Source organism: Jannaschia donghaensis (assembly GCF_001403795.1).
Taxonomy (GTDB): domain Bacteria; phylum Pseudomonadota; class Alphaproteobacteria; order Rhodobacterales; family Rhodobacteraceae; genus Jannaschia; species Jannaschia donghaensis.
In genome coordinates, this window is sequence record NZ_CXSU01000012.1 from 123,415 (window position 1) to 343,325 (window position 219,911).

243 protein-coding genes, 2 tRNA genes, 1 other RNA gene, 3 pseudogenes and 1 riboswitch (1 of these 250 running past the window's edge) are annotated in these 219,911 nt (G+C 63.7%); of the genes and pseudogenes, 141 read left to right on the plus strand and 108 right to left on the minus strand.

The features are described from left to right. From JDO7802_RS18500 to JDO7802_RS09830, 15 genes and pseudogenes are all read right to left on the minus strand, one after another. Nucleotides 1–150: pseudogene (locus tag JDO7802_RS18500) on the minus strand (ligase-associated DNA damage response endonuclease PdeM); the annotation flags it as partial. Between the two features lie 54 nt (nt 151–204). Beyond that, the gene (locus JDO7802_RS09765) at nt 205–2,610 is read right to left on the minus strand and encodes a ligase-associated DNA damage response DEXH box helicase (protein ID WP_055085083.1); all 2,406 of its coding nucleotides are present in this window, start codon (nt 2,608–2,610) and stop codon (nt 205–207) included. Between the two features lie 142 nt (nt 2,611–2,752). Beyond that, nucleotides 2,753–3,181 (minus strand): hypothetical protein, encoded by a 429-nt coding sequence (locus JDO7802_RS09770; RefSeq protein ID WP_144430589.1) that lies wholly within the window; start codon nt 3,179–3,181, stop codon nt 2,753–2,755. 230 nt (nt 3,182–3,411) lie between these two features. Continuing rightward, nucleotides 3,412–4,731 carry a DUF8689 domain-containing protein gene (locus JDO7802_RS09775; protein ID WP_055085087.1) on the minus strand — a complete coding sequence of 440 codons (1,320 nt, stop codon included), beginning with the start codon at nt 4,729–4,731 and terminating at the stop codon, nt 3,412–3,414. A gap of 65 nt (nt 4,732–4,796) precedes the next feature. Beyond that, nucleotides 4,797–5,315, minus strand: a complete 519-nt coding sequence (locus tag JDO7802_RS09780; RefSeq protein ID WP_055085089.1) for a prepilin peptidase — start codon at nt 5,313–5,315, stop codon at nt 4,797–4,799. A 6-nt stretch (nt 5,316–5,321) separates the two neighbouring features. Next, entirely contained in the window at nt 5,322–6,167 is an 846-nt protein-coding gene (locus JDO7802_RS09785; RefSeq protein ID WP_055085091.1) for a tetratricopeptide repeat protein, read from the minus strand. A gap of 35 nt (nt 6,168–6,202) precedes the next feature. Further along, complete coding sequence (locus JDO7802_RS09790; RefSeq protein WP_245624164.1) at nt 6,203–6,748, minus strand: tetratricopeptide repeat protein; 546 nt, start codon at nt 6,746–6,748, stop codon at nt 6,203–6,205. 29 nt (nt 6,749–6,777) lie between these two features. After that, entirely contained in the window at nt 6,778–7,764 is a 987-nt protein-coding gene (locus tag JDO7802_RS09795) for a type II secretion system F family protein (RefSeq protein ID WP_055085095.1), read from the minus strand. A gap of 7 nt (nt 7,765–7,771) precedes the next feature. Next, nucleotides 7,772–8,740: a type II secretion system F family protein gene (locus JDO7802_RS09800; RefSeq protein WP_055085097.1), complete on the minus strand. Its 969-nt coding sequence runs from the start codon at nt 8,738–8,740 to the stop codon at nt 7,772–7,774. 3 nt (nt 8,741–8,743) lie between these two features. After that, complete coding sequence (locus JDO7802_RS09805) at nt 8,744–10,147, minus strand: TadA family conjugal transfer-associated ATPase (RefSeq protein ID WP_438501647.1); 1,404 nt, start codon at nt 10,145–10,147, stop codon at nt 8,744–8,746. A 66-nt stretch (nt 10,148–10,213) separates the two neighbouring features. Next, entirely contained in the window at nt 10,214–11,575 is a 1,362-nt protein-coding gene (locus JDO7802_RS09810; RefSeq protein WP_083481121.1) for a CpaE/TadZ family protein, read from the minus strand. A gap of 321 nt (nt 11,576–11,896) precedes the next feature. Continuing rightward, entirely contained in the window at nt 11,897–12,541 is a 645-nt protein-coding gene (locus JDO7802_RS09815; RefSeq protein WP_245624165.1) for an OmpA family protein, read from the minus strand. 4 nt (nt 12,542–12,545) lie between these two features. Then, entirely contained in the window at nt 12,546–13,916 is a 1,371-nt protein-coding gene (locus tag JDO7802_RS09820; RefSeq protein WP_055085103.1) for a type II and III secretion system protein family protein, read from the minus strand. A 259-nt stretch (nt 13,917–14,175) separates the two neighbouring features. Beyond that, entirely contained in the window at nt 14,176–15,006 is an 831-nt protein-coding gene (gene cpaB, locus JDO7802_RS09825; RefSeq protein WP_055085105.1) for a Flp pilus assembly protein CpaB, read from the minus strand. A 202-nt stretch (nt 15,007–15,208) separates the two neighbouring features. Next, a complete protein-coding gene (locus JDO7802_RS09830) occupies nt 15,209–15,454 on the minus strand; it encodes a Flp family type IVb pilin (RefSeq protein ID WP_055085107.1) in 246 nt (81 codons plus the stop codon). 851 nt (nt 15,455–16,305) lie between these two features. Between JDO7802_RS09830 and JDO7802_RS09835 the strand changes: the two genes are divergently transcribed. Next, nucleotides 16,306–17,163: a lytic transglycosylase domain-containing protein gene (locus tag JDO7802_RS09835; RefSeq protein ID WP_055085109.1), complete on the plus strand. Its 858-nt coding sequence runs from the start codon at nt 16,306–16,308 to the stop codon at nt 17,161–17,163. A 15-nt stretch (nt 17,164–17,178) separates the two neighbouring features. Here JDO7802_RS09835 and JDO7802_RS09840 read toward each other — a convergent pair whose 3' ends face one another. From JDO7802_RS09840 to glyA, 5 genes are all read right to left on the minus strand, one after another. Continuing rightward, nucleotides 17,179–17,472: a GNAT family N-acetyltransferase gene (locus JDO7802_RS09840; protein WP_055085110.1), complete on the minus strand. Its 294-nt coding sequence runs from the start codon at nt 17,470–17,472 to the stop codon at nt 17,179–17,181. After that, complete coding sequence (locus JDO7802_RS09845; protein WP_055085112.1) at nt 17,469–18,098, minus strand: 3-oxoacid CoA-transferase subunit B; 630 nt, start codon at nt 18,096–18,098, stop codon at nt 17,469–17,471. The genes JDO7802_RS09840 and JDO7802_RS09845 overlap by 4 nt, the downstream gene beginning before the upstream one ends. Before the next feature lie 76 nt (nt 18,099–18,174). Next, nucleotides 18,175–19,269, minus strand: coding sequence for a PAS domain-containing protein (locus tag JDO7802_RS09850; RefSeq protein WP_245624166.1), 1,095 nt, complete (start codon nt 19,267–19,269; stop codon nt 18,175–18,177). A 152-nt stretch (nt 19,270–19,421) separates the two neighbouring features. Next, on the minus strand, nt 19,422–20,135 hold the full coding sequence (locus JDO7802_RS09855; RefSeq protein WP_055085114.1) for a CoA transferase subunit A: 714 nt from the start codon (nt 20,133–20,135) through the stop codon (nt 19,422–19,424). Nucleotides 20,136–20,335: 200 nt separating this feature from the next. Further along, complete coding sequence (gene glyA / locus JDO7802_RS09860) at nt 20,336–21,631, minus strand: serine hydroxymethyltransferase (RefSeq protein WP_055085116.1); 1,296 nt, start codon at nt 21,629–21,631, stop codon at nt 20,336–20,338. 151 nt (nt 21,632–21,782) lie between these two features. On the opposite strand from glyA, the gene JDO7802_RS09865 reads away from it, so the two are divergent. The 6 genes from JDO7802_RS09865 (at nt 21,783) to JDO7802_RS09890 (ending at nt 27,191) form a co-directional block, all read left to right on the plus strand. After that, a complete protein-coding gene (locus JDO7802_RS09865) occupies nt 21,783–22,550 on the plus strand; it encodes an NAD kinase (RefSeq protein WP_055085118.1) in 768 nt (255 codons plus the stop codon). 65 nt (nt 22,551–22,615) lie between these two features. Next, nucleotides 22,616–23,284 carry a hypothetical protein gene (locus JDO7802_RS09870; protein ID WP_055085120.1) on the plus strand — a complete coding sequence of 223 codons (669 nt, stop codon included), beginning with the start codon at nt 22,616–22,618 and terminating at the stop codon, nt 23,282–23,284. 93 nt (nt 23,285–23,377) lie between these two features. Beyond that, on the plus strand, nt 23,378–25,093 hold the full coding sequence (gene metG / locus JDO7802_RS09875) for a methionine--tRNA ligase (protein WP_055085122.1): 1,716 nt from the start codon (nt 23,378–23,380) through the stop codon (nt 25,091–25,093). A gap of 160 nt (nt 25,094–25,253) precedes the next feature. Continuing rightward, complete coding sequence (locus JDO7802_RS09880) at nt 25,254–26,081, plus strand: calcium-binding protein (protein WP_055085124.1); 828 nt, start codon at nt 25,254–25,256, stop codon at nt 26,079–26,081. Nucleotides 26,082–26,142: 61 nt separating this feature from the next. Next, on the plus strand, nt 26,143–26,367 hold the full coding sequence (locus JDO7802_RS09885; protein WP_144430590.1) for a DUF3072 domain-containing protein: 225 nt from the start codon (nt 26,143–26,145) through the stop codon (nt 26,365–26,367). A gap of 356 nt (nt 26,368–26,723) precedes the next feature. Then, nucleotides 26,724–27,191: an Hsp20 family protein gene (locus JDO7802_RS09890; RefSeq protein ID WP_055085127.1), complete on the plus strand. Its 468-nt coding sequence runs from the start codon at nt 26,724–26,726 to the stop codon at nt 27,189–27,191. 69 nt (nt 27,192–27,260) lie between these two features. Here the strand turns inward: JDO7802_RS09890 and JDO7802_RS09895 are convergent, their stop codons facing one another. Together JDO7802_RS09895 and JDO7802_RS09900 are read right to left on the minus strand one after the other, a co-directional pair. Beyond that, on the minus strand, nt 27,261–27,707 hold the full coding sequence (locus tag JDO7802_RS09895) for a hypothetical protein (RefSeq protein WP_055085129.1): 447 nt from the start codon (nt 27,705–27,707) through the stop codon (nt 27,261–27,263). A gap of 13 nt (nt 27,708–27,720) precedes the next feature. Beyond that, entirely contained in the window at nt 27,721–28,581 is an 861-nt protein-coding gene (locus JDO7802_RS09900; RefSeq protein ID WP_055085131.1) for a hypothetical protein, read from the minus strand. Nucleotides 28,582–28,701: 120 nt separating this feature from the next. Here JDO7802_RS09900 and miaB point away from each other — a divergent pair, with 120 nt between their 5' ends. From miaB to metK, 10 genes and pseudogenes are all read left to right on the plus strand, one after another. Next, nucleotides 28,702–30,036, plus strand: coding sequence for a tRNA (N6-isopentenyl adenosine(37)-C2)-methylthiotransferase MiaB (gene miaB / locus JDO7802_RS09905; RefSeq protein WP_055085132.1), 1,335 nt, complete (start codon nt 28,702–28,704; stop codon nt 30,034–30,036). A 593-nt stretch (nt 30,037–30,629) separates the two neighbouring features. Continuing rightward, nucleotides 30,630–30,788, plus strand: a pseudogene (locus JDO7802_RS09910) (OmpA family protein); the annotation flags it as partial. 13 nt (nt 30,789–30,801) lie between these two features. Beyond that, nucleotides 30,802–31,110, plus strand: a complete 309-nt coding sequence (locus tag JDO7802_RS09915) for a hypothetical protein (RefSeq protein ID WP_055085136.1) — start codon at nt 30,802–30,804, stop codon at nt 31,108–31,110. Nucleotides 31,111–31,332: 222 nt separating this feature from the next. Continuing rightward, entirely contained in the window at nt 31,333–32,298 is a 966-nt protein-coding gene (locus JDO7802_RS09920) for a PhoH family protein (protein WP_083481230.1), read from the plus strand. After that, a complete protein-coding gene (locus JDO7802_RS09925) occupies nt 32,295–32,645 on the plus strand; it encodes a ribonuclease E inhibitor RraB (RefSeq protein WP_055085140.1) in 351 nt (116 codons plus the stop codon). The genes JDO7802_RS09920 and JDO7802_RS09925 overlap by 4 nt, the downstream gene beginning before the upstream one ends. A 165-nt stretch (nt 32,646–32,810) precedes the next feature. Then, nucleotides 32,811–33,008, plus strand: coding sequence for a hypothetical protein (locus tag JDO7802_RS17970; RefSeq protein WP_144430591.1), 198 nt, complete (start codon nt 32,811–32,813; stop codon nt 33,006–33,008). Continuing rightward, complete coding sequence (gene ybeY, locus JDO7802_RS09930) at nt 33,005–33,475, plus strand: rRNA maturation RNase YbeY (protein ID WP_144430592.1); 471 nt, start codon at nt 33,005–33,007, stop codon at nt 33,473–33,475. The genes JDO7802_RS17970 and ybeY overlap by 4 nt, the downstream gene beginning before the upstream one ends. Before the next feature lie 161 nt (nt 33,476–33,636). Continuing rightward, complete coding sequence (locus JDO7802_RS09935; protein ID WP_245624167.1) at nt 33,637–34,401, plus strand: hemolysin family protein; 765 nt, start codon at nt 33,637–33,639, stop codon at nt 34,399–34,401. A 3-nt stretch (nt 34,402–34,404) separates the two neighbouring features. After that, a complete protein-coding gene (gene lnt / locus JDO7802_RS09940) occupies nt 34,405–35,883 on the plus strand; it encodes an apolipoprotein N-acyltransferase (RefSeq protein ID WP_055085144.1) in 1,479 nt (492 codons plus the stop codon). A 10-nt stretch (nt 35,884–35,893) separates the two neighbouring features. After that, nucleotides 35,894–35,941, plus strand: a riboswitch (SAM-SAH riboswitch). 5 nt (nt 35,942–35,946) lie between these two features. Beyond that, complete coding sequence (gene metK, locus JDO7802_RS09945) at nt 35,947–37,128, plus strand: methionine adenosyltransferase (protein WP_055085146.1); 1,182 nt, start codon at nt 35,947–35,949, stop codon at nt 37,126–37,128. Between the two features lie 12 nt (nt 37,129–37,140). Here metK and ribD read toward each other — a convergent pair whose 3' ends face one another. The 4 genes from ribD to JDO7802_RS09965 form a co-directional block, all read right to left on the minus strand. Continuing rightward, nucleotides 37,141–38,220 (minus strand): bifunctional diaminohydroxyphosphoribosylaminopyrimidine deaminase/5-amino-6-(5-phosphoribosylamino)uracil reductase RibD, encoded by a 1,080-nt coding sequence (gene ribD / locus JDO7802_RS09950; RefSeq protein ID WP_245624168.1) that lies wholly within the window; start codon nt 38,218–38,220, stop codon nt 37,141–37,143. Beyond that, a complete protein-coding gene (gene nrdR / locus JDO7802_RS09955) occupies nt 38,217–38,681 on the minus strand; it encodes a transcriptional regulator NrdR (protein WP_055085150.1) in 465 nt (154 codons plus the stop codon). The genes ribD and nrdR overlap by 4 nt, the downstream gene beginning before the upstream one ends. 99 nt (nt 38,682–38,780) lie before the next feature. Next, entirely contained in the window at nt 38,781–39,197 is a 417-nt protein-coding gene (locus JDO7802_RS09960) for a secondary thiamine-phosphate synthase enzyme YjbQ (protein WP_055085152.1), read from the minus strand. Beyond that, entirely contained in the window at nt 39,197–39,649 is a 453-nt protein-coding gene (locus JDO7802_RS09965; RefSeq protein ID WP_055085154.1) for a thiol-disulfide oxidoreductase DCC family protein, read from the minus strand. Before JDO7802_RS09965 ends, JDO7802_RS09960 begins: the two co-directional genes overlap by 1 nt. A gap of 133 nt (nt 39,650–39,782) precedes the next feature. Between JDO7802_RS09965 and JDO7802_RS09970 the strand changes: the two genes are divergently transcribed. Further along, nucleotides 39,783–40,007, plus strand: coding sequence for a dodecin family protein (locus JDO7802_RS09970; protein ID WP_055085156.1), 225 nt, complete (start codon nt 39,783–39,785; stop codon nt 40,005–40,007). 97 nt (nt 40,008–40,104) lie between these two features. Beyond that, a complete protein-coding gene (locus JDO7802_RS18270; RefSeq protein ID WP_187298123.1) occupies nt 40,105–40,275 on the plus strand; it encodes a hypothetical protein in 171 nt (56 codons plus the stop codon). Between the two features lie 60 nt (nt 40,276–40,335). Here the strand turns inward: JDO7802_RS18270 and JDO7802_RS09975 are convergent, their stop codons facing one another. The 6 genes from JDO7802_RS09975 to JDO7802_RS10000 all read right to left on the minus strand — a co-directional run bounded on the left by JDO7802_RS09975 (nt 40,336) and on the right by JDO7802_RS10000 (nt 48,199). Then, entirely contained in the window at nt 40,336–40,620 is a 285-nt protein-coding gene (locus tag JDO7802_RS09975) for an HlyU family transcriptional regulator (protein WP_055085158.1), read from the minus strand. Next, on the minus strand, nt 40,620–42,605 hold the full coding sequence (gene rpoD, locus JDO7802_RS09980; RefSeq protein WP_055085160.1) for an RNA polymerase sigma factor RpoD: 1,986 nt from the start codon (nt 42,603–42,605) through the stop codon (nt 40,620–40,622). Before rpoD ends, JDO7802_RS09975 begins: the two co-directional genes overlap by 1 nt. An 81-nt stretch (nt 42,606–42,686) precedes the next feature. After that, entirely contained in the window at nt 42,687–44,690 is a 2,004-nt protein-coding gene (gene dnaG, locus JDO7802_RS09985; protein WP_055087197.1) for a DNA primase, read from the minus strand. Nucleotides 44,691–44,967: 277 nt separating this feature from the next. Beyond that, the gene (locus JDO7802_RS09990) at nt 44,968–45,645 is read right to left on the minus strand and encodes a TadE/TadG family type IV pilus assembly protein (RefSeq protein ID WP_055085162.1); all 678 of its coding nucleotides are present in this window, start codon (nt 45,643–45,645) and stop codon (nt 44,968–44,970) included. Nucleotides 45,646–45,647: 2 nt separating this feature from the next. Next, on the minus strand, nt 45,648–46,262 hold the full coding sequence (locus tag JDO7802_RS09995; RefSeq protein WP_055085164.1) for a TadE/TadG family type IV pilus assembly protein: 615 nt from the start codon (nt 46,260–46,262) through the stop codon (nt 45,648–45,650). Further along, a complete protein-coding gene (locus JDO7802_RS10000; protein WP_055085166.1) occupies nt 46,259–48,199 on the minus strand; it encodes a TadE/TadG family protein in 1,941 nt (646 codons plus the stop codon). The genes JDO7802_RS09995 and JDO7802_RS10000 overlap by 4 nt, the downstream gene beginning before the upstream one ends. A 242-nt stretch (nt 48,200–48,441) precedes the next feature. Here JDO7802_RS10000 and JDO7802_RS10005 point away from each other — a divergent pair, with 242 nt between their 5' ends. Further along, entirely contained in the window at nt 48,442–49,869 is a 1,428-nt protein-coding gene (locus tag JDO7802_RS10005) for a Glu/Leu/Phe/Val family dehydrogenase (RefSeq protein ID WP_055085168.1), read from the plus strand. Nucleotides 49,870–49,935: 66 nt separating this feature from the next. Here JDO7802_RS10005 and JDO7802_RS10010 read toward each other — a convergent pair whose 3' ends face one another. Together JDO7802_RS10010 and JDO7802_RS10015 are read right to left on the minus strand one after the other, a co-directional pair. Then, nucleotides 49,936–51,843, minus strand: coding sequence for a cation:proton antiporter domain-containing protein (locus tag JDO7802_RS10010; protein WP_055085171.1), 1,908 nt, complete (start codon nt 51,841–51,843; stop codon nt 49,936–49,938). Nucleotides 51,844–51,894: 51 nt separating this feature from the next. Further along, the gene (locus JDO7802_RS10015; protein ID WP_055085172.1) at nt 51,895–52,347 is read right to left on the minus strand and encodes an Lrp/AsnC family transcriptional regulator; all 453 of its coding nucleotides are present in this window, start codon (nt 52,345–52,347) and stop codon (nt 51,895–51,897) included. A gap of 140 nt (nt 52,348–52,487) precedes the next feature. On the opposite strand from JDO7802_RS10015, the gene hppD reads away from it, so the two are divergent. Then, on the plus strand, nt 52,488–53,594 hold the full coding sequence (gene hppD, locus JDO7802_RS10020) for a 4-hydroxyphenylpyruvate dioxygenase (protein WP_055085174.1): 1,107 nt from the start codon (nt 52,488–52,490) through the stop codon (nt 53,592–53,594). Between the two features lie 203 nt (nt 53,595–53,797). Here the strand turns inward: hppD and JDO7802_RS10025 are convergent, their stop codons facing one another. From JDO7802_RS10025 to JDO7802_RS10050, 6 genes are all read right to left on the minus strand, one after another. Then, the gene (locus JDO7802_RS10025; RefSeq protein WP_055085176.1) at nt 53,798–54,631 is read right to left on the minus strand and encodes a metal ABC transporter permease; all 834 of its coding nucleotides are present in this window, start codon (nt 54,629–54,631) and stop codon (nt 53,798–53,800) included. Continuing rightward, complete coding sequence (locus tag JDO7802_RS10030; RefSeq protein WP_055085178.1) at nt 54,628–55,467, minus strand: metal ABC transporter permease; 840 nt, start codon at nt 55,465–55,467, stop codon at nt 54,628–54,630. The genes JDO7802_RS10025 and JDO7802_RS10030 overlap by 4 nt, the downstream gene beginning before the upstream one ends. After that, on the minus strand, nt 55,460–56,341 hold the full coding sequence (locus tag JDO7802_RS10035) for a manganese/iron ABC transporter ATP-binding protein (RefSeq protein ID WP_055085180.1): 882 nt from the start codon (nt 56,339–56,341) through the stop codon (nt 55,460–55,462). The genes JDO7802_RS10030 and JDO7802_RS10035 overlap by 8 nt, the downstream gene beginning before the upstream one ends. Then, nucleotides 56,338–57,222: a metal ABC transporter substrate-binding protein gene (locus tag JDO7802_RS10040; protein WP_055085182.1), complete on the minus strand. Its 885-nt coding sequence runs from the start codon at nt 57,220–57,222 to the stop codon at nt 56,338–56,340. Before JDO7802_RS10040 ends, JDO7802_RS10035 begins: the two co-directional genes overlap by 4 nt. Nucleotides 57,223–57,325: 103 nt before the next feature. Continuing rightward, the gene (locus JDO7802_RS10045) at nt 57,326–58,807 is read right to left on the minus strand and encodes an NAD(P)(+) transhydrogenase (Re/Si-specific) subunit beta (RefSeq protein WP_055085184.1); all 1,482 of its coding nucleotides are present in this window, start codon (nt 58,805–58,807) and stop codon (nt 57,326–57,328) included. A gap of 12 nt (nt 58,808–58,819) precedes the next feature. Beyond that, entirely contained in the window at nt 58,820–60,394 is a 1,575-nt protein-coding gene (locus JDO7802_RS10050; protein ID WP_055085186.1) for a Re/Si-specific NAD(P)(+) transhydrogenase subunit alpha, read from the minus strand. A gap of 101 nt (nt 60,395–60,495) precedes the next feature. Here JDO7802_RS10050 and JDO7802_RS10055 point away from each other — a divergent pair, with 101 nt between their 5' ends. Both JDO7802_RS10055 and JDO7802_RS10060 read left to right on the plus strand, forming a co-directional pair. Further along, nucleotides 60,496–61,245 carry an SDR family NAD(P)-dependent oxidoreductase gene (locus tag JDO7802_RS10055; RefSeq protein ID WP_055085188.1) on the plus strand — a complete coding sequence of 250 codons (750 nt, stop codon included), beginning with the start codon at nt 60,496–60,498 and terminating at the stop codon, nt 61,243–61,245. 123 nt (nt 61,246–61,368) lie between these two features. Further along, nucleotides 61,369–62,640, plus strand: coding sequence for a DUF3422 family protein (locus tag JDO7802_RS10060; protein WP_055085189.1), 1,272 nt, complete (start codon nt 61,369–61,371; stop codon nt 62,638–62,640). A gap of 9 nt (nt 62,641–62,649) precedes the next feature. Here the strand turns inward: JDO7802_RS10060 and argB are convergent, their stop codons facing one another. From argB to rpmH, 10 genes are all read right to left on the minus strand, one after another. Continuing rightward, entirely contained in the window at nt 62,650–63,519 is an 870-nt protein-coding gene (gene argB / locus JDO7802_RS10065; RefSeq protein WP_055085191.1) for an acetylglutamate kinase, read from the minus strand. Between the two features lie 19 nt (nt 63,520–63,538). Further along, entirely contained in the window at nt 63,539–64,189 is a 651-nt protein-coding gene (yihA, locus tag JDO7802_RS10070; RefSeq protein WP_055085193.1) for a ribosome biogenesis GTP-binding protein YihA/YsxC, read from the minus strand. Continuing rightward, nucleotides 64,186–64,923, minus strand: a complete 738-nt coding sequence (locus tag JDO7802_RS10075; RefSeq protein WP_055085195.1) for an MOSC domain-containing protein — start codon at nt 64,921–64,923, stop codon at nt 64,186–64,188. Before JDO7802_RS10075 ends, yihA begins: the two co-directional genes overlap by 4 nt. Next, nucleotides 64,920–66,821 (minus strand): membrane protein insertase YidC, encoded by a 1,902-nt coding sequence (yidC, locus tag JDO7802_RS10080; RefSeq protein ID WP_083481123.1) that lies wholly within the window; start codon nt 66,819–66,821, stop codon nt 64,920–64,922. Before yidC ends, JDO7802_RS10075 begins: the two co-directional genes overlap by 4 nt. 183 nt (nt 66,822–67,004) lie before the next feature. Then, entirely contained in the window at nt 67,005–68,555 is a 1,551-nt protein-coding gene (locus JDO7802_RS10085; RefSeq protein ID WP_055085197.1) for a bifunctional diguanylate cyclase/phosphodiesterase, read from the minus strand. Between the two features lie 56 nt (nt 68,556–68,611). Further along, nucleotides 68,612–69,520: a tRNA 2-thiocytidine(32) synthetase TtcA gene (gene ttcA / locus JDO7802_RS10090; protein ID WP_055085198.1), complete on the minus strand. Its 909-nt coding sequence runs from the start codon at nt 69,518–69,520 to the stop codon at nt 68,612–68,614. A 59-nt stretch (nt 69,521–69,579) separates the two neighbouring features. Next, complete coding sequence (locus JDO7802_RS10095) at nt 69,580–69,804, minus strand: hypothetical protein (RefSeq protein ID WP_055085200.1); 225 nt, start codon at nt 69,802–69,804, stop codon at nt 69,580–69,582. A gap of 288 nt (nt 69,805–70,092) precedes the next feature. Further along, on the minus strand, nt 70,093–70,314 hold the full coding sequence (gene yidD, locus JDO7802_RS10100) for a membrane protein insertion efficiency factor YidD (protein ID WP_055085202.1): 222 nt from the start codon (nt 70,312–70,314) through the stop codon (nt 70,093–70,095). Further along, nucleotides 70,311–70,679, minus strand: coding sequence for a ribonuclease P protein component (gene rnpA, locus JDO7802_RS10105; RefSeq protein ID WP_438501642.1), 369 nt, complete (start codon nt 70,677–70,679; stop codon nt 70,311–70,313). The genes yidD and rnpA overlap by 4 nt, the downstream gene beginning before the upstream one ends. Nucleotides 70,680–70,735: 56 nt before the next feature. Continuing rightward, nucleotides 70,736–70,870, minus strand: a complete 135-nt coding sequence (gene rpmH, locus JDO7802_RS10110; RefSeq protein WP_055085206.1) for a 50S ribosomal protein L34 — start codon at nt 70,868–70,870, stop codon at nt 70,736–70,738. A 336-nt stretch (nt 70,871–71,206) separates the two neighbouring features. Here rpmH and JDO7802_RS10115 point away from each other — a divergent pair, with 336 nt between their 5' ends. From JDO7802_RS10115 to JDO7802_RS10130, 5 genes are all read left to right on the plus strand, one after another. Beyond that, nucleotides 71,207–71,935, plus strand: coding sequence for a TVP38/TMEM64 family protein (locus JDO7802_RS10115; protein ID WP_055087198.1), 729 nt, complete (start codon nt 71,207–71,209; stop codon nt 71,933–71,935). 54 nt (nt 71,936–71,989) lie between these two features. Next, a complete protein-coding gene (locus JDO7802_RS10120; protein WP_055087199.1) occupies nt 71,990–73,402 on the plus strand; it encodes a dihydrolipoyl dehydrogenase family protein in 1,413 nt (470 codons plus the stop codon). A gap of 73 nt (nt 73,403–73,475) precedes the next feature. Next, nucleotides 73,476–74,864, plus strand: a complete 1,389-nt coding sequence (locus JDO7802_RS10125; RefSeq protein WP_055085208.1) for a sensor histidine kinase — start codon at nt 73,476–73,478, stop codon at nt 74,862–74,864. 96 nt (nt 74,865–74,960) lie between these two features. Further along, the gene (locus JDO7802_RS17975) at nt 74,961–75,230 is read left to right on the plus strand and encodes a hypothetical protein (protein WP_144430593.1); all 270 of its coding nucleotides are present in this window, start codon (nt 74,961–74,963) and stop codon (nt 75,228–75,230) included. Between the two features lie 296 nt (nt 75,231–75,526). Then, nucleotides 75,527–75,603: transfer RNA gene (locus tag JDO7802_RS10130), tRNA-Arg, on the plus strand. A gap of 39 nt (nt 75,604–75,642) precedes the next feature. On the opposite strand, the gene JDO7802_RS10135 is transcribed toward JDO7802_RS10130, so the two are convergent. After that, a complete protein-coding gene (locus JDO7802_RS10135) occupies nt 75,643–76,752 on the minus strand; it encodes a THUMP domain-containing class I SAM-dependent RNA methyltransferase (RefSeq protein WP_055085210.1) in 1,110 nt (369 codons plus the stop codon). Between the two features lie 37 nt (nt 76,753–76,789). Further along, complete coding sequence (locus JDO7802_RS10140; RefSeq protein WP_055085212.1) at nt 76,790–77,818, minus strand: ribose-phosphate pyrophosphokinase; 1,029 nt, start codon at nt 77,816–77,818, stop codon at nt 76,790–76,792. A 97-nt stretch (nt 77,819–77,915) separates the two neighbouring features. On the opposite strand from JDO7802_RS10140, the gene JDO7802_RS10145 reads away from it, so the two are divergent. Both JDO7802_RS10145 and JDO7802_RS10150 read left to right on the plus strand, forming a co-directional pair. Next, nucleotides 77,916–78,509, plus strand: a complete 594-nt coding sequence (locus JDO7802_RS10145; RefSeq protein ID WP_187298124.1) for a 2-hydroxychromene-2-carboxylate isomerase — start codon at nt 77,916–77,918, stop codon at nt 78,507–78,509. Beyond that, on the plus strand, nt 78,509–79,249 hold the full coding sequence (locus JDO7802_RS10150; RefSeq protein ID WP_055085216.1) for an alpha/beta fold hydrolase: 741 nt from the start codon (nt 78,509–78,511) through the stop codon (nt 79,247–79,249). The genes JDO7802_RS10145 and JDO7802_RS10150 overlap by 1 nt, the downstream gene beginning before the upstream one ends. A gap of 16 nt (nt 79,250–79,265) precedes the next feature. Here JDO7802_RS10150 and ssrS read toward each other — a convergent pair. After that, nucleotides 79,266–79,420, minus strand: a non-coding RNA gene (ssrS, locus tag JDO7802_RS18935) — 6S RNA. Between the two features lie 93 nt (nt 79,421–79,513). On the opposite strand from ssrS, the gene JDO7802_RS10155 reads away from it, so the two are divergent. Next, complete coding sequence (locus JDO7802_RS10155; protein WP_055085218.1) at nt 79,514–79,975, plus strand: MmcB family DNA repair protein; 462 nt, start codon at nt 79,514–79,516, stop codon at nt 79,973–79,975. Here the strand turns inward: JDO7802_RS10155 and JDO7802_RS10160 are convergent. After that, nucleotides 79,972–80,154, minus strand: coding sequence for a DUF6324 family protein (locus JDO7802_RS10160; RefSeq protein ID WP_055085220.1), 183 nt, complete (start codon nt 80,152–80,154; stop codon nt 79,972–79,974). The genes JDO7802_RS10155 and JDO7802_RS10160 overlap by 4 nt on opposite strands. Before the next feature lie 45 nt (nt 80,155–80,199). On the opposite strand from JDO7802_RS10160, the gene JDO7802_RS10165 reads away from it, so the two are divergent. The 3 genes from JDO7802_RS10165 (at nt 80,200) to alaE (ending at nt 81,258) form a co-directional block, all read left to right on the plus strand. After that, nucleotides 80,200–80,688 carry a GNAT family N-acetyltransferase gene (locus JDO7802_RS10165; protein ID WP_055085223.1) on the plus strand — a complete coding sequence of 163 codons (489 nt, stop codon included), beginning with the start codon at nt 80,200–80,202 and terminating at the stop codon, nt 80,686–80,688. A gap of 58 nt (nt 80,689–80,746) precedes the next feature. Beyond that, nucleotides 80,747–80,823: transfer RNA gene (locus JDO7802_RS10170), tRNA-His, on the plus strand. 33 nt (nt 80,824–80,856) lie between these two features. Continuing rightward, the gene (gene alaE / locus JDO7802_RS10175; RefSeq protein ID WP_055085225.1) at nt 80,857–81,258 is read left to right on the plus strand and encodes an L-alanine exporter AlaE; all 402 of its coding nucleotides are present in this window, start codon (nt 80,857–80,859) and stop codon (nt 81,256–81,258) included. On the opposite strand, the gene JDO7802_RS10180 is transcribed toward alaE, so the two are convergent. Then, a complete protein-coding gene (locus tag JDO7802_RS10180) occupies nt 81,252–82,439 on the minus strand; it encodes a MalY/PatB family protein (protein WP_055085227.1) in 1,188 nt (395 codons plus the stop codon). The genes alaE and JDO7802_RS10180 overlap by 7 nt on opposite strands. An 81-nt stretch (nt 82,440–82,520) precedes the next feature. On the opposite strand from JDO7802_RS10180, the gene def (JDO7802_RS10185) reads away from it, so the two are divergent. The 7 genes from def (JDO7802_RS10185) (at nt 82,521) to ispH (ending at nt 86,701) form a co-directional block, all read left to right on the plus strand. Next, complete coding sequence (def, locus tag JDO7802_RS10185; RefSeq protein ID WP_055085229.1) at nt 82,521–83,039, plus strand: peptide deformylase; 519 nt, start codon at nt 82,521–82,523, stop codon at nt 83,037–83,039. An 18-nt stretch (nt 83,040–83,057) separates the two neighbouring features. Further along, nucleotides 83,058–83,504, plus strand: a complete 447-nt coding sequence (locus JDO7802_RS10190; protein ID WP_245624170.1) for a peptide deformylase — start codon at nt 83,058–83,060, stop codon at nt 83,502–83,504. Then, on the plus strand, nt 83,501–83,992 hold the full coding sequence (def, locus tag JDO7802_RS10195; protein WP_055085231.1) for a peptide deformylase: 492 nt from the start codon (nt 83,501–83,503) through the stop codon (nt 83,990–83,992). Before JDO7802_RS10190 ends, def (JDO7802_RS10195) begins: the two co-directional genes overlap by 4 nt. 10 nt (nt 83,993–84,002) lie before the next feature. Further along, a complete protein-coding gene (gene fmt / locus JDO7802_RS10200; RefSeq protein ID WP_055085232.1) occupies nt 84,003–84,923 on the plus strand; it encodes a methionyl-tRNA formyltransferase in 921 nt (306 codons plus the stop codon). A gap of 44 nt (nt 84,924–84,967) precedes the next feature. Beyond that, complete coding sequence (locus tag JDO7802_RS10205; RefSeq protein WP_055085234.1) at nt 84,968–85,204, plus strand: hypothetical protein; 237 nt, start codon at nt 84,968–84,970, stop codon at nt 85,202–85,204. Nucleotides 85,205–85,360: 156 nt separating this feature from the next. Further along, nucleotides 85,361–85,621, plus strand: coding sequence for a hypothetical protein (locus tag JDO7802_RS10210; protein ID WP_055085237.1), 261 nt, complete (start codon nt 85,361–85,363; stop codon nt 85,619–85,621). Nucleotides 85,622–85,750: 129 nt separating this feature from the next. Next, a complete protein-coding gene (gene ispH / locus JDO7802_RS10215; protein ID WP_055085239.1) occupies nt 85,751–86,701 on the plus strand; it encodes a 4-hydroxy-3-methylbut-2-enyl diphosphate reductase in 951 nt (316 codons plus the stop codon). On the opposite strand, the gene JDO7802_RS10220 is transcribed toward ispH, so the two are convergent. Then, nucleotides 86,667–87,398 carry a hypothetical protein gene (locus JDO7802_RS10220; protein ID WP_055085241.1) on the minus strand — a complete coding sequence of 244 codons (732 nt, stop codon included), beginning with the start codon at nt 87,396–87,398 and terminating at the stop codon, nt 86,667–86,669. The two genes, ispH and JDO7802_RS10220, sit on opposite strands and share 35 nt — an antisense overlap. A gap of 118 nt (nt 87,399–87,516) precedes the next feature. On the opposite strand from JDO7802_RS10220, the gene JDO7802_RS10225 reads away from it, so the two are divergent. The 6 genes from JDO7802_RS10225 to JDO7802_RS10250 all read left to right on the plus strand — a co-directional run bounded on the left by JDO7802_RS10225 (nt 87,517) and on the right by JDO7802_RS10250 (nt 90,696). Further along, a complete protein-coding gene (locus JDO7802_RS10225; RefSeq protein ID WP_055085242.1) occupies nt 87,517–88,134 on the plus strand; it encodes a LysE family translocator in 618 nt (205 codons plus the stop codon). A gap of 62 nt (nt 88,135–88,196) precedes the next feature. Further along, on the plus strand, nt 88,197–88,646 hold the full coding sequence (locus JDO7802_RS10230) for a DUF3429 domain-containing protein (protein ID WP_055087201.1): 450 nt from the start codon (nt 88,197–88,199) through the stop codon (nt 88,644–88,646). Further along, on the plus strand, nt 88,643–89,236 hold the full coding sequence (locus JDO7802_RS10235; RefSeq protein ID WP_222836402.1) for a methyltransferase domain-containing protein: 594 nt from the start codon (nt 88,643–88,645) through the stop codon (nt 89,234–89,236). The genes JDO7802_RS10230 and JDO7802_RS10235 overlap by 4 nt, the downstream gene beginning before the upstream one ends. After that, nucleotides 89,229–89,693 (plus strand): ribonuclease HI, encoded by a 465-nt coding sequence (gene rnhA, locus JDO7802_RS10240; RefSeq protein WP_055085246.1) that lies wholly within the window; start codon nt 89,229–89,231, stop codon nt 89,691–89,693. Before JDO7802_RS10235 ends, rnhA begins: the two co-directional genes overlap by 8 nt. Beyond that, nucleotides 89,690–90,076, plus strand: a complete 387-nt coding sequence (locus JDO7802_RS10245; RefSeq protein ID WP_055085248.1) for an NUDIX domain-containing protein — start codon at nt 89,690–89,692, stop codon at nt 90,074–90,076. The genes rnhA and JDO7802_RS10245 overlap by 4 nt, the downstream gene beginning before the upstream one ends. After that, a complete protein-coding gene (locus tag JDO7802_RS10250; protein ID WP_055085250.1) occupies nt 90,073–90,696 on the plus strand; it encodes a trimeric intracellular cation channel family protein in 624 nt (207 codons plus the stop codon). Before JDO7802_RS10245 ends, JDO7802_RS10250 begins: the two co-directional genes overlap by 4 nt. Here JDO7802_RS10250 and JDO7802_RS10255 read toward each other — a convergent pair whose 3' ends face one another. Further along, a complete protein-coding gene (locus JDO7802_RS10255; RefSeq protein ID WP_055085252.1) occupies nt 90,697–91,278 on the minus strand; it encodes a LabA-like NYN domain-containing protein in 582 nt (193 codons plus the stop codon). Nucleotides 91,279–91,387: 109 nt separating this feature from the next. Here JDO7802_RS10255 and folK point away from each other — a divergent pair, with 109 nt between their 5' ends. From folK to recO, 12 genes are all read left to right on the plus strand, one after another. Then, a complete protein-coding gene (folK, locus tag JDO7802_RS10260; protein WP_055085254.1) occupies nt 91,388–91,990 on the plus strand; it encodes a 2-amino-4-hydroxy-6-hydroxymethyldihydropteridine diphosphokinase in 603 nt (200 codons plus the stop codon). Between the two features lie 34 nt (nt 91,991–92,024). Beyond that, nucleotides 92,025–92,378: a DNA-directed RNA polymerase subunit omega gene (gene rpoZ / locus JDO7802_RS10265; protein ID WP_055085256.1), complete on the plus strand. Its 354-nt coding sequence runs from the start codon at nt 92,025–92,027 to the stop codon at nt 92,376–92,378. A gap of 22 nt (nt 92,379–92,400) precedes the next feature. Next, entirely contained in the window at nt 92,401–94,575 is a 2,175-nt protein-coding gene (locus JDO7802_RS10270) for a RelA/SpoT family protein (protein ID WP_055085258.1), read from the plus strand. A 13-nt stretch (nt 94,576–94,588) separates the two neighbouring features. Beyond that, on the plus strand, nt 94,589–95,254 hold the full coding sequence (locus tag JDO7802_RS10275; RefSeq protein WP_306455358.1) for a DUF2062 domain-containing protein: 666 nt from the start codon (nt 94,589–94,591) through the stop codon (nt 95,252–95,254). Beyond that, nucleotides 95,247–95,993 carry a pyridoxine 5'-phosphate synthase gene (locus tag JDO7802_RS10280; protein ID WP_055085261.1) on the plus strand — a complete coding sequence of 249 codons (747 nt, stop codon included), beginning with the start codon at nt 95,247–95,249 and terminating at the stop codon, nt 95,991–95,993. The genes JDO7802_RS10275 and JDO7802_RS10280 overlap by 8 nt, the downstream gene beginning before the upstream one ends. Before the next feature lie 52 nt (nt 95,994–96,045). Beyond that, nucleotides 96,046–96,648, plus strand: coding sequence for a LysE family translocator (locus JDO7802_RS10285; protein WP_055085263.1), 603 nt, complete (start codon nt 96,046–96,048; stop codon nt 96,646–96,648). Then, nucleotides 96,645–97,058, plus strand: coding sequence for a holo-ACP synthase (acpS, locus tag JDO7802_RS10290; RefSeq protein ID WP_055085265.1), 414 nt, complete (start codon nt 96,645–96,647; stop codon nt 97,056–97,058). The genes JDO7802_RS10285 and acpS overlap by 4 nt, the downstream gene beginning before the upstream one ends. Nucleotides 97,059–97,128: 70 nt before the next feature. Further along, nucleotides 97,129–97,914, plus strand: coding sequence for a signal peptidase I (gene lepB / locus JDO7802_RS10295; RefSeq protein ID WP_055085267.1), 786 nt, complete (start codon nt 97,129–97,131; stop codon nt 97,912–97,914). Further along, on the plus strand, nt 97,911–98,594 hold the full coding sequence (gene rnc, locus JDO7802_RS10300; protein WP_055085269.1) for a ribonuclease III: 684 nt from the start codon (nt 97,911–97,913) through the stop codon (nt 98,592–98,594). Before lepB ends, rnc begins: the two co-directional genes overlap by 4 nt. Next, a complete protein-coding gene (gene era / locus JDO7802_RS10305; RefSeq protein WP_055085271.1) occupies nt 98,587–99,507 on the plus strand; it encodes a GTPase Era in 921 nt (306 codons plus the stop codon). Before rnc ends, era begins: the two co-directional genes overlap by 8 nt. Continuing rightward, entirely contained in the window at nt 99,504–99,833 is a 330-nt protein-coding gene (locus JDO7802_RS10310; RefSeq protein WP_055087202.1) for a DUF1491 family protein, read from the plus strand. The genes era and JDO7802_RS10310 overlap by 4 nt, the downstream gene beginning before the upstream one ends. Continuing rightward, the gene (gene recO / locus JDO7802_RS10315; RefSeq protein ID WP_055085273.1) at nt 99,833–100,555 is read left to right on the plus strand and encodes a DNA repair protein RecO; all 723 of its coding nucleotides are present in this window, start codon (nt 99,833–99,835) and stop codon (nt 100,553–100,555) included. Before JDO7802_RS10310 ends, recO begins: the two co-directional genes overlap by 1 nt. Here recO and JDO7802_RS10320 read toward each other — a convergent pair. Continuing rightward, nucleotides 100,552–100,938: an META domain-containing protein gene (locus JDO7802_RS10320; RefSeq protein ID WP_055085275.1), complete on the minus strand. Its 387-nt coding sequence runs from the start codon at nt 100,936–100,938 to the stop codon at nt 100,552–100,554. The genes recO and JDO7802_RS10320 overlap by 4 nt on opposite strands. A 111-nt stretch (nt 100,939–101,049) precedes the next feature. Next, entirely contained in the window at nt 101,050–102,738 is a 1,689-nt protein-coding gene (locus tag JDO7802_RS10325) for an acyl-CoA dehydrogenase family protein (protein ID WP_055085277.1), read from the minus strand. Between the two features lie 153 nt (nt 102,739–102,891). Between JDO7802_RS10325 and JDO7802_RS10330 the strand changes: the two genes are divergently transcribed. Beyond that, a complete protein-coding gene (locus JDO7802_RS10330) occupies nt 102,892–103,650 on the plus strand; it encodes a sulfite exporter TauE/SafE family protein (RefSeq protein WP_055085280.1) in 759 nt (252 codons plus the stop codon). Here JDO7802_RS10330 and JDO7802_RS10335 read toward each other — a convergent pair. From JDO7802_RS10335 to JDO7802_RS10345, 3 genes are read right to left on the minus strand one after another with little or no spacing between them, the layout of a single operon-like run. Beyond that, nucleotides 103,647–104,156, minus strand: coding sequence for a DUF3859 domain-containing protein (locus JDO7802_RS10335; protein ID WP_055085282.1), 510 nt, complete (start codon nt 104,154–104,156; stop codon nt 103,647–103,649). The genes JDO7802_RS10330 and JDO7802_RS10335 overlap by 4 nt on opposite strands. 9 nt (nt 104,157–104,165) lie before the next feature. Continuing rightward, a complete protein-coding gene (locus JDO7802_RS10340) occupies nt 104,166–104,684 on the minus strand; it encodes a DUF3859 domain-containing protein (RefSeq protein WP_055085284.1) in 519 nt (172 codons plus the stop codon). Continuing rightward, entirely contained in the window at nt 104,669–106,264 is a 1,596-nt protein-coding gene (locus JDO7802_RS10345) for a phosphoenolpyruvate carboxykinase (RefSeq protein ID WP_055085286.1), read from the minus strand. Before JDO7802_RS10345 ends, JDO7802_RS10340 begins: the two co-directional genes overlap by 16 nt. Before the next feature lie 310 nt (nt 106,265–106,574). On the opposite strand from JDO7802_RS10345, the gene JDO7802_RS10350 reads away from it, so the two are divergent. The 7 genes from JDO7802_RS10350 to JDO7802_RS10380 all read left to right on the plus strand — a co-directional run bounded on the left by JDO7802_RS10350 (nt 106,575) and on the right by JDO7802_RS10380 (nt 112,051). Further along, a complete protein-coding gene (locus tag JDO7802_RS10350; RefSeq protein WP_055085288.1) occupies nt 106,575–107,276 on the plus strand; it encodes a response regulator transcription factor in 702 nt (233 codons plus the stop codon). 39 nt (nt 107,277–107,315) lie between these two features. Continuing rightward, nucleotides 107,316–109,043 carry a sensor histidine kinase gene (locus JDO7802_RS10355; RefSeq protein WP_055087203.1) on the plus strand — a complete coding sequence of 576 codons (1,728 nt, stop codon included), beginning with the start codon at nt 107,316–107,318 and terminating at the stop codon, nt 109,041–109,043. 7 nt (nt 109,044–109,050) lie between these two features. Next, a complete protein-coding gene (locus JDO7802_RS10360) occupies nt 109,051–109,515 on the plus strand; it encodes an HPr kinase/phosphorylase (protein WP_187298125.1) in 465 nt (154 codons plus the stop codon). Between the two features lie 70 nt (nt 109,516–109,585). After that, nucleotides 109,586–110,503 (plus strand): RNase adapter RapZ, encoded by a 918-nt coding sequence (gene rapZ, locus JDO7802_RS10365; RefSeq protein WP_144430594.1) that lies wholly within the window; start codon nt 109,586–109,588, stop codon nt 110,501–110,503. Continuing rightward, the gene (locus JDO7802_RS10370; RefSeq protein ID WP_055085292.1) at nt 110,500–110,892 is read left to right on the plus strand and encodes a PTS sugar transporter subunit IIA; all 393 of its coding nucleotides are present in this window, start codon (nt 110,500–110,502) and stop codon (nt 110,890–110,892) included. Before rapZ ends, JDO7802_RS10370 begins: the two co-directional genes overlap by 4 nt. A 26-nt stretch (nt 110,893–110,918) precedes the next feature. Next, nucleotides 110,919–111,188: an HPr family phosphocarrier protein gene (locus tag JDO7802_RS10375; RefSeq protein WP_055085294.1), complete on the plus strand. Its 270-nt coding sequence runs from the start codon at nt 110,919–110,921 to the stop codon at nt 111,186–111,188. A gap of 101 nt (nt 111,189–111,289) precedes the next feature. Beyond that, nucleotides 111,290–112,051, plus strand: a complete 762-nt coding sequence (locus tag JDO7802_RS10380; RefSeq protein WP_306455359.1) for a lysophospholipid acyltransferase family protein — start codon at nt 111,290–111,292, stop codon at nt 112,049–112,051. 6 nt (nt 112,052–112,057) lie between these two features. Here the strand turns inward: JDO7802_RS10380 and JDO7802_RS10385 are convergent, their stop codons facing one another. Next, nucleotides 112,058–112,933: a 3-hydroxybutyryl-CoA dehydrogenase gene (locus JDO7802_RS10385; protein WP_055085296.1), complete on the minus strand. Its 876-nt coding sequence runs from the start codon at nt 112,931–112,933 to the stop codon at nt 112,058–112,060. A 159-nt stretch (nt 112,934–113,092) separates the two neighbouring features. On the opposite strand from JDO7802_RS10385, the gene JDO7802_RS10390 reads away from it, so the two are divergent. Continuing rightward, on the plus strand, nt 113,093–113,911 hold the full coding sequence (locus tag JDO7802_RS10390) for a DUF6473 family protein (RefSeq protein WP_055085298.1): 819 nt from the start codon (nt 113,093–113,095) through the stop codon (nt 113,909–113,911). 79 nt (nt 113,912–113,990) lie between these two features. On the opposite strand, the gene JDO7802_RS10395 is transcribed toward JDO7802_RS10390, so the two are convergent. The 7 genes from JDO7802_RS10395 to JDO7802_RS10425 form a co-directional block, all read right to left on the minus strand. After that, a complete protein-coding gene (locus JDO7802_RS10395; RefSeq protein ID WP_055085300.1) occupies nt 113,991–114,917 on the minus strand; it encodes an electron transfer flavoprotein subunit alpha/FixB family protein in 927 nt (308 codons plus the stop codon). After that, nucleotides 114,917–115,675: an electron transfer flavoprotein subunit beta/FixA family protein gene (locus tag JDO7802_RS10400; protein ID WP_055085301.1), complete on the minus strand. Its 759-nt coding sequence runs from the start codon at nt 115,673–115,675 to the stop codon at nt 114,917–114,919. Before JDO7802_RS10400 ends, JDO7802_RS10395 begins: the two co-directional genes overlap by 1 nt. A gap of 136 nt (nt 115,676–115,811) precedes the next feature. Beyond that, nucleotides 115,812–116,630 carry a hypothetical protein gene (locus JDO7802_RS10405; protein WP_055085303.1) on the minus strand — a complete coding sequence of 273 codons (819 nt, stop codon included), beginning with the start codon at nt 116,628–116,630 and terminating at the stop codon, nt 115,812–115,814. Between the two features lie 136 nt (nt 116,631–116,766). Continuing rightward, complete coding sequence (locus JDO7802_RS10410) at nt 116,767–117,342, minus strand: cob(I)yrinic acid a,c-diamide adenosyltransferase (protein WP_055085306.1); 576 nt, start codon at nt 117,340–117,342, stop codon at nt 116,767–116,769. A gap of 3 nt (nt 117,343–117,345) precedes the next feature. Continuing rightward, entirely contained in the window at nt 117,346–117,549 is a 204-nt protein-coding gene (locus JDO7802_RS10415; RefSeq protein WP_055085308.1) for a twin transmembrane helix small protein, read from the minus strand. A 43-nt stretch (nt 117,550–117,592) separates the two neighbouring features. Continuing rightward, complete coding sequence (locus JDO7802_RS10420) at nt 117,593–118,414, minus strand: SDR family oxidoreductase (RefSeq protein ID WP_055085310.1); 822 nt, start codon at nt 118,412–118,414, stop codon at nt 117,593–117,595. 84 nt (nt 118,415–118,498) lie between these two features. Then, the gene (locus JDO7802_RS10425; RefSeq protein ID WP_055085311.1) at nt 118,499–119,050 is read right to left on the minus strand and encodes an SH3 domain-containing protein; all 552 of its coding nucleotides are present in this window, start codon (nt 119,048–119,050) and stop codon (nt 118,499–118,501) included. A gap of 178 nt (nt 119,051–119,228) precedes the next feature. Here JDO7802_RS10425 and JDO7802_RS10430 point away from each other — a divergent pair, with 178 nt between their 5' ends. The 3 genes from JDO7802_RS10430 (at nt 119,229) to tuf (ending at nt 123,499) form a co-directional block, all read left to right on the plus strand. After that, nucleotides 119,229–121,547, plus strand: a complete 2,319-nt coding sequence (locus JDO7802_RS10430) for a DNA topoisomerase IV subunit A (protein ID WP_055085313.1) — start codon at nt 119,229–119,231, stop codon at nt 121,545–121,547. Nucleotides 121,548–121,619: 72 nt separating this feature from the next. Then, complete coding sequence (locus tag JDO7802_RS10435) at nt 121,620–122,207, plus strand: hypothetical protein (RefSeq protein WP_055085315.1); 588 nt, start codon at nt 121,620–121,622, stop codon at nt 122,205–122,207. A gap of 116 nt (nt 122,208–122,323) precedes the next feature. After that, nucleotides 122,324–123,499, plus strand: coding sequence for an elongation factor Tu (tuf, locus tag JDO7802_RS10440; RefSeq protein ID WP_055085317.1), 1,176 nt, complete (start codon nt 122,324–122,326; stop codon nt 123,497–123,499). Nucleotides 123,500–123,981: 482 nt separating this feature from the next. On the opposite strand, the gene JDO7802_RS10445 is transcribed toward tuf, so the two are convergent. Continuing rightward, nucleotides 123,982–124,242, minus strand: coding sequence for a hypothetical protein (locus JDO7802_RS10445; protein WP_187298126.1), 261 nt, complete (start codon nt 124,240–124,242; stop codon nt 123,982–123,984). Between the two features lie 371 nt (nt 124,243–124,613). Here JDO7802_RS10445 and rpsJ point away from each other — a divergent pair, with 371 nt between their 5' ends. Genes rpsJ through JDO7802_RS10465 form a run of 4 tightly spaced genes read left to right on the plus strand, consistent with a single transcriptional unit; the run spans nt 124,614 to nt 126,704 of the window. Next, on the plus strand, nt 124,614–124,922 hold the full coding sequence (gene rpsJ / locus JDO7802_RS10450) for a 30S ribosomal protein S10 (protein ID WP_055085322.1): 309 nt from the start codon (nt 124,614–124,616) through the stop codon (nt 124,920–124,922). A gap of 14 nt (nt 124,923–124,936) precedes the next feature. Beyond that, on the plus strand, nt 124,937–125,809 hold the full coding sequence (rplC, locus tag JDO7802_RS10455; protein WP_055085323.1) for a 50S ribosomal protein L3: 873 nt from the start codon (nt 124,937–124,939) through the stop codon (nt 125,807–125,809). Further along, nucleotides 125,806–126,423 (plus strand): 50S ribosomal protein L4, encoded by a 618-nt coding sequence (gene rplD, locus JDO7802_RS10460; protein ID WP_055085325.1) that lies wholly within the window; start codon nt 125,806–125,808, stop codon nt 126,421–126,423. The genes rplC and rplD overlap by 4 nt, the downstream gene beginning before the upstream one ends. Further along, nucleotides 126,420–126,704, plus strand: coding sequence for a 50S ribosomal protein L23 (locus JDO7802_RS10465; protein ID WP_055085327.1), 285 nt, complete (start codon nt 126,420–126,422; stop codon nt 126,702–126,704). The genes rplD and JDO7802_RS10465 overlap by 4 nt, the downstream gene beginning before the upstream one ends. A 126-nt stretch (nt 126,705–126,830) precedes the next feature. Here the strand turns inward: JDO7802_RS10465 and JDO7802_RS10470 are convergent, their stop codons facing one another. Next, on the minus strand, nt 126,831–128,318 hold the full coding sequence (locus JDO7802_RS10470) for an alanine/glycine:cation symporter family protein (protein ID WP_055085329.1): 1,488 nt from the start codon (nt 128,316–128,318) through the stop codon (nt 126,831–126,833). A 169-nt stretch (nt 128,319–128,487) separates the two neighbouring features. Here JDO7802_RS10470 and JDO7802_RS18845 point away from each other — a divergent pair. The 6 genes and pseudogenes from JDO7802_RS18845 to rplP form a co-directional block, all read left to right on the plus strand. Further along, nucleotides 128,488–128,640: pseudogene (locus JDO7802_RS18845) on the plus strand (trypsin-like serine protease); the annotation flags it as partial. A gap of 662 nt (nt 128,641–129,302) precedes the next feature. Next, nucleotides 129,303–130,145, plus strand: coding sequence for a 50S ribosomal protein L2 (gene rplB, locus JDO7802_RS10475; RefSeq protein WP_055085331.1), 843 nt, complete (start codon nt 129,303–129,305; stop codon nt 130,143–130,145). 2 nt (nt 130,146–130,147) lie between these two features. Then, entirely contained in the window at nt 130,148–130,429 is a 282-nt protein-coding gene (rpsS, locus tag JDO7802_RS10480) for a 30S ribosomal protein S19 (protein ID WP_055085333.1), read from the plus strand. A 3-nt stretch (nt 130,430–130,432) separates the two neighbouring features. Then, nucleotides 130,433–130,813 (plus strand): 50S ribosomal protein L22, encoded by a 381-nt coding sequence (gene rplV, locus JDO7802_RS10485; RefSeq protein WP_055085335.1) that lies wholly within the window; start codon nt 130,433–130,435, stop codon nt 130,811–130,813. After that, the gene (gene rpsC, locus JDO7802_RS10490) at nt 130,813–131,550 is read left to right on the plus strand and encodes a 30S ribosomal protein S3 (protein ID WP_055085337.1); all 738 of its coding nucleotides are present in this window, start codon (nt 130,813–130,815) and stop codon (nt 131,548–131,550) included. The genes rplV and rpsC overlap by 1 nt, the downstream gene beginning before the upstream one ends. Before the next feature lie 12 nt (nt 131,551–131,562). Further along, complete coding sequence (rplP, locus tag JDO7802_RS10495; RefSeq protein ID WP_055085339.1) at nt 131,563–131,976, plus strand: 50S ribosomal protein L16; 414 nt, start codon at nt 131,563–131,565, stop codon at nt 131,974–131,976. Nucleotides 131,977–132,041: 65 nt separating this feature from the next. On the opposite strand, the gene JDO7802_RS10500 is transcribed toward rplP, so the two are convergent. Then, complete coding sequence (locus JDO7802_RS10500) at nt 132,042–132,407, minus strand: hypothetical protein (protein WP_055085341.1); 366 nt, start codon at nt 132,405–132,407, stop codon at nt 132,042–132,044. A 191-nt stretch (nt 132,408–132,598) separates the two neighbouring features. Between JDO7802_RS10500 and JDO7802_RS10505 the strand changes: the two genes are divergently transcribed. The 13 genes from JDO7802_RS10505 to rpmD all read left to right on the plus strand — a co-directional run bounded on the left by JDO7802_RS10505 (nt 132,599) and on the right by rpmD (nt 138,454). After that, a complete protein-coding gene (locus JDO7802_RS10505; protein WP_055085343.1) occupies nt 132,599–133,219 on the plus strand; it encodes a TIGR02466 family protein in 621 nt (206 codons plus the stop codon). A 1-nt stretch (nt 133,220) separates the two neighbouring features. Next, nucleotides 133,221–133,988 (plus strand): hypothetical protein, encoded by a 768-nt coding sequence (locus JDO7802_RS10510; RefSeq protein WP_055085345.1) that lies wholly within the window; start codon nt 133,221–133,223, stop codon nt 133,986–133,988. Between the two features lie 122 nt (nt 133,989–134,110). Next, nucleotides 134,111–134,317, plus strand: coding sequence for a 50S ribosomal protein L29 (gene rpmC, locus JDO7802_RS10515; protein ID WP_055085347.1), 207 nt, complete (start codon nt 134,111–134,113; stop codon nt 134,315–134,317). A 1-nt stretch (nt 134,318) separates the two neighbouring features. After that, complete coding sequence (rpsQ, locus tag JDO7802_RS10520) at nt 134,319–134,549, plus strand: 30S ribosomal protein S17 (protein WP_055085349.1); 231 nt, start codon at nt 134,319–134,321, stop codon at nt 134,547–134,549. A gap of 103 nt (nt 134,550–134,652) precedes the next feature. Next, entirely contained in the window at nt 134,653–135,021 is a 369-nt protein-coding gene (gene rplN / locus JDO7802_RS10525) for a 50S ribosomal protein L14 (protein ID WP_055085352.1), read from the plus strand. Beyond that, nucleotides 135,021–135,326, plus strand: coding sequence for a 50S ribosomal protein L24 (gene rplX, locus JDO7802_RS10530; RefSeq protein ID WP_055085354.1), 306 nt, complete (start codon nt 135,021–135,023; stop codon nt 135,324–135,326). The genes rplN and rplX overlap by 1 nt, the downstream gene beginning before the upstream one ends. Beyond that, the gene (rplE, locus tag JDO7802_RS10535; RefSeq protein WP_055085356.1) at nt 135,326–135,889 is read left to right on the plus strand and encodes a 50S ribosomal protein L5; all 564 of its coding nucleotides are present in this window, start codon (nt 135,326–135,328) and stop codon (nt 135,887–135,889) included. Before rplX ends, rplE begins: the two co-directional genes overlap by 1 nt. Before the next feature lie 10 nt (nt 135,890–135,899). Further along, nucleotides 135,900–136,205: a 30S ribosomal protein S14 gene (gene rpsN, locus JDO7802_RS10540; RefSeq protein WP_055085358.1), complete on the plus strand. Its 306-nt coding sequence runs from the start codon at nt 135,900–135,902 to the stop codon at nt 136,203–136,205. 12 nt (nt 136,206–136,217) lie between these two features. Further along, nucleotides 136,218–136,610, plus strand: a complete 393-nt coding sequence (gene rpsH / locus JDO7802_RS10545) for a 30S ribosomal protein S8 (protein WP_055085360.1) — start codon at nt 136,218–136,220, stop codon at nt 136,608–136,610. A 10-nt stretch (nt 136,611–136,620) separates the two neighbouring features. Next, a complete protein-coding gene (gene rplF / locus JDO7802_RS10550; RefSeq protein WP_055085363.1) occupies nt 136,621–137,154 on the plus strand; it encodes a 50S ribosomal protein L6 in 534 nt (177 codons plus the stop codon). A gap of 11 nt (nt 137,155–137,165) precedes the next feature. Further along, nucleotides 137,166–137,525, plus strand: coding sequence for a 50S ribosomal protein L18 (rplR, locus tag JDO7802_RS10555; protein ID WP_055085365.1), 360 nt, complete (start codon nt 137,166–137,168; stop codon nt 137,523–137,525). 146 nt (nt 137,526–137,671) lie between these two features. Beyond that, a complete protein-coding gene (rpsE, locus tag JDO7802_RS10560; protein WP_055085368.1) occupies nt 137,672–138,262 on the plus strand; it encodes a 30S ribosomal protein S5 in 591 nt (196 codons plus the stop codon). A 3-nt stretch (nt 138,263–138,265) separates the two neighbouring features. After that, the gene (rpmD, locus tag JDO7802_RS10565) at nt 138,266–138,454 is read left to right on the plus strand and encodes a 50S ribosomal protein L30 (protein WP_055085370.1); all 189 of its coding nucleotides are present in this window, start codon (nt 138,266–138,268) and stop codon (nt 138,452–138,454) included. 510 nt (nt 138,455–138,964) lie between these two features. Here the strand turns inward: rpmD and JDO7802_RS10570 are convergent. Continuing rightward, a complete protein-coding gene (locus JDO7802_RS10570) occupies nt 138,965–139,654 on the minus strand; it encodes a vWA domain-containing protein (RefSeq protein ID WP_055085372.1) in 690 nt (229 codons plus the stop codon). A 164-nt stretch (nt 139,655–139,818) separates the two neighbouring features. On the opposite strand from JDO7802_RS10570, the gene rplO reads away from it, so the two are divergent. The 18 genes from rplO to JDO7802_RS10660 all read left to right on the plus strand — a co-directional run bounded on the left by rplO (nt 139,819) and on the right by JDO7802_RS10660 (nt 155,573). Next, nucleotides 139,819–140,295: a 50S ribosomal protein L15 gene (gene rplO, locus JDO7802_RS10575; protein ID WP_055085374.1), complete on the plus strand. Its 477-nt coding sequence runs from the start codon at nt 139,819–139,821 to the stop codon at nt 140,293–140,295. A 118-nt stretch (nt 140,296–140,413) separates the two neighbouring features. Further along, nucleotides 140,414–141,772, plus strand: coding sequence for a preprotein translocase subunit SecY (gene secY / locus JDO7802_RS10580; RefSeq protein ID WP_055085376.1), 1,359 nt, complete (start codon nt 140,414–140,416; stop codon nt 141,770–141,772). After that, a complete protein-coding gene (locus JDO7802_RS10585) occupies nt 141,769–142,416 on the plus strand; it encodes an adenylate kinase (RefSeq protein WP_055085378.1) in 648 nt (215 codons plus the stop codon). The genes secY and JDO7802_RS10585 overlap by 4 nt, the downstream gene beginning before the upstream one ends. A 180-nt stretch (nt 142,417–142,596) precedes the next feature. Then, nucleotides 142,597–142,965 (plus strand): 30S ribosomal protein S13, encoded by a 369-nt coding sequence (rpsM, locus tag JDO7802_RS10590; protein WP_055085380.1) that lies wholly within the window; start codon nt 142,597–142,599, stop codon nt 142,963–142,965. Between the two features lie 13 nt (nt 142,966–142,978). Continuing rightward, complete coding sequence (gene rpsK, locus JDO7802_RS10595; RefSeq protein ID WP_055085382.1) at nt 142,979–143,371, plus strand: 30S ribosomal protein S11; 393 nt, start codon at nt 142,979–142,981, stop codon at nt 143,369–143,371. A gap of 118 nt (nt 143,372–143,489) precedes the next feature. After that, nucleotides 143,490–144,506, plus strand: a complete 1,017-nt coding sequence (locus tag JDO7802_RS10600) for a DNA-directed RNA polymerase subunit alpha (protein WP_055085384.1) — start codon at nt 143,490–143,492, stop codon at nt 144,504–144,506. Nucleotides 144,507–144,645: 139 nt separating this feature from the next. Next, nucleotides 144,646–145,065 carry a 50S ribosomal protein L17 gene (gene rplQ / locus JDO7802_RS10605; RefSeq protein ID WP_055085386.1) on the plus strand — a complete coding sequence of 140 codons (420 nt, stop codon included), beginning with the start codon at nt 144,646–144,648 and terminating at the stop codon, nt 145,063–145,065. A gap of 331 nt (nt 145,066–145,396) precedes the next feature. Beyond that, nucleotides 145,397–145,990, plus strand: coding sequence for an autoinducer binding domain-containing protein (locus JDO7802_RS10610; RefSeq protein ID WP_245624171.1), 594 nt, complete (start codon nt 145,397–145,399; stop codon nt 145,988–145,990). Nucleotides 145,991–146,067: 77 nt separating this feature from the next. After that, nucleotides 146,068–146,655: an acyl-homoserine-lactone synthase gene (locus JDO7802_RS10615; RefSeq protein ID WP_055085390.1), complete on the plus strand. Its 588-nt coding sequence runs from the start codon at nt 146,068–146,070 to the stop codon at nt 146,653–146,655. A 71-nt stretch (nt 146,656–146,726) separates the two neighbouring features. Next, entirely contained in the window at nt 146,727–148,052 is a 1,326-nt protein-coding gene (locus JDO7802_RS10620; protein WP_055085392.1) for a replication-associated recombination protein A, read from the plus strand. A gap of 31 nt (nt 148,053–148,083) precedes the next feature. Further along, on the plus strand, nt 148,084–148,449 hold the full coding sequence (crcB, locus tag JDO7802_RS10625) for a fluoride efflux transporter CrcB (RefSeq protein ID WP_083481127.1): 366 nt from the start codon (nt 148,084–148,086) through the stop codon (nt 148,447–148,449). Beyond that, a complete protein-coding gene (locus tag JDO7802_RS10630) occupies nt 148,446–149,489 on the plus strand; it encodes an RluA family pseudouridine synthase (protein ID WP_055085394.1) in 1,044 nt (347 codons plus the stop codon). The genes crcB and JDO7802_RS10630 overlap by 4 nt, the downstream gene beginning before the upstream one ends. Continuing rightward, entirely contained in the window at nt 149,482–150,144 is a 663-nt protein-coding gene (locus JDO7802_RS10635; protein ID WP_187298127.1) for an HAD-IA family hydrolase, read from the plus strand. Before JDO7802_RS10630 ends, JDO7802_RS10635 begins: the two co-directional genes overlap by 8 nt. Beyond that, a complete protein-coding gene (locus tag JDO7802_RS10640; protein ID WP_055085398.1) occupies nt 150,141–150,851 on the plus strand; it encodes an ATP12 family chaperone protein in 711 nt (236 codons plus the stop codon). The genes JDO7802_RS10635 and JDO7802_RS10640 overlap by 4 nt, the downstream gene beginning before the upstream one ends. A gap of 228 nt (nt 150,852–151,079) precedes the next feature. Continuing rightward, a complete protein-coding gene (locus JDO7802_RS10645; RefSeq protein ID WP_055085399.1) occupies nt 151,080–152,099 on the plus strand; it encodes an amino acid ABC transporter substrate-binding protein in 1,020 nt (339 codons plus the stop codon). A gap of 157 nt (nt 152,100–152,256) precedes the next feature. Further along, the gene (locus tag JDO7802_RS10650) at nt 152,257–153,486 is read left to right on the plus strand and encodes an amino acid ABC transporter permease (RefSeq protein ID WP_055085401.1); all 1,230 of its coding nucleotides are present in this window, start codon (nt 152,257–152,259) and stop codon (nt 153,484–153,486) included. Nucleotide 153,487: 1 nt separating this feature from the next. Then, a complete protein-coding gene (locus tag JDO7802_RS10655; RefSeq protein WP_055085403.1) occupies nt 153,488–154,783 on the plus strand; it encodes an amino acid ABC transporter permease in 1,296 nt (431 codons plus the stop codon). Between the two features lie 40 nt (nt 154,784–154,823). Further along, nucleotides 154,824–155,573, plus strand: a complete 750-nt coding sequence (locus tag JDO7802_RS10660; protein ID WP_144430685.1) for an amino acid ABC transporter ATP-binding protein — start codon at nt 154,824–154,826, stop codon at nt 155,571–155,573. Between the two features lie 96 nt (nt 155,574–155,669). Here JDO7802_RS10660 and JDO7802_RS10665 read toward each other — a convergent pair whose 3' ends face one another. The 3 genes from JDO7802_RS10665 to phaZ all read right to left on the minus strand — a co-directional run bounded on the left by JDO7802_RS10665 (nt 155,670) and on the right by phaZ (nt 158,841). Further along, nucleotides 155,670–156,767, minus strand: a complete 1,098-nt coding sequence (locus tag JDO7802_RS10665) for a PAS domain-containing sensor histidine kinase (RefSeq protein ID WP_245624172.1) — start codon at nt 156,765–156,767, stop codon at nt 155,670–155,672. 161 nt (nt 156,768–156,928) lie between these two features. Next, nucleotides 156,929–157,513, minus strand: a complete 585-nt coding sequence (locus JDO7802_RS10670; protein ID WP_055085407.1) for a DUF6151 family protein — start codon at nt 157,511–157,513, stop codon at nt 156,929–156,931. Beyond that, nucleotides 157,513–158,841, minus strand: coding sequence for a polyhydroxyalkanoate depolymerase (gene phaZ / locus JDO7802_RS10675; protein WP_055085409.1), 1,329 nt, complete (start codon nt 158,839–158,841; stop codon nt 157,513–157,515). Before phaZ ends, JDO7802_RS10670 begins: the two co-directional genes overlap by 1 nt. A gap of 124 nt (nt 158,842–158,965) precedes the next feature. Between phaZ and JDO7802_RS10680 the strand changes: the two genes are divergently transcribed. The 4 genes from JDO7802_RS10680 to phaR all read left to right on the plus strand — a co-directional run bounded on the left by JDO7802_RS10680 (nt 158,966) and on the right by phaR (nt 163,672). Continuing rightward, nucleotides 158,966–160,792 (plus strand): PHA/PHB synthase family protein, encoded by a 1,827-nt coding sequence (locus JDO7802_RS10680; RefSeq protein WP_083481128.1) that lies wholly within the window; start codon nt 158,966–158,968, stop codon nt 160,790–160,792. Nucleotides 160,793–160,904: 112 nt separating this feature from the next. Next, nucleotides 160,905–162,311 (plus strand): peroxidase family protein, encoded by a 1,407-nt coding sequence (locus JDO7802_RS10685; RefSeq protein ID WP_187298128.1) that lies wholly within the window; start codon nt 160,905–160,907, stop codon nt 162,309–162,311. Nucleotides 162,312–162,536: 225 nt separating this feature from the next. Further along, nucleotides 162,537–162,986: a phasin family protein gene (locus JDO7802_RS10690; protein WP_055087209.1), complete on the plus strand. Its 450-nt coding sequence runs from the start codon at nt 162,537–162,539 to the stop codon at nt 162,984–162,986. Between the two features lie 116 nt (nt 162,987–163,102). Continuing rightward, nucleotides 163,103–163,672, plus strand: coding sequence for a polyhydroxyalkanoate synthesis repressor PhaR (gene phaR / locus JDO7802_RS10695; RefSeq protein ID WP_055085413.1), 570 nt, complete (start codon nt 163,103–163,105; stop codon nt 163,670–163,672). A 55-nt stretch (nt 163,673–163,727) separates the two neighbouring features. On the opposite strand, the gene JDO7802_RS10700 is transcribed toward phaR, so the two are convergent. Then, nucleotides 163,728–164,963 carry a hypothetical protein gene (locus tag JDO7802_RS10700; RefSeq protein WP_055085416.1) on the minus strand — a complete coding sequence of 412 codons (1,236 nt, stop codon included), beginning with the start codon at nt 164,961–164,963 and terminating at the stop codon, nt 163,728–163,730. 84 nt (nt 164,964–165,047) lie between these two features. Further along, nucleotides 165,048–166,418: an aminotransferase gene (locus JDO7802_RS10705; RefSeq protein WP_055085418.1), complete on the minus strand. Its 1,371-nt coding sequence runs from the start codon at nt 166,416–166,418 to the stop codon at nt 165,048–165,050. 168 nt (nt 166,419–166,586) lie between these two features. On the opposite strand from JDO7802_RS10705, the gene otnK reads away from it, so the two are divergent. The 6 genes from otnK to JDO7802_RS10735 are packed head-to-tail and all read left to right on the plus strand — an operon-like array spanning nt 166,587 to nt 171,718. Continuing rightward, nucleotides 166,587–167,855, plus strand: a complete 1,269-nt coding sequence (gene otnK, locus JDO7802_RS10710; protein WP_055085420.1) for a 3-oxo-tetronate kinase — start codon at nt 166,587–166,589, stop codon at nt 167,853–167,855. A 15-nt stretch (nt 167,856–167,870) separates the two neighbouring features. Next, the gene (locus tag JDO7802_RS10715) at nt 167,871–168,485 is read left to right on the plus strand and encodes a DUF4178 domain-containing protein (RefSeq protein WP_055085422.1); all 615 of its coding nucleotides are present in this window, start codon (nt 167,871–167,873) and stop codon (nt 168,483–168,485) included. After that, entirely contained in the window at nt 168,482–169,753 is a 1,272-nt protein-coding gene (locus JDO7802_RS10720) for a DUF4178 domain-containing protein (RefSeq protein ID WP_055085424.1), read from the plus strand. The genes JDO7802_RS10715 and JDO7802_RS10720 overlap by 4 nt, the downstream gene beginning before the upstream one ends. Before the next feature lie 4 nt (nt 169,754–169,757). Continuing rightward, entirely contained in the window at nt 169,758–169,946 is a 189-nt protein-coding gene (locus JDO7802_RS10725; RefSeq protein ID WP_055085427.1) for a hypothetical protein, read from the plus strand. Nucleotides 169,947–169,976: 30 nt separating this feature from the next. Continuing rightward, complete coding sequence (locus JDO7802_RS10730) at nt 169,977–170,204, plus strand: DUF350 domain-containing protein (RefSeq protein ID WP_055085429.1); 228 nt, start codon at nt 169,977–169,979, stop codon at nt 170,202–170,204. Further along, entirely contained in the window at nt 170,201–171,718 is a 1,518-nt protein-coding gene (locus tag JDO7802_RS10735; RefSeq protein ID WP_055085430.1) for a polyamine aminopropyltransferase, read from the plus strand. Before JDO7802_RS10730 ends, JDO7802_RS10735 begins: the two co-directional genes overlap by 4 nt. Here the strand turns inward: JDO7802_RS10735 and speD are convergent. The 11 genes from speD to JDO7802_RS10790 form a co-directional block, all read right to left on the minus strand. Beyond that, entirely contained in the window at nt 171,688–172,035 is a 348-nt protein-coding gene (gene speD / locus JDO7802_RS10740; protein ID WP_055085432.1) for an adenosylmethionine decarboxylase, read from the minus strand. The genes JDO7802_RS10735 and speD overlap by 31 nt on opposite strands. Before the next feature lies 1 nt (nt 172,036). Next, a complete protein-coding gene (gene dtd, locus JDO7802_RS10745; protein WP_055085434.1) occupies nt 172,037–172,474 on the minus strand; it encodes a D-aminoacyl-tRNA deacylase in 438 nt (145 codons plus the stop codon). 10 nt (nt 172,475–172,484) lie between these two features. Next, entirely contained in the window at nt 172,485–173,366 is an 882-nt protein-coding gene (locus JDO7802_RS10750) for a carbohydrate kinase family protein (RefSeq protein ID WP_055085436.1), read from the minus strand. A 67-nt stretch (nt 173,367–173,433) separates the two neighbouring features. Next, entirely contained in the window at nt 173,434–174,549 is a 1,116-nt protein-coding gene (locus JDO7802_RS10755) for a TFIIB-type zinc ribbon-containing protein (RefSeq protein ID WP_245624231.1), read from the minus strand. Nucleotides 174,550–174,551: 2 nt separating this feature from the next. Then, the gene (locus tag JDO7802_RS10760; RefSeq protein WP_055085438.1) at nt 174,552–175,088 is read right to left on the minus strand and encodes a cytochrome b/b6 domain-containing protein; all 537 of its coding nucleotides are present in this window, start codon (nt 175,086–175,088) and stop codon (nt 174,552–174,554) included. Between the two features lie 19 nt (nt 175,089–175,107). Beyond that, nucleotides 175,108–175,371: a hypothetical protein gene (locus tag JDO7802_RS10765; RefSeq protein ID WP_055085440.1), complete on the minus strand. Its 264-nt coding sequence runs from the start codon at nt 175,369–175,371 to the stop codon at nt 175,108–175,110. Continuing rightward, nucleotides 175,371–176,477, minus strand: coding sequence for an SPFH domain-containing protein (locus JDO7802_RS10770; RefSeq protein ID WP_055085442.1), 1,107 nt, complete (start codon nt 176,475–176,477; stop codon nt 175,371–175,373). The genes JDO7802_RS10765 and JDO7802_RS10770 overlap by 1 nt, the downstream gene beginning before the upstream one ends. A 106-nt stretch (nt 176,478–176,583) precedes the next feature. Beyond that, nucleotides 176,584–177,537: a DUF2927 domain-containing protein gene (locus JDO7802_RS10775; protein ID WP_055087211.1), complete on the minus strand. Its 954-nt coding sequence runs from the start codon at nt 177,535–177,537 to the stop codon at nt 176,584–176,586. Nucleotides 177,538–177,542: 5 nt separating this feature from the next. Further along, complete coding sequence (locus JDO7802_RS10780) at nt 177,543–178,736, minus strand: toxic anion resistance protein (protein ID WP_055085444.1); 1,194 nt, start codon at nt 178,734–178,736, stop codon at nt 177,543–177,545. A gap of 3 nt (nt 178,737–178,739) precedes the next feature. Then, on the minus strand, nt 178,740–179,621 hold the full coding sequence (locus tag JDO7802_RS10785; RefSeq protein ID WP_055085446.1) for a 5-bromo-4-chloroindolyl phosphate hydrolysis family protein: 882 nt from the start codon (nt 179,619–179,621) through the stop codon (nt 178,740–178,742). Nucleotides 179,622–179,801: 180 nt separating this feature from the next. Continuing rightward, nucleotides 179,802–180,509, minus strand: coding sequence for a glutathione S-transferase N-terminal domain-containing protein (locus JDO7802_RS10790; RefSeq protein ID WP_055085448.1), 708 nt, complete (start codon nt 180,507–180,509; stop codon nt 179,802–179,804). A 255-nt stretch (nt 180,510–180,764) separates the two neighbouring features. On the opposite strand from JDO7802_RS10790, the gene metZ reads away from it, so the two are divergent. The 4 genes from metZ (at nt 180,765) to chrA (ending at nt 185,212) form a co-directional block, all read left to right on the plus strand. Further along, nucleotides 180,765–181,958, plus strand: a complete 1,194-nt coding sequence (gene metZ, locus JDO7802_RS10795; RefSeq protein ID WP_055085451.1) for an O-succinylhomoserine sulfhydrylase — start codon at nt 180,765–180,767, stop codon at nt 181,956–181,958. Nucleotides 181,959–182,150: 192 nt separating this feature from the next. After that, a complete protein-coding gene (folE2, locus tag JDO7802_RS10800) occupies nt 182,151–183,191 on the plus strand; it encodes a GTP cyclohydrolase FolE2 (RefSeq protein WP_055085452.1) in 1,041 nt (346 codons plus the stop codon). Between the two features lie 114 nt (nt 183,192–183,305). Next, nucleotides 183,306–183,968, plus strand: a complete 663-nt coding sequence (locus JDO7802_RS10805) for a rhodanese-like domain-containing protein (RefSeq protein ID WP_055085454.1) — start codon at nt 183,306–183,308, stop codon at nt 183,966–183,968. Beyond that, on the plus strand, nt 183,965–185,212 hold the full coding sequence (gene chrA / locus JDO7802_RS10810; RefSeq protein ID WP_055085456.1) for a chromate efflux transporter: 1,248 nt from the start codon (nt 183,965–183,967) through the stop codon (nt 185,210–185,212). Before JDO7802_RS10805 ends, chrA begins: the two co-directional genes overlap by 4 nt. On the opposite strand, the gene glmM is transcribed toward chrA, so the two are convergent. The 8 genes from glmM to JDO7802_RS10850 form a co-directional block, all read right to left on the minus strand. After that, entirely contained in the window at nt 185,209–186,552 is a 1,344-nt protein-coding gene (gene glmM / locus JDO7802_RS10815; protein ID WP_055085459.1) for a phosphoglucosamine mutase, read from the minus strand. The two genes, chrA and glmM, sit on opposite strands and share 4 nt — an antisense overlap. Beyond that, the gene (gene folP / locus JDO7802_RS10820) at nt 186,533–187,525 is read right to left on the minus strand and encodes a dihydropteroate synthase (RefSeq protein ID WP_055085461.1); all 993 of its coding nucleotides are present in this window, start codon (nt 187,523–187,525) and stop codon (nt 186,533–186,535) included. Before folP ends, glmM begins: the two co-directional genes overlap by 20 nt. Further along, nucleotides 187,525–188,430 carry a dihydroneopterin aldolase gene (locus JDO7802_RS10825; RefSeq protein ID WP_055085463.1) on the minus strand — a complete coding sequence of 302 codons (906 nt, stop codon included), beginning with the start codon at nt 188,428–188,430 and terminating at the stop codon, nt 187,525–187,527. Before JDO7802_RS10825 ends, folP begins: the two co-directional genes overlap by 1 nt. A 79-nt stretch (nt 188,431–188,509) precedes the next feature. Continuing rightward, nucleotides 188,510–189,208, minus strand: a complete 699-nt coding sequence (locus JDO7802_RS10830; RefSeq protein ID WP_055085465.1) for a cell wall hydrolase — start codon at nt 189,206–189,208, stop codon at nt 188,510–188,512. A 206-nt stretch (nt 189,209–189,414) separates the two neighbouring features. Then, complete coding sequence (locus tag JDO7802_RS10835) at nt 189,415–191,946, minus strand: putative PEP-binding protein (protein WP_083481233.1); 2,532 nt, start codon at nt 191,944–191,946, stop codon at nt 189,415–189,417. Between the two features lie 219 nt (nt 191,947–192,165). Further along, nucleotides 192,166–194,382 (minus strand): glycine--tRNA ligase subunit beta, encoded by a 2,217-nt coding sequence (gene glyS, locus JDO7802_RS10840; protein ID WP_055085469.1) that lies wholly within the window; start codon nt 194,380–194,382, stop codon nt 192,166–192,168. Next, complete coding sequence (locus JDO7802_RS10845) at nt 194,383–194,922, minus strand: DUF6446 family protein (protein WP_245624173.1); 540 nt, start codon at nt 194,920–194,922, stop codon at nt 194,383–194,385. Beyond that, nucleotides 194,922–195,854, minus strand: a complete 933-nt coding sequence (locus tag JDO7802_RS10850) for a glycine--tRNA ligase subunit alpha (RefSeq protein ID WP_055085471.1) — start codon at nt 195,852–195,854, stop codon at nt 194,922–194,924. Before JDO7802_RS10850 ends, JDO7802_RS10845 begins: the two co-directional genes overlap by 1 nt. A gap of 158 nt (nt 195,855–196,012) precedes the next feature. Here JDO7802_RS10850 and JDO7802_RS10855 point away from each other — a divergent pair, with 158 nt between their 5' ends. After that, nucleotides 196,013–197,785, plus strand: a complete 1,773-nt coding sequence (locus JDO7802_RS10855; RefSeq protein WP_055085473.1) for a serine protease — start codon at nt 196,013–196,015, stop codon at nt 197,783–197,785. After that, nucleotides 197,782–198,276, plus strand: coding sequence for an NUDIX domain-containing protein (locus JDO7802_RS10860; protein WP_055085475.1), 495 nt, complete (start codon nt 197,782–197,784; stop codon nt 198,274–198,276). The genes JDO7802_RS10855 and JDO7802_RS10860 overlap by 4 nt, the downstream gene beginning before the upstream one ends. 6 nt (nt 198,277–198,282) lie before the next feature. Here the strand turns inward: JDO7802_RS10860 and JDO7802_RS10865 are convergent, their stop codons facing one another. Genes JDO7802_RS10865 through JDO7802_RS10875 form a run of 3 tightly spaced genes read right to left on the minus strand, consistent with a single transcriptional unit; the run spans nt 198,283 to nt 201,044 of the window. After that, complete coding sequence (locus tag JDO7802_RS10865; RefSeq protein ID WP_055085477.1) at nt 198,283–199,731, minus strand: TrkH family potassium uptake protein; 1,449 nt, start codon at nt 199,729–199,731, stop codon at nt 198,283–198,285. Nucleotides 199,732–199,762: 31 nt separating this feature from the next. Continuing rightward, on the minus strand, nt 199,763–200,683 hold the full coding sequence (locus tag JDO7802_RS10870) for a DMT family transporter (protein ID WP_055085479.1): 921 nt from the start codon (nt 200,681–200,683) through the stop codon (nt 199,763–199,765). 55 nt (nt 200,684–200,738) lie between these two features. Beyond that, nucleotides 200,739–201,044, minus strand: a complete 306-nt coding sequence (locus JDO7802_RS10875) for an NIPSNAP family protein (protein ID WP_055085481.1) — start codon at nt 201,042–201,044, stop codon at nt 200,739–200,741. 72 nt (nt 201,045–201,116) lie between these two features. Here JDO7802_RS10875 and JDO7802_RS10880 point away from each other — a divergent pair, with 72 nt between their 5' ends. The 3 genes from JDO7802_RS10880 (at nt 201,117) to JDO7802_RS10885 (ending at nt 202,266) form a co-directional block, all read left to right on the plus strand. Continuing rightward, the gene (locus JDO7802_RS10880; protein WP_055085483.1) at nt 201,117–201,812 is read left to right on the plus strand and encodes an ArsR/SmtB family transcription factor; all 696 of its coding nucleotides are present in this window, start codon (nt 201,117–201,119) and stop codon (nt 201,810–201,812) included. A gap of 36 nt (nt 201,813–201,848) precedes the next feature. Beyond that, nucleotides 201,849–201,980, plus strand: coding sequence for a hypothetical protein (locus JDO7802_RS18700; protein ID WP_275934854.1), 132 nt, complete (start codon nt 201,849–201,851; stop codon nt 201,978–201,980). Nucleotides 201,981–202,065: 85 nt separating this feature from the next. Beyond that, nucleotides 202,066–202,266 carry a hypothetical protein gene (locus JDO7802_RS10885; protein WP_055085485.1) on the plus strand — a complete coding sequence of 67 codons (201 nt, stop codon included), beginning with the start codon at nt 202,066–202,068 and terminating at the stop codon, nt 202,264–202,266. Nucleotides 202,267–202,331: 65 nt separating this feature from the next. Here the strand turns inward: JDO7802_RS10885 and ilvC are convergent, their stop codons facing one another. Beyond that, nucleotides 202,332–203,354 carry a ketol-acid reductoisomerase gene (ilvC, locus tag JDO7802_RS10890; protein WP_055085487.1) on the minus strand — a complete coding sequence of 341 codons (1,023 nt, stop codon included), beginning with the start codon at nt 203,352–203,354 and terminating at the stop codon, nt 202,332–202,334. Nucleotides 203,355–203,487: 133 nt separating this feature from the next. On the opposite strand from ilvC, the gene JDO7802_RS10895 reads away from it, so the two are divergent. Beyond that, nucleotides 203,488–203,943: an Lrp/AsnC family transcriptional regulator gene (locus tag JDO7802_RS10895; protein WP_055085489.1), complete on the plus strand. Its 456-nt coding sequence runs from the start codon at nt 203,488–203,490 to the stop codon at nt 203,941–203,943. Further along, on the plus strand, nt 203,940–204,398 hold the full coding sequence (locus JDO7802_RS10900) for an Lrp/AsnC family transcriptional regulator (protein WP_055085491.1): 459 nt from the start codon (nt 203,940–203,942) through the stop codon (nt 204,396–204,398). Before JDO7802_RS10895 ends, JDO7802_RS10900 begins: the two co-directional genes overlap by 4 nt. On the opposite strand, the gene JDO7802_RS10905 is transcribed toward JDO7802_RS10900, so the two are convergent. Then, the gene (locus JDO7802_RS10905) at nt 204,395–205,015 is read right to left on the minus strand and encodes an HAD-IA family hydrolase (RefSeq protein ID WP_055085493.1); all 621 of its coding nucleotides are present in this window, start codon (nt 205,013–205,015) and stop codon (nt 204,395–204,397) included. The genes JDO7802_RS10900 and JDO7802_RS10905 overlap by 4 nt on opposite strands. Before the next feature lie 149 nt (nt 205,016–205,164). Between JDO7802_RS10905 and JDO7802_RS10910 the strand changes: the two genes are divergently transcribed. Next, nucleotides 205,165–206,295, plus strand: coding sequence for an aminotransferase class V-fold PLP-dependent enzyme (locus JDO7802_RS10910; protein ID WP_055085495.1), 1,131 nt, complete (start codon nt 205,165–205,167; stop codon nt 206,293–206,295). Between the two features lie 10 nt (nt 206,296–206,305). Here JDO7802_RS10910 and JDO7802_RS10915 read toward each other — a convergent pair whose 3' ends face one another. Together JDO7802_RS10915 and JDO7802_RS10920 are read right to left on the minus strand one after the other, a co-directional pair. After that, nucleotides 206,306–207,487, minus strand: coding sequence for an FAD-dependent monooxygenase (locus JDO7802_RS10915; RefSeq protein ID WP_055085497.1), 1,182 nt, complete (start codon nt 207,485–207,487; stop codon nt 206,306–206,308). Nucleotides 207,488–207,515: 28 nt separating this feature from the next. Further along, on the minus strand, nt 207,516–208,178 hold the full coding sequence (locus tag JDO7802_RS10920; RefSeq protein ID WP_055085499.1) for a pyrimidine 5'-nucleotidase: 663 nt from the start codon (nt 208,176–208,178) through the stop codon (nt 207,516–207,518). A 106-nt stretch (nt 208,179–208,284) separates the two neighbouring features. Here JDO7802_RS10920 and JDO7802_RS10925 point away from each other — a divergent pair, with 106 nt between their 5' ends. Further along, the gene (locus tag JDO7802_RS10925; protein WP_055085501.1) at nt 208,285–208,920 is read left to right on the plus strand and encodes a GntR family transcriptional regulator; all 636 of its coding nucleotides are present in this window, start codon (nt 208,285–208,287) and stop codon (nt 208,918–208,920) included. A 12-nt stretch (nt 208,921–208,932) separates the two neighbouring features. Here JDO7802_RS10925 and JDO7802_RS10930 read toward each other — a convergent pair whose 3' ends face one another. Both JDO7802_RS10930 and carA read right to left on the minus strand, forming a co-directional pair. After that, nucleotides 208,933–210,981: a glycosyltransferase family 2 protein gene (locus tag JDO7802_RS10930; protein ID WP_055085503.1), complete on the minus strand. Its 2,049-nt coding sequence runs from the start codon at nt 210,979–210,981 to the stop codon at nt 208,933–208,935. Nucleotides 210,982–211,048: 67 nt separating this feature from the next. Beyond that, nucleotides 211,049–212,194, minus strand: coding sequence for a glutamine-hydrolyzing carbamoyl-phosphate synthase small subunit (gene carA, locus JDO7802_RS10935; RefSeq protein WP_055085505.1), 1,146 nt, complete (start codon nt 212,192–212,194; stop codon nt 211,049–211,051). 186 nt (nt 212,195–212,380) lie between these two features. Here carA and JDO7802_RS10940 point away from each other — a divergent pair, with 186 nt between their 5' ends. Then, entirely contained in the window at nt 212,381–212,839 is a 459-nt protein-coding gene (locus JDO7802_RS10940) for a GatB/YqeY domain-containing protein (protein WP_055087213.1), read from the plus strand. Between the two features lie 10 nt (nt 212,840–212,849). On the opposite strand, the gene JDO7802_RS10945 is transcribed toward JDO7802_RS10940, so the two are convergent. Continuing rightward, the gene (locus JDO7802_RS10945) at nt 212,850–214,124 is read right to left on the minus strand and encodes an NADase-type glycan-binding domain-containing protein (RefSeq protein WP_055085507.1); all 1,275 of its coding nucleotides are present in this window, start codon (nt 214,122–214,124) and stop codon (nt 212,850–212,852) included. Between the two features lie 27 nt (nt 214,125–214,151). Here JDO7802_RS10945 and JDO7802_RS10950 point away from each other — a divergent pair, with 27 nt between their 5' ends. The 5 genes from JDO7802_RS10950 to JDO7802_RS10970 form a co-directional block, all read left to right on the plus strand. Beyond that, on the plus strand, nt 214,152–215,249 hold the full coding sequence (locus JDO7802_RS10950) for an AI-2E family transporter (protein WP_055085509.1): 1,098 nt from the start codon (nt 214,152–214,154) through the stop codon (nt 215,247–215,249). A gap of 4 nt (nt 215,250–215,253) precedes the next feature. After that, complete coding sequence (locus JDO7802_RS10955) at nt 215,254–215,904, plus strand: P-loop NTPase family protein (RefSeq protein WP_055085511.1); 651 nt, start codon at nt 215,254–215,256, stop codon at nt 215,902–215,904. A gap of 95 nt (nt 215,905–215,999) precedes the next feature. Then, nucleotides 216,000–218,201 (plus strand): RNA degradosome polyphosphate kinase, encoded by a 2,202-nt coding sequence (locus JDO7802_RS10960; protein WP_055087214.1) that lies wholly within the window; start codon nt 216,000–216,002, stop codon nt 218,199–218,201. Between the two features lie 255 nt (nt 218,202–218,456). Beyond that, the gene (locus tag JDO7802_RS10965; RefSeq protein ID WP_055085513.1) at nt 218,457–218,990 is read left to right on the plus strand and encodes a GAF domain-containing protein; all 534 of its coding nucleotides are present in this window, start codon (nt 218,457–218,459) and stop codon (nt 218,988–218,990) included. Between the two features lie 337 nt (nt 218,991–219,327). Then, nucleotides 219,328–219,911: the 5' portion of a Ppx/GppA family phosphatase gene (locus JDO7802_RS10970; protein WP_055087215.1), read on the plus strand. Its footprint extends 961 nt past the window's final position; only the first 584 of its 1,545 coding nucleotides appear in the window; the start codon lies at nt 219,328–219,330; its stop codon lies off the right edge, out of view.

Consider the following 219,911-nt stretch of genomic DNA (forward strand, 5'->3'; position numbering starts at 1 on the left):
CAGAGCACCGCCGCGCCGGGCGATGCGTTCTGATTTCCCCAAATGCAGATCACTGACCACCAGAACGCCTTCGCCCGGCCAGTGCAGCGCACCAGAGGCGCGGGCCACCATGGCGTGACCGGCGAAGGAGAAGGCATGACCGTCGTGCATGGTGCAGGTGAATCACGCGCGGGCACCGGGTTCAAGGCAATCCTCTTGGCGCGGTCAGTCCAGCGGCAGACCCGCCTCGGCCATCAGACGCTCCGCCTCTTCCTGCATCATCCGACCCTCTGCCTTGCCCTTGATCGGTACTTTTCCCATTTCAAGAAACAATGGCGCGGCCAAGGGTGAGACACGGTTCAGCGGAACATGATCGATGCGGTCGCCCACAGTGTCGAGCAGAAGTTCAACACGACCGAAATCGATATGCCCGCGCATCGCTTCTTCTTCGGTGATGCGCAGCATCAGGTGGTCGGGGTCGAACCGGTGCAGCGTGTCGTAGAGGATGTCCGACGAAAACGTGGCCTGCTTGCCTGACGCCCGCTTGCCGGGAAAATTACGGTCGATCAGGCCTGCGATGATCGCCGCATTGCGGAACGTCCGTTTCATCACCGCATTTCCCTGCAACCAACCGTCGAGCGCTTCCCGGATGCCGTCGTTCGCCAGCAGGGGGGCGACATCCGTCACGGGTTTGAGGCCCCAGATCAGGACAGCGTAATCCGTGGCCACGAAGCCAAGCGGGTCCAATCCCGCCTCCTCCATCCGCCGTGTCATCAAAAGTCCCAGCGTCTGCATCGCGTTGCGCCCGCAAAAACCATAGACGCAAAGGTGGTGTCGCCCGTCGCGCGGAAATGTCTCGGCCAGCAGGCGACCGGGTTCAGGCATGCGCGACCTTTCGACCTGCAGGTCCAGCCATTCGCGCGTGTGGTCGGGGAAGGCGGCGAAATCACCGGCGTGGAGAATGCGCTGGATGCGGTCGGCAAGATGCACCGACGTCGCCCATTTGTAGCCCATAAAGGTGGCGACCTTGGGCTCCTTGTTCGGGTTCGGGCTGACTTCGACGATCAATTCGCGCAGGCCCTCGAACCGCACGACCTTGCCGCCCATAAGGAACGTGTCGCCGCGCGTGAGTGTCGCGGCGAACCCCTCCTCGATCTCGCCCAGGGGCATTCCGCCGCGACCCTTGTAGCGGACCTTCAGCGTGTCGGTGTCGATGATCGTGCCCAGGTTCATGCGGATCTGGCGCGCCGCGCGCGGATCGCGCAGGCCCCAGGTGCCGTCGGCCCGCTGTTTCAATCGCTGGAAGCGGTCGTAGGCGCGCAGGGCGTATCCGCCGGTGGCGACGAAGTTCAGACAATCGTCGAATTCTGCGCGGGTCAGTGTTGAATAGGGCCCGACGCTGCGAATTTCGGCGAAGAGCACATCTTCGGCAAAATCCCCCGCGCAGGCGATGCAGGCGATATGCTGGCACAGAACATCGCGCGGACCGTCCAGCCGCAGATCACCGTCGAGCGTGCCGTCGCGCACCGCGTCCAGCGCGGCGACGCATTCGACCACCTCGAACCGATTGGCGGGCACGAGCCGAGCCTTCGACGGCGCATTGTATCGGTGATTGGCGCGACCGATCCGCTGCACCAGACTTTTTACTTTCTTGGGCGCGCCGATCTGGATCACCAGGTCGACGTCGCCCCAGTCGATCCCGAGATCCAGCGATCCGGTCGCAACGATGGCTTTCAGTTCCCCTGCAACCATCGCCGACTCGACCTTCAGGCGTGCCTCGCGCGACAGGGCTCCGTGGTGGATGCCGATGGGCAGGTCGTCTTCGTTGGCCAACCAGAGGTTGTGGAAAAAGATTTCCGCCTGCGCGCGGGTGTTATGGAAAATCAGCGTCGTGTTGTGCCGCTTCACCTCCTCCAGAACGTCGTGGATCGCGTATCGCCCGCCCGCACCGGCCCAAGGGGGCGCGTCGGTCGTGGACAGCATCGCGATATCGGGGGCCGGGCCGGGGTCGGCGTGCAGGATGGGACAGGGGTCAGGATGTCGGGCTAGGTAATGCGCAATCACGCCCGGATCATCGACCGTCGCGGAAAGGCCGACCCGTCGCAGGCCGGGGGCCAGCGTCTGCAACCGCGACAGGCAGAGCATCAGCTGATCGCCGCGCTTGCCTTCGGCAAGGGCGTGAATTTCGTCGATTATGATGCGCTTGAGGCCTGCAAAGGTCCGCGCCGCATCGGGGTAGGAGATCATCAGCGCCAGGCTTTCCGGTGTCGTCAGCAGAATGTCGGGCGGATCCGCCCGCTGTCGCTTGCGTTGTGTCTGGGAGGTGTCGCCTGTGCGGTCTTCCACCCGGATCGGCAGACCGGTCTCCTCGATTGGGCCACGCAGATTGCGTTTGATGTCGTTGGCCAGGGCCTTGAGGGGACTGACGTAAAGCGTGTGCAAACCCTCGTGCGTGCCGTCCGCAAGTTCGGTCAGGGTCGGCAGGAACCCCGCCATCGTCTTGCCGCCACCCGTGGGCGCAATCAGCAGCAGCGAGGGCTCGGCAGACCGGTCCAGCATGTCTTGTTGATGGGGATGCAGCGACCAACCGCGATCGGCGAAATAGCGGGTCAGGGGCGCGGGTAGGTCCATTGCGCGTAAGGTAACGCCGCGCCGCGCGATGAAAAGGGCAGACCCCGAAGGACCTGCCCTGATACCCGCCGAATTCGGTCAGCCTTGGGATGGATGAGAGGGTCGGCGGGATGCGTGCCGGCCGCAAAGACCGGGCCGTGCGTCAGCGTTCCGCAAGCTCCATTTCATAGAATGCGGTGATGCGTTCGGCTGCCAAGATTTCCATTTCCGCCATGGTCGCGGCGGGTGTTCCGGGAAGCGACCGATTGCGAATTGCCTGGCTTTCGGCGCGGACGCGGACCTGTGCGTCGAGCCCGGCCTTCAATTCCTCGGGGGTCATTTGTTCCGTGGACGCCAAGACCATCGGATGTACCGTCGTGGCATCGCAGCCGGACAGGCCGCAGGCCCTGTCAAGCGCATCCTGCAGCGCGCGCGCTTCGGGGCGATCGACGCGGGCGACGAATTCGATTTGGTCGAATTGGGACGGGTCCAGGGCCTCGCGCGCGTGGGAGCGGCCAGTGAGATCACCGGCGATCAGCAGACCTGCGGCGATGGAGCCACAGATCGCGGCGACGGGCATCAGAAGTTTCACCAGACGAATTGAACGGCGCGTGTCAACAGAATTTCCCATGGGGTGCCTTTGATACTGCTCTCACGCTTTTGGACGCGTGTTGAGAAACAGCTAAGGCTGAAATCGGGCGAAATTCGGGCAAGTTGCGGCACCGGTGCCACGTTCGATGTTTTGTCGGTGTCGACTGCTGTCCGGTCGAAGATTTGTCGACTTGGCGGGGCGATCCACCCCGGCCGCCCCGTTCCCCGGTGTCAGTGAATGATCTCGACTTCCTCGACGAAGAGGTTGGCCCAAGCGCGGTCGATCAATTCGGGCGTCATACGATAGGGCAAGCCCTCGAAATCACAGGCCGCCATCATTTGATCGATCAGAAAAACACCGTGGAAGTTGGCGTAGACGTTGTTGATTTCGGGGTATTTCTTTTTGAGCAGATGCAGAAGCGAGGCTTCATCCATCTCGAACTTCTTCTTCTTGGCGACCATGGCGAAAATCTTCAGGAACTCGGCCTGCGTGGGGCCATCGATCAGTACCTTGAAGAAGATCCGGCGCAGGGCAGCTTGGTCAAAGATCTTGTTGGGGTGGAAGTTGGTCGAGAACACCACGAGCGTGTCAAACGGCACCTCGAACTTCTCGCCAGATTGGAGGGCGAGGATGTCGTAACCCATCTCCATCGGAACGATCCAGCGGTTGATGATCTTCTGTGGTGGTTCAGCCTGACGGCCAAGGTCGTCCACGATGAAGACCCCACCCGACGACTTGAGCTGAAGGCTGGCCTGATAGGTCCGGGCGGTCGCGTTGTAGTTGAGGTCAAGCATGTCGAGCGACAGCTCGCCGCCCGTCATCACCGTGGGCCGCTGACACAGCAGATAGCGACGGTCAACGCGGGTGTTAACCTTGCGAAGTTCGCTCACGTCGGTTTCCTGTTTCACCGGGGTATGCACGATCGGATCGTAGAGCGTGATGACCTGGCCGGCGTATTCGATGGCGTGCGGGATCCAGATATTGTCGCCAAGTGCGGCACGGATACCTTCGGCGATCGACGACTTTCCGTTGCCGGGCGGGCCGTACATCAGCACCGACCGGCCCGATCCGACCGCTGGACCCAGTTGATCCAGCAGGGTGGGGGGCAGGATAAGGTGGCCCATCGACTTGATCAGAAGCTGTCGCGTGATGCGGATGTTCTTGACCGACTGGGCCCTGACCTGCGCCTTGTAGCGTTCCAGCGGAACGGGCATCGGCCCGTAGTATTCCGATTGGGCCAGCGCATCGCTGGCGCGGACCTTGCCCGTGTCGGTCAGCTGAAATCCCATTTCGCCGGACGAACCGGCGTGCATCGTGCCGGTTGCCTGCATCAGACCGGCGTCGCGGGCCTGGTCGATCAGCTGTTGCGTCAGGCCGGTCGTCAGGCAGATCGCCTCGGAAATTTCGCGCGTCGTTTCGACCGATTTGCGGAACACCGTCTTGAGAAGGATGTCGCGCAGCATTGTGCCGGTCAGGCCGGTGTCGATCAGGGTCCGGGGCTGCTCGGGGGCGGGGACGCCCATCGCAGCGGGATCGGGTCGCATATTCATGGGGCGGATCCTCTGGGTTCGTTTCGTCCTAGGGCAGGGGGGTTACGGTTTGCTGAAGACCCGGGTCAGGGGGCGAGCGCGCCGAACAGGAAATAGCTGGAGACCGTCGGGGCAAGCGCCAGGCCGAAAGGGACGTAGCCTTTGCGATCGTCCGCGAACCAGATCCAGTCGGGTTTGGATCGTCGCAAAGCGTTGCTTCGACGGGCGATGAACATTCCGATCAACAGGACAACGGACCAGATCGCGTAAAGCAGGGCGATTTCGCCGACATCCGACAAGGCCACGAACGGGGCCACAGCCGCGATGTATTTCGCGTCGCCCGCGCCCATCCCGATTGTCGCGGACAGTACGAAACACACGACCAGCACGACCACGAAATGCACATAGCGCCACGCATAATCGCCAAACGGCAGCAGGAAGAAACCGACCACCACGAAGATCGCCAGCATCGCGAGAACCGCTTCGTTCTTGATCTTCATGGACACAAGATCGGTCCAGATCACCCAGAACGTAACCGGAAGCGTGAGAAGGCCGAAGACGATTGCCTGTTTCTGCGTTATCGCGAGGTCGGATAGAAACTGCATCGACGCTTATCCGTTCAGGGCCTGAAGCGCGCGCACGGCGGCTTCGAAATGGCGCGGATGGGTGTCGATCGCGTCCTGCAGAAGGCTGCGACCGATGTCGACGTCGCCCTGCTTGATCGCGGCCAGGCCGCCTGTGTGCATCAGTTGCGCGCGTTCTTCCTGCGTCATCGGCACGATCGGCAGCGCATAGACGCGTCGGGCGGCACGGGCGAGGACGAGGTTGTTCTTGGCGGTGAACAGCTTCTCGTCGTATGTGATGGCTTCGATGAACAATCGCTCCGCCGCCTCCTCGTCGCCGCGGGTCAGCTTGGAATATCCCCAGTTGTTCATCACGCCGGCGGGGGTCGTCGTCAGACCGACAGCGGTTTCATAAAAACTGTCGGCCCGCGACCATTGCTGATTGCTGTCGGCGACCATCGCCTCCAGGCGGTAGCGGGCGAAGGTTTCATGGGTCGGCGGGATCGTGTCGAGCACGATCTTCGCGGCCGCCCAGTCCGAATTTCGGATCATGGCATCGGCCAGGAAGACGAGGTCTTCGCTGTTAGATTTTTCTGACGCAACAATCTTCTGCCACGCCTGTTTGCCTTCGGTGTTGCGTCCTGCCCTGATTAAGGCACCGGCCAGATCGCGCTGGCGCTCGATATCGTCGGGCTCCGCCTGAGCCTGACGCTGGAAGTAGGTTACTGCTTCGCGCGGATCGGCGACGGTCAGCATGATCTCTCGAATGCTGTCCGCTTCGGCGCGCGTGGCGCTGTTTACGGCACGGGTCACTTCAGACTGACCCATTTGGCCACAGGCCGACAGGGCAAAGGTCCCTCCCAAAAGGAGAGCTATAAAGCCAGGATGGCGCATTTTGCGTCCTTTTCTGCTCGAGGCCTTCGTTATTATTATGGGTACTGTCCGTCGGGGGAACTGAGGTCATAGACCCCGTTGTTCCTCCGCGTCAGCGTGAAGGCTTCATCTCGAGGCTGATCATAGGCAGCGTTTGAAATTTTTGCACCTGCAACGCGCAGGTTGTCGAGAATTTCCGGCGAGGGTTGCAATGCGAACGCAGTTTCGAAAACGCGCAGTGCCTCGCCGGTCTTGCCCTGCTCCAGAAGGGCCACGCCCAGATTGTTCCAAGCCTGTCCGTTGCGCGGCTCGGCCTCAACCACGTCGCGCAGCAGCCGTTCCGCCTGACCGAGTCGACCGAGCCGGATATTTGCCCCGGCCATGGCCCCCATGATCTCGGGTGTCAGGCCTTGGACGGAGGCGGCGCGGACATAGCTGTCGAGCGCCAGATCCGCTTCGCCCGCCGCCAACAGCCGGTCCCCCACGATCAGCGGATCGACGACATCGTCGCCACGCGCAAATCCCGGCGCGGTCAGCGGATCGTCGATCACCGCTCCGCGCGCCGCGATGCCGGACTGACACGCCGACAATATGGTCGCCATTAGCAGGAGGAGGGCAAAGCGCATCATCGTCAAAAGCCCGTATTCGTGCCCGAAAGCGCTTCGCCGATACCGTGCAGCGATGGACCAATCAGGATGATCAAAAGGGGCGGAACGCAGAACATCATCGTTCCCACGGTCAGTTTCGTGGGCAGGACGTTCGCCTTTTCCTCGGCGCGCATGACCCGCTTGTCCCGCATTTCGTCGGCATAGACGCGCAGAGCATCCGCGATCGAGGTGCCGAAACTCTGCGACTGGATCAACACGGTCACGAAGCTGGTAATATCGTTGATGTCGCAACGCTCGGCCATGGATCGCAGGACGGAAGGCTTGTCCTTGCCGGCCTTCATCTCCTGCGCGACCATCAGGAACTCACCGGCAAGTGCCGGATAGGACGGTTCGATTTCGGTGCCCATGCGGATGATCGACTGGTCGAGCGACTGACCGGCTTCGACGCAGACCAGCAGAAGGTCAAGCGCGTCGGGAAAGCCGTCTTGGATTTCGCCCTGGCGCTTGGCGACGCGCTTTTGCACCCAGTACTTCGGAGCGTAGTAGCCGACGGCCCCAGGGATCATCGTGTAAGCCAGCTTCATGTGAATGGGAACGTCATCGCCCGCCAGAACCAAGGTGTAGATTGCGCCCAACACCAGAAGGCCGATGCCCAGCAGGAACTGAGCCGCCGTCAGGGTCCGGACCGCATCCTTGTGGGGATAGCCCGCGCGGATCAGCAGAGTGCGCGTCGCAGAGGCCTGCTCCTCATCCGCAGGGTCGAGGTACTGGGCGTATTTTGCGAGATGTTCATTTCGCGTCCCGTGACGCGACAGTTGTTCGTTGCCGTCCTCATCATCCAGCAGGATGCCCTTCCGTTCCCGCGCGATGCGGTCCATCGGCTCCACCTTTTTGTGGAAGACCAGGGGCAGCATCATCAGTACGATCAGCAGCCCGGCCGCACCGGCGATGTAGATGAATGCGTCCGGACCTATCAGGTCGGTCAGCATGAGGGATATCTGATCGAACATATGGGCCTCAGACCTTGATATTGACCATCATGCGCATGAAGAACACGTTCACGATAAGGAACACGATCACCACGGCAGCGGCGGGGATAAAATAAGCAGTTTCGGAGACTTCCGAGTAGTAATCGGGCTTCATCACATTGATGCCGACCGCTGCCAGAACCGGGAAGGCCGACAGGAACACGCCAGACCATCGGGCTTCGGCGGTGATGGCCTTCACCTTGCGGAACAGCTTGAACCGGGCCCGGACGACGCGGGCCAAACCCTCGAGGATCTCGGCGAGGTTTCCGCCTGATTTTTGCTGGATGGCCACCGCCACGGCAAGAAAGCGAAGGTCCTGCAATTCGACCCGTTCGGCCAGTGCACGCAGCGCCTCGGGCACGTCGCGACCATAGGCGGCCTCGTCTGCGATGAACCCCATCTCGGAGCCGAGCGGATCGGCGATTTCCTTCGCGACGATGCCGATGGCCGAATTGAGCGGGTGGCCGACGCGCAGGGACCGCACGATCAGCTCGACCGCGTCGGGCAGCTGCTCCTCCATCAAGGCGAGACGTTTTTTGGCCTGGCCATTAACCCAGAAGTAAACACCGCCAATCCCGATGAAGAGTGACAGAGGGATACGGATCAGCATCGCGGCCTGTGTCAGGAACGTCATCAGGAAGAATGACATGAAGACCATCAGAACCATAACGCCAATCAGCATGCCCGGCGTGAAGGCGAGATTCGCCTTCTGCGCCTTTTCGGCCAGGATTGAATAGAGCGGAATGGATTTCGCGCCATCGTGCTGCGACATCTCCTTGCGCAGCTGGGCCATCACCTCATCGCGAGTCTGACCCTTTTCCAGCATTTCCAGACGCCGGTTCACGCGGTTGTTCAGCTTGATCGATTTGCCGAAGATCAGCATGTAGATGCCGCCGATCGACAGGAAGACCGCGCCGAAAATCGCGATATAGATCAGCGGTTCGATGGACAGTTCCATGGATCAGTTCCCCTGTGGTTCGTAGATGGAGGCGGGCAGGTCGTAGCCCCACGCTTTGAAGCGGTCGGAGTAGTGGCTGCGGATGCCGGTACCGGTGAAACGTCCGATGATCTTGCCGTCTTCCTGCAGACCCAATCGTTCGTAGCGGAAGATTTCCTGCAAGGTGATGACCTCGCCCTCCATCCCAGTCACTTCCGTGATCGAGACCATTCGACGAGAGCCGTCCTGCAGGCGCGACGCCTGCACGATCAGGTTAACAGCCGAGGAGATCTGGGCGCGGACCGCCTTGAGCGGCATCTCGATACCGGCCATCGCAACCATGTTTTCCAGGCGCGAAATGCCATCGCGTGCGTTGTTGGCGTGGATCGTGGTCATCGATCCGTCGTGACCGGTGTTCATGGCCTGCAACATGTCGATAACTTCCTCGCCGCGCGTTTCGCCGACGATGATACGGTCGGGGCGCATCCGCAGGGCGTTGCGCAGACAGTCGCGTTGGGTCACGGCACCCTTGCCCTCGACGTTGGGCGGGCGGCTTTCCATCCGGCCCACGTGGGCTTGCTGGAGTTGAAGTTCGGCTGTGTCCTCGATCGTCAACACGCGCTCGGTGTTGCCGATGAAGGACGACAACGCATTGAGAGTGGTCGTCTTGCCCGAACCGGTTCCGCCCGACACGATGACATTCAGTCGGCAGGCCACGGCGGCCTGAAGGTAGGTGGCCATCTCTTCGGTGAACGCACCGAAGTTCACCAGGTCGTCGACGGCCAGCTTCTCCTTCTTGAACTTACGAATGGAGACGAGCGATCCGTCCACGGCGACCGGGGGGACCATCGCGTTGAAACGAGAGCCATCCTTCAGGCGGGCGTCGACATAGGGGTTCGATTCGTCGACGCGACGTCCCACGGCCGAGACGATCTTGTCGATGATCCGCATCAAATGCTTTTCGTCCTTGAAGCGGATTTCCGATTTCTGCAGCTTACCCTCGCGTTCGATGAAGATCGAATGCGGGCCGTTTACCAGAATGTCGTTAACACTCTCGTCCTTAAGAAGCGGCTCCAGCGGACCAAGGCCCATCACTTCGTCGAAGAGTTCGCTATTGAGCGTGTCGCGATCTTCGCGGCCAAGGACCACGCCCATGTCCGAAAGCTCTTCGGAAGTGATCGACACGATCTCGCCGCGCAGGGCCGTCGGATCGGCCTTTTCGATCGCTGCGAGATTCAGGTTGTCGAGCAACCTGTGGTGCATCTCGGTCTTCAACTCCTCGATCCGTTCGCGGCGCTTGAGGTCCTTGTCCGGCGGTGCGGGTGTCGCAGCCTTTGGCTTTGGGGCGGGGTCTGCCGCAGCAGGGGCCTTCGCCGGAACGGTGGGCTTGGCCAAGTTTTCGGTATCGTCGGCAGACGTTGCCCCGATTGGCTTTGCGCCCTCGATCTGGGGCTTTTTGTAACGTGAAAACACTTAACTGATCCTCTTGGGCTATCAGCCGAACTTCAGGCCGAAGATCGCCTTCTTGGCGGATTTCTTGGCAGTGGCCGGGGCGGCCCCGGTGGTGATCGCTTCGCGTGCATCCAGAAGGCTGGTTGCCAATTTCTGGATTTCCTTCGTCAGGGGGTTACGCGGGGCCAGGGTGCTCAGCGGGACGGCCTGATCGTTGATTTCGGTCACCTGCTTACCGCCGTCGGGCAGCACAGCGTGGAACTTTACGTCCAGGCTATCGGCCATCTTGTCGACGCGGGTCTTGCCGCTCATATCCATTTTGCCGGGTCCGCGATTCAGCACGAAAGCCATGCGTTCGACCGGAAGCCCTTCGGATTTCAGAAGTTTTTGGAACCGCATGGCGTTCTGCGCCGACCGCACCTCCAGACTGCACATTACGAAATAGAGGTCCGACTGGCTCAGCACCGTGTCTGTCCAGCCTGTGATCGTCCCCGGCATGTCGACGATCACGATGTCGAAACAGGCCCGGGCAAGCGTCAGAAGTCCGATGACGTCTTCCGGTCCGATCAGGTCGAGCGGAAGGATGTCGGCGGGCGATGTGAAGACGCTGACTTTGTCCTTGTAGGTGCGCAGCGCTTGGCGGAAAGCCTGTTCGTCCATGGAGGATACGTCGGACAGGATTTCGAGGATCATCGGCTTGCGGGGCAGATCCAGATAGGTCGCGACCGATCCAAATTGCAGGCCCAGATCAATGACGCAGATCTTGGGCGCGTCGGTCTTGCTCGAATTGGCCAGCTCCCACGCCAGGTTCACGGCCATCGTCGTCGCACCGTCCCCGCCGGCGGCAGACTGGACTGCGAAAATTGCGCCGTTGCTCCGGCCGCCACCGCCCCCCGTCGTCGCAGCAGGCAACTGTGGCTTCTCGGTTTCCACATCGACGACGTCGCCCATCTCGGCTCCGGCGCGTTTGAGGATTTCGGCGTTGTCAGCGCCCTCATGCGAATTCAGACGTGCAACGGCGTCGGACAATGCCGCTTCGGGCAGGGGATAAGGCGCAAAATCGTCGGCACCAGCGCGCAGCAATTCGTGCAGGGACATCGGTCCCAGCCCATCGGCCACAAGAATAACCTTCAGACCGATCCGTTTGGCCTGTCGCGTTATGTCGGCGACCAGCGGCAGCCGGTCCTCGTCGTCGGTATCGACGGCGATTACTATGAATTCCAGTTTTTCGGCTTCGTCCTGACGCAGAAAGGCGCTGGCTTCCGTGAAGTTGAGATCGCCCCAGGCCTCGCCGAGTTCGGCTTCCATGTCTTCGATCAGCAGGTCGAATTCCTGCACGTCACGCGACACCGTGACCGCGCGAAGCGGTTCGGGCTCGGGGAGGAGAGCAAGGTTGCTGGCCATCTGATATCACCACACGTTCATTCGGCGCCCCTTCGGGGCAGGTATCTCGACCCCGTATTGGGACCGGTGGGGGCCTCGCGCTGGCCGAAAATCCGGCGGGTCGGCCATCGGAGGAATGCCCCCTTACTGCCCGTTCTGACCGGCAATTCAGGCAACAATTGGACCAGAAAGATGAAATTATCGGAAACAAGCGCACCAAAACATGGCGAATGGGACTCACCTGCGGCGCGTACAAAATCGGCCCCGAACTAAGGTCCGGGGCCGATCTTGTCGCTGTGGATCCGGGCGAGGCGAACCCCGAAACCGGTCGACTTGTATAATCTATTCTGCACTGACCTGTGTGATCTCACCGCGCCCGCTGGCCGCCTGTACGTATCCGCGGTAGATGATCTGCCCGTATTTCCCGTCAAGGACCAACGGGTTGTCGGCGACGAAGCCGGAGACCTCGGTCACGGTTCTGCGATTCGCCCGCTCGGGCGATTGCGTTGGTACCAGCGGACGCGTCTCGCCGAAGCTCACCAAAGCGGCCAGGCGTGTGCTCGCCACACCGCGCTGGCCTAGATATGCGACGGCAGCGCGTGCCCGGCGCAGACCCAGTGCCTTATTGGCGGCGTTCGAGCCGACCTTGTCTGTATGACCGTACACGCTGAAGCGCACTTCGGGGAAGTTGCGCATGAAGTCGGCCTGCTGATCGAGGATCGCTCGCGCCGTCGCGTCGAGCGCGTCGCTCGCGAAGGCGAAGTTGATCGTCGAGGGGACCTCTGCGGCGAACCGCGCACCCAAATGGCTCAACGCCGGGGCTTCGCCGTTCATGACCAGCATGTTCCGCATCGTCGGGTCGCCGAAGCCACCTTCGTCAATCGCGGCGCCGGCCTCGCTGTTGTAGCGCGGGTCGGTGCAGGCGGTGAGCGCACCGGCGGCAAGGCCGGTGAGCAGGGTGCGCCGGGTGATCGAAATTCTGCTCATCATATCACTCCAACACATAGCCATAGTTGCCTGAGAAATCCTGCTCTGCGGCATCGCCGCCCCGGGTGGACGCGCGGGTGCGGGTCTGACCGCCGATGTCGCGACCGTAAAGGAACAATTCGTTTTCGGACGGCGGACGGATGCGATCGGTCGGAACGGCCAGGGCCGCGCCGGATGTCGGCTGCACCAGGTGTGCTGTCACGATGATGACAAGCTCCGTCTGTCGCCGCTGGTACCCGGCCGACCGAAACAGCGCGCCAAGTATCGGCAGGTCGCCCAAAAGCGGCACCTGATTGATGCTGTCGGAAAAGTCATCTTGCAGAATGCCTGCAATCGCAAAGCTTTGACCGTCGCGCAGTTCCACCGTGGTGGCGGCCCGACGCGTCGTTATGGACGGAACCAGTGCTCCGCCGATGTTCGTTGCGTCCGCACCGGTATCGATTGAGGACACTTGGCTTTCAAGGACGAGGTTGATGATGTCATCGTCAACGACGGTCGGGGTGAAGTTCAACACCACACCGATTTCGCGAAAGTCGACACCCACGTTTCCTTCGTCGTCGATCGACGGGATCGGGATCTCGCTGCCGGCCAGAAAGCTGGCGAGCTGACCCGAAAGGGCGGTCAGGTTCGGCTCGGACAGGGTCCGAGCAACGCCGCGCTCTTCCAGGGCGGACAACAGAACATCGAAATTGGCGGAGCCGACGCCAAAGGAGACGGCCAGTGCGCCCGCCGCGTTGGCGACAGTCGTACCGCTTCCCGTCAACAATGTTGCGTCGGTACCGGAGACGTCGAACGATGCGCCCAGCTGCTTGGAAACCGAGCGCGCCATTTCAGCAAACCGGACCTTTAGCTGTACTTGCTGCGTGCCGCCAACGCTCATCAGGTTCAAGACCCGCTCTGGCGCGTAACGCTCCGCGATTTCAAGGGCTTGATCGACTTTTTGGATCGAAGAGACGATGCCCGACAGGACGATGCCGTCGTTTGCCGTGCGCACTTCAATATGTTCGCTGGGCATCAACTCGCGCAGACGCTCCTTGAATTCGGCGATGTCGGGGGTGACCTGCACCTCGACATTGGTGATCAGCCGCCCGTCAGGCCCTAGAAGCGTCAGCGTCGTACGCCCCGGCAATTTGCCCAGGACATAGACGGTCCGCTCCGACAGGGTCGCGATGTCCGCGATCTGAGGGTTAGCGACGGAAAGTTCCGCGAAGGGAACGTCGGATTCCAGAACGATCGCGCGGTTCAGTGGAACCCGCAGCGCCGTCTGTGTCCTGCCCTCGCTGATTTGAAGTGTCTGAGCGTAAGCACCCGCGACCGGAGCGCCGGATGCCAGCACCCCGAGCAGTGCTGCCCGTAGGATCGTACGATAATTCATTGTGACCTGCCTCTCTGATCACGCTGCCCAAATCCGGCGGATCTTGCGCCCGCGTCTCGGCAAAGATGTCAGACTCGCATGTTTTTGCAACGGCTTCGGTCCATTCGTCGCGCTTTCCAAGCCAATTGGACACAGTTCGCCTCTTTTGCGTCACAATTCTAATAGGCAGCGACCGCATGTGATGGAGGCAAACAGTGGAAGCCGCACCCACTGGGCACGGCTTCGAGTCTGTCTAGCGCGGAGCGGGGTGTTGCGACCGTCAGCCGTCTTGCGGGCAGGGTATCTGGATCCGCGCCACTTCACCACCTTTGCGGGTTCGGACCGAACACGTCTCCTGTCGTTCGACGACAGGGGCCTGTTCCTTGGGGCCGAGGATTTCGGCAAGCGTCGCCTCCACGGTGGGCGACTGCGTGTCGTCGCGCACGCCGACCAGCGCGAGTGTCAGCCGTCCGGTGGCCTGCGCCTGCGCCAGTTTGGCGACTTCGGCTGGGGTGACTTCGACAGTGATGTTGCGTGCGATCGTGGGGCTGTTGCGCTCCTCGTCGGTCTGCTGGTCGATCGCGATCAGGGGCAAGTTCGCGTGGATCAAGCGGGTCACGCCGCCGGTGGAGCTTCCACCGGTCCAGTAGACGTCGACCCGGTCGCCGGGACGCAGGAAGCCTGACACCCCCGAGTTTACATCCACTTGCAGGGTAAAGGCGCGCATCCCTTTGGTCAGCGCGGCAGCCAAGCCGGCCTCTTGTCCGGGCTGCGTGACTTTCGTTAGCAAGATCGGTTCGTCCCGCTCCATCACGCGTAGCACGGTCCGTTGACCATCATCGTCGGTGGGGAAGATCGCGTCGAGGGTGTCGAACGTGCCGGCCGGGACGGCGTCTTCGGGCCAAGATACGGCACGCACGTCATCGGGTCGCAGGATGTCGCCGTATCGCAGCTGGCGCTTGACGACATAAACATCGCGAACCGGCACGATGGCGGATTGGCTTTGGTTGAGGGCGTTCTGATACTGATCGAACCGCCCCTTGGCAGTGTTGATGGCAAAGCCGGCCAGGCCGAGGCCCACCAGCAGAAGAAGGCCAAAGATAAGGCGCATCGGATTCATCCTTGTTAAAACTCACGGCCCGCGTATCTGCGAGCGATCGTTTCCGTTCTGGTGCCGGAATACGGCAAGACCATGGACGTCTGCGGGTTATCCCATGGCCGTCTTAAATGCGGGTTAAGAACGAGAAACGCCCCGGCCGTAAGGGCGGGGCGTTTCGGACCGGTCGATCAGCGACGTCTTCGCCGAAACGATCTTACGGCGTGGTGGTGGGGGCCGGCGTACCCGTTGCGTCCGTGTTGGTGGCGAAGATCGTAGCCGAGTTGTTGGGCTCGATGTCGGCCAGGCCGGTCGCGATGTCGGTGGACAGGTTCTCGATGCCGCCGGAGACGACCGACATGACAGCCAGACCCAGACCGACGAGGGCGGCGGTCAGCACGACCCAGTCGACGGTGACGGCGCCGGATTCGTCGTTGATGAAGGTGTTGATGTTGTTCAGCATAGTCTCGTTCCTTGGTAAGTTACGCTTCGTTTGTCGTCGGGCCGTTTCGCCCTTTCGATGAAGCTGTTTTCCCCCGGAAAGGCGGCGGGAATGAGACAGGGGCGGGACATGTCCGTGGAAATACACAGGTCAAATCGCGATGGAAATTTCCCAAGCAATTGATTTTATTGAGTCGGCAAGTCAGGCGGATCGGTTTTCTCGCACGCCGGTCCGTTAGTCGCGATGCCAGCAATCGATTCCGTGGACCCTGACGTGTTGACCACGCGGGCGGCAGGAATCGTCTGTGGTCTCCGCACTTACGCTGGGCCGGTGAAAACGGAAGCCTTCAAATTAGAAGGATCCTTCGCACCGGGACGCGGTGCCGCCGCTTCGTTCGAACGAAGTGAGGGTCGCGCCTGCCAGCACGACCCTCTGTCCCTCGGTCGAACCGATGGAAGCTTGGTGACGTTTCCCTCGTTATCCTTTCCGTCTGCCAACGGATCGGTGGGGACTGCTCGATCGTCACGGTCCTTGCCCGACTGTGTCGGTGCTTGTTTTTGATCCGGTGCCGGGGCGGTCTGCCGTCGCCGTCGTCAGCGGATGAAATCGGTATGGTGGCCAAATGCGGCAAGATCGTGTCGCATTTCGTTCAAATTGCGGACAATGCCGAATTCATTGAAGATTAAGGTGTTGCCGGCAACAACATTGGGACCGGCATGTGCGATCGGCGCGGCACGAACGGCTGCATTCGGGCCGACCCGCGGCAATTGTCACAGATCGACAACGACATGCGGCCCGGCGGATGACAGATCCGTCGGGAACATGGCACACCGGATCCAATAATAGCCCAAACGGCAAAAGAGCAGTCGGACATGAACATCATATTCTCCATCTCTCTCGTTGGCGCGCTCGCCCTCGTGATGCCGACGGCTCCGGCGCACGCGGAATTCACCTTCAAGCGCGTGAAGCCGCCCTCCAACTCGTCCTCCGGCAGCCGTATAAACGTGCAGATCGGCGCAGATACCTACCGCGAGCAGCTGGCCCCCGCGGGCGCGCCACGGCCCGGCGCGCCGCAGTCCCCCGGTGACGCGGCCGCTCGCACAGCCCCATCGGAGCAGAAGGCAGGACGCTCCGATCATCAGGCGTGGTTCTGGTCCGCCGTCTCACCCAGCATCGAACGGACGCCGGGTCGTTTCCTGAAGGCGACGCAGGTTGCCGCCCGCCCCCCCGAAAGCAGCGGCATCCGCGCGCCGTCCCTGCAGCAACTTCAGGGCATCGCGAAGGTTCACGGGCGGGAGATTCTGGCGCGTTCGGTCGGGACCCGCGTGTCCCCGGCGCTCGTCCTGGCGCTCATCTCGGTGGAATCGGGTGGGCGCGTTACTGCCGTAAGCAACAAAGGGGCCCAAGGTCTCATGCAGCTGATCCCCGCGACGGCCGAACGGTTCGGCATCAGCAATCCCAACGATCCGTCGCAGAACATCCGCGCGGGCATCGCATACCTGGACTGGCTGATGGAGGAATTCGGGGGCGATCCGGTTCTTGCACTCGCCGGATACAACGCGGGCGAGGGGGCTGTGCAGCGCAATGACGGTGTGCCGCCCTACGCCGAGACACGCGCCTATGTGCCCAAGGTGCTGGCCGCCTGGAATGTCGCGCGCCAGATGTGCATGACCCCACCGGTCCTGCCGGGCGACGGCTGTGTGTTCAATCCGACGCTGACCGACTCCTGATCGTATGGGGGCGCATCACTCGATGACATCGGCCCATTCAGGATGCTTGCGCGCCTGCGCCTTGACGAAGGGGCAAAGCGCGATCACGCGCAGGCCTTCGGCGCGCATGTCCGCGACCATTCTCTGAGCCAGTGCCAGCCCGACGTTCTGGCCGCGAAAGGCATCGGGCACGCCGGTATGGTCCACGATGATCTTGGTTTGGCCCAAGCGGGAATAGGTCATCTCGGCCTCGATCCCTGCGTGACGGTAGATCCAGCGCCCGCCGCTGTCTCCGTCTTCGCGATCAATCGTGCCGGGAAGGTCGGTCACGCGACCAGCGTCGCTTCGGTCAGCGATCGCACTTCGTCTTCGGTCACGCCGTCGGCCAGTTCGACGATCCGCAATCCGCCATCGACGACATCCAGAACGCCCAGGTTGGTGATGATCCGGTCCACCACCGCCTGACCGGTCAATGGCAGGGTGCATTCCTTGAGAACCTTGGATTGTCCATGCTTGTTGGCATGGTCCATCACGACGACGACGCGGCCGACACCGGCCACCAGATCCATCGCGCCGCCCATCCCCTTGACCAGCTTGCCGGGGATCATCCAGTTCGCCAGATCACCGTTTTCGGCCACTTCCATCGCGCCCAGGATCGCCATTGCGATCTTGCCGCCCCGGATCATGCCGAAAGACTGCGCGCTGTCGAAATATGCGGTCTGCGGCAATTCGGTGATGGTCTGCTTGCCCGCGTTGATCAGATCGGCGTCTTCCTGGCCTTCGATCGGGAAGGGGCCCATGCCCAGCATTCCATTCTCGGATTGCAGCGTGACTTCGATCCCTTCGGGGATGTAGTTCGACACCAGCGTCGGAATTCCGATGCCCAGGTTCACATACCAGCCGTCCTGAAGTTCCTGCGCGGCTCGCGCGGCCATCTGATTGCGATCCCAGGGCATGTCTCGTCCTTCATGTGCGCGGCGCGGTCGGCCAGTCGTCGGATCCGTCCTGCGCCAGTTTCAGGTCTGCGTAAAGTCAGACGTCGGCGATTCCGGCAGGCACGTCGAGCATCACGACCGTACCGGCGGCCCCGCGGACCGGCGTAATCGTCGCATCCAGACCGTCTGTCAGGGTCGAGATCAGGCGTCCCCCGATGGTCGTCAGATCCGGGAAAGCGGCGTTCGACGGCAGGCCGACGCCATCGTCAGTGACCACCAATCGCAAGCCGCCCGCGGCCAGCCGCGAAATACGAAGCTCCACCATGCCCTCGTCCATGCGGTCGAACGCGTGATGAAAGGCGTTGAACAGGACTTCGGACAGCAACAGCGAAATACGGACGGCGGCTTCCAGGTTCACCTCCGCGCCTTCGATGGCCTGCTGGTAGCGGATGCCGGGGCGACCCTCTTCGGACGCAATGGAGGCCGCAACACGACTGATGAGCCCACCCAGGTCGATGCCGTGGGAAAGGCGGCCAAGGCTGTCCGACAACGCCATGGATTCGTAGACAAGCTGCATGCATTCCATGCGGCGGGTCATCGCCTCGAATTCGATCGGCTCGCCGGTCTCGCCGGCCTCCCCAATGCCGCGCAGGACGAAGGACAGGTCTTCCTGCACGCGCGACTGGATCGCCGTCAGTTGCTCGTTGAGTTCTTTATCCTCGATCTCATTGGCCGTCAGCGGCTTCTGAATGCCCAGGTAATACATGACGTCGCCGTTGCCATCCATGATCGGTGCGATTACCAGCCGATTGACGAAGGGCCGTCCGTCGGCGCGGTAATTCTGGATGTCGACGCTGACATCGCGACCGTCGGAAACCGCTTGGCGCAAGGTATCCACGTCCGCTTTCTTGGTCTTGTCGCCCTGCAGGAACCGGCAATTGCGCCCGATCACCGCCGACCGCGAATAGCCTGTCACCCGCTCGAACGCGGCGTTGACGTAGACGATGGGATTATCTTCGACGCGCGGGTCGGTCAGCACCATCGCCACCTTGACCCGGCTGAATCCGGCAAGGGCATCCTCCTCGCCCATCACCGCGCTCAGCTTGCGTTTGGGTTGTGCCACCTCGCGCAAGAAGCTTCCGGTCCGGCGCGCCTGGGGGGCACCGCTTTTCATATCGTCGTGGTCGTTCATCAGGTCGTTCCTCCTGCGATACGGCCCGTCCGACGATGGGGGTACCCCATATATCCGTCGGTCATTTCCCCCGGATCCCGATCCGGCGGGGGGCGTCGATAATTTTTTCCGCCGGATTGTCCCGACGAACCGTCCGGTCGTGGCGCGTCGCGTCAGGCGGCGCGCGTCGTTCGCTGTTCGATCCGTTTTTCGTGTGCGCCCTCGATCAGGCGCGTCACGTAAATGCCCGGCAGGTGGATACCGTCCGGGTCCAGCGATCCCGTCGGGACGATCTCCTCGACCTCCGCGATGCAGATCTTACCGCACATCGCGGCCGGCGGGTTGAAGTTGCGTGCAGTCTTCCGAAACACGAGGTTGCCCGTCGCATCCGCCTTCCACGCCTTCACGATGGACAGGTCGGCGAAGATGCCTTCCTCCAGGATGTAGGTTTCGGCCGCGCCGTCCGGCCCGGTGGGGAAATCCTTGTGTTCCTTGCCGTCGGCGATGACCGTGCCCACTCCCGTCTTGGTATAGAAGCCCGGAATACCGCAGCCGCCCGCCCGCATCCGTTCGGCCAGGGTGCCTTGCGGATTGAACTCCAGCTCCAACTCGCCGGACAGATACTGCCGCATGAATTCCGCGTTCTCGCCGACGTAGGAGGAGATCATCTTCTTGACCTGACGTGACTGCAGCAAGATGCCGATACCGAAGTCATCGACGCCGGCATTGTTGGACGCGAAGATCAGATCTTTCGTTCCCGCATCCTTGATCGCCTGAAGCAGAAGTTCGGGAATTCCGCAAAGGCCGAAGCCGCCCGCAGCGATCATCATCCCGTCATGAAGAACACCGTCGAGCGCATCTGCCGCCGATCCATATATTTTCTTCATGTGTCCCCCCGGCATGCAACTGTACACGAACGCTACCCGCCTGTTTCCCGTATTTCAATCGCTTAGGTCCGGCGATGTCGCAAACGTCGCGGGGGTGCCGGGCCATCGTCCGCAGCCGTAAAATTCAGGCCCCGCCCTGCGACAAAAAAGGGGCGACCGAAGCCGCCCCGCATTATTCGCCGATCCGTCCCGATGGGCTGTCAGAGGTCGGGATAGATCGGAAAGCGACCGCACAGGTCCTGCACCTTGGCGCGCACCGATGCCTCGACCTCAGCGTTACCCTCTATCCCGTTCGCGGCCAGCCCGTCCACGACCTCCACGATCAAATCCGCGATCAGCCGGAACTCCGGCTCCGCAAAGCCGCGTGTCGTGCCGGCCGGGGTGCCCAGGCGGATGCCGCTCGTCACCATCGGCTTCTCGTCGTCGAAGGGAATGCCGTTTTTGTTACAGGTGATATGCGCCCGTCCCAGCGCCGCTTCGGTCGCGTTGCCCTTCACGCCCTTGGGGCGCAGGTCCACCAGCATCAGATGCGTGTCGGTTCCCCCGGTCACGATATCGAGGCCACCCTTCATCAACTGATCAGCCAGCGCCTGGGCGTTCTTGATCACTTGCGTCTGATAATCCTTGAAACCCGGACGCAGCGCCTCGCCGAAGGCGACGGCCTTCGCGGCGATCACATGCATCAGCGGGCCACCCTGGATGCCGGGGAAAATCGCGGAATTCACCTTTTTCGCAATGGCCTCGTCATCGGTCAGGATCATGCCGCCGCGCGGACCGCGCAGCGTCTTGTGCGTGGTTGTGGTCGCCACATGGGCATGGGGAAAGGGGCTTGGATAATGCCCGGAGGCGACCAGTCCCGCGAAATGCGCCATGTCCACCAGCAGGACCGCCCCGACCGAATCGGCGATCTGCCGCATCCGGGCGAAATCGATGACGCGCGGAATGGCCGATCCCCCGGCGATGATCATCTTGGGCGAATGTTCGGTCGCAAGGGCCTGAACCTCGTCGTAATCCAGCAGAAGGTCGTCCTTGCGCACGCCGTACTGCACCGCATTGAACCATTTTCCCGATTGATTTGGCTTGGCCCCATGGGTCAGGTGCCCGCCGGCATCCAGGCTCATCCCAAGGATGGTGTCGCCTGGCTGCAGCAACGCGGTGAAAACACCCTGGTTCGCCTGGCTGCCGGAATTGGGCTGAACGTTGGCGAAGCCGCAACCGAACAGCTGCTTGGCGCGGTCAATGGCCAGGTTCTCGGCGATGTCGACATACTGGCAGCCGCCGTAGTAGCGGCGGCCGGGGTAACCTTCGGCGTATTTATTGGTCATCACGCCGCCCTGCGCCTCCATTACGGCGCGGCTGACGATGTTCTCGGATGCGATCAGTTCGATCTCGTCGCGCTGACGGCCCAATTCCAGATGTGTCGCCTCGGCGATTTCGGGATCGGTATCCGCAAGCGATGCGGAGAAGAAGTTCGGGTCGCGGTGGGGGGCGTTCATGGCACGTCTCCGGCGTTTGGGGCTGGTTGCGGGCGTCATACCCCTGTCGCGAGCACGATGAAAGCGGCCAAAGCGGCGCAGGAGCTTTCGGCCGCGACCTTGTGTTTCCGGGTCCGTCGCGCCAACCCTTTTCGCAATCCCGAGGAAACCCATGCCCCGCGTCCAGAACATCGCCTTTCTCGCCTCCGACACATCCGAGGCCCGGACCGCCCTCGATCGCCTGACAGATCGTTACGGGAACGTTCCGGTGGCCGAGGCACGGATCATCGTGGCGCTGGGCGGCGACGGCTTCATGCTGGAGACGTTGCACGCCACGATGGACATCGACGCGCCCGTCTATGGCATGAACCGCGGCACCGTCGGATTTCTGATGAACGACTACCGGGAGACCGGGCTGACGGGTCGTCTGGACCGCGCCGAGGAAGCCGTGATCAACCCGCTGCGCATGGTCGCCACCCGCGCGAACGGCGACACGGTGGAGGCGCTGGCGATCAACGAGGTGTCCGTTCTGCGCGCCGGGCCACAGGCGGCAAGACTGCGCATTTCCGTCGATGGCAAGGTGCGGATGGAGGAGCTGGTCTGCGACGGGGCGCTGGTCTCGACGCCGGCGGGGTCGACGGCCTACAATTATTCCGCACACGGGCCGATCCTGCCGATCGGGTCGGGCGTCCTGGCGCTTACGGCGATGTCGGCTTTTCGACCCCGGCGCTGGCGCGGGGCCCTGTTGCCGCAGGTGGCCAAGGTGCGGCTGGACGTGTTGCACCCGGAGAAGCGGCCCATGATGGCCGAAGCCGACGGCAACTCCGTCCGCGATGTGGTCGCCGTCGAGATCGAGAGCGACAGCACCGTTGCGCACCGGCTGCTCTTCGATCCGGGTCACGGGCTGGAGGAGCGTCTGCTGCGGGAACAGTTCACCTGAGACGGCGATGCCGACGGACTTCGCTTCAACCTGTCGTAAGCACCCCTGCGACCAAGACTGCCGTCATGTCGCCACCCGCGTCGAAAGTCTCCGAAGATCCGCTGCGGGCCCTCGATGAAGGCACCGTCACACCTGCAGCATTGCGGGCCATCGCCACCCTGCCCAAAGGTCTGCTATCGCGGGGTGCCCATGTCTGTCTGTTCGTTGGCGGCGTCTTTCTGGCCCGCGACACGACCTCGCGAAGGCGCAGTATGAACGGGCTGTTCCGCGCTTTGATTTTCGCAGGCGTGTTGCGGGACTTTTATCACGCAAAACGGATGCCGCCGGGCCGACGGATCCATCCGGCGGGGGTGGGTATCCTCGACACGGTGCAGATGGATCGGCGCGGCCTCGTTCCGGCCGGCGATACCTTCGTCGCGACGGGGCAGGCGGTGTCGGATACCGTTACATGGGGCCAATCCCCTGACATCGATCGCTTTGCCGAAATCATCAACGAGGCTTTCGAAAATCTGCTTCCGGTACTGACCGCCGTCATGGAACGGCAACAGGCGGTCGTCACTGCGCTTCGGGCCAGAAAAGAGGCTTTGGCCGAACGGGCGCGCATCGGCAGCTCGGGTGGATCCTTCCTGGTCATCGCGGCGGAGATCACGAACCTTGCCGGTCAGGTGGACGTCGGTGGTCAGGAAATATTGGGCCGGATCGAGGATATCGTCGTCAGCTCTCGCGCAATCTGAACTTGGGTCTTAGGTCGACGCGCACCGTCCCGCCGCTGGCACTTCGCCATTTCGCGCGCTACAGCGGCCATGACGCAAACCGACAGGGTCCCCATGGCGCGCACGCTCATCACCTCCGCAATTCCCTACATCAATGGCATCAAGCATCTGGGCAATCTGGTCGGCTCGCAACTGCCGGCCGATCTCTATGCGCGTTATTGCCGTGCGCGGGGCCATGAGGTGATGTTTATCTGCGCGACCGACGAACACGGCACTCCGGCCGAACTGGCGGCGGCAAAGGCGGGCAAGCCGGTCGCGGATTACTGCGCCGAGATGTGGCAGGTGCAGCGGGACCTCGCCGACGGGTTCCGCCTGTCGTTCGACCATTTCGGGCGCTCGAGCAGCCCGCAGAACCACGCGCTGACGCAGCATTTCGCGGGCAAGCTGGACGCGGCCGGCCTGATCGACGAACGGACGTCGAAGCAGGTCTATTCGAACGCCGATGGGCGGTTCCTGCCCGACCGCTACATCGAGGGAACCTGTCCCAACTGCGGTTTCGCGGATGCGCGCGGCGATCAATGCGACAATTGCACCAAACAGCTGGATCCAACCGACTTGATCGAACCGCGATCCGTGATTTCGGGCTCCACCGACCTCGAGGTGCGTGAAACCAAGCATCTGTTTTTGCGCCAATCGCTTCTGAAGGATCGGTTGGACGCCTGGATCGACAGTCAGGATGGCTGGCCGGTGCTGACCACGTCGATCGCCAAGAAATGGCTGCACGACGGCGACGGCCTGCAGGACCGAGGGATCACCCGTGACCTGGACTGGGGCATCCCGGTCCGGAAAGGCGACGCGCCGTGGCCGGGGATGGAGGGCAAGGTCTTCTATGTCTGGTTCGACGCTCCCATCGAATACATCGCCGCGACCCACGAATGGGCCGATGCACAGGGTGCCGATGCCGACTGGCAGCGGTGGTGGCGTACCGACAAGGGTGCGGAGAACGTCAACTACGTGCAGTTCATGGGCAAGGACAATGTGCCGTTCCACACCTTGTCCTTCCCGGCGACCCTGCTCGGGTCGGGGGAGCCTTGGAAGACAGTCGACTACCTCAAGTCCCTGAACTACCTCAACTACGATGGCGGACAGTTCAGCACGTCGCGGGGGCGCGGCGTCTTCATGGATCAGGCGCTGTCGCTGTTGCCGGCGGACTACTGGCGCTGGTGGCTGCTGTCCCATGCGCCCGAAAGCAGCGATACCGAATTCACCTGGGAGACGTTCCAGACCGACGTGAACAAGGACCTGGCCGACGTGCTGGGCAACTTCGTCAGTCGCGTCACGAAATTCTGCCGCTCGAAGTTCGGGGAAGAGGTGCCGGCGGGCGGAACCTGGGGCGCGTCGGAGACGGCGTTGATCGAAACGCTCGGCACTCGGTTGAAGGCGTATCAGGGTTTCATGGACGGTATCGAGATTCGCAAGGCCGCCGCCGAATTGCGCGCCATCTGGGTCGCAGGTAACGAATATCTGCAGGACGCCGCGCCGTGGGCCACGTTCAAGACCGACCCGGAACGGGCCGCTGCCCAGATCCGCATGGCTCTGAATCTGATCCGATTCTACGCCGTTCTCTCGCGGCCCTTTATCCCGGATGCCGCGACCGCAATGCTCGACGGTATGCAGGCCGATGACGACGCTTGGCCGGACGACGTCAAGACCGCGTTGGAGGCGCTGCAGCCGGGCCATGTCTTCACCGTGCCCGAGGTTCTGTTCGCCAAAATCACCGACGAGCAGCGCCTGGAATGGGCGGAGCGATTCGCCGGACAGCGCGCTTGAGCGAAGGGGCGGCGCGCCGGTTCAGACGCTGATTGTTGACCGAAACGGACCAGTGCCGCCGCTGCTTGGAAACTGGTTCGCGAAATAAAAGCGCAAGCTTTAATTTCTTGTAAGTGCGGCGAAAGTGTGGCCTCCGTTTGGGATATAAACGGGGGTTTCCATGGGTTTGTTTGCATTTTTCGGTCTGCTGCTTGTCGGCGGCCTCACCCTTTCTCTTTTCGACGACGACGATTCCGACTCGGCCGAAACCGAGGGATCCACATCCTTGGAAGACGAGTTCAACGGTCAGATCGAAACCGGAAGCAGCGGTGACGACATTCTTGCCGGGGGACCCCGCGACGATTTTCTGTCGGGCGATGCCGGCAATGACATCCTTCGCGGTTTCCTTGGCAACGACCTTCTGGTGGGCGGCGCGGACGACGACACGCTTTTTGGTGCTGACGGGGACGATACGCTGGACGGCGGACAGGGCGATGATGTTCTGCAGGGCCAGGACGGTCGTGATCTGCTTTTGGGCGACAGCGGCGACGACCTGCTTCTGGGCGGCAACGACGCCGACCTTCTGTTCGGCGAAAACGGGCAGGACACACTGCGCGGCGGGACCGGAAATGACATTCTGATCGGGATCGAGTCGAACGCAGGCGTCGCCGACGACAGCGTGGAAAATGCGGGTGATACTCTGGACGGCGGCTTCGGCAACGATCTGATCCTGGTCGGCTCGCAGGACGTGGCGACAGGTGGGGCCGGGGCGGATACCTTCACCTTCGGCACCTACATCGAAGCGGGTCGCAGTGCGACGATCACCGACTTCGACCCCGATGAGGATGTACTGGAGGTTCAATACGTGCCCGATCTGCAGGCTGTGCCTGTCATCTCTTTGATGGAAGAGGACGAAGACACGCTGGTGGCGCTTGACGGAGTCGAGGTCATGCGCATCGAAGGCATTACCGGAATCGACCCCGCGACGATCCGCCTGACCGCGATCTGATCACGCAGGGGAACCGGCAGCCGAACGGGAACGTTGTGGGAACATCCAGACAGGAGTTCCCATGACCGACCCGATCAGCAACACCCCCAAACAGGACGTCCCCGGCAATGCCGTCAAGGATCCGGACGATTGGACCACGGGCGACGAAAGCATGACCGGCGCGCAGGCCAGCTATCTGAAGACGCTGTCCGAAGAAGCCGGAGAGATCTTCGATCCCAAGCTGTCCAAGGCCGACGCCTCCAAGCGTATCGACGAATTGCAATCGAAGACGGGTCGCGGCGACTGATCGCGCCCTGGTTTTTCTGACCAAGTCTTTACGGCGCGGCCAGAAAGCCGATTTCGCTGCGGTATTGAAGAGACATACGATCGGCAGATCTCAATGGCCTGTCAGTCAGACCTGACAGGCCGATCCGGGGTGGCACCTTGGACATCCGCCGATCGCGGCGCACCCACCCCGTACATCGCGCATGATCCTTACGAATGAAACGAAAACAGCCGTTCGGGACCCCCTTGAACGCTGATTTCGGCGTTCCCAAATATCTGTTGTCGGACGCCGGAATCGGGTTCGACAGACCGAGAGGCCCCTGTCCGATGTCGGAGGGGGCGACATGCAAACCGTATCGCTTTCAAAAGGATGCACCCATGCGTACTTACGATTTTACCCCCCTCTACCGCGCCTCCGTTGGCTTCGACCGGATGGCCAATTTGCTGGACCGCGCCATGACCGCGGACACCGCGACGACCTATCCGCCCTACAATATCGAGAAGCTGGGCGAGAACGACTATCGCATCTCGATCGCTGTCGCCGGGTTTACCGATGCCGATCTGTCGATCGAAGCACGCGAAAACCAGCTGATCTTGACGGCCCGCAAGGCCGATGCCGACGATCAGCGGACGTATCTGCACCGTGGCATCGCCACCCGTGCGTTCGAAAAGTCGTTCCAACTGGCCGATCACGTCTCTGTCACCGGCGCGACCCATGCTGACGGGATGCTTCACATCGACCTGGTGCGCGAAGTGCCCGAGGCCCTGAAGCCGCGCCGGATCGAGATCGCCCGCGGCGCATCGGCCCCCGCCTTGGAAGGGACGTCCGAAACCGTCGAGGTCTGAGACCTGACACAAAGCTTTCGAAATGATGCAATCGCGCGTCCCCACCGGGGCGCGCGTTTTTCTATGGCGTCAGCCCAACCCAAGCGAGTCGAGGATGATCCCGATGACAAGGATCGCAAGCAAAGTCATCACGATTACAGCGGCAAATTGAAAGGTGATCGCGGCTGCCCCCAAGGCGGCTCCGCCGATTACAATGCGACGCGGTTCGTGCCGGACCAATGCGATGACGGCCAGGACGACGGCAAACGCTCCGGTCACGGCGGTCCCAGTCCAGAGAATCCGGTCGATATCCCAGGGTGATGGCACCGGTGTCGGCTGGCCCAATCCGACAAGGTCCCGCAGCGCCGCTTTACCCGCTTCGGCCGCGATTTCCCCCAATGTGACCCCAACCGCGTCTTGCGGAGCGAAGGGGCCACCGAAGAAATGGAAGACCGCTAAGACAAGGGCCAGTCCCCCCAGGATCAAGCCCGCGGTACCGAAGATCCCGGCGGTGGGTTGGCGCTTCAAATCGTCCATCTCGTTCTCTTCATTAAAACCACTGTCCCGGCTCCATGAGCCCCAGGTCCATCAATTGTTGCGAGCGCCATTCGAAGGGTATCGATCCGTCCCATCTGAACCCCCGAATGGCGGCGCGGGAACCGGGGTTCGTCGCAAGCGCCTTGGCCGCGCGAAACGATGCGACGGCGGCCGTCATCGAATGATGCCAAGGGCACGCGAAAGTGTTCATTTCTTCGTCGGACAGGCGGTGATCGGCCAGCAGGCGAAGTCCCTTGCGCGCCCGGAATAGCGATACTCGGTCGATGCGCCGCCGTTCCCACGGGATATGCTCTTCGAAACGCCAGCGCAGGCCTCCGAAGAAATCGAGCTGCCGGTCCATCGGTCCATCGTCGGCCCATCGGGCAAGGGCGAAATACCCCGCTTCGTCCATCCAGGCGGCATCTCTGTCGACTGCGTTGGAGCCGTTCGACAGGTCCCCCGCATAAAGATCCACGACGAAGGTCAGGATCGCGTCGCGCCGTTCTTCGGTACAGAAACGCAGCGCCTCGCCGATTCGACGCGTTTCAGCGAAGGGGTGGAACAGATATTCCGAATTGTAGAGATATCCCATCCACGCCCCGTCGGGCCGCCCGTCGATCAGGGCGTTGACGCAGGTCACCGCCAGGTTGTCGGGACGCTGGTCCAAAGACAGCCGATGGGCACCGTCGGGCAATTCCGCCGGTATCTTGATGCCCGGCGGTACGGCCAGCACGATTTGCAGAAATCCCGCGTCGATGTGGTGGCGGATGGTCGACTCGATCTCGCAGGCATCCTCGCACAGGATCATAAGCACCGGATCCGTGCCCAGAGCGGCGGCGCGGGTGCGCAAATCCTCGGGTGAGGTGAAATTCATCGTGGCCTGCTCTCGCTTTGGGGCGCAGTCTTTCGCAATCGGCCCCGTGCCGCAACGGGGTCACGTTGCGGATGCGCCGGGCCTGCGGTATTGCCGCCACTCACTCTGTCGAGGGCCACCATGACCGCGCCGAAGAAGCTGCACATCAAGACATACGGCTGTCAGATGAATGTCTATGACAGCGAGCGGATGGCCGAGACGCTGACCGCCGGTCGGGACGGGCCCGCCTATGAGATGACGGACCGCCCCGAAGAGGCCGACCTGATCTTGCTCAACACCTGTCACATCCGCGAAAAGGCGGCCGAGAAGGTCTATTCCGACTTGGGCCGCTTGCGCCCCCTGCGCGATGCCAATCCCGATCTGAAGATCGGCGTCGCGGGCTGCGTGGCCCAGGCCGAAGGGGCTGAGATCATGGCGCGTCAGCCCATGGTCGATCTGGTCGTCGGGCCGCAGACCTACCACCGGCTGCCCGCGATGATGCAGAAGGTTGCCGCCGGGGAAAAGGCGCTGGATACGGACATGCCCGAGGAGGACAAGTTCGACCACCTCCCGCGCCTACGCACGCCGACCGCGCGGCCGACGGCGTTCCTGACGGTGCAGGAAGGCTGTGACAAGTTCTGTGCGTTTTGCGTCGTTCCCTACACCCGCGGGGCAGAGGTCAGTCGCCCGGTAGACCGGTTGCTGAGCGAGGCGCGTGACTTGGTTGCGCGCGGCGTCGCCGAGATCACGCTGCTGGGGCAGAATGTGAACGGCTATCACGGGACGGGGCCCGACGGGCGCGTATGGTCACTGGCCGATTTGATCTGGGCGCTGGACGGGATCGATGGGTTGGAACGGATCCGTTTCACCACCAGCCATCCCAACGACATGACGGACGATCTGATCGAAGCGCATGGCACCTGTGCCAAGCTGATGCCGTATCTGCATCTGCCGGTCCAATCGGGCAGCGATCGCATCCTCAAGGCAATGAACCGCAAGCATACGGCAGCGGAGTATGTCGCCATAATCGATCGCCTGCGCGCCGTGCGGCCCGACATGGCTCTGTCCGGTGATTTCATCGTCGGCTTCCCCGGCGAGACGGAGGCCGATTTCGAGGCGACGATGGATCTGGTTCGACGTGTTCACTACGCCGCCGCCTATTCCTTCCGCTATTCCGCCCGTCCAGGGACGCCGGCCGCGGAAAAGGAAGATGTTCCCCTTGCCGTTGCTGTCGACCGGTTGCACCGCCTTCAGGCGCTGATCACCGAGCAGCAGCACGCGACACAGGCGGCTATGGTCGGGCGCGAGACGACGGTTCTGTTCGAAAAGGCGGGCCGCAAGCCCGGACAATTGATCGGGAAGTCCGAGTATCTTCAAGCCGTCCATGCAGACGCGTCGGTCGACCTGCTGGGCGTCGTAGCCAAAGTGCGTATCATCGAGGCGAAGACGAATTCGCTGGAAGCCGTGTTGATCTGAAGCGGCAGCCAATTCGGGCCTCCCTGGCCCATTGTGGCTGGCGCGCGACAATGCCTTCGGACATTGAGATTTCGGTGCGTCGCCTCAACCCTGAAGACGGCTTTCGCTTCCGTTAATGCGGCAGGACCCGGATAGGTAGCGAAGTGGTAAGGCGCGATGGGACGGTGCGTCGAACACGCCGGAGCATCGACTCCGGCACCTTGCATTCGGATCTCTGCCAACCGGTCCTATGCTACAAGCGGCTGTGGATAACCCTGAAATGTTGCGTGGGGGGATCATATCGGCGCCATATCTTGATATTTACCTATGCAGCGCGGTCTGAATGGTTAAACTCTCATCAGGCCATCGCCTGACCCGTTGCCTGTCGCATTCGCGATATCGTGTCGGTCGACCGGCGCTGACAGTCTTTGATGAAATGGGGGGCGCTCGTGTCTCGGATCGCAACGAAAATTCTTGGGGTGGCTGCCGTGGCCCTGATGACGGCGCTGCCGGCCACGGCGCAAAACGTCGGGGACGTGGGGCAGGATAGTCGGGGGAACGTCTATACGTATGTTGTGCGCGACGGGGTCGGCGTCTGGACGCGGGGGCGCACCATCGCCGGGCCTACGACCGAGCGGCGTATCTTGGCCGAACGTTATACGCCGACGATCTGGACCGATCCCGACGGCTGCGAACATTGGGTGATGGACGATGGGTTCGAAGGGTTCATGACGCCCCACGTGACACGCCACGGCATCCCGGTCTGCAATCGGCGGGGGCACTGACATGACTATTTTGCGCATAATCGCCGCCACCGCCGCCATCGGTGCGCTTGCCGGATGCCTTGAAGGGGGGGAGCGGGTGGACAAGACGGTCGACCGCGGCCTGATCGGCGTTTCGTCCCTACAAGAGCTTTCGCCGGGGATCTGGGTCGATCCGCGCGGTTGCGACCACTGGCTGATCGACGACGGGGTCGAAGGATATCTGTCGGCGCGCCTGGACCGTCATGGCAAGCCGGTCTGCTCAGGTGCCGCTCCGCCTGAATACGTGACCGGTCCGTTCCGCGCCGGGCAGGACGTCAACGACCCGAACTGAGTGTTGCCGGGATGCCAAAATGATGGGCCGCGGCGGAAACGTCGCGGCCTTGTTGCGTCGTGGGGGTGAAATCCCGCGCATCGCCCCCACCTTGTCTTGAGACCGTCGCACCGGCGGTGCAGGCTTCGAGAAACGTTTTTTCAAAAGGACGATTGTTTGCCCACTTTGCTTGACCCGGAAGACAAGATCGCTGTCCAATTGGACTTTTCCGACAACCGTCTGATGATCGACCTCGTCGGTCCCGGCAGTGCCCATCTCGCTCAGATCGAGCAGTTAATGGGCGTTCAGATCGTTCACCGCGGCAACACGCTGGTGGTGCACGGCGAAGCTTCTTCGGATGCGGAAAGGGTGCTCAACGCGCTCTACGCCCGGCTCGAATCCGGCAAGGACGTCAATATGGGCGTCATCGACGCCCTGATCCGTCTGCGCGCGGAGGAAGATGTGGAAGGCACCCGCGACGGCGATCAGGAGGAGATGTTCCCCGGTCCCGCGCTGGAAATCCGCACACGCAAGAAGACGATGGAGCCGCGGACCGAGGCGCAGAAAGCCTATACCCGGGCGCTTCTGGAGAACGAGCTGACGTTCGGCATCGGGCCAGCGGGCACCGGCAAGACCTACATCGCGGTGGCCGTCGCCGTCAGCAAGTTCATCACCGGAGAGGTCGACCGTATCATCCTGACCCGTCCCGCCGTCGAGGCGGGCGAAAAGCTGGGCTTCCTGCCCGGCACGCAGGACGAGAAGGTCGATCCTTACATGCAGCCGCTTTACGACGCGCTCAACGACTTTCTACCGGGCAAGCAGTTGCAGAAACTGCGGGAGGATAAGCGCGTGGAAATCGCGCCACTCGCCTTCATGCGTGGGCGCACGTTGTCCAATGCGTTCGTCATTTTGGACGAGGCGCAAAACGCGACGACCATGCAGATGAAGATGTTTCTGACCCGTCTGGGGCAGGGGTCCCGCATGGCGATCACTGGCGACCGCAGCCAGGTCGACCTGCCGCGCGGCGTAACCTCGGGCCTGCGCGACGCGGAGGATCTGCTGATCGGCGTGGACGGTATCAGTTTCAATTACTTCACCGCGAAGGACGTTGTGCGTCATCCGCTGGTCGCGAAGATCATCACGGCCTACGAGGCGGCCGACGATCGCCGCGAAGCCGAGCGCGCCGCCCCGCGCGAGTGGCGTAAATGAGCGTTGATTACGACGTCCAGAAAGCCGAAACCGAACGGCTTTGGTCCGAGATTTCTGCCTCCCCCGGCGTCCCCTCCGAAGGCCTGCTTGATCTGCGGTTCGTGGGAGGTCCGGGCGCGGATGCGACGGAGTTCATGGGTTGGCTGGAGGATCGCGGCTACGACGTCGAATATTACCCGGTCGATCCCGATGGGGAAGATCCGGAGGACGCCGAAGAGGTAATCGAGGTGCAGACCGACACGATGACCCTCTCCGCAGAGACGATACACGCGGAAGAGCGCAAGACGACCGAGGCCGCGCTGCAATTCGGCTTTCGGCCCGACGGCTGGGGCTTCATGGGCGCGTAGACAGCCATGCGCCGTCCCGATCGGTTGAACCCTTCCATCGCGGCAGTAAGCGTATGGGGAACGGCGACCGTCACGTGGGGTACGAAGACCACTGTTGGTATAGCGCCGGGGGCTACAAACGGGACATCGGCCGCGTGTCGGGTTCGCGGGACGACCCAGATCGCCATGCGCAAAGGCGGCGACGGCAGGATAGATATGGCGGCGGCGGATGGGGCCGAAACCGACGCTCTCTTTGCATTCGTGACGAACATTTGTAATCGATCCAATCCGATCCTCCGCTGTTACCTCCGGACCGGGACAAAAAATGGTGATGATTTGATCGACGATCCCAAACCCGCCCGCTTTTTCGGCATCGCACCATGACGATGGTCGACGTGATCGTCGAGGACTCCCGTTGGGTCGATCTGGATCGTTGGGCGCAAATCGCAGTGCCCGCCACCCTGTCCGCCGTCGATGTCCCGGCGGATTGCGAGGTTGCCGTCTTGGGCTGCGACGATGCGCACATTGCAGTGCTGAACGCGGATTTCCGGGGCAAGGCCACGCCGACCAATGTCTTGTCGTGGCCATCGGAATCGCGCGTGCCGGGACAGGCCCCCTCGGACCCTGAATTGGGCGATATCGCCATCGCTTGGGACACCTGCGCGCGGGAAGCCGCCGAGCAGGGCAAGCCACTGGAAGCGCACGTCATTCACCTGCTGATCCATGCCACGTTGCACCTTCTGGGCCATGACCACTTGGAAGATGGGGAAGCGGCGCGTATGGAAATGATCGAAATCTGCATTCTAAGGGGTTTGGGTTTTCCCGATCCGTACAATTCTGATACGGTCTGAGGGCGCGGAACATTTTTCCGCATCGATGAAAGGGGCCACCGGGTCCGATGGACAACGACGGATCGTCTAGGGCCGCGCCAGGCGCGCCGGACGGAAACACTTCGACGGATGCCCCGATAGGCGCGCGTCCTGGATTCATAACCCGCGTGTTCGGCGGCTTCATGGCCGAACCCGATGGCCAGAAGAACACCGATACCCCACTCGACGCACGCCCGATGCCGGGCCTTCTTAACCTGCGGCTCAAGCGGTTGGACGATGTTCTGATTCCCCGCGCCGAGATCGTGGCCGTGCCAATCGACATCTCCCTTCCGGACCTCGTGTCCAAATTCCGCGACAGCGGGAACACCCGCCTTCCGGTCTTCGACACGACGCTGGACGAACCTTTGGGTATGATCCACCTCAAGGACGTCGCATTGAACCATGGGTTCAACGGCGACCGTGACAAGCCGTTCGAGATGAAGCCTTTGTTGCGCGGCCTGATCTATGCTCCGCCGTCGATGCCCATCGGCGTGCTTCTGACCAAGATGCAGACGCAGCGCATCCATATGGCGCTGGTGATCGACGAATACGGCGGTGTCGACGGCCTTGTGACATTGGAGGATCTGATCGAGCAGGTCATCGGCGAGATCGAGGACGAGCACGATCAGGAAGAAGGCAAGTTCTGGCGGCAGGAGAAATCCGGCTGCTATCTGGCGCTGGCCCGTACGCCCATCGATGACTTCCAGGAGGAGATCGGCTTCCGCCTTGTCGATGCCGAGGACGAGGAAGAGATCGACACTCTTGGCGGCCTGGTCTTTATGATGGCTGGCCGCGTGCCCGAACGCGGGGAGGTCATTCCCCACCCGTCGGGCGCGGAGATCGAGGTCGTGGACGCTGATCCCCGCCGGATCAAGCGCCTGCGCCTGCGGATGCCGCAAGCCGCCTGATCCATGCGGCATCTGGCCCTGTTCCTGCCCGTCGTCGCGGGGTTGGCGGCCGCGCTGGGGCAGGCCCCGTGGGAGTTGTGGTTCGTGGCCCTGCCGGCCTACGCCATCGGGATCGCCGCGATGGCCAGGGCGCGACGGCCCTTTGTCGCGGGGCTGCTGTTCGGAACCGCGCATTTCGCGCTGGCCCTGCATTGGATCGTGGAGCCATTTTTGGTGGATGCCGCCGCGACGGGGTGGATGGCTCCGATCGCGCTTCTGGCAATTTCTCTCGGATTTGGTCTGTTCTGGGCTGTCGCCGCATCCCTGGGCGCGCGGGCAAGATACCGGGCGTTCGGCATCGCCGTCGGCATCGCCGCGGTGGAACTGGTCCGGTCGTATCTGCTGACCGGATTTCCCTGGGCCTTGCCGGGTCACATACTGATTGCATCGCCGGCATTGCCCGCGGCGTCGCTGGTGGGCGCGCATGGCCTGGGTCTTGCGGTTCTTCTGGGGGGGGCATTGCTGGCGACGCGTGGTGCCGCCGCGCGGGCGTGCGGGTTTGCCCTGTGGGGACTTCCGTTCGGCGTCGGGCTGGCCATGCCGCCCGCACCGCCGGTTGCTGCGGACGCGCCGGTCGTACGTTTGGTCCAGCCGAATGCGCCGCAGCATCAAAAGTGGGATCCCGACTTCATTTCCGTTTTCTTCCGCCGTGGGCTGGAGGCGACGGCGGCTCCGGCCTTGGGCGCACCCCCCGTTGCCGTGATCTGGCCGGAAACCGCGCTGCCCGAATTGCTGCGCTATTCCGAAGAGGTGCGCCCCCGCATTGCCGCCGCCGCCGGGGGCCGCCCGGTGATGATCGGCGCGCAACGCTTTGACGACGATCGCCGTCCGCGCAATTCGCTTGTCCTGCTGACCGGACCCGAAGGGGAGGTCGCCGCCGTCCACGACAAATATCGCCTTGTGCCGTTTGGGGAATATCTGCCGTTCGAGTCCATTCTCAACGCCATGGGGATCGGGGCCTTCGCGGCGCAATTGGCCGGGGGGTATGCGCCGGGCGACGGGCCAATTTTGCTGGATCTGCCGGGTGTCGGACGTGTTCTGCCACTGATCTGCTACGAAGCGATCTTCCCGCAGGAGCTGCGCCGTCTGGACCGCCCGCGTGTCATCGTTCACCTGACCAACGATGCGTGGTTCGGCACGGATGCCGGGCCGCAGCAGCATCTGGCGCTGGCGCGACTGCGCGCCGCGGAGTCCGGCCTGCCATTCCTGCGGGCCGCCAACACCGGCGTGTCGGCGGCGATCGACGCACGCGGCACAATCCTCGCGTCATTGCCGCTGGGGCAGGCGGGTCATCTGGACGTGGCGGTGCCGCCCGCTTTGCCGGCACCTCTCTATATCGTGACCGGCGACTGGGCGGCGCTGGCTGTGATCTTCGGGCTGATCGCGGCGCTTGGGGCACAGAACCGGGGATTCCCGGTTGCCCCGGCGCGCAATCGTCCATAGCCAAAGCGCTCAACCATCCCAACGGCTTCCTGACGGGGTGTGATGACAAATCGGAGCACATCAATGAGCCGCGCAAGCTATTCCTTCACGTCGGAGTCCGTCTCCGAGGGGCACCCGGATAAGGTCTGCGACCGGATTTCGGACGCAATCCTCGATGCCCTCATTGCCGAGGAACCGGAGGCGCGTGTCGCCTGCGAGACTTTTGCAACGACCAACCGCGTCGTCATCGGCGGGGAGGTCGGGCTGACCGATCAAGGCAAGCTATCGGACTACATGGCCGGGGTCGAAGGCATCGTGCGCGACTGCATCCGCGACATTGGGTACGAACAGGAAAAATTCCACCACGAAACGGTGGAGGTGACAAACCTTCTGCACGAACAATCGGCGCACATCGCCCAGGGCGTCGACGCCGCCGGGAACAAGGACGAAGGGGCCGGGGACCAGGGCATCATGTTCGGTTATGCCTGTAATGAGACGGACGCGCTGATGCCCGCGCCGATCCTTTATGCCCATGCCATGCTTCGCCGTCTGGCGGAGGTGCGCAAGGACGGGACGGAGCCGACGCTGGGCCCGGATGCGAAATCGCAGCTGACCGTCCGATATGAGAACGGCGTGCCGGTGGGCGTTTCTTCGATCGTGCTGTCGACGCAGCATCTGGACGCGACCATGAGCAGCGCCGACGTGCGCGCGGTGATCGAGCCCTACGTCCGCGAGGTGCTGCCCGACGGTTGGATTGGCGCGGACACCGTGTGGCATGTCAACCCGACGGGCAAGTTCGTGATCGGCGGGCCGGATGGCGACGCCGGGCTGACGGGTCGCAAGATCATCGTCGATACCTACGGCGGTGCGGCCCCGCACGGTGGCGGCGCGTTTTCGGGCAAGGATCCGACCAAGGTCGACCGCTCCGCCGCCTACGCCGCGCGGTATCTGGCCAAGAACGTGGTGGCCGCCGGTCTGGCGACACGGTGCACCCTGCAACTGAGCTATGCCATCGGCGTATCCGAGCCGCTGTCGATCTATGCCGATTTGCACGGCACGGGGCAGGCGGACGAAGCCGCGATCGAGGCTGCGATCCGCAAAACGATGGATCTGACGCCACGGGGCATCCGCACGCAGCTCGACCTCAACCGCCCGATCTACCAGCGCACGGCAGCCTATGGTCATTTCGGGCGCGCGCCCGATGCGGACGGCGGTTTTTCGTGGGAGCGGACAGATCTGGCCGAGGCGTTGGCGAACGCCGTGTGACGCGCGGAGGCGTTAAACGGCCCAACGATGCAGCAGGTCCGGCCCGAGCACGCGGGTCTCGGTCAATCGCAGGCGCGGCGCATCGGCCAACAGGCTAAGCCCCATCGCGCCCAATGCCGGCGTGCCTTCGGCCCCGATCGCCGCGCCCGCAGTGTAGCAGTCGAGCCGGTCGACCAACCCCTGCGCCAACAGGGCGGCGGCGAGTGTTCCACCGCCTTCGCAATAGACTCGCGTCAGACCCCAGGTACCAAGTTCCTCCAACGCCACCGACAGGTCGATCTGACCGCCCGGGCCGGTGGCGCAGCGGATCGCCGTCACGCCCCGTGCCGTCAGTGCGGCGATGCGATCGTCGGGCGCGTCGCCGTAGATCATCCAGACCGGCGCATCCCCGCGCGTCATCGCGCTGTCCGCCGGTACGTTCAATCGCCGCGACAAGACGATCCGAACGGGTTGCGGCACATCCCCCATGTCGCGCACGGTCAATTGTGGGTCGTCGGCCCGCGCGGTTCCCGCACCGACCATCACCGCATCGTGGCGCGCGCGCTGCGCATGGACATGGGCGCGAGCGTCGGGACCGGTGATCCATCGACTTTCGCCGCTGGCCGTCGCAATCCGCCCGTCGAGCGTCATGGCAAGCTTCAGCGTCACCATGGGACGGGATCGCATGACACGGCTGAGGAATCCGGCCTGAAGGGTGCGGGCCTCGGCTTCCATGACGCCTTCGATCACGTCGATACCGGCGGCGCGCAGACGGGCGATCCCGCTGCCGGCCACGCGCGGGTCCGGGTCGACCAACGCGACGACAACACGGGCGATACCGGCCGAAACAAGAGCGTCGGCGCAGGGCGGCGTCTTGCCGTGGTGGGCACACGGCTCCAACGTCACATAGGCCGTGGCGCCCTGCGCCGCATCGCCCGCTTGCGTCAGCGCCTGCGTTTCTGCGTGGGGCCGCCCGCCGTCCGCGGTCCGCGCGCGGCCAAGGACCACGCCATCCTTGACGATAAGACAGCCCACCGCCGGGTTCGGCCAGACGCGGCCTAGCCCGCGCGCCGCAAGGGTCAGCGCGTGGGCCATGAATCGGTCGTCGCTCACGTGTCGATGCTAGGGGGGCGCAGTTCGTGGACGAAGTCCTCGAAATCGTCAGCGGCCTGGAAGTTCTTGTAGACGCTGGCAAACCGCACATAGGCCACGGTGTCGATGCGCGCCAGGCTTTCCATCACGATCTCGCCGATCTGCTTGGAGGGGATGTCGGTGTCGCCCATCGATTCAAGCCGCCGGACGATACCGGAAATCATCTGATCGATGCGCTCCGGCTCAATCGGACGTTTCTGCATGGAAATGCGGATGGAGCGTTCCAGCTTATCGCGGTCAAACTCCTCGCGCTTACCGTTCGTTTTGATAACGACCAGATCGCGGAGTTGCACCCGCTCGTAGGTGGTGAACCGGCCGCCGCACGACGGGCAGAACCGGCGACGCCGGATCGCGACGTGGTCTTCGGCCGGACGCGAATCCTTTACCTGGGTATCGACGTTTCCGCAGAATGGGCAGCGCATGGGTCGTCTCCGGGCCGGGGGGCCCCGCCAGATATGGCGAACGGGACCAGAAGTTGATGCATCGTCACTTTGCCCCCCCAAGGATGGTGAGGCAAGGGCCTAGCTGTCGGCCATGAAATGCGCGGCAACGGTTCGGGTGTGTGCCCGATCGCGGTGTTCGACCAGGTAAATCCCCTGCCATCTCCCCAGAGCCATACGCCCGTCGATCACCGGAATCTGCAGACTGACGGGCAGCAGCATCGCCTTGATGTGCCCCGGCATGTCGTCAGGCCCTTCATAAGTATGGGTCAGATAAGCCATCGTGGGGTCAGTGGTCGGCGGCACGGTGCGCGACAGCCAGGCGACCAGATCGGTCTGCACCTCTGGGTCAGCGTTTTCCTGGATGAGCAGGCTGGCAGAGGTGTGCCGTACGAACAGGGTCAGAAGGCCAGACGCGTCCGGCAGCCAAGCGGCCACCTCGTCGGTGAATTCGGTCAGGCCGGGCCCGTTTGTCCGGACCGCGAAGGACCCGTGCATCAGGCGGGCAAGTCCAGAAAACGGCCGCGCACATCCGGCGACGGGATCATGCAGGAATCGGTTCTGCCGAAGATACGATATCGGTTCCGAGCAATCGCGTGATAAAGCGGGTCTTTGACCGGCCCAGGCAGCCATGCCGCCATCGATAGGACGCGCCAAGGCCAGCCCAGCGCGCGCATGGCGGCGGCAAAGGCGTCCATGCGCTGGTGGATGGTGCCATCGACGATCACGATATTGGTCTCGAATTCATCCGTCGGCAGGCCGAGGTCGCGGTAGATGGCCTGCCCAAGGGGCGATTGCGCCGTGACGAAGCGAAAACGTCGGTCGGTGTCGACCCTGGTCACGAACTTGAAGAACCCCGAGCAGAGGACGCAGACGCCGTCGAAAACGATCAGGTCGTTGCTTTCGATGGTGTCGCGGACGGTTGGGGACAGGGCAGAAAGAACGGTCATGTCATCGTGTTACCCCGACCTGCGACCGCGGGAAAGGCGGCAGCCTGCCGCGCCGGTCCGCTTGGGCCGGCTTCCTTGACCGCGCGGGACGGCCCTGTGCAGGTTGGCGGGGTTCACCAAAGGGAGAAGAGCCATGAGCATCGCACGCGTCACCGAGATTTCCGCCACGTCGAAGAAAAGCTTCGACGACGCCGTCGCCAAGGGTGTGGCCCGCGCCAACGACACCCTGCGCAACGTCCAGAGTGCTTGGGTCAAAGAGCAGTATGTCCGCGTCAATAACGGCAAGGTCGACCATTATCAGGTCAACATGATGGTCACTTTCGTTCTAGAGGACGACAAGAAGTCCAAGAAGAAATAGCCTGCGGCATTCGCGCCCGCCGCCGGAACGCGGCGGGACACCGTGCGTTTCCTATCAGATTGCGCCGACACCGGTGCTGCGAAACAAGGAGAACGCGATGACAGACGAGAGCCGCATCGACCGCACGGACCGCACTAAGGACGGGGCCGTCGCCGCGCCGACACCTGCCGCCGGGACGACCCATGACCCGAATTCCGTCACGACGGGCACACCGCAGGAACCGACAGGCGACGTCTATCCGCCAAAGGGTGAAAGCGAAGATCACTGATCGGATAGATACGAAAAAGCCCCGGAAATGTCCGGGGCTTTTTAAGTCCGATCTGACCGGTTAGCCGAAGATACCGTCGCCCTGCTGGTCAATCATCGTCCGGGCCTTGGCGGCGGATGCATCTCTCGCCTCCTGCTCATCGGCAAGCGTGTCGGCGCGGATCAGGTGATGAGATCTAACATCGCCGTCGACCACCCGTTCGATCCGCGCGGCGATGCGCCACTTGGACCCGTCGCGCATCGGTTCGGGATAGATCATGTAGCCATTGTACTCGACCGGCTTGGCGACGTTCGTTTGCGGGCTCGCCGCGCCACCGCCGAAAAGCCGGGAAAGAAAGCCCGCCATTACTGATCCAGGAACGACCGCAGCTTGCGCGACCGGCTGGGATGCTTGAGCTTGCGAAGGGCCTTCGCCTCGATCTGGCGGATCCGTTCGCGCGTCACGCTGAATTGCTGGCCCACTTCCTCCAACGTGTGATCGGTGTTCATCCCGATGCCGAAGCGCATGCGCAGCACGCGTTCTTCCCTCGGGGTGAGGGAGGCGAGGACGCGGGTCGTGGTTTCCTTCAGGTTCTCCTGAATGGCGGAATCCAGCGGCAGGACAGCATTCTTATCCTCGATGAAATCGCCCAGCTGGCTGTCTTCCTCATCGCCGATGGGCGTTTCCAGCGAAATCGGTTCCTTGGCGATCTTCATCACCTTGCGAACCTTTTCCAACGGCATCTGCAGCTTGGCGGCCAATTCCTCCGGTGTCGGCTCCCGACCAATTTCGTGAAGCATCTGGCGGCCTGTTCGGACCAGCTTGTTGATCGTTTCAATCATGTGCACGGGGATACGGATCGTGCGGGCTTGGTCCGCAATGGACCGGGTGATGGCCTGACGAATCCACCAGGTCGCATAGGTCGAGAACTTGTAGCCGCGACGGTACTCGAACTTGTCGACGGCCTTCATGAGACCGATGTTGCCTTCCTGGATCAAATCCAGGAACTGCAGGCCGCGGTTGGTGTATTTCTTGGCGATAGAAATCACGAGGCGCAGGTTGGCCTCGACCATTTCCTTCTTGGCCTGACGGGCTTCTTTCTCGCCCTTCTGCACTTGGTTCACGATGCGGCGGAATTCGTTGATGTCGACGCCGACGTATTGGCCCACCTGGGCCATGTCGCCGCGCAACTCGTCCACCTTGTCGCGCGAGCGTTCGAACAACGCCTGCCAGCCGCGCCCGGTCTTTTCGGACATGCGGTCGACCCACCCGGGGTCCAATTCGTGACCGCGATATTCCTCGATGAATTCGCGGCGGTTGATGCGCGCCTGATCGGCCAGTTTCACCATGCCCGAGTCGATGGACATGATGCGGCGGTTGATGCCGTAAAGCTGATCGATGAGGGCTTCGATGCGGTTGTTATGCAGGTGCAGCGCATTCACCATCTCGACGATTTCGGAGCGCAGCGCCTGATACGACGATTCTTCCTTATCGGAGAAAGTGTCATCCTCGTTTAGCGTCGCCGAAATCCGCAAGTCCTGCATCTCGGCCAGCTTGGTGTAATCGTCCGCGATGACGTCCAGCGTTTCCAGGACGCGCGGCTTGAGCGCGGCCTCCATCGCGGCAAGCGACAGGTTCGCGCCTTCGTCCTCGTCTTCGTCATCATCGTCTTCGATCGTGATCGGATTGCCGTCGGCATCCAGCTCGGGCTTGCCGTCGGTCTTGTCGGCAGAGGGCACGATCCCCGCCACAGGCGTTTCGGCCTCTTCTTCCATCTGGTCGCCGAACGTCGTCTCCAGATCGATCACGTCGCGCAGCAGGATGTCTTCGGACAGCAGTTCGTCGCGCCAAATCGTGATCGCCTGGAAGGTCAGGGGGCTTTCGCATAGGCCCAGGATCATCGTGTTGCGGCCAGCTTCGATGCGCTTGGCGATGGCGATTTCGCCCTCGCGCGACAGCAATTCGACGCTGCCCATTTCGCGCAGATACATGCGGACAGGGTCGTCCGTACGGTCCAGCTTGGTCTCGGACGCGTCGGTCGTGGCGACGTCGCCGCCCTTCTTGGACGCATCCACGACGGCGGTGCCGGACTTCGATTTCTCGTCGTCTTCGTCCTCGGCCTCCTCGGCTTCGACGATGTTGATGCCCATCTCGGACAGCATCGACATCACGTCTTCGATCTGCTCCGACGACACCTGCTCGGGCGGCAGAACTTCGTTAAGCTGATCGTAGGTGATGTAGCCCCGCGTCCGCGCCTCGGCGATCATCCGTTTGACGGCAGCCTGGCTCATATCGAGCGAGTGATCCCCCTCGGGATCCCGCTGCTTGTCGTCGTCTGTGTCCTTGGCCATCGGCGCGCTCCGTTCAGGAGTGAATCTTCGTGGATCGTTCGACGAATCACTAGCGCGAATCGCCGGGGACCGCACCCCGAATCACTTTTCGGTCGTTGATTTGCCTGCCGGCGTTGCCAGAAGGCTGTCGTAGTAGTCGGCGAAGGAGGTTTCCTCCTCGCCGGTCGCCGTATCGTCTTCGCGGGGGCGCATCGCGGCGGTCTGTCGCTTGCCGGCTTCCGCCAACCGCCAGGTCATCGCCTCGTCGGCTGCGCCATCCTCGAAATCCTCCTCCGCCTCGCGGGTCTCGCGGGCCTTGGCGCGTCGCGCCTCCAGCCGGGTCGTGGCGTCGCGGATGCAAAGGCGTGCCGCGTCGCCATCCCCGCGTGTGACGGGTGATATGCGGACATGGCGCTGCGCAAGAAGCGTTTCAAGGGCCTCTGTGCCGATCCTCGCTTCCAGAATGTCGAGCATTTCGCCCATTTCCAGACCAGCGTCTGCTGCCAGCAAGGCCTGACCGATCCAGACATGCTCGTCCTGCCCCCAGGTCCCGCCTTCCAGAAGGTCGGTGAATTCCGCGATCAATTCGGGATGTCGGATCAATCCGGCCAGGATCACCTGTTCCAGCAGAAGGTCCGGCGTCGTGGAGCCGGAGGCCAAGGCGGAGGCGCGCGCCGTCGTCGTGGCCTGCGCCGGCGGCTTCCATTTCTGTCCGGGCGTCCACGGTCGGTCGCGGCGATACGCAGGATTCGGCACGAAAACGCGGTCCGGTTCGGTCGGCGGGGCGGGGGGCACGTCGAAGACCGGGGCCCGGGTCAGGGGTATGCCGAACAACTCGGCGCGCAGACGCGCGACTTCCTCGGCATAGTGTCGACGCAGACTGGCGTCTTTGATCCGGCGCAGAACCGCGCGCAGATCCCGGTCCAGCATGGCGCGCCGTTCGGGACTGTCGAAGCTCTTTCCTTCCGTTTCCCGCTTCCACAGCAGGGACAGCATGGATTTGGCGTCGTCCAGAACCGCGCGCATGGCCCGCGGTCCGGCGTCGCGGATCAGGTCGTCGGGATCCTTGCCTTCAGGCAGAACGGCGAAGCGCAGACTTTGCCCGGCTTCGATCAACGGAAGGGCCAGGTCGGCGACCCGAAGGCCTGCACGCTGTCCGGCGGCATCCCCGTCGAGTGCGATCAGCGGCTCGGGCGTGACGCGCCAGAGCATCTGAAGCTGTCGTTCCGTCACGGCGGTGCCCAGGGGGGCCACCGCCGCTTCGAACCCGGCCTGCGCCAATGCGATGACATCCATGTAGCCTTCGGCCACAACCAGCGGCTGCCCTTTGCCCGCCGCCGCGCGCGCGTCGCGCAAGTTGTAAAGGTTCGATCCCTTGTCGAAGAGCGGTGTCTCGGGAGAGTTCAGGTATTTGGCTTTGGCATTGGGGTTCATCGCCCGTCCGCCGAACCCGATGCACCGTCCGCGCACATCGCGGATCGGAAAGATGATGCGGTGGATGAAGCGATCACGGGCGGCGCGGCCGTCCTCCGCCGGAACCGCCAGGCCGGCACCCTCCAGCATGTCGAAAGGGATGCCCTTGTCGGCCATCGCCCGGAGAAACGCGTCGGAGGCATCGGGCGCGAAGCCAATTTCGAAGCGGTTAAGCGTCTCGCGCGTCAGGCCTCGCAGATCGAGATAGGCGCGCGCATCCGATGCGGCACCGGTGGCCAGTTGCAGGCGGAACCACTTCACCGCCTCTTCCGTCACCTCGGCGAGGCGGGTCCGCAGGTCGGATTTTTCCGCGGCCTTGGGGTCACGGGCCGGCATCGGCATCCCGGCCTCACCTGCCAGAATTTCCACCGCTTCCATGAACCCGACGTTCTCCGTCTCTTGCACGAAACCGAAGACATTGCCCTTCGCCTGACAGCCGAAGCAGTAATAGAATCCCTTCTGGTCATCGACGTGGAAGCTGGCCGATTTTTCCTGATGAAAGGGGCAGGGCGCCCACCAATCGCCCTTGGCCTGATTGGTTTTCTTCATGTCCCACGTGACCTTGCGCCCGACCACGGCCGAAAGGCTGAGGCGGTTGCGCAGGTCGTCCAGGAAACTGTCGGGTAGCCGCATCATTGCAATATCGTATCGACCCGTTGGAGAGTCGAGGGTCGGGCATGTCGATTTCGGGGTTGAGATGGCCCGGACCAGTTGATCATCGCCATCTCCGGCCGGGTGATCTATCGCACCTTCGAGGTGCCAATTGGCGTATGTGTCATAACCAATTAAGCGAAAGTCGCCGAACACGGTTGTCCAATGTCATTGGTTCTCACGGGACGCTGAAATACCACCCCAAGAGGTGGCCTAATCCGATTCAGCCCTGGCCCGTTCATATCGTTTGATCTGAAGATCAATCGTCGCAGTCTCCACTATCTACCAACAGAAAACCGTTCACTTCGACGGGATCAGAATTGCACCCGTCCTCGAAGACGCCGACGCTAGTGTTGTCTTGGACGATGGAGCTTTCGATCTTGAATGCAACACCGCCCAGATAGCGATGGTCAATCGGAACGACATTTGGAATGATCCGGTCGCTCAAACCCACATTAAACATAGGTTGATCGTAAGTGTATGCTTCAACTAGAGTTACTCTTCTACCGTTATCAATACGCGGGATTTCGCTCAACAAGCCATCGAGTATGGCCGGTGTCATCGCTGGTTGCCCATCGGTCGCATAGGAGAACATGATGTCTAGGCCATCGTCCGTGCGACGCAATTCGGTGAATCGCATGAAACTGGCGTCTTCGGAGAACGTCAGTGTTTCGTAGACATCCGTCAAGCCGTTGAGGTCGTGAGGAGTGACGTAGCCGCGCTGTCGAGATAGAATATCAGCCACCGTATTGCTGGCTTTCATCATTTGCGCTTCGCGACGGTACTGATCGAAGTATTGATAGCCGACGACGTACATCATTACGAGCAAGGGCAACATGATCGCCGCTTCGATGGCAAGGGCGGCGCGTTCCTCGGTGCCGAAGCGGCGCAGCGTCTGGAACATCCGATAGGGTATGGAGGGCATCATGTGCATCATCCTCAGTTCTCTTCGACGACAAAGGCGCTGGCTGTGACGATCCGGAAAGTCCCGTCGTCTTCGTTCACCAGATAAGATCCGAGCGTCCGGTTCCCCGCCAGCACGGTGAGCGGCAGGGACGGTTGTACGGAGTAGCATGCGCGGATCATCACCATCCGGCCCGATCGGCCGCTGACGAAGCTCGACTGCGGAACGATGGAAGTCAGCTGGTTAACGCAGGGTGTGTCCGCGGCAGGCATGTCATAGGTCGTCTGATCGATGAACGATAATTCGATCAGCATATTCTGCTGACAATCGGGCAAGATCGTCGCGCGTTCGCAGACCCGGTTACGAACCTGATTTTGGGACACCGTGCTGCCGGTATCCAGACGGATATCGCGCACGACGATGTGGACCGCACGCTCCATCATCACCTGGCGGGTCAGCATCATCGAAGCCTCGAACGAGGAGATGAAGATCATCAGGAACGCCGGAACGAGGATGACGAACTCGACCGAGGCACCGCCCGCTTCGCGCGCGGCCGCCGGAAGTCCGGCGATGCGGTCTAGACCGCCCAGAAGGGCGTTGGACAGACGGACCCACGCCCGCCTGATCCAATATGTCGCGCGCTCTATCATTGGGTCAACCGCAGGCGGCTGACCGAGGCGAGCACGTCGTCGAAGGCGGCTGCGATGTCGAGGTCCTCAACGTCGAAGTAGCTGCCTTCGTTGCCTTCGCCGGCACAGTCCAGCATCGCGGCCTGCCCGTCTTCGGGGGCCTGGAAGGCGATGGTATAGATGACCACGCCCGCATCGCGCGCCGCCTTGCAGATATTGGAAAGGTTGTTGTCCGCGCGTTCCTGCCCATGCGTCGTCTCCCAGGAGTAGAAGTAGTCGACGCGCGTGTTCCAGGCAGCGCCGCCAAGAAGCGTGTTGGCAATATAGCTCATCGACAGCGAGCTCAGGGCCTGCGGCCAGCTCAACTCGATTGCATCCGTGCCGCCGTACTTGCCGTTGCGGTACCCTTTGAGGTGCGTGACATAGTATTTCCCGACGTCCTGGGACCAAATCGAATAGCGTGTGACGTAGGTATGGCCTTCGTGGTCATCGAACCGGGCGAGGCAGTAGCCGCGCTGCTGTTCCGTCCCGAAGGCGCAGCCAGCCCCGTTGAACCCGTAACGGTTGATCGCGATTTGGGTGCCCCGGATATCTTCACGGAGCGCGGGAATGGGGGAGCCATCGTCGATGGATGCAAGCGTCGGGGCTTCCGTCGCGTCGTCATACGGGGAGGGCTGACCGGCCTCGTGCCAATCCTTACACAATTCGGCATCGGCACTTGAGAAACCGTCGTTTCGGTCTTCCTGATACCAGCGGCGGTTACCGTTCCGATCGATATAGTAATTCCAGACCGGATCCTCGTCGTTATCGTAGCCGACGCACATATCTACCAGGGCTTCGCGATAGATGTGGATTTTCGAGCCGCCCGATTTGCGATCGTGCTTCAGATCCCATTGCTGCGTATTCACACCGTCTGTCATCACGACCAGGACCTTGTGCGTGTCGACCGTACTGTAAGCGACGGGGCGCCCCACGAAATCGGTCGAGACCTGCTCGGCCAGCGGGATATCGACCGAGTTTGCCAGTTCGGTCAGCTCGTCCTTGGACGACGGATCAAGGAGCAGGCTACCCCATTTCACGCCCAGATCCATGGCAGTCCAATGGCTCGCCCTAAGGTCGCCGATCCGCGATTGCAGCTCGGCTACGTTGTTGGACCAAGGCAGGATCGCGGCGTAGTTGTCCGTCAGGCAATTGGGCTGTTCCACCAAACCGACGGCATTGACGTTACCCGAACGGAAGTCGAAATGGCCCATGCGCTGCAATTCGTCACCCGGGCCCATGGCCGTCGTATTGAATTCGTCGTCCGCGAATACGACGCAGTTGGAGAAAACATGTTCATCTGTGATGTCGAACACCCCGTTGACCAGCGAGCCCGCATTCACGCGGTCGTTGTACGGTACGAGAGAGATTGACGTCAGGTCCTCCCGACCCTGAAGAAGCTGGGCGACAAAATCCGATGCGGCGGTGTGAAGCGATTCGATTTTCGCTCCGCCCATCGACCCCGAGATGTCGACGACCAGCGAAAGCTCCAGCTCGGTACGCACTTCGCGCGCTTCCGACGAGACGGGCTGCACCAGGGTGTCGTATCCGAGCATGTCGAGAAACAGGCTGTTGGTTTCCGCGTTCGACGACACGCTGACCCTGCGATCTGACCCAACCTGCGTGGTCGTGACCTGAATACTGTCTTCGTCCAGACCCGCGGCGCGCACGTAGTCTTTCACGATTTCTTCTGCGGAGCGGGTCTGATCCAGGCCCGCTGCGGCAAGGGAGGCGCGGTCGACCGCATACTGCAATTCGGTTCGTTTCACCTCCGAACGCATGATGTCGAGCGCGATGCCGCCGGCTGTCATCATCAACAGGAAGATCATCAGGCCGAAGATGGTCAAGCTGCCATCTTCGCGCTTGTAGAAATCAAGCACCGCCCAGTTGGGGGCACGTCGGGTCGAAGTGTCGATCATGCGAGTCACGGTAGATACCACGCGGTCTATAAAAAACGAATTACGAGCGACTCAGGCAGACCGAGTCGTATTGCTTTTTATCCAAAGTGATCGGGGTCACTGGCGGGCGGTATTGAGGTCAAATCTTGTCATTGTTCCTGCATTTTAGGCATTCGGACTAGATTGGCTGTGTCGTTTCCCGATTCCTGCCCTAAGCTGATGGGCAACCGGAGGCGTGGCCGTTTCGGCCAAGGGAGATCGGTATGAATGCGAAGAGCGGTGGATTCAGCGCGTCTGTAAACGCGATGTACGACAGGGCCGTCGGTTTGATGGACCTCAGCCCCGGACTGGTGGAGAAGATCCGCGTTTGCAACGCGACGTACACGGTGCGGTTCGGCGTGCGCTTGCGTGGCTCGATCCATACCTTCACCGGCTACCGATCCGTGCATTCCGAGCACATGGAACCGGTGAAGGGCGGCATCCGCTATTCGCTGGCCGTGCATCAGGACGAGGTGGAGGCGCTGGCCGCGCTGATGACCTATAAATGTGCGCTGGTGGAGACGCCGTTCGGTGGGTCAAAGGGCGGTCTTTGCATCGATCCGACGGCCTGGGACGCGCACGAACTGGAGCTGATTACCCGGCGCTTCGCCTATGAGCTGATCAAGCGCGATCTCATCAACCCCGCCCAGAACGTCCCCGCCCCCGACATGGGCACCGGAGAGCGGGAGATGGCGTGGATGGCCGATCAGTATAAGCGGATGAAGACTACGGACATCAATGGTAATGCCTGCGTCACCGGCAAGCCGCCCCACGCCGGAGGCATCGCCGGACGGGTCGAGGCGACGGGGCGAGGCGTGCAATATGCCCTGCAGGAATTCTTCCGCCACCCCGAGGATGTCAAGATCGCCGGGCTGGACGGTTCGCTGGAAGGCAAGCGCGTGATCGTGCAAGGCCTGGGCAACGTCGGCTTCCACGCCGCACATTTCCTGTCGACCGAAGACGGGGCCAAGGTCACCGCGGTAATCGAACGCGACGGCGCTGTCACCAACGATGCTGGCCTGGACGTAGAGGCGCTGCAGGCCCACATTCGCCGCACCGGCGGGGTGAAGAACTTCGCCAGCGGCCACTACGTCGAAGACGGGGCCAGCGTCATGGAAATGGATTGCGACATCCTGATCCCCGCCGCGCTGGAGGGGGTGATCCACGAAGGCAACGCCGCGCGCATCAGGGCACCGCTGATCATCGAAGCGGCCAACGGGCCCGTCACGTCGGAGGCGAACGAGATCCTGATCGACAAGGGCTGCGTCATCATTCCCGACCTCTATGCCAACGCGGGCGGCGTTACCGTCAGCTATTTCGAATGGGTCAAGAACCTGAGCCATATCCGCTTCGGCCGGATGCAACGCCGGGCCGAGGAAGCGCGCCACCACGTTCTGGTCAACGAACTGGAGCGACTGTCCAAGAGCAAGGAGGTGGCCTGGACCCTGTCGGACGGATTCAAACGCGACTACCTGCGCGGCGCCGGAGAGTTGGAGTTGGTGCGCTCGGGTCTCGACGACACCATGCGCGGGGCCTACGGCGCGATGCGCGAGGTTTGGCACGCGCGCAACGACGTGCCGGACCTGCGCACGGCCGGCTTCATCGTATCGATCGGACGGATCGCATCGAGTTACCAGGCCAAGGGGCTCTGACGCCGACCGTCCGAAAGACCCGGCTGGGAGGGGTGCGGAGCATGGCGATCCGCACCCCCGGTCGCCTCATTCCTTCGACTTGAGCGTCGCGACCGCATCGTCGTCCTCACCGAACCGGGTGAGCAGCGCGTTCTCCAGCCCCTGACTGAATTCTCGCGCTTTGGCCGCGTATTCCGGGTTCTTCTCGATCGGGACGCCGGGCTTCCAGAGCTTGGCAAGGGCAAGCAGCGTTTCGCGGTCGTGCTTGAAGAAGGCCTCGCGCGCCGAATGGGCTTCGCTTTCGGACCAGCCCAGCTGTTCCAGCGCATATCGACCCGCCCGCAGGGAGCTGTCGAACATTTCCCGCACGATCTGGTCCGCCCCGGCGCGGTATAGCTCGTAGGTGTGAACCCGGTCATAGGCGCGCGCGATGACGTGGATATCCGGGTTTGCCATCTTCGCCTGCTTGACCAGCTTGATTGCGTCGCCCCGGTCGTCCAGGGCGACGACTATGATCTTGGCCGTCTTCAGCCCCGCCGCCTCCAGCAGTTCGGGTCGCGTCGGATCGCCCAGATAGGTCTTGATGCCGAACGTCCGCAGCAGCTTGATGGTTTCTAGATCGCGGTCGAGTACCACCGAACTGAGTCCCGCGCCGCGCAGCATCCGGTGGACCACCTGTCCGAACCGGCCCACGCCCGCGATGATGACCTCCGCCTGTTCGTCGATGTCGTCGTCGGGCGCGGCCTCTCCTTCGGGCTGATTGGCTGCAAGGCGGTCGTAGGCGATGAACAAAAGCGGCGTCAAAAGCATCGACAGCGCGATCACGAGAAGGAGGATGCCGCGCAACTCTCCATCGATGACGCCGTCTCCGAAGGCGACGGAGACCAGCACGAAACCGAATTCACCCGCTTGCGCCAGTGACAGAGTAAACAGCAGCCGGTCGCGCCCTCTGACGCGAAACACCAGCGCAAGGCCGAAGAGGATCGCGCCCTTCAGCGTGATCAGCGCCATGACCGCCCCAAGCACCACGAACGGAGCTGCCGCGAAGGTGCCGAAGTCTATGCCGGCCCCCACGGTGATGAAAAACAACCCCAGCAGGATGCCTTTGAACGGCTCGATATCCGCCTCCAGCTCGTGCCGGAATTCCGAATTGGCAAGGACCACGCCGGCAAGGAACGTGCCGAGCGCGGGCGAAAGCCCCACCGTCGACATCAGCACTGCGACACCGATCACGAACAGCAGGGTGACGACGGTGTGCATTTCGCGCAAGCGTGCGCGCCCCGCAAAGTTGAAGACGGGACGTGTCAGGAAAGTCCCGCCCAAGATCACGACCGCGACCGCGCCGACGGTCAGCAGCGCCAAACCCCAACCGGGCAGCGTGTCGACCCAGTGGCCGACCTCCGCCATCATGGTCGCGCTTTCGCCATCACCCATCGAGGGTGCTTGGCCGTGGCCGCCGTCCGAAGATCCGCCGCCACTGCGGCCCGTGGCCAGCAGCGGCATGATCGCCAGCATGGGGATGACGACGATATCCTGCGCCAACAGAACGGAGAACGCGGATCGCCCGCCCCGGGTCGCGGTCAGATCCTTTTCGTTCAGCGTCTGCATGATGATCGCCGTCGACGACAGCGCCAGGATCATGCCGACCGCGGTGGCCACCTGCCACGTCAGGCCCAGTGCCATTGTGCCGGCCACGATGGCACCACCCGTCAACAGGATCTGTCCCAAACCCAACCCCAGAAGTCGCGTTCGCATGTCCCAAAGGGTGCGCGGTTCCAACTCCAATCCGATCACGAAGAGCATCATGACGACGCCGAATTCGGCGAAATGCTGGAGCTGTTCCGTCTCGGACCCGACCAGACCGGTCACCGGGCCGATCAGGATACCCGCGACCAGGTAGCCGAGAACCGAACCGAAGCCAAATCGCACGGCCAGCGGCACGCAGATCGTTGCGGCACCAAGGTAGATGACGGCTTGAAAGAGAAACGTATCCATCAGCGGACCCTAGGGCAGCCGGTTTGGGCCGACAATCGCCTAAACCGCGTTTCAAAGGGGCAGGGGGGCATCCCGTTTCGGTTGGTCCATGACGATCTGGCTTTGGACACGCGCGACCGCTGCATGGGGCAGCAGCATCTTGTGCACCAGGTCATTCAACGCGCCGAGGTCGGCGCACCAGACCCGCAGCAGGTAATCTGCCTCTCCGGTCAGCGTCCAGACCGAGGTGACGCGCGGCTCCGCCTCCAGCAGCCGCAGAAAGGCGCGGGCCCCTTCGGGCGCGTGGCTTGCCATCTGAACCTGCACGAAGGCTTGCACGTCCAGTCCGACGCGCGCCGGATCGAGCCGGGCAACGGTCTGTCCGATGACGCCGTCCGCCTCCAGCCGCGCGCGGCGACGTCCGGTCTGAGAGGTCGACAGGCCGAGGGCGCGGCCAAGCGCCTCCGCTGTTTGTGTCGCGTCCCGTTGCAGAAGTCGCAGCAAGTTCCGGTCCAGATCGTCCATGACAGCTACCTTGCGCAAATACCGCACCAATGCGGTATGAAGCGACAATCACCCGCATATCCGGGGCCGTCAACGCTCATAAATGCGCAATCGGGGCCCGCCATGCCTGCTATTTAAGGTCAAACACAGGAGATATGCCCATGGGACCTTTCCCCCACGACGCCCCCTACGCCGAAATATCTGCCGACAATCCCGCCGGAACCGACGGCTTTGCCTTCGTCGCCTTCGCACACGAGGATCCGCAGCAGCTGCGCGATGTGTTCACGCGACAGGGATACACCCATGTCGCCACACACAAGTCCAAGCCGGTGGAGGTCTGGCAGCAAGGCGACATCAGCTATCTTATCGACGCGACGCCCGACGGGCACGCGATGGAGTTTGTCGCCGAACATGGCCCCTGCGCACCTGGTATGGGATGGCGCGTCGCCGACGCGCAGCACGCGCACGACCATGCGGTCGCCAAGGGCGCTACATCCTATGACGGGCCGGGCAAGGTCATGGACGTGCCGGCGATCGTGGGCATCGGGGGCAGCCTGATCTACTTCATCGACCAGTATCGCGACGCCAGCCCCTTCAACGCCGAATTCGACTGGATCGCCAAAGCGCATCCCGCCGGCGTCGGGTTCCATTATCTCGATCATCTGACGCACAACGTCCACAAGGGGAACATGGACAAGTGGTTCCACTTCTACGGTGATCTGTTCAACTTCCGTGAGATCCGGTTCTTCGACATCAAGGGCAAGTATTCAGGCTTGCTCAGCCGGGCGTTGACGTCGCCCTGCGGCCGTATCCGCATCCCGATCAACGAGGATCGGGGTGAGACCGGGCAGATCGTCGAATACCTCAAACGCTACAACGGCGAAGGGATACAGCATATCGCCGTCGGCGCGCACGACATCTATGCTGCCGTCGACGCAATCGCCGAACGCGGCGTGACCTTCATGCCCAAACCGCCCCAGGCCTATTACGATCAAAGCCGGGATCGGGTGTCGGACCACGAAGAACCGCTGGACCGGATGGCGCGGCACGGCATCCTGATCGACGGGGAAGGGGTCATCGACGCCGACGGCGGGGAGCGGGAAACGCGCATTCTTCTCCAGATATTCTCGAAGACCTGCATCGGGCCGATCTTCTTCGAATTCATCCAACGCAAGGGCGACGACGGCTTCGGCGAAGGTAATTTCAAAGCCCTGTTCGAGTCGATCGAGGCGGACCAGGTGGCGCGCGGCGTCCTGTCTCCCTCCTGACGTCGGTGGAAGACCCGTCACGCTTTGGAAATGTAAGGAACCTTCCAGCGCGGCTACGGTTGATTCAGTGACCGCACCGATTGGCGGGTGTTCAACCACACCCACCTTCCCCTGCTCCGGTCGTCTTCCGGTGGTTGTGCGGTGCGGGAGGCGATTGTTGAGCGACACCCCGGCCCCGTCAAACGGGTCGGGGTGTTCGTCCTTCAGGCCGGGACCGACGCGCGCGCCACCGCGACCCGGCGGCGCACGAATGCTGCCAGGAACAGACCCGTCAGAACCAGCACGATCGTCGGGGCCGGCGCACTGTCCAGAAAAAAGCTGGCATAGATGCCCGTCACCATGGCCCCTGTGCACACAGCGGTCGCCACGATCAGCATCCGCCCGAAGCTGCGCGTGATCAGGAACGCGATGGCCCCCGGCGTCACCAGCAGCGCGACGGCCAGAATCAACCCCACGGCCGTCAGCACCGCAACCACCACCAGCGACAGAATCGTCAGAAGGCCGTAGTGCAGCAGATTGGTGTTCAGCCCCGCCGCCTGCGCCTGCGCCGGATCGAAGGCGTGAAGCAGGAAGTCGCGCCACTTGACCGCGAAGACGGCGACGACCGGCACCGAAATCGCAAGCCCGGTCCACAGGTCCTGCGCCCCGACGCCCAGCATGTTGCCGAACAAGATGTGGTCCAGATGAGCGTCCGTCGGGAACGCCACGAAAAGGATCAATCCAACGGCGAACATTCCCGAAAACACGACGCCCATCACGGTGTCGCGTTTCACGCGACTGTTTTCGGCCAGATACCCGGTCAGCAGGGAGCATGACATTCCAGCGGCGAAGGCCCCGACGATCAGCGGCCAGCCCAGCAGATAGGCCAGCACCACGCCCGGCAGGATCGCGTGGCTGACCGCATCGCCCATCAGCGCCCAGCCCTTGAGCACCAGAAAGCACGACAGCATGGCCGCCGCAGGCGACACGATCAGCGCGATCAGAAAGCCGTTTTGCATGAACGGGAACTGGAACGGCAAAAGAAGCGTGTCGATCATCCCCGCGCCTCCGCCGATCTGCGCCGTGCCGCCAAAAGGCCGTGCGTCGGCGCAAAGACGAACGCTATCAAGAAGATCGCGGTCTGAAGTGCGACGATGATGCCCCCCGTCGCCCCGTCAAGGAAGAAGCTGAGGTAGGCCCCGAAAAACGATGTGCCCGCCCCGATGCCGACCGACAGAACCAGAAGGCGCGGAAACCGATCGGTCAGCAGATAGGCGGTCGCCCCCGGCGTCACCACCATCGCGATGACAAGGAAGGCCCCCACCGTCTGCATCGCGGCCACGACGCTGGCCGACAGCAGCGTGAAGAACACCACCTTCAACAGGTCGGGGCGCAGCCCGATCGACCGCGCGTGGCTTTCGTCGAAGAAGGTGACCAGCAAGTCCTTCCATTTGAGCGTCAGGACGACGGCCGAAACGGTCCCGATGATGACCAGTTGCAGCGTATCCTCGGGCGTGATCGCCAGGATATTGCCCATGGTGATTGTCTGCACCGATACGGAAATCGGATTGAGCGACACCATGAACAAGCCAAGCCCGAAGAACGATGTGAAGATGATACCGATGATGACGTCTGGTTTCAGGCCGGAGCGGTCCGACAGGAACAACATCGCGGCCGCCGCCAGACCGCCCGAGATGAAGGCCCCGAAGGCGAAGGGCAGGCCCAGCAGGTATGCCCCGGCCACCCCCGGAACGACGGAATGGGACAGCGCGTCACCGATCAACGACCAGCCCTTTAGCATCAGGTAGCATGACAGAAACGCGCAGACGCCGCCCACCAGCGCGCTGACCCACATGGCGTTGACCATGTAGGAATAGGCGAAGGGTTCAAGCATCTTCGGGCGTATCCTCGTCCGTCTCGCGCTTTTCGCCGTACATGACGAAGGGCCGCTCGTCGTCGGTGATGATCCGCACTTCCCGCGTGTCGCCCGCGTCGTGGTGCAACTCGGTCCCGCCCAGCGTGAAATGGCGCAGGACGCCGCCGAACGCCTCTTCCAAGTTTTCGCGGGTATAGATTTCCTCGGTCAGACCGTAAGCCGTGACTGTCCCTTTCACCAGAACGGTATGATCGCAGAACTCCGGTACCGAGCCGAGGTTGTGGGTCGATACCAGCATCACCCGACCTTCGTCGCGCATCTCGCGCAGCAGGCCGATGATCTGTTCTTCCGTCTGAACGTCCACGCCGGTGAACGGCTCGTCCAGCAGGATGACCTGACCGTCCTGGGCCAATGCGCGGGCCAGGAACACGCGCTTGCGCTGTCCGCCCGACAGCTCCCCGATCTGGCGCTGGCGGTAGTCGGTCATGCCGACACGCGCCAGGGCGTCGGCCACTGCGGCGTGGTCGCGCGGCTTCGCGCGGCGCAGGAACCCCATGTGACCGTATCGGCCCATCATCACCACGTCTTCCACCAGCACCGGAAAGGCCCAGTCGACCTCCTCCGCCTGCGGAACATAGGCGACGACGTTCGCTTTCAGCGCCTCTCGCACGGTCCGACCCAGCAGTTTGATCTCGCCGCTGGCGGCCGGCACGAAGCCCATGATCGCCTTGAACAGCGTCGATTTGCCCGCGCCGTTCACGCCCACCAGTGCCGTCACGGTGCCTTTGGGAATGTGAAACGTCGCATCGCGCAGGGCGGTGTGTCCGTTGCGATAGGTGACTGTCACACCCGTGGCGTCAATGCCCCCGCCGTCGCTGACGTTGTTGATCATTCGGTCGCCGTCAGGCCAAGGGCCACCCGTTCGGCCGTGACGCGCAGCAGGTCCAGATAGGTCGGCACCGGCCCGTCCTCCTCCGACAGACTGTCCACGAACAAGTCCCCGCCATAGCGCGCGCCGGTTTCGCGGGCGACCTGCCGGGCGGGGTCGGTGTTCACCGTGCTTTCGCAGAACACGACCGGGATGTCGTTGTCGCGCACCCCGTCGATGACGCGGCGCACCTGCTGCGGCGTGCCCACGGCGTCGGCGTTGATCGGCCAGAGGTACATTTCCCGCAGGCCGAAATCGCGCGCGAGATAGCTGAACGCGCCTTCGCAGGTCACCAGCCAACGGCGGTCCGGCGGCACTTGGTCCAACGCCGCCCGCAGCGGGTCCAGCACGGCGGCGATGCGCGCCTTGTAGGCGATCGCGTTGGACGCATAGACCGACGCATTGTCCGGGTCGGCCCTAGACAGCGCGTCGCGGATATTGTCGACATAGATCATGGCCGACGCGGACCCCATCCAGGCATGCGGATTGGCGCGCCCTTCGTAAGCCCCTTCGGAAATCGCGATCGGTTCGATTCCGTCGCTAACGGTGGCGGCGGGAATGTCGCCCAGATTGTTCAGGAACTGCGCAAACCAAAGCTCCAGATTCAGGCCGTTCCACAGGATCAGGTCCGCATCCGACGCCGCCACCAGATCGCGGGGCGTGGGGGAATAGCCATGGATCTCCGCCCCCGGCTTGGTCACCGACACCACCTCTGCGGCGTCGCCCGCCACGTTGCGCGCCATGTCGGCAATGACGGTGAAGGTCGTCACGACCTTTAGCCGGTCGTCATCGGCATTGGCCGGGACGGCCAGCAGGATCGTCGCGGCAAGAAGGGTGCGGAACATCGAAAACCTGCGATTGAGAACTATTCGCAGAAGTGTTCTTCGCCCGCGAAATGTCAAGGGCCGCCCCACCGGGACGGCCCTTCCAAATCTAATATCGCGGCGATCAGTCGATCTTCGGCAGCAGCGTATCCAGCGACGCCTTGGCGTCGCCATAGAACATTCGCGTGTTGTCCTTGAAGAACAACGGATTCTCGATGCCCGAATACCCCGTGCCCTGACCGCGCTTGGACACGAAGACTTGCTTGGCCTTCCACACCTCAAGCACCGGCATCCCCGCGATGGGCGAATTCGGGTCATCCTGCGCGGCCGGATTCACGATGTCGTTGGATCCGATGACGATGACGACGTCGGTGGACGGGAAATCGTCGTTGATCTCGTCCATTTCCAGCACGATGTCATAGGGAACCTTCGCCTCGGCCAGCAGCACGTTCATGTGACCGGGCAGACGCCCCGCAACCGGGTGGATGGCAAACCGAACGGTCTTGCCCCTGGCACGCAACTTGCGCGTCAGTTCGGCGACGTTCTGCTGCGCCTGCGCCACCGCCATGCCATAGCCGGGCACGATGACGACGCTGTCCGCCTCGTTCAACGCGTTCGCCACGCCGTCCGCATCGATGGCGACTTGTTCACCCTCCACCGCCATCTGCTCGCCCGCCGGGCCGCCGAAGCCGCCCAGAATGACGGACACGAAGCTGCGGTTCATCGCTTTGCACATGATGTACGACAGGATCGCACCCGAAGAGCCGACAAGCGCGCCGACCACGATCAACAGGTCGTTTCCAAGGCTGAACCCGATCGCCGCCGCCGCCCAGCCCGAGTAACTGTTGAGCATCGATACCACGACCGGCATGTCCGCCCCGCCGATCCCCATGATGAGGTGGTAGCCAATGAAGAGCGCGGCCAGCGTCATGATGAAGAGCGGGAGGAACCCGCCGGTGTTGAAGTACCAGATCAACGCCAGCAGGGAGACACCCGCCGCCGCCGCGTTCAGCATGTGCCCACCCGGAAGCTTCTTGGCGGCCGAGTCGACCTTGCCGGCCAGTTTGCCATAGGCGATCACCGATCCCGTGAAGGTCACGGCCCCGATGAAGATGCCCAGGAACAGCTCGACGCGCAGGATGTTAAGTTCCACCGCCGTCTTCTTGGCGATCAACGATGCGAAAGTGCCCAGATCCCCCAGCAGGACAAGCGCTGTGGCGTTCACCGTCGGGTCCAGGGTGGGATCGACGCTGTTGGCGACAAGGCCGGCGACTCGCACCATCTCGAAATGCGCGATGAAGCCTACGAAAACGGCCGCCAGACCGACCAGACTGTGCATCGCCGCGACCAGTTCGGGCATCTGCGTCATCTGCACCTTGGTGGCCAGTTGATAGCCGATGACCCCGCCGATCGCGATCAGCACGATCGACAAAAGCCAAAGCCCCGCACCCGGCCCGATGATCGTGGCAAAGACCGCAAGCGCCATGCCCGCAATCCCGTACCAAACGGCGCGCTTGGCCGATTCCTGCCCCGACAATCCGCCCAGCGACAGGATGAAGAGAACGGCAGCGACCACATAGGCCGCAGTGGTGAATCCGTATTCCATTGCCGGTCCCCCTTAGGATTTTTGGAACATGGCGAGCATGCGCCGTGTCACGAGGAAGCCACCGAAGATGTTTATCCCGGCCATGAATACCGACAGCGCAGCCAGCAGGATCACCAGGAACGATCCCGATCCGATCTGCACAAGCGCACCTAGAATGATGATCGACGAAATCGCGTTCGTGACCGCCATCAGCGGTGTATGCAGCGAATGCGCGACGCCCCAGATGACCTGGAACCCGATGAACACCGACAGCACGAAAACGATGAAATGCTGCATGAAGCTGGCCGGCGCGAACAGACCGACGAACAGCAGGAGCGCGCCGCCGATGGCGATCAGGCCGACCTGATTGCGGGTCTGGGTCTTGAAGGCGGCAACTTCGGTCGCACGCGCTTCCTCCGCCGTTGGCACGATGACCTTCGCCTTGGGTTTGGCCGCGATCGCGGCGACCTTGGGCGGGGGCGGCGGCCAGGTGATCTCTCCCTCGTGGGTGATCGTGGCCCCGCGGATGACGTCGTCTTCCATGTCGTGGTGCACGACCCCATCCTTTTCGGGGGTCAGGTCCGCAATCATGTGACGGATGTTGTTGCCGTACAGCGTCGACGATTGCGTCGCCATGCGGCTGGGGAAATCGGTGTAGCCGACAATGGTCACGCCGTTGTCGGTGACGATCTTTTCCTCCGGCACGGTCAGTTCGCAGTTGCCGCCGCGCTCCGCCGCCAGGTCGATGATGACCGATCCGGGCCTCATCGCCTCGACCATGTCCCTGGTCCAAAGGACCGGGGCCGCGCGGTTCGGGATCAGCGCGGTGCAGATCACGATGTCGATCTCGGGGGCCAATTCGCGGAACTTGGCCAACTGCTTTTCCTGGAACGCCGGGCTGGACGGGGGCGCATAGCCGCCCGTTTCTGCTCCGTCGGGCAATTCGCTGTCGTCGAACTCCAGGAAGACGAACTCCGCGCCCATCGATTCGATCTGTTCAGCCACCTCGGGGCGCACGTCGAACGCATAGGTGATCGCGCCAAGTGATGTCGACGTCCCGATCGCGGCCAGACCGGCCACACCGGCCCCGACCACCAGAACCTTGGCGGGCGGCACCTTGCCAGCGGCCGTGACCTGCCCGGTGAAGAAGCGGCCGAAATTGTTGCCTGCCTCGATCACCGCGCGGTAGCCCGCGATATTCGCCATCGACGACAGCGCGTCCATCTTCTGCGCGCGCGAAATTCGGGGCACCATGTCCATGGCGATGGCGGTTGCACCCTTGGACTTCACCAGATCCATCAGCGCCTCGTTCGACGACGGATAGAAGAAGGAGATCAGCGTCTGGTCCTTGGTCAGGCGCTTGGCTTCCGTATCCGTGGGCGGGCGCACCTTGGCGACGATCTCCACCATCTTGAACAGGGCGGCGGGCGTCTTCATCACTTCGACCCCGGCCGCGCGATAGGCGTCGTCGGTGAACCCTGCGGGCACACCGGCGCCTGTCTCCACGAAGACTTCGTGCCCCAGCTTTTGCAGATGTCCCGCACTTTCGGGGGTGATGGCCACGCGGGCTTCGCCCTCATGTACCTCTTTCGGTGCGCCGATCTTCATTGCATGTTCCCCGTGGTGTTGGCGGTGTCGCCTTCTATCTGTGGTGCTACGGGGTCTCAAGGCAACAGACGTCGTTGCGACATTTTCTTAGCGGACGGAGCATGACGTTGGGTGATTTGAAGGGAAGACACGCGCTCGTCACCGGTGGCGGCACCGGAATCGGACGCGCCATCGCCGAAGCGCTGCTGGCCCGGGGGGCCGACGTCACGGTCACTGGGCGCCGGCTGGATGCGCTGCGCGACGTCGCGGGGGCGAACCCGATCGCGATGGACGTGACTGATCCGGCATCCGTCACCGACGGCATCGCCGCCGCGCGCGCCGCCCATGGCCCGATCCAGATCTGCATCGCCAATGCCGGCATCGCCGAAGGCGCATCCCTGCCCAAGACGGACGAGGCCATGTGGCGACGAATCATGGCGACCAATCTCGACGGCAGCTACCGCGTGATCCGCGCCTGTTTGCCCGACATGGCCGATTGGGGCCGCGTCATCGCCGTCAGCTCCATCGCGGGGCTCAAGGGGCTCAAGGGCGCGCCCGCCTACACCGCCTCCAAGCACGGGATGATCGGCCTGATCCGGGGGCTGGCGGCCGATCATCTGGGTCGCGGCGTGACGTTCAACGCGCTCTGCCCCGGCTATGTCGACACGGCCATCGTCACCGACAACACCACGCGTATCATGGACAAGACCGGCATGTCCGAGGCGGACGCCCGCGACATCATGGTGACCCAGAATCCGCACCGTCGCCTGATCGAGGTGGACGAAGTGGCCGAGGCTGCGCTGTGGCTGTGTTCGCACGGCGCGCGCAGCGTCAACGGTCAGACGATTCAGATCGCGGGCGGCGAATACTGACGGTCGCCGGATGCCGCGCGGCGTGACCCGAAAGCCGCCATGCGATGGAATACCGACCGGGCCGCCTTACATCCCCACCAAGATGCGCTCCCTATCGCGCAACACCCGCGCGCCGGAGGCCCGATGCTGAAAGACTATCCCCTGCGATACGAGCTTGCGAACGAGCTTCATGCCCGCCCCTTTCCAGCGGTGCAGATCGGGGCCGAAGCCGCCTACCTCGCCATCAAACGGCCCGAGGATGCCGCCAATCGCGACCGGTCCGCCGACCGCGCGCATCTGGTCGCCCTGCTCGACCGCTTCGGCGCGGACCACCCCAAACCCAACGCCACCCATTACTTCGGTGACGTCGGGCGGTTTCGGCTGAAATGGGAAAGCCATACCGAGTTCGTGACCTACACGCTGTTCGCCGACAAATTGTCTGACCGGCCGTTCGACGGGGAAATCTTCAAGGCCCTGCCGCAGGCCTGGCTTGCGGATGCGCCGGGTCAATTGCTGACCTCCATCCTTATTCGGATCGAGGAGGCGGGCGACGACATCCCCGAAAAGCTCAAGGATTGGTTCGTCCCCGAAAGTCTGGCCGCCTCCAGCGTTCTCGACGGACAGGCCACGATTGCAGGGGATTTCCGCATCGACGCGGGCGGACACCTGCGGTTCGCCCTGTTTCCGCAGGCAGGCACCGGCCGCCGCCGCGTCGGTCGGATCGTTCAGCGCCTGTGCGAGATCGAGACATACAAGACCATGTCTATGCTGGCCCTGCCGCGCGCGCGCGAACTGGGGGCCCGGCTGGGCGAGATGGATGCGCAGTTGTCCGACCTTGTCGGCGACCTGCGCCGCGCCGATTGCAACTCCGAAGCGACGCTGGAAAGCCTTCTGGCCATCGGGTCGGAGCTGGAAACGATGCTTGCCCGCTCCGCCTTCCGGTTCGGCGCGATGGACGCCTACACCGCCCTGGTCGAGCAGCGTATCGACGTCCTGCGCGAAGCCCGGATGGACGGGCGGCAGACCTTCGGCGAGTTCATGATGCGACGCTTCGATCCGGCCATGCGGACCTGCCGGTCGGTCGAAAAGCGCATGGGCGTGCTGGCCGAACGCGCCCGGCGCGCCGGCGACCTGCTTTCGACCCGCGTGAACGTCGAACGGGCCGATCAGAACCGTGAACTGCTGACCTCGATGGACGAGCGTGCGGGCCTGCAATTGCGCCTTCAACGCACGGTCGAGGGGCTGTCGGTCGTGGCGATCGGCTATTACGCCGTCAACCTCGTGACCTATCTCGTCTATCCCGTAGGGGCGGCCGCCGGGCTGTCGAAAGAGATGATTTCGGCGCTGACGGTCGTGCCGGTCGTCCTTCTGGTCTGGTGGATCGTCCGTCGCATCCGGGTCCGTGCCGAACGCTGACGCATGACGTCAGTCCAGCCGGATCAGGCTGCCCGCGCCCTCGCTGGTAAACAACTCCAGCAGCGCGGCATTAGCGACCCGCCCGTCCAGGATGACGACCGCGCGCACGCCCGCCTCCAGCGCGTCCAGCGCGGTCTCCGTCTTGGGGATCATTCCGCCCGCGATGGTACCGTCTGCCGTCATCTCGCGCACGCGCGCCGCCGTCAGCGCCGTCACGACCTCGCCCGACGCATCCTTCACTCCGGCCACGTCCGTTAGCAAAAGCAGGCGATCCGCCTTCAAGGCGCCGGCGATGGCCCCGGCGCAGGTGTCGCCGTTGATGTTGAACGTCTCGTCGTCGGCCCCCGTTCCGATGGGCGCGATCACCGGGATCATCTCGTCGCGGAACAGACTGTGCAGCAGGCGCGGGTCGACGGTCGTGGGCGTACCGACGAACCCCAACTCCGGGTCGGTTTGCACGCAGGTGATCATATCCGCGTCCTTGCCCGTCAGGCCGACGGCACGCCCCCCGGCGGTGTTGATCGCTTGGACGATCCGCTTGTTGATCTCTCCGGCCAGCACCATCTCGACCACCTGAAGCGTGTCCGCATCCGTCACGCGCTTGCCGCGCACGAACTGCGACGTCACGCCCAGCCGTTCCAGCATCGCGTTGATCATCGGTCCGCCGCCATGGATGATGACCGGGTTGATGCCCACCGTCCGCATCAGAACCACGTCGCGCGCGAAATTGGCCATCCCTTCGTCACTGCCCATGGCGTGACCGCCCAGCTTGATGACGACGACCGCGTCGTCATAGCGCGTCAGATAGGGCAGAGCTTCGTTCAAGGTGCGCGCGATGGCGGCATTGTCGCGGGTGGTCATGGCGTCCTGTTTCCTCATCGTCCGCGGCCTTCCGGGCTCACTCCATCGTGGCGATCGTGGCACGCAGCGTCGGAATGCCCCAGCCTTTTTCGCTGCTCGTCACGATCAGCTCTGGAAAGGCGGCGGGGTGTTTGGCCAAGGCGTCGCGCGTCTGGTCCAGCGCGCGCTCCCGCTCCGCGTCCTTCACCTTGTCGGCCTTCGTCAAAACCGTCTGGAACGGCACGGCTGACCGGTCGAGCAGCGTCATGATTTCCTCGTCCACCGCCTTTACGCCATGGCGACTGTCGATCAGGACGAACGCGCGGCGCAGTGACGGTCGCCCCGACAGATACGCCTTGAGCAACGCCTGCCATTTGGCAACGACGGCCACGGGCGCATTGGCAAAGCCATATCCGGGCAGGTCGACCAGATAATGGCTGTCGCCAAGCGTGAAATAGTTGATTTCCTGCGTCCGGCCCGGCGTGTTCGACGCGCGCGCCAGCGCCTTGCGCCCGGTCAGCGCGTTGATCAGCGACGATTTTCCGACGTTGGACCGGCCGGCAAAACAAACTTCCATCCGGTCCGCGGGCGGCATGCCGTCCATCGCGACGACGCCCTTCAGAAATTCGCCGCCCGTCGCGAACAATTTGCGACCGATCTCCTCGGTGTCGCGGTCGGGGGCATCGGCAACGGGAAAAGGCAGCTTCATATCCGTATCTCCGCACCGGGCGCGATCACGCCGCCCTCGATCACTTCGGCATAGATCCCGAAATCCTGATGGTCCCAAGTCCGCAACGTGCCAAGCGTATCGGCATCGCGGCGGCCCGTTTCGGGGTTGGCTTCCGTCGCACGGCACCGCGTGATCGGCTGGACCCCGCGCAATACCGCGTCGCCGATACGGAACGTCTGGTCCAGAAGGTCGAACTCTTCCCACGGTGCCAGACCGTCGATCCAAAGGTTTCCGCGCCAGCGGTGGATCGACAGATCGCGTCCCATCTTCTGCTCCACCGCCCGGTGCGTCGCTGTTGCATGAACGGAAACCCAGGCGTCGGGAACATCGGTGAACCCGGTTTCGCTGCTGACCACGCCGGTCGGTCGCGGCAGATCGTCGGGCCAGACCGGGTCGAGCCATTCGACGATTTTGGCCGCCTGATCGTCCGGCGTGACCGTCAGGTCAGGTCGCTTGGGATGGTGCAGCGTGACGGTCATCGTCGCCTCGTCCAACGCTGCCGTGATCGCCATCAGGCCCGGCCCGCTGACCCCGCGCAGGAAGTTCGCCTTCTGCGCCCAGCCACCATCGATCGGCTTCGCATTTGCATGGGTCACGGCCCAGCGGCGATCGTGGGGCAGGGTGCGCCCCGCGGTCAGCGTGACGCGGCTCAGACGCTCCCGCCCGATGGCCTTGATCGGATGACGCCAGATCTGCGCCAGCGCGGGGCTCACGACTTGCCCTTGCCCTTCGGCGCTGTCTTGGCGGTATTGTCCGCATCGGCTTTCACCGGGGCCTTGTCCTTGCCGATCCCCGGTTCCTTGGCGGGGCCCTTCTTGAAGCCCGATTTGATATTGCCGAACAGATCCGGCTTCGACCCGTGGCTGCGCATGATCGAATACTGCTGAATGAATGTGATCGTATTGTTCGCGATCCAGTATACCACCAGGCCGCTGGCAAAGCTGCCCAGCATGAACATGAACACCCACGGCAGCCAGGCGAAGATCATCGCCTGCGTCGCGTCCGTGGGGGCCGGGTTCAGCTTCTGCTGCAGCCACATCGAAATGCCCAGCAGGATCGGCAGGATGCCGATGAACACCAGTGCAAGGATCGACGCGGGTTCGGGTGCCGCAAACGGCAGCAGGCCGAACAGGTTGAGGATCGAGGTCGGGTCCGGCGCGCTCAGGTCCTGAAAGGGCCCGAAGAACGCAGCGTGGCGCAGCTCGATCGTGACGAAGATCACCTTGTAGAGGCTGAAGAAGATCGGAATCTGCAACAGGATCGGCAGGCAGCCCGCAGCGGGGTTCACCTTGTTCTTCTTGTAAAGCTCCATCATCCCCTGCTGAAGCTTCTGTCGATCGTCGCCCGCCTTTTCCTTGAGCTTCTCCATCTCTGGCTGAAGCTCTTTCATCCGCGCCATGGAGACATAGGATTTGTAGGCCAGCGGCAGCAGGATCGCCTTGATCCCAAGGGTCAGAACGATGATCGCGATGCCCATGTTGCCGATCAGCGCGTTCAGGAAATGCAGGGCTGCAAAGATCGGCTTGGTCAGGAAAAAGAACCAGCCCCAGTCGATGGCGTCGATGAACCCGGGCACACCGTCGTCGTTCTGGTAATGGCGGAGTTCTTCCCATTCCTTGGCCCCGGCAAAGACCTTGCTGTCCGACGCCGCCGTGCCGCCCGCGGCGACCTCGACCACCGGCAGGCGCGTCTCGGTCTGGTAGATGTCGGCACCGGGGACATATTTCACCACCGTCGTCGCGGTCGTCTCGACGTCAGGGATCAGGGTCGTCATCCAGTATTTGTCGGCGAACCCGATCCAACCCTCTTCGGTGATGGCATAGCTTTCCATCGGGGCCGCTTCGGCCGGGTTCACATCCAGATCGACCATGTCGTCATATTCGATCCGTTCGACGATGCCATCGGCATGGGCCACGACGCCTTCGTGGCTGATGAAGAAATTCTCGACATCCGGTTCCCCGTGCCGCGCGATCTGAGCGTAGGGAAACAGGCGCACCGATGTCCCGGTCGTGTTTTCGACGGCCTGCGTGACCGAGAACATGAAATCGTCATCGACCGAAATCGTCTTGGTGAACACCAGGCCATCGCCATTGTCCCATGTCAGGACCAGCGGCGCGTCGGGGGTCAGCACGCCACCGTCGGGGGCCGACCAGATGGTCTGCGGTGTCGGTACGGCGTCATTGGCCAAGTCGCCCGCGGGCACCCAGCCGTGCAGCGCATAGTACGCATTGGGCGCGCTGGCCGGCGACAGAAGGGTCACGATCGGAGAGTCGTCGTCCAGCGTTTCGCGGTATCCCTTCAGCGACAGATCGTCGATCCGCCCACCGGTCAGAGAGATGGAGCCGGTCAGGCGCGGCGTATCGATCGCGATCCGGTCGGTGCCCGCGATGGCCGTCGCGCGGGTTTCCGTGGGGTCGGCGGCTACGCTGCCGGGCACGACCGTCGTGCCGCCGGGTGTTGCGGGTGGGGCGACAGTGGTTGCGGCGACGCCATCGGACGTCGGCGTGTCGCCGGGCACCTGCGCGTCGGGTGGAAAGACCAAAAACCAGATCAGAAGAACCGCCGCGCTGAGCACGGTGGCAAGGATGAGATTCTTGTTCTGATCGTCCATAAAAGACCTGTCACGCGCGGATGGGAGGTTGCGCGCCGTTCAACAGACCGCAGTCCGGAAGGTCAAGGCGAAAGCGGCCCGGCGCACCGGTGGCGCCATTTCGCGTTGACCCCGAACCAAGGACGTCGATCCGGAGCGCGCCGCCGTCGCCCGGACCCACGGATCAGTCGGCGACGTCGCCGATCACGCCGATCCCTGCGTCCGCATCAGCCGCAGGCGGTCGTCCTGTCCTACGGGCCGGTTGTTGGCCCAGATAACGGTATCCTCGAAGGGCATGGGCTTGGCGATGCCGAAGCCCTGCACATGAGGACAGCCCATCTCGGCCAACGTCGCCTGTTCTTCGGGGGTCTCGACCCCCTCGGCCAGCGTCTCGATCGACAATCGCTCGGCCAGGCCGAGGATCGCGGCGACTACATCGCGCTTTCGTGCGTTGCGGTCGATCTCCTGGATGAAACTTCGGTCGATCTTGATACGGTGGACGCCGAACTGCGCGATGTGGGCGATCGACGCGGCACCGGTTCCGAAATCGTCGAGGTCGAGGCGGAAACCGGCATCGCGCAAAGCGTTGATGTTGCGGACGATCGTCTCGTCTCCGTCGCGCAGCGTGACCGTTTCCAGAATCTCGATCGCAATGCGTTCCGGCGCGATATCATGTCGGTCCACCTGCCACAGGATCCGCTCGGCCAGGCGGGGGTCGGTCAGTTGTTCCAACGACACATTTACCCCTACACACGGAACGCTGATGCCCGTTCTATCCCATTCGATCAGCGCCAGAATACTGGCCCGCAGGATGACGTCACCCAGATCGGCGGAGCGTCCGGTGGCGGCGATCGGACCCAGAAACTGTGCCGGGGACAGCACGCCCAACTCTGGATGGTGCCAACGTGCAAGGGCCTCGAACCCCGCAATCCTGCCGGTCCGTGTATCGACCTGCGGCTGGAACCAGGGGCGGATCTGACCGTCGGCCAGCGCATCCTCGATTTGCGATGTCAGCGTCTGATCGATCTCGACCTGGGTCTGGATATCCGCATTGAAGGCGCGGACGGCGTCGTTTCCCTGCCGCCGTGCGATGCGCAGCGCGCAATCCGCGGCGGCCATGATCGCGGCCCCGGTACGGGCAGGGGCCATCGCCTCCGAACAGATCCCGATGCAGCAATGAACCCTGACGGACCGCCCCTCGACCGAGATCGGCTCCGCGACGGCGGCCTGTATGCGGTCGACGAGCCCCATCAACACGTCCAGGTCGGCCCGCCGCGTCGGGGCCAAGACGACCATCATGCCGCGATCGCCAGTTCGCAGCACCCGGTCCTGCCCGCGCAATGTTGCACCGATGCGCTGCACCATCCGATCCATGATCTTGTCTTCGGCATCGACGCCCCAGCCGCCGTCGGCGATCAGCAGGTCGTTGATCTCCACATGCAGGGCTGCGGTGGTCCGTCGCCGCCGCGCGCAATCGTCCAGAACGGCATCGATATGCGCCTGCGTCGCCGTTCGCCCCACCATTTGGCCCTTGGCGGTGTCGATATCCAGCCACGCCCGGACACGCGGGCGGCCGTGCAAGTTCAGCGCGAGAAAAAGTGGAAGCACGATGACCAAAACCATCGCAACGGCATCCTGTCCCAGCGTCCAGGCCAGCGCGGCCGCCACCGGAAACAGCATCATCCAGTCGATTCGACGGATCGTCGCCGCGGCCTTTCGACTATGGTGCCGCCACAGTCCGGTCTGATGTGCCATTGCACCCTCCGATTGGTATCGCGGCCATGGATAGCTCTCCCGGAGTCAACCGATCCTTAACGAAGGTCGGGAATTTCGCTCGAATTATCATCGTTTGGCCCGGCATCCGCGGCCACCATCCCCGCGAAGTCGAACAGCGCGGGATCGAGCATATGTGACGGGCTCACGTGGCCGAGCGCTGCGAACATGCCGGCCCGCCGCCCCGGCACCCGCGCTTCCCACTCGTCCAGCATTCGCTTGATGACCTGCCGTTGCAGCCCGTCCTGCGATCCGCACAGGTCGCAAGGGATGATGGGATAGGCCATCGCCCGCGCGAACGCCGCGCAGTCGGCTTCGGCCACATGGGCCAGCGGGCGCAGCAGCGTCAGGTCGCCTTTGTCGTTCCGCAGTTTCGGCGGCATCGTCGCGATCTTGCCGCCGTGGAACAGGTTGAGAAAAAACGTCTCGAGGATGTCGTCGCGGTGATGCCCCAGCACGACGGAGGTGCATCCCTCCTCGCGCGCCACGCGGTATAGGTTTGCCCTCCGCAGCCGCGAACACAGCGCGCAATACGTCCGCCCCGCCGGCACCTTGTCGACAACCACGGAGTAGGTGTCGCGGTATTCGATCCGGTGCGGCACACCCATCCGCTCCAGGAAATCGGGCAGAACCGTCGCCGGGAACCCCGGCTGCCCCTGATCCAGATTGCACGCGATCAGATCCACCGGCAGCAGGCCACGCCAATGCAGCTCGGTCAGAACGGCAAGCAGGGTATAGCTGTCCTTGCCCCCCGACAAACACACCAGCCACTTCGCGCGCGGCGTATTCGGGGCCCGGTCGACCATGGCGTATCGGTCGATCGCCTCGCGCGTTTCGCGGACCAGACGCTTGCGCAGTTTTCGAAACTGCGTGGTCTTCGGTGCGCCGTGGAACAGCGGATGGATATCCTGGCCGGTGCCGGTCGGGGGAAGGAGGGTGTCGGGCATGGCGCGGCCTTCGTGGATGCAAGCCCGCCCCCCGTATCAAGTCAGGGGGCGGGCTGCCACTAAAGCCGGAACCGACGATGCAGATCGGACGGCGCGGCCGGGTGGGGCGGCAGTCCGATGTCGCGGCGCAACCGGTCTGGCAGGTCGCGCAAGTCCGGCGGCCGCGCGGTGGGCCGCAGCAGCGCGCGCAGCGCGGCCCAAAGGACGCGTGTGGCACCGTGCCGGTCGATCGCATCGTCGATCAGCGTGGGCGTCGGGGGCGGAGACAGGCGAAGGGCAGTCATGGAACATCTCCCGGCGGGGCCGGGCCTCTGATTCGGAGTCTGGGAATGCCCGAGGTGCAAGGACCCACCGGTGGCGGGCATCGTGCGTTGGGGCGTGGGGGAAGACCGCCGTCAGGCGGACCGGGTCAGCAGCGGCGCGCGGCGACCATGGACCACGGGGCAAGGGCGGGTGCGAACGGATACGTCATGACAGCCCTCCCTGATGTGCGTGGCTGGCGATGGCATACCGACCGGGCGCGAGTCGCCGAAGCGTTTTCTTCCCCTACGTCACCGTCGGCGGAAATCCACTCAATCGGGAACGTTGTCGATGCCCGATCCGCCCCAGGGGCGACACCGCCCGATGCGGCGCAGGGCCAGCCAGCCGCCTTTCAGTCCGCCGTGTTTCTCCAACGCTTCCAACGCATAGACGGAACAGGTCGGCTGGAACCGGCAGTTGTGGCCGACATGGGCGGAAAAGACCGCGCGATAGGCATGGACCGGCCAGGACATGACGCGGGCCAGGGGGGTCACCGGCGCGGCTCCCTGGGGCGTCCAACCTGTGCCTTGCCGGAATGGGCCTTGTCGATCGCGCGGCGCAGGTCTTCGCGCATCGCCGCGAAATCCCGCGCGGCGGTCGTCCCGGCCCGCCCGATCAGGACATAATCCCAGCCGGGTCGGGCCAGCGCCGGCAAGTCCAGCCGCGCGATTTCCCGCAACCGTCGCTTGGCGCGGTTGCGCGCGACGGCGTTGCCGACCTTCTTGGAACAGGTGAATCCGACACCGACCGCGGGGTCGTCGTCACCCCGGTCGCGCGCCTGAAGCAGGAACGCACCCGCCGGAACGCGCAGCGCGCGGTTCATCGCAAGGAACTGCGCGCGCACCTTCAGAACACGCAAAGACGCCGGAGAGGCAGGCCCCTCCGGCGTCGAAACCGTGTCAACCGTCAAGCGATTTACGCCGACAGGGACTTCCGGCCGCGGGCGCGGCGGGCATTCAGAATTCTACGGCCGGCCTTGGTGGCCATGCGCGCGCGGAAACCGTGGCGCCGCTTGCGGACCAGGTTCGAGGGCTGAAAGGTGCGCTTCATCGCATTCTCTCCGACTTGGATTGGGCCGGATCCATAGGTGAATCGACGACCGGATAAACTGGAAGCCGTCCCCTAGGATAGGCCGCGGGGGCTGTCAACGGCACCTTTGGAACCGACCGGCGATTTCTGCGCTGTAACATCGCGTCCCGGCGCATGCGACGATCCTGAAACAATCGGGCCCCTGCGCCCGCGCGCCGCACACGCCCCCTCAAGTGCGCGTGAGGGGGGATATCCCGCAGCCGCCGCAACGTTCATGCCCTGATCCAACAGCGGATCGCGCCAACCCCGGCCCCCGCGCCCTTTACAGATCGGACCGAAACCTTGACCGATGGCACCATGACCCCTGATGACAAATCTCGCGGCACCTTTGCCCGTTACCTTCCCATCGCGACGATTCTGTTGGTTGCGGGCTTGGGCGCGTTCTTCCTGCGCGACTATCTCAGCTTTCAGACGCTGGCCGACAACCGCGAGGCGCTGATCGCCTTTCGCGATGCCAACTATATTTTGACGGCTCTGGTCTTCGTGCTGGTCTATGTCGCCATCGTCGGATTCTCCCTGCCCGGCGCGGCGATCGCCACGCTGACGGGCGGTTTTCTGTTTGGCCTGTTCCCCGGCGTGCTTTTCAATGCGGTGGCCGCGACCACCGGGGCCACCGGCATTTTCCTGGCCGCCAAGCATGGCTTCGGCGACAGGCTCGCCGCCAGGATGGATGCGTCCGGCGGGGCGGTGAAGAAGCTCAAGGACGGTATTCAGGAAGATGAGACCTCGTATCTCTTCATCATGCGCCTCGTCCCGGCCGTTCCGTTCTTCGTCGCCAATCTGGTGCCAGCCTTCGTGGGGGTCGGTTTGCGCAAATTCGTGCTGACCACGTTCTTCGGCATCCTGCCCGGCGGCCTCGTCTACACGTGGGTCGGCGCCGGCCTGGGGGAGGTTTTCGCCCGGGGCGAGACGCCCGACTTCGGCATCATCTTCGAGCCGCAGATCCTCGGCCCGATCCTCGGCCTGGCCGCGCTGGCCTGCCTGCCGATCATCATCAAGAAATTCCGCAAGCAAAAGGGGGCCTGAGCGATGAACTCTCTGAACACGCCCGACACGATGCTGCGCGCAAAGGATTCCACCATGGAAGATATCAAGACAGACGTGCTGGTGATCGGCGCGGGCTCGGCCGGGTTGTCCTTCGCCGCGGGTGCCAGCCAGATGGGGGCCGACGTGACCCTGCTGGAAGGTCACAAGATGGGCGGCGACTGCCTCAACTTCGGATGCGTGCCGTCCAAGGCACTGATCGCAGCCGGCAAGCAGGCCCATGCCATGCGCACGGGCCGCAAATACGGCGTCAAACCCGTCACGCCCAAGGTCGACTACGCCGATGCCAAACGCCACGTCCACCACGCGATCGACACGATCGCTCCGGTCGACAGCCAGGAACGGTTCGAAGGGTTCGGCGTCCGCGTCATCCGCGAATACGGGGCCTTCGTCGACCGCGACACCGTCGTCGCCGGCCAATATCGCATCACCGCGCGTCGCATCGTGATCGCCACCGGGTCGTCGCCGCTTGTGCCGCCGATTCCCGGTCTCGACACGGTGCCCTATTACACGAACGAGACTATCTTCGACCTGATGGAGCAGCCCAAGCATCTCTTGATCGTCGGGGGCGGCCCCATCGGGATGGAGATGGCGCAGGCGCACGTCCGGCTGGGCTGCAAGGTCACCGTGATCGAGGCCGGCAAGGCCATGGGCAAGGATGACCCCGAACTGGCCGAAATCGTGCTGCGCAACCTGCGCGCCGAAGGCGTCGAAATCGTCGAGGGGGCCAAGGCCGACCGGATCGCGGGCAAAGCCGGAGCGATCACGGTCCACACCGACACGGGCGATCACACCGGCACGCATCTTCTGATGGCGGTCGGGCGCAAGGCCAACATCGACCGCCTCGACCTGGGCAAGGCGGGGGTCAGGCACGATCGCGCGATCAAGGTCGGGGCCGACCTGCGCACGTCCAACCGCAAGGTCTATGCCGTCGGCGACGTGACCGGCGGACTTCAGTTCACCCATGTCGCCGGCTACCACGGGGCCACCGTGATCCGTCCCATCCTGTTCGGTTTGCCCGCCAAGGCACGCACCGATCACATCCCATGGGCCACCTACACCGACCCCGAACTGGCGCAGGTCGGCCTGACCGAGGCGCAGGCCCGAGCCAAGCATGGCTCCGCGCTGGAGGTGCTGCGGTTCGAATACGACGAAAACGACCGCGCCATCGCCGAAGGCAAGACCGACGGCCTGATCAAGGTGATGGTGGTCAAGGGCCGCCCCATCGGCGCGTCCATCGTCGGATCCCAGGCGGGCGAGCTCATCGGCCTCTGGGCGCTGGTCATCGCGAACCGGCTCAAGATCGGCGCGGTCGCCGCCATGGTCGCGCCCTATCCCACGCTCGGCGAGATTTCCAAACGCGCGGCCGGGCAGTACTACGTCCCCCGCCTGTTCCAAAGCGACCTCGTCAAGACGGTCGTCGGCCTTGTCCAACGCTACCTCCCGTGATCCCTACGTCCCGGTCGCCAAGTCGCCACAAGGGCGCTAGGGTGCGCCCAAAGCCGTTTCAATCGGACGCCTGATGCTCAAGTCCCTCTCCGGTCGCTTCCTGATCCTGACGGTCATCTTCGTCATGCTGGCCGAAGTGCTGATCTTCGTGCCCTCCATCGCGCGGTTCCGGCTCGACTATCTTACGGACCGGATGGAGCGGGCGCAGATCGCGTCCCTGGCCCTGCTGGGCACTGGCGATATGATCGACGACGCGGTCGAGGCGGAGCTGCTGGAAAACGCCGGTGTGCTCAACGTCGTGCTGCGCCGCGACGCGCTGCGCCAACTGGTTCTGTCGTCGGATCTGCCCGGCCCCGTCGCCCGCACCGTCGATCTGCGCGATCCTTCCGCATTGGCCCTGATCGGCGACGCGATGATGCGCTTCGTCAGCCCCACGCCCGAGGTGATCCGCGTCATCGCCGAACCCGCCCGCGGCGGCGGCGTTCAGATCGAGGCGGCGATCGACACCGGTGATCTGCACAGGGCCATGATCGACTATGGCATCACGATCTTATGGCTCTCGCTGGTGATCTCGGTCATCACCTCCGTCTTCCTGTTCCTTGCCGTGCGCCGCCTGATGGTCCTGCCGGTCAAGAAACTCGCGCGCGAAATGGCCAGCTTCGCCTCCGCCCCCGAGGATGCCCGCCGCATCATCGAGCCATCCAGCGGCGTGCGCGAACTGCACGCCGCCGAAACCGCGCTCTACGAATTGGAAACCCAGCTCAGTCAGGCCCTGCGCCAGAAGGAGCGTCTGGCCCAGCTGGGCTCCGCCGTCGCCAAGATCAGCCACGACCTGCGCAACATCCTGACCACCGCGACCCTGCTGGCCGACCGTATGGAAAATGTCGACGACCCCACCATCCGCCGCATCGGTCCCAAGATCATCAAATCGCTGACCCGCGCCGTCACCCTGACCGAAGGCACGCTGGCCTTCGGCAAGGCCGAGGAATCGCCACCCTCGCTGCGGTTGCTCGATGCGGCCCCCTTCATGGAGGAGGTCTGCGAAGCCGAGCAGCTGGCCGTCGATGCCGGCACCGTGCGCATCCACCATTCGGTGCCGCCCGGCTTCCAACTGCGCGCCGACCCCGAACAGATGCACCGCATTTTGTGCAACCTGATCCGCAACGCGCGCCAGGCCGTGCAGGCGACGGGGCAGCCCGGCGAAATCGCCGTCACCGCGACCGAGGCGGACGACCACTGGCAGATCCGGGTGACCGACACTGGCCCCGGCCTGCCGCCACGCGCGCAGGAAAACCTCTTCCAGGCCTTCCAGGGCAACGTCCGCAAGGGCGGCACGGGCCTCGGCCTCGCCATCGCCTCCGAACTGGTGCGCGGCCACGGCGGCACCCTGACGCTGGAGAAGACGGGCGACGACGGCACCACCTTCCTGATCGAACTGCCGCAGCAGATGGGTGAGGTTTGAAGGCTTGTACCGGGGTGACTGTCCGCTGTGCGGACAAAGTTGCCGTTGAGATCAACCTTTGTTTAGTATGTAATCCTGTTGTCGGAGACCACAATAATGCCTGAAACGCTGCCCGTTGATGATGATCTAATCAAGCTTCTAGTTAGCCGTTCTGGAATACTCACAGTTGCCAATCTAAAAGTTGGCCTAGTCTCTGTTTTTATAGATATCGTGTGGGGTTACGATATCGGTGATCAATACGCTCACATCACCACAAATGTTTCTCCGGGAAGAGAAGGTTTAGAAATAGACTTCTTCTTCACCTCGGAAATTATCAGCTTGCTCGATTATGAGGATCAATCGGCACTTTTTGACTTTCCCATCTGACACTTTGGGCTCTCAGCAGCCATAGGCTCCGCGCGTGAACCGCGCTCGGTAGAGAATGAAGGTGAGGTTTGACCGAATATCAACGCGTCCGTCACCCAGTTGTTTAAGAAACTCACGCAACTCCGCACCCAAACTCGCACTAGCGCACCAAGGGTACCACTTTTCCATCACATTGTGCGATCCGATACGGGTGACGTAGATCACCCGTAGATCACCCGTTGGTCGCCCCGGTTTTGCGATGCTCTGAAATACCCCCTTGCGCCCCGCGCGCCTCGGGTCTATCCCGCCCTCGTAGTGCGCTGGTAGCTCAGTTGGATAGAGTACTTGACTACGAATCAAGGGGTCGGGGGTTCGAATCCTCCCCAGCGCGCCATTCCTCCAAAGAATTGATTTCCCTCGGGTTTCTGTGGCTTTACGGCAGTGGGTCCGTGCGGAACAGCGTCACGCGCAACCCACCGTGCGCCACCGGGTGCCCCGTGGGCAGGAACGGCAGCCCGGTCGCCTGCGCCAGGCTCGCCTCCGACGTGACGATCCCCACGCGCCAACCCGCGAACCGATCCTTCAAAGCCGCCCCCAAAGCGCCGTGTAATCCGTACAAAGGCTTTTTGTTTCCGACCCTTATGCCATAGGGCGGGTTCACGATCACCAGGCCCGGCGGCCCGTCCGGCGCGGTGATCTCGCTGACCGCCCGTTTCTGAAAATCAACCAAATCCGCCACCCCGGCCCGCTCCGCATTTTCGCGCGCGGCGGCGAACGATCCGGCATCGCGGTCGGATCCGTGAAAGCGCAGATCGGTCGCGCGCGGGGCAGGGGCGTCGGCTTTCATCTCGGCCCAGGCGTCGGCATCGAAACTCGCAAGTCGTTCAAAAGCAAAGGACCTTGCACGACCGGGCAGCAACCCTGTGGCGATCTCAGCGGCTTCGATGACGAAGGTGCCAGACCCGCACATCGGGTCCAGCACCGGCTCCGACCCGTCGTAGCCGCATTGCGCAAGGAACATCGCCGCCATCGTCTCGCGCAGGGGGGCCTTGCCGACGGCCTGCTTGTGGCCCCGCTTGTGCAACAGCCCGCCCGACGTATCGACCGACAGGCCGACCATGTTGTCATCGATCCGCGCCCTCACCACGATCTCCGCTTTGGGATCGATCGGCGCGCCCAGTTCCTCGGCGATGGCCCGTTCGATCCGTTCCTGCGCGGCGCCAGCGTGGTAGATTTTTGACTTGCGGTTGGTTGCCACTTCGACCCGCACGGGTATGTCGGCGCGCAGGATGTCCCCCCAGGGAAATTTGCGCGACCGCTTGTCCAGCTGGGCCAGGTGGAAGGCGCGGAATTCGCCGATCCGCGCCAGCACACGTCCCGCCCCGCGCAAGGTGAGGTTGGCGCGCCAGACGTCGGGCCAGCCGCCCTGGAAGATCACGCCGCCGGGAACGACTGTCAGGTCGGCGAACTCCGCAGCCGCAGCTTCGGCCGCCAGCGTCTGTTCCAGCCCCGGGGGGGCCATGAGGAATATTTCGAATGTCATGCCCGTCCCTAGCGGCAGATGCGGACGGGCGACAGCCTCAGGCGTCGATGGCGAGGCCGGGGTAGAGCGGTTCGTATATCGGTTCCAACGTCTGGGTGTCGAACAGCGACGACACGGAGGTGCCGTTCCAGATGTTCAGGATCGCCTGTGTAAACATCGGCGCGGTCGGCACGATGCGGATGTTGGCGCAATCCTTGACGGCCTGCGTCGGCTCGATCGTGTCGGTGATGACCAGCGATTTCAGCTTGGACTTGGTAATGCGGTCCACGGCAGGCCCCGACAGCACGCCGTGGGTGATGTAGGCGTGGACCTCGGACGCGCCCGCGTCGATCAGGACTTCGGCCGCTTTGCACAGGGTTCCGGCGGTGTCACAAATGTCATCGACGATGATGCACTTCTTGCCGGTGACATCGCCGATAACGGTCATCTCGGCCACTTCGCCCGCCTTTTCACGCCGCTTGTCCACGATGGACAGGGGGGCCTTGATCCGCTGCGCCAATTCCCGCGCGCGGGCCACGCCGCCGACGTCGGGCGATACGATCATCACGTCGTCCATCTGCCCTTGGAAATGATGCATCAGATCCAGCGCGAAAATCGGGGAAGCATAGAGGTTGTCGACCGGGATGTCGAAGAAGCCCTGGATCTGGGCGGCATGCAGGTCCATCGTCAGAACCCGCTCGATGCCCGAATTGGCGATCAGGTTGGCGACCAGTTTCGCGCTGATCGGTGTGCGCGCCTTGGTGCGACGATCTTGGCGGGCGTAGCCGAAATAGGGGATGACGGCGGTGATCCGGCTGGCCGACGACCGGCGCAGCGCGTCCGAGATGATCAGCAATTCCATCAGGTTGTCGTTGGCGGGGTTGGACGTGGACTGGACGATGAACATATCCTCGCCGCGCACGTTCTCGAACACCTCGACGAAGATTTCCTGATCGTTGAAGACCTCGACCCGTGCGTCCACCAGGCCGACCTTCACGCCCCGGTGCATCGACATCCGCCGACTGATTGCCTGGGCCAGCGGTTGGTTGGCGTTGCCGGAGATGATCTTGGGATCGGGGCTGGGCATGGGCAGTCCTTGCGTATCGAGGCGCAGCGCCGACTCGGGCGCGTTGCGCAGGGACTACCACCGGGCTAGCGGTTCTTCCAACAGTCCCGGAGGATACGTGATGCAGATCGACTACTACATGGCGACCATTTCGCCCTTTACCTATCTTTGCGGCACTCGTCCCGCCGAAATCGCGGCCAAGCATGGCGCGACGCTGACCTATAAGCCGTTGGATATCATGGCGCTGTTCGGGCGCACCGGGGGCACGCCGCCGAAGGACCGTCACGAAAACCGCAAGGCGTATCGACTGGTCGAGATACGCCGGACGGCAGCGAAGGTGGACATGCCGATCAACCTGCAGCCGGCGCATTGGCCGGCGAATCCCGCCCCGTCGTCCTATGCGATCATCGCCGCCGCGAAAGACGGGTCGGGCGACACGGCCGCGCTGGTCGCACGCCTGACGCGGGCCTGCTGGGCCGAGGAGCGCGACATCGCGCAAGACGACGTCATCGCCGATTGCCTGGAGGCGGCCGGATTCGACCGCGCCCTGGTCGACAAGGGCATGATGGAGGGAGCTGAAATCTATGCCCGAAACCTGGAGCAGGCCGTCGCGGCGGGTGTCTTCGGCGCGCCGTTCTTCATCGTGGATGGAGAGCCGTTCTGGGGGCAGGACCGGCTGGACGATCTGGATGCGTTTCTGGCCGCGCGCTGATGCGGCAGGTTCTGGCCCTTCACTGCATGCTTGCGTCGGGGGCGGCTTGGCGTGGCGTGCAGGCGGCGCTGCCCGGTGCGGAACTGACCTGCCCCGATCTGCCGGGCCACGGACGCGCGCCCGACTGGGACAGCGGTCCTTTCATGGATCAGGCGCTGGCCCTTGCGATGGCGGTGGCGCCGGAGGGGGCCTTCGACTTGATCGGGCACAGCTACGGCGGGTGCGTGGCGTTGCGGTTGCTGGCTGATTTCCCCGACCGCGTGCGCAGCCTCACCGTGATCGAGCCGGTGATGTTCGCCGCCGCCGCCGCGGACCTGAGGGCCGCGCAACGCGATGACATGGTCGGATTTAGAACAGCCCTCCAGGCAGGGGACAGGGACGCGGCGGCGCGGGCCTTCACAGCCGACTGGGGCGACGGGGGCGGGTGGGATGCCATGGCCGAGCGTCAGCGCGTCTATATCCGCGATCGCATCCACCTGATCGCGGCAAGCGGGCCGGGGATCGCAGACGATGCCCATGGCGTTTTGGACCGGTTGCCGACCGACGGGGGGCCGGTCTCGGTCGTCGTTCAGGACAATCCGCCGGCGATCGTCGCGGGGATCGCAGCCGGCCTTCGGGCGCGGATGCCGCAGGCGACCGTCACGTATCTTGGCCGGGATCACATGATCCCGATTACGGACGCGTCGGGGCTGGCCGCACATCTGAATGCAATCTGGAAGGATGTGGATCCGACCCCTTAGGGCCGGATCCGGGTGCGGTGAACCGTGGCAACCGTCGGATCATGTATTCCCGAGGACCTGTATGTACAGGTGGGCGCCAGGTAACGCAGCCAGGGCCGCGACAGAGCCAGCTCCCTCGGAATTGCTTAAGGCCACTGGAATTATGTCCGGTGACGGGAAGCACAGAAGCACCGCATCCCACACCTAGGGGCGGGCTGGTGAACCGGCAAGGGGCGGTTCGCCGCGGCTGGACTTTTGTTCACCTATCGTTCACATCTCGGGTCCATGAATGACGAGACACCGATCCACGCCCTGCAACCCGGCCAACTGCTGGCGCGCGGCGTCTGCCGCCACCTGCGCGACCACGATTTCACCTGTCTGGAGGAGTTTTCGCCCGAACGCGGCAAACGCCTCGACGTGATGGCGCTGGGTCCCAAGGGGGAGTTCTGGATCGTCGAATGCAAATCCAGCCGCGCCGATTTCAACGCCGACGCGAAGTGGCAGGGCTACCTCGAGTGGTCGGACCGCTATTTCTGGGCCGTCGATACCGATTTTCCGACCGATCTTCTGCCACCCGACACGGGGCTTATTCTGGCCGATGCCTTCGGGGCCGAAATCGTTCGAATGCCGGACCCGACGAAGCTGGCCGGCGCGCGGCGCAAGGCGCTGACGTTGCGGTTCGCGCGGTGTGCGGCCATGCGGGTGCAATGGGCACGTGACCCGATGATGGGTCAGCTGACCGGCTAGCGGCTGGCTGCAATGGCGGCTGCGGCGCGGATTTCCTCGGCGATCTCCAGCGCATCCTCGGGGTCGAAATCCATCGGGATTTCTACCGATCCGCTTTCGATGAACAAGCGGACCATGCCCGCATCGGTCGGAGCGATTTGCAGATTGGCCTCTGCGTCGGAAGGATCGTTGATACCCATGACGCGTGTCTAGACAGGGGCCGCCCGACGCGCAAGGCTGGACCCATGGACACCCACCTCACCCTTCGCGATCTGGCCCCCGGCGATGCCGGCTGGGTCCTGATGCGCCATGGTGAGCTCTACTGGACGGACGAGGGATACGATCATCGGTTCGAGGCGCTGGTCGCGGGTATCCTGGCGCAATTCATCACCGATCGCGGCCCGCAGGATCGGGCCTGGATCGCGGTGGACGCTCAGGAAGCGCGGCACGGCTGCATCTTTTGTGTCTGGCCCGCGCCGGACACCGCAAAGTTGCGAATGTTCCTGGTGGAGCCGGCGATGCGGGGCACTGGATTGGCGCAGCGCCTGTTGGAAGCGGTGATCGCGCATGCGCGGGGTAGGGGCGCGGCGCGGCTGGTCCTGTGGACCCATGAAAGCCACCGCGCGGCCGGCCGGCTTTATGGCCGCAACGGATTCGCGCTGCTGGACGAACGCCCGGTCGACGCTTTCGGGCAGCCCACGAAGGAGCAGACGTGGCAGTTGGATCTGCGGTGAAAACCACGCCGCCCCGGTCTTGCGCCCCGCCGATGCCTTCGCTAAACCGACCCCCGATGCCGCCTTAGCTCAGTTGGTTAGAGCACTGGTTTGTGGAACCAGGGGTCCCCCGTTCAAGCCGGGGAGGCGGTACCACCTCCCTGACATTTTCCGAAGGAAGGCTCCGATATCCGCGCCTTCATCGTCGATACGCTCGCCACGATCGTGTTCTTTACGCTTGTGGCCGGCGCGACGGAACTCCTGATCGTCGGCATGACGCCCGGACAGGTCCTTGCCACCCGTGCGGTGACGATCCCCGTGATGGTGCTGACGGGGCGGCCATACGGTCGCTGGCGCGATGCGGTCCTTACGCGGGTTGCCGGTAGCGGTCCGGTCGCGCGGACGCTGGCCGATGTCGGCGCGTTTCTGACGTTCCAAGTGCCAGTCTATGGCGCAATCCTGATGCTGGCCGATGCCACCACGGGCCAGGTCGCCGCAGCACTCACGTCGGCAACGTTTTTCATGGTGATCCTCGCGCGGCCCTTCGGTCTTTTCCTTGATGCAGCGCGGCGAATCGCGGCGCGTTACTGAAGGTCTGCGAAGGCGGCCTGCATCCGCTCGACCGCCGCGACCACGTTGGCGCGGGGTGTGGCGATGTTGAAGCGCAGGAACGACTCACCGCCCTTGCCGAAGGTCGGGCCGTGGTTCGCTGCGATCTTTGCGTCCTGCTCGGTGCGGCGGGTGAATTCTTCGCGGGTCATGCCGGTCCCCGAGAAGTCGACCCAGCTGAGGTAGGTCGCTTGCAAAGGCACCGACTTCAGACCGGGAATTGCGTTGATCCCCGCGTCGAAGATGCGTCGGTTGCCATCCAGATATTCGATAAGCCCATCGAGCCATCGCGCACCCTCGGGCGAATAGGCCGCCTTTGCCATAAACAGACCGAAGGAATTCGGGGACAGGCCAAGGCCAAGCATCTTCTTGGCGAACTGCGCGCGCAGCGCCGCGTCGTCGACGATGACATTGCCCGAATGGCTGCCGGCGATGTTGAAGGTCTTGGTGGTGGCCGTCATCATCACCAAATGGTCGGCCACGCCGTCGATGTTGGCCATCGGGATGTGGGTGTTGCCGGGATAGACCAGGTCGTGGTGGATCTCGTCCGATACCAGGATCAGGTCGTGACGCCGCGCGAAGGCCGCGAAGCCTTCCAACTCGTCGCGCGTCCAGACCCGGCCGTTCGGATTGTGCGGCGAGCACAGGATCATCATCTTCGCCCCGCCGTCCGCCGCCACGACCTTGTCCCACGCGTCAAAATCAACGGTGTAGGTCGTGCCGTCGAACGGCATTTCGCATTCGATCACCCGTCGGTCATTGCCTTTGATCACCTTGGCGAAGGCATGATAGACAGGTGTGAACAACACGATGCCATCGCCCGGATCGGACCATGTATCGACGCAAAGCGCGGTGCCGTTGACCAGGCCATGGGTCGTGAAGATCGCGGCCGGATCGACCGTCCAGCCGTGCCGCTCTTTCATCCACCAGCAAATCGCGGCGCGGTAGTCGCTGTCGTCGCCGTAGTAGCCGATGATGCCGTGATCCAACTGGTCGCGCACAGCGTCGAGCACGACCTGCGGCGGGCGAAAGTCCATGTCAGCGACCCACATGGCGATGCCGTCTTCGCGGGGCACGCCATAGATACTCTCCATCATGTCCCATTTCACGCAGTCGGTGCCGCGGCGGTCGATGATCTGGTCGAAACGGGGGTCGGCGTTCATGGCAGGTCTCCTTTGTCTGCCGGAGCCTAGACGCTGCGACCCCGGTTGCAAGACAATCGCGTGCGGACTATTCCGGCGGCCATGAAACGACCGATCCTGATCCATCCCGATCCGCGCCTCAAACAGGTCGCAGCCGCCGTGCCCGACCTGTCGGACGAGCGTCGGACGCTGGCCGCCGACCTTTTGGAGACGATGTACGACGCCCCCGGCATCGGCCTGGCCGCGCCGCAGGTTGGCGTGATGGAGCGTCTGATCGTCGTCGATTGCGTAAAGGAGGAAGGGGCCAAGCCCCGGCCCCTGGTGATGTTCAACCCCGAGATCGTGGCCGCGTCGGACCGGGTTTCGGTCTATGAGGAAGGGTGTCTGTCGATCCCCGACCAATACGCAGAGGTGACCCGGCCCGCCGAAGTGACGGTGCGCTGGATGGACGAGAACGGTAACGAGCGGAGCGAAGACATGGCCGGGCTTTGGGCGACCTGCGTGCAGCACGAGATCGACCATCTGGAGGGCAAGCTCTTCATCGACTACCTCGGCCCGATGAAGCGGCAAGTGATCACCCGGCGCATGGTCAAGCTGAAGCGGGAAATGGCGCGTGGATAACCGTCATGGGTCGGGCCGGTGATCCGCCCGATCGTCATGGCACCCGATCCCGTGCTGTCGGTTTCGTGCGATGCCGCGACGGGTGACGTCACCGAACTGGCGCGCGACATGCTCGACACGATGTATGCGGCCACGGGACGCGGGTTGGCCGCGCCGCAGGTCGCCGTCTCGCAGCGGATCTTCGTTATGGATTGCACTTGGAAAGAAGGCGTGCCGGACCCGCGCGTCTTCGTGAACCCCGAGATCGCGGCGCGGACGGGGCGTCAGGTCAACGTCGAGGCGTGCCTGTCGATTCCCGACACACCGCGCAGGGTCGAACGGCCCGCGGAGGTCGATCTGAGTTTCGACGCGCCCGGCGGTCGCCGGAGCGAACGGTTCGCCGGCTTCGCCGCCGCCTGTATCTGTCACGAGATTGATCATCTGAACGGCGTCCTGATCACCGATCTTCCGGAAGCGGACGAATGACGCCGCGCCCCTTCGTCATGTGGCCCGATCGCCGGCTGACCGTGCCCGCGGCGCGGGTGGAAGAGATCACCGACGAGGTGCGCGCGATTTGGGACGAGATGATCGCGGCGATGCGCGCCATGCCTGGCGTCGGTCTGGCCGCGCCGCAGCTTGGTATCCCGCTGCGTCTGGCGGTGGTCGATGCGGACGACGGGTTCGGCGTCACGCGACTGGCCAATCCGCATGTCGTTCACGCCAGCGGCGTGATGAACGAACACGAAGAAGCGTCGCCGAATTTGCCGGGCGTATCGGCCAGGGTCAGGCGTCCGCGTGCGGTGACGGTCGCCTACATCGACGAGACGGGAAGCGCGCGGGAACAGGATTTCGTGTTGCTGCGTGCGACGTCGGTGCAGCACCAGATCGATCATCTGGAGGGGCGGCTCTATTTTCATCGCCTGTCGAAGCTGAAGCGTGACATGCTGCTCAAGAAGGCCCGCCGGGCCGGATGAGGGGGACGACATGCGGGTGATCTTCATGGGAACGCCGGAGTTCTCGGTGCCCGTCCTCGACGCGCTGGTCGAGGCGGACCACGAGGTCGTCGCCGTCTATTCGCAGCCGCCCCGTCCCGCCGGTCGGGGCAAAAAGGACCGGCCCAGCCCGGTGCAGGCACGGGCCGAGGCACTGGGGCTGCAGGTGCGCACGCCCGCTTCGCTGAAACGACTGGAAGTGCGGGGAGATTTCGCGGCGCTGAACGCGGATGTGGCCGTCGTCGTGGCTTATGGTCTGCTGCTGCCGCAGGAAGTTCTGGACGCGCCGACGCACGGCTGCATCAACGTCCATGCGTCGCTTCTGCCGCGCTGGCGCGGGGCGGCCCCGATCCACCGCGCCGTCATGGCGGGCGATGCCCGCACCGGCATTTGCATCATGCAGATGGAGGCGGGGCTGGACACCGGCCCGGTTCTTCTGCGCGAAGGGACGGATATCGGGCCGACGGACACGACGGGCGATCTGCACGATCGTTTGTCTGCGATGGGCGCGCGGCTGGCTGCGAAGGCCGTGGCACAGATCGACCGGCTGTCCCCCGTGGCTCAGCCCGAGGACGGCGTGACCTATGCCGCCAAGATCGACAAGGCCGAAGCGCGGGTGGATTTCGCATGGGACGCCGGGACGCTGGCGCGCCATATCAATGGCCTGTCGCCCTTTCCGGGGGCCTGGGTGGAGCGGGAGGGCGCGCGCCTGAAGCTGCTTCGTGCGGAAAGCATCGACCTGGAGGAAGCCGGCGCGCCCGGTACGGTGGTCGACGCCAAAGGGCTGGTGGTCACGACCGGGCAGGGTGCCTTGCGCCTGATCACGGTGCAGCCCGCCGGCAAGGGCGCCCAAGACGGGGTGGCGTTTCGCAACGGTGCACGGCTGGACGTCGGTGACCGGCTGGACGGATGAAGGCGTTTGCGGCATCAGGGATCAGATCCTGAAAGGCCGCCCCCATGTTCCTGACCCTCTTCGGCACCGTCGTGATCGCGGGGATCGTTGGCTACGCGTCCGAGCGGATGGAGTTCACCCACAACGGCTACATCCCGTCGATCATCATCTGCATCGGCGGCGCGTTCCTGTTTTTCTTCATCACGCTGATGTTTGGGATCGGGTTTCGATCGTCGGGGATGAATGCGATCCTGTCGTCCGTCGGCGCGTTGGTGATCGTGCCGACGCATTGGCGGAAATGACCGCGTTCACGTGACATCACTCCGGTTGAAATCATTCGTGTCCCCGACCGCGTCCCGCCCCTAAAAATAACACTATGCAGATCGCTTGGACGGGCGTAATGGCCAGAACACGGGCGGCTCGGTCTCGCCCCTCATTCTGGTTTCAGGCAATTCGTCATGATCCGTTCCATCCTGTCCGCTTCCCTCCTGTCGCTTGCCTTTCTGCCCCTCGCCCCCGTGGCGCAGGCCGCCGGGATGCAGCGTCTTGCCAATGGTCCGGCCGTGCCGATTGTCGGCAACGACGGTCGCTCCGATTTTCGCGGCGACGGTCGCCGCAGCGTCGGCTACCACGGCAACCATGGCTGGGCCCCCGGCACGCAATGCGCCACCGGCCTTACGATCACGCCCTTCGGCACCTGCGTGCGCCTGAAGAACTGATCCCGAAATTCCGTTGCGCGCGAAGCCGTCGTTGGCAAGGGCGGCGGACCTGCGGCGGACCGGTCCTTACGGCATGAGGGCTGGACGGGCCGCGACCGCGCCACTACCTCGGGGGCGGAGGTATATGCGATGACCAAAGCTCCCCTGACCCTGCACCTGGCGGCACCGCGCGGCTTCTGCGCCGGCGTGGACCGCGCGATCAAGATTGTCGAGATGGCGATCGAGAAGTGGGGCGCGCCCGTCTATGTCCGCCACGAGATCGTGCACAACAAGTTCGTGGTCGATGCCTTGCGTGAAAAAGGGGCCGTGTTCGTCGAAGAGCTGGAGGAATGTCCGCAGGACCGGCCCGTGATCTTCAGCGCGCATGGCGTGCCCAAATCGGTGCCCCAGGCCGCCGAGGCGCGCGAAATGCTGTATGTCGACGCGACCTGCCCATTGGTATCGAAAGTCCACATCGAAGCGGCGCGCCACCACGACGCGGGGCTGCAGATCGTGATGATCGGACATGCCGGCCACCCTGAAACGGTGGGCACGATGGGTCAGCTGCCCGAAGGAGAGGTCCTGCTGGTCGAAGTGCCCGAAGACGTCGCCGACCTGCAGCCGCGCGATACCGATCGCCTGGCTTTCGTGACGCAGACGACCCTGTCGGTGGACGACACGGCGGAGGTGGTCGCGGCACTGATGGCCCGGTTCCCCGCGATCGTCGGGCCGCACAAGGAAGACATCTGCTACGCCACCACGAACCGGCAGGAGGCGGTCAAGGCCATGGCCCCCGACTGCGACGCGATCCTGGTGGTCGGCGCGCCCAATTCATCGAATTCGAAACGCCTGGTGGAGGTCGGCGCGCGCGCGGGCTGTTCCTATGCGCAATTGGTGCAGCGGGCGGACGACATCGATTGGCGCAGTCTTGACGGAATCCGCAGCGTCGGCATCACCGCGGGAGCCAGCGCGCCGGAAGTGCTGATCGAAGAGGTGATCGATGCCTTCCGCGACCGCTATGACGTATCGGTGAACCCGGTCGTCACCGCCGAGGAGAACGTCGAATTCAAGGTGCCGCGGGTCCTGCGCCTGCCGGGGTAAACGCGTGAGCGAGCCGGCCGATGACATGGCCCAGCACGACCTCGATTAGGATGGGCCAGTCTCCAAAGTAGCCAGGATCGTCACCAATTTGCTGGCCGATGAGCAGGAACAACGTCACCGAGACGAAAATGGCGAGCGCGCTGCGCCGCAGAAAATGACCTGCTTCGGTGCGTGGGCCTTCCTGGGCAAGACGATTCCAGACGGCGCTGGCCTTGAAGCAGGATACCAGGATCGCGAGCACGAGCAGGGGCTGGATCGGTCTGTCGAACGGTGAGCCGATCAGGGACGCGAGCGGGACGATCGCGCCAACCATCGACCCCTGCAGGACCCCTGAAATCTTGGAGGTCCAGAGTGTACGAGCGAGATTGGCGATCAGACCCGGACCGGCTGGCGAGGGAACCGGCGGGATGATGAGGGGGCAAAGGACGCCACCGGCCGCCAGCCAGAAGAAACTTGCCGAGATCGCCGGTCGTGGTGGCCCCGTTCCGATGGCGAGAAGGAAGGCCAAGAGCAGCAAGATCGCAGGGAGGCGGATGCGGCGCGGGTCGGGACAGGATCCCGAAAGGGCCGGCTCGAAGGCGCTCCATGCAAGTGTGCGCGAAAAGGCCCACCACCCGAGGATGACAATTGCGCCGGTAATCGCGAGGGACCCGGATCGGTATAGATGCAATGCGTCAAACCGAAAGCCGCGGCGCATCGCGCGGGCGTGGATGTCAGCGGATGGAAGTTGCGAAGGCTGCGATGGCCGCGTGCCTGGGGGTGGCCGAACGACCTGACGGCTTGCCCGCCCCGGTCCGTTGCGGCAGGGTCGGAGCATGATAACGCTCCAGTTCCTTCTGACGGCCTTCGTCGTCGTCATCGCCCCGGGAACCGGTGTGGTGTACACGCTTGCAATGGGCCTTGGCCGGGGGCGACGCGCCGCGCTGGCCGCCGCCGCGGGTTGCACGCTGGGCATCGTGCCCGCGCTTTTGGCGGCGGCGCTGGGTCTGGCGGCCGTCCTACACGCCTCGGCGCTGCTGTTCAACGTGGTGAAATTCGCGGGCGTCGCCTATCTTTTGTGGATGGCTTGGGGTGCTTTGCGCCAAACCGGCGCGTTGGCCGTGAAACCGGCCGAAGCGCGGGGCGAGGGGCTGATGCGCATCGCGTGGCGCGGCACGTTGATCAATGTTCTCAATCCGAAGCTGTCCATCTTTTTCCTCGCCCTTCTGCCGCCTTTCCTGTCGGGGGATGCGAGCCGGGCAACGCTGGAAATGACGAGTCTGGGCGGGGTGTTCATGGCGCTGACCTTCGCCGTTTTCACGGTCTACGGTCTTTTTGCGGGGGCATTCCGCGATCGTCTGCTGGCCAGCGCGCGGGCGAAGGCCTGGCTGAACCGGTCGTTCGCGGCCGTCTTTGCAACGCTGGCCGGTCGACTGGCGTTGGAGCGGGCATAAGCGGCGCGACGTTTTTGCGGTTTCGCGGCGCGCGCACCCATGGCATCTGAGGGCGCATGTTGATCGCCCGTATCCCAACCTCCGCTCTATTGCTTGGCCTATCGGGTCTGCTGCCCTTCGTCTGGGGCGTTGTCACGATGTATTCCGACCCGCTGGCCGCGCGGACCGTCGACTGGGCCGGCCCCCGGTTCATCGGGCCGTATGTGGGCCTGTTCTACGGTTCGGTCATCCTGTCATTCATGTCCGGGGTCCTCTGGGGGTTTGCCACCAAGGCCGACGGTCAGGTCGCGGCCACGGGCTATGCCCTGTCGGTGCTGCCGGCCCTTTGGGCGTTCTTCATGACCGGGGGCGGGCCTGCGTCGGCGGCGGTTGCGCTGATCGCGGGGTTCATCGGGCTTCTGGGTTTGGACTGGCTGTTCTGGCAACAGGGGCTGGCCCCGGCGTGGTGGATGAAACTGCGCCTGATTTTGACGGTCGGAGTCGTCGTCTGCCTTTGGCCGATCGCGTTTTGAGCGACGCGCGGACGGTGGCGGTCTATGCGGCGCGGGCGTTGGAATACGACGCGATGGCACAGGACACGATTACCGATCGCAGGGCCTTCGTCGCAGCGCTGCCGGCCGGGGACGGACCGATCCTGGATTGGGGCTGCGGCCCCGGACATGATGCTGCGGCCTTTGCTGCGGCGGGCCTGTGGGTGGAGGCGACGGACGCTACCCCCGCCATGGTGGACCTTGCGGCCAAGAAGGGGGTCACCGCGCGCTGCGAAAGCTTCGAGGCGTTGCCCGAAACATCCCGAATGCGCGGCATCTGGGCCAATTTCTCTCTTCTTCACGCCGAGGCGGCCGCGTTGCCGGGTTTGATCGCGCGGGCCGCTTTCGCGCTCGTTCCCGGAGGTGTGCTTCACCTGGGAATGAAACGTGGGACCGGCACGGCGCGGGACGATCTGGACCGTCGCTATGCCTATGTCGAAGCGAAGGATCTGGATCGGATTACCGTCCGGGCCGGGCTGTCGCGCGTCGGCCTGCGGCATGGACGGGGGGCTGGCCTGAGCGGGAGAGACGACGATTATATCATCCATCTGAGCCGGAAATCCCATGACTGACCTGACTGCCTATACCGACGGCGCGTGTTCCGGAAACCCCGGTCCCGGCGGCTGGGGCGCGCTGCTGATCGCGACGCGAGACGGCAAAGTCATCAAGCAGCGCGAGCTTCAGGGCGGCGAGGCTGAAACGACGAACAACCGTATGGAGCTGATGGCGGCGATTTCCGCGTTGGAGGCGTTGGAGCGGCCATCGTCGCTGACGGTCGTCACCGATTCCGCCTATGTGAAGGGCGGGATCACGGCTTGGATGCACGGCTGGAAACGCAACGGATGGAAGACTTCGACCCGCAAGCCGGTAAAAAACGAAGACCTTTGGCGGCGTCTGGACGAGGCGCAGGCCCGGCACACGGTGGACTGGAAGTGGGTCAAGGGACACGCAGGACATCCCGAAAACGAAAAGGCCGACGAATTGGCGCGTGCGGGCATGGCCCCGTTCAAGCCGGGAAAGCGCGGATGATCCGGGCCGTCGCCTGTCCGGTGGTGCGGCGGGGGCGCGACATCCTTGCGTTTCGACACCCGCTGGCCGGACACCAGATCGTAAAGGGCGGGATCGAGCCAGGAGAGGACGCAGAAGCGGCGGCCCTGCGCGAGCTGTCGGAGGAAGCGGGGATTGCTGGCGCAGCGGCTTGGCCGATTGCCACGCGATGCGATGTTCAGCCAGGCGAACGGTGGCATTTCTTCGACGTGACCACGAATTCGCTTCCCGAGCGTTGGACGCATCACACGAAAGACAACGGTGGCCATACCTTCGCGTTTTTCTGGCTGACGTCGCGGGACGACCTTTCGGGGTTTGCGCCGCGGTTTCAGCGGGCGATCGAGATTGTGCGGGCGGCGGCATGACCCTGACGCTGGCACTCGACCTGGCGTCAGTCCTGGTGTTCGCGATCACCGGTGCCCTTGTTGCGGCGCGAGCGCAGCTCGACCCCGTGGGTTTCGTTTTCATTGCCTGCCTGACGGCCGTGGGCGGCGGTACGGTGCGCGACCTGCTGCTGGGGCGCGACCCGGTATTCTGGATTGCCGATCCGACGCCGCTGGCCGTGGCCGGATCCGCGGCGATGGTTGTCTTCTTTACGCATCATCTTGTTGCATCGCGGATGGCCTGGATCATCTGGCTTGATGCCGTGGCGCTTTCCATCGCTGTGGCGGCGGGGGTCGGCGTCGCACACGGACTGGCGCAACCGATCTGGGTACAGGTCGTGATGGGGGTCGCGACGGGCTGCATGGGGGGGCTGTTGCGGGATGTCATCGTCGGAGATGTCCCGCTGGTCCTGACATCCGGGGAACTTTATGTGACCGCGGCGTTGGCCGGGGGCGGCGCGGCGGTGTTGACGCGCGAAGCCGGGGTGCAGGGCCTTGGGCCACTGGCCGCCTGCGTCGCGGTCACCTTCGTGCTGCGGGCGGGGGCGATCCGCTTCGGCTGGGCGCTGCCCGCGTTCAGGCCGCGGCCCCCGCGCGCCTGATCATTCGGCGGCGGCTGTCGTGGTGACGGCCTCGTCCTCCGTCGCGCGCGTCTGGCGCGCGGGGCGGCCGATCACGTCGCGCAATTCGTCCAGTTCGATGAAATTATCGGCCTGACGGCGCAGGTCGTCGGCGATCATCGGCGGCTGGCTGCGGATGGTGGAACACACCGAGACGCGCACGCCCTTGCGTTGAAGGGCGGCCACAAGAGGGCGGAAATCGCCGTCGCCGGAAAACAGAACGATGTGATCCACATGGTCAGCAGTTTCCAAGGCGTCCACGGCCAATTCGATGTCCATGTTGCCCTTGATCTTCCGACGGCCCTGGCTGTCGGTGAATTCCTTGGCCGGTTTGGTCACCATCGTGAAGCCATTGTACTGCAACCAGTCGACCAGCGGACGGATCGGCGAGTACTCGTCGTTTTCAAGAAGGGCTGTGTAGTAGAAGGCCCGCAGCAATTTGCCGCGGCGCACAAACTCCGTTCGCAGCAGCTTGTAGTCGATATCGAATGAAAGTGCCTTGGCGGCGGCATACAGATTGGAGCCGTCGATGAAGAGCGCCAGACGCTCGTCTCGGTAAAACATTATAAATCCTTTATTGGATTCAGGCCGTTGGCAAGGAAGCGAAAGTGAGAAAGCCAGCGGCGCTTTCATCCATTTCATGCAACATATAATGAACGTCGGTGGACGCAATATGGTGGTATTTATCTTGACCCTATGCCTTGTCGCGTTCGGAGCCAATTCCTCGACGGGTTTGAGCGCAAACGCGCGGCATGTCGCGCAGGCGATCGGACAGATGCCCGGCCGCGTCGTCGCTGCATCGCGGCTGTTTCGCACGCCGGCCTGGCCGACCGGCTCCGGGCCCGACTTTTCAAATTGTGCAATCATTTTAAGCACGAACCTCCCCCCCGAGCGGTTGTTGGACTGTCTGCACCGCATCGAGGCGCGGCACGGACGGGTCCGGGACAGGCGATGGGAACCGCGCAGTCTGGACATCGATCTGCTGGCGGTTGGGGCACGTGTGATGCCGGATATGATGACGTGGCGTCGCTGGAAGGAAAAACCTTACGCGGCGCAACTTTTCGATGCGCCGGACAGGTTGATCCTGCCACATCCGCGGCTGACGGAGCGTGCCTTCGTCCTGATTCCCCTGATGGATGTGGCCCCCGCCTGGCGGCATCCGGCGACCGGACGCACCGTTCGGTCGATGGTCGCCGGCCTGTCGGCGCGGGAACGTCGTGAAATAAGGCCGGTCGGGACCATCGGCGGGGTTGTCAACAGAAAATGCGGGGCATAGATAGCGCCTTCAGCCCCCTGACAGAGGTACGCCCATGGCCCGCGTTACAGTCGAAGATTGCGTCGATAAGGTTCCCAACCGGTTCGAACTGGTGATGCTGGCCGCGCACCGCGCCCGCGAGATCGCCACCGGAAGTGCTGCGACGGTCGACCGCGACAACGATAAGAACCCTGTCGTCGCCCTGCGTGAGATTGCGGACGAGACCCAAGGTGCCGACGATCTGCGCGAGCGCTTGATCGAGTCGAACCAGACCCAGATCGAAGTGGACGAGCCGGAAGAAGATTCGATGGCCTTGCTGATGGGCGTCGAGAAAGATGCCCCGGCGCAAGACGACATGTCCGAAGAGAAATTGCTGCGTGCGCTGATGGAGGCGCAGGGCCAGCCCTGATCCAAGAAAGGCGCGCGCTCACATGATCGAGGTCGAGGACCTGATCGCGCTGGTGCGCGCCTACAACCCCCGGACGGACGTCGACCTGCTCCGCCGCGCCTATGCCTATGGTGCCGAGATGCACGAGGGGCAGACCCGCCGATCCGGCGAGCCGTATTTTAGCCATCCTGTCGAAGTCGCCGGCCTGCTGACCGAACAGCGGTTGGATGATGCCACGATCGTAACGGCTCTGTTGCACGATACGATCGAGGACACGCGGTCGACCTTTGCTGCTGTCGAAGCCAAGTTCGGAACCGAGATCGCCGAGATGGTCGATGGCGTTACCAAGCTGACCAATCTGGAAATGACGTCGAGCGAGACCAAGCAGGCGGAAAATTTCCGCAAGCTCTTCATGGCGATGTCCAAAGACCTGCGGGTCATTTTGGTGAAGCTGACCGACCGACTGCACAACATGCGCACGATCCGTCACATGAAGGTCGAGAAGCAGGCGCAGAAAGCTCACGAGACGATGGAGATCTATGCGCCGCTTGCGGGTCGCATGGGGATGCAGTGGATGCGGGAGGAGTTGGAGGATCTGTGTTTCGCAGTCCTCAACCCCGAGGCGCGCCATTCGATTCTGCGGCGCTTCGTGACCTTGCAGCGGGAAACGGGCGACGTGATCCGACGGATCACCGACGACATCGAGAGCGAGCTGGCCCGCGCCGGTATTCCTGCGACCGTGATGGGTCGCGCCAAGCGACCGTTCAGCATTTGGCGCAAGATGGAGGAGAAAGAGATCGGGTTCTCCCGTCTGTCCGACATTTATGGTTTTCGCATCATCGTCGGGGGCGAGGAAGATTGTTACCGCGCGCTGGGCGTCATCCATCAGCGGTGGAAGTCGGTGCCGGGGCGATTCAAGGATTACATCAGTCAGCCAAAATCGAACGGATACCGATCGATTCATACGACCGTGTCGGGGCGTGATGGCAAGAAGGTGGAAGTGCAGATCCGCACCCGCGAAATGCACGAGGTTGCGGAGCGGGGTGTGGCCGCGCATTGGTCGTACCGCGACGGGGTACGAGCCGAAAATCGCTTTGCGGTGGATCCGGCGGAATGGCTGCGGTCGGTAAACGAACGGTTCGATGACGCGAGCGACAACGCGGAATTTCTGGAGGCCGTGAAGCTGGAGATGTACACCGATCAGGTGTTCTGCTTCACGCCCAAGGGCGACGTGATCAAGCTGCCGAAGGGGGCGACACCGATCGATTTCGCCTATGCGATCCACACCCGCATCGGCCACAGGACGGTGGCGGCGAAGGTCGACGGGATGCGCGTGCCGCTCTGGACGCGGCTGCGCAACGGGCAATCGGTGGACATCGTCACCGCTGAAGCGCAGTCTCCGCAGGCCACCTGGATCGACATTGCCACCACGGGGCGCGCGAAGGCGTCGATCCGCCGCGCGCTCAAGGCCGAGCGGCGGAGCGGTCACGTGCGCTTGGGGCGCGAATTGGCACGGGCCGCCTTCACGCAGGTCGGCAAGAAGGCGACCGACAAGGCGCTGGAAACGGCGGCGGTCGCCTTGGGCTATGACGGGGACGAGGATCTGCTTGCAGCCATCGGGGCCAGTCAGATCAGCGCGCGGCAGGTCGTCGCCGAGCTTTATCCCGAACTGGCGAAGGCACCGCCGGCCCCCGATGTCGCGGCCGGCAAAGCCATCGTCGGCCTTGACCCAAACGCCCACTACGAACGCGCCCCTTGTTGCCAGCCGGTCCCCGGGGAGCGGATCGTGGGCATCACCAACAAGGGCCATGGCGTGACGATCCATGCGATCGACTGTCCGCGGATGGCCGAATTCGAGGATCAAACCGATCGCTGGGTCGATCTGCAATGGTCGCCCGGACACCACGCACCCCGCAACGCGGTGACGCTGGATATGACGATCAGCAACGCGCCGGGCGTCCTGGGCCGGATCGCCCTGCTGATCGCGGAGCAGAACGCGAATATCTCCGACCTGCGGTTTATCGACCGAAAGCCGGATTTCTTCCGCCTTCTCATTGACGTGGACGTCCGCGACCGTGAACATCTTCACAGCTTGCTCATGGCGGCCGACACCGACAGCGATGTTGCTCAGGTGCGCCGTCATCGGGCACGTCTGACCCATCGAACGCCGTTGCCCGCCTCCGGCCTTGCCGCAAGCCCAACCGAAACCCCCGCCTGAGGAGAGGCTCTTGGTGTTCAAACGCCGCGACCGATTGCCGATCTGGCAGGCCGTGTGGCAAGCGCTCTGGCCCAAGGGCGGCTGGGGGCGTGCCGCCGTCTACGTCAAGCATCGTCTGCGCCGGCTGCCCGATACGCCGCGCAAGATCAGCCGGGGCATCATGGTCGGCGTTTTTACGACGTTCACGCCGCTCTACGGTTTGCATTTCTTCGTGGCCGCCGGTCTGGCCGTGGCCGTGCGCGGCAATGTCATGGCCGCATTGTTGGGGACGTTCTTCGGCAATCCGCTGACCTATGTGCCGATTGCCGTCGTCTCGCTGAACCTCGGGCACTTCATGCTGGGCACCGAAGTGCGCGGCGAGGTGGACGAGAACATCTTCGCCAAGTTCTTCGGGGCCGGCGAGGATCTGCTGTTCAACGCTTGGAACGCCCTGCGGGGCAACCCCGTCGATTGGACCGCGACATCGGTGTTCTGGAACGATGTCTTCTGGCCCTGGGCCGTCGGCGGGGTCGTTCCCGGCATCTTCACTGGCATCGCGGCCTATACCATTTGCCTGCCGCTGATCGAGGCGTATCAGAAGCGGCGGCGCGGGCGCATCAAGAAGAAGCTGGAAGAGATCCGGCGCAAGGCGGCCCTTCGGGCAGCGGAAAAGAAAGCAAAGAGCGAAACCCATGGATAGACTTCGTCTGGGCGTGAACATCGACCACGTTGCCACCATCCGCAACGCACGCGGCGGTGACAATCCCGACCCCGTGCGTGCGGCAGTGATGGCGCAGGAAGCGGGGGCCGACGGTATCACCGCCCACCTGCGAGAGGACCGACGTCACATCAGGGATCAGGACATGGCGGCCATCGCGGCGGCGATCGACATCCCCCTCAACTTCGAGATGGCCGCCACCGACGAGATGGCGCGTATCGCGCTGGCCACCAACCCCCATGCCGTCTGTCTGGTGCCTGAACGGCGGGAGGAGCGGACCACCGAAGGCGGTCTGGAGGTGGCGGGCGATGCCAACCGTCTGACGTCCTATATCGCGCCGTTCCGTGATGCGGGCGCGCGCGTGTCGCTGTTCATCGCGGCCGATGAAGGACAGATCGAGGCATCGGCGCGGGTGGGGGCCGCGGTGGTCGAGCTGCACACCGGCAGCTATTGCGATGCGGTCGCCGAAGGGCGGACCGAGGATGCGGCCGTCGAACTCGAACGCTTGATCGCCGGTGCCGCGCAAGCGCACGACTTGGGGTTGGAGGTTCACGCGGGCCACGGCATTACCTATGACAGCGTCGCTCCGCTTGCCGCGATCCCGCAGGTGGTGGAGTTAAACATCGGACACTTCATCATCGGAGAGGCGGTGTTTCGGGGATTGCACGATGCCATGGGAGAGATGCGGCGGCTGATGGATCTGGCGCGGCGGACGACGTGATGGACGCAGGCACAGCATCGTACCTGCATCCAATCCGGACGTGGCGCCGAAAATGATCGAGATTCTGGCCGCGTTCGCGTTGGTGACGTTCGCTCCGGGACCAGCGAATTTGGCCGTGGGGCTGGTGGCGATGGCGCATGGACCCAGACCGTCGTTGCGCATGGCCGTCGGCCTTGCCTCCGGATTGGCGATCTGGGGCGGTATCGCGGCCCTTGGATTGGGAACGTTGCTGGCCGGTTCGGAAGCGGCTTTGACGGTATTGCGTGTGTTCGGCGGTGCCTATCTTCTTTGGCTGGGCTGGAAGGCGGCGCGCACGGCGTGGTCACCGGCGGTCGGTGCGGCGCGCGTGTCCGCCTTGGCCAAGCCGTTTCGGACCGGACTGCTTCTGAATCTGTCGAACCCAAAGGCGGTCCTTGCCTGGATGGCCGCACTTGCCATGGGCCTTGGGCCTGAAACGGGTGGCGGATTCGTGGCTTTGGCGACTGGCCTTTGCGCGCTGATCGGGCTTGCCAACTATCTTTGTTGGTCGCTCCTGCTGTCGCGCGGTCCGGTCCGGCGCGGCTATGCCCGCAGTGCGCGCTGGATCGACGGGATTGCGGCCGGAATGTTCGCAGTGGCCGGTGTCGGCCTGATCCGACAGGGACTGGCACGGTGATCCTGGGGATCGGCACCGACCTTGCGAATATCGACCGGGTGCAAGGCGTGCTCGATCGCTTCGGCGACCGGTTCCGCGACCGTGTCTTTACCCCGACGGAGCAGCGCAAGGCCATCCACCGTGCCAAGGTGGACGGCGGAGAGGCGAGCACCTATGCCAAACGCTGGGCTGCCAAAGAGGCCTGCTCCAAGGCGCTGGGCACTGGCCTGCGCATGGGGATTGCGTGGAAGGATATGGCGGTGACGAACCTGCGCACCGGACAGCCCATCATGGTCGTCACGGGATGGGCGGCGGAGCGGTTGGAAACGATGACCCCGGCCGGCCACGAAACGGTCATTCATGTCAGCCTGACCGACGATCATCCCTGGGCACAGGCCTTCGTCGTGATCGAAGCGCGTCCCATCGCCTGAGCCGCCGTGATCCGGTTGACTTGAACCGGGGCAGGGGGCACTGGAACCCAAAGTACAAGGGAAACGACCCATGGCGAAAGCGGAAAAAAAGGAAGGCCTGTTCGAGACGGTGAAGACCGTTTTCTGGGCGCTCGTGATCGCGGGCGTCTTCCGCACGCTGTTCTTCCAGCCGTTCTGGATTCCGTCGGGCAGCATGAAGGATACGCTGCTGATCGGCGACTTCCTGTTCGTCAACAAGATGGCCTATGGCTACTCCCGCCACTCATGCCCGTTCTCGGCCTGCCCATTCTCGGGTCGGCTGTTCGGGTCGGAGCCGGAGCGCGGGGACGTGATCGTGTTCCGGCACCCCGTCAACGGCACCGATTTCATCAAGCGCCTGGTCGGCGTGCCCGGCGACACCGTCCAGATGCGCGACGGTCAACTGTGGCTCAACGGGACGCCTTTGCGCACCGAACCCGACGCGCCCTTTGTCGAGACGAAGGCCCCGCAAGGGCCGCAGCGCCTGACACCGCGGTGTGCGAACGATCCGGTCGGCACGGGTGGCGATTGCATCAAGGAACGGTCCGTCGAGTACTTTCCAGGCAACGAGCAGGGCCATTCGATCCTGAACATCGGCCGCAGCAGCACGGATCAGACGCCGGTCTATACCGTGCCCGAGGGACAGTATTTCTTCATGGGCGACAACCGCGACAATTCCCGCGACAGTCGGGTGCCGCGGTCGGTCGAGGGGGTCGGCTTCGTGCCTTACGAAAACCTGATCGGACGCGCCGATCGCGTGATCTTCTCTTCCGCAGGCAGCCGCATGCTGTTCTTCTGGACTTGGCGGATGGACCGCTTCTTCGAGGAGATCGTTTGAAGATTTCGCGTGAGCTCGAAGCGTTTCAGGCACGGATCGGCTATACTTTTTCCCGGCCCGATCTTCTTGTGCGCGCGATGACGCATTCGTCCATCGCCACCGAGACCCGGCCCGACAACCAGCGGCTGGAATTCCTGGGCGACCGGGTTCTGGGTCTGGTGATGGCCGAGGAGTTGATGTCCGATGATCGCACCGCCGCCGAGGGCCAACTGGCCCCGCGCTTCAATGCCATGGTGCGCAAGGAAACCTGCGCCGATGTCGCGCGGTCCGTCGATCTGGGCAGCGTGCTGAAACTGGGTAAATCCGAACAGGTGACCGGCGGGCGGCGCAAGCTGGCCCTGCTGGGCGACGGGATCGAGGCATTGATCGCCGCCGTCTATGTCGATGGCGGACTGGGGCCGGCACGCGATCTTGTTTTGCGTCTCTGGGGTGACCGTATTCACGATGTCGAAGACGATGCGCGGGACGCGAAGACGACCTTGCAGGAATGGGCGCAGGGCCGAAAGATGAGCCCGCCGAATTATGAAGTGGTGGAGCGTTCGGGGCCCGATCACGCCCCGGTCTTCCGGATCGTTGCGCGTCTTGAAGATGGACGCTCGGCCGAAGGTGAAGCCTCGTCCAAACGCAACGCGGAACAGGCGGCAGCGCAGGCTCTGCTGAAAGGGTTGAACGATGGCTGAAGCAGAAACCCGCGCCGGGTTCGTCGCCCTTATCGGAGAGCCGAACGCCGGAAAGTCGACCCTGCTGAACCGGATGGTCGGGGCCAAGGTGTCGATCGTGACCCATAAGGTTCAGACGACCCGTGCGCGTGTGCGCGGTGTGGCGATGGCGGACGCCAGCCAGCTGATTTTCGTTGATACGCCCGGTCTTTTCCAACCCAAGCGGCGGCTGGACCGCGCGATGGTCGCCGCCGCCTGGACCGGGGCGGCGGATGCGGACGTGGTGGTCCTGCTGATCGAGGCGACACAGGGCCTGACCGCAGGTGTCGAAGCCATCCTTGCGGCGCTGGATGAAAAGCGCGCGGCGGGCCAACCGGTCCTTCTGGCGATCAACAAGATCGACAGGGTGCAGGCCGAAAACCTGCTGGCCCTGTCGCAGAAGATGAACGACCGCTACGACTTCGACGGCACATTCATGATTTCCGCCGAAAAGGGCCATGGCGTCGAGGATCTGCGCAAGGATCTGGCGGCGCGGGTGCCGGCGGGGCCGTGGCTCTACCCCGAGGATCAGATCGCGGATCTGCCGCTGCGCACCATCGCGGCGGAGATCACGCGCGAGAAGCTGACGCTTCGGCTGCACCAGGAACTGCCTTACCAGCTGACCGTGGAGACCGAAAACTGGGAGGATCGTCCGGACGGATCAGCGCGTATCGATCAGATCATCTATGTCGTGCGGGACGGTCACAAGGGGATCGTGCTGGGCAAGAAGGGCGAGACGACCAAAGCCGTCGGTCAGGCGGCACGGGCCGAGATGGAAGAGTTTCTTGGCCACCGCGTCCACCTTTTCCTGCAAGTGAAGGTGCGGCCAAACTGGCAGGAAGATTCCGAACGCTTCGATGCGATGGGTCTGGATTTCAAGGATGGAAACGCCTGATGCGCCTGACGGCTTCCTTCTGGGTCGCCGCCTACCGCAAGCGGCTGGAGATACAGGGCATCCCCTGTTTCGTCGTGCGCCACGGAGACGACACCGGCGGCGCGGTCCTTGTAAAACTCAATACACTCGATGGTCAGGCGATTGTCTATCAACGCAGTTTCGATCTGACGTCCGGCGACCGGGTCTGGGTGGTGTTGATGCAAGGCGACGAGCCGGAGTGCGATGCCGCGATCCGGCGTCAGGCTGGGTTCGACCCGGATCTCTGGGTGCTGGAGGTCGAGGATCGTCAGGGGCGTCATCTTCTGGACGAAGAGGGTCTGGGTTGATGGAGTGGCGGGACGAGGGGATCGTCCTGTCCGCCCGCCCACACGGCGAAACTTCGGTGATCCTGGAGCTTCTGACCCGGGCCCATGGTCGGCATCTGGGGGTCATTCACGGCGGAGTGTCGCGCAAGAAGGCTCCGATGCTGCAACCGGGCAATCAGCTTGACGCCGTCTGGCGGGCGCGACTTGAGGATCATTTGGGCACGTACACGGTTGAGCTGAAATGCTCTCGCGCGGCGGGCATTCTTGCCGATCCGCTGCGGCTTGCGGCGCTATCGTCTTGCTGCGCGTTGGCCTCCTTCGTCTTGCCGGAACGCGAGGACATGGACGATTTTCAGGTTCGGACCGAAGCGCTTTGCGACGCGATTTCAGACGGGAGAGGCTGGCTGACCGAGTACGTCGGTTGGGAAGTGGCCCTCTTGGACGTGAGCGGTTTCGGATTGGACCTGTCCGCCTGCGCCGTGTCGGGCGGCGCGAACGATCTGGCCTATGTCAGTCCGCGGACGGGCCGCGCGGTAAGCCGGTCGGCCGCGGGGGAGTGGGCCTCGAAGCTGTTGCCGTTGCCGGACATGTTGCTGGGTGGCATGCCGACGATCGACGGGGCCTGCGCCGCGCTGGCGGTGACGGGTCACTTTCTGGAGCAGAAGCTGGCACCGGCCTTGGGCGCGCGTCCCCTGCCGGCGGCGCGGTCAAGGCTGGTTCAGGCCTTGAACGCCGCGCGCTAGCCGTCCCCCGCCTCGAAAACCATCTGCCGACCGTCAGGCGTGCTCAGCAGCAGGAGGTCGAGCGCCACCTCGATAAGTTCCATGTCCTGCAGCGCCGCGAAATACGCCGCCTCGGCTTCGCCATCGGGGCAGGTCATGCTGGTGGATGCGATATCTCGAATTCGGATCCAAGGCACCGGAACGGATTGCGTCGCGGTGAACGTGTTGCAGGGGCCGGTGCCCCTCACGGATCCCTCCTTGGGAAAGGTGATGGTCGCATCCGCTGTATAGGGGGCACCGTCAATCTCGGTCAGATGCCAGACGGTCGTCGGCTCCACATAGCCCGACACCGTTTCGTCGGGACAAAGGCCAAGGGCGAAGGCAAAGGGCAGAACGCAAAGCATGGCGGTTTGTCGCGCGCCTCTGGACTAAGGGAAAGGGCCCGCACAGTCATATGAACACGGCACGTTAAAGCATCCTGCTGACGGTTCCCGAATGGATGAAGTCGTAGATCATCAGCCAAGCAGACGACGGGCGATAACCTGCGCCTGGATTTCGGCCGCACCCTCGAAGATGTTGAGGATACGCGCGTCGCAGAGCAGACGGCTGATCGGATATTCGAGAGCGAAGCCGTTGCCGCCGTGTACCTGTAAACCGTTGTCGGCAGCGGCCCACGCGGTGCGCGCCCCCAACAGCTTGGCCATGCCAGCCTCGATATCGCACCGGCGGTCGTTGTCCTTTTCGGCGGCCGAAAAATACGTCAGCTGCCGGGTCACCATGATTTCAACGGCCATCATCGCGATCTTGTTCGCGATGCGCGGGAAAGCGATCAGCGGTTTGCCGAACTGGTTGCGCGTTTCTGCGTAGGACAGGGCGGCATCCAGCGCGGCCTGGGCCACGCCGATGGCACGGGCCGCAGTTTGGATCCGCGCGCTTTCGAACGTCTGCATGAGCTGTTTGAAGCCCTGGCCTTCCACACCACCCAGCAGATTTTCACTTTTCACGGCGAAGTCGTCGAAATTGACCGTGTATTCCTTCATTCCGCGATAGCCGAGGACTTCGATCTCACCGCCGGAAATGCCGGGGTCCTGCCATGGCTGCTCGTCGGTTCCGGGCGTCTTCTCGGCCAAGAACATCGAAAGGCCGCGATAGTCATTCGTGTCTGGGACCGTCCGGGCCAGAACGGTCATCACGTGGGTGCGCGCGGCATGGGTGATCCAGGTCTTGTTACCGTTCAAGGTCCAGGCTCCATCGTCGCCCTTCACCGCTTTGGTACGCAGGGCACCAAGGTCCGAGCCTGTGTTCGGCTCCGTGAAGACGGCCGTGGGGAGCGTTTCGCCCGATGCAAGGCGGGGAAGCCACTTCGCCTTCTGCTCCTCCGTGCCGCCGCACAGGATCAATTCGGCCGCGATCTCGGACCGCGTGCCAAGACTTCCGACCCCGATATATCCGCGCGACAATTCTTCCGATACGACGCACATCGCGGCCTTGGGCAGGCCCAAGCCGCCGAATTCTTCGGGGATGGTCAGGCCGAAGACGCCCATCTCGGCCATCTCCTCGATGATCTCCATCGGGATGAGTTCATCCTTGAGGTGCCATTCATGCGCATCGGGAGCCACGCGGTCGTTGGACCAGCGACGGAACTGATCGCGTATCATCTCCAGCTCATCATCCAGTCCGGTCGCGCCGAAGGTCGCGTTGGCGGTCCCGTCGCGCATCAGTTCGGCCAGGCGGGTGCGGGCGGTCTGGGTGTTGCCTTGGTTGCAAAGCGTAATGACGGCGGGCACCATCATCGCGCGCTGATCGTCCTGGGTCAGATGCATGTCCTGCGGGCGCACGATCTCCCCTTGGGACATCGGCAGGCCGCCATAAGCTTGCCAAAGGTATTCCCCGAAAGCGATCTGATGAAGCAGCGCCTCCATCTCGCCGAAAGCCCCATCGGCTTGCAGACGCTCGGCCCAATGCTGCATCTGCCGCAGGGCCTGACCATAAGTGGCGAGCCATGCGAAGCCGTGAGTCGCGGTTTGCTCGGCCTCCAGCAGGGACACGTCGATCTGGCCGTCACGGACGACATGGGCGGAAACCGAGATTTTCGCCTTGGCGATAAGGGCTTCGAGAGCGTCACAAGCCTCGGATGTCAGGGACAGCAAGTCCGGAAGGCGAGCGTCGATCGCGTGCGTCATGGTCTGGCCATCATGGGGCATCGGGAACCTCCTGTCGGGAATTCGGTCATCGGGACTGTGCAGTTGCAGCGAAACTTAATTGCACAGACCGGGGTCGGCAAGTAAATAAAATGACCTTCGTGTCGCGGTTCGCTGGGGCTGGCGCGCTATGAACCGGGCGCGTATCGGTGCCTGATGGACATGTTGACACCCTTCGCCTGGGGCTTGGCCCTCACCATCGCGCTGTTTGCGGGCGTGGTCAAAGGGTCGGTCGGCTTCGCGCTGCCGCTGATCATGATTTCCGGCTTGTCGAGCTTTCTGGACCCCAAGCTGGCGCTGGCCGGCATCTTGGTGTCCGTCCTCGCCACGAATGGCTGGCAGGTGACACGCCAGGGATATGCACCGGCGCGCGCCGCGGCGATTTTGCATTGGCGATATCTGGTCATCGTCATGGTGGCGATCTTCCTCGCGGCGCAACTGGTCACCGCGATTCCGAGCCAGGTCTTCTATTTCATCCTTGGCGTTCCAGTCGTCGGTCTGTCGTTGTTGCAACTGAGCGGTGTGGTCCTGCACATTCCCGCGCACCGCCGGGTCGCGGCGGAATGGGGCATCGGGCTCATTTCGGGTCTTCTGGGCGGGCTGGCGGGAACGTGGGGGCCGACGACCGTCCTCTATCTGCTGGCGATCGATACCCCAAAGGCGCGGCAGATGGTGGTGCAAGGCGTAATCTACGGCGCGGGGGCGATCGTGCTGGTTCTGGCGCACTTGCGATCGGGCATCCTGAATGGCGAGACGATCTGGTTCTCGGCCGCGTTGTTGCCGGCGGCCTTGATCGGGATGGCTGTGGGGTTCCGCCTGCAGGACCGCATGGATCAGGCGCTGTTCAAGAAAGTCACGCTGGTGGTGCTGGTCGTGGCTGGGGTCAACCTGATCCGCAAGGGCCTGATGGGCTAGGACAGAAACTGGAAGCAGGCCCGTTCGACCCGGCCCTGATTTTCGGTCTCCGTGACTTCGAAAGGGACGGTGACGACGGGGGTTCCGTCGATCTCGATGGAGAACGTCCAGGGTCCTGGGACCTTTTCGTACTCCAACTCGAATGTGAAAAGGTTCATGTTGGTGGTCCCCGGCACGATGGTGTCGCGCCATTCCTCCCGCTCCACACCGCGGTCGCCCATCGGCGGATGGGTCACGACGACCGTGACGTCGGTTTCGGAGGCACCCGGTTTCAGTTCAGTGCGAAATCCGAAGCCGAGCTGGTCGAGCGTCGGGACGGTGCGGTCGGGCAGATCGAACGTCAGCCCGGCTTCGATCTGTCGGATGAACCCGGATTCGGTGCCCGGTGCGTCGACGAGGGCACCGTCCGTCGGCCGCGGACAAATGATGCCCGCATCGACCAGCCGGACCTGCGCGGCAAGGGGTGTGGCGAACAGAAGCGTCAGGAAAATGAAAAAGAGGCGCATTGCGATCCGTCAGCTGTTGAGGAACAGGCCGCAGGCCTGCGTTACGGCGGCATTCGGCGTGTCGGTCACCACGAAATCCACCGAAAGCAGAATGCCTGTCGCGTCCTCCACCTGCAATGTCCATGCGCCGGGCACCATCTCGTAGGCGAATTCGAACGTATAGGCACGGGTCGACACGGCACCGGGCTCCATCACCTTGCTGTAGACCTGTCGGGTGACCCCGTCGGTGCCCATCGGCGGGTGCAGCGTTGCCATGCGCAGGGTCCGGGCGGTTTCGCCGGCCCACCGCGTTTCGATCCCCAAGCCGAGACAAGGGATCATGGGAATTGCCCGCGTTTCCACATCGATGGACAGGCCTGGAATCTCGCGCACGCCGCCCACAAGCGTATCCGGTGCGTCACGCATCGGGCCGGAGCGGCCATCCGGGCAGACGACACCCGCCGCGAGCAATTCGACCTGCGCCACCGACGGGGTTGCACAGGTAGCAGCGATCAGGATCGTCAGGGCTTGGATCAGCCGATGGCGCACGCCTTCACGTCCTCGTCGATGTGGTCGACGTATTTGTCGAAGTTGGCGGAGAACATGTCCACCAGTTTCCGCGCCTGCGCGTCATAGGCGTCCTTGTCCGTCCATGTGCGGCGCGGGTCCAAAAGGACGTCGGCCACCCCGTGGCACGACACCGGCACCTCGAACCCGAAATTCGCATCGCGGCGAAAGTCTCCGGTCGCCAGGCTGCCGTTCAAAGCCGCCGTGAGCAGAGCGCGGGTCGCCTTGATCGGCATCCGGCTGCCGGTGCCATATGCCCCGCCTGTCCAGCCGGTGTTGACCAGCCAGCAATCGGAGCCGTGTTTGGCGATTTTGCTTTGCAGCAGCTTGCCATAGATTTCCGGACGGCGCGGCATGAAGGGCGCGCCGAAGCAGGTCGAGAATGTCGGTTCCGGCTCGGTCACGCCGCGCTCGGTTCCTGCAACTTTGGACGTGAAGCCCGACAGGAAGTGATACATCGCCTGCGCCGGCGTCAGGCGCGCGATCGGCGGCAGAACGCCGAAGGCATCGCAAGTCAGCATGACGACATTCTTCGGGTTGCCGCCAAGGGCCGTCGCGCTCGCGTTGGAGATATAGTCCAGCGGATAGGCCGCACGCATGTTGGCAGTGATGCTGTCATCCTCGAAATCCAGCTCCAGCGTGTCCGGATCGAAGACCATGTTCTCGATCACGGTCGCGAACTTCGTCGTCGTGGCGAAGATTTCCGGCTCCGCCTCGGCCGACAGGTTGATCGTCTTTGCGTAGCAGCCCCCCTCGAAGTTGAAGATGCCGCGGTCGGACCACCCATGTTCGTCATCGCCGATTAGAATACGGTCGGGCGCGGCCGACAGCGTGGTCTTGCCGGTACCAGACAGACCAAAGAACACGGCGGCGTCCGTTGGCTTGCCGATGGCGTGGTTGGCCGAACAATGCATCGGCATCACACCTTTTTCGGGCAGGATATAATTGAGCAGGGTGAAGACGGATTTCTTGTTCTCGCCCGCATATTCCGTTCCCGCGATCAGGATCTCCTTGGCGTCCAGGTTCATCGCGATGACCACGTCGCTGCGGCACCCGTGACGCGCGGGGTCGGCCTTGAAGCTAGGGCAGTTGATGACCGTATATTCGGGGACGAATTCCGCAAGCTCCTGCCCGTCGGGACGACGCAGCATGTGCCGAATGAAAAGCGAGTGCCAAGCCAGTTCTGTGACGACGCGAACGTCAAGACGGTGCGCCGGGTCGGAGCCGCCGAAGAGATCCTGCACGAAGTAGTCGCGGCCCTTCATGTGCTCCAGCATGTCGGCGCGCAGCGTGTCATACGCCGCCGGTTCCATGGCCGCGTTGTTGTCCCACCAGACCGTGTTCTCGGTCGCGGCGGACCGGACGACGTGTTTGTCCTTGGGCGACCGGCCCGTGAATTTGCCCGTCGTTACCAGAAAAGAGCCGCCCTGACCGATGGTGCCTTCCTTGCGAACCACCGCTTCCTGGATGATCGCCGGTTCAAGCAGGTTATAATAGACGCGACCCAGACCGCGGATGCCTTGTGCTTCGAGCGTCTGCTCGGGGTTCACGCGCTGGGTCATGATGTCTCTCCTAATTCCGAAAATCCGGTCGCTTTCAAACATCTGTAGCGAAATGTGGCTGCGGATCGTCCTTGTTGATCGTAACATCCAGTCGGTGCCAAGGGCAGAGGACGTTAGCGCAACCAAGAGGCCCCGGTAGCGCAATCATGTGGCGAAAGGGAAACAGCCCATTAACTCCGCTTTAATTGCACACGGGCCACAGTCTGCCATGCGAATCGGTTTGGAAGCGAATTGTGTTGATCTTCGTGCCCCTTTTCGAGGACGGTAGAAAAAAACACGGCAGTATAACAGGCAATCAGAGGACATTGGCATGTCGCGTATCGCGCTCGTCGACGACGACAGGAACATCCTGACGTCCGTTTCCATGACCCTAGAAGCAGAAGGCTTCGAGGTTGAAACCTACAATGACGGTCAGAGCGCGCTTGACGCCTTCAACCGCCAGATGCCCGATCTGGGGGTCTTCGACATCAAGATGCCGCGGATGGACGGCATGGATCTGTTGCAGCGTCTGCGCCAGAAATCTTCGGTTCCGGTGATCTTCCTGACCTCCAAGGACGACGAGATCGACGAGGTTCTCGGCCTCCGGATGGGTGCGGACGATTACGTTCGCAAACCGTTTTCCCAGCGTCTGCTGGTGGAGCGGATCCGCGCGATCCTGCGCCGGCAGGAGGCGATCGCCTCCGACGAGACGGAGACGCCCGAGGATACGCAGGTCATGCAACGCGGGGAGTTGTCGATGGACCCGCTGCGCCACGCGGTAAAGTGGAAGGGCCGCGATGTCACCCTGACCGTGACCGAGTTTCTGCTGCTTCAGGCCTTGGCGCAGCGCCCCGGCTTCGTAAAGTCGCGCGATCAACTCATGGATGTTGCCTACGACGATCAGGTTTATGTCGATGATCGCACGATCGACAGTCATATCAAGCGTCTGCGCAAGAAGATGCGCTCTGCTGACCCCGAGTTTTCGGCGATCGAGACGTTGTACGGCATCGGCTACCGCTACAACGAAGAATAGGCGGGGGACGGGGGAATGGCGTCCGTGACCGATCTGGACATGCCGGAAGACGCGCCGAAAAGACGGAGCTTCTTCCGCCGCAAGGAACGCGCCCGCTCCCAGAGCGAGGTCGTTCTGGGCGAGGACTGGGAGCGGCCCGAGCGGCTGGGCGAAAACGAGCTGAACAATGCACGCGCCCGGCGCGGTCTCTTCAGCCTCGACCGTTCGCCCCTCGCGCGGAAGATCATCGTCTTCAACCTTCTCGCCATCCTGATGTTGGTCGCAGGAGTTCTGTTCCTCAACCCGTCGCGTGACAGTCTCATCGTGCAGCGCGAAGCGGGGCTCGTAACCGAGGCACGATTGGTCGCTGACGTAATTCAGGCCTCCCTGCCACAGGGGGCACCCGTTTCGTTGGGCGCCGGGGACGGTGTCGATGTCCAGGCGCTTTTGGCTGACATCGACTTGCCGCGTGGCGTTGATGTTCACGTATTCGACACGGCCGGTACGTTGATCGCGCAAGCCACGGGGACAGACACCGCCGCCGAAGTCGTTGGCCTGAACGAGACCACGCGCAAGACGACCATCATCACATCGGCACTGAACGGAATATGGGAAATCGTGTCGGGCATTTTCAGCCGCGACGCGGAGAGCACGCCCCGGTCCTTGGATGTGGCCCAAGACCTTCTCGCAAGCTCGCCCGGCAGCACGGCGATCCGCGGATACGACGGGGTGGACGGCAGACTCTTTACCGTAATCACGCCGGTCAGCGCGGGCACGGCGGCCTTCGGGATGATCGCCGTGACGACCCGCGCCGGCGAGATCGATGCGCTGGTCCGGGTGGAGCGTGAGCAGCTTCTGCAGATGTTCGTCATCGCCCTTCTGGTCTCTATCGGTCTGAGCTTGGTCTTGGCGTCGACGATCGCGAACCCGCTTTCGGATCTGTCCGCCGCGGCCGAGCTTGGGCGGGATAAACACGCCCGCAAGATGTCGCCGCAACGCGTCCGCATTCCGGACCTTACGGCCCGACCGGACGAGATCGGACGCCTGTCGGGGGCCCTGCGCGGTATGGTTGCGGCGCTCTACGACCGGATCGACAGCAATGAGCAATTCGCGGCCGATGTCGCGCATGAAATCAAGAACCCTCTGGCCAGCCTACGTTCGGCCGTGGGCACCATGCGCCTGGCCAAGACCGACGATCAGCGTACGCGTCTGCTGGAAGTCATCGAACACGATGTCCGGCGTCTGGACAGGCTCGTCAGTGACATCTCCAATGCGTCCCGCCTCGACAGCGAGTTGGTCAAGGAGGAGGAAGAGCCGTTCGACCTCGTCAAGATGATCTCCAACCTTGGTGTATATCATGGCCAGGAGGCGGAGGCGCAGGACATCGACTTCATCACCGATCTGCCGAAGGAACCGATCGTCATAATGGGGCTGGAGGCGCGTCTGGCGCAGGTTTTCGTAAACCTAATCACCAACGCGATGTCCTTCTGCGAAGACGGCGATGCCGTTCGCGTCTGGCTGCGCCGACGCGAAAACCGCGTGCTCGTCGTGGTCGAGGATACCGGTCCGGGCATCCCCGAAGCGGCGCTGTCGAAGGTCTTCAACCGCTTCTATTCCGAACGGCCGGAGAAGCAGTTCGGGAACCATTCAGGATTGGGGCTGGCGATCTCCAAACAGATCGTGGAAGCCCATGGCGGCGTCATCTGGGCCGAGAACATCCGCCCCACGGATATGGATTTGACGTCTGATCCGCTGGGCGCGCGGTTCGTCGTCGGCCTCCCGATCTGATCCAATGATGGACCGGCCCGGTCCGACTTTCGCGCCATTGTCAGGCGACAGGGTTTCGGCCCACGCCACGACCATCGCTTTTGCAGGTGCCGGGCTTGCTCTGTGCGGGCCGTCGGGTGCTGGAAAATCAGGAACGGCGGCGCAGCTGATTGCTTTGGGTGCCGATCTTGTCGCCGACGATCTGACGATCTTCATGGCCGACGGATCGACCCTTTTGGCAACGGCACCGAGCGGGGCTGTCAGCGCGCTCGAATTGCGCGGCCTGGGGCTGGCGCGGCTCAAGCTGGTTCCGCATGTCGCGCTCAAGGCATTCGTATGGCTGGGGGCTTCCACCGCGCGGCTTCCCGAACCGGAGAATGTACAGGTCCTGGGATGTGCTGTGCCACTCCTGCGTCATCCGGCCACGGCCGATCTGGCGGCAAAACTACTTATCTGGCTCGATAGCCGAACATGCGAACGCGGGCGGATCTGACCCGCCGTACATGCGCCTTACAATTGTCGTCGCCGGCTCCTACGTCTCGCGCCAATCTAATGAGGAAGTGATGAACCCGTCCCGCGATCCAGTCGATCTGATCCTCGTCACCGGACCTTCGGGGGCCGGGCGAACGACGGCGATCCATGTTTTGGAAGACACCGGCTACGAAGTGATCGACAATCTGCCGCTGTCGCTGATGGCAAGGCTGCTCGATGGCGGGTTGGACCGGCCTCTCGCTCTGGGAATCGATGTCCGCAACCGCGATTTCAGCGTCGATGCGCTTCTGTCGTTGGCGGCGAAGGTTCGGGCCGATCCGGCCTATGGGGCCAAACTTCTCTATCTCGACTGCGATGCACCCACACTCATCTCGCGATTTTCAGAGACGCGACGACGTCATCCCCTGGCCCCGGAGGAAGACGCGGAGGTCGGGGTCACGCGCGAACTCTCGATCCTGGCCGGGGTCGCAGATCATGCGGACACGTTGATCGATACGACGGGCCTGACAGTTCACGATCTCAAGGACGAAGTCCTGCGTTGGTTCGGACGTGACAGCCGGCGGCTTGCGATTTCGGTGCAGTCCTTCAGCTATAAACGCGGGGTGCCGCGCGGTTTGGATCTGGTGTTCGACGTTCGCTTCCTCGCCAATCCTCATTGGGAGGCGGCGTTGCGTGAGGGCACCGGTCGGGATGCTTCCGTGCGCGACTACGTTCGGGCCGACCCGCGGTTCAGGGATTTTTATGAGCGTCTGTCGGGCCTCATCCTGTCTTTGTTGCCGGCCTACCGACAGGAGGGTCGTGCCCACCTTGCGGTCGGCCTGGGATGCACCGGCGGGCGACATCGTTCGGTTGCCGTCACGGAAATGCTGTCCCGGACGCTTGCCGATCAGGGATGGCAGGTGTCTAAACGACACCGGGAATTGGACCGCCGCGATGCGGCGTCCACCAACGGCTCGGGGGATACGGGTCATGGGGTAAGCGCCGTATGATCGGCATCGTTATCGTTGCACATGGGGGACTCGCCGAGGAGTATCGGCGCGCCGTGGAACATGTGATGGGTCCGCAGAAGGGATTGCGCGCGGTGTCCGTGGCCGCGATGTGCGACCGCGCCAGCAAGGAACGCGAGATTCAGGTCATCGCCGACAGCGTCGATCAGGGTGATGGCGTCGTCATCGTGACGGATATCTTCGGCGGCTCCCCGTCCAATCTGTCGATGGGGGCCTGTGCCCCGTCGGATCGCAAGATATTCTATGGTGCGAACCTGCCGGCGTTGATCAAACTCGCCCGGAGCAGGACAAAACCTCTCGACGAGGCGCTGGCCTTGGCCAAAGCCGCCGGAACGCGCTACATGGACGTCGCACAGGGCCCCGCGGCCTGATCCTGCAAGTACCGACCGGGGACCGTATGCCGACGCGCACGCTTGAAATCGTTAATGAAAAAGGGCTGCACGCACGGGCCTCCGCTAAATTCGTGGAATGTGTGGAACGGTTCGACGCGCGCGCCACCGCATCGAAGGACGGTATGGATGCCGCGGGCGACTCGATCATGGGGCTGCTGATGCTTGGCGCGGCGCGCGGCACGTCCATAGACGTCGAAACGTCTGGAGCCGAAGCTGATGCGCTTCTGGACGCACTTGCCGTCCTTGTCGGCGATTATTTCGGCGAGGGGATGTGAGCGATTTCTCGTTCCCGTGGACACGGTCCGGGACGGCATCTTCCAGCCACAACACATATGATCGTCGCCAACTGAGTTATGCCGGGACCTTTACGAACCCGGTGAAAGCGTTCGTCATCCGCCTGATTGAATGGTCCACGGGAAAGCTGCGCCTTCTGCAGCTGATCCGCCGGTTCGAGGCGGAGGGCGTTGAAACCGGCCACGCGTTCTTCGCTCATGCCTTGCGGGTGATGGAGATAGAGGTCCGCACGCCCGACGATCAGATCGCGCATATTCCGCAGAGCGGGCCTTGCGTGATCGTCGCCAACCATCCGCACGGACTGGTCGATGGCATGATTCTGGCCGAACTGGTCGGGCGGGTCAGGCAGGACTATCGCATCCTGACCCGAAGCCTGCTGACCGACGTGCCGGAGGTGTCCGCCCTGATGATACCGGTGCCATTTGCACACGAGAAAGACGCGCGGGAGCGCAATCTGGAGATGCGACGGCGGGCGATGCTGCATCTGGAGGACGGCGGTTGCATCGTCGTATTTCCGGCCGGGTCGGTCGCGGCATCGAAGACGGCCTTCGGGCCCGCGGTTGAAAAGCCGTGGAACCCGTTCACGGCCAAGATGATCCGACGCAGCGGCGCGACGGTCGTGCCGGTCCATTTCGACGGAGCCAATTCAAGGGCCTATCAGATCGCCAATCGGATCTCGGCGACGCTGCGGCAAGGATTGCTGCTGCATGAGGTGGTCCATTCGCTTGGTCGCCCGCAGGCTCCGGTGGTGCGTCCGGCGCTGACGCCCGACGACTGGCGTGCGCATACGGATAACTCCACATCATTCATGAGCTGGCTTCGCGATCGAACGCTGAACGGCTGATCCTGCTCAGCGAGTTGGCACGGGGGCATCGCCCCGGTAGTCGTAAAAGCCGCGTTGCGTCTTCCGGCCAAGCCAGCCGGCCTCGACATATTTCGTCAGGAGAGGACAGGGCCGGTACTTCGTGTCGGCCAGACCGTCGTGCAGGACGTTCATGATCGCCAGGCAGGTATCCAGCCCGATGAAATCCGCCAGCTCCAGCGGACCCATAGGATGGTTCGCCCCGAGCTTCATAGAAGTGTCGATCGACGTGACCGTACCGACCCCTTCGTAAAGCGTATAGACTGCTTCGTTGATCATCGGCATCAGGATGCGATTGACAATGAAGGCCGGGAAATCCTCGGCCGTGGCTGATGTCTTGTCCAACTTGTCGACGACCGCGCGACACGCCTTGTAGGTGTCTTCGTTTGTCGCGATGCCGCGGATCAATTCGACCAATTGCATGATCGGTACCGGGTTCATGAAGTGGAAGCCCATGAACCGTTCGGGCCGGTCGGTTCGGCTGGCCAGGCGCGTGATCGAGATCGAAGACGTGTTGGATGTGAGGATCGTTTCGGGTTTCAGGCTGGGCAGAAGTTCGGCGAAGATCGCGTGCTTGATGTCTTCGCGTTCCGTCGCCGCCTCGATGATGAGGTCGGACGGGCCAAGGTCGGTCAGGGTCAGCGTCGTCTTGATGCGTCCCATCGCGTCGTCGCGATCCTGCTGACTGATCTTTTCACGGCTGACCTGCCGGTCCATGTTCTTTGAGATAACGTCAGTTGCTGCTTTCAGGGCATCCGCGTTCACGTCGGTGAGCGTCACGTCGTATCCGGCCAACGCAGAGACATGTGCGATCCCGTTGCCCATCTGGCCCGCGCCCACGATGCCGATGCTCTTGATGTCCATGGCCGCTCTCCTGTCGCTTCGGCGGACCATAGCAGGGGGGTGGGGAGGGGCAAGCGCGCTTGCCGATCGCATCAATTCGACATGAATGCCACGTTCAACTCTTCGGTAAGCCTTGGCTGTCAGGATCGTGCTCTAGGAACGATTCTGTACGGGCATGCCATGAGTTACGAAGGTCAAACCGACGGGTTGGATTATTATCCGTGCTACTACGGCGGGTCGCGCATCCCGTTTCGTGGGCCCGCGGTGCCCCTTGATGGGGCCTATACCGTCGTGATCGGTGGATGCGAGGTTTACGGCCGATACGTGGAAGACCCGTTCACCGACCAGTTGGCTGAACTGACGGGACGACGCGTGGTCAATCTGGGTGTGCGCAACGCCGGACTCGACGTCTTTAGCTTCGACGATCGGCTGCTGCGGGTGCTGTCGCGGGCCGAGGTCGCGATCGTACAACTGACCGGTGCTCACAACATCTCAAACCGGTTCTATACCGTCCATCCGCGCCGCAACGACCGCTTTCTGGAAGCTGCGCGCCCGTTGACGAACCTCTACCGCGACATCGATTTTAGCGATTTCTCCTTTACGCGTCACATGCTCGTCACGCTGCGACGCAGATGCCCCGAACGGTTCGCCCGCGTTCAGGTGGAACTTGCGGAAGCCTGGCACGCCCGGATGAAGCTGCTGCTGTCGCGCATCTCCGGCACGCGGGTGCTTTTGCATATCGAGAACCGCAACGATTATGGACTTGGGTCCGAGCCTGCTTTCGTGTCGGTCGAGATGATCGAGAGTCTGGAAGGGGCATTCGACAAGATCGTGCAATGCGATGTGTCATCCAATTTGGGGGACAGTCGCTTGGACGATATGGTATTTCCAGGCACCGAGCGGGACGCCGCATTGCGGATGATGTCGACCGACGCTCACGAACAGGTCGCCGCTGCTCTCGCGCGAACGGTGCGTCGGTCGAACGGAATGGCGGCTTGATGTGTCAGGTGCCTGAAAGTCGGCCACAAAAAAACGCGGCCCCGAAACCGGGACCGCGTTCCAAGGGGAGCAAATGGGGTCAGATCTTATCGATCAGCTCCGGCACGGCGGTGAACAGATCGGCAACAAGGCCGTAATCCGCGACTTGAAAGATCGGGGCTTCCTCGTCCTTGTTGATCGCGACGATGATCTTGGAATCCTTCATGCCGGCAAGATGCTGAATTGCACCCGAGATGCCGACGGCCACATAGAGGTTCGGCGCGACGACCTTGCCCGTTTGTCCAACCTGCCAGTCGTTCGGAGCGTAGCCCGAGTCTACGGCGGCGCGCGATGCGCCGACGGCAGCCCCCAATTTGTCGGCCAGCTTTTCGATCATGGCGAAGTCTTCTTCCGACCCGACACCGCGTCCACCCGACACGACGACACCGGCGGAGGTCAGTTCGGGACGATCGGATTCTGCAACCTTGTCTTCGACCCACTCCGAAAGGCCCGGATCTGCCGCGGCGCCGATGCTCTCTACGGGGGCGGAGCCCCCTTCACCCGTCAACTCGAACGTGGAGGTGCGGATCGTCATGACCTTTGTTGCATCCGTGGATTTGATCGTCTGGATGGCGTTGCCCGCATAGATCGGACGCTCGAACGTGTCGGCGTCGATCACGGCCGTCACGTCCGAAAGGATCATCACGTCGAGCAGGGCCGCGATGCGGGGCATCACGTTCTTGGCGTCGGTCGTGGACGGGGCTAGGATGTGGGAGTAATCGCCGGCGATACCGGCAACCAGCGCGGCGGTCGGCTCGGCCAAGCGGTGGCCCAGCGTCGGATCTTCGGCCACGAGAACCTTGGATACGCCGTCGAGCTTGGACGCGGCTTCGCCCGCTGCCGTGGCGGACGCGCCGGCGCACAGGACCGTCACCTCGCCCAGCTGCTTTGCCGCGGTCAGCGCTTTGCCGGTCGCATCGAGATTGAGTTCACCGTTGGTGACTTCGCCAATCAGAAGAACAGCCATTATACAGCCCCCGCTTCTTTGAGTTTCGAGACCAGATCGTCGACGGACGTCACCATTTCACCAGCCTTGCGGGCCTCGGGTTCGGATGTCTTGACGATTTCAAGGCGCGCGGCGACGTTGACGCCGTAATCGGCGGGCGTCTTTTCGTCGAGCGGCTTCTTCTTGGCCTTCATGATATTTGGCAGCGACGCATAGCGCGGCTCATTCAGGCGCAGGTCGACGGTGACGATGGCGGGCATCTTTACCTTGATCGTCTGCAAACCGCCATCCACTTCGCGGGTCACCGTCGCATGGTCACCGTCGATCGCGACTTCGGACGCGAAGGTCGCTTGCGACCAGCCGAGCAGAGCCGAAAGCATCTGCCCGGTCGCATTCATGTCGTTGTCGATCGCTTGCTTGCCGGCCAGCACGAGGCCAGGCTGTTCCTCGTCGATGACGGCCTTGAGCAACTTGGCCACGGCCAATGGCTCGATATCGGTATGCACATCGTCGGCGGCCACGATCAGGATGGCACGGTCGGCCCCCATCGCAAGCGCGGTCCGCAACGTCTCCTGGGATTGCTTGACACCGATGGAAACGGCGACGACCTCGTCGGCGGTCCCGGCCTCCTTGAGGCGGATCGCCTGCTCGACGGCGATTTCGTCGAACGGATTCATCGACATCTTCACGTTGGCCAGATCAACACCGGTTCCGTCGGCTTTGACCCGAACCTTGACGTTGTAATCAATGACCCGCTTGACGGGTACGAGGACTTTCATCGGTCGCTCCTCCTGAAGACTGTTTCCCGCGTGTTAGCCGATGCGCGGGGTCTGGGACAGGTCGAAAGCGACAGGATGATGCCTTGTGACGCACCGTTTTGACCGAAGTGGTCGGTGTCATCTTTGCGTCGTGGGATCAGGCTGCAATACCGTGTCGTTCCCCCAGGCGGGCAAGAAGGGTGCCACGGGGCGGGATGCCGTTGTAATCAGAGGCCAGACGGCTGCGGATCCGACGTCCGTAGAGATGGATGGATTGCGTGTCTTCGGTGATGTGTTCCCACGTCAGTCGGGCTTTGCGGAAGAACCGTCGTCGATCGGCATAGCGTACCGGGTACAGGACATCGCGCTCCAACGCGTGCTCGATTTCGCCGGTGGTGCGCAGGATATGAGTAATGGCGGTCGGTCCCCAGACGGCCCAGGGCATTTCGGTGACATGCATCGGATCGCCGTCACGCGCCCGGCGACAGGCTTCGTTCAGTGACTTGGCGGGCAACCAAGGCAGCACCGCGTATTCGTCTTCGGTATAGGCGATCAGTTCCGCCAGCGCCGGGCTGTCAGCGGGCAGGGCGAGCACGCCGTTCGAAACGCTGCCCTGGTGATCATCTTCCCAGGAGAAGTAGTAGCCGTTCTTGGGCGTGAAGGGGCGCAGACAATAGGCGTCGGTATCGGCCCAGATGACGCCTGGATGTTTGCGCAGCAGATTGTAGCGGAAACGATCGGCGAAGGGTGCCGGACTGCCAGTGCGAAGGTGGATGGTATAGGTATCGGGCTTGGGCAGGATGTCCGACGCATCGGCGAGGGTGACGCCGTCGGGAACGCCTTCGATATCCTCGTAACTGTAAAGCGTGATCGAATGACCGACGTCCACGAAGGACTTGAGGCAAAGCCGTTCGACGAACGAAAGCGGCGCGCCGGTCCAGAACGTGGCGACGGGGGCGAGGGGGGCGTCTGTCATCCGATAAACTCTCTCTTGCCATAAGATCTGTTTCCAATTGCGAAACATCGCGGCAAAACAGGGGCAGTTCAGAGAATTTATGATGATTTTTAGCCAACCGGTTGGCGGGGGAGCCATTGGCCCCCCATCGACCGGTTCAGGTTCGATTGGCTCCGGGAACCCAAAGGACGTCGGCGCGACCGTCGTCGTTGGCGATGCGCGAGGCGACGAAGAACCAGTCCGACAGACGGTTGAGATACTTTACCGCAGCTGCGTTCACATCGCCCTCATCGGCGAGCTCGACACACAGCCGTTCAGCCCGTCGCGTTACCGTGCGGCACAGATGCAGATGCGCCGCCAGCGCCGACCCACCGGGCAGGACGAAGGACCGCAGGGGCTCCAACGCGTCGTTCATCGTATCGATCTCGGCCTCAAGTCTTTCCACCTGCGATTGCGTCATGCGCAGCGGCGGGTATTCCGCTTGCGCGTCGTTCGCCATGCCCGGGCGGCACAGGTCCGCGCCAAGGTCGAACATGTCGTTCTGAATCATCGTCAGGCGGGCATCCATGTCGCCGGTCGCGTGCAGGCGCGCCATACCGATCGTGCAGTTCGCCTCGTCCACCGTCCCATAGGCTTCGACGCGCGCAGAGGTTTTCGCCACACGGGACCCGTCGCCAAGGGCCGTCGTGCCACCGTCGCCGGTGCGGGTATAGATTTTCGAGAGAACAACCATGATTTATCCTTTGGACCGGAGCCAGACGAAACCGACGAGCAACACCACCGCCACGAGCTGCGCGATCAGGCGCCAACGCATGATCTTGTTCGCGTATTTCTGGTTGAACTCGCCGCCTTTCGCAAAGCCGCCGATCCCGGTCATCAAGATCACGAGCACCAGCAGGCAGGCACCTGCAACCACATAGAAAAGGGGATCGTCACGCATGTCGTTTCCTATCTAACGTTCGTCTTTGACTTAAGCCGATGCCTCAGGAATTCGAGACGATGCGGTCGACCATTCGCGTCGGCAAGGCACGCTTGACCACCATCGCAAGTGTCGTGGGCACGGTAACGCGGTAACGCGCCTTGGGTCGCGGGCTTTCGATCGCGTGGAACAGCGCTTTGGTCACTGCGGCGGCCGGAAGTTCGAATTTCGCGGTATTGTCCTGATAGAGGCGATCCATGAGGGTCTCGTAATCGGCGCGGCGAGCCGAGGATTTCCAGTCGATCCAACGCTCGAATTGCAGACGTGCGTTGGCGCGGAACTTCGATGTGATGGGGCCGGGTTCGATCAGGACAATGTCGATGCCTGTTCCCCGCATTTCCATCCGTAAGGTATCGCTCAACCCTTCGAGCGCGAACTTCGTCGCATTGTAAGCCCCGCGCCAGGGGGCGGCGGCGAAGCCGAGCACGCTGGAATTCTGGACGATACGGCCGTGGCCCTGCTTGCGCATCACGGGAATGACGCGACGCGTCAGGTCATGCCAACCGAAGAAATTCGCCTCGAACGAGGCGCGCAGCGCCGGCGTCGGCAGATCCTCCACCAGACCTGGGACGGCATAAGCGCCGTTGTTGAACAATGCGTCGAGCGTTCCGCCCGTCGCCGCCATGACTTCGGCAAGGCCGGCCTCGATGGTGGCGGCGTTTTCATAGTCGATCAGCGGCGAGGTCAGGCCTTCAGCCTGCAACCGCGCGCAATCTTCCGGCTTTCGGCACGAGGCGAAGACCCGCCAGCCGCGCGCGTGCAGCGTCTTGGCGGCATCGTATCCAATGCCCGTGGAAGCGCCGGTGATGAGGATGGAACGTGTCATGGGCGTGCGTTAGCAGCGACACGACGAAATGAAAACGGGCGCAGCCCTCGCGGGATGCACCCCTTCCTATAAATCGGCAAAAGCTTACGCGGGCTCGAGGAACCGCGCCGCCATGTATCCGGTCCTGCCGGAGGCCACGTCGCGGATTTCGGCCCAACCGTCGGAAACCTCACCGATCATTTCGGTCAGGGTGCCGCCCGGCAAGCTGTCGACGACGGTGTTGGCCGTCGACGGGCCCGAACGCATGTTCACGCGGCTTCCCGATACCTTGTAAAGATCGCTGTCGATGGCTGGACCGGCATCGGTCGCGGTGATCGGCGCACTGGCTTCGACAAGGCTCACGACGACCGGCTCTCCGATCAGGCGCGGGCCCCGACGTGTTTCGGACGGGTCGGGGGCGGAAGCGGCAATCGTCGCAGCGTCCGGTACGACGGTGTCGATCATTGCGGCGCGTGTTACGACGGCCCCGGCTTGGTCGTCGGTCATGATGACGGGCTGCGAGAATTCCCCGGCCGAGGCGGCGGCGATGGCGGTGTCCCGCGTGCTCCGCTCCGTCAGCAAATCGCTCTGCGGATCGCCCCAGATGACGAATCCGGCATAGAGAGCGACGGCAAGCGTAAAGGTCATTTTCAGCATGATTTCATTTCCCCGACAGCATCGAATAGGTGTTGCATCTACAACGACCTGACCGTGGCAGCGGTTCCCTCAGGTTTACGCAGTGGTAACATGGGCGTGCTTGCAAAAATACCCAGTTTGGCGGCCCCACTAGCGGCCTTTGCTTGTCTGGCCGAGTCGCGGTCGATAGATCAGGGTCATGAGTGACCCGAACGACACGGACGACGCGGCCCCCATCGAAGGCGAGGTGGTTCGCGAACCTTTGCGCCGCGCGATTGGCGATCGTTACCTGACCTATGCGCTGTCGACGATCATGCATCGGGCGTTGCCGGACGCGCGCGACGGGCTGAAGCCGGTCCATCGGCGCATTCTCTATGCGATGCGCGAACTGCGTCTTTCGTCGAATGGCGGATTTCGGAAATCGGCGAAGATTTCCGGCGACGTCATGGGGAACTATCACCCGCATGGCGATGCCGCGATCTATGACGCGATGGCCCGCCTGGCGCAGGATTTCGCGGTTCGATATCCGCTGGTCGACGGGCAGGGGAATTTCGGCAATATCGACGGCGACAACCCCGCAGCCGCGCGATACACCGAAGCCCGCATGACCGCCGCAGCCGAGGCATTGCTGGCCGGTCTGGACGAAAATGCCGTCGATTTTCGCGACAATTATGACGGCACGCTGCAGGAACCCGTCGTGCTCCCGGCGGCCTATCCGAACCTTCTGGCCAATGGGGCCGCCGGCATCGCGGTGGGTATGGCGACGAACATTCCGCCACATAACCTGGACGAGCTGATCGCGGCCTGCCTGCACCTTATCAAGTCGCCGAACGCCCGCGATGAAACCCTGCTGGAGCATATTCCCGGCCCCGACTTTCCCACAGGCGGCATCATCGTGGAGCCGCGCGAGAACATCTTGGAGGCTTACCGCACCGGGCGCGGTGCCTTCCGCCTGCGCGCCCGCCACCATGTCGAAGATCTGGGCAAGGGGCAGTGGCAGATCATCGTCACCGAAATTCCGTACCAGGTTCAAAAAGGCAAGCTGATCGAGAAGCTGGCCGAACTGGTCCTGGCCAAGAAGGTCCCGATCCTGGGCGACATCCGGGACGAGAGTGCCGACGACGTCCGCATCGTGCTGGAGCCGAAGTCGCGCAACGTCGACCCGGACGTGCTGATGAACACGCTCTATCGCATGTCGGAGCTGGAGACGCGGTTCTCTCTCAATATGAACGTGCTGATCGACGGGGTGACGCCCCGTGTCTGCGGACTGCGCGAAGTGTTGCAGGCGTTCCTCGACCACCGGCGCGACGTGCTGATACGTCGTTCCACCCACCGGATGGAGAAGATCGACCACCGACTGGAGGTTCTGGAAGGTTTCATCATCGCCTACCTCAACCTCGATCGGGTCATCGACATCATCCGCTACGATGACGCCCCGAAAGAGGCGTTGATGTTCGAGCCGTGGGGGGACGGTGCCGCTCGGGCCAGCGACGAATCCGACTATACCTCGCCGCTGCCGACGGAGCATCAAGCGACGCTTACCGAAGTGCAGTCCGAGGCCATCCTGAACATGCGCCTGCGCGCCTTGCGCCGCCTTGAGGAGATGGCGCTTCTCAAGGAACGGGATGCTCTGATGGAGGAGCGGGCGGGATTGCAGGACCTGCTCGAGTCCGAGATCGTTCAGTGGAAAACCATCTCGGACGAGTTGCGCGATGTGCGAAAGCAGTTCGGCAAGGCGACCGCTCTGGGCCGCCGGCGCAGTGATTTCGCCGAAGCGGTCGAAGTTGCGGATGTCCCGTTGGAAGCCATGATCGAGCGGGAGCCGGTGACGGTGGTCTGTTCGCAGATGGGATGGGTCCGCGCGCTTTCGGGGCATGTCGCGCTCGACAAGGACCTGAAGTTCAAGGACGGCGACGGCCCGGCGTTCATGTTCCACGCCGAAACGACTGACAAGCTGATCGTCTGGGGCAGCGACGGTCGGGCCTTTACCCTGCTGGCCAATTCGCTGCCCGGAGGCCGCGGCATGGGGGAGCCGTTGCGCCTGATGATCGATCTGCCCAACGAGACGGCGATCGTCGACATCCTGATCCACCAACCGGGGCGCAGACTGCTTCTCGCGTCCAGCGCGGGTGACGGCTTCATTGTCCCCGAGGAGGAGATGGTCGCGATGCGACGGGCGGGCAAGGCTGTGATGAGTGTTCGCGGCGATGTGACGGCCCTGCGCCCGGTCGCGGCCCGGGGCGACCACGTCGCTTGCGTCGGCGACAATCGCAAGATGCTGGTCTTCCCGCTGTCGGATCTGCCGGAGATGCCGCGCGGCAAGGGCGTGCGGCTGCAGAAATTCAAAGATGGCGGATTGGCCGATGCCAAGGTGATCACTCTGGCCGACGGCCTGTCGTGGTCCGATCCGGCGGGGCGCACCCGCCACGAGGCGGATCTGACCGAATGGCTGGGGTCCCGGGCGCAGGCGGGCCGCATGGCCCCCCGTGGTTTCCCGCGTGACAACCGTTTCGGCTAGGGCAGGAGCGGTGACATCGTTGACCCCCCTGCACGCGCTGTCTACCACGCGCCTACCTTAAAGGGGATGACGATGGCCCACTCGATCAACAGACGCACATTCGCCGCGACCGGTCTTGCGGCAGCCGGACTTTCGGCCTGCGCTGCACCCGATCCACTGGGCGAAGACCTGCCCCCTATGGGCGATTTCGAGTTGGCCTTCACGGTCGTCGTCTCGGAGAACGCCAAGAAGATACCGCCGTCCCGCACCGCCACGCCCGAGCAGTTGAAGTCCGTCATGACGGCCGAGGTAGAGCGTCGCTTCGGCGCTTATTCGGGTGGGACAGGCTACGTCATCGCGCTTAACATCGACGGATATTCGCTGGCTCCTCCGGGCATTCCGATCGTTCTGACGCCGAAATCCATCCTTGTGGTTTCGGCGAACCTGTGGCGCGCAGATCCCCAGGAGAAGCTGGCCGGGGCTGAACAGATCTCGACCTTCGAAGGGGCGGAAACGCTGCTGTTGGGGTCCGGCCTGGTCAAGGATGCAGACCAGCAGCTCGAGACGCTGTGCCGCAACATGGCGCGCAAGGTCCAGGCCTGGCTGCTGCGTAATCCGACGCTGATCGGGTTGCCGGCGGGGGCCGGCCGGCCGCCCCGGATCGACGATACGGACAACTGATCCGAAGGGGTTCGGCCGCCCCGCTCGGGCTTGCCAAGGCGACGCGCTGCGGTTAGACGGCCCGCGATGCAATTCCGGGGGCCCGACGCGGGCTCTCTTCAAGTCAGGGGCCCATCATGGCGAAGGCAAAATTCGAACGTAACAAGCCGCATGTTAACATCGGCACGATTGGTCACGTTGACCACGGCAAGACGACGTTGACGGCTGCGATCACGAAGTATTTCGGCGACTTCAAGGCCTATGACCAGATCGACGGCGCGCCCGAGGAGAAGGCCCGCGGGATCACGATTTCGACGGCGCACGTCGAGTACGAGACCGAGGCGCGGCACTACGCCCACGTCGATTGCCCGGGCCACGCCGACTACGTCAAGAACATGATCACCGGCGCGGCGCAGATGGACGGCGCGATCCTGGTGGTGAACGCGGCCGACGGCCCGATGCCGCAGACGCGCGAGCACATCCTGCTGGGTCGCCAGGTCGGCATCCCGCACATGGTCGTGTACATGAACAAGGTCGATCAGGTCGACGACGAGGAGCTGCTGGAGCTGGTCGAGATGGAGATCCGCGAGCTGCTGAGCAGCTACGAGTATCCCGGCGACGACATTCCGGTCATCCCCGGCTCGGCGCTGGCGGCGATGGAAGGGCGTGACCCGGAGATCGGCGAGGAATCCATCAAGAAGCTGATGGCGGCCGTGGACGAGTTCATCCCGACGCCCGAGCGTGCCGTGGACCAGCCGTTCCTGATGCCGGTCGAGGACGTGTTCTCGATTTCGGGTCGCGGCACGGTTGTGACGGGCCGGATCGAGCGTGGCGTGATCAACGTGGGCGACGAGATCGAGATCGTAGGCATCCGCGACACCAAGAAGACGACCTGCACGGGCGTCGAGATGTTCCGCAAGCTGCTGGACCGGGGTGAGGCGGGCGACAACATCGGCGCGCTGCTGCGCGGTGTCGACCGCGAAGGCGTTGAGCGTGGCCAGGTGCTGTGCAAGCCGTCGAGCGTGAAGCCGCACACGAAGTTCGAGGCCGAGGCCTATATCCTGACCAAGGAAGAGGGTGGCCGTCACACGCCGTTCTTCGCCAACTACCGTCCGCAGTTCTACTTCCGCACGACGGATGTGACCGGCACGGTGAACCTGGCCGAAGGCACGGAGATGGTGATGCCCGGCGACAACGTGTCGTTCGGCGTGGAGCTGATCGCACCGATCGCGATGGAGCAGGGTCTGCGGTTCGCGATCCGCGAAGGCGGTCGGACGGTGGGTGCCGGCGTCGTCAGCAAAATCACGGAGTAAGCGTAGCGGCCCGCAGGGCCGATGCGCGCCACCCGACAGTGCAAAGGCCCCTTCAGGGGCCTTTGTCACGAGAGGGGAAGCGACGTTCGTCCGAACGTCTGCCGACAAGACGCAGTGCAACGGCCGTCCCGGAGGGGCGGCCTTTGTCACGAGAGCCGATAGGCGTAACGGCCCGCAGGCCCGATGCGTCATCCCACGGTGCAAAGGCCCCCCGGGGGCCTTTGTCACGACAGCGGATCGCGACCTTCGGGGCTGCGCCCGTGGATAAGGCGCGACGGGGGACGGACGCCCTTCGGGGGCGTCGTCGCCAGAGCCGGTCAGGCAAAGCCGCCGGTCAGGCAAAGCCTGCGGCACCGATGCGCGGGCCGGGCGGGCGACAGCCCCGGGGCCACCGGTGCCCGGCCTGCCGTCAGCGGGACCGTCGGCGGCAAACGAAAAAAGGCGGCCCCGAAGGACCGCCTCTTCCACGAAACCGATCGAAATCAGTTGTTCGCAATGATCGCTTCGACGCGACCTTTGTCGTTGCTCTCGTCGCCATCTTCCAGGACGGACTTGATCGCGGCCAGCTGGCCCAGCGTCAGATCGTCGAGGGTGTCGGTGGGGATGCCCATGCGGTCGAAATCGCTCATCAGGGCGGTCTGCAGCATGTCAAAACCCTGACCCATCGTCGGGGCGTGGGCATCGGCAAATGCCGTGCCGGACATGGCGATCAGGGCGGCTGCGGCGGTCATCTTAAATGTCATCATCGTCTCCAATTGATTGTTCCATCGGGATTGCGACCGTATGGAAAGCGGCTCCCCGGAGCATTAATTTGTCCGAGATCAACCTGCGCGATAGGTGGTAGGAAGTTTTCCCCGCAGCTGTCAAATCACATTGACGCTACGTTCGCCCGGTCGTTTCCGCCTCCCCACCAGGACTGGACACAAGGGGGTTGCGGCCTTGTCCGAGTCGGTCTAGTTGCGCGCATTCACGGACGGGCCGCCCCTCGATCAGATCAGGTGCGGCTTTCGACCGTCAGGGTTCGACGAGGGGTTCGGGTGGTCCGGTCTCCTCCTCTCAACTTAAGCGACCGTCCCCCCGATCGCGGGGCAGGGCGGCCTTGTCAGGACATGACATGAAAAGCCAGAATATCCGTATCCGGCTCAAGGCGTTCGACTACCGCGTGCTGGATGCCAGCACCGCGGAGATCGTCGCCACGGCCAAGCGAACCGGCGCGCACGTGCGCGGCCCGATCCCGCTTCCCAACAAGATCGAGCGGTTCACCGTTCTTCGTGGTCCGCACATCGACAAGAAGTCGCGCGACCAGTGGGAAATCCGCACGCACAAGCGGATGCTCGACATCGTTGACCCGACACCGCAGACCGTGGACGCGCTGATGAAGCTCGACCTGGCCGCCGGCGTCGACGTCCAGATTTCGGTCTGAGGAGGGCACCAGATATGTTGCGTTCCGGAGTGATCGCCAAGAAAGTCGGGATGACCCGTCTGTTCATGGAAGACGGGAAGCAGATCCCCGTCACCGTCCTGCAGCTGGATGGCCTTCAGGTCATCGGACAGCGCACGGACGACAAGCACGGCTATACCGCAGTCCAGCTGGGCGCAGGTACGGCCAAGGTCAAGCGCACCAGCCAGGCGATGCGCGGCGTGTTCAAGAACGCCGGCGTAGAGCCCAAGCGCAAGATCGTCGAGTTCCGCGTCGATGCGGATGCGATGATCGAAGTGGGCGAGGAAATCATCGCCGACCATTACTTCGAAGGTCAGTATGTCGACGTCGCCGGCACTTCGATCGGTAAGGGCTTCCAGGGCGCGATGAAGCGTTGGAACTTCGGCGGCCTGCGCGCCACGCACGGCGTGTCGATCAGCCACCGTTCGCACGGCTCCACCGGTCAGTGTCAGGATCCCGGCAAGGTGTTCAAGGGCAAGAAGATGGCCGGTCACATGGGCGCTGCCCGTGTCACCACGCAAAATCTTCAGGTCGTGCGCACCGATACCGACCGTGGCCTGATCATGGTCAAGGGCGCCGTTCCCGGCTCCAAGGGTGGATGGGTCACGATCAAGGATGCGGTCAAGAAGCCGTTCCCCGAGAGTGCCATCATCCCCGCCGCGCTGATGTCTTCCAAGAAGGAAGCGCAGAAAGCCGCCGAGGAAGCCGCCGCAGCCGCCGAAGCCGAAGCCAAAGCCGCCGAGGAGGCCTTGGCCGCCGAGCAGGCCGCAGCCGAGGAAGCCGCGCTGAAGGATGCCGAAGCCCAAATCGCGGAGGAGGGTGCCGATACCGACAACTCCGACGCCGAGAAGAAGGAAGGTGACGCATGAAACTCGATGTCATCACCCTCGACGGCGGCACAGCCGGTTCCGTCGAACTGAGCGACGATATCTTCGGTCAGGAGCCGCGCCGCGACATCCTGTTCCGGGTCGTCCGCTGGCAGCGCAATAAGGCGCAGCAAGGCACCCATTCGGTCAAGACCCGGACGGAAGTCAGCTACTCGACCAAGAAGATCGTTCGTCAGAAGGGCTCCGGCGGCGCACGCCACGGCTCCCGCAAGGCGCCGATCTTCCGCGGTGGTGGCGTCTACAAGGGCCCCACGCCCCGCAGCCACGGCCACGAGTTGACCAAGAAGGTTCGCAAGATGGGCCTGATGCACGCCCTGTCGTCCAAGGCGCAGGCGGGCAAGCTGGTCATCCTCGACGAGCTGGCGGCCGGCGGCAAGACGTCCGCTCTCGCCAAGCAGATCAAGGACCTGGGCTGGAAGCGCGCGCTGATCATCGACGGGGCCTCCGTGAACGAGGACTTCGCTCAGGCAGCGCGCAACCTCGAAACCGTCGACGTTCTGCCCTCGATGGGCGCGAACGTCTACGACATCCTCAAGCGTGACACCCTGGTGCTCACGAAGGCGGGTGTCGAAGCTCTGGAGGCTCGTCTCAAATGAACACCTACGACGTGATCCGCAAACCGATCATCACCGAGAAAGCGACGATGGCCTCCGAGGCCAACGCCGTCGTCTTCGAAGTGTCGATCGACGCGAACAAGCCGCAGATCAAATCCGCAGTCGAAGAACTCTTCGGCGTCAAGGTGAAGGCCGTGAACACGTCCATCACCAAGGGCAAGACCAAGCGTTTCCGGGGCCAGATGGGCCGCCGCAAGGACGTGAAGAAAGCCTATGTGACGCTTGAAGAGGGCAACACGATCGACGTGTCCACCGGGCTGTAAGCTTCGGTAGGGTGGGCCTCGAAGGCCCACCGGTTAAGACAACAAAAGGCCCCGCCGGAAACGGCGGGGCTTTTTCATTGTGTCATGGCGAACGCCACCAGTGCGCACGACCGGTGGCAGTCCCGCTCAGGTCGTCGCTGGCGTCTGCGATGTGGCCACCACGGGGCGGTCTGCCGGCAGGTTCGGCGCATCCGCGGCGTCCGGCCAGGCGGTCGGATCGGTGTCGAGGTCCGGGAACCGCGCCGGGTCGAAGATCGGCTTGGCCACACCCGCCGCCAGTTGCTTCCTGAAGTCGCCGATCACCCGCATCGCGATCGGGAAGAGCATCATCAGGGCGAGCAGGTTGACCACCGCAAGGATCCCCATCATCGGATCCGAGAACGAGAAGACCGCCGTGGCGCCCGGCGCGACCGCGCCGAGGAACACGATCCCCATGATGGCCAGGCGCAGCACCAGAACCGCCGCGGGATTATCCGTCATGAACGACAGCGCGTTCTCGCCCAGGTAATAATTGTACATGATCGACGAGAAGGCGAAGAGCAGGATCGCGACCGTCAGGAAGTATTGCGACCATCCGCCCAGATGCTCCACCAGGCTCTGCTGGGTCAGGGCCACGCCGTCGATGTCCTCTGCGCCCGGCTGATAGACATCCGCCAACAGGATCACGAAAGCCGTGCAAGAGCAGATCAGGATCGTGTCGATGAAGACCGAGAAGCTCTGGGTGATGCCCTGGCTCACCGGGTGCTTGACGTAAGCCGTCGCCGCCACGTTCGGTGCGGAGCCGAGGCCCGCTTCGTTGGAGAACAACCCCCGCCGCAGGCCTTGAGCGATGGCCGCGCCCATGCCCCCCGAGACGGCTTCGCGAAATCCGAACGCGTTGGCCACGATGTCCCAGAGCACAGCCGGCAGGGAAAAGAGGTTCAGCACGATCACGACGAACGCCATTCCGATGTAGCCGATGGCCATGACCGGGATGATCACATCCGCTGCCTTGGCGATCCTGTGAATGCCGCCGAAGACGATCAGGCCGGTGACGGCCGACAGGGCGATCCCGGTCCAGAGCCTCGGGATCTCCATCGAGTCGAGCGCCGCTCCGGCGACGGTGTTGCCCTGGAATGCGTTGAACCCGATGGCGAAGGACGCAATCAGACAGACGGCATAGATCGTCGCCAGCCAGCGGTAGTTCTCGCCCAGACCCAGGACGATGGATTGCGCCGGGCCGCCGCGGTAATCGCCGCTTGGCTGCGTGCGCTTGTAGACCTGGGCGAGCGTCGCCTCGACCAGCGCGGTGCACATGCCGATAAGGGCGATGACCCACATCCAGAACACGGCGCCGGGGCCGCCCGCCGTGATCGCCACCGCGACACCCGCGATATTGCCGCCGCCCACGCGGCCGCCCACCGAGATGAAGAGCGCTTCGCGTGCGCTGATCTTGTTGGGGTCGTTATTCTCGTCGTTCCCCCGCAGGACGTTGAACATGCGTTTGAAGAACCGGAACTGGACAAAGCCGCTCGCCGCACTGAAAAAGACGCCCAGGACGACCAGGAACGGGATCAAAGCCCACCCCCAGGTCAGATCATTGATCACGCCGAAAATCGTGTCCAGAAAGCCCATCGCACCGTCCTCGCAGTTGGTTCACGAAACCGTGCGGTGCCCGTGACGGCATTTCAACCCCGGAGGACAGATCCGCCGTGCCGCGCCATGCACTGCCCAAGAAAACGGCACATGCTTCGCAAGGGACGTATGCTGCCGCCTCCCTCCTCCTCCCCACCACCCCCTCGCCCTGTCCGATGCCGCACGTCCCGTCTCCGGGCGCATCGACCGTGGGGACAGCCCCGAAACCTGCGGTGCCGCTCTGCTCGACGCGGACCTGATCCTGACCGCCGCCCATTGCGCGGACCCCGACCGCAAAGGCATCTCCTTCGGGTCCACCGAAAGCACCGACGGCAGCGCGTTGCCACGGTCCATCGCTACTCCACCCACGGCCTCGGTTCGTCTCCTTACGAGGGGTTTCACGTCAACATCGCCGTCGCCACTCTCACCGGGCCGATCCGGACGCTCCAATCCTCCCATCGGCGCGCCCGCCATTCCGGGCGAGATCCTCACTCTCGACTGCACCGTGACCGGCGGCCACAGCGGTGCGCCCGTCCTGCGTCTTGGGGCAGGGGTGCCGGAACTGGTCGCCGTCGTCGTCGCGACGCTCAACCGCGACTACCGCCCCACCACGCTCGCCCTGAGCGTTGACCGCCACATCGACACGCTCCGTGCCCTCGCCCGGCGGGACTGACCTCCAACACCTCCACGCCGAGCGCGGCAACACGCAACACATTTCCCAAACAATCGCGTCGGACGTAGATCACCCACAGATCACCCGTGGATCCCCCCTGAAATCCGCCCCCCGAAATCTCCCTGCCGCCGACCCTTGACCCCATCCCGTCCCCCCCCTAGACGACCCCATCGGCCAGCCCCGGATTCGTCCGGGGCTTTGTCGTCGTCTGCGCGGGATGCGTTCCGAACGGACACCGAACCGGGGACCTTCGGGGCCCTATATTCCGGGCGGCTCAGGCCGCTCGACATGCAAAACGGAAGACAGGTAACATGGCACTCAAGTCGTATAAGCCGACGACGCCGGGCCAGCGTGGGCTGGTTCTGATCGACCGTTCGGAGCTGTGGAAAGGCCGTCCCGTCAAAGCCCTCGTCGAGGGTCTGACGAAGAATGGCGGACGCAACAACACCGGACGGATCACGATGCGCCGCAAAGGCGGGGGCGCCAAGCGTCTCTATCGGATCGTCGATTTCAAGCGTAACAAACTGGACGTTCAGGCGAACGTGGAGCGGATCGAGTACGACCCGAACCGGACCGCCTTCATCGCCCTCATCCGCTACACCGACGGGGAGCAGGCCTACATCCTCGCCCCCCAGCGTCTGGCCGTTGGCGACCGCGTCGTCGCCAGTCAGAAGGCGGACATCAAGCCCGGCAACGCGATGCCGTTCCAGGGCATGCCGATCGGCACGATCGTCCACAACATCGAACTCAAGCCAGGCAAGGGCGGCCAGATCGCCCGCGCGGCAGGCACTTACGCCCAGTTCGTCGGTCGCGACGGGGGCTATGCCCAGATCCGTCTGTCCTCGGGCGAACTGCGTCTGGTGCGCCAGGAATGCATGGCGACGGTTGGCGCGGTCTCGAACCCCGACAACTCGAACCAGAACCTCGGCAAGGCCGGTCGCAACCGCCACAAGGGCATTCGCCCGTCCGTGCGCGGTGTCGTGATGAACCCGATCGATCACCCGCATGGTGGTGGTGAAGGTCGGACCTCGGGTGGTCGCCACCCCGTCACGCCATGGGGCAAGCCCACCAAGGGTGCCCGCACTCGCAACAAGAAAAAGGCGTCGCAGCAGCTGATTATCCGCTCGCGTCACGCCAAGAAGAAAGGCCGCTAAGCATGAGCCGTTCCGTCTGGAAAGGTCCCTTCGTCGACGCCCACGTCCTCAAGAAGGCCGAAGCCGTCCGCGAGTCGGGCCGCCCCAACGACGTGATCAAGATCTGGTCGCGTCGCTCCACCATCCTGCCGCAGTTCGTTGGTCTCACCTTCGGTGTGTACAACGGGCACAAGCACATCCCCGTCAACATCTCCGAAGATATGATCGGCCAGAAGTTCGGTGAGTATTCGCCGACGCGGACCTACTACGGTCACACCGCCGATAAAAAAGCCAAGAGGAAATAAGTCATGGGCAAGGAAAAAAATCCCCGCCGCGTGGCAGACAACGAAGCCATGGCCAAGCTGCGCTCCCTGCGCACCAGCCCGCAGAAGCTGAACCTCGTCGCCACCATGATCCGCGGCAAGAAAGTCGAAAAGGCGATCGCCGACCTGACCTTCTCCAAGAAGCGGATCGCGATCGACGTGCGCAAGTGCCTGCAGTCGGCCATCGCCAATGCGGAAAACAACCACAACCTGGACGTCGACGCCCTGATCGTCGCCGAGGCCTGGGTCGGCAAGAACCTCACCATGAAGCGCGGTCGCCCGCGTGCCCGTGGCCGGTTCGGTCGTATCACCAAGCCGTTTTCGGAACTTACGATCAAGGTTCGCCAGGTAGAGGAGCAAGTCTGATGGGTAACAAGGTCAACCCGATCGGGATGCGGCTGCAGGTCAACCGCACCTGGGACAGCCGCTGGTACGCCGACACCAAAGACTACGGCAATCTGCTGCTCGAGGACCTGCGCATGCGCGAGTTCATCGAGGAGGAGTGCAAGCAGGCCGGCATCAGCCGCGTCATCATCGAACGTCCGCACCGCAAGTGCCGCGTCACGATCCACGCCGCCCGCCCCGGTGTCATCATCGGCAAGAAGGGTGCGGACATCGAGGGTCTGCGCAAGAAGCTGGCGTCGATGACGGACAGCGAACTGCACCTCAACATCGTCGAGGTCCGCAAGCCCGAGCTGGACGCCGCCCTCGTCGGCGAGAGCATCGCGCAGCAGCTGGAGCGTCGTGTTTCGTTCCGGCGCGCCATGAAGCGTTCGGTTCAGAATGCCATGCGCATGGGGGCCCTGGGCATCCGTGTGAACCTGGCCGGTCGTCTTGGCGGTGCCGAGATCGCGCGGACGGAATGGTACCGCGAAGGTCGCGTTCCGCTGCACACGCTGCGTGCGGACATCGACTATGCCCACGTCGAGGCGCTGACCCCTTACGGGATCATCGGCATCAAGACCTGGATCTTCAAGGGCGAGATCATGGAGCACGATCCCAGTGCGCGTGACCGCAAAGCCCAGGAACTGCAGGACGGTCCTGCCCCCCGTGGTGCCGGTGGCCGTCGTGACGACCGCGGCCCCCGCGGCCCGCGCCGGTAAGGAGTAGAAGTCATGTTGCAACCGAAACGGACGAAATTCCGCAAGCAGTTCAAAGGATCCATCAAGGGTCTGGCGAAGGGCGGGTCCGACCTGAACTTCGGCACCTATGGCCTGAAGGCGACGCAGCCCGAGCGTGTTACCGCGCGTCAGATCGAAGCCGCCCGTCGGGCCATGACGCGTCACATGAAGCGTCAGGGTCGCGTCTGGATCCGCATCTTCCCGGATGTGCCCGTCACGTCCAAACCCGTCGAAGTTCGTATGGGTAAGGGTAAGGGCTCGGTCGATTTCTGGGCCTGCAAGGTCAAGCCCGGTCGTGTGATGTTCGAGATCGATGGCGTGGACGAGGCGACGGCGCGCGAAGCCCTGCGCCTGGCCGCGATGAAGCTGCCGATCAAGACCCGCACCGTGGTGCGCGAAGACTGGTAGAGGAGCGTCCAACGCTCCGACGAAATCCCAAGTCCCCGCCGGATCGCTCCGGCGGGGTTTTTCGTTCAGACGCACCGCGCTTCGAAGGCATCGACCTGCACGACGTTTCCGTCGGGGAGCGTGACTTGGCCATAAAGATTGGGGAGCCTTTCGACGATCACCGCAGCGGTGTAGCTGGTCGACTGGGCGCACAGGGTGCTTGCTCGTTGCAGCGCAGTCGCCTCGCTGATGATATCGGGCCGGTAGGACAGGGTGAGCCTGCCCGCGGAGACGTCGCCTAAAATAATGTAGAGGCCGCGGCGGTCGGCGGGATCGGAGAATTGCGACGCGAGACGCGCGTCACGGTTCTGCTCCGCCTGTTCCGGCGTGACGCAGCCTGCGAGCGCGGCAATGGCAATCAGGGGAAAGACCTTCGCGGACACTGAAATCATGGGTTTTCTTTCTTTGTGTGTTCGATACCCAGGTGCCTATTTTGCACTTCGGCGAAGGAAAACCCTACTCAAGCAGACCTTTCGTTCCGTTGCCGGAGGGCCACGCCGCCTCCTCTTGATCAGTTAAGGCCGCACACCGGCGATGGGCCGGGGCATTGCCGCAGTGCGTTGTGACCGCTAGGACGCCCGACATGGCTGACATATCCTCCCTCTTCGTGACACGGCTCTACCGGGCACCTGTGTCGGACCGCAAACCAGCCGTCGATTTCGACGAACTTCGGGCGACCTGTCTGTCGGTAGCTGGCGACGACGACGCCGGGCACGACTGGTGCGAGGCCAATGGCTATCCCGGCTATACTTCCTATGCATCCTTGTCGGATCTGCCGTGGCGGTTTCCGGTCTTCAAGAAACTGGTGAAGGCGCTGGATCGGCATCTGGCGGCGTTTGCCGAGGATCTGGAATTCGATCTGGGCGACAGGAAGTTGGTCCTCGAAGACATCTGGATCAACATCCTGCCCGAAGGCGGTGTCCATTCGGGCCACCTGCATCCGCATTCCGTGATCTCCGGAACGACCTATGTCGCGATGCCGCCGGGAACCAGCGCGATCCGGTTCGAGGACCCGCGCCTGCCGATGATGATGGCCGCCCCGCCGCGAAAGAAGGACGCGCGGGCGAAGATGAAGACCTTCGCCTATGTGGCTCCCGAGGTGGGGGAGGTGCTGCTGTGGGAGAGCTGGCTGCGCCACGAGGTGCCGATGAACATGTCGGAGGAGAACCGAGTGTCGGTGAGTTTTAATTATCGGTGGGGATGAGATGAAGTCGATTGTATGTGTTGACCCGGCGCATTCTGCCCCGGCTTCAGCGGATATTGCTAAGTTTCTCTATGATGAGATATTCGGTGCCTCGGCATCATTCGATCATCAATACGTTATGGCAGGCGAGATGCTGGCAGCGTTTTTCGAACGATTTGGTGCAGCCGAATACACGGACGATACTAGCGTCGTTGGGGTAAGGATTGGACGGGCCGAGTTTTCTCGGAGGATTGTAGCAGCCGACACTTCGCGAGAGTTATCTCTGATCGATATCGTCGATCTGCTATTTGCGTATTTTCGTCAGTACGGCCCGCGCCGTAAGGGCGAAACCGATCCGAAGAAGATTCTCCGCGCCATTGTGCCACCGAGGATGGTCCCAGTTCTTCAAATGATTGGGCTTCTGAATTCTGACCTAGGGCCTGACCCTTCTGTCCTCCCGATCCTGATCAAAGGGGGTTTCATTGAAGGGGCCGGTCGAAGGTTGGTGAGGGAAGGGTATACTTGGCCGACAGATTGGGTATCGGATGTGGCAACGAACATTCTTCGAAGGACGCGTGAGCAGTCAGAAATATTTGCTTTCGAGAAGGAAGACGGAATGGCGTTCATGATGGTCACTGAACAGTCTTCGCATGAAGATTGTGCTCGGTACCGTTGGCGGTATGGTGAATACCTGCCATCGCCCGGAACCCGACCGTTCGTTCATCCCGTCGACGATCCGTTCCTGCAATATGTAGGGCGCAAATTTCGCGCGGAGCTAGACGGGGACTGACACCCCCTTGCGCCCCCGCCGCCCATCGTCTATGCGGCGCTCTCTACCACTGACCTCCACCGGAATCAGGGTAACCCGCCATGCGGCTGGGGCCCTCCGGTGATGTTGCAAAGGAACATGGCATGGATGCCAGCGACCTCCGGGCGAAGACGCCCGATGAGCTCCGTACGGAGTTGACCAATCTCAAGAAGGAGGCGTTCAACCTGCGCTTCCAGGCGGCGACCAGCCAGCTTGAAAACACCGCGCGCGTGCGGGTCGTCAAGCGGTCGATTGCCCGTGTGAACACCATTCTGAACGAAAAGGCGCGTGGCGCCGAAGCGGAGGCGTAAGATGCCCAAGCGTATCCTGACCGGCGTCGTCACCTCGAACCAGAACGCCCAGACCGTAACTGTCAGCATCGAGCGTCGCTTCAAGCACCCGCTGCTGCAGAAGACGATCCGGAAGTCCAAGAAGTACCGTGCGCACGACGAGAACAATTCGTTCAACGTCGGCGACATGGTCAGCATTCAGGAATGCCCGCCCAAGTCAAAGACGAAGCGGTGGGAAGTGATCGCCAAGTAATCGGCGGCACGACCAGACGACCGGGCGGCATGCGCCCCCCGGACATTAGCGAAACCCTGGGGAGTAGGCCACGCATCGGTCCCCCAAAGGTCGGGAGAAATCAATGATCCAGATGCAAACCAACCTGGATGTTGCTGACAACAGCGGCGCTCGTCGCGTTCAGTGCATCAAGGTCCTGGGCGGGTCCAAGCGGAAGTATGCCTCCGTCGGCGACATCATCGTGGTGTCCGTCAAGGAAGCCATTCCGCGGGGCAAGGTGAAGAAGGGGGACGTCCGCAAGGCCGTCGTCGTTCGCACCGCCAAGGAAGTCCGTCGTGACGACGGCACCGCCATCCGCTTCGACCGCAACGCGGCCGTCATCCTCAACAACAACAACGAGCCGATCGGCACCCGTATCTTCGGGCCGGTGGTTCGTGAGCTGCGCGCGAAGAACTTCATGAAGATCATCTCGCTCGCCCCGGAGGTGCTGTAATGGCTGCCAAACTCCGCAAAGGTGACAAGGTCATCGTCCTGTCGGGTCGCGACAAGGGCAAGGAAGGCGAGATCGCATCGGTCGATCCGCAAGCCGGCAAGGCCGTGGTCGAAGGCGTGAACATGGCGATCCGCCACACGCGCCAGAGCCAGGCCCAGCAGGGCGGCCGCATTCCCAAGGCGCTGCCGATCGATCTGTCGAACCTCGCCATCCTCGATGCCAACGGCAAGGCCACCCGCGTCGGCTTCCGCATGGAAGACGACAAGAAGGTGCGTTTCGCCAAGACCACGGGAGACGTGATCTGATGCTCGACCAAGCCAACTACACGCCCCGTCTTCTGTCCGTCTATCGCGACACGATCCGTGCTTCGATGCGGGAAGAATTCGGCTACAAGAACGACATGATGATCCCCCGGCTGGAAAAGATCGTCCTGAACATCGGGTGCGGTGCCGAAGCCGTTCGCGACTCCAAGAAAGCCAAATCGGCCCAGGACGATTTGTCGACGATCGCCGGTCAGAAGGCCGTCGTCACGAATGCCAAGAAGTCGATCGCCGGCTTTCGCGTCCGTGAGGGCATGCCCCTTGGCACCAAGGTGACGCTGCGCGGTGCCCGGATGTACGACTTCCTGGACCGTCTTATCACCGTGGCAATGCCGCGCATCCGCGACTTCCGCGGCGTGCCCGGCAAGAGCTTCGACGGCCGTGGCAACTATGCCATGGGCCTGAAAGAGCATCTGGTCTTCCCCGAGATCAACTTCGACAAGATCGATGAGAACTGGGGCATGGACATCATCATCTGCACGACGTCGAAGACGGATGCAGAGGCGAAGGCGCTGCTCAAGGCCTTCAACATGCCGTTCAACAGCTGAGGAGATAGACATGGCAAAAGTATCCATGATCGAACGCCAGAAGAAGCGTGAGCGGCTGGTGAAGAAGTACGCCGGCAAGCGCGCCGCTTTGAAAGAGATCATTCGCGACGAGAACAAGCCGATGGAGGAGCGCTTCAAGGCGACCCTGCAGCTGGCTGAATTGCCCCGCAATTCCTCGCCCGTCCGTCTCACCAACCGCTGTCAGCTGACGGGGCGCCCGCGCGCCTATTACCGTAAGCTGAAGTTGTCTCGCATCATGCTGCGCGACCTGGCCAGCCAGGGGAAGATCCCCGGCATGGTCAAGTCGAGCTGGTAAGGAGATCAGAGAATGAATGATCCCATCGGCGATATGCTGACCCGAATCCGCAACGCGCAGATGCGTGGCAAGTCCACCGTCATCACGCCTGCGTCCAAGTTGCGCGCCCGTGTCCTGGATGTTCTGGCCGACGAAGGCTACATCCGCGGCTACGAGAGCAGCTCGGACCGTCAGGGCCACCCGACGATCGAAATTTCTCTCAAGTACTACGAGGGTATTCCGGTCATTCGCGAAGTGAAGCGGGTCTCCAAGCCCGGTCGCCGCGTGTACCTGGGTGTCAAGGACGTTCCCGCGGTCCGTCAGGGCCTGGGCGTTTCCATCGTCTCCACCTCGCGTGGCGTCATGTCGGATGCAAATGCACGGGCGGCCAATGTTGGCGGCGAAGTGCTCTGCACCGTATTCTGAGGAGGGTATAATGTCTCGTATCGGCAAACGACCCGTCGAAATGCCTTCGGGTGTGGAAGCCTCGGTCTCGGGCCAGACGCTGTCGGTCAAGGGGCCCAAGGGCACCCGGACCTTCACGGCCACCGACGACGTCGACTTCAAGATCGAAGACGGCGCCATTTCGGTGGAGCCCCGTGGCAAGTCCAAGCGGGCCCGCCAGCAGTGGGGCATGTCGCGTACCATGGTCGAGAACCTGGTGACCGGCGTGACCACGGGCTTCAAGAAAGAGCTGGAGATTTCCGGCGTTGGTTACCGCGCGCAGATGCAGGGCAACACCCTGAAGCTGTCGCTCGGCTATAGTCACGACGTGAACTTCGAAGTGCCGGAGGGGGTCACCGTGACCGCCGCCAAGCCCACCGAAATTTCCGTCGAAGGGATCGACCAGCAGTTGGTCGGTCAGGTTGCAGCAAACATTCGCGAGTGGCGCGCGCCGGAGCCCTATAAGGGCAAGGGCATCCGCTACAAAGGCGAGTATATCTTCCGCAAGGAAGGTAAGAAGAAGTAAGGACCAGTCAGATGGCAAACAGCAAACGGGATCTGTTCCTCAAGCGCCGCCTGCGCGTCCGGAACAAGCTTCGCAAGATGTCCGCAGGGCGTCCGCGCCTCTCGGTGCATCGCTCCAACAAGAACATCATGGTCCAGTTGATCGACGATGTTCAGGGCAAGACGCTCGCGTCCGCTTCCACCCTCGAGAAATCGCTGGGCATGGTCGGGCAGAATAACGTCGAGGCGGCCACCAAGGTCGGCGCGGCGATCGCCGAGCGGGCCAAGAAGGCCGGCGTCGAAGAATGCTACTTCGACCGCGGTGGTTTCCTCTTCCACGGGAAGGTGAAGGCCCTGGCCGACGCCGCCCGCGAAGGTGGCTTGAAGTTCTAAGAAAATTGGGAAGGGCGCGTGTGTGCCCTTCCTTTCCAATTCTGAAGACGGCGTCGCCGTCTCGATGATCCGGGCAAGCCGTCGACCGACGGACGCGCACTGGGATCGACCCAAATGGCCCGCGGGCCGAACGCAGGAGATGCCGCATGGCAGGACGTGATGACAACAGGGGCGGCGGTCGTGGCCGTGGCCGTGACGAAAACCCCGAATTCGCTGATCGCCTTGTCGCGATCAACCGCGTGTCGAAGACCGTCAAGGGTGGTAAGCGCTTCGGCTTTGCCGCACTCGTCGTCGTGGGCGACCAGAAGGGCCGTGTCGGCTTTGGCAAGGGCAAGGCCAAGGAGGTCCCCGAGGCCATCCGCAAGGCCACCGAGCAGGCCAAGCGTCAGATGATCCGTGTCGCCCTGAAGGACGGCCGGACGCTGCACCACGACATGACCGGCCGTCACGGTGCCGGCCGCGTCGTCATGCGCACCGCGCCGGAAGGCACGGGCATCATCGCCGGTGGCCCGATGCGTGCCGTGTTCGAGATGCTGGGCATCAACGACGTCGTGTCGAAGTCCATTGGGTCGCAGAACCCCTACAACATGATCCGGGCCACCCTGGACGGGTTGCAGAAGGAATCGTCGCCCCGTTCGGTCGCGCAGCGTCGCGGCAAGAAGGTCGCCGACATCCTGCGCAAGGAAGACGGCCCCAAGATGGACGGCGAACAAGCGCCCGTCGCAGAGGAGGCCTGATCCATGGCTAAAACGATTGTCGTCAAGCAGGTGGGTTCGCCCATTCGCCGCCCCGCCGATCAGCGCGCGACGCTGGTGGGCCTGGGCCTGAACAAGATGCACCGGACCCGCGAGTTGGAGGATACCCCCTCCGTGCGCGGTATGGTCGCCAAGATTCCGCATATGGTGAAGATCATCGAAGAAAAGGGCTGAGGTCCAGGCAGGGAAGACCCTGTCGCCTTGTGTTGAATGAGCGCCCCGGTCAGAGATGGCCGGGGCGGTTTTTCTTGTAGTATCAGAAAAATAGAAACGCCGACCGGGTAACCCGGTCGGCGTGGTGCGACGAACTGCTCTTGTTGGCGACAATCTTCACGAGTTACCGTTCTATTGAACGACCCTTGCTGACTGTCGAGGCGTATCAGCATTACGTCTCAGATCTTATCTGCCGCCGGCTTGCGGCTTAGGAAGTAAGTTGTTCAGCTCAGCTGAGTCTTATCCCCTCGCTCCCAGCGTCACGCTGGTCCGATGCAGACCTGGCTGCTGCTACAACTAGGATTCAATTTGATCCTTACCAAATTCCCCTTTCGAAACGCCCTAACAGGATAGCAGTCCTGTTACCTCAAGTCCGGCGAGACCAAAAAAGCTTCCAAAGGAAACTCCTGTTCTCCCCCGTCTGTGGGGGTGCACCATAGGTGGTGGTGTCGGTGCCCGGTTACAACAGATCTAGCGAAATTTTATTCCAAGCCCCACCAAATCACATCCGAGCGTCCCCCGCAGGGCCTCGACCAGCTCCTCCTGCGAGTGGGTTCCGATGTAGCGGCCGCCGGTGGTGTCGGCGAGGCAGCGGGCGACGACGTCCGTTCCCGGCGCGCCCCCTTCGGGGTTGTTCCAGCCGAAGAAGTCATGGGCGGCCTTATAGCCGATCACGTGGATGGTGAGGTCGGCGGCTTCGGCGGCCAGGCGCGTGCCCAGGGCGCAGGGACGGCCGCCGCAGGTTTCATTGCCGTCGGTGACCAGAACGATGATGCCGGGGGTCAGGCGATAATCTAGAACGTCGGCGGCTTGCGCGACGGCGTCTGACAGCGGCGTGAGGCCCGCGGGTTCGAGAGCCTGCAACTCGGACAGCATCAGGGCCGACGCAGCCTCGACGGGCGGAAAGCGCAACCGAATACCGTCGCAAGACCCTTCGGGTCCGGGGCCGTAGGTGACCAAACCGATGCGGCGGAAATGCTCCACCTGAGGCATGATGCGGGACATCGCGATCCGGGCGTCGGTGATACGATTGGTTTCGCCGGTGTCGAATCCGATTTCCGCCATGGACGCGGAGCCGTCGAACACGACCATCGCATCGATGGTGCAGGGCAGGGCGACGCCGGGTAGGCCAAGGGCCATAAGAAGGGGCGCAAAGTTCATGTTATAACGGTGCCTGTAAGGGCAGAGTGGGGCAAGGGGTCTTGAACCGGGCGCGGGTGGGGTGTAGGGCCGCGCGGTGCGACTTCGGTCACATGAAGAATCACGCAAACGCCGCGTTCGTCCCAAATCGCTTCGGGGACGCTTCCGGCAAGAGGAGAAGCGATATGACGAGTTACAAGCTCAACGAACTGCGCGACAACCCCGGCGCGGCCCAGAAGCAGAAGCGCAAGGCGCGCGGTCCCGGTTCGGGCATGGGCAAGATGGCCGGTCGCGGCATCAAGGGTCAAAAATCCCGTTCGGGCGTGGCGATCAATGGCTACGAAGGCGGTCAGATGCCGATCTACCAGCGTCTGCCCAAGCGCGGCTTCACTAAGCCGAACCGCAAGGAATTCGCCGTTGTGAACCTGTCGAAGCTGCAAGAATTCATCGACAACGGTAAGTTGGACGCCGCCAACATCACCGAAGACGCGCTGGTCGCGTCGGGCGTGGTGCGCCGCAAGCTGGACGGTGTGCGTCTGCTGGGCAAGGGCGAGCTTTCGGCCAAGGCCACGATTACGGTCACCGGCGCGTCCAAGGGCGCGGTCGAAGCGGTCGAAAAAGCTGGCGGTTCGGTCACGCTGCCCACGATCGCGGCCGAGTGATCCGACTGGATCGGTTGTAGGCGGGCGCAGGTCCGCATACATGAGATCAAGTTTTCCTTTGACGCCGCCCGCGGGGAAAGCCCGAGGGGCGGCGTTTCAGCTATAAAGAGGGGCTCGCATGGCTTCAGCCGCAGAGCAAATGGCCGCCAACATGAGCTGGGGCGCGTTCGGTAAAGCCAAAGAGCTTCGCCAACGCATCCTGTTCACGATCGGCCTGCTGATCATCTATCGCGTGGGAACTTATATTCCCGTCCCCGGTATCGACGCCGACCAGTTGCGCCAGTTCGTCGAACAGGCACAGCAGGGTCTGGGCGGCGTGCTCAACATGTTCACCGGCGGTGCGATCGGGCGGATGGGCATCTTCGCCCTGGGCATCATGCCCTATATTTCCGCGTCGATCATCGTGCAGCTGATGACCGCGATGGTTCCGCAGTTGGAGCAGTTGAAGAAGGAAGGCGAACCGGGCCGCAAGAAAATCAACCAGTACACGCGTTACGGCACGGTCGCATTGGCGACGTTGCAGGGGTATGGCCTGGCCGTATCGCTGCAGTCCGGAAACCTGGTCCACACGCCGGGCTGGTTCTTTATCGCATCGTGCGTGATCACGCTGGTCGGCGGCACGATGTTCCTGATGTGGTTGGGCGAACAGATCACTGCGCGCGGCATCGGCAACGGCATTTCGCTGATCATCTTCGTGGGTATCGTGGCCGAGCTTCCGGCGGCGATGGCGCAATTCTTCGCCTCCGGCCAATCCGGTGCCATCTCGACCCCCGTGATCCTGGGCGTGATCGTGATGCTTCTGGCGACACTGCTGTTTGTGGTGTTCATGGAGCGGTCGCTGCGCAAGGTGCATATCCAATATCCGCGCCGTCAGGTGGGCATGAAGGTCTATGACGGCGGGTCATCGCATCTGCCGATCAAGGTGAACCCGGCGGGCGTGATCCCGGCGATCTTCGCGTCGTCGCTGCTGTTGCTGCCGACGACGATCAGCACGTTCTCGGGTCAGCAGACGAACCCCATCCTGTCGACGATCACAGCGTATTTCGGGCCCGGTCAGCCGCTCTACCTGCTGTTCTTTACCGCCATGATCGTATTTTTCGCGTATTTCTATACCCACAACGTCGCGTTCAAGACCGATGATGTGGCCGATAACCTGAAGAACCAGAACGGCTTCATTCCCGGCATCCGTCCTGGTCAACGGACGGCGGAATATCTGGAATACGTGGTTAACCGTGTTCTGGTTCTGGGCTCCGGCTACTTGGCGCTGGTCTGTTTGATCCCCGAGATGGTGCGTCAGGAACTGGCGATCACCGCCTACTTCGGTGGCACGTCGATCCTTATCATCGTTTCGGTCGGTATGGATTTCATCCAGCAGATCCAGTCGCACCTTCTGGCCCACCAATACGAGGGCCTGATCGAGAAGAGCCAGCTGCGCGGCAAAAAGCGCGGTCGGAAAAAGGGAGCCGCACGTCGATGAACATAATACTGCTGGGGCCGCCGGGGGCGGGCAAGGGAACCCAGGCACGAAGGCTGGAAGCGGATCGCGGGATGATCCAGTTGTCCACCGGAGACATGCTGCGGGAGGCACGCACATCCGGAACCGAGATGGGGGACAAGGTCGCCGCAATCATGGACTCGGGCCAGCTGGTCACCGACGACATCGTCATCGGGCTGATCGAGGAGAAGCTGGAAGGGGACCGCAACGGTGGTTTCATCTTCGACGGCTTTCCCCGGACGCTCAAGCAGGCCGACGCCTTGGGTGCGCTTTTGTCCAAGCATGGCGCTACCTTGGATGCGGTAATCGAAATGCGCGTGGACGACGAGGCGCTTGTCGCCCGGATCACGGCGCGATCGACCTGCGGGGATTGCGGCGAAGTCTATAACGACATCACCAAACCGATCCCGGCGGATGGTAAATGCGCCAATTGCGGGGGCACCACCTTCAAGCGGCGGGCCGACGACAATGCGGAAAGCCTGCGCACGCGGTTGATGGAATATTACAAGAAGACGTCACCGCTGATCGGATACTACTACGCCAAGGATGCGTTGACGTCGATCGATGGCCTGGGCGAAATCGATGCGGTCGCTGCCGACATGAATGCGGTTCTCGACGCGTCATGATAAAAGTTCTTGACAGGCCGGCGTCCATCGCTTGACGCGCCTGTCAAGACCTCCTAGATCGCACGAGTTACCGGGGATCTCTGATTCCCGGTTACCCGTTTTTGGCCCTGCGATGTGCGCCGGGCCGTTGTGAAAAAAGGTTCTGGGATTACGGAGCCGCGACGAAGAAGGAATACCCATTTGGCACGCATTGCAGGCGTCAACATCCCCACGGGGAAGCGCGTTCCCATCGCGCTGACATATATTACGGGCATTGGTCCATCCAAAGCCAAGGAAATCATCGAAGCCACCGGCATCGACGGCACCCGTCGCGTGAACGAGCTTTCGGACGCCGAAGTCCTTTCGATCCGGGAATTCATCGACGCCAACGTGACGGTCGAAGGCGACCTGCGGCGTGAGCGTCAGATGAACGTCAAGCGTCTGATGGACCTGGGCTGCTATCGCGGTCTGCGTCATCGTCGGAACCTGCCCGTTCGCGGTCAGCGCACCCACACCAACGCACGCACGCGCAAGGGCCCCGCAAAGGCCATTGCCGGCAAAAAGAAATAAGGGAGCGTAGACAATGGCACGTGATACCCGTCGCGCCCCGAAGCGCAAGGAACGCAAGAACATCGCCGCTGGCGTTGCGCATGTGAACTCCTCGTTCAACAACACCAAGATCCTGATCTCGGACGTCCAGGGAAATGCGATTTCCTGGTCGTCGGCAGGCACCTGTGGGTTCAAGGGGTCGCGTAAGTCGACGCCGTATGCCGCGCAGATGGCCGCCGAGGATGCCGGCAAGAAGGCGCAGGAACACGGCATGAAGACCCTTGAGGTCGAAGTGCAGGGCCCCGGTGGCGGTCGCGAAAGCGCGCTGCGTGCCTTGGCCGCCGTCGGTTTGCAGATCACCGCGATCCGCGATGTCACGCCGATGGCGCACAACGGTGTTCGCCCGCCGAAGCGCCGCCGCGTCTGACGTCGACCCGAAGTATCGGACAGGGGCCATTTCGGTGGTCCCTGTCCAAGCCGTTTAATCACCTCGAGTGTCCGCGCCACCCGCCCCGGCGCGAGACGAGAATGGAGGGACAGGGCAAATGATCCACAAGAATTGGCAAGAGCTTATCAAGCCGTCGCAGCTTGATGTTCGCCCCGGTAACAACCCGGCCCGTCAGGCCACGGTCGTCGCCGAACCGCTGGAACGTGGCTTCGGCCTGACGATGGGCAATGCCCTGCGTCGCGTTCTGATGTCGTCGCTGCAAGGCGCCGCGATCACCAGCGTCCAGATTGACAACGTCCTGCATGAGTTCAGTTCGGTTTCCGGTGTGCGTGAAGACGTCACCGACATCGTCCTGAACCTCAAGGGCGTCAGCCTGAAGATGGAAGTCGAGGGGCCCAAGCGCGTCTCGATTTCGGCCAAGGGTCCGATGGTCGTCACCGCCGGTGACATCAGCGAGACCAACGGCATCGAGGTTCTCAACCGCGACCACGTGATCTGTCACCTGGACGACGGTGCCGACCTTTACATGGAGCTGACCGTCAACACCGGTAAGGGCTATGTCTCGGCTGACAAAAACAAGCCAGAGGACGCACCTATCGGTTTGATCCCGATCGACGCGATCTACTCGCCGGTCAAGAAGGTGTCGTACGAAGTGCAGCCCACCCGCGAGGGCCAGGTTCTGGACTATGACAAGCTGACGCTGAAGCTGGAGACCGACGGGTCGCTGGCCCCGGACGATGCGGTGGCCTATGCCGCCCGCATTCTGCAGGACCAGTTGCAGATCTTCGTGAACTTCGACGAGCCGGAGGCCGCGCGCGGTGCCGAAGCGGCGGACGACCTGGAGTTCAACCCGCTGCTGCTCAAGAAGGTCGATGAGCTGGAGCTTTCGGTGCGGTCCGCCAACTGCCTGAAGAATGACAATATCGTCTATATCGGCGATCTGATCCAGAAGACCGAAGCCGAGATGTTGCGCACGCCGAACTTCGGCCGCAAATCCTTGAACGAGATCAAGGAAGTGCTGTCGGGCATGGGTCTGCACCTTGGAATGGACATCGTCGATTGGCCGCCGGAGAACATCGAAGATCTGGCCAAGAAGTTCGAAAACGAATTTTGAGCAATACGCCCCGGCCTTCGGGCCGGGGCGGTTCCACAAATGCCCGCATCTGGCGGGGACTACTCGGGCACACGCCCCAAGGTGAGGGATCCGCCACGCATGGATCCCCGGACAAAGTAAAACATAACGGAGAAGAAACATGCGCCACGCCCGTGGATACCGCCGCCTGAATCGCACACACGAACACCGCAAGTCGTTGTTCAAGAACATGGCCGCCTCGCTGATCGAGCACGAGCAGATCAAGACGACCGTGCCCAAAGCCAAAGAACTGCGCCCCATCGTCGAGAAGATGGTGACGCTGGCCCGTCGCGGCGACCTGCACGCCCGTCGCTTGCTGGCATCGCGCCTGCATGATGACGCCGCCGTCCAGAAACTGATCGACGTTCTGGCCCCGCGCTACGCTGACCGCACCGGTGGCTATGTCCGCATCATGAAAGCTGGCTTCCGCTACGGCGATATGGCCCCGATGGCGATCATCGAATTCGTCGAGCGTGACGTCGATGCGAAAGGTGCCGCAGACCGCGCGCGTCTGGAAGCGGAAGACGCCGCCGAAGCGTAAGAACGCTTTCCCGATCGATCAGGACGCCCTGCCCGATCCGGCGGGGCGTCTACCGTTGCGGTCCTAGGGACCCACGGCCCCACGCAGCCCGAGTCCGAAGGTGAGACATCCTGACGCAGGACAGACGGGTCGCGCGCGATATGTTGTATCGCTGTAGTCAGCGTCGCGAGACGTGGTGAGTGTGTTAAAATCGTTTGTATCTGATGAACCTGACGAATTTCGATCAGGTATTCACGATGTGTTAACCTTTATGGCGGCCAACTGATCTGAACGCGGTTGACGCGAATTTTGCCACTCTGTCTAAAAAGATATGTCTGAAAGACGCCGCCTCATGGTCAGGTACCTGCAAAACCTCGAAGCCTTGGCCCCCGGCGGATATTCCGCCGGCGTTCATATACGGTTCGCTTCGCCGCTTTACATGCGCAGCACCTATCCGGTTGCTTGGCAGGAGCTGTATGCCGCCAACAATTACGCGTTGCGCGACCCGCTTGTCTTCTGGGGCATCAGCAAGACGGGCGTCATCCGCTGGAGCGAAATCAACCTGCCCGATCCGTTTGGCGTCATGGCAAAGGCCGCCGATCATGGTCTGACCTACGGGGCCGTTGCATCCTGTGGCAAGATCACCTCGCGGACCATCGTCGGCATGTCGCGGGACGATCGGGAATACAACGACGCGGAGATGCAGGAGCTTTCGGCGATTGCCGATGCGCTGCACGAGGTGACGGAGCCGCCGACAGATCTGACACCCGCGATGGTCGAGGCATTGCGACTGGTCGGGCGCGGGTTCCGCCACACGGCCGCCGCGGCGGAACTTGGAATTTCGGAAAGCGCGTTCAAGGCGCGCCTTTCGGCCACCCGGGAACGCCTGGGTGCAAAGACCACGGCCGAGGCACTAAGAATGGCGAGAGAGTTCAGGCTGATATAACCCCGGCCCTCATCCCACATTGCGAGCATTCCACGGTCCCTGGTGTCAATGACAACCGGCAGAGGAAGAATTCCCTAATGCAAGTGACAACACTCTCGTTTCAGAACATCCACACCCATGGCTCGCTCTTCACGGACCTCTTACGGGCCCGCCATCGGACCTTCATCGAACAGGCCCAGTGGGACCTGCCGCAGGCTGACGGCATGGAGTTCGATCAATACGACACCCCCGCAAGTCGGTGGGTCGCGGTTCACGAATACGGTCGTATCCTGGCCGGCGTCCGGCTGACGCCGACCACCCATCGTTGTGGTATCTACAGCTACATGATCCGCGATGCGCAGAAGGGTTTGCTCGACACGATCCCGACAAACCTCCTGAATGAGGAGGCGCCGGTGGCGGCTCATATCTGGGAATCGAGCCGTGTCTTCGTCTGCGACGACGTGCCGGCCAAGATTCGGATGCGTGTGCAGATGCAGCTGATCGCCGAGATGGTCCGCGCGGGCCGCGAAGTCGGCGCGACATCGGTTTTGGGTCTGATCCCGGCGACGTCGCCCCGTCTGGCCCGTCGTGTGGGTCTCGACTGTGTCGCGGCCGGTCCCGTCCTCGATATCGGCGGTTCGGCCTCGGTCTGCGTGAACATCTCGATGGCGACCAAGATGCACTGACGCGGGCACCCGACCTGCAACATCCGAAGGGGCGACTTTATCAACCGCCCCTTCGGCCCTACATCTGCCCCATGGCAGACCTCTTCGACAGCGGCACACCCGCATCGCCCCAAACAACCGACGCTGCGGCGCGACCCGGACCCTTGGCCGACAGGCTGCGTCCCGCGACGTTGCAGGACGTGATCGGGCAAAGGCATCTTCTGGGTCCCGACGGCGCGTTGACGGTCATGTTGTCCGGCGCGATGCCGAGCCTGATCCTTTGGGGGCCTCCGGGCGTTGGCAAGACGACCATCGCACGCTTGCTGGCCGATCGTACCGGACTGCACTTTGTGCAGATCAGCGCGATTTTCACCGGCGTGGCCGATCTGCGCAAGGTGTTCGAGACGGCACGCAATCGCCGCGCCAATGGCAAGGGAACGCTTCTCTTTGTCGATGAGATTCACCGGTTCAACAAAGCGCAGCAGGACAGCTTCCTGCCGCATATGGAGGATGGAACGATCACCCTTGTGGGGGCGACGACCGAAAATCCGTCATTCGAGTTGAATGCCGCCGTGATGAGCCGGGCGCAGGTTCTGACGCTGCAACGCCTGACGCTTCGCGACATGGAGTTGATGACGCAGCGGGCCGAGAAAGAATTGGGCGCGAAACTGCGCCTTGATGGCGAGGCGCGCGAGGCCTTGCAGGAGATGGCCGATGGCGACGGGCGCGCGCTTTTGAACCTCGTGGAGCAGGTGGCAGCCTGGGGCGCGACCGAAACGATCGACCGCGATACGCTGGCCAAGCGCCTGCAACGTCGAGCGGCTCAATACGACAAGTCGGGCGATGCGCATTACAACCTGATCTCGGCGCTGCACAAATCCGTGCGCGGCAGCGATCCTGACGCCGCGCTCTATTGGTTGGGTCGGATGCTGAAGGGCGGAGAGGATCCCCGCTACCTGATGCGGCGGATCACGCGGATGGCGGTGGAGGACATCGGTCTGGCCGACCCGCAGGCGCAGGCGTTCTGCCTTCAGGCCTGGGAGACCTACGAAAGGCTCGGTTCTCCCGAAGGGGAACAATCCTTGGGCAACGCGGTGGTCTATCTTGCCCTCGCCCCGAAATCGAATGCGGGCTACGTCGCATTCAAGGCGGCGATGAAACAGGCCGGGGAAACCGGGTCCGAACCGCCGCCCAAACATATCCTGAACGCCGCCACGTCCTTCATGAAATCGGAAGGCTATGGCGCGGGCTATGCCTACGACCACGATCAGGCGGATGGATTTTCTGGCCAGAACTACTTCCCCGACGACATGAAACGTCCCGTCTACTATGTGCCGGTCGACCGTGGGTTCGAGCGGGAGTTGGGACGCCGCGTCGACTGGCTGGTAGAGCAGCGGGCAAAGCGCGGCAAAGGTTGACTCGGTCGCCAAGGCGGCAGACAGGACCGCGATGACGTTTCCCCTGATCTCCGTGGCGCTGGGCGGTGCTTTGGGCGCGGTGTTGCGCTTCGTGCTGGCGTCGGCTTTGATGCGCGACGGATTTCCCGTGGCGATCCTGACGGTAAATGTGCTGGGTAGTTTTTCGATGGGTCTGGCGGCGGTTCTGCTGGGCAAGGCCGGTCTTGCCAATGTGCAGCCGTTTTTGTTGACCGGTGTGTTGGGTGGGTTTACGACCTTCTCTGCATTTTCGCTCGAGACGCTGACCCTGATCGAACGGGGCACGGTCGGGCAGGCGGTATTTTATGTATGTCTTTCGGTCGGCCTGTCGCTGGTGGCGGTGGCACTCGGCCTTTTCATTGCAAGGAGCCTGCTATGAGCGGCGTCCAGACCATCACAGTCGCATCCGGTGAGGGCGAGCAGCGGCTCGACCGCTGGCTCAAGCGGCGCTTTCCGCAACTCAACCAAGGCAACGTCGAGAAGGCGTGCCGTAAGGGCGACATCCGCGTCGACGGGGGGCGGGTCAAGGCGAACACGCGCGTGCAGGAAGGGCAGGAGGTGCGCGTTCCGCCGCTGCCCGAAAGCCGTGCGCCGGCCGCCCCTCGACGCGACAAGGTGAGTGCCGCCGACGCAGAGATGATCCGGTCGTGCGTGATCTACCGCGACGAGCATCTGATTGCGCTGAACAAACCGCCGGGCCTCGCGTCGCAGGGCGGATCGGGTCAGACGCGTCACGTCGACGGGTTGGGCGATGCCCTTCGCTTCGACAGCGACGAGCAACCCCGGCTTGTGCACCGTCTGGACAAAGACACGTCTGGCATCATGCTGATGGCGCGCAACCGGTTGACGGCTGTGCAATTGTCCGAGGCGTTTCGCGATCACGACACGCGCAAGATATACTGGGCCGCCGTCGCGGGCACCCCGCATCCGCGCATGGGCACGATCCGCTACGGTCTGGTGAAATCGGGCGGCGGCGGGGACGGGGGCGAGAAGATGCGCGTCGTCCACCCCGATGAGATCGACGAGATCAAGGGGGCCAAGCGCGCCACGTCCGATTACGCGGTGCTCGACACGCTGGGGTCGCGCGGGGCCTGGGTCGCCTTGGTGCCCGTGACCGGACGCACGCATCAGCTGCGCGTCCATATGGCCGAGATGGGTCATCCGATCGTCGGCGACGGCAAATATGGTGGATCGAGCCAGGAAAATGCGGGCGACGGCTGGGGGGCCAGCTTTGGCGGAGAGATCAGCCGCAAGCTGCACCTGCACGCCCGGTCCCTGTCGCTGACCCATCCGATGACGGGCGCGCGGCTGCAGCTGACCGCTCCGTTGCCCGATCACATGCAGCGGACATGGAAGATGCTGGGCTGGGATGGGCTGGACGTGCCGGTCGATCCTTTCGCGGAGGACGACCTTGGCTGATCTGCTCGTCCTGTTCGACGTCGACGGCACGCTGGTGGATGCCGACGCTCAGATCGCCGAGACGTTGCGGGACGCCTGTCTTGCCGCCGGACACGAAGCGCCGGACGCGTCTGCGGTCAAGGCGACGATCGGTTTGTCCCTTCCCGAAATGGTCGCGGCCCTGATGCCGATGGTCGACGCAGATGGGCGCGACAGGATCATCAGTGGATATCGTCTGCGCTTTGCCGACAGTCTGGAGCGGCTGTCCGAACCGCCCATGTTCGACGGGGCCGAATCCACCCTGCGCCGGCTGGGCCGCGACGGCATCGCTTTGGGTCTGGCGACGGGGCGGTCGCGGTTGGGCGTGGATCACCTGCTGAACGCGATGGAATGGCGCGATGTTTTCGCCACCGTCCAATGCGCGCAGGACAATCCGTCGAAACCCGATCCGACCATGCTGCACAGGGCGATGCAGGCGACGGGCCATCCGCCCGAGCGGACGGTATTCGTCGGCGACACGACATTCGATATGGAAATGGGGTCGGCCGCCGGGGTGACGACGCTGGGCGTGGCCTGGGGCTATCACCCCGTCGACGCCCTGCGCGGCGCGGGGGCGGGTTTGATCGTGCCGGACTTCGCCGCAATGATCACGGAAATCGAGAGGATGCCGCGATGAGCGAGTGGAAGGCCAAGCGGTTCTGGAAGGGTGCGTCGGTCGAGGCGCTGGACCAGGGGTTTACCGTGACGCTTGACGGTCGGCCGGTGCGCACGCCGCTCAAGACGCTGATCGCGATGCCGTCCCGCGCCTTGGCCGATGGCGTCGCGGCGGAGTGGGACGCACAACCGGAGGTGATCGACCCGATGTCGATGCCCCTGACGCGCGCGGTGAACGCGACGCTCGATAAGGTGGTGCCCCAGCGGGCGGACGTCGCGGCGAACCTGGCCGAATACGGCGGCACCGACCTTCTGTGTTACCGGGCAACGGATCCCGAAACGCTGATCGCGCGGCAGGCGGCGGCCTGGGATCCGATGCTTGACTGGGCCGCCACTGCCCTTGGTGCGCCCCTCAAGGTGACGCAAGGTATCATGCATGTGCCGCAGCCGACGGCCTCCATCGTCGCGTTGCGCACGCGGGTCGACGCGATGACGGCCTGGCAACTGACCGCCCTGTCGGAATTCGTGACGCTCTCGGGCAGTCTGATCCTGGCGCTGGCGGCGATGGAGGGGCGCGATCCTGATGATCTTTGGCCGCTGAGCCGGATCGACGAGGACTGGCAGGCCGAGCAATGGGGCGAAGACGAGGAAGAGGCCGCCCGCATCGCCGTCAAACGTGGTGCTTTCGCACAGGCAGGCCGTTTTCTGGAACTTCTGAGCGCTGATTGAGACATGCAACGCACGCCGGACAAGCATAACCCCCGAGTCAACTGTTTAAACCTTGAGCAGATGCACGGTTTGGCAGCATGCTCCCTTGACCTTCGGCGGTGGTTCTAGTCTCTTTTGGCGCAGTGAGGGGGGTATGTTCCTCACGTTAAAACGAGCCGCACCGATCAACGGGGCGGTACCGCCGGGTCGAACCTGATCCGCGCGGTTACATCAGGAAGAGGTAACTCAATGAAGAATTCCGTACTTCTCGGCACGCTGGCCTTCGCCGGTCTGGCCGCCGCAGGCGCTTCCGCCGCGACGCTGGACGACGTCAAGGCCCGCGGCACGCTGAACTGCGGCGTCACCACCGGCGTTCCCGGCTTTGCCGAACCCGACGCCAATGGTGTGTGGCAAGGTTTCGACGTGGCTGTCTGCCGCGCCGTCGCCGCCGCCGTCCTGGGTGATGCAGATGCCGTCACCTTCGTGCCCACCACTGGCAAGACGCGCTTCACGGCGCTGGCCTCGGGCGAAATCGACATGCTGGCCCGGAACACGACCTGGACCTTCTCGCGCGATACGGACCTCAAGTTCGATTTCGTCGGCGTGAACTACTACGACGGTCAGGGCTTCATGGTCCCCGCCGATCTGGGCGTGTCGTCCGCGACCGAACTGGATGGTGCGACCGTCTGCATTCAGACCGGCACCACGACCGAGCTGAACCTGGCCGATTACTTCCGCGTCAATGGCATGTCCTACGAGCCCGTGCCGATCGAAACCGGTGCCGAAGCCGTTCAGCAGTACCTGGCCGGTGCCTGTGACGTCTACACGACCGACCGTTCGGCCCTGGCCGCACAACGTGCCGGTTTCGAGAATCCCGATGACAGCATCTTGCTGCCCGAGGTGGTCTCCAAGGAGCCGCTGGGCCCGCTGGTCCGTCATGGCGATTCCGAGTGGGCGGACATCGTTCGCTGGACGCTCAACGCGCTGATCTCGGCAGAAGAGCTGGGTGTCACGCAGGCCAACGTCGAAGAGATGGGGTCCGCCGCCGGCGACAACCCCGAGGTCAATCGTCTGCTGGGCACCGAAGGTGAACTGGGCGCGATGATCGGTCTCGACGCCTCCTGGGCCAAAAACGCCATCGCGGCGGTCGGCAACTACGGCGAAGTCTTCGATACCAACATCGGCGAAGGCACGGCCATCGGTCTGGCCCGTGGTCTGAACGCACAGTACACGGACGGCGGCCTGATCTACTCGCCTCCGTTCCGCTAAGATAAGACGGGCAGGGCGCGGAGCAATCCGCGCCCTTCTTGCATTACGACCAAACGATAATCCCTTGGACGTAGGGCGGGGCGCCGAATGACCCCGCGAATGGCAGAGGCCGGAATGGCCCGCATTCAGGAGCCCGGGGGAAAACGGGGAAAACAAAATGACCACGATGACCGACCCGCCAAAGGCGGAAGGCTTTCGCATCGGGCAGCTGATCAACGACAAGCGATATCGGAGCTACACGTTCCAGTTCATCGCGCTCGTCCTGCTGATCCTGTCGTTTGGATGGCTGATCAACAACGCCATGAACAATCCGATCCTGCAACGCGTCGGCATCGATTTCGGTTTCCTGTCCGATCCGGCCGGATACGACATCAACCAGCAGCCTATCGAATACACCAGCCAATCCAGCCATTTGCGGGCCGCGATCATCGGAGCGATCAATACGCTGATCGTCGCGTTCCTGGCTTGTGTAACCGCTACCATCTTCGGCGTCATCGCCGGTGTCCTACGTCTGTCCAACAACTGGATCATATCCAAGCTGATGGCCGTCTACGTCGAGATGTTCCGCAACATCCCGGTGCTGATCTGGATCATCATCATCTTCACCGTCGCCGCCAACACCTTCCCGCCGATCGCCGAATTCCGCATCCCGCGTGACGGCAGTGACGCGGAACGGGGCCTCCTGTTTGGCATGTTCGCGGCCACGAACCAGGGCGTGTTCATTCCGCGCCTCGTCTTCGAATCGGCCGGCTGGCTCGTCATCGGGACATTCCTCGCCTCAATCGTCGGGGTCTTCGGACTGCGCCGCTATGCGCGCCACAAACTCTATTCCGAAGGCAGGATCGTTCCGGTCCTGTGGCCGTCGATTGCCCTGCTGATCGTGCCGACCGTGCTGATGCAATTGCTGCTCGGCAGTCCAGTCGGGGTCGAGAACCCCGAGATGGGTCGCTTCCGGTTCGAGGGCGGGTTCCTGATGCGCCCCTCGCTGATCGCGCTGTGGTTCGCCCTGTCTATCTATACGGGGGCTTTCATCGCCGAAAACGTCCGCGCCGGCATTCTGGCCGTGTCGAAGGGCCAGACCGAGGCCGCGGCCGCGTTGGGCCTGCGCCCCGGCCGCGTCATGTCGCTGGTGGTTCTGCCGCAAGCGTTGCGGGTCATCATCCCTCCGTTGATTTCCCAGTATCTCAACATCACCAAGAACACGTCGCTGGCGATTGCCGTTGGTTACATGGATCTGACAGGCACATTGGGGGGCATCACCCTCAACCAAACGGGGCGCGCACTGGAATGCGTGCTGCTGCTGATGGCCTTTTACCTGACCTTCAGTCTGGCCATTTCGGCGATCATGAACGTCTACAACAATTCCGTCGCATTGAAGGAGCGCTGACATGAGCGATGCACACGCCCATTCCATCGCCTTCGTGCGCGAAACGGAACTTCCTCCGGCACCGCCGCCGACGGCGGAAACGGGGGCCGTAAAGTGGGTTCGGGAAAACCTGTTCTCCAGCATCTTCAACACGATCATGACGATCCTCGGGCTGCTGATCGTGCTCTACCTTCTGTCCGGGCTGATCCCTTGGATCGTGAACGGCACTTGGGAGGGGGCGTCGATCCGCGACTGCCGCGAGACGCTGCAAGGCAGCGGCGGCGGATGCTTCGCCGTTCTGGCCGAACGCTGGCCGCAGCTTCTGTTCGGATTTCAGTATCCCGACTATCTGCGCTGGCGCCCGTCACTTGCGTTCGCGCTGCTTTTCCTGGCCGTCCCGCCGGTGCTGTTCTTCAAGCTGCCGCGCTGGATGCTGGTGATTACCGCACTCTATCCCTTCGTGGCCTACTGGCTGATCTGGGGCGGCACGGCGATCACGCCGATCTTCGCGCTGATTGGTGTGATTGCCGGATATTTCGCATTCACGCGGGTGGAGCGTCAGGGCTTCGTGCTCGGACTTCTCGCCGGCGTCATCGTGGCGGCGATCATGTGGTGGATCGGGGGCTACATCGCTGCGGAAGAGCCGGGTTGGCTGCGGATCGAGGCAGTCCCCTCGCGGGAAATGGGGGGCTTTATGCTCAACATGATCCTGGGCATCGTCTGTGTGTCGCTGTCGATCCCGATTGGAATCGTCCTGGCGCTGGGCCGGCAATCGCGTCTGCCGGTCGTCAAAGGCTTTTGCGTCGTCTTCATCGAATTCGTGCGCGGCGTGCCCCTCATTACATTGCTGTTCGTGGCGAATGTCGTGCTTGCCTACTTCTTGCCGCCGGGGACGAACTTCGACCTGATCGTGCGGGTTATCATCATGATCACCATGTTCTCCTCGGCCTATATCGCGGAGGTGATCCGCGGCGGCCTCGCCGCCCTGCCCAAAGGTCAGTACGAAGCGGGCGACAGCCTGGGCCTCGACTATGCGCAATCCATGCGCCTGATCGTCCTGCCGCAGGCGCTCAAGATTTCCATTCCGGGCATCGTCAACGTCGCGGTCGGCCTCTTCAAGGATACAACGCTGGTGTCGGTCATCTCGATGTTCGACCTCGTTGGGATGATCCGCGGCCCGATCCTGTCGTCGACCGCCTGGACGGGCGTCTATTGGGAATTGTGGGCCGCGGCCTGCGTTCTGTTCTTCGTCGTGTGCTACGGTATTTCGCAATATTCGCAGTGGCTCGAACGCCAACTGCGAACCGATCATCGCTAAGGAGGCCGACATGGCTGCATTGGACACCAACCCGCCGGGCATGATCGTCTCCGACGAGGTGGCGATCGACATAAACAACATGAACAAGTGGTACGGGTCGTTCCACGTGCTGCGCGACATCGACCTGACCGTCCAGCGGGGGGAGCGGATCGTGATTTGCGGGCCTTCGGGGTCGGGTAAGTCGACGTTGATCCGCTGCATCAACGCATTGGAGGAGCATCAGCAGGGCAGCATCGTGGTCGATGGCACGCCGCTGTCTTCGGACCTCAAGGATATCGACAAGATCCGGTCAGAGGTCGGCATGTGCTTTCAGCACTTCAACCTGTTCCCGCATCTGACGATCATGGAGAATTGCACTTTGGCCCCGATATGGGTGCGCAAGATCCCCAAGAAGGAGGCCGAGGAAACGGCGATGCACTTCCTGGAGAAGGTCAAGATCCCCGAACAGGCCGACAAATACCCCGGTCAGCTTTCGGGCGGTCAGCAGCAGCGCGTCGCGATCGCGCGATCACTTTGCATGCGTCCGCGCATAATGCTGTTCGACGAACCGACATCCGCGCTGGACCCCGAGATGATTAAGGAAGTTCTCGATACGATGATCCAGCTGGCCGAGGAGGGCATGACGATGCTCTGCGTGACACACGAGATGGGCTTCGCCCGTCAGGTCGCGAACCGCGTGATCTTCATGGATGCCGGACAGATCGTGGAGCAGAATGCGCCGGAGCCGTTCTTCACCAACCCGCAGAACGAGCGGACGAAGCTGTTCCTGAGCCAGATCCTGGGTCATTGATCGTGCCATGACACGAGAATGAGTCAAGGCTGATCCCAGTCGGATCTTGATCTGACGTCGAGCCCGCCCCGGTTGAAAAGCCGGGGCGTTTCGCGTTCAGGCGACGCGCCGCAGCGCATCGCGGGCCAAGTCCCGCATCAGACGCGTGCCGCGGGGCAGGCGCAGGGTGAAGGTCGTCTCACGCGCGTCCGAATGGACTTCGATGTCACCACCGTGCTGGTCGGCGATCTGCTTGGAGATGAAGAGACCGAGTCCAAGACCGTTCTGGCTGCTTCCGGGTTCGACCCGTTTGAATGGCTCGAAAAGGAGGGCCTTGACCGACGCCGGGATTTGCCCGCCGCGATTGGTGATCGACACGAACAATTCGGTTGCGGTGTCGCGGGCCTCCATCCGCACCGTGCCGTCGGGTTCGCCGTGGAACACGGCGTTGCCCAACAGATTCGAGACGAGTTGCGCGATGCGGTCGGGGTCGCAGGTGACCGGATCGCTAAAATCGTAGTGTTCTTCGAATGTCACGTCGGAATGGGCGTATTTCATCTCCTCCACCGTCAACTCCAGAATGGGACGCAGGGCGACGTCCTTTTCCGGATCAATGCCGATGTCTCCACCCATCCGAGCGCGCGCGAAGTCGAGGACGTCGTCGATCAGCCGGGACATGCGGCGCAGTGATAGATTTGCCGTATGCAGCGCGGTGATGCCGTTGTCCGTCAGCGTCTCCCTGTCCATAAGATACTCGACCGCGCAGGCCGCCCCGGCAAGCGGATTGCGCAGGTCGTGGCCCAGGATTGCGATGAACTGCTCGCGCAGGTTTGCCTCCGCCTCGCGCAGGGCCAAGGCGCTTTGGGCTTCCTTGGCGGCGGTCACATCGCGGGCGTTGCACACGAACAGGTCGCCCTCTGGCACGGCATTCCACGACAGCCAGCGATAGCTGCCGTTCTTGTGACGATAACGATTTTCGAACTGCAAAATGGGTTTGCCCATTTGGATGTCGACGAAGGCCTTTGCCGTATTCGCCAGGTCTTCGGGATGCAGAAATTCGAAGAACAGCGTGTTTTCGATCTCCTCGGGGCGATATCCCAATGTCTGGAACCAGGCCGGGTTGGTTTCCTTGAACATGCCGTTGGCGTCGGTCACACCCAGAAGATCAGGTGTCACGCGCCAGGTCAGGCTCTCCTTATCCATTTTGTCGAACATGGTCGTCTCGATTCTGCAGGGGAAAAGGCTTGCAGGACTACTTCCCACGTCTGCAGCCACATTGACGCCATATGACTTAAGATGATGCTAACGATCAGATATTTGATGACGCACGGGGCGCAAAATTCGCAAAAGCTCGAGTCAACTTGTCGCGGTACGCGTCAGCTTCGCAGGCCCATCAACGCTGCCGCCCGCTCTTCCCTGCTCAGGACTTGGGGCTTGCGTGTCGGGGCACCCTCGTCGTCGAAAAACGGCGTGTCGCGCCATTCGCCGTTCAGGTTCTTGGCCGCCATGCGCGACACCATCCGACCGACCATTCGGGGCAGCCCTTCGTTGCGGACCTTGCCACCGGGCGACGGCACAAACGCGCGGGCCTTTACCTTGCCGACGGCTTCGGGGCGATCCAACCGGTCGGTGTTCACGCCCACATGCACCAGCCTGGCCTTTAGCGGGGTGAAGAACAGCGGTGTGTTGCAGCAGGTTGCGAACCAGCGCAGCGCGCCCTTGGGCGTGTGTCGAAAGACGCGCAGGTTCTCGCCGCCTTCGGTGATCCTGACCCGGTCTTGCGTGGTCTGCAGGATGCCGACCTTTTCGGGATCGGCCAAGCCAAGGTGCGTGTAGGCCGATCGGCAGTCTTTGCAGTGACAGACGATGTTCGTGTAGGCTGCGGGAGACACATCGCGGATCTCGCCACGAAGTGCCCCGCAGGTGCAGGCGAAGCCGAGGGTTTCGCCCCCGCCACCCATCACACGGCGATCTTGCCGGATTGATCGAGCGGCTTGGGCATGTCGTCTTCGACCGAGCGAAGTTTGGCTTGACCTGTGGCTTTCGCCGTGGGCTTCCGGCCAGCGTTGGAGTCGATGAAGTCGAGGACGAGCGGACGGATGTTCCGCCGCCAGCTGCCGCCGGCGAAGATGCCGTAATGGCCAGCCTCGGGTTCGATGTAATTGGCCTTCATGCTGTCGGGCAGGCCGGTCAGCAGACCGTGCGCGGCGACACATTGACCGGGGGCGGAAATGTCGTCCTTGCCCCCTTCGACGGTCTTGACGGCGACATCCGTGATCTTGCCGATATCGACCTTATGTCCGTCGACGACGAACTCGTTCTTGGCGATCTCAAGACCTTTGAAGATGCGCTCCACCGTCGAAAGGTAGAATTCGGCGGGCATATCCATGACCGACAGATATTCGTCGTAGAATTTATTGTGCTTGTCGTGGTCCGACGCGGTGCCGTTGGCCACCGCCAGCACTTGGTTCCACATTGCGGTGGCGTGGGTTTCGCGGTTCATGGAGATGAACGACGACAGTTGAAGCAGGCCCGGATAGACCATCCGGCCGACGCCGGCGTAGGAGAAGCCGACCCGCTGGATCGCGGATTGCTCTAACTGGCCCATGGTGACACGGGCACCGAAATCGGTGACGTCGGTGGCGGCGGCATCGGGGTCGATGGGGCCGCCGATCAGCGTCAGGGTCGCGGGCTGCGCCTCCGGCTCCTGCTCGGCCAACAGGGCGGTCGCGGCAAGGGTCAGCGGGGCGGGCTGACAAACGGCGATGACGTTGATGTCGGGCCCCAGCTCCTTCATGAAATCGACGAGATAGAGGGTATAATCCTCCACGTCGAACTTGCCCTTCGATACGGGAATGTCGCGGGCATTGTGCCAGTCGGTTATATAGACGTCAGCGTCGGGCAGCAGCGATACGACCGTGCTGCGCAGCAGCGTGGCGTAGTGGCCGGACATGGGCGCGATGAGCAGGATTCGCCGCGCCATCGGGTCGCGACCTTGAACGTTGAAGTGAATCAGGTCGCCGAACGGACGCTCCAACACGGTCTCGATCTCGACGATACGGTCGGTTCCGTCGGAGCTCGAAACGGGGGCCAGGTTCCAGTCGGGTTTGGCATTCATGCGACCGAAACTGCGTTCCGTCACCTCTCCCCAGGCAGCCAACATCTTGAAAGCAGGGTTGGGAACCATGGCAGTGGCAGGAAAACTGCCCATCGTGCGCGCGGTCGCGCCGATCCAGGCATTCGCATTCCGCATCGTTTCCATCATGTCGTAGGCGGCCATGAAGCGCATAAGCGAAACTCCCATCTGGCGAACAGGGGGCGGTTGTGCCAACCCCTGTGAAAACAACGTCTTTGCGTGTAGAAAAGACGGTAAGTTACTTAGCAGTCGCAGCATTGCGGCGGGAAGGCAAGAAATGTCGGATGGCGATCACGTGAATGAGGCCAACCGTGTCGAAGGTGAAACGGATCATGCCGCAGCGGACCGATTGACCACCAATCTTGCCAAGATGGACAGCCTGACCAAGCGGTTGGTCGGTGCACTGGCCGCGAAACGCACCTCTGACCCCGGACTTCAGGGACCAGGACCCGAGCTTTATGCCAAGGCGATGGCGGCCTACTGGGCCGAGATGGCGTCGAACCCCGGCAAGCTGATCGAACGGCAGGTGGGATATTGGGGGCAGGCCCTCAAACACGCGGTCGAAGCGCAGGCGGCCCTGACGCAGGGAGTGGCCCATCCAGCCCCGGACACGCAGCCAAAGGACCGGCGGTTCGCCAACCCGTTGTGGGACGCGCATCCGTATTACAACTTCCTCAAGCAGCAATATCAGATCAGCGCGAATGCGATCAGCGATACGGTCAAGGACCTTGACGGGCTGGACCGGGCCGACAAGCGGCGGGTCGAATTCTTCAGCCAGCAGATCGTGGATCTCTTTGCCCCGACGAATTTCTTGGCGACCAACCCCGAAGCGATGCAACGCGCCGTCGAAACCGAGGGCGACAGCCTGGTAAAGGGTCTGGAAAACCTGGTGCGCGACATCGAGGCCAACCAGGGCGACTGGCTGGTGACGCTGGCCGACCCGGAGGCGTTTCAGGTGGGAGGCAACATCGCCACCACCCCCGGCAGCGTCGTCTTCCGCAATCGCATGTTCGAGTTGATCCAGTACGAGCCGACCACCGCGAAGGTGCATGCGACACCGCTGATCCTGTTTCCGCCGTGGATCAATAAGTTCTACATCCTCGACCTGAAGGAAAAGAATTCGCTTATCAAATGGATCGTGGATCAGGGCTATACCCTGTTCGTGTGCAGTTGGGTGAACCCGGACGAAACCTACGGGGACACCGGCTATGCCGATTACGTGGACGAAGGCTTCCTGACCGCGATCGACGTCGTCAAGGAGATTACGGGCCAGGAGAAGGTCAACGCGATCGGCTATTGTATTGCCGGCACGACGCTTGCGGCGACGCTGGCACTGTTGTCGCGGCGCGGGGACACGTCGATCAAGTCGGCCACGTTCTTCACCACCTTGGCCGATTTCGAGGATCCGGGCGAGATGGGCGTCTTCCTGGACCACGATTTCATCGAAGGAATCGCACGCGAGGGGAAGGCCAAGGGCTATCTCGACAAGTTTTTCATGGGCCGGACGTTCAGCTATCTGCGCTCCAACGACCTCGTCTACGGTCCCGCGATCAAGTCGTACATGCTGGGGGAGGCACCGCCTGCCTTCGACCTTCTGTTCTGGAACGGGGACGGCACGAACCTGCCCGGTCCGATGGTGACGGAGTACCTGACCAAGCTGTGCCTGAACAACGAATTGGCATCCGGCGAATTCGAATTGCTGGGCGAGACGGGCCTGGGTCTTGCGGATGTGACGGTGCCGCTGTGTGATATCGCCTGCGAAACCGATCACATCGCTCACTGGCGCGGCGCGTGGGAAACGGCGCGCAAATTCGGATCGGACGACAAGACCTTCATCCTATCCCAGTCGGGCCATATCGCGGGCATCGTGAACCCGCCCAGCCGCAACAAGTACGGCCATTATGTCAATGGTGACACCGCCGAGACGGCAGATGCCTGGCTGACCAACGCCGATTTCCACGAAGGCTCCTGGTGGCCGCGGTGGGAGAAGTGGCTGGGCAAGCAGTCGGGCAAGAAGGTCGCGGCCCGGGCGCCGGGCGGACCCGATCATCCGGTGCTTGCTGCAGCCCCCGGAACCTACGTCCTGCCCAAGGATGCCGCCTGACGGCCTGACCGCGCGAATCGAGACGCGCAAGACGGGTTTCCCTTACTGATGGCAGCGCCCCGAACCGACTAAGTTGACCATGCGTCAATCTGGATCGAAAGGGAGCAAGACCATGAGTGCATCATCTGGAACAACCCCCCACGGCATGATGAAGGGGACGGCCATGGCGATGAAGGTCGCCTGCGATGGCCATCGCGACGGCAGTCAGACGATGGGGCATCGCCCGGTCGCGAAACTGGGCAGTGCCGAAGCCCCACACGTCGCCGCACAGCGCAGTTTCGGGCGGCTGTTCGACCATCAGGCCGATCAGCCCGACCCAGACGCCATTTCCGAACTTGCGGCCCGCATGGTCGAAGGACCGGACGACGCGGTGGACGGGCCGGCGGATGCGGGCACCGCCTTCTTCGGTCAGTTCATCGACCACGACCTGACGCTGGACGCGACGACCCAACTGGGCGAGGCCGCCCGGCGGGTAGAGGAGATCGAGAATTTCCGAACTCCGCGTTTCGACCTCGACTCGGTCTATGGGTCCGGCCCGGAGGTGGATCCCTGGCTCTACGGTCAGCAGGACGAGGGCCGAGGACTGGCTTTCGGACGGGGCTGGGCCGCCGGCACGCAGGGCAATCCGCTGGACCTCCAGCGCAACTGCAATGACCGCGCCCTGATCGGCGATCCGCGCAACGACGAAAACCTGTTCATCAGCCAGATCCACGGCCGCCAGTTCGTGGCCGAGCACAATCGCCTGCTGGGCGAGGCGAGCGGGACGGTCGAACATCGCTACGAAGTCGCGCGTGAAGGGCTGACGCATGCGTATCAGCGTCGCATCCTGCACGAATTCCTGCCGGCGGTCGTCGACCAGTCGGTCCTGGATCCACTTGTGCAGGGGGCCATGGACGGAAATCTGCCCGGTCCGATATCGTGGGATTGCGCGCCCGACATGCCGGTTGAGTTTGCCGCGGCGGCGTTCCGGTTCGGCCACTCGATGATCCGGCAGACCTACGCCCTCAACGACGCGCACGAGGAGGAGGATATCTTCTCACCGGTCAACGCGGGATTTTCCCCGGTGGCACGGGCGCACAACCTCGACATGGCGCGGTTCTTTGGGCCACAGGCGCAACGATCCCGACCCATCAACACCAAGATCGCCGCGGACCTCATCTCTTTGCCGACGAACATCGTCGGGCGGATGCCCGGCCTGTCGGAGGCCGAGGACGCCAAGGCGCGCAACCTGGCGGACCGCAACATGCAGCGCGGTCAGCACACCTTCCATCTGCCCACCGGAGAGACCGTGGCGCAGGCCATGGGGGTTGACGTGCTCGACCCGCATCCCGACGTCGCGGACCTCGGCCTGACCGGAATGACCCCGCTGTGGTTCTACATCCTGTGGGAAGCGGAGAATACCGGCGGGCGCCTTGGAGCGGTCGGCGGAATGCTTGTCGCGGGGACGATCCTGAACCTGATGCTGCGTGACAAGATGTCGATCCTGCACACCGAGGAGGCCGCGCGCGCCGTTGCCTGAGTGATGAAACCATTGGTAGTATGGCCGCGCGGACGCTCCGTGCGGCCATTGCGCTTCCGCAAGGGCACCTTTCGCCGCAACTGCGAAAAAAATGTTATGCCGCAGTGCAGAAACATCTTGATTTGCTGCGGTGCAGCATGTATCTGTTTGTCAGCCGATGAGGAAGTTCGGCCCGATGGTCGGGCAGACCTCTCGACACCGACAAAGCGACCAATGGAGAATATCATGACCAACAAGAGCCAAGACTTCACCAAGTACATGACCGACATGATGGGGTCTTTCCCCGTCGACACGTCCGCGATGTCCGAAGCCTTCAAGACGCAGGCCGCCTTCGCCGAGAAGATGTCCAAGGTCGCTCTGCAGGCCGCCGAGCAGTCCGCCGAGATTTCGCACAAGTGGACCCGTGAGACCCTGTCGAAGATGGCACCCGTCACTTCGATCAAGGACGAGCCGGCCGACTACGCCAAGTCCATGACCGATTTCGCCTCGGCCTCCGCCGAAGTCGCGACCGAGAACATGGCCGCCTTCGCCGAGATCGCCAAGAAGGTTCAGATGGAAACCGTTGAGCTGATGATGGCTGCCGGCAAGGAAGCCCAGGAAGACGCGACTTCCGCCGTCAAGAAGGCCACTGCCGAAGCCACGACGGCGACGAAGAAAGCCGCTTCCGCCAAGTAAGGCGTCAAGCGATCGCTGAATTCGAGGGGCGGAGCCGCAAGGTTCCGCCCTTTTCGTTTGCGCTTTGCGAATGTGTCGCTACGCTTCTCTGCACTGCAACATCGGGGAGGCAGGAGATGTCGGACGCAACGAAGACGCTGCTGATCAAGCGCTATGCCAGCCGGCGGCTCTACAACACCGAGACCAGCGACTATGTCACGCTGGAGGATATCGCCGGGTTCATCCGCGCCGGTCGAGAGGTGCAGATCGTCGATCTGAAATCGGGCGATGACCTGACCCGATCCTATCTGCTCCAGATCATTGCGGAACATGAATCCAAGGGGGAATCCGTTCTCCCGTTGGGCGTGCTGACCGACCTCGTCCGCAGCTATACCGGGACGGCGCAATCGGTCGTTCCCGAATTCCTGGCCTCCAGCTTCGAGATGCTACGCTCCGGCCAATCGAAGATGGTCGAGAACATGACGGCCATAAACCCGATGTCGCAAATGCCCGGCTTCAAGGCGATGCAGGAAAGTCAGGCGGCCTTTTTCAAGGCGATGACCGGCGGCCGCTTCCCCGAAACGATTTTGCCCGAAGGCCAGGAAGCCGAGCAACCCGCCGGCGAAAGCCAGTCTAAAGAAGAGCTGGACGCGATCCGCAAGCAGTTGGCGGATATGCAGGCCATGCTTGCGAAGATGAACAAGTAGGGACGGTGCCGTCCCGATGGCCGATCGGCCGCCGGGACGTGGTCGCGACCGGGCCCTAGGGTGCCGGAACGTATCGCTCCAGCAGCAGCCGTACGGACCCTTCGCTGTCGTCGATCAGTCGCACGCCCAGCGTATAGCGCCCCGGCAACAGACGGGTGGCCAGAAAACTGTCCAGCCCGTCCGGCCCGTCGTCGTTTTCCCCGATGCGGCGTCCCACTCGGTCGAACAGCGTCACTGCCGGGTCCGTCCCGTTTCCGATCGCTTCGGTTAGGACAAGCCCGCCACTCGGCAGATCGAAGCTGAACCAGACGGTATCGCCGCTGGCCGCGACGTCCCGCAGCATGGCTGTCTCCAGCGCGCCCAGATCGGTCACGGTCACGCTGTCTGCCGCCGTCGGCGCGAATTCCGCGGCGTTCAAGCGGCGCAGCCGATCCGCCGCAGGATCGAAGGCTTCGACGCCAACGTCCATCGCGTTGCCGGTCCCGTTCAGATCCTCGATCTCGATGCAGTAATCGCCCGGTTGCAGGGTTTGCGTCATGTCGATCCGCGCATTCAACCCATCGTGATCGTCGTTTTCGCCCAACACGGTCCCGCGCGCGTCCAGAAGCCGGATCAGCGGGTCGCCCGTTTCGCTGTCGGCGAAGACGGAAATCGGTGACGGTTCGGTGAGGGAGAAGCCAAGGGCGGGCACCTCCTCGACGGTCAGGTTCGCGCTCATGTCGCCGGTCAGGTCCGACAGGCCCAGCCCGTTGCCCAGCCGTGCCATTCCCGGTTCGAAACACGCGGCCCCGGTGCCTGCCGTTTCGGGCGTGATCGCCGGTGTCGACGGAGCAGGGGCCGGGGTATCGTCGCCGAAGGCCGCCGCCGTTCCGATGCGGACGGAAACGTCGGTGATGCCGGATTCGTAGCTGCGCGCGGCCAGACAATAAGTGCCCGCCGGCAACGACGACGTGATGCGGCTGGCAAAATCGTCGCCCGAGTCGTCGTCTGCGGCCACCTCGGTCCCGTCTGCAGCGTAGACCGAGATGTAGGGGTCACCGGACGGCACGGCAGAGACTTCGATGCGCACATCCGTCTGATCCGACAGGGTGAACATGCGCACCAGATGTCCGGCGATGGGCACTTGGCCGTCCGCGTCGAACACCTCGTCCGCTGCGGCAAGGTCGGAGGCGGCTTCGTCCCCGCCGACCCAATCGCCAACGACGCTGATGCCGCCGCAGATGGGCGCCTGTGCATAGGCGGGAGCAGCGGCGGCAAGGGCCAATGCGGTCCCAGTCAAAAACAGCTTCATCGAAATCTCTCCTCGGCACATTCGAACGAAGGGTAGGCCGGGCCCCGATGCCGGGGCAACGCGAATGCGCACCGGCCCGATCCGTCAGCCGACCTCGGCAAAGACCTTGTTCAAGGCGCGGGAGAGTTTGTCGAACATCTCCTCCATCTGCGCGTCCGTCATGATGAACGGCGGGCACAGGACGATGGATTGCCCCAAGGGGCGACAGATCAGGCCGTGATCGGTGCAGGTGTTGGCGATGCGTTCGGACACCGAAAGATGCCCCTCGAACGGCGTCTTCGTGGCCTTGTCACGCACCGCTTCCAATGCGCCCATCAGGCCGCGACCGCGCCATTCGCCAATATGCTCATGCTGCGCCAGCTTGGCCAGACCGGCCTCGAACGTGGGGATCAGGTGGTTCACGTTGTTCAAAAGCCCGCCGTTCATGACCAGATCGATGGATTTGAGCGCGATGGCGCAGCCGACCGGGTGGCCCGATGCTGTGAACCCGTGGGGAAACTCTTCGATCACATCGACGGCGCGTTGCAACCGATCCGACAGTTCGGGGCCGAGGATGACGGCCCCCATGGGAAAGAAGCCGGCCGTAAGCGCCTTGGAGGAGATGATGGCGTCGGGCACGAAGCCATAGCTTTCGCAGCCCCACAGCGCCCCGGTGCGGCCGAAGCCGGTGATGACCTCGTCCGCGATGATCGGAATGCCGTGACGACGCAGCACCGGCAACATCGCGTCGAAGTAACCATCGCAGGGCGGGATCACGCCACCCGCGCCCTGAACCGGTTCGGCGAAGAAGCCGGCGATGGTGTCCGCGCCTTCGGTGGCGATCATCTGCTCCAATTCGTCGACCAGACGGGCCAGGAACTCCGCCTCGCTTTCGCCGTCGCGGCCTTCCCGCCAGTAGTGCGGGCAGGTCAGGTGCAGGAAGCCGGGAAGGGGCAGACCGAACACGGCATTGTAGGGTTTGGCCGTCATCGACGCGGAAACGGCGGTGACGCCGTGGTAGGCGTTGCCGCGCGTGATGATCTTGCGGGCCTGCGGGCGCCCCTCGGCCCCATGCAGGAACCAGAGCATCTTGACCATCGTGTCGTTCGCTTCGGACCCCGAGTTGGTGTAGAACACCTTTCCATCCTCGAACGGCGACACCTCGACCAGTTTCTCGGACAACATGACGGCCTGATCGGACATGCGCCCGAAGAACGCGTGATAGCCGGGGAAGGCGGCGTATTGCGCTTGGGCGGCTGCCGTCAGATCCGGGTGATCGAAGCCCGCGATCATGTTCCAAAGGCCTGAATTCGCGTCGAGATAGCGCGTGCCGTCGGTGTCGACGACATAGGGTCCTTCGCCATGCGTCAGAACGACCGTGCCCCGCTCCGCGATCGAAGGCAGGTCGGTGAAGCCGAAGAAGCTGTGCGCCTTGGCGCGCGCGTCCCATGAATTCGGCAGGCTGGTATCGGGCATGTTGACCTCGTGAATGGTAGCCGGACGCTACGCCCGCTGCGGTGCGTCGTCCATCGGGATTCGCCATTCCGGGCGCGACCTCCTTGCATCACTCGGATGGTAAATGATGGTCGAAACCTTTCAAAACCTTCTGACGGCGGCGCAGGGTTGAGCGGGGAGAATTTAACGATGTCGAACACGTTTTTCGGAGCGATCGCGGACGATTTCACGGGCGCGACCGACCTGGCGGCGATGCTGTCGCGGGCCGGTGTTCCCGTCACCTTGCGCATTGGGTTGCCCGAAGGCGGCGGCGACACCGCGACGGCCTTCGAGGTGATCGCGTTGAAGATCCGCACCAATCCGGTCGATGACGCCGTTGCCGAGGCGCGCGCCGCCTATCGCTGGCTGAAGGCGCAGGGGGCCCGGCGCATCTTCTGGAAATATTGCTCCACCTTCGATTCCACTCAACGGGGAAACATCGGGCCGGTCGCCGAGGCGCTGATGACCGAGATGGGCCTGGACCTTACGGTGCATTGCCCAGCGTTTCCCGAAAACGGTCGACGCGTGTTCATGGGCAATCTGTTCGTAGGCGACCAGCCCCTGCACGAAAGCCCGATGAAGGATCATCCGCTGACGCCGATGCGCGACGCGAACCTCCAACGTCTTCTGGGACCGCAGGTTCAACGTCAGACCGGGGCGGTACCGTATCCGACCGTGCGGGCGGGGGTGGCTGCCGTGCGAGACGCGTTGGAACGGCTGCAGGGTCATGTCGTGCTGGACGCGGTGGAGGATGCGGACCTTGCCACGCTGGCGCAGGCCATCCACGACATGCCGCTGATCTGCGGCGGATCGGCCATTGCCCAGCCGCTTCCGGCCCTCTGGCGCGAGGCGGGGGCGATGGGATCGCCCGGCAATACGCCCCTTCCGACGGCAGGGGGGGGGCAGATCGTGCTGTCGGGGTCTTGTTCCGCGATGACGCGCGCACAGGTGGGGACTTACCTAAAGGTCGCTGCAGGCTATCGCCTTGATCCGCTGGAACTGGCGAAGGGCGACGCGCTGAAGGACGCGCGCGCCTGGCTCGCCGCCCAGGACCCGGCCGCGCCCAAGATCGTCTTTGCGACCGCCGAACCGAAGTCGATCGCCGCCGCGCAGGAAAAGCTGGGTGTCGGGCGAGCCGGTGCGCTGGTGGAGGATGCGCTGGCGCAACTGGCCCGCGACGCCAGGGCGATGGGCATCGGGCGCATCGTCGTCGCCGGCGGCGAGACGAGCGGGGCCGTCACCCGCGCGCTGGATGTGGATCGTCTGCGCATCGGCCCGGAAATCGCTCCGGGCGTGCCCTGGTGCTTCGCCGATGGCGGTCTGGCCCTTGCACTCAAGTCGGGAAATTTCGGGGCCGAGAGCTTTTTTACCGACGCCTTTGAAATGCTGGACCACGGGGCTGCGTCCTCCGCCGCCTGACGCTAGGGTGCCGATATGAGCGACCGATCCTGTCCCAACTGCGGCGCGGCCTTGCCCGAAATTCTGGCCCATGCGCGCATGGTGAACTGCGACTTCTGCGGCACCTCCGTCGTGCTGGAGGATGAGGTTCTTCTGAACGCGGGCACGTCCGGAGAAATGGTCACTGCACCAGCCCTGATCGAAATCGGTCGCGCGGTACGACTGCCAGGGGGCGAGTTCATTGCGACGGGCCACGTGCGCTACGACTACGGTCGTGGCCATTGGGATGAATATCACGGAGCCTTGGACGGCGACGGGCTGTGGGTCTCCGTGGACGAGGGGGACGTCGTCGCACAACAGGCGATAGATGCGCCGAAGGGTGCCGACCGGGGGACGTTCAGGCTGGATGCGACCCTTGAGTTCGACGGCGTGACCTATCGCTGCACCGAGGTGTCCAATGCCACCGCCGTCGCCTTCCGCGGCCAACTGCCGGAGCCGATCGTCCTGGGCGATACACATCTGTACGCGAACTTTTCGGGGCCGGGCGGGATGCTCTTGTCCGGGGAAAGCTGGGACGGCGGATCCGCCTGGTTCGCGGGTCGGTGGATCGATCCCTTCGATATGAAACCTGCCGACGGGATCGCATCGTGACGGGAACGACGCGCGCCATCGATTGCACGAACTGCGGCGCGGGCCTGGCGGTTTTGGGGGGTGGCCGGGTCAACACGCAGGTCTGCGGCTATTGTGGTGCGTCGCTGGATGCCAACGATGCTTACCGCGTGCTGAAGGTCTGGGACGGGATGGAGCGGCCAAGCTCACCCTTCGGCCTTGGCATGACCGGCGCGATCGACGGCGTCACCTTCACTGTGATCGGCACGCTGGGCCAGCGGGAGGTTTGGGGGCGACAGGTGTGGGAATGGGTCGATCACCAGCTGTTTTCGCCCACCCACGGCTATGCCTGGCTGACGGTGGAGGACGGCCATTGCGTCCTGACCCGCAAGCTGCGCGACGGGCCGATGCACAGCTTTCTCACGTCGGCAAAGGTCGAACGGGCCGAGACGCCGCCGCGTCTGTCCTGGAAAGGAACGCGGTATCGCTACTACGCGACGACGAATTGGGAAACGACCTACGTCGAGGGGGAGTTCAACTGGCGGCCCGAACGGGGGCGCACGGGCACGACCGTCACGGTGATGTCCGACGACCCTGCGGACGGGATGCTGGCCTTCGTGGAGCCGGTGGGCGGCGCGGAGCGGGAGATCGAGCGCAGCCATCTCTGGCCCGGCGCGCAGGCCGCCTTCGGCGTCGAAGCGCCCGTGCGCGTCCATGGCCAACACCCCCTGCAGGATATCAAGGCCGCCATCGGTCCGATGATGATCGCCTGGTTCGCCGGGCTGGCGGTGGCCGCCGTGGCGCTGGGGTTTGTGGTGGTGGCGATGCAGCCGGACCCGCAGCGCCTGTTCAGCGGATCGCCCCAGGACCTGCCGCCCGAAATCGTATTCGCCGTCAGCGACACCACCCGTCCCGCGCGGGTCGAACTGTTCCACGATCTGCGCAATGCCTTCGCCGGATACGAGGTGCAACTTACGGCCCCCGACGGCACCGCACTTGCCGATACCTACCGCGAGATCAGCTATTATTCCGGCGGGTCCGGGGAAGACTCCTGGAGCGAGGGCAGTCGCAGTCAGACCCTGAACTTCGTGCCGCCCATGGCCGGGGACTACACCCTCTCGGTTGCGTCCGAGAGTGGAGGGGCCACCTCGGGTGCGTTCCGGGTCACGTTCCGCGAGGGGCGACTGAATGCCTTTTGGCTCTGGGCGGCGGCGGGTCTGTTCGGACTTTGCGCCGCGGCGATTCCCTTCTTCGGCCTTGCCAAGCGCAGTGCCCGGTGGAAGGGCTCGGACTGGTCATCGGAGGGGTAGGGACATGAATTTCGGGCGTCTCGTCATCATGGCCCTGTCGCTTGCGCTGCTGGGCGGCGCGGCCTGGGCCAGTTTCACCAGCTACGGCCTGTCGATGAGCCGGGATGTGGGTGTCGCGGCCGCGGCCCGCGGGGCCTCGATCCGCAGCGGATCGATCGGAGTGGGCGGTGTGGGTCGGCTGCGCGTGAAATGATGCAGAACATATTGAAATAGGGAGACATCCATGACCGCCTTCGACGGTATCCTCTTTTCCGAAGTCGTCTCGACGATATTCTACACGTTCTTCGGCCTCTCGCTTTTGCTGGCCTGCTGGTGGCTGATCGAATTGTTCACGCCATTCTCGCTCCGCAAGGAGTTGGAGGAGGATCAAAATACCGCCATCGCCATCGTGATGGGGGCCATGTTCATTTCCCTGGCCATCATCATCGCGGCCATCCTTCGGACCGCGTGACGCACACGACCGGGGCCCCGCGTCGCGCCCAGATCTGGCTGCTGGCGACCACGCTGGTCGTCGCGGTCGCGGGCCTGATCTACGAGTTGATCGCGGCGACCGTCTCCTCCTACCTGCTGGGGGATTCCATCCGCCAGTTCAGCTTCGTGATCGGCGTCTTCCTGTCGGCGATGGGGGTGGGGGCCTTCCTGTCACGCTACGTCGATGATGCCGTCACCGGTTTCGTACGCGCCCAGATCGGGCTGGGCCTGATCGGCGGGTTCGCGGCCCTTTTGACATTCTATACCTACGCGCAGACCGAGGCGGTGGCCCTGCCGCTGTATGGCACGCTGTTCGCGGTCGGCGCGCTCTCGGGGATGGAGATCCCGCTGCTGGCGCGCATCCTGAACCAGATCGGTGCGGGCCGCTTCCGGTTCGAGAATGTGCTGTCGTTCGACTACCTCGGGTCGCTTCTGGCCGCATTGGCCTTTCCGGTGCTGATCGTCCCGAACCTGGGGCTGATCGCGGCGGGTCTGGCGTTCGGGATGCTGAACCTGGCGGTCGCGGGCGGCACGATCTGGCTTTTCCGCGCGCGTCTTTCACGCGGTACGATGGCCGCATGGGGCGCGGCGACGGCACTGGTCGCGGCGACGTTGATGTGGTCGGGGCCGATCGCGGCGTCGGTGAACGCGACGCTTTACGACGACACGGTGATCTTCGATCGGCGCACGGAGTATCAGCAGGTTACTGTTACCCGGTTTCGCGACCGCACGCGGCTGCATCTGGATGGGGCAATCCAGTTCGATACCGCGGACGAGGCGCGCTACCACGAGTTTCTGGTCCATCCCGCCATGGCCCAGGCCCCCCGCCGCGCCCGCGTTCTGGTGCTGGGCGGGGGCGACGGGATGGCGGTGCGCGAAGTGCTGCGGTGGGACGATGTGGCGGCGGTGACCTTGGTCGATCTGGACCCGGCGGTTACGGCGCTTTTCCGCGACCGGGACGACCTTGCCGGGCTTAACGATCGTGCCTTGCGCGACGCGCGGGTGGAGGTCGTGAATGCCGACGCCTTCGTCTGGGTGCGGAATGCCGAGACGGCGTTCGACGTCGTGATCATGGATTTGCCTGACCCCAAGAATATCTCTCTGTCAAAGCTTTACACGGTAGAGTTCATGCGGCTGCTGAAGCGTCGCATGTCGGCGCAGGGCGTGCTGGTCACGCAGGCCGGATCGCCGATGTTCGCGGGCGATGCCTTCTGGATCGTGGCGCAGACGCTGGCGACCGAATGGTCGGTCACGCCGTACCGGTCTTATGTGCCAAGTTTCGGTCTGTGGGGGTTCGTGCTGGCGCGGCCCGACGGTATGGTGCCGCGCATGGCCGATTTCCCCGGCGGGCTGACGGTATTGACCCCCGACGCTTTTGCGGCCGCGCAGGTTTTCGATGGCGGGACCGGGCCGCGCGACGTGCCCGTCAATACGCTGTCCACCCATCCGTTGCCACGCGCCTATCAGGCGGGCTGGGAGGAATGGTTCCGCTGACCACGGGGCAAGATCGTCCGGCTGCTGTCGCGCGGGCAAAGGGCGGCGTCCAGCGCGTCGGCCGCCGCCGTCACATTCGCATCGCCACACATGAAGATGTCGAGGGCGGCGTAGCCATGTTCGGGCCACGTGTGGATGGTGATATGACTTTCCGCCAGCAACAGCACGCCGGTGATGCCGCCACCGTCGAAGGGGTGAAAATGGGCGGCAAGAACCGTGGCACCCGCGACCCGCGCCGCATCGCGCATCGCCGTCTGCAGCGCTTCCGCATCCAGTGCACCGCCCCAGTGTTCCAGGATCAGATGCTGGCCGATCACCTCAGCGCTCCATCGGGATGGTGACGGGACCGTCGTTGACCAGATGGACCGACATGTCGGCCCCGAACCGGCCCGTTCCGACGACGATGCCCGTGCCGCGAAGGCAGGCCACGAAGTGTTCGTAAAGATGTCGCCCGACGTCCGGCGGGGCCGCGGCGGAGAAGCCCGGTCGGTTCCCGGATGATGTGTCGGCGGCCAGGGTGAACTGGCTGACCACCAGGGCCCCACCGCCGGTGTCTAGAAGCGAGCGGTTCATCCGCCCCGCGTCATCGCGGAAGATGCGCAGCTTAGAGATGCGCCCGGCCAATGCTTCGGCATTCGCCTCGGCGTCCCCTTGCATCGCACAGATCAGAACAAGGACACCGGGGCCGGTGCGCCCGACGGTTTCGCCCGCGATTTCGACATGGGCCTGGCTGACGCGTTGGACAAGAGCCTTCACCGCGCCGCCGTCACAGCTCGCGGGCCCAGGGCGGGTTTGCCCCAGCACGGCTCACGGTGATCGCGGCTGCCGCCACGCCCAGTTCCAGCGCCGCGCTTAGATCGGTGTCCGACGGTGTGGATTTGGTCAACGCGCCGGCACGGTGCAGACCGGCCAGAAGGCCCGCGTTGAATGTGTCACCCGCGCCGACCGTGTCGATGACGTCGACCGTGGGGGCGGGGACATGGATTTCCGCGTCCTCGGTCAGGGCGCGCACGCCCTTGGCCCCTTCGGTCAGGCACAGCACCCTTGCCCCCGCGGCCAGAACGTCATCGGGTTTCATGCCCAGCCAATCCATGTCCTCGTCCGACAGCTTCACGATGTCGGCCACCGCCAGCAGCCGGTCGAGGCGGGCGCGAAACACGTCTGTGTCCTTGATGAAGCCGGGGCGGATGTTCGGGTCGATCATGATCGGCAGGTTTGCATGGCCAAGCGCCAATGCCTCGTAGGCCTGCGCGCACGGCTCCACCGCCAGGCTGATGCCGCCGATGAACAGCGCGTCCACCCCGGTCATGTCGGGCGCATCCCACGGGGCCAGCATCCTGCCTGCGGTGCCTTCGTCGTAGAAGGCATATTCCGCGTGGCCGTCCGTCAGGGTGACGAAGGCAAGCGTGGTGGGCCGGTCGCTGACGGCGGCGCGGTTTTCCACCCGGCTTTCGACCAGATCCGCGGCCAGACGCTGACCAAACAGGTCCGACGACAAACCGGTGTGCAGCGCGACGGGTGCCCCCAGACGTCCCAGGGCGATGGCGGTGTTGAACACGGCCCCACCGGTTGCGGGGTAAAATCCGGGCCCGTCCGCCGTGTCGCGGGGCAGCATGTCGATCAGGGCCTCGCCCGCGCAAAGGATCATCGGCGTCTCTCCTGTTTTGGCGATCTGCTAGCGCGGAAGGACCCAAAGGGCCAGCGGGGACCGTCGCCTATTGCGCACCGTAGAGCGCCAGCGCGATCCCCGCCACGATAAGCGCGGCGATAACGGCCAACGCGATCTTGATCTTGGAGTACGGGCGTTCGCCCTGAACCCGGCCCGTCTGACCGTTGACGACGAAGCGATAGCTTTCGCCGCCGTACTTGTAGGCCGCGACCCAGACCGGCAGCAGGACATGCTTGAAGGTCACGTCCGACATGGCGGTGTCGATCCGGCTGATCCGTTGCTGGTCGCCGCCGATGTCCATGCGCACGTCCCGCGCGATCACCGCGTCCATTCGCGCCCGTGCCTCGACCAGCCCGGCCTCCAGATCGACGCGGTAGGCCTCGGCCCGGAACCCGGCAAGGTATTGCGGGGTATAGGGGGCCAGACCCGACAGATCCCACGGTTCCAACGCGTCGGTATGCGCCTTGGGCAGGGAGGTTGAGGCCAGGATCACCACGTCGTCAAAAAACCGCCGAACCCGGCCCGACCGGGGCGTCCAGCGGACCTTGGGCACCTGAACGCGCGTGGGTTTGCCGTCGCGCATAACGGTCTGCGTGACGTAGTAGACATCCCCCCGATGCCCTGAATACCGGCTGTCGGTCTGGGCATCGAAGGTCCAGAACGGGACATAGATGCCGGACATCTTCTGCCCCTTGCGGGCATATTTCTGAAGACCGTTGGGTGCGAACCACAGGTTGCCCAGCCAGTCGTCCATCGCCTTGTGCGCCTGTGCCTCCTGCAAATCGAACGGCAGGACGGCGGCGGGTTTGATGTGGCGGTTGGTGCCGGTTCCCGTGACCACGGGTGTGGCGCAGAACGGGCATTCGGCGGCATGGATTGCCGGGTCGAATTCCACCTGGGCGCCGCAATTCGGACAATTGAGGACGCGCGTTTCCTCCTGAACGGCGGCATCGGCGTTCAGGCCTCGGTCGATCGCGATTTCGCGTATCGTGTCGCCACCGCGCGACAGCGGCGTGACGTTTCCGCAATGGTCGCACAGCATCGCGTCGCGGCCCGGATCGAACCGCATGTCGCCGCCGCAGGCATCGCAGGGAAAGCGGTGTTCCTCGGTCTTTGGGATTTCGGGCGGACGCTCAGCTTCGGTAAGGGGAACGGTGGGCAGTTTCACAAGAACCTCTGCAACGCTTTGGGGGCCATGATGCGCAGGGCGTTGTCACGCAACCGGTAATGTCGCCAGATATGATAGGCCGCGTGGAAGGCAACGATCACACCTAGGCCGTAGAATTCCACTGTGTGCAACGTGCCGACCCATTGGTTCGCATCCGGCAGGCCCAGCGGCGGGGCAATGGGCAGGATGGTGCCGGCGAACAGGACGCGACTGGCCGTCAGACCCAGCAAGAAACCCGTGACCGCCACGCCGAACAGCCCCCAGACGATGGTGAGATGCAGGGGCCGGTGAATGGCCCGTGCGACGCCGCGCAGCTTGGGACCGGGGCGCGACGCAAGTCCGAGATAGATCAGCGAGACCGTCCAGCCCAGGCACATCGCCACGAAGACGAGCCCGAAGATCGAGTGCAGTTTGACCGCCCAATTGCCCCAGGCGGCGACGTCGCCGGGCTGCACCAGCAGGAACCAAACGAACAGCGGCAGCATCGACCAATGCAGGGTCTTGAGCCAGGTGCGGCGGGTGGGCAGCTGCATATGCACGCAAGGCGGGGGTCTAGACCCCCGCACCCCCCAAGGTATGTCCGGCCAGAAGAAAATGGCGTTTCATCGGCCCCCTTTCGTAAAGACCCTCTGCCCAAGCCGTCGCAGTGGGGCGAACCCCGCGGTCGATGGCCAGCAGACATCCCGAAACCGAAATCGACCCGGCCGTCTTTGCATCGCGTTCGGCGGCGGCCCGGAAGATCGTGGAAATGGTGTTTCCGGCGACGGCAATTGTACCAGTCCGGACGACGCAATCGAAGGCAGCCACGCGGTGCATCAGACGCCCGGCGGCGGGGGCGGGGGCATCACGGTGAAAAGCTGGGCCAGTTCGTCCACGTCATCGGCTGTTTTCCAGCCATCCTGACCTTGGGTCCAGACGTGGGTTTCGCGCGTGACTTCCCCGTCGGTGACCATCCGGCCCAGCCGCGCCTTGGAGAATGGACCCTTGGTCTGGCCGCCTTCCGCGATGTGCCAGACATGTTCCACGGGCGGGGGCGGGGGGGCTGGTGCCTGCTGTTGTGGACGGGCCCCCCAGGGACCGGCCTGCATCATGTTGCCCATCGCCATGCCCATACCGGCCCCCAGACCCATGCCCATGCCACCGCCCGGTTGCTCTGCGGCGGCCTGCATCGCCTCGGCGGTGGCGTATTGCTGATACTTGTTCAGATCGCCCAGCACGCCCATCGACGTGCGCTTATCCAACGCCTCCTCCACCGCGGGCGGCAGGGAGATGTTCTCGATGTAGAGCTCCGGCACGGTCAGCCCGTAGTCCTGGATCGTCGCGGAAATCTGATCGGCGACGATCTTGCCCAGATCATCGGTGTTCGCCGCCATGTCCAGCACGGGGATGCGCGACCCGGCCAATGCGCGGGACGCCGATTGCACGATCATGTTGCGGATCTGGAACTGGATCTCGTCGCGGGTAAACTCGCCGTCGGTGCCGACGATCTCGGTCAGGAACTTGCCGGGGTCGCCGACCTTGATCGTGTAGGTGCCGAAGGCGCGCAGACGAACGGGGCCGAATTCCGGATCGCGCAGGGTGATCGGATTCTTGGTGCCCCATTTCAGGTCCGTCATCCGGGTGGTGGAGACGAAATAGATCTCGGATTTGAAAGGCGATTTGAAGCCGTGATCCCAATGCTGCAACGTCGTCATGATGGGCATGTTGTTGGTTTCCAACATGTACAGACCTGGCATGAAAACATCGGCCAGCTGGCCTTCGTGGATGAAGACCGCCGCCTGTCCTTCGCGGACCGTCAGCTTGGCACCGTATTTGATCTCATGGCCGTGACGCTCGAACCGGTAGACCAGCGTGTCGCGGGTGTCGTCGGTCCATTCGATGACGTCGATGAATTGGCCGGAAAGGAAATCGAGGATGGACATGGATGGCTCCCTGAGAAATGCCTGTGCCGTCCTGGGACGGTCGAAATCAATAGAACACCTATGCGCGCGCAGGCGTCAGTTGTAGGGGCGCGGCATCGCCACGCGGTCAGACCGGGCCCGATCCGAGCAGATCAGATGCGATCCGGGCGACGATCGGGCGTGCCTCCTCGGCGGTCATCCCGATACGCAGCCGACTGTCGTAGAGCATCGTCAGGAGAAGCTCGTCGTGGCGGGTCAGCAAGGCGAATTCCTCGTCGTCATTGAAGATCGAAGGACGCACCGCAGGATTGTCGTTCGCAAGCCCCAGGCCCTGAGCGATTTCCTCGTGATAGCATGATTGACGGAAAAGATCGGGATGTTCGGCGCGCACGAAGGCGATGGCCGAGACGTAGGCGTTGGGTCGGTCCGACGACGAAGACGCGTAGACCGCGCAATAGGTGGAGCGGCCGAGCGACGTAATCTCCCGCACGGTCTGTTTGGTCAGACCGGGTTCCGCGGCACGGATCTGGGGGCCGAGGCTGCGCTGTTCGTCAATGGTCGCCACGAAGATGTGGTAGTTTCCGCCCGATCCTACGACGCTGATGGGATGGCCGGTCGCGCGCCGCAGACGACTGACATAGGCAAGGATGCGAAGCCGGTCGGCGCGCTGTATTTCCTCGGACACCGAGGGGCTGAAATGGATCTGGACGCGGACGGGTCGATCCCACCGTCGCAACTCCGCCCGGCTTTGACGTGCGATATAGCGCCCGCCGACCTGCGTGTATTCCGAGAACAGCGCGATCCGCTCGAAGTTCCGGGCCAGATCGGCGGCTGAATATCCGACATTCGTCCCGATATCCTGCCGCAGCAGACCCTCGCCCTGAAGCCGGGTCTGCAGGCGCGCATAGAAAAGCGCCAGAGACCTGCTTTCGTCGGACGCGCTGCGGCTGGACGTGGCGACAGCGGGGCTGGGCGGTGGGCGGACGGTCGGCACACCGACCGACCCACCTTGTGGCACGGCACCCGTCTGACAGGCTGCGACGGCAGCCGACAGGACGATCGCCGCAAGGGTCCGAAGCATCCGCATCAGGGGGCGGGAACCGACGTGCCGGTCGTGGTGCCGACCCCGTCCTTGCGCGCGGTGGCCGAGGCCAGCGTTTCGCGCAGTTCCTTTTCCATGATCGTAAGTTCCTTTTCAGCCTCGGCGCGGCGCGCCTTGCCTTCATCGGCGATTTGCAGGCTTTCGTTGATGGTGGCGACCAGATCCTCGTTGGCCTGACGCACAGCCTCGATGTCGAAGACGCCGCGCTCCATCTCGATGCGTACGACGGAGTTGGCCTCCCGCAGGTTCTTCGCGTTCGCCTTCAGCAAATCATTGGTCAGGTCGTTTGCATCGCGCACCGCCTCCGCCGCTTCACGTGAACGTTGGATCGTAACGGCCTGTGCCAGCTGAGTTTCCCAAAGCGGGACGGTGTTGACCAGGGTGGAGTTGATCTTGGTGACCAGGCTCTTGTCGTTTTCCTGAACCAGGCGGATCGACGGCAGCGATTGCATCGTGACCTGTCGCGTCAGTTTCAGGTCGTGGACCCGGCGCTCCAGATCGTCACGCGCGGCGCGCAGGTCGCGCAGCTCCTGACTGCCGATCATCTTGTCGTCGTCGGGCAGGGCCGCGATCTCGGCTTCCTTGGCGGGAATGGCCGTTGCGTCCAGATCGGCGATCTTGGCCTCACCGGCAGCAATATAGAGGCCCAGTTCCTCGTAGAAATCGAGGGTCTTTTCATAGAGCTTGTCGAGTGACTTGATGTCCTTGAGCAATACATGCTCGTGCTTGAGCAGGTCGTCGGTCACCTTGTCGATCTGGCCCTGAACGGTCTCGAACTTGGAGATGAAGTTGGAGAAGGGGGCCGCCCGGCCCAGCAGCTTTTCCCACCAGGACCGTTTGCGCCGCACGTCCAGTTCCGACACCGAAAATCCGCGAATGGTCGATACGATATTGCGCAGACTGTCGCCTGCGGGGCCGACGTCCTTGTTTTTCACATCCGCCAGCATGGCCTGCGAAATCTGCTGCAATTCGGCCTGCGCGGCGGATCCGAAGCTGATGATCGACTGGGTGTTGATCATGTCCAGCTCGGCCATGCGGGTGCGAATTTCCTCGGCCACGGGGGCGGGGGCTTTTTCCAGCGGCACGATTGCCGTGCCCGGCTCTGGCAGGGTGACGGCCGCGATCTGGTCGACTTCCGCCGTGTCCTGGGCGGCCTTCTGGCGGGTGGCGGTATCCATAATTTACTCTCCCGTTGGCAGGCCGTCTGCTTTGAGACGGTCCCGCAAGACTTCGATTTCGACATCCAGATCGGTGCGGTCGGACAGCAGCAGGGTTTCCCGCTTGGCATCGAACCCTCGCTCCAGATCGTCGAGCAGCTTGAAATAATCGGCTTTGGCGGCGGGGTCGCGGCTGACGGCATAGATATCGGCGAACTTCACCGTCGCGTCGCGGGCCCCCATCAGATAGACGCCCAGGAACTTGCGCGCCGACGTCAGGTCGCGGGGGTCGTCTTCCACCGTGCGGAACATGGCGCGGGCCTTGCCGGACAGGCGTTCGACGCGGGCCGTCGCCTCCCGGTCCTTGGCACGCAGGACCGCGTCGTTCATCGCCGTGACATGACGCTCCGCCTCCTCGATCGACCGGGCCACACGCTCGGTCTGGAAGGCATCCACGCCCTCCATTCCCTTGTCGGACATCGGGTCGATGCCGAAGCTGACGATGTGAAGGGCCGCCGCCACCAGGCCATAGACCGCCCCGGCCGGGCCGATTCCGGCGGCGAACATCACACCGATACCCAGCACGACCGCGCCGAATATCTTGCGCGGAAGGGCGGGGCGGCGTGCGATGCGACGCTCGGCCCAGGCCGCTTCTGCCTTGAGCCCCTCGCGCGTCAGAAGCGCCCCGCAGAAGATCGCGGCACCCGCGGCGATGCTGCCGGCAAGGCCGAGCGCGCCATCGGCGAAAAACGCGGTGATGACCGGCAGGATCGCCAGTGCCATCAGGATGGTCGTGCGGGCCTGTCCCCTGAGCGGTGATCTGAGATGCGGGGCGGGCGCGGCGATGGTGCCGGGCATCCCCGATTTGCCCTGAGGGCTGTGCTTGCCGCCATAGCGCTGCGCCATTGCTCAGAGACCCCCGCCCGAAAGCACGCCGACGCCCGCCAGCGCCACGAGCACGGCCAACGCCGCGAAGGCGGTCTTCTGCAATCCAGGTGAGCCCATGCTGCCCGTTCCCTCAGTTCCCTATCGTCACCCTATGACAGATGCGCAGTGCACCGCCAGTGTCACCGGCGAAATCCTGCCTTAGCCCTTCGTCTTGAAAAGCTGGTCCTGCGCGGCCTTGTCCTGGCGAAAATCGCCCCGCTTTTCCGCCGCCAGTGCCCGCCCGGCGATAACCCCCGGCCGCGATCCGACATCGGCGAGCCAGCGCGCCAGGTTCGGTTTGTCGTCCAGCGTCTGCTGCTGCCCTTTCCAGAGCGAGGTCCAGCCCCAAAGGCTCATGTCCGCGATGGAGAAGAAATCGCCGGCGACATAGCGCGTGGCAGCCAGTTGACGGTCCAACACCCCGTAAAGGCGCGCCACCTCCGAACGGTAACGGTCCTTGGCATAGGGCAGGTCGTTGGGCGGATCCATCGCCGGGGCGTATTTCAGGAAATGATGCGCCTGACCGGCCATCGGTCCGACGCCGCCCATCTGCCACATCAGCCATTGGTCCACGGCGATGCGCTCGCGTTCCGTGCTTCCACCGAACCGACCGGTCTTGCGCGCCAGATACTGCAGGATCGCGCCGCTTTCGAAGATGGCGATCGGCGCGCCGTCCGGGCCATCGGGGTCGACGATAGCGGGCATGCGATTGTTCGGGCTGATCTTCAGGAAATCGGGTGCGAACTGGTCGCCCGCGCCGATGTCGATCAGGTGCAGAGTGTAGGGCAAGTCGAATTCATGCAGCGCGATGGACACTTTCCAGCCGTTCGGCGTGGGCCAGAAGTAGAGGTCGATGGGCTGGGTCATGGGGCGCTCCGTCATTAGGTCGCTTTACCCTTTGCCACGGCGGGGCGCGATGCAAGGCATCACCCTTTCGTGCGCGGCGACACTGCCCACCTTGACCGGTGCACGCCCGCGCGATACGCCGCGAGCCGAGGGGATTTGAACCAGCTTGCGGCCCTCGGAGACGTCCGGTCTCGAATTCCGCTAAAGAGGTCCGGGGCGCCTCGCGCCTTCCTCCGAACATCTGGTGTCACGTCCAAGCCCCCCAAGGAGGCCGCCATGAAAGATACCTCGCCCAAATCCCGCAAACCGCGCACCAACGCGGTGCACGCCGGCACCCGCCGCAGCCAGTATGGCGAAGTGTCCGAGGCGATGTTCCTGACCCAAGGCTTCGTCTATCCCACCGCCGAAGCCGCCGAGGAGCGGTTTTTGAACGCCGGGCGCGATGACTTCATCTACGCCCGGTACGGCAATCCGACCGTCGCGATGTTCGAAGATCGCATTGCGGCGCTGGAAGCGACCGAAGATGCCTTTGCCTGCGCGTCCGGGATGGCGGCGGTGAACGGCGCGATGATGTCCATCCTGCGCGCCGGCGACCATGTGGTCGCGGCCCGCGCGTTGTTCGGGTCGTGTCTTTATATTCTGGAAGAGGTGCTGACGCGGTTCGGGGTCGAGGTGACGCTGATCGACGGCACCGACCTGTCGGCCTGGCAGGCCGCGCTGCGCCCCGACACCAAGGTCGCCTTCTTCGAGACAATCTCAAACCCGACGCTGGAGGTTATCGACATCGCCGGTGTCGCCGACCTGGCCCATGCCGTCGGCGCGCTGGTCGTGGTGGATAACGTCTTCGCCACGCCCACCTACAGCCGGGCGCTCGAACTGGGGGCCGACGTCATCGTCTATTCGACCACCAAGCACATCGACGGGCAGGGTCGCTGTTTGGGCGGTGTGATCTGCGGCAAACAGGATTTCATTCGCGGCACGGTCGAGCCCTATCTCAAGCATACGGGCGGAAGCATGTCGCCTTTCAACGCCTGGGTGATGCTCAAGGGGCTGGAACATCTGGACCTGCGTGTCCATGCCCAGACCGAGACGGCCACGCGCCTTGCCGCGAACCTGACCGATCACCCCAAGCTGACCCGCGTTCTCTATCCCCACGATCCGCGTCACCCGCAGCACGACCTTGCCTGTCGCCAGATGGACGCGGGCGGTACGGTGCTGTCGTTCGAGGTCGCCGGCGGGCGGGAGGGGGCGAACCGCTTCCTCAACGCGCTGGATATCGTCATCATTTCCAACAATCTGGGGGATGCGAAGACGATCGCGACCCCCCCCTACAGCACCACGCATCAGCGGTTGTCCGAGGACCGGAAAGCCACCCTTGGCATCACGCCCGGCCTGATCCGGCTGTCGTGCGGGTTGGAGGATACCGACGATCTGATCGACGACATCCTGACCGCGCTCGACGCCGTCTGAGAGGCGACGATGCGCGAAATGCGATCCGCGCGCGACGATGACCTGCCCGCGCTGATCGACGACGTCGCACGGGCGGGCCGTTTTGCCCGGCATGTGGTCGTATAGAGGTCTTCTGATGTCGCGGAACGGCCTTGCTATTGTGAAAAAACATACCATCTTGACGGCCTGAGCGAGAACCGAAGGGAGGGGCGCATGACCGTCCATCAACCGGATATTGAACGCCACCCGACCGAAGCCGAAGCCAAGGAAGCACTTGCGCTGCTTCAGCGCTATGCCAAGACCGACCCGTCAGCGGCGGTCGCTCTGTACCCCGAAATGTCGAACGTCTATCCCGTCCACGTCTCGGACGAGGCATATCGCGCGACGCTGCCCGATCTTCAGAACGGACCGGCCAGCCTGATCCGCGGCGCGGACCGCCGGATCGAGCATGTGGGCATCTCCAACTTTCGCCTTCCGATGCAAATCGCCACGCGCAGCGGCGTGCAAGCCGTGCAGGTCTCGGTCACCGGTACCGTCAGTCTGGAGGCCGGGAAGAAGGGCATCAACATGTCGCGGATCATGCGCAGCTTCTATGCGCATGCCGACGCACACATGGGTTTCGACGTGGCCGAGGCCGCGCTTGACGATTATCTGACCGACCTGGCGGCGTTCGATGCCCGCCTGCTGCTGTCCTTTTCCCTGCCTCTGCGCGTCGAAAGTCTGCGGTCCGGCCTGACTGGTTGGCAATATTACGATATCTCGATGGAAGTCGTGCAATCGTGCGGGGTGCGCCGCCGGGTCCTGCATCTGGACTATGTCTATTCGTCGACATGCCCCTGTTCGCTTGAACTTTCCGAACATGCCCGGCGGACGCGGGGACAACTGGCGACGCCGCATTCGCAACGCTCGGTCGCCCGCCTGTCGGCCGAGGTGACGGGCGCTGTCGCGTTCGAGGATCTGATCGACATGTGCCGGCTGGCTGTGCCGACGGAAACGCAGGTCATGGTCAAACGCGAAGACGAACAGGCCTTTGCGGAGTTGAACGCCGCCAATCCGATCTTCGTGGAGGATGCCGCCCGCCTGTTCGCGCAAGGGTTGGAGGCCATCACCGGCGTCGGCGATTTCCGCGTTGTTGCCAGTCATCAGGAAAGCCTGCACAGCCATGATGCTGTCTCGGTCCTGACCCAGGGTGACCTTTTCGCGACCGAAACTCTGGAACCCCGTCTGTTCGGAACACTCGTCCACGCGGGCTAAGTCTTGCGTCACGGCCGGACCTCTGCCACCGTGACGGCAGGGGTCGCGCACACCCCGTCTCAGGCACATTGCCCAAGTCGCGCATCCATGAACCGTTCAATCGGAGGATGCCCCTTGGCTCATTTGTTCATCACCCCACATGCCCTTGCCGCCTGTCTTCACAAGGCCGACGCGCCGCAGATCATCGACCTGTGCGACGCGGAGGATGCCGCCGCCGACGCGCGCCGCATTCCGGGTGCCATACCTCTGGCTCTGGCAGACCTCGAAAGGTCCGATCTCGCCGCCGGATCCTTCGTCTGCATTTGTCAAAAAGGGGGCAAGCTCAGCCAGTTGGGCGCGGCGATCCTCCGGGATCGGGGGGCCACCGCGTCGGCGCTGTTCGGCGGCCACCTGGCCTGGGTTGCGGACGATCTGCCATTGACGTCCGCCGACGCCTTGGCGGCGCGGTGGGTCATGCCGACGGATCCAGATTGGGCCGAACTGGCGGCGCTTTGGGTTCTGCGGCGCCTGATCGATCGCCGGGTGCCAGTCATGCCGGTGACCCGCGATTGGCTGGACAAGGCCGCCGAGGTCTGGGGCGCGCGGGTCGTCCCGTCGAACGTCGGTCACCTGACCCGGCTTGCGAACCTGACGTTCCCCATCCCGCCGCATCTGACCGATGGGCCGGATCGCATGGTCGCCGGACGGCTGACGCATGTCACCTCGCCGGTGCAGGCGCTCGACCTCGTCGACGATTGGCTGGCCGGGCAGGACACCGCCCTGGACGTGTCGGTATGAGGGCGGATCACGCGCGCCTGCCCGACTGGTCTGCGATGATCCGGGCCTTCGGTCGGATCGGCCTGTTATCTTTTGGGGGACCGGTGGCTCAGATCGCATTGATGCACCGCGAGCTGGTAGAGGAGCGCGCTTGGCTCGACGAGGAGACGTATCTTCGCGGTTTGGGGTTTTGCACGCTCTTGCCGGGACCGGAGGCGATGCAGCTGGCCACCTTTGCGGGTTGGCGTCTGCGCGGCACTGCCGGGGGGCTGTTGGCGGGTCTCCTTTTCGTCGTGCCCGGCGCGGTGATCATGGTGGCGCTTGCCGCGCTATACTTGTCCTACGGCCGACTGCCGTTAGTCGAAGCGGCGTTTTTGGGGATCAAGGCGGCAGCGCTGGCCATCGTGGCGGGGGCGCTGTGGAAACTGCGCGCCAAGGCGCTGCGGGGGCCGCTTGCCATCGCGGTCGCCATCGCCGCCTTCGCCGCGCTGTTCTTTCTTGCGGTTCCGTTCTGGGCCGTTCTGCTGGCCGCACTTGCGACCGGGGCCCTGCGCGGCGGGGACGGGGATACAAGTGTCGCCCCCCTCAAACCGGCCAAGACGCTGCGGACGGTTGCGACATGGCTGGCAATCTGGTGGGTGCCGCTGCTGGCGCTTTTGCTGCTGGCACCCGGGTCGGTCCCGGCACAGGCGGGTCTGTTCTTCAGCTGGCTTGCCACCGTCAGCTTCGGCGGTGCCTACGCCGTCTTGGCCGCGCTGGCGCAGACGGCCGTGGACATGCATGGCTGGCTCACCCCGGAAGAGATGGTCGACGGTTTGGGCCTGGCCGAAACGACGCCCGGCCCGTTGATCCTGGTGACCGTTTTCACCGGTTGGCTGGGCGGGGCGCAGGTGGGCATCGGCACGGCGGTCGCCACCGCTCTGGTCACGCTGTGGGCGACGTTCGCGCCTTGCTTCCTGTGGATTTTCGCCGGGGCCCCGCATCTGGAGCGGTTGACGGCGAACCCCCGTCTGCGCGGCGCGCTCAACATGGTTTCGGCGGCCGTGGCGGGGGTGATCGCGAACCTGTCGATCTGGTTCGCCGTACATATCCTGTTCATCCGGGTGTCCGACGGCACGCCGCCTTGGCCAGATCCGACATCGCTCGACCCCAAGGCGCTGGCTTTGGCCATCTTCGCTTTTGGCTGGCTGCTGATCCTGAAGCGCGGCCTGTTTGAGACGCTCGCCCTCGCCGCATGCGGCGGGGCGGCGTTGCACCTGATCTAGGCCGCGCCGCGCACCGCGTCGGCCACGTCGTCAACGACACGGTTGAGCAGCCCGTCATCTTCGCATTCGGCCATCACCCGGATCAGGGGTTCCGTCCCCGACGCCCGGATCAGCAGGCGACCGGTCCCGTTCAACTGCGTCTCGGCCTGGGTGATGGCGCGGCGCACGGCCGGCGCGTCCAGCGGCGTGATCCCATCGGCATAGCGCACGTTTTCCAAGCGTTGCGGCACGGGGGTGAAGCTGTGCATCAGATCGGCGGCGGGTTTGCCGGTGCGCACCATTTCCGCCAGGAACTGCAACCCCGCGATCAGACCGTCACCGGTGGTCGCGTGATCGGTCATCACGATATGTCCCGATTGTTCGCCGCCCAAGTTGAAGCCGCCGGCGCGCATCGCCTCTACCACATGGCGATCGCCGACCTTGGTGCGCAGAAGTGTGATGTCGGCCGATGCCAGATACCGCTCCAACCCCAGGTTCGACATGACCGTCGCCACCAGGGTCGCGCCCTTCAGCCGCCCCTCGGCGGCCCATCGATGCGCGAAGAGCGCCATCAGCTGATCGCCGTCCGCGACGCGGCCTTCGGCGTCCAGGATCATCACCCGGTCCGCGTCCCCATCGAGTGAAATTCCCACATCCGCGCCATGGGCGACCACGGCCTGCGCGCAGGTGTCGGTATGGGTGGAGCCGCAGTCGTCGTTGATGTTGCGCCCGTTGGGCGATACCCCGACGGCGAACACGGTCGCGCCAAGCTCCGACAGAACGTCTGGTGCCGCGCGATACGCGGCCCCGTTGGCGCAGTCGATGACGACCTTCAGCCCCTCGAGAGACATGCCCGGCGGAATCGTCGTTTTCGCATATTCCACGTAGCGCCCGCGTCCGTCGTCGATGCGCTTGGCCCGCCCGATATTGGGGGCATCCGCAAGGCGCACGCCGTCGGTGACCATGCGTTCGATCTCCGCCTCGGCCTCGTCACTCAACTTGAAGCCGTCGGGGCCGAAGAACTTGATGCCATTGTCGTCCGCCGGGTTATGACTGGCCGAGATCATCACGCCCAGGTCCGCCCGCATCGACCGCGCCAGCAGGCCCACCGCGGGCGTCGGCACCGGGCCCAGCAGCAGCACGTTCATGCCCGTCGACGTCAGCCCCGCCGTTAGCGCGTTTTCCAGCATATAGCCGGACAATCGCGTGTCCTTGCCGATGACGACGCGGTGCGCGGCCTGTCCCGCGCCCTCGCGCCGGAAATAGCGCCCCGCGGCGGCCCCCAGGCGCAGCGCCATCTCGGCGGTCATGTTGCCGGCGTTTGCCCGGCCGCGCACGCCATCAGTTCCAAACAGGCCCATCGGATCCCCCCGTCTCGCGCCAGAGCGCCAATCCCTGTGCCACCATATCCACATCATGGACACGGTGCATTTGCACGCCTTGTGCCACAGCGGCCAGCGTCACCGCCAGCGTCCCCGCTGCGCGATCTTCCGCCCGATCTGCGCCGCCGATTTCACCGATGAAACGTTTGCGCGACGCCCCCAGAAGGAGAGGCAGGCCAAGGCCGTGAAACACGGCGATCCTGCGCAACAGGTCGAGGTTGTGCGCCTTGGTCTTGCCGAAGCCGATACCGGGGTCGACCACGATACGGTCGCGCGAAATTCCTGCCGCTTCCGCCTTTGCCACCCGGTCCGCCAGCGCGTCGTACACGTCCAGCGCCACATCGTCGTAGCTCGGGTCGTTCTGCATCGTTTGGGGCGCGCCTTGGGCATGCATCAGGCAGACCGGCACACCGGACGCCGCCACCAGTCCGGCCATCGCCGGATCGAACGTCAGGGCCGACACGTCGTTGACCAGCACCGCGCCGGCATCCAGCGCGGCCCGCGCCACGCTGGCCTTGCGGGTATCGATCGACAGCGGCGTCCCGACCAGCGCCGCGATGACCGGGGTCACGCGGGCGATCTCCGTCGTCTCGTCCACATCCGCGGCACCGGGGCGCGTGCTCTCACCGCCCACATCGACGATATCGGCGCGGGCCATTGCGGCGGCCTGTGATGCGGCCGCGTCTGGGCGCATGAACCGACCGCCGTCGGAAAAGCTGTCGGGCGTCACGTTCAGGATGCCCATAATCGATGGCCGGGTCATCGGGACACCGGCGATCGAGGCGCGCGACGCGATCAAGGGGGCCAGAGCCGCCTGAGGAACCTCGGCCACCGGAACCGTCCGGGTCGGGCGTCCGCGTTCCAGAACCTCCACCGCGTCGAACCGCATCCATCCGCCGGCCAGACGCGGCCCGGTGGCATGGGCGTGGGGCAGGGGCCGCAGGTATTGCATCAGATCGACGCAAGATCCGGTGCCAGACGCGCGCCGTCCGCCGGGATCGGCGTGACCAGTTCGACCGCGTCGAAGGCATCGGCGAACCAATGGGCGAGGTTCAGTGGATCGGCCGCGTCCGGGGCATTCGTCGCATCCAGCACAAGACGCGACGGGGCCCAGACCGACAGGCGGGCATTGCGCATGGACCAGTCCAATTCCGTCCGCGTGTCGACCACGATGCAGCGGCGGTCCATCGCCGCCAGACGCCAGGCCGCCTGTTCCAGCGCCAGAAGGGCGATGCGTCGTTCGGCCATCGGATGCTCGGCGGGGGGCGGTGCGAAGTCCGGCGTGGCGATCAGGACGACCGGCCTGGGGTCCGCCGCCAGCCGGTCCAGCAGCGCGGGCAGCGCGGCATCTGCCTGCGCGCCGGCGGGCAGCAGGATCACGCGGGGCCGGGGTGCGTCGTCATCCACTTGGATCGCGGCCTGCGCCCGCGATCGGACGATCTCCACGCCCAGCACATGCGGCCCGCGGTCCAGTTTCTCGATCCGGACGAAGACGCGGGCGACCCGGTCGTGGTGCAGCACGCGGGCTGCCAGACGCTCGGCCAGGGTTTCGAGCAGATTGAGCCGCTCGGCCTCCAGTTCGATGTCGATCGCCTCGATCAGGGTGTCATAGCTCAGGATTCCGTCGACATCGTCGCCCAGCACGGCATCGGTGTCCGGCACCACCTCGGCCACGATATCCAGGCGGATGCGTTGCAGCACGCCACGTTCCTGCTGGAAAGCACCGATCTCAACCTCCCGGACATGCTCCCGCAGGGAAATCCGGTCCAGGGGAAGACCGGCCGCGCGGGCGCGGTCCAGCGGCGCGGCGAAAGCCAGTCGCAGATCATCCTGCTGGGGGGGGGCGGGGCGGGTCATCGGCGTCTCGGCGTGGTCTTTGCGGTTCCCTCAGACCACGCCCGCACCGCGCAGAAAACCCCCGACGCGCATGTTTGCGTCAGGCACCGGGTATCTGGCGATAGAACAGGTGGCGACCGACCTGCGCCGTCTGGGGATAGACCTTGGCCCAATAGGGATCGACATAGTCCGCGTGATAATGCGTCGCCTCACCCGTCAGGCGCCGAGGCTCCCCGTCCATAAGGCGGCGGGCGATCTTGCCAGCCAGGTCCCAGGCCTGCGGCTCGGTCACCATTTCGGGAATACCGTCGCAGGTATAGCTGAATTGGCAGGCATGCAGACGGCCGGTCCCCTGATTGACGACGCCGCAGACGGTGTCCGGGTAGTTGCCCACATCGACCCTGTTCAGGATCACTTCGGCGACGGCGACTTGACCGCGCAGCGGCTCTCCGCGGGCTTCGAAATAGATCGCTTCGGCCAGGCAACGCCATTCGTCATCGCCACGCGCCGGGGGCTGCGCCGCGATCGCGGCGGTGTTGAACGTGGCCGGACCACGACGGAAATCCTCGGCCCGCGGCTGGCCCTGTTGCGACAGGGGTTGCGCCGCACCGGTCAGCGACGTCGCGCTTGCCTGTGTCAGGCTTTCGATCCGTTCAAACCCGGCCCGTTCCACACCCGTCGTCATGCCCAACGCCAGCGACTGGGCCGAAACGGATGCGCCGCCGAATCCGAGCAGACCACACAAAACCAGACCCGCGACAGCCTGCGCCGACGCCTTACACACATTCCGAAACTTCATCTATTCTTCACCTGAACATCGTGGCTCTCGAACGGGGTACACCCCTGACCTTAGCGAAGCGTGAAGAACGATCGTCTGCACGGCACCTCGGCTCGGAGGGTGACGTGAAGTCTGCCAACGGAAGGCGCAACATGGTCAAAAGCGCGCAGGGGTGGAACCCGGCGCTGGCTGTGCGGGTTTCTGCCCAACGCTCTGCCAGATCGGCGTTAATCCGCCTTTTTCGTCCCAAGCAACGTCGCCTGCGCGGCCGCAAGTTTCGCGACTGGGACCCTGAAGGGCGAGCAACTGACGTATGTGAAGCCAGCCAAGCGACAGAAGGCGATCGATTCGGGGCTGCCGCCGTGTTCGCCACACAGGGCAAGTGTGATGCCCGGCTGCGCCTTGCGGCCACGGGCCGCCCCCAGCAAAAGCAGTTCGCCCACCCCGTCTACATCCAGCGTCCCGAATGGATCTTCGGGATAGACGCCTTCGTTGACATAAGCGGACATGAATCGCCCCGCGTCGTCGCGCGACAGACCATAGGTCATCTGCGTCAGGTCGTTCGTTCCGAAGCTCAGGAAGTCAGAGGTTTCGGCGATTTCCTCGGCCCGCAGCGCGGCGCGCGGCGTCTCGACCATGACGCCCAGACGATAGGTGAATTCGGTCCCGGTCTCGGCGCGCACGGCCCCGGCGATGCCATCGATGCGCCGCTTCACCAACTCCACCTCCCGCCGGGCGGTGACAAGCGGGATCATGATTTCGGGCCGCACATCGACGCCTTCGGCCATCGCCGCCACCGTCGCCTCGAAGATGGCGCGGGCCTGCATCTCATAGATTTCGGGCACCGCAATCCCCAGGCGCACGCCGCGCATGCCCAGCATCGGATTGTATTCCTGCATGGATTCGATCCGCGCCTTCACCTCCGACAGCGGGCGATCCAGCGCTTCGGCCAGGGCGCGCACACCCTCGATCTGGCTGGGCAGGAATTCGTGGAGCGGCGGGTCCAGCAGACGGATGCACACCGGAAGCCCGGACATGAGCCGGAACAACTCGGTGAAATCTTCCCGCTGCATCGGCAGCAGACGGTCCAATGCAGCGGCACGGTCCTGCGGCGTTTCGGCGAAGATCATTTCTCGCATCACGGTCAGACGCCCGGAATCGAAGAACATATGCTCCGTCCGGCACAATCCGATGCCATCGACGCCGAATGTACGCGACAGGGTCGCATCGGCCACCGTGTCGGCATTTGCGCGCACACCGATGTCGCGCACGTCGTCGGACCACCTCATCAAATCACCGAACGCGCCGTCCAGCGTGGGTTCGGTGGTTGCGACGCGCCCCGCCAGCACCTCACCCGAGGAGCCGTCGATCGTGATCTCGTCACCTTCGTGCAGGGCCGTGCCGTTCACCAGCGTGATGCGCCGCTTCTTTTCGTCGACGGTCAGGCCCATCGCCCCGGTCACGCAGGGCAGACCAAGGCCGCGTGCGATCACGGCGGCGTGGCTGGTGGTGCCGCCGCGTTCGGTCAACACGCCGTCTGCCGCATGCATGCCGCGCACGTCATCGGGCGTGGTTTCGCGCCGCACCAGGATGCAGGGTTCGTCGCGCGACAGGCTGGCCTGCGCGCTGGCGCTGTCGAACACCAGCTTGCCCGCCGCCGCACCCGGAGAGGCGGCGATGCCACGGCCCAGCACGGTGGCCCGGGCGTTCGGATCGATCTGCCGGTGCAACAGACGAGACAGCGTTTCGGGGGCCACGCGCAGCAGGGCTTCGGTTCGCGGGATGACGCCGTCGCGGGCCAGTGCGGCGGCGATGGCGACGCTGGCACGGGCGTCGCGCGGGCAGCGGACGGCGTCGAGAATGGCGAGGCGGCCCTGGTCGATGGTAAATTCGACCTGCATCTCCTCGCGCAGACGACGGCGGCAACGGGTGCCGACCTCCCGCAACTCCGCATAGACGTCGGGCAGCATGTCTTCGAGCGAGGCACCGCGCGCATCGCGGGTCAGATACAGCGCTTTCTCGGGGGTGCGCAGGGCGTCGCGGCCCATGGCCTGCCCCATATAGCGCCCGGTGATCTGCGGATCGCCGGTGGCCGGATCGACGAACTGAACCACGCCGGCACCGGACTGACCGGGGCCCATGCCCTGCGCCATGCGCTGCACCACAAGGCCCAGGCCGGCATCCGCGGGGGCACCCTTGGCCTGTCGCAGCAGGCGGGCGGAGGTGCCGTCCCAGGCGCGGGACATATTCTGCAGAACTTCGGCCAGTTGCGCCTCGATCCGCTGCGGGAAAGGCGCGTCCATCTCGTCCTCGAAGACCTGCCGCGCGGCGGCGGGGGTGGGGGCGTCGTCGAAGGGTTCTTCGTCCAAGCGCATGACTTCAATGGCAAAAGACCGGATGAACCGCAGGTAGAGCTTATCGGCCACGGCATCGCCCAGCGTGTTGGACAGCCAGGCGTGGGCGTGGTCGTTCATCCCGATGTTGAGCACTGCGCCGGGACCGCCCCAATCGCCGGTCTGGCTGGAGGAGCGGACCGACAGCAGCAGCGGTTCCCCTTCGAAGAGGCCAATCAGATGGCCCAGGTCGGGCATGTCGCCCCCGGCAATCGTGCGCACGGTCTGGAAGGGGATGGCGACGGTCTGGGGGACGGGCAAATCCATGCGGATAAGGCGTTGCAGGCATTTCGCGCGGCTGCCGTGCCGATCCGCCGTGATGTCGGCGGCCGGGGTGATGGGCGTGAAGCCAGGTGTGTCGAGCATGGGTCGACCCTCGCGATTGTGCAGGTGCAGCATGACATATTGTTGCGCTGCAGCATAGCCTCTTTTGCCAGACTGACAGTAAGGCATCCCTTCTGTCAGACCAGCCTGTCGATCGCGCCGGTCGATCCGTGTTGCGCGTCTGCACGGTCAAGGAATTTCGTGGGTGATCTACGGGTGATCTGTGGGTGATCTGCGTCGGACGGGCGTCCGACGCGGGTTTTAAGAACCGATCTTGCTCAGATCGGCGATTTGCGCGCACAGGCGCACGATCTCTGACAGCAGGTTGAGGCGATTGCGGCGGACGACCTGCGATTCGGCGTTCACCTGCACCCCTTCGAAGAAGGCGTCGATGGGCGCGCGCAGATCAGCCAGCGCGGCCATCGCGGCGGGGTAATCCTCGGCCGCGAGGGCGGCTTCGATGGCGGGTTTGGCGGGGGCCATCGCATCGAACAGCGCGCGCTCCTCCTCCGTCTCGGCCATCTTGGGGTCGGCCCCGTAGGAATATTCGACGCCGTCCTTCGCTTCGGCCTGATCGAGGATGTTCTTGGCGCGCTTGTAGCCTTGGAGCAGGTTTTCCCCGTCGTCGGTGGCAAGGAAGGCGTTGAGCGCGCGGGCACGGGCGGTGACATTGGCGAGGTCGTCGGTGCGGTCGCCGGTCAGGACGGCGTCGATGACGTCGTGGCGGATGTCCTCGGACTTGAGGTGCTGTTTGAGGCGATCGTGGAGGAACGTGAGGAGGTCCAACGCCAATGCTTCGCTTTCAGCAATGCTTTTCCCATTCCGGTGTTGAGCATGTCTTTTCTCAAACTCCTTGTTACGGAAGTCGGAAACGAGGTGGCCTTGACGCTCTCGGAGTTGCTCGGCGACGGCTTCCGATGCATCGAATTCTAAGGCGTGTTCTCGGCCGATCTTGATCTTCGCGAGCTCGACAAACAGGGGACGAGCAAGAAGCAGGCTAACTCCATTTTCCAACACCAACCGAATAACTCCCAACGCTGCGCGTCGCAGCGCGTAGGGATCCTTGCTCCCGGTTGGCTTCTCGTCGATCGCCCAGAACCCGGCCAGCGTGTCCAGCTTGTCGGCCAGTGCCACGGCAACCGATACCGGCGCGGTTGGCACATCATCCGACGGCCCCAGAGGCGAGTAGTGCTCCTGCGCAGCCAATCCAATCTCCTTGGGGAGATTGGCAGCGTCAGCGTAGTAGCGGCCCATCAGGCCCTGCAATTCGGGGAATTCGTAGACCATCTCGGACGAGAGGTCCGCCTTGGCCAAACGGGCGGCGCGTTCGGCCAGATCGGGGTCGGCCCCGACGGTGGGGGCCAGTTCGCGGGCGAGGGCGGCGATGCGCTCGATACGCTCGGCCTGCGACCCCAATTTGGCGTGGAAGGTGACGTTTGCGAGGGCGTCGGTCCATTGCTCCATGCCCTCCTTCGCGACGCGCAGGTCATTCTCCCAGAAGAATTTCGCATCGGCCAGACGGGCCGAGAGCACGCGGTTGTTGCCCGCCAAAATCGTCGCGCCGTCGTCCGCCGTGTCGCGGTTGGCGACGGTGACGAAGCGGACGATCTTGCCCGTCTTGTCGCGGACGGAGAAGAATTTCTGATGCTCCTTCATGGAGGTCTGAAGCACCTCGGGCGGCAGGTCGAGGAAGGCATCGTCGATCCGGCCCATCAGGACGACGGGCCATTCGACCAGCCCCGCGACTTCGGCCAGAAGGCCCGCATCCTCGACCACCTCCAACCCGGCGGCGAAGGCCTGGTTCGTGGCGTCCTGCCAGATGGCGTCGGCACGCTCCTGCGACGACAGGACGACCTTGGCGCGCTTTAACTTCGCCTCGTAATCATCGAAGGAGGTTACGGAAAATCGGCCCGGCGCCATGAAGCGGTGGCCTTCGGTCGTGTCGCCCGCGCCGATGCCGTCGACGTCGAGCGGCACGATCTGATGCCCATCTTCACGCGTGAGAATGCACAGGATCGACCGCAGCGGGCGGACCCAGCGAAGCGACCCGGTGCCCCACCGCATGGACTTGGGCCAGGGGAAATTGCGGATCGTCCGGTCCAGAACGTCCGCCACGATGGCGGCGGCGGGACGCCCCTGATTGGTGATGCGCGCGACGTAGATCTGACCCTTCTTGTCATCCGCGATCGTCAGTTGATCTTTCGTCAGGCCCGCGCCGCGCAGGAAGCCGGCCAGCGCCTTTTCGGGGGCGTCGACGCGTGGGCCCTTGCGGTCCTCGGTCGTGGTCGGGCTGGCGTCGGTCAGGCCGTTGATAGCGAGGGTCAGGCGGCGGGGCGTGCAATGGGCAACGGCCCCGGCATAGGTCAGCCCCGCATCGACAACGCCGTCGGTGACCAGTTTCTTCAGGTCGTCGGCCGCGCGGCGTTGCATCCGGGCGGGGATCTCCTCGGAGAAGAGTTCGATCAGCAGGTCTGGCATTCAGAGCTGTCCCTCGGTCAGGGGTTCAAAGGTGGCGCGGTCGGGGCATTCCTCGCCGATGGCGGTGCCGTCGTAGGCCTTTTCGCCGCATTCGTTCAGCTCGTGCCAAGCGAAGCCGCGCCCGTCGAGGGTGAGCGCGACGATCCGGTCCACGCCGTAGCCCGCGTTCTTGTAGGCGATGAAGGCGCGGGCGGTGCCGTCGGCGATCTGCGCGCCGATGGCCTCGGCGTCGAAACAGTCGAACCAGGGGGGCGCGATGGTGGGCGCGGCGTCGGGTATGGGCAGACCACTAGCCATATAGGCAAGCGCGACACCGTCAAGGTCGTGCGTAAAGCAGGCCCGGAATCCGAGCGGCGAGGAATTGGAGGCAATGGCCTGCACCTCGGTCGCGGGAAGCGTGAAGAGGCCGCTGCCGGTTTCAAGCGTCAGGGTCACGGGCCCTTCGATCGCGGCGTAATAGCCGCGGGTCTGCGCGAACCACAGGCCCGCGCCCATCGCGAGCGCGGTGCCGAGGATCAGGAGGACGGCGATTTTTCCCATCAGGCGGCGTCCGACCAGCCGCCGGCGCGCGTCGTCACGAAAGCGTCGGCGCAGGCCTTGGCCAACGTCCGGACCCGGCCGATGTAGGCCTGCCGTTCGGTCACGGAGATGACGCCGCGCGCGTCCAGCAGGTTGAAGATGTGACTGGCCTTGATGCATTGGTCATAGGCGGGGTGGGCCATGACGATGCGCTTGCCGGTCTTGGGGTCGTCGGCGGGGCGCGACAGGATTTCGTGGCAATGCGCCTCCGCCTCCTCGAACTGCTTGAGCAGGACGGCGGTGTCGGCGGTGTCGAAGTTCCAGCGGGCGTATTCTTCCTCGGTCTGCTTGAACACGTCGCCGTAAGTCAGCGGGATGGGGGCGGAGGGGTCGTTGAAGGGCATGTCCATGACGTGATCGACGCCGAGGACGTACATCGCCAGACGCTCCAACCCGTAGGTCAATTCGCCCGAGACGGGGTGGCAGTCGTGGCCGCCGACCTGTTGGAAATAGGTAAATTGGCTGACTTCCATGCCGTCGCACCAGACCTCCCAGCCCAGGCCCCATGCACCCAGCGTGGGCGACTCCCAGTCGTCTTCCACGAAGCGCAGATCGTGCAGCTCGGCGTCGATGCCGATGGCCTGGAGCGAGCCGAGATACAGCTCCTGCAGGTCGGGCGGGCTGGGTTTGATGAGGACCTGGTATTGGTAGTAGTGCTGAAGCCGGTTGGGGTTTTCGCCGTAACGCCCGTCGGTGGGCCGGCGCGAGGGCTGAACGTAGGCCGCGGACCAGGGGTTCGGACCGAGCGAGCGCAGGGTTGTGGCGGGGTGGAAGGTGCCGGCCCCGACCTCCATATCGTAGGGTTGCAGAATGGCGCAGCCCTTGGTCGCCCAATAGGTCTGAAGCCGCAGGATGATCTCTTGAAAGCTGCGGGGCGTGTCCGGTCTGCTCATGGTCTGCACCTTGCACGAATGGGTCGCGACCGCGTCTATGCGGCAACACATGGGGCGTCAACGCGGCCCCGCATTCCCCAACGTCCAGCGGTGGCCTTAACTTTCCACGGGCGATCGGGAAAACAGGGGAAGACGACTGCCCCAATCCGAGAGATTCGATGCGTCTTGCCCTGCTGATCTGCGTGATGTCCGTTTTTGCCGGTCTGTCCACCGTCCCCGCCGCGGCCCAGGGCCGCGCCTTCGTCCAGATCGAGGCGCATCCGAACCTGGGCGAAGCGACGTCGCGGGCGCGCGCCTATGGCAGTGTCGTCAGCGACATCAACGGCTTTGCGCTGGGCGGGCGGTGGTACGCGATCGCGCTGGGCCCCTACGACGCCGATACGGCGGCGCGGACGTTGCGCCGGTTGCGCAGCGAAGGCCTGATCCCGCGCGATAGCTATGTCTCCGACGGCGAGAACTACCGCGATCGGTTCTGGCCCATCGGCGCGGGGGCGGTCGGCGCGCCGGTGACCCCCACCCCGGACGCAGCGCCGGGCGGATCGACAGCCGGGGCCGCGGCACCTTCGGCGGATGCCGGGATCGTCGCCCCGGCCCCCGTCGTCCTGCCCGACGAGACCCGGCGCGAGGCGCAGCGGTCCGAGCGACTGCTGACCCGCGAGGAGAGGATGGAATTGCAGCGCGCGCTGCAATGGTTCGGTTTCTATACCGCCGCCATCGACGGCAGCTATGGCCGCGGGACGCGCAATTCGATGGCCGCTTGGCAGACGTCGGCGGGTGTGGACGATGTGACCGGGGTGCTGACCACGCGGCAGCGCGAGCGATTGTTGCGGGAATATGAGGCGTCGCAGAAGGAATTGGGATTGCAGCCGGTCACGGTCGCGCAGGCCGGTCTGTCGCTGATCGCGCCGATGGGTCTGGTGCGGTTCGACCGGATCGAGGCGCCGTTCGTGCATTACGAGCCCAAGGACGACAGTGGCGTCCGTTTGTCGCTGATCTCGCAGGCGGGCGACCAGGCGGCGCTGGGCGGGCTTTACGAAATTCTGCAGACGCTGGAAATCGTGCCCACCGAAGGCGACCGGTCGAAGGCGCGCGACAGTTTCCGCATCACCGGGATCGCACCGACCCGGACGACGCAGGTCTTCGCCAAGCTGGAGGGGGGCCATATCGTCGGATATCTTTTGTCGTGGCCCGCAGCACAGGACGCGCTGGCCGCCCGTGCCTTGCCCGAGATGGAGCGCACGCTGGCGTCGTCGGGCACGCCGCTGCCGCCCGATGCCGGGTTCGAGCCGTCCGAGCAGAGTTTCGACATGGTGTCCGGCCTGGATGTGCGCCAGCCCCTGCGGTCCGCATCGGGGTTCTTCGTCACTGCGGCCGGGGCCGTCGTTACGGCGGCCGATACGGTCGCGGGCTGCGGGCGCGTCACGCTGGACCGCCTGCACGATGCGGATGTCACGCTGAGCCGTGACGGTGTCGCGGTGCTGACGCCGCAATCGCGGCTGGCCCCGGTCGAAGTGGCCGTTTTGGCCCCGACCGAAGGACGGCTTCGCAGCCCCGTGTCGGTCGGCGGGTTTCCGTTCGGCGGTGTGTTGGGGGCGGCCACTCTGTCTTTTGGGACGCTGGAAGACGTGCGCGACCTGGACGGGGACGCGGGCGTGATGCGCCTGTCGCTGGAGGCGCGGGACGGCGACGCGGGCGGTCCGGTCCTGGACCCGGCGGGACGTGTCGCGGGCATGTTGCTGCCCGACCCGTCGGATGGGGCGCGCGCATTGCCCGCCGATGTGACGTTTGCGGTCAAGGCGCGCCGTTTGCAGGACGTGCTGGCCGCCGCGCAGGTGACGGCCCGGACGTCCGACGCCTCGGCCCCGATTGCGCCCGAAGATCTGACGACGCGGGCGGTCGGTATGACCGTTTTGGTCAGCTGCTGGGAATGAGCGGCTTTGCCGACAGTTATCTTGGACAGCTGCGCGCGGCGCTGGGGCAGGTGCCGCTTCTGTCGGTCGGGGCGCGTGTCCTGATCGAAGACGGGCAAGGCCGGTTCCTGATCCTGCGCCGGGCCGACAACGGTCTTTGGGGCGTGCCGGGCGGCGGCATGGAAGTGGGCGAATCCCTTCTGGACACCGCGCGGCGCGAGGCCCTTGAGGAGACGAATGCCGGGTTGCGCGACCTGTTTGCCTTCGGGCTGTCGTCTGACCCGGTGGTCGAGCATTACGTCTATCCCAACGGCGATCCGGTTCAGAGCATTTCGTTGCTGACCCACGCCGATCACGATGGCGGGCCGCTGCGCGCGACCGACGGGGAGGCGACGGAGTTTCGCTTTGCCGCGCCGGGCGACATCGATCCGGCCACGTTCACGCCGCCCGAATTCCCGATCTTCGATCATTGGGCCCGGTTCCGCGAAACCGGTGCGTTTCAGGTGGTCTGACGCCCGTCAGGCGGCCCAGAAGCGGCGCGTGAAAAGGACATAGACGACCACCAGCTCCAACCGCCCGATCAGCATCGCTGCCGCCAATAGCCATTTGGCCGTGTCGGGTAGGGGGCCGAAGTTGCCGGCGGGGCCGATGATCGGACCCAGGCCGGGGCCGACGTTCGCCACCGCCGTCGCCGCGCCCGAGATCGAGGTGATCAGGTCCAGCCCGGTCATCGCAAGAGCCACGGAAAACACCCCCAGCGTCACGATGAAAAGTACGAAGAACGCCATCACCGACGACAGCACGTCTTCGGATACGGTGCGTCCGTCGTAGCGGGGGCGGAAGATGCCGTGAGGCGAATGGATGCGCCGCAACTGCGCCTTCACGGCCGCGAACAGGATTTGATAGCGGAAGATCTTGACCGAACAGGATGTCGATCCGGCGCAGCCCCCGATCAGGCCGCAGAAGAAGAAGATCGTGATGATGAACCCTCCCCAGGTCATGTAGTTCACGCTGGCGTAGCCCGTTCCGGTCGTGATGGAGGCGATGTTGAACAGCGCTTCGCGCAGGGCACGCTCCACCCCATAGCCATCGGTGAAGATCAGCGAGAGCATGACGAGGACGACCAGCACCGCGACCGTCCCGAAAAAGGCGCGCACCTGGCTGTTGGTGTAGAGCGAGCGCCCCTCGCCGCCCAGCATCTGGATGTAGAGGACGAAGGGCAGCGCGGCGGCAAGCATGAAACCGGTGGCGATATATTCGTGCGGTCCCTGGAACGCGCCGAAGCTGGCGTCGTAGTTGGCGAAGCCCCCCGTCGATACGGTGGTCATCGCATGGACGATGGCATCGAAGGTGCCCATGCCGGCGGCCCCGTAGGCCAGCGCGCAGGCGACGGTGATCCCGACATATATCGTGGAGATGCGCGACGAGATTTCCGCCGCGCGGGGCAGGACCTTGCCCATGGTGTCGAAGGCCTCGGACTTGAAGATCTGCATCCCGCCGACCCGCAGTTCGGGCAGGAAGACCATGGCCATGACGATCACGCCGATGCCGCCGAACCATTGCAGCAGCCCCCGCCACAGCAGCAACCCGCGCGGCAGGTCGTCAAGGCCGGAGATCACGGTCGATCCGGTGGTGGTCAGGCCGGACATCGCCTCGAAGAAGGCATCTGTGTAGCTTAGGTCGGCCGCGCCGATCAGAAGGGGCAACGCCGCGAAGATCGGCAGCGACACCCACACGCCCGAGGTCATCAGGAACGTCTGTTGCAGCGAAAGGCGGTCGCGGACCGCGTTGGAACAGGCCAGCGACAAGCACATGCCCACAAGGCCGGTGATCATCCCGGATTCGAAGAAGACGTGCCAGTGGCCGTTGTTTTCCAGCAGGTCGACCAGCATCGGCAGGGCCATCGACCCGCCGAGGGTCATCAGCAAAAGGCCGACTACATATCCGACGGGGCGCACGTCCAGCATTGGATCGGTGTCGGTCGCGGTGCCGTCGGTGTCAACCGCGCCGCTTGCCCGATTGCGACACGGCAAGACCCGCCGCGATCAGCGCCAGCGCGATGAAGAACCGGCCCGGCAGAACCTCCGACAGGACCAGCGCGCCGAAGAGCATGGACCAGACCGGAACCTGGTAATTCACCAGCGTCATGAACGACGGTCCGGCGGAGCGGATCACCTGCACCCGCAGCAGCGCCGCGAAGGCCGTGGGGATCAAGCCCAGGAACACGATGGCCCCCATGACGACCGGGTCCGCCGGGCCGGGCACGCCTTCGACCGCCAGCATCACGGGCAGAAGGATCACCGCGCCGACGACCAGCGTGCCCGCCGACAACCACATGCCGTCGATGGGCGGGCAGCGCCGCGTCAGGATCGACCCCGTGGCGTAGCAGACCGTCGCCGCGATGCACGCGATGCGCCCCAGGGCCGCCAGATCGCCGTCGCCCGCGGCCCCGATGCCAGGACCCAGCAGGACCAGCGCGCCGGTGAGGCCCAACCCGAAACCGCCCGCGCGGCGCAGCGTCAGCCGGTCGCCCGGCACGAAGAAATGCGCCAGCGGCAGCACGAACAGCGGCAAGACCGCCATCGACAGACCCGCAAAGGCGGACGGAACGTATTGCTGCCCCCAGGACAACAGCATGAAAGGGGCAGCGGAGGTCAGGATGCCGAGCACGATGATATAAAAGGCCAGAAGCGGCGAGGCCTTGGGCAGGGGCCGTCCCATCGCCACCACCAGCGACAGCAGGGCCAGGGCCCCCAGCGTCGTGCGGGCGGCCGCGACCGTCACCGGACCGTAGCCGCGCAGCGCCACCGCCACGACCATGAACGTCCCCCCCCAGATCAGCCCGAGGGCGACGATAGAGGCGTAGTTGCCGAGCGTCGGCGCGGAAACGGGTGTGTCGGTGGTGTGGGTGCTGGTCATTGCGGGCGACCTAGCGCGCGGCCCGCCACGGCAACAGCGAAATCGGTGGCGTCGATCACCGATCGGCCCGTCTGAGCCAGGTGCGGTCCTCGGACCGTATGAAACGCTCGGCCTGCGCGAAGGCATAGTTTTCGCGTCCCAGCGGATCGTCGAACAGGCGGGCGCGGTAGGCTTCGTAGGCGGCCAGGCTTTCGATGTCGTAGATGCCGTAGGCCAGGGTCGACGACCCTTCGTGCGGCGCAAAGTAGCCGCGCAGATGCGCGCCGCAGCGCGGGATCGCCGTGCCCCAATTTCGGGCGTAGGTCGCGAACTCCGCGCGCTTTGTCGGGTCGATATCGTAGCGTATGACGCAGGTGAGCATGATCTGTCCTTTCGTGATCCGGTTCAGACCTAACCTCTCGACAGGGGTACATGTTTCGGTCACGGTCGAACCATGCGAAACGGTCCTGACATCGCCGCCACCGCCGCCTTGATCGGCGATCCCGCCCGTGCGGCAATGCTGTCCGCGTTGATGGATGGGCATGCGCTGACGGCGACGGAATTGGCGGCTGAGGGTGGTGTGACGCCGCAAACCGCCAGCGCGCACCTAGCCAAGCTGGAGCGTGGCGGGTTGCTCGCCCGCGCCCGGCAGGGGCGGCACAGCTATTTCCGGCTGGCATCCGCGGACGTCGCACAGGTGCTGGAAGCGTTGATGACGCTGTCGCATGGGACAGGTCCAAGGCGCACGCGCCCCGGTCCGCGCGACGCGGCCCTGCGCGTGGCGCGGGTCTGCTACAACCATCTGGCCGGGGCCGAAGGTGTCGCCCTGTTCGAAGCGCTGCGCGGTGGTGGCGCTTTGCGGAAAGACGACGACATTCTGCGTATTACCGATCGCATGCGTCCTGCGCTGGCACCGCTGGGCGTGGATCCCGCCGCGTTGCCAGGACAATCCGCGATGTGCCGGACCTGTCTGGATTGGTCCGAACGGCGGCATCACCTGGCCGGGCGGCTGGGCCGCGCGATCCTGTCGGCGATGGAGGCCAAGGCCTGGGTGCGGCGCGATCCGGCCAGCCGGGCTGTCGTGATTCTGCCGAAAGGGCGTATTGGCATCGATCGCGTCATTGGCTTGGCTGCCGCCAATGCTATCTGATCCCGCAAAGACCGCACTAGCTCAAGGAACCGCAAAATGACCTATGCCGGATGGATCGTCATCTGCCTTATGGGGATCTTCCTCGCCGTCGTCGTCACCGCGCTCAGCAAGGCGAATGCCCGTGTGAAAGTGCTGTATGCCGACAAGTCGATCATGTCGGACGACTGAGGCTTGCCCGTGGCGGGCCGTCGCAGAGGGGAACAAGATCGCGTGACGGGGGTTTATCTCGTGAAGCATCCACAAGGAGAGACCCATGGGAATCGAGATACTCGTCGGCGGCCTGTTCCTCGTCACGCTCTTGGCCGGCATCGGCTTTGCCGTCTGGAGCAAGTCGCGCACCGAAAAACTGATGGACGAGGATCGCCCGAAGTCGACATCGCCGCTGGCGCGGGAAACGGCTGATCCAAAGTTCAAGCCGGATGATCGCGTGACCGATCCGCACAACGTCACCTGATATTCAGCTTATCCCAAAAAAAGGGCCCGCAGATGCGGGCCCTTTCGCGTTTCAGGACCTGTGCTTCAGTTCTTGGTCTTGTCGACCATCTTGCCGGCGGAAATCCACGGCATCATGCCGCGCAGCTTCTCGCCCGTCTCTTCGATCTGGTGGGCGTCGTTGATGCGGCGCGTGCCTTTGAACGACGGCTGACCGACGGCATTCTCCAACATGAAGTCGCGGACGAACTTGCCGGTCTGGATGTCCGTCAGGACCTCTTTCATGCGCTTCTTGGTTTCGTCGTAGGGCAGGATGCGCGGGCCGGAGACGTATTCGCCATACTCGGCCGTGTTCGAGATGGAGTAGTTCATGTTCGCGATGCCACCCTCGTAGATCAGGTCCACGATCAGCTTCACCTCGTGCAGGCACTCGAAATAGGCCATCTCGGGCGCGTAACCGGCCTCGACCAGCGTCTCGAAGCCCATGCGGATCAATTCGACCAAACCACCGCAAAGAACGGCCTGTTCACCGAAAAGGTCAGTTTCGCATTCTTCGCGGAAGTTCGTCTCGATGATGCCGGAGCGCCCGCCGCCGATGGCGGAGCAGTAGGACAGGCCGATTTCCAAGGCCTTGCCGGAAGCATCATTGTCGACCGCGACCAGGCAGGGCACGCCGCCGCCCTTCTGGTATTCACCGCGCACCGTGTGACCGGGGCCTTTGGGCGCCATCATCACGACGTCGACGCCGGCCTTGGGCTCGATCAGGCCGAAATGGACATTCAGACCGTGCGCGAAAGCGATCGCGGCCCCTTCGCGGATGTTGTCGTGGACGTATTTCTTGTAGGTTTCGGCCTGCAATTCGTCGGGCATGGTGAACATGATCAGATCGGCCCAGGCGGCGGCCTCGGCGATGCCCATGACCTTCAGGCCTTCGCCTTCGGCCTTGGCGGCGCTGGGGGAGCCGTCGCGCAGCGCGACGACCAGGTTCTTGGCCCCCGAATCGCGCAGGTTCAGCGCATGGGCGTGCCCCTGGGAGCCATAGCCGAGAATGGCGACCTTCATGTCCTTGATCAGGTTCACGTCGCAGTCGCGGTCATAGTAAACGCGCATTGGAATATCTCTCCGGTTTGTTTTCTGATCGCTGTCTAGCGCGGAAATTTCACGGGGACGAGAAGGGTCATGGCTATGATTTGCCTGTTTGGTAAGATATTCATTCGCCAGATAACATTTCGGCAGATATTTCATGCTCGACGACTTCGACCGGCGTATCCTGCGCATGTGGCAGACCGAACCGGAGATGACGGCCGCCGACCTGGCCGGCGCGCTTGATGTGCCGACAGCCCGCGTGACCCGGCGGATCGAACGTTTGCGCGAAACGGGCGTGCTGCGCGGGGTCAGCGCCGTGATCGATTGGGCGGCGTTGGGGTACGGCGTGGAGGTGTCGCTTCGGATCCAGATCGACAAGACCGTGGCGGGGGCCTTCGACGCCTTCATGGCCGCGGCCCGGAAGGTGCCGGAAGTCACAGAAATGCAAAGCTTCCTTGGTCGCGTCGATCTGCGCCTGACGGTGATCGCGCGCGACATGGCGCATTGGCAGTCGCTGTACCGTGACCGGATCCTGACCCTGCCGCATATCGCCGAAATCGAGGCGTTGATGCATGTCGCCACAGTCAAGACCGACCAGGCGTTGCCGATATGACCGCTGCGATCGACGATCTGGATCGCGCGATCCTGCGGGTGATCCAGACGAATGCCACGCTTTCGGCCGGGGCCGTCGGGCGGGCCGTCGGGCTGTCGCAACCGGCGGCGTGGCGGCGTCTGCGTCGTCTGCGCGAAACCGGGGTCGTGAAGGGGCGGGAATTGAACCTGGACCTGGAAAAGCTCGGCTTTGGCGTCACCGTGTTTCTTGGGATCAAGCTGGCGACCAAGGGGCAGGTCAGCCTGGAGGATTTCGAACGTGCGGTCAGCGCCATCCCCGAGGTGCGGCGGGTGGAGCATGTACTGGGCCGCTACGATTATCGCCTGCGGGTCACTGCCCGCGACTTGCCGGATTTCGAGCGGGTGCTGCGCCGCCGGATCATGGCGCTGCGCGGCGTGGGCGAAGTGGAGGCGAATGTTCTGGTATCGGAGGAACGCCTGACCGGCCCGCTTTAACGCGGAAGGCTCCACTGCAGGGCGTCGTGGGCCAGTGTGGAATAGCGGAAGGTGCGAAAGCCCATGGCACCGGCGGCATTCACGTTTGCCGAAGAATCGTCGATGAACAGGACCTCTCCGGCCTCCATCTCCAGCGCTTCTAGCACCTTCTCGAAGGCCTTCGGATCGGGCTTGGCGTGACCGAGCCGGGCGGAGGCGAAGAGGTGATCGATGCCGGGAAAATGCGGCAGCTGTCGTTCCACCCAATCCGCGCGGTATGCGTCGGCGTTGGTCAGGATCGCTTGCGTATATCCCTGCCGCGCCAGCCGCGCGACGGTTTGGATCAGCCGGGTGTTGGGGTGGAAATCGTTGTCGAGCCAGTGTTGCGCGACCTGTTGCGGCGTCGCGTCGACACCGCTGCCGTCGATCCATCTGCCGATCCGTTGCAGCAGATCCTCCCGCCCGGTCAGTACCGATTCCAGCGATCCGAAGACCGTGTCCACGAAGCCGTCGATGGGCTGACCGAACCGATCCTCGAACCCGTCGGACCACAGAAAGCGCCCGCGCGGGGCGTTGTCGTTGAGGACACCGTCGAAATCCCAAAGGATGGCACGGAGGGGGACATTCGCGACGATCATTCCGCATGCTAGCCGATCGATACACGTCTGGCGACCGAAAGACGCCGATCGGAAACGCATCGCGACATTCCGCGCCACTGCATGCCGAGATAGACTTTGCGCCGAGCCGGCCCGCGTGGAACATTGCCCGCCAACAGGAGGAGACGACGATGGCATTGCTCGACACGGTCGACCCGCAGGGGCTCGACGAATTTTCGGTGGTCTTCACCGACCGGTCCCTGAACTCCATGTCCGGTGGGTTCCAGAAAGTGATGCGCGACCTGCACGCGGGCCTGTGCGACGTCTATGCCGCCGATCACGTCGCAATCATTCCGGGTGGTGGGACGTTCGGCATGGAAGCCGTCGCGCGGCAGTTCGGGCAGGGGGCCCGGGCATTGGTCGTGCGCAACGGCTGGTTCAGCTATCGTTGGTCGCAGATCCTGGAGGCGGGGGCGTTTTCGGAAGGTGTGGAGGTCATCAAGGCGCGCCAGTCTGGCAACGACAGCAAATCCCCCTTCGCACCCGCCCCCATCGCCGATGTCGTCGCCCGCATCCATGAGACGAAGCCCGATATCGTCTTTGCCCCGCATGTGGAGACGAGCGCGGGCGTGATCCTGCCCGACGACTATATCACCGCGCTGGCCGAGGCCGCCCATGCCGTCGGCGCGTTGATGGTTCTGGATTGCATCGCGTCGGGCTGCGTCTGGGTCGACATGAAGGCGACGGGCGTCGACGTTCTTTTGTCGGCCCCGCAAAAGGGTTGGAGCGCGTCGCCCTGCGCGGGCCTCGTGATGATGTCGCAGGCGGCGCATGATCGGGTGATGGCCACGACGTCGGACAGTTTTGCAATCGACCTGAAGAAATGGACGCAGATCATGGAGGCCTATCTGGCCGGTGGTCATGCCTATCATGCGACGATGCCGACAGATGCCTTGCGCGCATTCCGCGACACGTTGGAGGAGACGCGGGCCTATGGCTTCGCACGCCTGAAATCGGCCCAGTGGGAATTGGGCGAGAAGGTCCGAGAGATGTTCGCGGACAAGGGGATCCGATCGGTTGCGGCCGAAAGGTTCGGCGCGCCAGGCGTCGTGGTCAATTTCGCCCCGTCCGAGGAGGTCAAGACCGGCAAGGCCTTCATGGCGCACGGGATGCAGATCGCGGCGGGCGTGCCGCTGCAATGCGACGAACCCGCAGATTTCTCGACCTTCCGCATCGGCCTGTTCGGTCTGGACAAGCTGCAGGACGTCGACGGCACCGTCGCGCGCCTGCGCCGCGTCGTCGATCAGGTCTTCGCGACCTAGCGCAGGTCGGTCAGGACCCGCCCAGACCCAGTCGCATGACGCCGCGGCGGATGGGGGCAACGTCGTGCAGGGCGGAGACGCCCCGCGCGCGCAGGGCCCGCAGGGGTGCGATATCGGCGATGGATGTCCGGTTCAGCAAGTCGATGCCCGCCATCCGCAGGGTCACATCGGCGCGGCGCGCGCGGGCATAGGCGTCGAGCATGCGGTCGGATCCAATATCGCCCGCGCCGCACAGGTCGCGCAGGACGGCAACGTCCTTGAGCGATGTGTTCAGGCCCTGCGCCCCGATGGGCGGCATCCCGTGCGCCGCTTCCCCCGCCAGGGCCAGACGTCGGCCGGTGAATCGATCCGCCAGCACCGAGGTGATTGGCCAGGCGGCCCTGTCGGTCAACAGTGTGAGCGGGCCCATCACACCACCGGACCGATCGTTGGCGGCTGCTTCGAACGTGGCGGGGTCCAGATCCATCCGGTCGGATTGCGCGGCGGCATCGTCCATCCAGACGACGGCGGAGCGGTGCTGGCCATCGCGGTCGGGCAGGGGCACCAGGGTGAAGGGGCCACCGGTGCGATGCACCTCGGTCGAGATGTCGTGGTGCGGCGCTTCGTGACCCAAGGCGAAGACGATCGCCGTCTGCCCATAGTCGATCCGCCTTGCCCCGATCTCCGCCATATCGCGCAGCGGGCTGCGCCGCCCGTCGCAGGCCACGACCAATTTGGCCGTCACGCGTGGGCCGTCGGACAGCGTGACGCGTGCGCCGCTGGTCCGTTGCAGCAGGCCGTCGACCGAAACGCCGAACCGCAGATCCACCGTCTCCAACGCTTCGGTCCGGGCCAGCAGGCCGGCGCGCAGGGCCCAGTTCGGAAAATTCCAGCCGAAGGGCGCGTCGCCCACGTCCTGCGCCTCGAAATCGCGGGTGACGGGCGGGGATGCGGCGGCGTCCACAATGCGCATCGTCCAAAGATCGGTGCCGTGGGGGGCAAGCCCGTCCCAGACACCGGCCCGGTCCAGCAGATCGCGGGCGGGTTGCAGAAGGGCCGTGGTGCGCAAATCGGCCCCGGGATCGTTTTCGCCTGTAACCGGCGAGGCCGGGTCCACGAGGGTTACGCGGTGCCCTTCGGCCCCCAACACGCAGGCGGCGGCCAATCCGGCGGGGCCGGCACCGGCGATCAGGATATCTGTGTCATGTGTCATGTTCGACACGTAGGGCGCGGGGCCGGGTTCATCCAGCCGACAGGATGCCGCGCAGGAACTTCGTCAGGTCCGCAGTGTGATGGTGGATGTGCGGGGCGACGTGCGGCACCGGGGCGACGTGGACGGTGGTAAGCCCCATGGCGGCGGGCACGGCAAGGTTTCGCGGGCTGTCTTCGAACATGGCGGAGCGGGCGGGGGTCAGGCCGTCACGCGCGAAGACGCGGGCGAAGGCGGCGTGATCTGGCTTGGGCACATAGCCCGCATGTTCCACGCCGTGGACCGCGTCCCAGATGCCTGAAAGTCCGCGTGCCGACAGCACGTTTTCCGCATAGGGGGCCGTGCCGTTGGTGTAGATGACCTTGCGGCCCGGTAAGGCGACCAGGGCCGCGCGCAAGTCCGGATCGGGCGACAGGACCGAGAAGTCGATGTCGTGAACGTCGACGAGGAACGGTTCGGGGTCGGCACCATGTTCGCGCATCAGACCGGCGAGGGTGGTGCCGTGATCGTGCCACCAGCGCGCGCGCAGGCGGTCCGCTTCGGGCGCGTCCACGCCCAGGACGGCCATGATCCAGGCCACCATGCGGGCCTCGATCTGCGGAAAGAGGGGCGCGCTGGACGGATAGAGCGTTTCGTCCAGGTCGAAAACCCAGGTGGTAATGTCGTCCCACGTGGGGGGAATTGAAGGAGCCATCACGCTGGTCTGGCGTGCGGGTTCGGCGCGGTCAAGCCGGGCTTTCGCGGTTGTTCGGGCGCGGTCGGGGCGATAGCTTCGGCACGAAAGTGACGAAGGATGCGGAATGGCCCAAATCGCGCAGAAGGATGCACATGCCCTGATCCTGGATGCGATCGACCGGGGCGATTTCCGACCGGGCGACCGCCTTGTGGAGAGCGAGCTGGCCGACCGGTTCGGCGTATCCCGCACCCCCGTGCGCGAGGCGTTGCAGCGTCTGGAAACGCAATCGGTTCTGGTGCGTGACGGACGGTCGCTGATCGTGGCGACGCTGTCGCACGACCAGATGGCCGAACTTTACGCGGTGCGCACCGAACTGGAGGCCCTGGCCGCGCGTCTGGCGGCACAGCACGCGGCGCGCGAGGAGATCCGCGTGCTGCGCCGGATGGTGAACGAGGACGAAGCGTTCTTGGGCGATGCGCGCGCGTTGTCGCAGGCGAACCGCCGGTTTCACCGTCAGATCCATCTTGCATCGCACAACCGATATCTGGTGCAGCAACTGGGCATGGTACACCGCACGATGGCGCTGATGGCGACGACGTCGCTTGCTGCCGAAGGTCGGGGCGAGACCGCGCTGGGCGAACATCTGGCAATCGTCGATGCAATCGAAGCCCGCGACGGGGAGGCCGCGGCGGAGGCGCTGCGCCAGCATCTGAGCGAGGCGTTCGAGACGCGTCTGCGAGAGGAAGCGCTGCGCGAGTGATCGCGGCGGCGATCAGGGAACGGGCGCGGCCCCGACGCGGGTGATCGATGTCGTCGGATCGATATGCGCGATTTCCGCCCTGTCGGCCCCGCCGAACGCCCCGTGGTCCGTCTTGTCCCAATGAAACGGATCGAAAACGATTTCCACCAAGGCCTTCCAGACGGCAAATGTGGCGAGTGGGAAGTAAAGCTCCATCGTCGGGATCCAGCGGCGCAGCGGTTTGTGGTGTTCCGTTCCGCATCCGACCCAAGCGATGGCCATCGACGTCAGACCAGCGCCGAGCAGGATGATCGAAAGCGTCAGGATGCCGTTGCCCGGCAGCCAGTCGGTGATTGGATGGGCGATGCCGAAGGGGATCACGATTGTCGACCAGAGCGTCGGCATCAGCAGTGCGTTCAAGATCGATCCGAGAAAAAGAAGATGAAACCCCAGCCAGCGGCGTGGCCCCAGATCACGGAGCAGGCGCAGCGGATTTCGGGCGTGAACGGCCCAGGTCAGGATATACCCCTTCATCCAGCGCGAGCGTTGCTTGACCCATGCGATCGGGTGGGCGTTCGCTTCCTCCAGTGTGGTGGTCTGGAGGATTTCAGTGCGGTAGCCCATTCGCGCCAAGCGCACGCCCAGGTCCGCATCTTCGGTTACGTTGTGCGCGTCCCATCCGCCGACGATGTCGAGGGCGTCGCGGCGAAAGAACAAGGTGGTGCCGCCCAAAGGCACGGCGAGACCGAGGCGGGCCAGACCCGGAAGCACGAGGCGGAACCAGTTGGCGTATTCGATGGTGAAGCAGCGCGACATCCAGTTACGGGTCGGATTGTAGTAGTCGAGAAGACCCTGAAGGCAAGCGACCTTCGCGGGCGCCGATTGGAACCGGGTCGCGACCTTCATCAGCTGATCGGGTGCGGGCGCGTCTTCGGCGTCGTAGATGCCGACGATATCGCCATGGGTGAAGTTCAGTGCGTAGTTCATGGCGCGCGGCTTGGTACGGGGTTGGCCGTCAGGCACCGCGATGATCCGCATCCACGTGGGGAGGTTCGCGGCGGCAAGCGCCGTGCGTGTGTCGATGTCGTCGGCTTCGACGACGAGGCAGATGTCGAGAAGTTCGCGCGGATATTGCAAGCGGGACAGCCGCTCGGTCAGGGGGGCGGCGATGCCGGGTTCGCGGTGCAGCGGCACCAGGATGGAAATCGACGGCATCTTTCGCGCCACCATGTCCCGCGGGCGCACGGTCGAGAAGACGTGCGGCCGCCGTCGCAGGGCGATGACCGCGGCAAGGCGCAGGCCGAGGTTGCTGCACATGACCATCAGCCCAAGCGCGGTCGCGATGCGCAGCGCCGCGATCGGCCAGACGACCGTCGCCGCAAGCGCCAGCAGGACCAAGGCGGCAAGAGCCACGGGAAAAAGCCCGCCGCGCCATTGCCGACAGCTCATCGGTTTGGGCACCTGGCATTCCGCGCCGCGCGCAAGCCTTGGGCCGTGCACCTCGACCAGCCGCTTGTCGAGCACGCTGTCTGTCACGACGGCGAAAAGACACGGGCCCAGCACCGGGGGCAGCACCTCCGCCAGGTCGTCGAGCGTTTCGGGCCGGGCCGTGGCGATCAGGGTCATGCTGCCGACCCGGCGCCATGGCATGCAGCGGTAGCGCAGCGCCGTATCGAGGGGCATCCGGCGGGCCAGCGCGTCATTGTCGACTGTCGAGGGGGGCATGTCGTGCACGCGCCCGATGCCGCGTTGCTTGGCCAGCGCCTCGGCCAGCACGTCTTCGCTGACCATCGAACGGCGGAGCAGCACATCGCCCAAGCGGACCGACATCTGGCGCTGCAACATCAGGGCCTGAGCCAGGTCCGACCCGGTGATGGCCCCCATGTTCAGAAGGATTTCGCCCAGTTTCGGCCGTGCATCGGCCACCTGTCGCCGGACGGCGGGGGCGGCGGGGCGGGAGCCGACGGGTACATCGCGCATCCGCGTCAGGCGTCGCGCGATGACGCCGTCCGACCCGACCCCGTCGCTTCGATCGTCCTGGAACGGATCGTCGGCAGAACTCGAAACGGAAGACAGGGACATAGGGTACTCGGGCAATGACACCCGGACCCTGACGCCCAAATCTTAATCTTGCGTTAATGCCCCGGAATCACCCGCGCGCCGCCTCCATCGCGGCGGCGAAATCGTCGAACAGATAGGCGCTGTCATGGGGGCCGGGGCTCGCTTCGGGATGGTACTGTACCGAAAAGACAGGCTTGCCCGAAAGACGGATGCCGCAGTTCGACCCGTCGAAGAGCGAGACATGCGTCTCCTCCACCCCCTCGGGCAAAGATTGCACGTCGACCGTGAACCCGTGGTTCATCGACGTGATCTCTACCTTGCCATCCGTGCGCCGCTGAACCGGGTGGTTCGCGCCGTGGTGGCCGTGGTTCATTTTGATCGTCTTGGCCCCAAGGGCCATGGCAAGCATCTGATGCCCCAGGCAGATCCCGAAGACCGGCAACCCGCTTTCGACCATTTCGCGGATCATCGGGACGGCGTATTTGCCGGTCGCCGCCGGATCGCCCGGTCCGTTCGACAAGAACACGCCGTCGGGGTTGAGCGCCTTCACGTCCTCGGCGGTCGCCGTCGCGGGCAGGACGGTAACGTCGCAGCCGACCGAGGCGAGGGAGCGCAGGATATTGCGCTTGGCACCAAAGTCGATGGCGACGACCTTGTGACGTGGGTTTTCTTGCGTGCCGAAGCCATCCGGCCAGGCCCATTTCGTCTGGTCCCAGCGGTAGGATTGCGCGCATGTCACGTCGCGGGCCAGGTCGACACCTTCCAGTCCCTTGAACGCGCGGGCCTGGGCCACCAAGGCCTCGATGTCGAAATTGCCGTCGGGATCATGGGCCAACGCCGCGTGTGGCGCGCCCTGCTGCCGGATGGCGCGGGTCAGGCGGCGGGTATCGATGCCGCCGATGCCGATGCGGCCCCGGCTGGTCAGCCAGGCTTCCAGATCCTGCGTCGCGCGCCAGTTCGACGGATCGGTCGGGTCCCATTTGACGACCATGCCGGCGGCGACGGGGGTCGCCGTCTCGTCGTCTTCGGGGGTGACGCCGGTGTTGCCGATGTGGGGGAAGGTGAAGGTCACGATCTGCCCGGCGTAGGACGGGTCGGTCATGATCTCCTGATACCCGGTCATGGCAGTGTTGAAGCACAGCTCCGCCACGGACACCCCGGTTGCGCCGAATCCGCGGCCCATGAAGATCGTGCCGTCGGCAAGGGCGAGGCAGGCGGTCGGCGTCTGGGACATGGGGGCGCTCCGGCGATGACTGGGCAGACTTGCGGGGTCATACGGGGGGGGCGTGGGGGGGTCAACCGCGCGCGGGCCCGGACGGATGACGTTTCGGCAGGCACCGGCGGAACCGGGCCGAAGGATTTGCCGCATGGGCACAAGTCGGCTATGCCGCACGCTTCGATAACCACCGTGGGGAAGACGATGGATCTGCGCGAACGACTGAATGCCCGGCTCAAGGAAGCGATGCGCGAGAAGGACAGTCGCCGGGTGGGAACCCTGCGCCTGATCAACGCGGCGCTCAAGGACCAGGACATCGCGCTGCGCGCCGAAGGCCGCACCGTCGGCGACGCGGAGGCGACCGCGACCATGGCGAAGATGGTCAAGCAGCGTCAGGAATCGACCCGCGCCTACGAAGAGGCCGGGCGGCTGGAACTGGCGCAGGCGGAGATGGAGGAAATCGCCATCATCGAAGCCTTCCTGCCCAAGCGCCTGTCGGACGAAGAAGTCGCAACGGCCGTGAATGACGCGATCGCGGACACGGGTGCCACGTCGATCCGGGATATGGGCAAGGTCATGGGCGCGCTGAAGGCGAAGTACACCGGACAGATCGACTTCGGGGCCGTCGGGCCGGTCGTGAAGGACCGGCTGAACCAGGACTGACGTCGCCGCGTCAGTCGATGCGAAGGCGCGCGACGGCCAGCGTGTCATAGCGGCGACCTTCGATCACGCTGTCCACGATAACCTCGATCCAGTCGACGCCTTCGAATCCGGCCAGCGTCCAGGTTTGTTCGCGCCTGTTGTCGCGCACGACGATGACCCTCTCGTGCCCGTTGGAGCCGCGCAGGGTCAGGCCCTCCAACCGGGCGTGGCGTCGGAAGGCTTTCTCGTCGGTATTGTCGCCGTTCACCACCGTCAGGCGCTGCGCCGAGATTGACGTGGCGAAATCGAAGAGCATCCGACTGCCGGAACCGGGCCCGGGTTCCTGTTCCGTCCAGGGGGCGCGGCGGTCGTTGTCGGTCAGCCGGGCCACATGATCGACGCCCAGGGCCGACGACGCGCAGACCCGCCCGCGCAATCCCCCTTTGGGCAGCGGTGCGCAGACGGCGCGTTCGGACATTTCCGGCCGGATGGTATCGTGCGGGCGCGTTTCTGCGGGGACGGCAGGCGCGGCCTGCGCCCCCGTGTCGCCCGGTGTCGCTGCATCGGGACGCTGGCGGATGGACGGCGCGGTGTCATCGGGATCGGTCGCATCGCCGGGCAGGGCGAGTCCGGCCCGACCGGCGGACGCGCGCCAGCCCTTTTCGACCGCCGCAAGCCGCAGGCCGCGTGCCGGATGGGTGGCAGACCCCGTCGCGCCGAAATCCTGCCATAGGGCCTGTGCCTGCGCGAGATTTGCCCCCAGAGCGTGGAGCGCGAAGCCGGCGAATTCGTCGGCCTGCAGTTCCGTCGCGGGGCGCGATCCGCCCCGGACGATCGTGTGACCCAGCAGATGATGGCCGATTTCATGGGCGACGACCGCATAGAGGGGCCAGCGATCATTGGTCGGCAGATCCCGGAATTGCCGGACCCAGAGCGGATTGAAACCGATCCAGCGTTCCTGATCCTCCAGGTAGGCGGCGGCGTTGAGAACCTCCATCGTCTCTTCGATCTTGAAGGTGTTCACGAGGCCCGAGACTGCCAGGATTTCGGAGGCGAGTAGGAAGACCTCCCGTTCGCTCAGACGCCGTTCCTCGGCGCTCAGGGGATCCGTGATGGCGGTTCCCGCATCCGCGCAGCCGCCCATGCCGCAGGGATCCTGCGCCGCGACGGGGCCGGCAAGGGCGATGGAAAGGGCGAAGGCCAGGGCGGGGCGCATGGTCGAAACTCCGGTCGCGGGGTCGGGTGGAGCGTATTCCGGCAGGGCGGCCCCTTGCAACGCCTTGAACCGGGACGCGCGGGCGGGCATTTAGATCCGATAGCCAGGGGGAACGACATGGCGCTGCCGGTCCGACAACAGATGATCTACTGGGGGGCCGCCGCGGCGGTGGTTCTGGTCTTGCTGTGGTACCTGGGTCCGGTCCTTCTGCCGTTCATCGTCGGGGCGGCGATCGCCTATATCCTCGATCCGCTGGCCGACCGGCTGGAGGGATTCGGCCTGCCGCGCGCTTTGGCGACGACCGTCATAACGCTGGTCGGCGTGCTGATCCTTGTGGTCGGGGTGGCCGTTCTGATCCCACTTCTGGTGCAACAGACGAATGCCCTGATCCAGGCGGCCCCCGATTATTTCGCGGCCCTGCGCGGGACGTTGACGGCGCGGTTCCCTGAAATGGCAAGCGAGGGCGGGATCGTGCAGACCGGCCTTGCCGATCTAGGCGAAGTGATCCGGTCGCGGGGCGGGGAACTTGCGCAACAGGTGCTTGGCTATGTCTTCGGCGTGGTGAACGCGGTGGTCTTCATCGTCGTCGTCCCGGTCGTCGCATTCTATCTGCTGCTCGATTGGGACAACATGGTGGCCCGCATCGACGAGATGCTGCCCCGCGACCACGTTGGCCGGATCCGTCGCATCGCGCGCGACATCGACGACACGCTGGCCAGTTTCGTGCGCGGGCAGTTGACGGTCTGCCTGATCTTGGGGACGTATTATTCCGCCGGCCTGATGCTGGTGGGCTTGCAGTTCGGTCTGGTCGTCGGAGCCATCGCCGGCCTCGTGACCTTCATTCCCTACGTGGGTGCCATCGTCGGCGGTGGCCTCGCCATCGGTCTGGCCCTGTTCCAGTTCTGGGGCGATTGGGCGGCGATCGGTCTGGTCGCGGCGATCTTCGCCTCGGGGCAGTTTCTGGAAGGCAACATCCTGACCCCGAAACTGGTCGGGGAAAGCGTTGGCCTGCATCCGGTCTGGCTGCTTTTGGCGCTGTCGGCGTTCGGGTCGATCTATGGCTTTGTCGGGATGCTGATCGCGGTGCCGGTCGCCGCAGCGCTTGGCGTCGTGACGCGCCATGCAATCGCGGAATACAAGGGATCGCTTCTGTATCGCGGCGGCGGGCGCGACGACCTGCTGCCGGAGACGACCGGCCCCCTGGACAAACCCTGATCTGATGAAACAGCTTTCGATCGCCCTGCCCCGGCTCGACGCGACCGGGCGGGAAGACTTCATGGTCTCCGCGTCGAACGCCACGGCGCTGGCCCTGTTGGACAGCTGGCCGGACTGGCCAGACCGTCGATTGGCCCTGGTCGGACCCGAGGGGGCGGGCAAGTCGCATCTGGCAACCATCTGGGCCACGGAGACGGGCGCGCACCGCATGTCCGCCGCCGATCTGTCGTCCGCCGAGGCCCCCGATCTGGCCCGCGGGCCGCTGGTCGTCGAGGACGTGGACGGCGGCGTGGAGGAGGAGGCGCTGTTCCATCTGTGGAACGCCTGCGCCCAAAGCGGTCAGGGCCTTCTGCTGACGGGGCGGGCGATGCCGTCGGACTGGCCCATCGCCTTGCCCGATCTGCGCAGCCGGGTGACGTCGCTGACGCCGGCGGCGATCGACGACCCCGATGACATGCTGCTGTCGGTGCTGCTGCTCAAGCTGTTCGCCGACAGGCAGTTGCAGGTGAAGCCGGCCCTGATCGGATTTCTGCTGCCCCGGATGGAGCGCAGCTTTGCCGCCGCGCGCCGGGTGGTCGACATGCTGGACCGGGAATCGCTGGCGCGGGGTGTGCCGGTCGGTCAGGCGTTGGCCCGGTCGGTGTTGGATGGCTGATGCGTGAACGTACGCTCGCCCGCGCTGGACAGTGCCGGAGTCGGGACCTAGGCTGATATCTCCCCAACACGACAGGTCTTCGAACGCGCGTCATGATGAAAGATGTCTCCGCCCCCCTTGCCGCCGATTTCCTGAATGCGCCGCTGCCCGACCCGGTGGAGCTGGACCAGGCGCGACGGACCGGCCCCAAGCGGTTCTTTAACCGCGAACGCAGCTGGCTGGCATTCAATTGGCGCGTGCTGGAGGAGGCGGAGAATCCCCGTGTCCCGATGCTGGAACGGCTCCGTTTCCTATCGATCTCGGCGGCGAACCTGGATGAATTCTATACCGTGCGCGTCGCGGGCCTGCGGGAATTGGCGCGGGCGGGCAATCGCACCCCCGCCGCCGATGGTCGGACCCCGGCCGAGCAACTGGTGATGATCGACGAAGATGCGGTCAGACTGCTGGCCCACCAGCAGACCGTCTGGAAGGATCTGCGCGGGGACATGGAGGCAGAAAATCTGCATCTGCTGACCGCCGCCGATCTGACGGCGCAGGAACGCCAACAAATGCGTGCGCTGTTCCTGCGGGACGTTTTTCCCATCGTCTCTCCGCTTGCGATCGACCCGGCGCACCCCTTCCCGTTCCTGCCCAACGAAGGGTTTGCCGTGGCCGTCGCGATGGAGCGGCGGTCCGATAAGCGAACGCTGCGCGCGCTTTTGCCAGTGCCCGCGCAGATCGACCGGTTCATCCGGTTGACGCCAGCGGATGCGGGCGACGGCCCGATCCGGTTTCTGCCGCTGGAAGAATTGCTCTTGTTGCAGATCGAGGAGCTGTTTCCCGGCTACGTTCTGAAGGGGCATTGCGCCTTTCGGGTGCTGCGCGACAGCGATCTGGAGGTCGAGGAGGAGGCGGAGGACCTGGTGCGGGAATTCGAAACCGCGCTCAAGCGTCGCCGCCGCGGAGAGATCATTCGCCTGAAGATGACCGCCGGGGCCCCCGAAGACCTGCGCCGGGAGATCGTGGAGGAGATCGGCGTCGACGAGAGCGAGGTGATCGAGGTCGATGGCCTGATCGGTCTGGCCGCGCTCAAGGAGTTGGTGGTCGACGACCGCAAGGACCTGCTTTGGCCGACGTTCACGCCCCGCGTGCCCGAACGGGTGCAGGACCACGGGGGCGATATGTTCGCCGCCATCCGGCAGAAAGACATGCTGCTGCATCACCCCTACGAGACGTTCGACATGGTGATCCGCTTTCTGACGCAGGCGGCGACGGACCCGAACGTCGTCGCCATTCGCCAGACGCTGTACCGCACGTCGCGCGACAGCCCGATCGTCGCGGCCCTGTGCGAGGCGGCGGAGGCGGGCAAGACGGTTACCGCACTGGTGGAATTGAAGGCGCGGTTCGACGAGGCGGCGAACATCCGGCAATCCCGGCGGTTGGAGCGGGCGGGCGCGCATGTCGTCTATGGCTTCACCCACATGAAGACCCACGCCAAGATCTCTACTGTTGTGCGGCGGGAGGGTGACAGGCTAGTCACCTATACCCACTTCGGCACCGGAAACTATCATCCGATGACGGCGCGGATCTATACCGACCTGTCGCTCTTCACCTGTTCGGCGGCGATGGGGCGCGACGCGACCAAGGTGTTCAACTACATTTCCGGCTATGCGCCGCCCGACGGGCTGGAGAACCTGTCGATTTCGCCCAGCCAGATGAAGGATCATCTGCTGACGTCGATCGCCGCCGAGGCGGCGCATGCAAAGGCCGGCAAGCCGGCTGTCATCTGGGCCAAGATGAACTCCTTGATCGAGCCGGACGTGATCGACGCGCTGTATGCCGCAAGTCAGGCCGGCGTGAAGATCGACCTGGTGATCCGCGGCATCTGTGGCATCCGACCGGGCGTCGTGGGCCTGTCGGAGAACATCCGCGTGAAATCGGTCGTGGGTCGGTTTCTGGAGCATTCGCGGATCGTGTGCTTTGGCAACGGTCACGGGCTGCCGTCCAAGAAGGCGCGGGTCTACATCAGTTCCGCCGACTGGATGGGGCGCAACCTGAACCGCCGGGTCGAGACGCTGGTCGAATGCCTGAACCCCACGGTGAAGGCGCAGATCGTTAGTCAGATCATGGCCGCCAATCTGGCTGACACCGCACAAAGCTGGGTCCTGGGACCCGAGGGCGACTGGGTTCGCCCGGATCTGACCAATGTGGACAATCCATTCAGCTGTCACCGCTTCTTCATGGAAAACCCGTCGCTGTCGGGGCGGGGATCGGCGGGGGCCAAGGACGTGCCGGAGTTGGGGCATTCTGCGGACTGAGGCACGCGTTTTATCGCTTGGGCTGCTTCGGTAAGAGATTCGAGCACGGCATGCGAACTCCGCGCTGACGCGTGTCTTTCAATGCGCACCCGTGTTCTGCGGTGACGTCTCGGATGTCAGTTTTGCTGAGCCTCTAGATCCGACCTTCTCAGGAGTCCTCGAGAGACTTTATTGCGATCACGTCGCGCAGCCGAACTGAAATTTACGATCTGTAAGCATTTCGCTTCTATCGCTGTCTGACCGGAGGAGACCGAAATGTTCAAAGACAAACAGACGGTCAGCGATCGGATGGGCCACATCATGAACGTTGCGATGCTCAAGTCCCTGAACCTTTTGGACACGGATGCCGAAGAAAGTTTCGACGAGGTAGTGGAAGTGGCGTCGGCCCTGTTCGAGGTTCCGACCGCCCTGATTTCGTTGTTGGATCTGGATCGGCAGTGGTTCAAGGCGAAGGTCGGCCTGGAGGCGGAGGAAACCGCGCTGAATATCTCGTTCTGTCGATACGCGGTGCAAAGGTCGGACGTCACGGTCGTTCTTGATGCGACGGCGGATGATCGATTTCGCGACAACCCATTGGTGACGGCGAAATCCGGGATACGCTTCTACGCCGGGGCACCTCTTATCGTGGGGCCGCGTGAACTTCGGATCGGCACGCTATGCCTTATCGACACGACGCCGCGAGAGAGCTTCCCCTTGGCCGACGTCAATCTTCTGCAAGGACTTGCCACCATCGTATCCGAGCTTATCGAAGGACGCGCGGCAAAGGCTGCAATCGCATCGGCCGCGTAGTGCAGACGAAGAGCGGCGGACGTCGGTCGGAGGCCCCATCTGATCGGTTTTGCGCAATTCGGAGCGTTTCGACGCCCCGTCGGGCAAGACATTGGTCTGCGTGCACAGCCCACCGTCTGATCGGACGCCGACGACCCCTGCAAACCACGCAATGACCGATCGCGTCCAATCGCAGCGATCCCTTTTTGTCGTGGTACGACTTCTGGACACCGATCCGTGGCACGCAAAGATACCTGGCCTCGGCTTTCCGACCAAACCCAACCCATTCGATTGACCCCCGCGTGCGCCCCGTGCACAAGCCGATGCGACACCAACGGCACCGGGGACCCTGCCGATGATGACCGACGTGATCGACGCGGACGAATACGGCCCCTTCGGCGCACCCCTGTTCGACGGGCCCGAGGCGCGGGCATTGCGGCGCGTTGGCGTGATCGACGTCGGATCGAACTCCGTTCGTTTGGTGGTTTTCGACGGGGCCGCGCGGTCGCCGGCCTATTTCTTCAACGAGAAAATTCTTTGCGGTCTGGGCGCGGGCCTGTCCGAAACCGGCCAGTTGAATCCCCAAGGGCGGATCCGCGCGCTTGACGCGCTCAAACGGTTTGCGATTTTGGCACGCGGGATGGAGGTCAATTCCCTGACGGCCGTCGCCACGGCCGCCGTGCGCGAGGCCGAGGATGGCCCCGCCTTCGAGGCGGAGGTGCGCGACCAGACCGGCCTGAAGCTCTGGGTGATCGACGGTGCCGAGGAAGCCCGGCTGTCGGGGCAGGGCGTTCTGTTGGGCTGGCCCGAAGCGCAGGGTCTGATGTGCGACATCGGCGGATCGTCCATGGAGTTGGCCGAGCTGAAGGGCGGATCGGTTGGCGCGACTGTGTCCGGCAAGCTGGGCCCGCTGAAGCTTCAGGCAGTGAAGGGCAAGGGAGC

Bases quoted from the DNA above. Each gene is read 5' to 3' on its own strand.
- rpsJ (WP_055085322.1), top strand. From the start codon at position 124,614: ATGAAAAGCCAGAATATCCGTATCCGGCTCAAGGCGTTCGACTACCGC.
- ilvC (WP_055085487.1), bottom strand. From the start codon at position 203,354: ATGCGCGTTTACTATGACCGCGACTGCGACGTGAACCTGATCAAGGAC.
- JDO7802_RS10180 (WP_055085227.1), bottom strand. From the start codon at position 82,439: ATGAACGCCGACCCCCGTTTCGACCAGATCATCGACCGCCGCGGCACC.
- JDO7802_RS10210 (WP_055085237.1), top strand. From the start codon at position 85,361: ATGATCCGTTCCATCCTGTCCGCTTCCCTCCTGTCGCTTGCCTTTCTG.
- rplO (WP_055085374.1), top strand. From the start codon at position 139,819: ATGACGAGTTACAAGCTCAACGAACTGCGCGACAACCCCGGCGCGGCC.
- JDO7802_RS09780 (WP_055085089.1), bottom strand. From the start codon at position 5,315: ATGCAGTTTCTATCCGACCTCGCGATAACGCAGAAACAGGCAATCGTC.
- JDO7802_RS09865 (WP_055085118.1), top strand. From the start codon at position 21,783: ATGCCCCGCGTCCAGAACATCGCCTTTCTCGCCTCCGACACATCCGAG.
- rpoD (WP_055085160.1), bottom strand. From the start codon at position 42,605: ATGGCCAAGGACACAGACGACGACAAGCAGCGGGATCCCGAGGGGGAT.
- JDO7802_RS10420 (WP_055085310.1), bottom strand. From the start codon at position 118,414: ATGACACGTTCCATCCTCATCACCGGCGCTTCCACGGGCATTGGATAC.
- JDO7802_RS10585 (WP_055085378.1), top strand. From the start codon at position 141,769: ATGAACATAATACTGCTGGGGCCGCCGGGGGCGGGCAAGGGAACCCAG.
- JDO7802_RS10915 (WP_055085497.1), bottom strand. From the start codon at position 207,487: ATGACACATGACACAGATATCCTGATCGCCGGTGCCGGCCCCGCCGGA.
- JDO7802_RS10255 (WP_055085252.1), bottom strand. From the start codon at position 91,278: ATGTTTTACCGAGACGAGCGTCTGGCGCTCTTCATCGACGGCTCCAAT.
- JDO7802_RS10655 (WP_055085403.1), top strand. From the start codon at position 153,488: ATGAGCGATGCACACGCCCATTCCATCGCCTTCGTGCGCGAAACGGAA.
- JDO7802_RS10320 (WP_055085275.1), bottom strand. From the start codon at position 100,938: ATGCTTTGCGTTCTGCCCTTTGCCTTCGCCCTTGGCCTTTGTCCCGAC.
- metG (WP_055085122.1), top strand. From the start codon at position 23,378: ATGGCGCGCACGCTCATCACCTCCGCAATTCCCTACATCAATGGCATC.
- JDO7802_RS10660 (WP_144430685.1), top strand. From the start codon at position 154,824: ATGATCGTCTCCGACGAGGTGGCGATCGACATAAACAACATGAACAAG.
- rpsE (WP_055085368.1), top strand. From the start codon at position 137,672: ATGGCAGGACGTGATGACAACAGGGGCGGCGGTCGTGGCCGTGGCCGT.
- tuf (WP_055085317.1), top strand. From the start codon at position 122,324: ATGGCGAAGGCAAAATTCGAACGTAACAAGCCGCATGTTAACATCGGC.
- rpsC (WP_055085337.1), top strand. From the start codon at position 130,813: ATGGGTAACAAGGTCAACCCGATCGGGATGCGGCTGCAGGTCAACCGC.
- JDO7802_RS10760 (WP_055085438.1), bottom strand. From the start codon at position 175,088: ATGCAGCTGCCCACCCGCCGCACCTGGCTCAAGACCCTGCATTGGTCG.
- JDO7802_RS10050 (WP_055085186.1), bottom strand. From the start codon at position 60,394: ATGAAGATCGGCGCACCGAAAGAGGTACATGAGGGCGAAGCCCGCGTG.
- JDO7802_RS10885 (WP_055085485.1), top strand. From the start codon at position 202,066: ATGGGAATCGAGATACTCGTCGGCGGCCTGTTCCTCGTCACGCTCTTG.
- phaZ (WP_055085409.1), bottom strand. From the start codon at position 158,841: ATGCGCTTCATGGCCGCCTACGACATGATGGAAACGATGCGGAATGCG.
- rplX (WP_055085354.1), top strand. From the start codon at position 135,021: ATGGCTGCCAAACTCCGCAAAGGTGACAAGGTCATCGTCCTGTCGGGT.
- folE2 (WP_055085452.1), top strand. From the start codon at position 182,151: ATGACCGTCCATCAACCGGATATTGAACGCCACCCGACCGAAGCCGAA.
- crcB (WP_083481127.1), top strand. From the start codon at position 148,084: ATGACGTTTCCCCTGATCTCCGTGGCGCTGGGCGGTGCTTTGGGCGCG.
- JDO7802_RS10775 (WP_055087211.1), bottom strand. From the start codon at position 177,537: ATGCTTCGGACCCTTGCGGCGATCGTCCTGTCGGCTGCCGTCGCAGCC.
- rplQ (WP_055085386.1), top strand. From the start codon at position 144,646: ATGCGCCACGCCCGTGGATACCGCCGCCTGAATCGCACACACGAACAC.
- JDO7802_RS09835 (WP_055085109.1), top strand. From the start codon at position 16,306: ATGAACATCATATTCTCCATCTCTCTCGTTGGCGCGCTCGCCCTCGTG.
- JDO7802_RS09795 (WP_055085095.1), bottom strand. From the start codon at position 7,764: ATGTTCGATCAGATATCCCTCATGCTGACCGACCTGATAGGTCCGGAC.
- rplV (WP_055085335.1), top strand. From the start codon at position 130,433: ATGGGCAAGGAAAAAAATCCCCGCCGCGTGGCAGACAACGAAGCCATG.
- nrdR (WP_055085150.1), bottom strand. From the start codon at position 38,681: ATGCGCTGCCCATTCTGCGGAAACGTCGATACCCAGGTAAAGGATTCG.
- lepB (WP_055085267.1), top strand. From the start codon at position 97,129: ATGGCGAAAGCGGAAAAAAAGGAAGGCCTGTTCGAGACGGTGAAGACC.
- JDO7802_RS10765 (WP_055085440.1), bottom strand. From the start codon at position 175,371: ATGCACCGCGTGGCTGCCTTCGATTGCGTCGTCCGGACTGGTACAATT.
- JDO7802_RS10025 (WP_055085176.1), bottom strand. From the start codon at position 54,631: ATGATCGACACGCTTCTTTTGCCGTTCCAGTTCCCGTTCATGCAAAAC.
- JDO7802_RS10705 (WP_055085418.1), bottom strand. From the start codon at position 166,418: ATGCCCGATACCAGCCTGCCGAATTCATGGGACGCGCGCGCCAAGGCG.
- JDO7802_RS10920 (WP_055085499.1), bottom strand. From the start codon at position 208,178: ATGGCTCCTTCAATTCCCCCCACGTGGGACGACATTACCACCTGGGTT.
- rpsQ (WP_055085349.1), top strand. From the start codon at position 134,319: ATGCCCAAGCGTATCCTGACCGGCGTCGTCACCTCGAACCAGAACGCC.
- JDO7802_RS10030 (WP_055085178.1), bottom strand. From the start codon at position 55,467: ATGCTTGAACCCTTCGCCTATTCCTACATGGTCAACGCCATGTGGGTC.
- rapZ (WP_144430594.1), top strand. From the start codon at position 109,586: ATGAACCCGTCCCGCGATCCAGTCGATCTGATCCTCGTCACCGGACCT.
- JDO7802_RS10955 (WP_055085511.1), top strand. From the start codon at position 215,254: ATGAAACAGCTTTCGATCGCCCTGCCCCGGCTCGACGCGACCGGGCGG.
- JDO7802_RS10395 (WP_055085300.1), bottom strand. From the start codon at position 114,917: ATGGCTGTTCTTCTGATTGGCGAAGTCACCAACGGTGAACTCAATCTC.
- JDO7802_RS09815 (WP_245624165.1), bottom strand. From the start codon at position 12,541: ATGAGCAGAATTTCGATCACCCGGCGCACCCTGCTCACCGGCCTTGCC.
- JDO7802_RS10895 (WP_055085489.1), top strand. From the start codon at position 203,488: ATGCTCGACGACTTCGACCGGCGTATCCTGCGCATGTGGCAGACCGAA.
- JDO7802_RS10960 (WP_055087214.1), top strand. From the start codon at position 216,000: ATGAAAGATGTCTCCGCCCCCCTTGCCGCCGATTTCCTGAATGCGCCG.
- JDO7802_RS10360 (WP_187298125.1), top strand. From the start codon at position 109,051: ATGGACCGGCCCGGTCCGACTTTCGCGCCATTGTCAGGCGACAGGGTT.
- rpsN (WP_055085358.1), top strand. From the start codon at position 135,900: ATGGCAAAAGTATCCATGATCGAACGCCAGAAGAAGCGTGAGCGGCTG.
- recO (WP_055085273.1), top strand. From the start codon at position 99,833: ATGGAGTGGCGGGACGAGGGGATCGTCCTGTCCGCCCGCCCACACGGC.
- JDO7802_RS10425 (WP_055085311.1), bottom strand. From the start codon at position 119,050: ATGCTGAAAATGACCTTTACGCTTGCCGTCGCTCTCTATGCCGGATTC.
- JDO7802_RS10925 (WP_055085501.1), top strand. From the start codon at position 208,285: ATGGCCCAAATCGCGCAGAAGGATGCACATGCCCTGATCCTGGATGCG.
- JDO7802_RS10900 (WP_055085491.1), top strand. From the start codon at position 203,940: ATGACCGCTGCGATCGACGATCTGGATCGCGCGATCCTGCGGGTGATC.
- JDO7802_RS10770 (WP_055085442.1), bottom strand. From the start codon at position 176,477: ATGTCCATCCTCGATTTCCTTTCCGGCCAATTCATCGACGTCATCGAA.
- JDO7802_RS10870 (WP_055085479.1), bottom strand. From the start codon at position 200,683: ATGACCAGCACCCACACCACCGACACACCCGTTTCCGCGCCGACGCTC.
- JDO7802_RS09995 (WP_055085164.1), bottom strand. From the start codon at position 46,262: ATGATAGAGCGCGCGACATATTGGATCAGGCGGGCGTGGGTCCGTCTG.
- JDO7802_RS09775 (WP_055085087.1), bottom strand. From the start codon at position 4,731: ATGAATATGCGACCCGATCCCGCTGCGATGGGCGTCCCCGCCCCCGAG.
- era (WP_055085271.1), top strand. From the start codon at position 98,587: ATGGCTGAAGCAGAAACCCGCGCCGGGTTCGTCGCCCTTATCGGAGAG.
- JDO7802_RS10325 (WP_055085277.1), bottom strand. From the start codon at position 102,738: ATGCCCCATGATGGCCAGACCATGACGCACGCGATCGACGCTCGCCTT.
- JDO7802_RS09850 (WP_245624166.1), bottom strand. From the start codon at position 19,269: ATGAACGACCACGACGATATGAAAAGCGGTGCCCCCCAGGCGCGCCGG.
- rpsK (WP_055085382.1), top strand. From the start codon at position 142,979: ATGGCACGTGATACCCGTCGCGCCCCGAAGCGCAAGGAACGCAAGAAC.
- rpmD (WP_055085370.1), top strand. From the start codon at position 138,266: ATGGCTAAAACGATTGTCGTCAAGCAGGTGGGTTCGCCCATTCGCCGC.
- glmM (WP_055085459.1), bottom strand. From the start codon at position 186,552: ATGGGCCTGTTTGGAACTGATGGCGTGCGCGGCCGGGCAAACGCCGGC.
- JDO7802_RS10850 (WP_055085471.1), bottom strand. From the start codon at position 195,854: ATGAGCAGACCGGACACGCCCCGCAGCTTTCAAGAGATCATCCTGCGG.
- JDO7802_RS10345 (WP_055085286.1), bottom strand. From the start codon at position 106,264: ATGACCCAGCGCGTGAACCCCGAGCAGACGCTCGAAGCACAAGGCATC.
- JDO7802_RS10000 (WP_055085166.1), bottom strand. From the start codon at position 48,199: ATGATCGACACTTCGACCCGACGTGCCCCCAACTGGGCGGTGCTTGAT.
- hppD (WP_055085174.1), top strand. From the start codon at position 52,488: ATGGGACCTTTCCCCCACGACGCCCCCTACGCCGAAATATCTGCCGAC.
- JDO7802_RS10940 (WP_055087213.1), top strand. From the start codon at position 212,381: ATGGATCTGCGCGAACGACTGAATGCCCGGCTCAAGGAAGCGATGCGC.
- JDO7802_RS10700 (WP_055085416.1), bottom strand. From the start codon at position 164,963: ATGAAGCTGTTTTTGACTGGGACCGCATTGGCCCTTGCCGCCGCTGCT.
- JDO7802_RS10945 (WP_055085507.1), bottom strand. From the start codon at position 214,124: ATGCCCGCCCGCGCGTCCCGGTTCAAGGCGTTGCAAGGGGCCGCCCTG.
- rplB (WP_055085331.1), top strand. From the start codon at position 129,303: ATGGCACTCAAGTCGTATAAGCCGACGACGCCGGGCCAGCGTGGGCTG.
- JDO7802_RS10045 (WP_055085184.1), bottom strand. From the start codon at position 58,807: ATGGAATACGGATTCACCACTGCGGCCTATGTGGTCGCTGCCGTTCTC.
- rpmH (WP_055085206.1), bottom strand. From the start codon at position 70,870: ATGAAGCGCACCTTTCAGCCCTCGAACCTGGTCCGCAAGCGGCGCCAC.
- JDO7802_RS10445 (WP_187298126.1), bottom strand. From the start codon at position 124,242: ATGACATTTAAGATGACCGCCGCAGCCGCCCTGATCGCCATGTCCGGC.
- rnhA (WP_055085246.1), top strand. From the start codon at position 89,229: ATGACTGACCTGACTGCCTATACCGACGGCGCGTGTTCCGGAAACCCC.
- carA (WP_055085505.1), bottom strand. From the start codon at position 212,194: ATGTCCCAGACGCCGACCGCCTGCCTCGCCCTTGCCGACGGCACGATC.
- JDO7802_RS10035 (WP_055085180.1), bottom strand. From the start codon at position 56,341: ATGATCAACAACGTCAGCGACGGCGGGGGCATTGACGCCACGGGTGTG.
- JDO7802_RS09830 (WP_055085107.1), bottom strand. From the start codon at position 15,454: ATGCTGAACAACATCAACACCTTCATCAACGACGAATCCGGCGCCGTC.
- JDO7802_RS10640 (WP_055085398.1), top strand. From the start codon at position 150,141: ATGAGCGAGTGGAAGGCCAAGCGGTTCTGGAAGGGTGCGTCGGTCGAG.
- folK (WP_055085254.1), top strand. From the start codon at position 91,388: ATGGTGGTATTTATCTTGACCCTATGCCTTGTCGCGTTCGGAGCCAAT.
- yihA (WP_055085193.1), bottom strand. From the start codon at position 64,189: ATGAAGCTGCCTTTTCCCGTTGCCGATGCCCCCGACCGCGACACCGAG.
- JDO7802_RS10790 (WP_055085448.1), bottom strand. From the start codon at position 180,509: ATGACCCAGCCCATCGACCTCTACTTCTGGCCCACGCCGAACGGCTGG.
- JDO7802_RS10855 (WP_055085473.1), top strand. From the start codon at position 196,013: ATGCGTCTTGCCCTGCTGATCTGCGTGATGTCCGTTTTTGCCGGTCTG.
- JDO7802_RS10335 (WP_055085282.1), bottom strand. From the start codon at position 104,156: ATGCGCCTCTTTTTCATTTTCCTGACGCTTCTGTTCGCCACACCCCTT.
- JDO7802_RS10285 (WP_055085263.1), top strand. From the start codon at position 96,046: ATGATCGAGATTCTGGCCGCGTTCGCGTTGGTGACGTTCGCTCCGGGA.
- glyA (WP_055085116.1), bottom strand. From the start codon at position 21,631: ATGAACGCCCCCCACCGCGACCCGAACTTCTTCTCCGCATCGCTTGCG.
- JDO7802_RS09960 (WP_055085152.1), bottom strand. From the start codon at position 39,197: ATGCACGGGTCCTTCGCGGTCCGGACAAACGGGCCCGGCCTGACCGAA.
- JDO7802_RS09895 (WP_055085129.1), bottom strand. From the start codon at position 27,707: ATGGACGATTTGAAGCGCCAACCCACCGCCGGGATCTTCGGTACCGCG.
- JDO7802_RS10390 (WP_055085298.1), top strand. From the start codon at position 113,093: ATGAGTTACGAAGGTCAAACCGACGGGTTGGATTATTATCCGTGCTAC.
- JDO7802_RS09965 (WP_055085154.1), bottom strand. From the start codon at position 39,649: ATGACCGTTCTTTCTGCCCTGTCCCCAACCGTCCGCGACACCATCGAA.
- JDO7802_RS17975 (WP_144430593.1), top strand. From the start codon at position 74,961: ATGCCTGAAACGCTGCCCGTTGATGATGATCTAATCAAGCTTCTAGTT.
- rpsH (WP_055085360.1), top strand. From the start codon at position 136,218: ATGAATGATCCCATCGGCGATATGCTGACCCGAATCCGCAACGCGCAG.
- yidC (WP_083481123.1), bottom strand. From the start codon at position 66,821: ATGGACGATCAGAACAAGAATCTCATCCTTGCCACCGTGCTCAGCGCG.
- JDO7802_RS10645 (WP_055085399.1), top strand. From the start codon at position 151,080: ATGAAGAATTCCGTACTTCTCGGCACGCTGGCCTTCGCCGGTCTGGCC.
- def (WP_055085231.1), top strand. From the start codon at position 83,501: ATGACGCCGCGCCCCTTCGTCATGTGGCCCGATCGCCGGCTGACCGTG.
- folP (WP_055085461.1), bottom strand. From the start codon at position 187,525: ATGCAATACCTGCGGCCCCTGCCCCACGCCCATGCCACCGGGCCGCGT.
- JDO7802_RS10750 (WP_055085436.1), bottom strand. From the start codon at position 173,366: ATGATCCTTTGCGCGGGCGAGGCCCTGATCGACATGCTGCCCCGCGAC.
- rplN (WP_055085352.1), top strand. From the start codon at position 134,653: ATGATCCAGATGCAAACCAACCTGGATGTTGCTGACAACAGCGGCGCT.
- JDO7802_RS09785 (WP_055085091.1), bottom strand. From the start codon at position 6,167: ATGCGCCATCCTGGCTTTATAGCTCTCCTTTTGGGAGGGACCTTTGCC.
- JDO7802_RS10825 (WP_055085463.1), bottom strand. From the start codon at position 188,430: ATGACCCGCCCCGCCCCCCCCCAGCAGGATGATCTGCGACTGGCTTTC.
- secY (WP_055085376.1), top strand. From the start codon at position 140,414: ATGGCTTCAGCCGCAGAGCAAATGGCCGCCAACATGAGCTGGGGCGCG.
- rplC (WP_055085323.1), top strand. From the start codon at position 124,937: ATGTTGCGTTCCGGAGTGATCGCCAAGAAAGTCGGGATGACCCGTCTG.
- JDO7802_RS10160 (WP_055085220.1), bottom strand. From the start codon at position 80,154: ATGGGTATCAACGATCCTTCCGACGCAGAGGCCAATCTGCAAATCGCT.
- JDO7802_RS10880 (WP_055085483.1), top strand. From the start codon at position 201,117: ATGCGAAACGGTCCTGACATCGCCGCCACCGCCGCCTTGATCGGCGAT.
- JDO7802_RS10465 (WP_055085327.1), top strand. From the start codon at position 126,420: ATGAACACCTACGACGTGATCCGCAAACCGATCATCACCGAGAAAGCG.
- JDO7802_RS10205 (WP_055085234.1), top strand. From the start codon at position 84,968: ATGTTCCTGACCCTCTTCGGCACCGTCGTGATCGCGGGGATCGTTGGC.
- JDO7802_RS10385 (WP_055085296.1), bottom strand. From the start codon at position 112,933: ATGGACATCAAGAGCATCGGCATCGTGGGCGCGGGCCAGATGGGCAAC.
- JDO7802_RS10405 (WP_055085303.1), bottom strand. From the start codon at position 116,630: ATGACAGACGCCCCCCTCGCCCCCGTCGCCACGTTCTGGACCGGCGCG.
- JDO7802_RS10615 (WP_055085390.1), top strand. From the start codon at position 146,068: ATGCAAGTGACAACACTCTCGTTTCAGAACATCCACACCCATGGCTCG.
- JDO7802_RS09885 (WP_144430590.1), top strand. From the start codon at position 26,143: ATGACCGACCCGATCAGCAACACCCCCAAACAGGACGTCCCCGGCAAT.
- ispH (WP_055085239.1), top strand. From the start codon at position 85,751: ATGACCAAAGCTCCCCTGACCCTGCACCTGGCGGCACCGCGCGGCTTC.
- dnaG (WP_055087197.1), bottom strand. From the start codon at position 44,690: ATGCGGCTACCCGACAGTTTCCTGGACGACCTGCGCAACCGCCTCAGC.
- JDO7802_RS10685 (WP_187298128.1), top strand. From the start codon at position 160,905: ATGAGTGCATCATCTGGAACAACCCCCCACGGCATGATGAAGGGGACG.
- JDO7802_RS10350 (WP_055085288.1), top strand. From the start codon at position 106,575: ATGTCGCGTATCGCGCTCGTCGACGACGACAGGAACATCCTGACGTCC.
- JDO7802_RS10095 (WP_055085200.1), bottom strand. From the start codon at position 69,804: ATGACTGCCCTTCGCCTGTCTCCGCCCCCGACGCCCACGCTGATCGAC.
- JDO7802_RS09935 (WP_245624167.1), top strand. From the start codon at position 33,637: ATGGCCGAACCCGATGGCCAGAAGAACACCGATACCCCACTCGACGCA.
- JDO7802_RS10280 (WP_055085261.1), top strand. From the start codon at position 95,247: ATGGATAGACTTCGTCTGGGCGTGAACATCGACCACGTTGCCACCATC.
- rplR (WP_055085365.1), top strand. From the start codon at position 137,166: ATGGCAAACAGCAAACGGGATCTGTTCCTCAAGCGCCGCCTGCGCGTC.
- JDO7802_RS09975 (WP_055085158.1), bottom strand. From the start codon at position 40,620: ATGGCGGGCTTTCTTTCCCGGCTTTTCGGCGGTGGCGCGGCGAGCCCG.
- JDO7802_RS10430 (WP_055085313.1), top strand. From the start codon at position 119,229: ATGAGTGACCCGAACGACACGGACGACGCGGCCCCCATCGAAGGCGAG.
- JDO7802_RS18700 (WP_275934854.1), top strand. From the start codon at position 201,849: ATGACCTATGCCGGATGGATCGTCATCTGCCTTATGGGGATCTTCCTC.
- JDO7802_RS10730 (WP_055085429.1), top strand. From the start codon at position 169,977: ATGACCGCCTTCGACGGTATCCTCTTTTCCGAAGTCGTCTCGACGATA.
- JDO7802_RS10140 (WP_055085212.1), bottom strand. From the start codon at position 77,818: ATGCCCAGCCCCGATCCCAAGATCATCTCCGGCAACGCCAACCAACCG.
- JDO7802_RS10125 (WP_055085208.1), top strand. From the start codon at position 73,476: ATGCTCAAGTCCCTCTCCGGTCGCTTCCTGATCCTGACGGTCATCTTC.
- JDO7802_RS10085 (WP_055085197.1), bottom strand. From the start codon at position 68,555: ATGGCACATCAGACCGGACTGTGGCGGCACCATAGTCGAAAGGCCGCG.
- cpaB (WP_055085105.1), bottom strand. From the start codon at position 15,006: ATGCGCCTTATCTTTGGCCTTCTTCTGCTGGTGGGCCTCGGCCTGGCC.
- JDO7802_RS10500 (WP_055085341.1), bottom strand. From the start codon at position 132,407: ATGATTTCAGTGTCCGCGAAGGTCTTTCCCCTGATTGCCATTGCCGCG.
- rpoZ (WP_055085256.1), top strand. From the start codon at position 92,025: ATGGCCCGCGTTACAGTCGAAGATTGCGTCGATAAGGTTCCCAACCGG.
- JDO7802_RS10570 (WP_055085372.1), bottom strand. From the start codon at position 139,654: ATGAACTTTGCGCCCCTTCTTATGGCCCTTGGCCTACCCGGCGTCGCC.
- JDO7802_RS10330 (WP_055085280.1), top strand. From the start codon at position 102,892: ATGGACATGTTGACACCCTTCGCCTGGGGCTTGGCCCTCACCATCGCG.
- JDO7802_RS10060 (WP_055085189.1), top strand. From the start codon at position 61,369: ATGCTGAAAGACTATCCCCTGCGATACGAGCTTGCGAACGAGCTTCAT.
- JDO7802_RS10860 (WP_055085475.1), top strand. From the start codon at position 197,782: ATGAGCGGCTTTGCCGACAGTTATCTTGGACAGCTGCGCGCGGCGCTG.
- lnt (WP_055085144.1), top strand. From the start codon at position 34,405: ATGCGGCATCTGGCCCTGTTCCTGCCCGTCGTCGCGGGGTTGGCGGCC.
- JDO7802_RS09920 (WP_083481230.1), top strand. From the start codon at position 31,333: ATGATCGACCTCGTCGGTCCCGGCAGTGCCCATCTCGCTCAGATCGAG.
- JDO7802_RS10950 (WP_055085509.1), top strand. From the start codon at position 214,152: ATGGCGCTGCCGGTCCGACAACAGATGATCTACTGGGGGGCCGCCGCG.
- rpmC (WP_055085347.1), top strand. From the start codon at position 134,111: ATGGATGCCAGCGACCTCCGGGCGAAGACGCCCGATGAGCTCCGTACG.
- JDO7802_RS09970 (WP_055085156.1), top strand. From the start codon at position 39,783: ATGAGCATCGCACGCGTCACCGAGATTTCCGCCACGTCGAAGAAAAGC.
- JDO7802_RS10905 (WP_055085493.1), bottom strand. From the start codon at position 205,015: ATGATCGTCGCGAATGTCCCCCTCCGTGCCATCCTTTGGGATTTCGAC.
- JDO7802_RS10610 (WP_245624171.1), top strand. From the start codon at position 145,397: ATGGTCAGGTACCTGCAAAACCTCGAAGCCTTGGCCCCCGGCGGATAT.
- JDO7802_RS10040 (WP_055085182.1), bottom strand. From the start codon at position 57,222: ATGTTCCGCACCCTTCTTGCCGCGACGATCCTGCTGGCCGTCCCGGCC.
- chrA (WP_055085456.1), top strand. From the start codon at position 183,965: ATGAGGGCGGATCACGCGCGCCTGCCCGACTGGTCTGCGATGATCCGG.
- JDO7802_RS10470 (WP_055085329.1), bottom strand. From the start codon at position 128,318: ATGGGCTTTCTGGACACGATTTTCGGCGTGATCAATGATCTGACCTGG.
- JDO7802_RS10510 (WP_055085345.1), top strand. From the start codon at position 133,221: ATGAAGTCGATTGTATGTGTTGACCCGGCGCATTCTGCCCCGGCTTCA.
- JDO7802_RS17970 (WP_144430591.1), top strand. From the start codon at position 32,811: ATGCGCAAAGGCGGCGACGGCAGGATAGATATGGCGGCGGCGGATGGG.
- JDO7802_RS10620 (WP_055085392.1), top strand. From the start codon at position 146,727: ATGGCAGACCTCTTCGACAGCGGCACACCCGCATCGCCCCAAACAACC.
- JDO7802_RS10715 (WP_055085422.1), top strand. From the start codon at position 167,871: ATGAGCGACCGATCCTGTCCCAACTGCGGCGCGGCCTTGCCCGAAATT.
- JDO7802_RS10865 (WP_055085477.1), bottom strand. From the start codon at position 199,731: ATGCTGGACGTGCGCCCCGTCGGATATGTAGTCGGCCTTTTGCTGATG.
- JDO7802_RS10270 (WP_055085258.1), top strand. From the start codon at position 92,401: ATGATCGAGGTCGAGGACCTGATCGCGCTGGTGCGCGCCTACAACCCC.
- JDO7802_RS10670 (WP_055085407.1), bottom strand. From the start codon at position 157,513: ATGGGTGGCGGGGGCGAAACCCTCGGCTTCGCCTGCACCTGCGGGGCA.
- metZ (WP_055085451.1), top strand. From the start codon at position 180,765: ATGAAAGATACCTCGCCCAAATCCCGCAAACCGCGCACCAACGCGGTG.
- JDO7802_RS10250 (WP_055085250.1), top strand. From the start codon at position 90,073: ATGACCCTGACGCTGGCACTCGACCTGGCGTCAGTCCTGGTGTTCGCG.
- miaB (WP_055085132.1), top strand. From the start codon at position 28,702: ATGACCGCGCCGAAGAAGCTGCACATCAAGACATACGGCTGTCAGATG.
- def (WP_055085229.1), top strand. From the start codon at position 82,521: ATGAAACGACCGATCCTGATCCATCCCGATCCGCGCCTCAAACAGGTC.
- phaR (WP_055085413.1), top strand. From the start codon at position 163,103: ATGTCGGACGCAACGAAGACGCTGCTGATCAAGCGCTATGCCAGCCGG.
- JDO7802_RS10010 (WP_055085171.1), bottom strand. From the start codon at position 51,843: ATGGATACGTTTCTCTTTCAAGCCGTCATCTACCTTGGTGCCGCAACG.
- JDO7802_RS10245 (WP_055085248.1), top strand. From the start codon at position 89,690: ATGATCCGGGCCGTCGCCTGTCCGGTGGTGCGGCGGGGGCGCGACATC.
- JDO7802_RS10220 (WP_055085241.1), bottom strand. From the start codon at position 87,398: ATGCGCCGCGGCTTTCGGTTTGACGCATTGCATCTATACCGATCCGGG.
- fmt (WP_055085232.1), top strand. From the start codon at position 84,003: ATGCGGGTGATCTTCATGGGAACGCCGGAGTTCTCGGTGCCCGTCCTC.
- JDO7802_RS10665 (WP_245624172.1), bottom strand. From the start codon at position 156,767: ATGTTCGACAAAATGGATAAGGAGAGCCTGACCTGGCGCGTGACACCT.
- JDO7802_RS10120 (WP_055087199.1), top strand. From the start codon at position 71,990: ATGGAAGATATCAAGACAGACGTGCTGGTGATCGGCGCGGGCTCGGCC.
- JDO7802_RS10630 (WP_055085394.1), top strand. From the start codon at position 148,446: ATGAGCGGCGTCCAGACCATCACAGTCGCATCCGGTGAGGGCGAGCAG.
- JDO7802_RS10690 (WP_055087209.1), top strand. From the start codon at position 162,537: ATGACCAACAAGAGCCAAGACTTCACCAAGTACATGACCGACATGATG.
- JDO7802_RS10355 (WP_055087203.1), top strand. From the start codon at position 107,316: ATGCCGGAAGACGCGCCGAAAAGACGGAGCTTCTTCCGCCGCAAGGAA.
- JDO7802_RS09925 (WP_055085140.1), top strand. From the start codon at position 32,295: ATGAGCGTTGATTACGACGTCCAGAAAGCCGAAACCGAACGGCTTTGG.
- JDO7802_RS10835 (WP_083481233.1), bottom strand. From the start codon at position 191,946: ATGCTCGACACACCTGGCTTCACGCCCATCACCCCGGCCGCCGACATC.
- rplF (WP_055085363.1), top strand. From the start codon at position 136,621: ATGTCTCGTATCGGCAAACGACCCGTCGAAATGCCTTCGGGTGTGGAA.
- JDO7802_RS10375 (WP_055085294.1), top strand. From the start codon at position 110,919: ATGCCGACGCGCACGCTTGAAATCGTTAATGAAAAAGGGCTGCACGCA.
- JDO7802_RS09890 (WP_055085127.1), top strand. From the start codon at position 26,724: ATGCGTACTTACGATTTTACCCCCCTCTACCGCGCCTCCGTTGGCTTC.
- JDO7802_RS09845 (WP_055085112.1), bottom strand. From the start codon at position 18,098: ATGCCCTGGGATCGCAATCAGATGGCCGCGCGAGCCGCGCAGGAACTT.
- JDO7802_RS09880 (WP_055085124.1), top strand. From the start codon at position 25,254: ATGGGTTTGTTTGCATTTTTCGGTCTGCTGCTTGTCGGCGGCCTCACC.
- JDO7802_RS10830 (WP_055085465.1), bottom strand. From the start codon at position 189,208: ATGAAGTTTCGGAATGTGTGTAAGGCGTCGGCGCAGGCTGTCGCGGGT.
- ybeY (WP_144430592.1), top strand. From the start codon at position 33,005: ATGACGATGGTCGACGTGATCGTCGAGGACTCCCGTTGGGTCGATCTG.
- JDO7802_RS10650 (WP_055085401.1), top strand. From the start codon at position 152,257: ATGACCACGATGACCGACCCGCCAAAGGCGGAAGGCTTTCGCATCGGG.
- metK (WP_055085146.1), top strand. From the start codon at position 35,947: ATGAGCCGCGCAAGCTATTCCTTCACGTCGGAGTCCGTCTCCGAGGGG.
- JDO7802_RS10400 (WP_055085301.1), bottom strand. From the start codon at position 115,675: ATGAAAGTCCTCGTACCCGTCAAGCGGGTCATTGATTACAACGTCAAG.
- JDO7802_RS09915 (WP_055085136.1), top strand. From the start codon at position 30,802: ATGACTATTTTGCGCATAATCGCCGCCACCGCCGCCATCGGTGCGCTT.
- JDO7802_RS10965 (WP_055085513.1), top strand. From the start codon at position 218,457: ATGTTCAAAGACAAACAGACGGTCAGCGATCGGATGGGCCACATCATG.
- JDO7802_RS10115 (WP_055087198.1), top strand. From the start codon at position 71,207: ATGACCCCTGATGACAAATCTCGCGGCACCTTTGCCCGTTACCTTCCC.
- rpsS (WP_055085333.1), top strand. From the start codon at position 130,148: ATGAGCCGTTCCGTCTGGAAAGGTCCCTTCGTCGACGCCCACGTCCTC.
- JDO7802_RS10155 (WP_055085218.1), top strand. From the start codon at position 79,514: ATGAATGACGAGACACCGATCCACGCCCTGCAACCCGGCCAACTGCTG.
- rplD (WP_055085325.1), top strand. From the start codon at position 125,806: ATGAAACTCGATGTCATCACCCTCGACGGCGGCACAGCCGGTTCCGTC.
- ttcA (WP_055085198.1), bottom strand. From the start codon at position 69,520: ATGCCCGACACCCTCCTTCCCCCGACCGGCACCGGCCAGGATATCCAT.
- glyS (WP_055085469.1), bottom strand. From the start codon at position 194,382: ATGCCAGACCTGCTGATCGAACTCTTCTCCGAGGAGATCCCCGCCCGG.
- JDO7802_RS09900 (WP_055085131.1), bottom strand. From the start codon at position 28,581: ATGAATTTCACCTCACCCGAGGATTTGCGCACCCGCGCCGCCGCTCTG.
- otnK (WP_055085420.1), top strand. From the start codon at position 166,587: ATGTCGAACACGTTTTTCGGAGCGATCGCGGACGATTTCACGGGCGCG.
- JDO7802_RS10875 (WP_055085481.1), bottom strand. From the start codon at position 201,044: ATGCTCACCTGCGTCATACGCTACGATATCGACCCGACAAAGCGCGCG.
- JDO7802_RS10165 (WP_055085223.1), top strand. From the start codon at position 80,200: ATGGACACCCACCTCACCCTTCGCGATCTGGCCCCCGGCGATGCCGGC.
- JDO7802_RS10015 (WP_055085172.1), bottom strand. From the start codon at position 52,347: ATGGACGATCTGGACCGGAACTTGCTGCGACTTCTGCAACGGGACGCG.
- JDO7802_RS09870 (WP_055085120.1), top strand. From the start codon at position 22,616: ATGTCGCCACCCGCGTCGAAAGTCTCCGAAGATCCGCTGCGGGCCCTC.
- rplP (WP_055085339.1), top strand. From the start codon at position 131,563: ATGTTGCAACCGAAACGGACGAAATTCCGCAAGCAGTTCAAAGGATCC.
- JDO7802_RS10005 (WP_055085168.1), top strand. From the start codon at position 48,442: ATGAATGCGAAGAGCGGTGGATTCAGCGCGTCTGTAAACGCGATGTAC.
- JDO7802_RS10150 (WP_055085216.1), top strand. From the start codon at position 78,509: ATGCGGCAGGTTCTGGCCCTTCACTGCATGCTTGCGTCGGGGGCGGCT.
- JDO7802_RS10780 (WP_055085444.1), bottom strand. From the start codon at position 178,736: ATGGATACCGCCACCCGCCAGAAGGCCGCCCAGGACACGGCGGAAGTC.
- JDO7802_RS10725 (WP_055085427.1), top strand. From the start codon at position 169,758: ATGAATTTCGGGCGTCTCGTCATCATGGCCCTGTCGCTTGCGCTGCTG.
- JDO7802_RS09820 (WP_055085103.1), bottom strand. From the start codon at position 13,916: ATGAATTATCGTACGATCCTACGGGCAGCACTGCTCGGGGTGCTGGCA.
- JDO7802_RS10505 (WP_055085343.1), top strand. From the start codon at position 132,599: ATGGCTGACATATCCTCCCTCTTCGTGACACGGCTCTACCGGGCACCT.
- JDO7802_RS10410 (WP_055085306.1), bottom strand. From the start codon at position 117,342: ATGGTTGTTCTCTCGAAAATCTATACCCGCACCGGCGACGGTGGCACG.
- JDO7802_RS10415 (WP_055085308.1), bottom strand. From the start codon at position 117,549: ATGCGTGACGATCCCCTTTTCTATGTGGTTGCAGGTGCCTGCCTGCTG.
- JDO7802_RS09790 (WP_245624164.1), bottom strand. From the start codon at position 6,748: ATGGCGACCATATTGTCGGCGTGTCAGTCCGGCATCGCGGCGCGCGGA.
- JDO7802_RS10225 (WP_055085242.1), top strand. From the start codon at position 87,517: ATGATAACGCTCCAGTTCCTTCTGACGGCCTTCGTCGTCGTCATCGCC.
- JDO7802_RS09990 (WP_055085162.1), bottom strand. From the start codon at position 45,645: ATGATGCACATGATGCCCTCCATACCCTATCGGATGTTCCAGACGCTG.
- JDO7802_RS09800 (WP_055085097.1), bottom strand. From the start codon at position 8,740: ATGGAACTGTCCATCGAACCGCTGATCTATATCGCGATTTTCGGCGCG.
- JDO7802_RS10785 (WP_055085446.1), bottom strand. From the start codon at position 179,621: ATGGCGCAGCGCTATGGCGGCAAGCACAGCCCTCAGGGCAAATCGGGG.
- JDO7802_RS09765 (WP_055085083.1), bottom strand. From the start codon at position 2,610: ATGGACCTACCCGCGCCCCTGACCCGCTATTTCGCCGATCGCGGTTGG.
- JDO7802_RS09855 (WP_055085114.1), bottom strand. From the start codon at position 20,135: ATGAAGAAAATATATGGATCGGCGGCAGATGCGCTCGACGGTGTTCTT.
- JDO7802_RS10930 (WP_055085503.1), bottom strand. From the start codon at position 210,981: ATGTCCCTGTCTTCCGTTTCGAGTTCTGCCGACGATCCGTTCCAGGAC.
- JDO7802_RS10135 (WP_055085210.1), bottom strand. From the start codon at position 76,752: ATGACATTCGAAATATTCCTCATGGCCCCCCCGGGGCTGGAACAGACG.
- JDO7802_RS10370 (WP_055085292.1), top strand. From the start codon at position 110,500: ATGATCGGCATCGTTATCGTTGCACATGGGGGACTCGCCGAGGAGTAT.
- JDO7802_RS09810 (WP_083481121.1), bottom strand. From the start codon at position 11,575: ATGGCCAGCAACCTTGCTCTCCTCCCCGAGCCCGAACCGCTTCGCGCG.
- JDO7802_RS10600 (WP_055085384.1), top strand. From the start codon at position 143,490: ATGATCCACAAGAATTGGCAAGAGCTTATCAAGCCGTCGCAGCTTGAT.
- JDO7802_RS10435 (WP_055085315.1), top strand. From the start codon at position 121,620: ATGGCCCACTCGATCAACAGACGCACATTCGCCGCGACCGGTCTTGCG.
- JDO7802_RS18270 (WP_187298123.1), top strand. From the start codon at position 40,105: ATGACAGACGAGAGCCGCATCGACCGCACGGACCGCACTAAGGACGGG.
- JDO7802_RS10910 (WP_055085495.1), top strand. From the start codon at position 205,165: ATGGCATTGCTCGACACGGTCGACCCGCAGGGGCTCGACGAATTTTCG.
- argB (WP_055085191.1), bottom strand. From the start codon at position 63,519: ATGAGGAAACAGGACGCCATGACCACCCGCGACAATGCCGCCATCGCG.
- rplE (WP_055085356.1), top strand. From the start codon at position 135,326: ATGCTCGACCAAGCCAACTACACGCCCCGTCTTCTGTCCGTCTATCGC.
- JDO7802_RS10845 (WP_245624173.1), bottom strand. From the start codon at position 194,922: ATGGGAAAAATCGCCGTCCTCCTGATCCTCGGCACCGCGCTCGCGATG.
- JDO7802_RS10055 (WP_055085188.1), top strand. From the start codon at position 60,496: ATGACGTTGGGTGATTTGAAGGGAAGACACGCGCTCGTCACCGGTGGC.
- JDO7802_RS10680 (WP_083481128.1), top strand. From the start codon at position 158,966: ATGTCGGATGGCGATCACGTGAATGAGGCCAACCGTGTCGAAGGTGAA.